The following is a 230,686-nucleotide window of genomic DNA, read 5'->3' as shown; positions in this document are numbered from 1 at the left end:
AATTATTACTTTTACATAAAAAAATCCTTTCTTTTATTTTTGTTGTATATTAAGTATTGATAACTTAACAATTTGCAAATATTAATTATAATTATAAAATTACTTATAAATATACTTATATCTATTAATTTATAAATATACAATTAAAAATAATATTTTTAATCTAATTTTTAACAAATAACAAATAAGAAAAAAACAAATTGTTAATTAACTATATTTTAACATCAAAAAAACAACAAATATGCTTATTTATTTTAAATATTTGTATTTTTCCATCAATTTACAAATAAAAACTGCTAAAATATTAAAATATTGAGTAATTTTAAAAATATTGATGCAAATAACAATATATGTTGTATAATAAGAGTACTTATTTGTAATCTATGATTTGTGCTTTTGGTTTTAAGATTTAAAGATTTAGCAATGATAATTTGGCAATTTATCAATTTTATAATTTATAATTTTATAAATAAGTTGTAGCATAAATGGGGTTTGATAAGTTATAACAAAAAAGAAAAGTAATTTTATGAAATTTGTAAAAAAAGACACAAAAGACCAAAAAGAAACAACAACTACCAAAGAACACAAAGACAAACACAAACACAAACAAAAAAAGCATAAATGGCAATTAATTCACATATTGTGCCTTATTTTAATGGTTATTATAATATTTTTAAGTAGTTTTATTTTATATAACAAAGAACGCAAAGATAAAATATTTACTCAAAAAAAAGAATCAACAAAACTACCAAATCCGATTATCCAAGAAAATAAACCAAATAAAGAAAATAATAATGAAATAGTTAACCAAAATAAATTAATTTCAAACGAAAATAATTTAATTGTTACAAACTCAAACGAAAATACCCAAATGATAAATATATACGATTCAATAACAAACAATTTAATCAAAAAAACTACTTTTTACCCCAATCAAAAAACTATTAATTTCATTGAAAAATACAACCCCCAAACTAAAAAATGCCTCCAAATAAAACACTTTACACAACAAGGAACTTTATTTTGTGTCATATATCTTGATCAAAATACTAAAAAAATAACAAAAATAATTTATTACCAAGACAATAACAAAATAGACAATGAAGCTAAATATAGCCTTCAAACTGGAAAAAAGATTTCTCATACTTACTATCTTAAAAACGGCATTGATATTGATTACATAGATAAATACAACGAAAAAGAAGAAATTTCAGAAAAAATCCATTATATTGTTACAAAATACTAAACTAGTTTTGTTCCTTGAAAAAGCCCCAAAATAAAAAAAGACCAACTTTGAAGTTGGTCTTTATATTATCATAAATATTTAATTTTGGGAAATTTAGTCTTGATTTTAGTAAAAATAATATTTATAATTTTAAAAAACTAATTGTTATTTTGTGTTTGCAAAATTTTGAAAAATAAAATACAATATCAAAACAACAAATAATAAAATAAATATTACAAAGAAAAAAAATAAAAAACTATTGGTTACATTAGAATTATTATTTTGAGAAGTATCTGAATCACCACCAGAAGTATTAGAAGAACCGGAACCACCTGAAGGAGTTAAAGGATTTTGATCTTTTAAAATATTAAATTGAGCATTTAATTGATATACATGAACTTTTTGATCTTTTAATTTTTTAATTCCACCCAATTGTTCTAAAGCTTCTTGTACTTTTGCATCTAAATTAGATGATTCATCAGAAACACTGCGGTTTGGATCTTGTTCATATATTGCATCATTTAATGTGGATATTGATTTCATATATGAAAAAATATTTGTAATTTTGTCTAAAACATTATCGTACTCTTTAGAAACTTCTCTAAATTTTAATGTTTTTGCTTTCAATATTTCAAATGATGTTAAAATACTATTAACATCTGTATTTAATTTTTGTACCCAAATATATATTTGTTCCAAATAATCAATTACTTGTTTTTGGGCTCCTACTTCTTTTTTTTTAATTAAACCTAGGATATTTATAAAAATGGAATCATTTAAATATTTTTGAATTTCTGTTTGATTATTAACTGCTAATTGATTAATTTCAGTTTTGATTTGAGTAATTATCGCGATAGAAACAAAACGCCTTAATTATTAGCTAATAATTAGGTTTTTTTGAGCCTCGCACAACACCGTACAAGCAAGTTTCCAAGCATACAGCGTTTATATAAAATATATTTCTTCTTTCGCCTTGTATTTGGTTTTCCCAAATTCCTTGGTAAGTCAGTCCACTTATGCATTCCAGCTAAGCTTTGAATTTCTTACGACTACTACGATTCTGCTTTTTCCTTGAGCCTAAACACTTAAGTTTATTTTAGATGCTTTTATACTTTTATCAAATAACTTTCTTTTAGCAAATAACTTTTAGGAAGATAGAAGTTACTCTAATTTCTTACCTTAATAGTTTTAGGAGAGATAACCACAATTAATATACAAAAATAAAAAAATTATGTGGTTGTGGTGGTTTTAGGTTTAGCAATTTTGCTTGCCACTTAAATCAATAAGTGTTAGTAAATTTTATATACGCAAAAAATATATAAACTGCCCTAAAATATAAGGTATCAACTGTTTTTCCTTATAGCTACTGCCCGTTTTTTTCTCTTAGGCTTATTGCAAAGCTTTTCCATGACTATTTTCAACTCGCAAATCCAAACGATAAACAGTTTCTCGTTTTTTTTGCTTTTATTTTCTGCTATAATCTATCTTGCTTTCACAAAATAGACCAAAAATATGTTGTACTGCATTACTAATTGCAGTTGTAAGTGGTTAATTTACTAAGAAATTAGGCATCTTTCTCGCCCTTTTGCAATAAATCTTGACATTGTATTTTTATTTGTTCTGTTTGATTCTCTTTAGTTTCAATTAGAGTTATCACGTTTTCAATATCATCATCTTGGTCAGCAAAAATTAAATAATTGTGATTTAAAAATAGCAAAATAGCCCAAAAGCCAGCAAATATTAACAGTTTTGCTTTATGTTTTTTGAGTTTTACCATAATTTATATATCACCTGCTTTCTTTATATGATTTTATTTCCAACTTAACATTGAAATAAAATTTAAAAAATTAAAAAGGCAAATACAAAAATAGAAAATAAATAAATTTTAAAAATCATCTTTGTAGAATCATCAAAAAATGTATTTATTCTCATGCTAATTATAACACAAATTAAAGTTAAAAAATGTAATATTATAATAAAATCACTGCATTTTATTCAATTTTAACAAACTAAATCTCGATTAAAAATTAATTAAATATTAAAAGAATAATTAATTCAGGTCATTTTAAAACGGTTTTTTAGATACAAAACATTTAAAGTATGATATAATAAACCTACAGGATGATAGTTACTTTAAGTTTGTATATTTTAATTAGGAGGTTTTATAATTGTTAAAAAAATCAGTTAAAAACAATTATTTAATTTTCTTGATAGTAATTACATTTGTGTTTATTTCATGTTTCTTATCAGCATTTATTCCAAGTGCTTTTGCAGATGACAAAAAAGATCCAAAAGAAAAAACAACTCCTATATCTGAATCACCACAATCACAAGGACCAAAATTAGGGGTAGTAAATTATGATTTATTTAAAAGCGTTCAAGATTCTTTAAATACAAAAACATCATTATCATGTTCTTACCTGGCTTACAAAACAAAATTATATTTAAAAACCAAAAATCCTAAATCTCAATCTGAAGTTGGAACACTTATAGAGTTTCTATATTCTAGCATTCTAGGAGTTGATTATTGGGAAGATGTAGAAGTACAAAGTTTTGATACATGCACATATGATAATAATAATACAAAAGCAAGTTTAATAAATATATTAACAACGATTTTTAAACAAGCTAAAATACTTTTAGCCAATGTAGATGAATCTTGTCTTCCTTTAGTAGAACAATTAAGTGATAAACTTTTGGCAAGTTGGATACAAGATGCAATAAAGAATTTTTGGCCAACTACAACTTAATAAAAAAATATTAAAATTATAAATTAAATTATTGAAAACAACCATTTACGGCATTCCCGTAAATGGTTTTTATTTTATCAATTTCATTTCACAAAAATATAAAAAAACAATAATTATGTAAAAAAACACCATAACCAAACAAATAATGTGTTATAATAAAGACATTAAAATTTAAATGAAATATTTTTTCTTTTGAAAAACATTAATAAATTTAATAACTATTAAATTAACTAATTCACAAAGTGAATTTTAAAAAATATTATGAAATTTATTATCTTACATCAAAACCAAAGAAAATAACAAATAATTTAAGTAAAATTGTATAAAATTATATCAAAAAAATACAATTAAATATACAAAAAAGGAAGAAACTGTGGAACGATCCTATGAAAAACTGCTATAATTTATTTATAAATAATCTACCCTCATATTGGAATGTAATTTGTACTACTATAAGCCTTGCTTTTTTAGGAACATTAGGGGCTTTTTTGTTATCTTTATGGCTCCTTTATATCAAAGGAATCAGAAAAAAGAAACGGATAAGATTTTATGAGAGATATTTTTACAAAACAATAGATATTATCTTATATTTTTATATCTTTTTTGTTAAAAGTGTCCCTATGATATTACAAGCAATGCTTGTTTTTTATGGACTTAGAAGAACTGGTTATTTTGAATGGTTAGAACCTTTTCAAGTCGCACTATTTATCCTTATTTTTAATTCTTGCGCTATGTTAGCAGAATTTATGATTAAAAATATGTCCTTTTTTGACCCTGGTCAAATTGAGGCATCCCTAGCTTTAGGAATGACTCGCAAGCAAGCTTTTAAACGCGTTATATGTCCTCAAGTAATCCATCAATCTTTACTACGAATTATCAATGAATTTATTCTAAATATAAAAGATATTTGTGTTTTTTATGTAATTACAGTTGTAGATATTTTTACTTTTAGCAAAAACAATTATAGAAAATCAAATAATTTTGGTTTTTTAATCAACGCATCTTTAATATATATAATTTTAATTTTCATCTCTTCTTATCTTTTAAAAAAATTAGAAACCAAATTAGGTAATAAAAATGCATAATATCATCGAAATTACAAATCTCCAAAAAAAATATGGAACTAAAGTTGTTTTAAAAGACATTAATTTAAAAATCAAACAAAACAAAATTATTACTTTAATAGGGCCTTCAGGAGCTGGTAAATCTTCTCTTTTAAGATGTCTTAATTTATTGGAAGAACCTGATTTTGGCACTATTTTATTTGAAGGCACAAATATCTTAAATCCAAAATATAATGTGTATAATTTAAGAAAAAAAATTGGCATGGTTTTTCAACATTTCAATTTATTTGCCCACAAAAATGTCTTGAATAATTGCACTTTGGCACTCATAGAAGTGTTTAAAAAAAGCAAAGAAGAAGCACAAACAATAGCACGCGAAAAATTACAAAAAGTAGGACTCTTAGATGTAGCATCTCAAAGCATTCAAACACTTTCAGGAGGACAAAAACAACGGGTTGCAATTGCAAGAGCCTTATGTATGAATCCAGAAATAATTTTATTTGATGAACCTACCGCTTCTTTGGATCCACAATTAACTAAAGAAGTTCTTGATATTATGACTAATTTAACTCATGAAAAAATAACTATTATTTTAGTAACTCATGAAATTGCATTTGCTCAAAAAATTTCTGATAGAATTGTTTTTATGGCAGATGGCATAATTTTAGAAGAAGGAACTCCACAACAAATCCTTAACAACCCTCAAAGTAATAAATTAAAAACTTTTCTCAAAGATGCTTCTTTTAATAAATACAAATGATTCAAAAATAATAAATTTAAAATAGGCAAGCCAAAAAGAAAAACTATAATCAAAAAAAAATATTAAATAAGGCGTTTTAATAAAAACGAGTAAATAACAAAAGTGATAATTTTATAATTGACTAAATAAATATTATAAGTATAATTTTTTTAATTACAAAAACTTTTATTAATAAAAAATATAATCCCAAAAGAGGTAATAAAATGAAACAGAATAAAAATTTAATTATTAATTTAGTTGTTGGTGCTTTTGTAATTTTAGGCATAATAGGAGGAATTGTATGGTGGCAACTAACAAAAGATAAAACAACTACTCAAACCACCCCAACCGAAGAAATTGCATTAAATGGCGATTTAGTAGTAGGAATGGAACTTGAATACGCTCCTTTAGAATGGGTTACTATGGGAAACAACGAACAATACAAAGACCAAATACATCCTATTCAAGGGAAAAAAAATGGATTTGCTTGTGGTTATAATGTAGCAATTGCTAAAAAATTAGCTAAAAAGTTAAGTAAAAAAATAATTATTAAAAAAATAGATTTTGATGGATTATTTAATGCTTTAACAAGTAATGAAGTAGATTTAGTTATTGCAGGACATACCAAAACCCCTGAAAGAGAAGAAACAGTTGCTTTTTCAGAACCTTATCATTTTGGATCAGTTAAAGTTATCTTACACAAAGATTTAGAAGTAAACAATCTTGCAGATTTAAAAGAAAAAAAAATAGCTTACCAAAAAGATTCTGCACACGAAAAAAAAGCAAAAATGATAAGCGATCATCCTCAAGAATTACAAGATTTAAATGCTTTTAATTTAGGATTGCTAGAAAAAACAATTGATGGTTATATTTTAGAATCTGATTTTGCAGAATTATTTATATCAAAAAATCCAAAATTAGCAAAATCAGTTCCAAACATCGATAACCAATTAATGGAAAAAATCGAAGAATATTATGACTCAAACTCTCAACTTACAAAAGAAGAATGCCAAACTTTCCAAAACACCAAACAATCACATATAGCAATTAAAAAAGAAAATGAAAAATTAACAAAAGAGGTCAATAAAGCATTAGAAGAACTACATTTTACACAAGATAACCAAACAACTCAAGCATTAAAATTAAAAGCTATTCAATATGCAAAAGATGAAAATGCTAATTTATAATAATGTCAAATATTTTTAATTGGTTTAATTTATTACAAAGATTATTAAAAATATATTATCCATTATATAAAGAAGGCTTTGAAACCACATTTAAAATTGCTTTCTTTGGTACCATAGGAGCTTTTATAGTATCTTTATGTGTGCTTTATATTAAAGGAATCATAACTCTTAATAAACATACAAAAATGAGTTTAAAAAAACAATATTTCTTTAAAATACTTGATAAAAGCATTAATGTTTATATTTTTATTATTAAAAGTATTCCTATGATGTTGCAAGCAATGTTTTTTCATTTCGGACTCAAAGGAACTGGTTATTTTAAATGGTTAACTCCATTGCAATCTGGTTTATTTGTAATTATTTTTAACTCAGCTGCTTATCTTGCTGAAGTTATGATTAAAAATATGGAATTTTTTGACTCTGGACAAATTGAAGCATCATTATCTTTGGGGATGACACAAACACAAACCTTTAAAAAGGTTGTTTGTCCCCAAGTTGTTCGTAAATCTTTATTAAGAATTTCTAATGAATTTATTGTTAATATCAAAGATAGTAGTGTTTTTGGAGTTATTGGCATAAATGAACTTTATAATGCAGGAAGCACAGTAAACGCATCTGTTGCAAGTGCAAATGCAAAAATATTGGCTTTAATAGTGCCTGTCTTTGTTTATTTAGTTTTGGTGTTATTAGTTTCTTTGTTATTGAAAAAAATAGAAAAAATAAGTGATAGAAAATAAAATTATGTGCAAAAACATAATTTTATTTTTCCATTTGTTTATATAATATTAATAGTGAAAGTGTAATTTAAAAAAGTATATAAATATTATTAAATATTTTGCTTTAATAAAACAAAGATAAAAAAGATAAAATATTTAATAATGTAGATATATTTATAAAAAGTTCAATCATAAAAGAGAGGTAAAAAATGTCTTCTAATAAAAAAAATATAAAAAAAATAAATTCATAAAAATTGATTCTGGAGAGAAAAAACCTCCTAAAAGTCCAAATGGTAAATACCCAATAATGGGAGAAAATAAAAAAAATATTCAAAAGGTAAAAGTGAAAGAGCAAATCAAAACGCAGGAACTATAACCATAGGAAGAGATAGCGGATATGTTCATTATCACGAAAAACCTTTTTGGGCATTGAGTAATTGTTTTATTATAAATACAAAAAATATAAAAGATTTAGAATATCAAACTTTATATAAATTATTACAAAAAAATAAAAAAGGCATTAAAAATTTAAAAAACTTAAATAAAAAAGGTAAAAATATTAAAACCAAAGATTTAGAATTTTTTTTTTGAACAATATATTAAATTTTTTTTTAAGTAACATTTCTTTGCAAAAATATTTTACAATTAAAATATTCACGGAGAACATCAAAAAACCTGAACCATCTGACAAATACTTATGGACCCATGGAGGAAAAGGACAAAAAAAGGAATATTGTAATAAATATAATACAGGCTCTTATAGCGTAACAATTACAAGAGGAGGAAAACAAAAAAATATTTGTTATCACAATGAACCTATTTTTGCCACTAATAATTTTTTTGTAATGATGTGTAAAACCGAAACTATATGTAAACATTTATATAACTTTCTAATACAAAAGCAAGAAGAAATTAATAATTTTAGTTGTGTCCTGAATGCAAATCCATATTATATGAGAAGTAAAAATGATCTGCTTTTTTATCTACAAGATTTTCCTTCATATTTGGAAAATTTAGAAAAACAAACCAAAGAACCTAAGACTAAAGAAATAATAGAAAAAACAATCAAACAAATAGATAAAATAAAAAATGAACTTTTAGGACATTTGGAACAAATCAAAAATGTAGACGAATGTTAATTTTAAGTTGTATTTATAATTTATATTAATAAAAAAACCACCCCAAAAGGTGGTTTTAATTTTATATTCTGTAGTCTCATATGGAAATAATTTTAAAATAGTTATAATATTTAATAAAAGACAATATAAAAAGATAAAAGTAGCCTTTTTGGGGCTACTCATTTGTTTATTTGGCTTAAGAAAGATATAGTTAAAAAAATAAAATCAGAAAATAATATGGTGGCTCCGGACAGAATCGAACTGTCGACACGAGGCTCTTCAGGCCACTGCTCTACCGACTGAGCTACAGAGCCTATGGCGGTCCGGACGGGACTTGAACCCGCGATCTCCTGCGTGACAGGCAAGCATGTTAACCACTACACCACCGGACCAATTTTGGTTGCGGGGATAGGATTCGAACCTATGACCTTCGGATTATGAGCCCGACGAGCTACCAAACTGCTCTACCCCGCGGTATAATATTTAATTGATGGCGGAGGAAGAGGGATTCGAACCCCCGCGTCCTTTCGGACCTCTCAGTTTTCAAGACTGACCCCTTCAACCGGACTTGGGTATTCCTCCAAAAAAATGGTGGACCCGGTAGGATTCGAACCTACGACCAACCGGTTATGAGCCGGTAGCTCTGACCAGCTGAGCTACAGGTCCATGGTAGCGGCAGAGGGATTCGAACCCTCGACCTCACGGGTATGAACCGTACACTCTCGCCAGCTGAGCTACACCGCCATCATTTTAAGATTAATATATTAATGTTAATGTTTTTATGGTGGAGCTTAGCGGGATCGAACCGCTGACCTTCTGTGTGCAAGACAGATGCTCTTCCAGCTGAGCTAAAGCCCCAAAATGGTACCTGGAGTCGGACTTGAACCGACACGGCTATAAACCATGGGATTTTAAGTCCCACGTGTCTACCGATTCCACCATCCAGGCAAATATATAAACATTTTTCTTATTTTGTATAAAAATAAAAAAAGAAAAAGAAAGATTAATAAAAAATGGTATCCCGTGAAGGAGTCGAACCTTCGACACCTTGATTAAAAGTCAAGTGCTCTACCAGCTGAGCTAACGGGACAATAAAGTGGTGCCAAAAACAGGAATCGAACCCGTAACCTACTGATTACAAATCAGTTGCTCTACCTATTGAGCTATTTTGGCAATAAAATTATTGTTTTTCTATAAAAAAAAGAATAAAAAAGATAGTAATTGTTTGGTAGAGGATGAGGGACTTGAACCCCCGACATTCTGCTTGTAAGGCAGACGCTCTCCCAACTGAGCTAATCCTCTTTTTTATTCTTTTTTATAAAACAAACCTTGGCACTCCCTATCTTCACTCAATAAAGAACTATTGTCAGTACTAAGGACTTAACTGCTGTGTTCGGGATGGGAACAGGTGTTGCCCCTTAGTTTTATGCACCAAGGATCTTTCAAAACTAGATAAACGTTGGTATTTAAAAAATCAAAGTCAATGGGTCTATTAGTACTAGTCAGCTGAAAAGATCACTCTTCTTACACCTCTAGCCTATTAACCTGATAGTCTTTCAGGGACCTCATAGGGAAATCTCATCTTAAGGGAGGCTTCACACTTAGATGCTTTCAGTGTTTATCCCTTCTATACATAGCTACTCAGCTGTGGCTCTGGCGAACCAACTGAAACACCAGCGGTATATCCATCCCGGTCTTCTCATACTAGGGACAGTTCCTTTCAAATTTCCAACGCCCACGACGGATAGAGACCGAACTGTCTCACGACGTTCTGAACCCAGCTCGCGTTCCGCTTTAATGGGCGAACAGCCCAACCCTTGGAACCTTCTCCAGCTCCAGGATGCGATGAGCCGACATCGAGGTGCCAAACCGCTTCGTCGCTGTGAACGCTTGGAAGCGATAAGCCTGTTATCCCCAGGGTAGCTTTTATCCGTTGAGTCACGGCCCTTCCATTCGGTACCGTAAGATCACTAAGTCCGACTTTCGTCCCTGCTCGACTTGTAAGTCTTGCAGTCAAGCTCCCTTGTGCCTTTATGCTCTACAAATGATTTCCAACCATTTTGAGGGAACCTTCGAACGCCTCCGTTACTCTTTAGGAGGCGACCGCCCCAGTCAAACTGCCCACCAAACACTGTCCCTCACATTACACATGTGCAGGTTAGAAACTAAAAATAACAAGGGTGGTATCCCAAGGACAACTCCAGAAAAACTAGCGTTTTTCTCTCACAGTTTCCCACCTATCCTGTACATCTTATTTCCAATTTCAATATTAAGTTGCAGTAAAGCTCCATGGGGTCTTTTCGTCCTGTCGCGGGTAACCGGCATTTTCACCGGTAATTTGATTTCACCGAGGCTCTTGTTGAGACAGCGCCCAAATCGTTATGCCTTTCGTGCGGGTCGGAACTTACCCGACAAGGAATTTCGCTACCTTAGGACCGTTATAGTTACGGCCGCCGTTTACTGGGACTTCAATTCAATGCTTCGTTGCCTGACATCTCCTTTTAATCTTCCAGCACCGGGCAGGCATCAGCCCCTATACATCACCTTGCGGTTTAGCAGAGACCTATGTTTTTGATAAACAGTCGCTTGGGCCTATTCTCTGCGGCTTTTAGTTTTAATAAAAGCTCTCCTTATCCCTAAGTTACGGAGTAATTTTGCCGAGTTCCTTAACAAGAGTTTGCTCGCGCGTCTTAGTATACTCTACCTACCCACCTGTGTCGGTTTGCGGTACGGGTAGTTAATCAATTAGCCCTAGAAGCTTTTCTTGAAAGTATGACATCAATCACTTTACTTTCAAACCTTGTCTTTAAATGAGAAAACGGATTTGCCTGTCTTCTCAGACTTAGTTTTTCTACCCCAATCCAATAAGGGGCGTGTTTAGCCTGCTTTGTCCCTCCGTCAGTTGATTAACTAGTGCAGGAATCTCAGCCTGCTTGCCATCGATTACGGATTTCTCCCTCACCTTAGGACCCGACTAACCCAGGGAGGACGAACCTGGCCCTGGAAACCTTGGGTTTTTGACGGATAGGATTCTCACCTATCTTTTCGTTACTTACACCGGCATTCTCACTTCTGACCTCTCCACCACTGCTTCCGCTATGGCTTCACTGATGTCAGAACGCTTCCCCTACCATTCAAATAACTAAGAAGTTATTTCAATCCGTAGCTTCGGTATGATGTTTTAGCCCCGGTACATTTTCGGCGCAGAGTCATTCGACTAGTGAGCTATTACGCACTCTTTAAAGGATGGCTGCTTCTAAGCCAACCTCCTAGTTGTTTAAACGTCTTCACTTCCTTTGCCACTTAACATCAATTTTGGGACCTTAGCTGACGGTCTGGGCTCTTTCCCTTTTGACCATGGACCTTATCACCCACAGTCTGACTGCTGATTTTATTTGGTAACATTCGGAGTTTGATTGAGTTCGGTACCCCGAGGTGGAGCCCTTACTCATTCAGTGCTCTACCTTCACCAAATTACTAAATCAACGCTAGCCCTAAAGCTATTTCGGGGAGAACCAGCTATCTCTGAGTTCGATTGGAATTTCACCCCTAGCCACAAGTCATCCAAACACTTTTCAACGTGTCCTGGTTCGGTCCTCCATTTAGTTTTACCTAAACTTCAACCTGCTCATGGCTAGCTCACTTCAGTTTCGGGTCTATGACATGCAACTAAACGCCCTATTAAGACTCGCTTTCGCTACGGCTCCGTTCCTTAAAACTTAACCTTGCTCCATATCATAACTCGCCGGTTCATTCTGCAAAAGGCAAGCCATCACACATTAACGTGCTTTGACTAATTGTAGGCACACAGTTTCAGGATCTATTTCACTCCCCTTTCGGGGTTCTTTTCACCTTTCCCTCACGGTACTAGTTCACTATCGGTCACTAATAAGTATTTAGCCTTAGGAGATGGTCCTCCCATCTTCCGACAAGATTTCTCGTGTCTCGCCGTACTTATTGATACCCTAGATTTTAACTTACGTTTACGGGACTGTCACCTTCTTTGGTGCTTCTTTCCAAAAGCTTCTACTTCGTTAAAATTTTGTAACTAGAAATGGTATCAGGCTGTTCCGGGTTCGCTCGTCACTACTACCAGAATCGTTATTACTTTCTTTTCCTGCGGTTACTTAGATATTTCAGTTCGCCGCGTTTCCTTTCTTCTAACAAGATAAATCGTATTAGAAGAATATTACATCTTCAATGTAATGGGTTTTCCCATTCGGAGACCCACGGATCTTCACTTATTTACAGCTTCCCGTGGCGTTTCGCCGTTAATTACGTCCTTCATCGGCTCTTAGTGCCAAGGCATCCACTGTGCGCCCTTAGTTCCTTTGATTTTTAACCTTCGTTTATCTACTTTTCAAAGAGCTTTTTTAAGATTTTGCCTATTTGTGGTTATGGTGGGCCTAAATGGACTTGAACCACCGACCTCACGCTTATCAGGCGTGTGCTCTAACCAACTGAGCTATAGGCCCTTAATCTTAAAAAGATTAAAATGTTGCAAATACAATTTGTAAGCAAGTTACAATGAAAAACTTTCTTAAGTCTCTCAAAACTGAAGATGATAATTGTTTCCTTAGAAAGGAGGTGATCCATCCCCACCTTCCGGTAGGGATACCTTGTTACGACTTAACCCCAATCATCGACCCTACCTTAGACGGTTCCCTCTTCTTGCGAAGTTAGGCCGCCGGCTTTGGGTATTGCCAACTTTCGTGGTTTGACGGGCGGTGTGTACAAACCCCGAGAACGTATTCACCGCGACATGCTGATTCGCGATTACTAGCGATTCCAACTTCATGAAGTCGAGTTGCAGACTTCAATCCGAACTGAGACTGTTTTTTTGAGATTCGCCAAAAACTTGCGCTTCAGCTACCCTTTGTAACAGCCATTGTATCACGTTTGTAGCCCAGGTCATAAGGGGCATGATGATTTGACGTCGTCCCCACCTTCCTCCAATTTATCACTGGCAGTCTTGCTAAAGTCCCCACCATTACGTGCTGGTAACTAACAATAAGGGTTGCGCTCGTTGCGGGACTTAACCCAACATCTCACGACACGAGCTGACGACAACCATGCACCACCTGTGCAACTGATAACCTCCACTGTGTTTCTACAGCTTTGCAGAAGCATGTCAAGACCTGGTGAGGTTTTTCGGGTACCTTCGAATTAAACAACATGATCCACCGCTTGTGCGGAGTCCCGTCAATTCCTTTAAGTTTCATACTTGCGTACGTACTACTCAGGCGGAGTACTTAATGTGTTAACTTCAACACTGGTTTTACCCAACGTTTAGTACTCATCGTTTACGGCGTGGACTACCAGGGTATCTAATCCTGTTTGCTCCCCACGCTTTCGTGCCTCAGCGTCAGTAAAGACCCAGCAAGCCGCCTTCGCTACTGGTGTTCCTCCATATATTTACGCATTTTACCACTACACATGGAATTCCACTTGCCTCTATCTTACTCTAGCTAAACAGTTTTTATAGCATCACAATGTTGAGCATTGCACTTAGACCATAAACTTATTTAACCGCCTACGCACCCTTTACGCCCAATAATTCCGGATAACGCTTGCCCCCTATGTATTACCGCGGCTGCTGGCACATAGTTAGCCGGGGCTTATTCATTAGGTACCGTCAGAATGATTTTTCCATCATTTATTCTTCCCTAATAAAAGAACTTTACGTACCGAAATACTTCATCGTTCACGCGGCGTTGCTCGGTCAGAGTTTCCTCCATTGCCGAAAATTCCCTACTGCTGCCTCCCGTAGGAGTTTGGGCCGTGTCTCAGTCCCAATGTGGCCGTTCAACCTCTCAGCCCGGCTACACATCATAGTCTTGGTAGGCCTTTACCCCACCAACTAACTAATGTGACGCAAGCTCCTCCCTAAGCATACCTATTGCTAGGTCTTTTAAAAACAAGAAGATGCCTTCTTGTCTCCTATCCAGTCTTAGCAGTCGTTTCCAACTGTTATCCTCGTCTTAGGGGCAGATTGCTTACGCGTTACTCACCCGTTCGCCACTAAAGTTTAATTGCTTAAACTTCCGTTCGACTTGCATGTATTAGGCACGCCGCCAGCGTTAATCCTGAGCCAGGATCAAACTCTTCGTATGTTACAAAATTGATGTATCAAAAATTGCTTTTTGGTGTCAATTTTAAGGTGTTAAAAAATAATTAAAAATATTCGTTAATTATCATCTTCAGTTTTCAAAGATTAAGGTAGTTTTTGTAAAAATTTGTGAAAAAATAAATTAAGAATAAATAATCAAAATATGCAATTTAGCAAGTTACAAATAATTAAAAAATAATTAAAAGTTGTTGTTTTTGCTTTCAAAAAATATTTTCAAAGTAAATAAAATCACAATACCTTTTTTATTATATCACATAAAAAAACAAATAGCAAATGTTTTGTTGCTTTTTTTCAAAATTAAAAAAATAATTGAAATTTGGCAAAATAATTGCTAAAATAAATAACAGATGTTTGGATGGTTTTAAGATTGAATTCCGGCAAATTTGGTCTGTCGAAATTGCGCTTCAAAAACGCACAACATAATTACTATAATATTATAACAAACATTTTAGGTTTTGGCAAGTAAAAAAATACTTTTGTTAAATTTTGTACAAAATTATATTTTTTTGTAAATGTTTTGGGATATCGATGAAAAATTTGTTATTAAAAAAAGATCAAAAAGGAGATGGTATATTTTTAAATAAAACTTTGAGAACCACTAAAAGCGTTTTTTTCGTTTTGTTGTTGTCTAACTGTTGAGTTGCGTTTCTTTAAACAAATAAAAAACCTTAAAAAAATAAAAAACAATCCATCAATGGATTGTTGCTATTTGAAAGTCTATATTCGTTTTAATTGTGTTTGGAAATAGCTTTTTACTTCTTCCATATTGAGTTGTTTAGGTTTGAGGTTTCCTTTTTCGTTGGCTTGCATAAAGGTTTGTTTGTACCACAATAATAACTTTTGATAGATACAAAAATCTAGATAATAATTAGTGGATGGAATTGGTACAAAGTTGGGGTGGGGGTTATGTTGGTATTTGGCTTCTTGTTGTTGTTCTAAACATTTTAATGCCACCAAAAACCAAGATAAAGAAGTGTTGTAAGGCATAAATTCTTTTATTTCCCATTGAATACAACACTCCAATATCAAGATAAAATCAGTGTTAATAAGGCAATATTTGTGTTTATTGGCATAAAACAAATGAAAACTATTAATATAATGCTTTCTTTGTTGCATCTCTAATACCCATAAATCAAATGATAAATAAAAATAATTTCTTTTCATATCTAAAAACGGTTGCATAGCTTTATTATTTTTGCAAGTATTTAAACAATGATCATACATACCAAATTCTTTTCTTAAAGCACATAAAGCAAGATCAGAGGCATAAGGATAAAGTTCATAAGGTATAATTCTCAATTTTAATATCTCCTTATTTTTAAATACTTTCTTAATAGTAAAAGTTAATTGTTTTGTTGGTTGGTTGGTTTGGTTGTTTGGTGGTTTTTTGATTTTAATTTATAAAAGAAGTAAAATAAATATTTATTAAAATGTTAAAAAATGCTTTTTTCTTATTATATCATTTTCTTTTTAGTTTTTTTATCTAAATAATTTGTCATTCTTACTAAAAATAAATAAATGATACTTACAATAAAATAAGGAGTAATTTGATCATAATCAAATACTTTATTTCTATCTGCTTGCCAAATAAAGCCCATAAATCCAACAACAGAAAATAATGCAGTATCTTTAATATTTAGAATAAATTGTTGCCAAATAAAAGGTTTAGTTCTTTGTAATCCTTGTTAAAATAAAATATATTTAAAGACTTGTTTTTGATTCATTCCTAATGAATAAGCAGCCTCAATTTGTCCTTTATCTAATGTTTCGATATTATGCATCATCAAAGTAGTAATGCTTGCAATAGTATTAAGAGAAATAACAATTAAAGTAGTAATAAAGGGAGTATAATTATTATTTTTAAAGATATCAAAATTAGAAAGAGCACAATAAAATAATAAAACTTGTACTGCAATAGGAATAGCATTAAGTACTGAAATTAATTCATCAATTAAACGCGAACAACTTTTATAAAAATAAAAAGTAATAGTATCATTATTTTTCTTAGTAGATTGTTTAGCAAAAATTTTAACTTTTACACAAAGAAGAGTAATTCCAAAACCTAAAATCAAACTGTCTAAATCAACTATAAAAGAACTAATAAAAGGTCTAATATAAGAAGGTAGAGTTATTATAATTTTACTCCAAAAAGTTTGTCCTTTTAATTCTTGTTGGATTTCTTTGTATTCTATTATAGCTGGTGCTAGATAATTTGTTCTATAATTATTACTTTGTTCGTCTAATTTATCACTTTTTAAAACTGCTTTAACTTTTTCTTCAAATTCTTCTTTCGATACTTTAGGATTTGGATCACCTTTTTTAATGAAAAAACCAAAAGGAGGAAAATTAGGACGTTATTGAGATTCTGCAAATTCATTATCTACAAATTCCATTGCTACTAATTGATCTGAATCATTTTCTGCAATTCCTTTAGCAATAGGAGTATCGGTAATAAAACCAGTTGAAATACCTTTTTTAACATTTAAAACACATACATCAGAGGATTCTGTATTATCTACTTTAGGTTTATCGCCATCTAATTTATATTTAAAATATTTTTTATAATCATTTATAAAATAATCATTTTCTATAGTATAGACAAAAATTCCTCCTTGTTGTATGTTTTTTTAATTGGGATTATTTTAATTTATTTATTATATTTATGGTTTTCGCCATATCTTCTAATGATAAATTTTTATCTTTAACATAATAACTAATTTTTATGGGTTTATTTGGATTTATTCTAACATTTTTGGTTTCAATGTTATAAATCGTTTGAAGGGGTTTATTTTTTTCCATTGCCATTACTTGATGATTATTGGTGATAAAAAATAATCCTAAAAAAGTAAATAGAACTATTATTAATAAATATAATTGTTTTTTTAATCTAAAAATTAACATTTTTCTCTCTTTTCTGTTTTTTTATTTATTTTATTTTATGTTGTGTTTTTTGGTTGGGTGATTTAGGCTTGTTTGGGGTTGAAGTGGAGGTAGTAGGTTTTGCTTTTCAAAACGCCTTCAGGACTTCTTTCGTTTGAGGTGCAGTTTACTTCATCCATGAAAAAGTCCTTATCTTCTTCGATTAGGTGTTTGGGGGCTTCGTATTTGAGTTTTATGTAATGATTTGATGGATCTATACGAACACCATTGCCCCCACCAAATTGTGAATCATTGTGTTTTTCTTTTGTGTAGAAACCATCAAACTCATCTACTCGCATACCCTCATCGTACCATTTGTTAAATGGGTTTTTTACAAATAGGGCGAGGTCGGTGGGTTCGTGTTAGCGGTGGTGACCGCGTCCTAGGTCGGTGGGTTCGTAGAAGGTGTAAGTTCTTTTAATCATCGGAACACCTTCTTGCGCGATATCGGTTAATAGCCAACTTTTATTATTATTTTTTTGTAAATTATTTTCATTATATGTGTATTTTGCACCGCTTTTTGTTTGAAACCGCTCCTCTTGGGTTTCTATTTTGGTTGAGGTAATTTCGTAGATTTTAGGTTTTGATTTGGTTATATCATATTTATTATCTAAAAATAAAAATACTCCAAATCCAACAACTGAAACAGACATCATGACATAATAAATAATCAAACCCGTCTTTATATTGACTTTTTTAATCCTATTTGTATTTTCTCGTTTTTGAATAAACCAAATCCATAAAGGGATTGACCCAAAAATGATACCCAAAAAAAATACAATAGTTAATATCTTAAATAATTCCATTCTATCTTAAATTTCCTTTTTTTAACTTACTTTTATTTTAACATAAATAGAAAAATAATGCAAGAATATGCATTATTGTTACCATCCAAGCCATTGTTTGTATGTGTCCCATTTTGATGCAACAGATGCGGCACCACTAATTAAAACACCTATGCCTCCGCCAATAATCGTACCGACACCAGGTAAAATGGCAGAGCCTAATGAAGCTCCCATTATGGCTCCTGATTTCGTTAAAATAACTGTGTTTACTACTGCACCTGTTCTTTCTACACCTTTGTCCCATTTGGTGATTAGGGTTGATTTGTCTTCTTCTAATCTAAGGGTTTGGTCATCTAATTGCTTTTTCATTGCTTTGTGGGCAAGTTTTTCGGTTCTCAATTGCTCTTTTAGTTTTTTTGATTTCATGTTGTAATTCTTTGTTTTCGAATCCTAATGAACCGCTTGCGCCTTCACTGTTGATATATTGTTTTTCTAAGTCGTGGGTAATATTTCCGATGGATTTAACTTTATTTAACATTTTTGGGTTGCTCCTTATTTTTTATTGTTTGGTTTTAGTTTTTGTATTGCTTTATCTTTTAAATCTTCAATTTGTGAAATTTTTAAATTTAGTTTTTGGGCTATTTCTTGATTGGTGAAAATGGGTTGGTAAGTTTCGTTTATGTTTTCTAGGGTGATGCCGAAACTTAAACAAACAACTTTTAATTTGTTTTTACTCAACTTTGTTTTTAGTTTTTTTATGAATTGTTAATAGTTTAATTGTTTAATCCATAATTGATGTGGGTTTAGATTAATTATTCTATCAGGCTCATATTGTTCTTCTTTGAAACTCATATTGTTTGATTTGGTTGTTTTTTGAGGTATTGAAGGTGGGTGTCTTTTTCTTATTATTTCGTTGATTGCTGATTTTATGGTTGGTTTCGCGTAGGCGATAAAATCGTAACCTAAATTCTTGATAATTATTGAGAGCTTTTATTAATCCTAAGATTCCTTCTTGGTATAAATCCTCTCTAGTTAATAATTTAGGATAATATTTGAATTTTGAACTAATTTTTTTTACTAATGGTAAATGAAGTTCAATTAATTGATTTCGTATTTCTAAATTCTTTTTGTTTTTTAAAAATTATTTAAATAAATTTTGTCTTAACATTTTAATCCTCTCTAAAAACATTTTTAGAAAAGATATGAAAATTATTTTAGTTTTGAAAACAAAAAAAAGACTAACTTAATAGTTAGTCTTAAAAAAGAATTTTTAAAAATAAAAAAGTGTCTAAACTTTTGGAACACCTGAGTTTTTTCAAATTTTTTGTTACTATCAAAAGTTTTTATTGCTTCTGCAACAACTTTAGCTTGTTTATCTGTATCTTGCTGAAATTGTTTTTTGGCTTCTTCTTCCAATAATTCTTTAACAGCAGCTTTAACTGCTTCTGCCACATTTCCAAATGGTTTTTTGTCAGTTACAACTGAAAGTGTTTTTGTCACCATCTTTTTAGCAACTGCTTCTTTAAATACATCTTGTGTAACATATAAAGCTGCTTTATCTTTATAGAAAAAATTCATAAAATTTTCATCCCCAAAAAGATTATTTGTTACAAAAGTGGAAAGAGTCGCGCTTTGGGTGGGATTTAATTTGTATTCGTTCAATTTGCCTTTAAATTTTGCATGAAGACCCTGCGCTCCATCTAGTTCGTAGTTTGTTGTTTCTGTAAGAGAGTCTACATAAGTTTTAAATGATCCAAAATCTTTTAATAAATAATTTACCAATTGGACTTTGTGATTAGTAGGAACAGAAGGACCTTGTCCTGAAGTCGATGTTAAAGTAAAGTTTTATTATCAGCCTCATTTTGGTCTTGTTCATTACCAAAATATTTAGCTGCTTGTTCTTTTGCTAAATCATGAGCTAATTTATCAAAGGCTTTTTCAACTGCCTCTGTTTTGGAGTATTTTTCTCCCCAAACAATATTACTATTCATCATATTAAAAGTAAAAAATAAACTTAATAAAGATAATACATATACTAAACGATTTGTTTTTTTATTGACTGTGTCTGTTGGCATTTTTGTTATTATGCACCTTTCTTTCTTTTTTCTTTCTTTGTTTTTATACAAATATACAAAAAATAACATATTATTAATGAGAGTGAATTTTGAAGAATTAATAAAATGCTATTAATTATATTATACCTCACAAAAAAAAGAAAATAAAAATGCAAAAATTTTGAAGATAGTTTTAATATGTGAAATATAATAAAAAACTACCTAAATTAGGTAGTTCTTTTAGTTTAAAAATATATTTAATTATTTAATGTTTTTATTTAATGATTGAAAAATAAATTAAAGGTTTATTTTTTGCAATCTAAAATATTTTGAATTTGTTGAGGTAATTGTTTGTAGATATTTATCCAATTTTCATTAAACATTTTTTGACATTTACGAATTTTGGATTTTAATTGTGACATTATATTTTTAACTTGATCTTGATTGGATTCATTTAAAATTAATGTGTTTTTTATATTTTCAGATTCTTCATTAGTTGTTAAAAGTCTTAAATTAGTATAAATTAAATGTTTTATTTTGTTAATATTAACTTTTTTTGGATTGGTTTTCATAGAATATAAAAAATGGAATTTATCATATCCAATAGGACAACAAACACCTTTTTCATCAATGAAAAAAATATTCTTTCAATATTGTTAATTCTTATTTGGTAAACTCGTTGTTCATCCATAATTTTTTGATAAAAATATTTACAAACATGTTTTATACGAATTTCTGAAATAGAATGGGAACTATTGGAGTTTTTTTCTATAATTTGGCGCCAAGTATTTTTTTTATATTTTTCTAAAGAATCAAAAATATTAGAAATAGTTTTTAAAGGAAAATTATTAAAATCGAATTCACCTTTTTTAATAAAATTACTCTTTAGAAAAACACTCTTTAGAAAAATATAATTAAAATTTTTATCTAAATTTTGTTCTAAATTTAGATCTATATTATCATTGATTTTATTATTATATAATTTCATTTTCAGAATAAAAATAATAAATTTCTTGATCGCTTATTTCATTTTCATGAAAAAAATTATTTTCATTGTAAGAGTTGGCGCCAAGGATCTTCCATATGAGTTTTTTCAGCTAATTTCCATGCTTTTAAATTACCATATATATCAAGGATATGATTTATTGATTCTAAGTGTTTTGGTAGGAGTGCATTCTACTGTAGTTGTTTCGGTTTTAACTCCGTTTGCAGTTTGAGTAACAACTGTTTTGGTAGGTTGGTTGGGTTGGGTTGTTGTTTCAGTTGTTGTATTTTATTCGGTAGTGGTTGTAGTTACTTCAGTTTTAGTAACTGTGCCACCATCTCCAAAAGTTTTAACTGTTACTTTGTTAATTGATGGTTCAGTAGTTGTTTCGGTTTTAACACCTTCAACAGTTTTAGTAACAACTTTTTTAGTAACTTTTCCATCAGCGTCTTTAGTATTTACAGTTGTTTTGTTTCCTTCTTTAACTGTTGTAACTGTCTGAACAACTTTATCATCTCCCCCCAAAGTTTCTATTACTTGAGTTGTTGTTGTTTCAGTTGTTAGTTCTGCTCCAACTGTTTGATAAGTATTAAATAAAGAAATAAAAAGTACACTAAATAAAAATAAACTAAAAAATAAAGATTTTTTCTTGCCTAAGCTTACTATTTGCATTATTATAACTCAAAAAAACAATTTAGAGTATTTTTTACTCAATAATTGTAAAAACCACAAAATAACTAGTTTTTATGTTATAATATGTTGTGATTAAGTTGTATAAAATATCATCTTTTTATCCAAATTATCAAAAACAATAATAAATATTTTACCAAAAATAATGAATTAAAAAATAATTGGTAAATGTTTTTCATAATTAATATTTTGCTATTTGAAAAGTTTTTTTATTTATCTTTTTACATGTTTTTCATGTTTTACAATTTTATTTTTATTCTTTATTCTTTAATCTATTTTTAATATTTTATAAATTTACAAAAAAGGAGCTATTCTTTTGAAAAATTACAATGCCGATAGTATTCAAATTTTAGAAGGTTTGGAAGCAGTTCGCAAACGACCAGGAATGTATATTGGTTCAACTGCTCAAAAAGGACTTCATCATTTAGTCTGGGAAATCGTTGATAATTCCATTGATGAAGCTTTAGCAGGACACGCTAACAATATTACTTTAGAAATCCTACCTGGAGAAATTATTAGTGTTTCTGACAACGGTAGAGGAATCCCAGTTGATATTCACACCAAAACAGGAAAACCAGCAGTAGAAACAATTCTAACTACTCTTCATGCTGGAGGAAAATTTGACAGTTCTTCTTACAAAGTTTCAGGAGGACTTCATGGTGTAGGAGCCTCTGTGGTAAATGCTCTTTCTACTTGGTTTACTGTAGAAATTCATCTCAATAAGCAAATCTATTTTCAAAAATACGAAAAAGGAATTGCAGTTTCGCCTTTGGAAGTAATTGGAAAAACTAACAAACGAGGAACTACTATCCAATTTTTAGCAGACCCTGAAATTTTCCAAGAAACTACCATTTATAACTTTGATACTCTCAAAGAAAGAATGCAACAATTATCTTTTTTAAACAAAGGTCTTAAATTAAACATTGCTGACAAAAGATACGAAAAAGAAACTGTTTTTAACTTTTGCCATGAAAAAGGTTTGCAAGACTACCTAGATTTTATTAACACTAGTCACAAACAAACTCCTTTTCACGAAATTTTTTATCTGGAAAAAGAATCCCAAAAACTAGCTTTTGAAATTGTCTTTGAATACACTACCAAAATTCGTCCCCCTAAAAAAGATGTACAAGGAAACGAAATAGAAGAAAAAGAAGGCAAAGATGATATTCCTAACTACACCCAAAGCCAAAAAATCTTTTCTTTTGTTAACAATATTCCTACTCATGAAGGAGGAACTCACGAAGAAGGCTTTAAACTAGCCCTAAACCGTGTTATTTCTAAATATGCTAAGGAATTCAATCTTTTAAAAAAAGACGAACATTTATTAAGTGAAGACATCTTAGAAGGAATTACTGCTATTATTTCTTTAAAACATCAAGACCCTCAATTTGAAGGACAAACTAAAGCCAAACTAGCAAATACTGAAGTAAGACAAATTACATCCCAATTATTTGGCGAATTTTTAGAAAAATATTTATTAGAACATCCCCAAGATTCAAGAAAAATAATTGATAAATGTCTTCTTTCTGCAAATGCCCGTCTAGCTGCTAAACGTGCTCGTGAAGTAGTAAGAAACAAACCCCTTGATTCTTTAGGTTTTGCCTCCAAATTAGCTGATTGTAGAAGTAAAGACCCTCATATTTCTGAACTCTACATTGTCGAAGGAGATTCAGCGGGCGGTTCTGCTAAACAAGGAAGAGACTCACGTTTTCAAGCTATCCTTCCTTTACGTGGTAAAGTCCTTAATGTAGAAAAAAGTCTAGATGCCAAAATTCTTACCAATAAAGAAATTAAATCCTTAATACAAGCAATTGGTGCAGGAATTAACATTGGTAAAGGCAAAGACTTTAATATGGATAAAATCCGTTATCACAAAATTATCATTATGACAGATGCCGATGTTGATGGAGCTCACATAAGAACTTTACTATTAACTTTCTTTTTCAGACATTTCCGTAAATTAATTGAAAAAGGCTACATCTATTTTGCTCGTCCTCCTTTATACAAATACCAAAAAGGAAAAGGCGCTCCAAAATATTTTTATGATGAAAAAGCCAAACAAACTTTTGCAAATAAAAACAACTTAAAAGATGGTTTCCAAAGATACAAAGGGCTTGGAGAAATGAATCCTAATCAACTTTGGGAAACAACTATGGACCCAGAAACTCGTACTCTTCTCAAAGCAAGCCTCAAAGATGCCCTTAATGCTTTAAGTGATGAAGAAGCCTTAATGGAAGCAGACCAAACTTTTAACATGTTAATGGGAGAAAAAGTCTTACCAAGAAAAAACTTCATCTTAGAAAAAGCCTTAGAAGCTGATTTAGACGTTTAATTATAAATAATTATTTTATACAACTAAAACTAACAAACTATAGCACTAAATAACAACTAAAAAAAGAGGTTAAAAATGAGCGACCAAAAAACTCAAAACAATGAAGCCAACAACCACAAAGACCACGATCATGGCAACATTCAAGAAGTAAACTTAAGCGAGGAGATGAAAAAATCCTTCTTAAGTTATGCAATGAGTGTAATTGTATCAAGAGCTTTACCAGACATTAAAGATGGCTTAAAACCAGTCCAAAGACGTATTTTATATAGTATGAAAGAATTAGGCGTCTACAGTCACGCAAGCTACAAAAAAGCAGCTCGTGTAGTTGGGGATGTTATGGGTAAATACCATCCTCATGGAGATTCAAGCATTTATGAGGCAATGGTAAGAATGGCTCAAGATTTTAGTTACCGTTATCCTTTAGTAGACGGTCATGGAAACTTTGGTTCAATTGATGGCGACAAAGCAGCAGCTATGCGTTATACTGAAGTTAAAATGGCAAAAATGGCAATGGAACTAATCAAAAACATTGACAAAGACACAATTGATTTTGTTGATAATTACGATGGTACTGAAAAAGAACCATTAGTGCTTCCAACAGCTCTTCCCAACTTATTAATTAACGGAGCTACAGGAATTGCAGTAGGAATGGCAACCAAAATACCTACTCATAATTTAGGCGAAGTCATTGATGGTTTAATTAACTACATTAATAATAAAGACATTTCCATTGATGAATTAATGCAACACATCAAAGGACCTGATTTTCCTACTGGTGGCGAACTTTTAGGCTTACAAAGTTTAAAAAGCGCTTATCACACCGGACAAGGAGCTGTTATCTTAAAGGCTAAAAGTCACGTTTCGGAAGAAAGAGGAAAAATTTCAATCATTGTTACAGAAATTCCTTATCAAGTCAAAAAAACTGATCTAATTGAAAAAATTGCTTTTCTAGTTAAAAACAAAATAGTAGAAGGAATCACAGACCTTAGAGACGAATCCAGTCGCAAAGGAATGAAAATTGTAATCGAACTTAAAAGAGACGCAAACAGTAAAATTATTCTTAACAAGCTTTACAAACATTCCCAATTAAGAATTTCTTTTGGTATCAATATGGTTGCCTTAGTTGGAAAAACTCCCCAATTAGTTTCTTTAAAACAAATCTTAGAAGCTTTTTTCAATTTCCGCATCGAAATTATTAACCGCCAAAAAAGCTTTGAACTCAAAAAAGCAAGCGCAAGAAAACATTTAGTAACAGCTCTTATCACTATTTTAGAAGACATCGAAACTGCTATTAAACTCATCAAAACTTCTACAGATGTCAAAGAAGCCCAAAGCAAATTAATGCAAAGATACAATTTTGATGAAATACAAAGCAAAGCCATTTTAGAAATGAGCCTCCAAAGACTTGCTAACCAAGAAACTCAAAAACTTATCACTGAAGAAAAAAACCTCACTCAAGAAATTTTAGAATGCCAAAGTATCATTGATTCCCAAAAGAAAAAAGAACGCATTTTAGAAAAAGAACTTCTAGAAATGAAGAAAAAATACCAAGATGACAGAAAAACTACCCTCAATTTTGATGCGCCCCTAAACTTTGAAGACGAAGACTTAATCGAAGAAAAACCTATCATTATTACAATTACTAACAAAGGCTACATCAAAAGCATGGATATTGATACTTACAAACAACAAAAAAGAGGTGGGCAAGGCGTTTCTGGTATGAAAATCTACGAAGAAGACTTTATTGAACATCTAGCAATTACTTCTACTCACGATTATCACTTATTTTTTACTAACAAAGGCAAAGTCTATCAACTCAAAGGCTACGAAATTCCTTTAGGTCAAAGACAATCCAAAGGGAGCCATCTTGTTAATTTCTTACCATTCGAAAAAGACGAATTTTTAACTTCTTTCACCAGTGTTAAAAACTTTGATCAATCCCAAGATTACTTATTCTTTGCTACCAAAAAAGGCATAGTCAAAAAAACACCTCTCAAAGAATACAGCCATATTTCCAAAAGAGGTCTTATTGCAATTAGGTTAAAAGAAAACGATGAAGTCCTTACAGTAAACAAAACCACAGGCACTAAAAATATCATTCTAGCATCTAACAATGGCAATGCTATTTGTTTTTGTGAAACCAAAATTAAAAGTATTAGTCGCAACAGCGTGGGTGTAATTGGAATGCGTCTTGGAAGTGATGAATTCTTAGTAGGAGCTGCTTTATTTGACACTGATTCCAAAGAACAAAACATTTTAGTAATGACTGAAAACGGCTTTGGAAAAATAACCAATGTCAACCAATACCGCATTCAAGCACGTAGTGGCAAAGGCTCTAAAACTATCAAAGTAAACGACCAAAAAGGAAGACTTATTACCCTACAAGTTGTCCTCCCTACAGATGATCTTATTGTTTCTTCTGACAAAGGACAAGTAGTAAGAGTAGCAATTGACCAAATTACCAAAACCAAAAACAAAGCTACCCAAGGAACGCGCATCATCAAATTAAAAACAGGTCATAAAGCAGTTTCAGTAGCGGTTGTCAAAAAAGAAGTACTTGATGTAGATGGCGTAGAAAATTAATTTTAAAACAACAACAAAAGACAAAACACCAAAGGAAAACTAACAAAGGTCTTATCATATTATTTTAATCTCATAATTAAAGGTCTAAACGCATATGAAAACCAAAATATATTTAGAAACAATTACTAATACCCCAAAAGAAACCCAAATATTAGGTTACAATTTAGGAAAAAAACTCATCAATCAAAAAAAAAACACTCCCAAAGAAAAACAAAGCAAAACAATCATTTTATTACAAGGCTCTTTGGGTTGTGGAAAAACTATCTTTACTAAGGGTTTTATTAAAAGTTTTGCCATCCTTCAAAATGTTTGTAGTCCTACTTTTGTCATTTCTAAAACCTACAAGAACAAATTGCATACTATTTATCATCTTGATTTATATCGCACAGGCCTTGAGACTGAATTTTTAGAAGAACTATTAGAAGACCTTACTTATCAAGATTTTGTTATAGTAGAATATTTTCAAAATTGCAGTTACATTTTTCCTGATTTTGCTTTTTTAGTAGAAATGACATTTTTAAATGAAACTCAAAGAAAAATTACCATCTATCAAAATAGCAACCTTGATAATAAAAATAAAAGTGGATCAAAATGATATGCAAAATACTTATTCCAAAATCAACCTTTAAATTTTTTTGCAAATCTCTAACCAAACTTTTGAAAGCGATACGACAATGAATCACAAAAACATTTTAATTCTAGATACTGCCACCAAAAGCCAAATAGTTATTTTAGTTATCCAAGGAAAAATTACTACTTTCAAATCCCGCCTTGGCAAAAACGATTATGTTCCTTGCATGATTCCTTTAATTGAAAGCGTCTTACAAGAAAATAATTTAGGTCTAAACAACTTAGATGCTTTAATAGTTGGTGTGGGTCCTGGTTCTTATACTGGCACTCGTGTAGCAGTTCTTACAGCCAAAATGTTAGCCTTCAACTTACAAATCCCTTTATACCAAATAAGCAGTCTATTACTTTTATCTAGTGGTTATTCTTATGCTTCGCTTACTCCTTTAATTGATGCTAGAAGTAATGCTTTTTTTGCTTTAAGCCTCAAAGAAACCCACATTTACTTAAACGAAGATAGATTTGAAAGCAGTTTCTTGCAATCTTTTCCTAATCATTTATTAATTGAACCAACTACTATCAAAATAGATTTTTGCACCATCAAACAATTTGCAAAAATTGTTTCTAATTGCCATTTATTAGTTCCTAACTACTTAACCAAAACCCAGGCAGAACTCAATTTAGAAAAAATCGATTGACAAAAAAAGTAAAAATATTTTTAAAAAATTAAATAATCCCAAAAAGAGACTTTTGAAGTCTCTTTTTTTTTATATATAAAATTGCAAGGAAACACTCATGATATACAGATTAGTGAGCAAAAACCTTGTTTGTTATTTTTTTTGTGATAAAATGACATTAATAGCAAGTTTTTTATTTTTTGAACTGCTGTGGCAAATTTGTAAAAAGATGGGGTTAAAAAATGTACATATAAAATAACAATTATTTTTTCATTTCAATATTTACTTTTTGGTTTTAAAAAAATATATATTATTATTTAATTTTTTTAGTTTTAATGATTACAATTATTTTTATTTTTTTTTAAAAAACATAAAATAAAAAAGGATCTATATTATAAAAATGAATAATGCAAAAAGAAAAAAATCATTTTATTTAAAAGTATCTAAATTATATTTATTAATTTCTTTATTATTTTTTATATTAAATATTACTTATGTTTTTGCAACAACTAATAAGGAAACACAAACATACACTTCATCCAGTAGAGCATATAAACCTCATAATGAAGGCGAAGAAAAACAAGTAGACTGGGAAAATCCTAATACTTGGGATAAAGTTTATGATTCTAATAATAAACAAATTTTACAAAGATATTTTAAAGAAGGCAGCGACGAAGATAACAAACAAGTTAATTGGGATCACGATAAAACTTGGGATAAAACGTATTATGATGGCAACTTTGCAGAAGAAGTTCAAGCTGAAGAATATATATTAACTGAAAGGCATCAACATATAACTACATTTTTTGTAATTTCAGTTGTTTTAATCATGTCTATTTTTTTTGTTTGGTTTTTGATTAAAAACACAAAAAATAAAAGAGGCCCACAAAAATGATTAGAAAAATTCCTCGCAAAAAATTAATTAAATTATTAGTTATCTTAACTTCTATTGCATTTTTAAGTTATTTAATTTATGATTTCAATCCCCAAGTTTTTAATAATCGTCCTTACCTTGATTACACCCAAGTAAGTAAAAAAATTGAAAATAAAGACTACAATCGCGAAATACGTTTATTTCAACACGAAACATTTTTAAGAAGCTAACCATATTTTATTTTATTGTTAACTGATAATAATAAAAAATGGCAATGTGTTATTAATGGAGGAGAACAATGGAAAAAAGTAAAAAAAGCTTTAGAACAAAAAAAAATAGAATATTCAGACCCCATCCAAGCACATCCTCATTATTTCAATATTATTACTAATTTTGGTTCTTCTTGTTTTAGTTTTATTTGGATATATTATATTGGTGGTAATTTATTCCGCCAAATGAAACTTACTAGAATGGCAAAATGAAAAATAAATACTGCAGGATACCAACCCATAAATTTTAATGATGTAGCAGGCAACAAAGAAGAAAAAGAAGAATTACAAGAAATAGTAGGTTTCTTAAAAAAATCCAAAACAATATCAAACATTGGAAGTTGTAATGCCTAAAGGAGTTATCTTTGAAGGACCTCCAGGTACAGGAAAAACCTTACTTGCAAAAGCCTTAGCTGGAGAAGCAGGTGTCCCTTTTTACGCCGTTGCTGGTTCTGAATTTGTCCAAATGTATGTTGGAGTTGGGGCAGCACGTGTAAGAAAACTCTTTGAAGAAGCTAGAGAAGCCTCCCCATGTATTATTTTTATTGATGAAATTGATGTTTTGGGAGGCAAAAGAAGTGAAGGAGATTTTGGAGGAAACAGCGAAAAAGACCAAACCCTAAATCAATTACTTACTGAAATGGACGGTTTCCACCAAACCAAAGGAATCGTAGTAATTGCAGCTACCAATAGAATAGATATTATAGATGATGCCTTACTACGTCCAGGAAGGTTTGACCGCAAAGTAACTGTTGGCTTGCCTGATTTAGAAGCAAGAGAAGCTATCTTAAAATACATACCAAAAAGAAAAAAATAGCTACTGATGTTGATTTATTACAAATAGCTAAAAGAACTCCCGGTATGTCAGGCGCAGAACTTGCAGCTATTGTAAATGAAGCTACCATCTTAGCTACTAAAAATAAACAATTAGAAGTTAATATGAAAGATTTAGAAGAATCCATTGACAAAGTGAGTATAGGTTCTGCCAAAAAATCACGCAAAACTGAAGAAAAAGAAAAAATCATGACAGCTTATCACGAAGCAGGGCATGCCGTTATTTTAATGAAACACCCTCATTCAGAATCCAAAGTAAGAACCATTATAATTACTCCAAGAGGAGGAGCTCTAGGTTATGTGTGGCACACTTCTGATAAAGAATATTTTAGTCAAACCGAAGATAAATTAAAATATACTATAGTTTGCTCTCTAGTGGAAGCAGCAGCCGAAGAACTTTTTTTGTAAATCTAGAACAAATGGAGTTTATTCAGATCTAAAATCAGTTACTCACATTGATTTTGGGATGGTTGCTTATTCTGGAATGAGTCCTTTAGGATATATTAATTTTGAACATTGTTCAGAACAAACTCGTTATCAAGTAGACCAAGAAGTTAAAAAAATAGTTGATGAATGTTATAAAACATCCAAAGAACTTTTAATAACTAATAAAACATTAGTTGAAAAAATAACCAAAGCTTTATTAGAAAAAGACACCCTCAACCAAAAAGAAGTTTATTCTTTAGATGAAAAAAATCAAACTCCAACAAAATCCAAAGCAAAAAGTAAACCAAAAATAACAAAAACCAAATAAAAAATAAAAGAGTTCTTTTGGGACTCTTTTTTTTGTTATATATTATATAAAAAAGGGGTATTATCAAAAATCAAAAAAACAAATTAGGATTTGCTGTAAGATCATATTTTTTAGAAGCTTTAGTAATTTGTTTCTGATAATACGCTGCAATACCTATCATAGCAGCTTGATCAGTACAATATTGCAAACTAGGAAAAATAACTTCCAAGTTAGCAAAAGATGCCATAAACTTTTGTCTTAAACCAGAATTAGAAGCAACTCCACCAGTAACAATTAATTGTTTAGCACGATATTTGTTTAAAGCTCTTTTAGTTTTTTCATATAAAACATCAATAACACTAGCTTGAAAAGAAGCGCACAAATCAGGAATGTGGATATCTTTTAGGTTTTGTTTCATCACTAAATTTACCAAAGTGCTTTTGAGTCCTGAAAAACTAAAATTCAGATTATCATTTTTTAAATAAGGGCGCACCAAATGATAAGTGTCTTTTCCTTGTTGGGCTAATTGATCAATCAAAGGTCCTCCAGGATAAGGCAGATTGAGGTTTTTAGCAATTTTATCATAAACTTCTCCTACTGCATCATCAAGAGTAGTGCCAAGAGGTTTGATTTGGAGGTGGTCCGTAAGATAAAAAAGATCGGTGTGTCCTCCAGAAACTAAAAGTACTAAGGCAGGAAAATTAATTTCATGTTCAATTTGAGCAGAATAGATATGCCCTAATAAATGATTTATTCCCAAAAGAGGCTTTTGATAAGTGTAGGCAAAAACATTAGCGGCGTTAATGCCAACTAGCAACGAACCTACCAAACCAGGTCCTTGGGTAACTGCTACTAAATCAATTTCTTGGGGGGTAAGGTTCGCTTCTTTAAGGGCTTGTTGTAATACCAAAGTCATAAATTGAATATGTTTTCTAGAAGCTATTTCAGGGACTACTCCACCAAAAATTTGATGATCTTTAATTTGAGAAAAAACTACATTAGAAAGTACTTTTTTACCATTTTGAGTAACTGCACAACTCGTTTCATCACAACTAGTTTCGATTGATAAAATATTCATATAATTTCCTTTTTACAATTTTATTTTTACATTAATAAATATAGTTTAAAATAATTAAGTTATCTAAAAATGAAACAGTTAGGTTTTTTAAAAAGAAGGTTGATACCATTGATTATTTTCAATTATTTTAACTGCATTTTGATCTAATTGGTTTTTCCATTCTAAAATAGTTTTGGTTTGTATTATTTGGTTAGGCAAAATATCTGCTAAGGGAGCAAGGACAAAAATTCTTTCTAACATATAGGGATGAGGAATAGTTAATTTAGGAGTTTTGCAAGTATGATTACCCAAAAACAAAATATCTAAATCAATAGTACGCAGTCCCCATAATTCCAGTCGTTTTCTTTTGAGTTTCATTTCTACAGATAATAAAAAATCTAAAAAAAGTAAGGGAGGTAGGAAAGTTTTGATAAGAGCAACAGCGTTTAAAAATAAAGGTTGGTCTGTTTTTCCCCAAGGAAGAGTTTCATACAAAGGAGAAACTTTCAAAACTTCGCATTGAGGATGCAAATTAATCATTTTTAAAGCAGTTTGTAAATTATTCTTTTTAGCTCCCAGATTACTACCAAGTCCTATGGCTGCTACATTGTTATTAAGTTTCATTGTTTTATACGTTCTTTACTTGGGTATAGTTATAAAAAATAGAAAAATGTTTGCAAAATATTTGTTTTTAGAAAAATATTTGATAAGTTTGACAAGTCATAAATTCTTTTTTTTAAAAATGTGTTTTATTTGCGTTTTTTATGTTGCAAAAATTAATGTTTTTCATTATTTTAAAAGGGATAATTTTAAAATATATTTAGGATAACAATATTTGTATTTTTTTTCATTAAAGTATCTGCTAAAAAAAGCAAACTATTTTTATTCATTTTGACATTATGTACTCGAAAAATCGAAGCTCCTTTAGTTCTTAACAAAAAATTAGCAGTGGCAGTAATGGCATCTAATGATTCTACTTGCAAAAGGCTTTCAGTTGGAATTATTGCTTTAAGAAATCTTTTACGTGAAAGACCTACCAATATGGGTAGTTCCATTTTAGTTAATTGATCAAATTCTTTTATAATATCAAAGTTTTCATCAATGTTTTTTTCAAAAACCAAACCCAGGGTCAATTACTATTGCCTCTGTTGCAATTTGGGCTTGTTTGGCAATTTCTAAGGAATGATTTAAAAAATAAAATTGGTCTTGCAAGGCATTAGAAAGTTTTTTGAGATTTCTGCGCCTGTATGCATAATACAAACACCTGCATTTAATGAGGCAATTGTTTGTGCCATTTGAGGATTTTGTTGCAAACCACAAACATCATTGATAATATGAGCTCCTGAATTAATGGCTAATTTAGCGATTTGAAAATGATAAGTATCAACAGAAATAATGGCTTTAGGATGGCGTGATAATTCTTTAATAACAGGCAAAATGCGTTTTTGTTCTTCTAAAGGAGTAATTGGGATTGCTCCTGGACGAGTAGATTCGCCTCCAACATCAATGATATCAGCACCTTCTTTGAGACAACGAAGAGCATGATTAACTGCTTTTTGAGTAGTAAAATGTTGGTTCCCATCTGAAAAAGAATCAGGAGTAACATTAATAATTGCCATAATTAAGGCTTTATGAGAACTTTCAATTTGGTGGTTGTGAGCCAGTTTCCATATTTTAGGGTGTTTGGAATAGAAATTAATTGTTTGATTGTTAAGTCCCATCATAAACTTGGTTACCTTTATATCTATGTTTTATAATTTTAAGAATTGGAATAAAGTTATTTTGCCCAAAGATGTTTATTATTAAAGAGGGTTGCCAAAAGACAAAAAAATGTTTTTTCATCAATTAATTTTAGAAAAAAATAATAAGGCTAGGGGGGGTTATTAAAATAGATATTTTTATAACAAATTAATCTTTTTCTAAAATAAATGTCAAGAAAAAAAAGAAAAGACCGTGCTGATACGGTCTTCGCTTATTTGAAAATTAAGTATTGAAATAAATAAGCAATTTATATAATTTAAAATTTTAAAGGAGCTTAAAATTAAAAATAGTTGTTACTTGCAAATCACAAATAATAAAAATAGCAAAACAATATTATGGTTTTTGTATGTTATATTTTATCTGTAATTTTTTTTCTTTAGTTTGGAATCCAGAAGGAAAAACTTTAGAAGCATAAATGGTAAATTGAACAATAATTTTTTTTAAATTACCGTTTTGATCAATAATAACTGGTTTATTTTTATTGTCATAAGAAACAAAACTTTGTTTAGGTTGTTCTTTGTATTTCCATAAAATCTGAACATTAAAAAAATCTTTTAATTGTTCGTTTAAATCAAGGTTTTCAAAAAAATAATTAATATCTAGTTTGGTATTTTTTCCGTTTATAAAAGTTAATTTGTCATTTTGAGTTTTTAGAGTAGCTTCTTGTTCAAAAATAACTCTATCTGTTTGTTCTGTTGTCATTAAAAAATTATGTTCTGCAGGAACTAAAAATTTTTTATTGGTGTCGTGAAGATCTGCGGGTTGGGAAACTGACAATTCTGCAGGAGCAGCAATTTTTAATCCAAAATTACTATCCTTTTTTAATTTATGCCAATCTTCTATAGCATAAGCGATGGTTGTAATAAAAAAAATTAATACTAAAACCAAAAGTATTTTGAAAAAAAGTTTTTTTCTTTGGTAAAATATAGACACTTATTTGGTTCTTTCTAACATCAAGGATATAAAAATATAATGTAACTAAAATATAGCTACAATTTTATTGTATCTTAAAATAGCCAAAAAGATAATCAAAAATATTGTTTAAGTGTTTTTTAAAGGTGGGTTTTAAAAGTTTTTGGGATAAAAAGTTTTGACTGTTCTAAAACTTTAAACAAAATAAGGGATTAAAAATAATGCATTCCATTATAAGTTAATCTGTAATTTCGTTAAGATAAAATCCAAATCCTTTATAGCCAATATGAGCTGCTACTACAGGAGAAATAGCACCATAAAGAGTAGCTTTAATTTGGGGGTTAGCTAAGTTTGTGATTTGTGCTAAAAGTTCTTTGGCATCTTTGTCATCATCTACATAAATAACTTGAATATCAAGTTTATTATTTGCAGTTTTGTGTTCTAATATTTTTTTAAGACAATAATTAAAACAGTTTTTTAAGTTTCTTACTTTTTTTTCAATTGATAACACTCCTTGTTGAAATTTTAAAATAGGATGTATTTTCAAAAGATTGCCAATTAAAAATCTAAATTTGGAGATACGTCCATTATAAGCTAATATTTTTAAATTATTAACAGTGCATAACAAAAAGCCTTTTAGTTTTTCTTCATTGATTTTATCAGTGATTGTTTGAGGGCAAACATCAGGGTTTTGAGTAAGCCAATCATTGATTCTTTGTAATAAAAAATAAACTCCAGGACCAATATTTTGAGTATCAATAACAGTAATATTAGGATTGTTAAGCATTTTTTTAGCTAAAAGAGCACTATTATGAGTACCACTTAGTTTACTGGATAAAGTTAAACAAATAACGTGTTTATATCCTAAGTCAAATTGTTCCTTGAAAGCTTTAATAAAAAGCTCTGGATTGGGTTGGCTGGTAGTTACTTTTTGTTTGTTTTCAATAAAATTTAGTAAAGTGGTATTGTCAATGGCACCATCCATATAGCTAGTTTCTCCAACAATTAATGTTAAAGGCACTACTGAAATATCTTCAAAAAAGTTTTTGCCATAAGTATTCCCGCAAGTAGAATCAACTACAATGCCTAATTTTCGTTTATTCATTTATTTGTTTCCTTTTCGTCTTTGATTGGTATATTTGGTTTGGGGGTTGAGGTTAGTTGAGATTGTTTTATTTTATAAAATGGGGTTGTATTTTATTTATTTTGTATTTTGAAGAATTTTTATTTTAATTAATTCATAAAAATAGCTAAATATTCTTTAAGTTTTTCTTGTTCATTAGTTTGAAACATCATCCCTTCTAAAGCAATAGAAATATTTCCTGTTTCCTCAGAGACAACAATTGTCATACTATCTGTAGTTTCGCTAATCCCTAAAGCTGCACGGTGACGCGAACCAGTTTTTTTGTCTAAGGAATCAGTTGATGAAGACAAGGTAAAATAGGCACTAGCGCACAAAATTTTATCTCCTCTAATAATAACTGCTCCATCGTGTAAAGGTGTGTTGAGAGCAAAGATGTTTAATAACAATTCTTTAGAAACATTACCATCAATTAAGATAGCTTTTTGGGCGTATTGTTCCAAAGTATTATTTTTTTCAATCGTAATTAAGGCTCCTATTTTACGAGAAGCAAGTTCTAAAGTAGCTTTAATAATTTCTTTTTGGGTATTATCTCCACCCATAAAAAAGTTTTTTCGTTTGATGTTCCAATGCTTAGACCAATTATTAAAAGCAACTCTTAAATAAGGAGCTTTGATGATGATGATACTAGTTAGAATAAAATTTAATAAACAATCATAAATGTTTTTAGAAATATCTAAACTAAGATATCTTTTAAAAATAGGTTCAACAAAAGTATCATGGTAGCTTTTCAAACAATAAACAAGGGAAAATAACAGCAAAAATAAAAATACCATATTTAAAACTTGATATTTGCGTAAGAAAAAATGAAAAACAATAAAGATACACAAAAACAAAAAAACTGTCCATAAAGGAGAAGTGCCAAACATAGAAATTCCTTTCAAAAATGATTATGATTGATAAATTGCAAAATTTAGGAGGAGAAAAAAGGGGCGATATTAGAAAGCAAAACAATCAATTTATAATTAATTTTTAGCAAGCAAAAAACCAAAGCAAACCATTTTATTTTGAAATAATAAATTTTGAAATAATAAAATAATACAATAATAAAATAACGAAATTAGTTAATACAATTTATAATAATTTTTTGTGTTTTTGAATAAAGATTTTTTTAGCCCATATCATAACTAATGAATAAATAACTACTAAAAATAACAAAAAGGAAAAAATTGTAGGTTTTTCAAAAATTGATTTATCTAAATTAAGGGCTTGACTTACAATAGGCATTAAAGGAAGGAAAGTAGTAATTACCAAACCTAAACAACAACATGCCATAATAAGGAAAGAAGGAAGGTTTTTTTGATTGTTTTTAGCAATAATTTTGTCAGTTCGCAGTAAGAAAAGGGTTAATGTTTGTGACCACATTGAAAAAATAAACCAACTAGTTTGAAATAATTGTGGACTTTGGGATAAGTTTTTTAAAATAAATTTCATTCCACTTAAAAAAGCCACATCCAATAAGAAAGAAAAAAAACCAAACCATAACATAAAACTTTTAATACTTGCAAAATCCCATTTGCGTGGTTTTTGTAAATAAATATCATCAACATTATCAAAAGGAATAGCAAAACAAATCAAATCATAGATAAGGTCTAAAAATAAAACTTGTAAAACTATCATAGGTTGAAAATTAAGACATAAACTAGCAAGCAAAATACTGAGGGAATTGGCAAAATTAGAAGATAGAGTAAATTTAATGTATTTAAGGGCGTTAGTATAGGTTTTTCTTCCTTCTACAACTCCTTGTTCTAAAACGATAAGTTGTTTTTCTAACAAAATAATATCTGCAATTTCTTTAGTAATTTCAGCACCACTATCAACACAAATACCTAAATTAGCTTGTTTCATAGCATAAGCATCGTTAATTCCGTCACCCATAAAAGCAACGATATTGCCTTTTTGTTTAAAAACAGATACAATTCTTGCTTTTTGTTCGGGGGATAATTTAGTAAAAAGATTAGTTTTTTGAGAAGCTTCGTAAAGAGCATCATCACTTAAATTATCGATGATACTTCCTTGAAGACAATAAGTTGTTTGAATATTTAATTTTTGGGCAATAGCTTTGGTAAGAATATCGTTGTCTCCTGTAAGGATTTTAACAATAATACCTTTTTGTTGCAAAGAGGCAATAGTTTGGGTTGAACTTTCTTTAATAGGGTCTAAAAAAGTAAGCAATCCGATTAGAACCATTGATTTTTCTTCAATTTGTCCAGGAGTAAAACAGGGTTGTTGTTTGGGATTTGAGATAAGTTTTTGGGCTACTCCAACTACGCGATAACCTTTTTGATTATAAGTTATGGTTTTTTGCAGAACTATTTGTTTGCTTTGGTCACTTAAAGGAACAACTTTGCCTTCAAGTTCTACATGATCACAAATAGCAAGTATTTCTTCAATTGCTCCTTTAGTAATCATTTGTTGTTTTTGGGAAACATCTTGTATTACTACACTCATTTTTCTTCTTTTAAAATCAAAAGGAATTTCATCAATTTTGGTAAATTGCTCGGTGATTCCTTGTAAAGAAGGATGTAGAGTTTGGGCATTATTTGTTTTGGTAATAATGGCTTTATCAATTAAACTTTTAAGCCCTGTTTGAAAAAAACTATTCAGATAGGCATGACGCAAAACACGGATATCTTCGTTGCCATTAAGGTCTAAGAAATTTTCCAAAAAGATTTGGTCTTCGGTAAGGGTTCCTGTTTTGTCAGTAAATAAAATATTCATTGCTCCAAAACTAGAAATAGCATTTAGGTTTTTAACAATTACTTTGCGCTTGGATAAAGCAACAATTCCTTTAGAAAAAGAAGTAGCAACAATTAGGGGAAGCATTTTAGGAGTAAGTCCAAAGGCAATAGTAAGAGCAAAAAGAAATGATTGTAATAAAGTATTTTGAGGTTTTTTAAAGTTGAATAAAAATACTAAAGGCACCATTAAACAAATACATATCATAAGTAATTTAGCAATGGTATTAATACTTTGATCTAAGTGTGAAAGGGATTTTTTTTTAGTAATTTCCTGGCTGATATTACCTAAATAAGTATCTTTTCCGGTGACTAAAACAATACCTGTAGCATAACCAGAAATAACAGTTGAACCTGCTAAAACTAATTTAGGATCGTCTAAAATAGTTTCACTTTGTAAAAAATCACACGCCATTTTTTCTACTGGTTCTGATTCACCAGTAAAAGTAGTAGTTTTTACAAAAAAATCTTTAGTTTCTAATAATTTAATATCAGCTGGAATAATATCTCCTGCCGAAAGAATAACAATATCTCCTCTTACTACTTCTTCTAAAGCGATTTCCAATTTAGAATTATTTCGTTTAACTGCAGTTGTATTTTGTACCAAAGTTTTTAATTGAGAAGTAATTTTTAAATGTTTACTTTCTTGACTAAATTGGACAATGACAGAACCCAAAAACATTAAAATAGTAGTTATAATAGTAGCATAACTTCTATTTTCTGGACTGGGAGTAAGAACATCATTAACCAAAGAAATAAGAGTTAAAATTAATAAAACAATATTAAAAGGAGTAATTGCAATTTGGAGTAATTGTTTAGTAAAAATGGTTTTGATTTCTTGGGATAAAATATTTTTACCATACAAACTTTGATGCAACATTACTTGATTTTGATCTAATCCTTGCAAAGAAGAATTAAGGGTTTGTAGAGTTTGTTCTTGGGATTTTTGACTCATAGTTTTTAAAAAATCAATTGTTTCTTGGCGTTTTAAATTTACTTTTTTCATATTAATCAATTCCTTTTTTGAGATTTTTAAAAGTTAAAAGTTAATCAAAAAACAATTAAAAACTGAAACTTTAATAATTGATAATTAGGGTAAAATGTTAATATTATAATATAAAAAGCTATGTTTATTATAGACAATAAGTTTTTTTGGTAGTTTTTTGGGTGGGGGGTTGTGTTAGTTTATATATACTATTATATTTGTTTTATAATTATTATTTTATGTAATTAGTTATCTTAATTATGGATTATTAATAAATAAATTAGTTTTGGTTGTTTTTTATTATACAATGACAACTAATTAACTACTATTTTATATATTCCAAATACACAAAAAACACCCTATTAAAGGGCGTTTAGGTTATCTATTATAATATTCAACTATTAATTGTTCGTTAATATCTGGTAAAAATTCGTTTCTTTGAGGGTATCTTACATATTTACCCACTAATTCTTTATCTAAAGAAACATAATCTGCGCGAACAAACTTACTATTTACAGCTTCTTGGACAATATTTAGATTTTTAGATTTTTCTCTTAAAGTAACTGTTTGCCCTGGTTTTAAACGATAAGAAGCAATATCTACTTTTTTTTCATCTACTAAAATATGACCGTGATTAGCTAATTGTCTTGCTTGAGCTCTTGTTTTGGCAAATCCTAAACGATAAACTATATTATCAAGACGAGATTCTAATAGTACTAAAAACATTTCACCATGAATCCCTTTTAGTTTGCTTGCATTATCAAAAGTTTTGCGAAATTGCTTTTCTGATACACCGTAAGTAAAACGTAATTTTTGTTTTTCTTGCAATTGAAGCCCATAATCACTTAATTTAACTTTTTTTTGACCGTGTTGTCCTGGACCATAAGCTCTTTTGCGTAATTCTTTTCCAGTTTCTGAAACCGAATAATTAAGGCGTCTTGAAACTTTCCAAAGTGAACCTGTATAACGTGACATTTGTAAACTCTCCTTTTTTAAGGTAAGTTTGTGTAACCAAATAATTAATAATCACCTGCTTTCTTTTCTTTCTTAAACAGCAAAGAATTACTTAGAAAAGCCTCTAAAAGGCAAAGGATTAGTTTAATTATTTTAGCTACATCTGTTTTACCATCACTAATATTTTATAAAAAAAAGATGAAATAGTCAAGTGTTTTAGTGATTTTCTTTTAATTTTAGTTAATTTGGAAGATGTTTTTTATTTATAGTTAGTTATTTGGATATAAAAACCCCAAACTAAGTAAATAGTTTGAGGTTGTAATTATAAATGATGTTTTATTATTTTGCAGTTAATGAATTATTTTTTATATTTTGTTTTGATTCTAATTGTTCTTCTAATAATATTTTTTCTTTTAACAATTTATTATTAGGTAAATAAACAAATAGCAAATAGCAACTAACTATCAATACAAAAAGAATAAAATCATAATACATCAATAAATAATTTATCTTGGGAATATTTAATGTTTATGATGAACCTTTTGCGCTGTTCTGTTTTTTTAGACAACTTTTGTCTTTTAATTTTTCTTTAAAACTAAAAAAATTAATTGATAATTTCATATCTTTTCAAACTAAAGAAATATTTTTTTAAATTTCAAAAAGTGTATAAACTTTTTTTTAATAATTCATTAGTTTCAAAAGATATTTTTTTGTCATATTTTACCTCTTCACTATATAGGTAGGTAAAAAAAGTTAAAAACTCATATACAAAATGAAAATAAAATTATTTTTTTACGTAATTATGTTGTTTTGGTGAAAAAATGCGCAAAAAGGTAACCTTTTTTTCAAGGTTAAATGTTGATGAAATAAAAAAATATTTATCTAAGATTTTGGGAATATTGGATTGGTGATAAGTAATTTAATTTAGCTAAAATCCATTTGTTATTCCAAAATTTAGGAAATTGATTGATTATTTTTTTAACATTTTCGGCTGATTTGAGGAATAAAAAAGGATGTTGGTTTTGTAATATACTTTTCATTTGACCGAAAAAGTTTTCAATAACCGCATTATCACGGGGGGTGGCTTTTCTTGACATGCTTATCAAAAAACCTTTTTTAGTTAGTGTTTGTTGGACTTTTTGCGATTGATAAACTGTACCTTGATCGGAATGAATGATGCATGGTTTTTTTAATTTAGGTAATTTTTTGATGGTGTTCAGAACCAATTCTTTATTTTGGTGTTTTGAGGTGTGGAAAGCAACAATTTGGTTGTTGAAAGAGTCTATGATGCAAGAAAAATATAAAAAACCTTGTGGAGTTTTGAAATAAGTTATGTCAGTGAATAGTTTTTGTGTTGGTGATGTTGTTATAAAGTCTTGATTAATTAAATTATCTACTACTTGTAAATTAGGTTTTAAATTGTTTTTATATTGATATTTATGTTTTTTAATTTTTAAACGGCAACAAATGCCGTTTTCTTTCATAATATTGTAAATTTTTTTCTTAGTGATTATTTCATTAAAAGTTTTTTGGTATAAATCAGTAATTTTGCGATGACCGTACAAATATTGTTCGTGTAAACATAAAGCTTTAATGCGATTTTGTTGTAATAAGTGTTTTTCTTCTTTGACTTTTATTTTATTTTTGACTTTCAACCAATAATAATAAGTACTTCTTTTAATTTGAATGGTTTTTAGTATCGTGGTTAAATGTAATTCATTTTTAAATTCTTTGACTAAATTTAAAATATTTTTTTTATCAGTCTTGCAAGCAACTTGAATAAAATTTTGTAATAATTTTTTAATTTGTTGGGTTCGTTTGTTGTTTTCCATGGTTAAAATTATTATTTCCTTTTCATATTATTTATTATAACTCTTAAAGATTACATTTAAAAAATTTAGCTTTAATAATTTAATTTATTTTTAAAAAGGAAACAAGGGGTTATTTTTATATCGATAAATAATAATGATAGATAAAAAGTTAAAAATAAGTTTATTTATTTTCAGGATGTGGTTTTTTAACCCGATAACCTACTTTTCTTTTGGATAAAAAATGATTTAATGTATTTTAAATCTTCTAATCGATAATAAATGGTGTTTAATCCCCATTTATAGTGTGTTTTGATGGGGTTGTTATAATTATCTAGTTTTTTGGAATTTAATTTGGATAATTTTAAAGCATCTAATTTGTATATATTTATTTTGCTTATTAATTCTTTAATGTAGTCTTTTTGTTCTTTGTGATAATTAATTTGGAAGATAGGAAAATGTGTTTTAAGGCTAAGTTTTTGTCCTTTGGGAGGTGTTATGGGGTTTGTGAGTGTTATTTGTGTGTTGTTATCGGTTTCGGGTGAGTGAGTTTTAATTATTTCTATTCTATATTTTTTCACCCAATAATAATAAGTACTTCTTTTTATATCGAGTAGTTTTAAAATGGTGGCTAAATTAAAATTTTCTTTTTTAATTTTGTCAACTATTTTCAAAATGTTTGATTTATCATTTTTATAAATTTCTTTAATGAAAGTGCACAATAATTTATTTTTTTGGAGTTCTTGTTGTTTTAGTTTATCTTCTTTTTCATGATTAAAATATTATTTCCTTTTCTATGTTATTTATATTAACCATTATAACTCTAAATGGTTGAATTTATTAAAAAAAGGGGGTCAGCGCAACTGGGGGATTTTTTATTTTTCTTATTCTTTTATTTGTGTGTACTTTATAATTTTTGTTAGCGCTTCAGCGCGTTAAGGAATTGTGTTTTGTTTTATAATAACAACCTCATTACTAATACTGGTGAGGCAGTTAATTTTAAAATTTAAATTATATTTAAAAATTAAAATAGTTTTAAAAATTTAATTTAAAAAAGAAGCATTTTTTTTATATCGATTAATAATAATGATAGATAAAAGATACAACGATAATATCAAATATCGAGTATCATTATCATTATCGATATAAAATATAAAATATCACTGGTTAAATTTGTTTGGGTTTATATAGAATATTTGAAGAGACAAATTGTCATAAAAGTGTCAGTGAAGTGTCATAAAACTGTCAGTAAACTGTCATAAAAGTATCAGTGAATTGTCATAAAACTGTCAGTCTTGAGAAATATATTTAGGGTGTATCTTTTTCACCCGATAACCTTGTTTGGTTTTGGTTAAGAAGAATTGAAAATATTTTAAATCTTCTGGGCGGTAATAGATGATATTTAGACCTTTATTATAGTTAGTTTTGATTGGGTTATGATATTTATCTAGTTTATTGGGGTCTAATTGGTATAATTGTAAGCTTTCTAGTTTATGAAGATTGATTTTATCAATTAATTCTTTGATGGTGTTTTGGATTCATTTTTATAATTGATTTGAAAAATATCATGAGAGGTTTTAAAGGGGTTATTTTGGTTTTTAAGAGGGGTTAAATCTGAAAGCAATAGTTTACTATTACTAGAAGAGAAATTATCCTTAATTAAGTTGTTTTTTTGTTTGTTTAATTTTTTCTAAGATTTGAGGGTCGACAAAAAGAGTTTGATTTTTAGGGCGATAGTTGGCTTCTTGGTAAATATTTTTCTTTTTAGATTGGGTTATAATGGTTAGGTTGATTAAATCTTCTTTTAAAGTTTGTAAAAAGAGTTTAATTTGGTCTAAGTCAGTGGGGGTAGTATGGTGCTTCCGAACTTTAGACACTTTTTCATCTAATGACAATGTTTTGTTATTTTTAAAAGATAGGCAATTATCTCCTTAATTTTTAATCTTAAAGAATAATTTTAGAGACAAAATTTGTCTAAAAAACAGAACATCTCATCCGTTTAAAGAATATTTAAATTTGAAATATTATTAGATATGTTAAAATATAATTACATGAAGATATTTTAATTCAAGTGTTGATAAAATTAAATAAAAAAGGAGATCTTATAATTGTTAAAAAAATTAGTTAAAAATAATTATTTAGTTTTTTTGATGTTAATAACATTAATTATGATTTTTTTCTCATCGATATTTAGTAAAAAAATTTTTGCACACAATACAACGAATATACAACAAAAACAATCTGTTGAAATTTTAGAAGTAAAAAATAAAAAATTTAATTTTATGGATTGTAAAAATTTTTCTCTCTTGGCTTTAAACAGAATTAATTTATTTAATTCAGGGATAGCAACAAATCCTAATGATGTTGAAAAATTAAATGATATTACTCAAAAATGTTGCGATATAATTAATAGCTCATTTTCAAATAAGTTTAAAAACCAAACATCTATTCGAGAATATCCGAATACAAATTTAGTAACAATTGTAAATAATTTGAAAAAAGTTATTATGAATAATTCAATTCATAATAATATAGAAATCCATGATACTTTTACAAATTGGAATCAGTATTTTGAAAATTGTTGCGATATATTATTATCATCTTTCATCGAATGTAGTGAAACATATTCAGATGATGAATCCGAGTCTATTTTAATTTTTATGGCTTCTCAAATAACAGGTGTGTTATCAGATATGTTGATACCATATATTCTAGCTGATTAAATTTTTATAATTTATTTTAATTATTTATTTAATAAAAAATAATTTTTAGTATAAAATAAATTGTTACAATAAATAAATATTCGAAAATTATTATTTTAAAAGACTCTTCTTTTGGGAGTCTTTTTTTATCTAATTTTATGTGTTTTTTGATGTTTATCTCAATTTGAAAATTTTAAATATTTTTTTATTTCTTACATTAACCATTTATTATTAACCATTTATTAAAATTCTTTTTTTGTTGTTATATTTTTCTTATTAAGATTCCAAAAAAATAAATTGTAATTTCTAAACAAACTAAAATAACAATGATTAATGATAATTTTTCTGCTAGTAATAGTTTTTAAACTATTACTTTAAAATTTGAAGCCTTTTTTTAAAAGTTGAAATAACACATTTAAACACCTATATCATCTTTTTTAAATCAATTATCAAAATGAATCCAAAAATACCATCAAAGAAATTATTGGCAAAATTAATTTTCCTCAATACAACATTACAATTATACCAACCAGACCCCCCCCCCAATAAAAAAGATAAATACCATAATCCTATCAAAACCAACTATAAAAAAGGGTTAAATATCATTTATTATCGTCAAGAAGATTTACAATATCTGCGATTCTTTTTAACTAAAACCAAACAAAAAGGTGGATGCGCACCAACTAATATTGGTGAAGCTTATTGGGGCATTAATGGGATTTTTAAGTGGTTCCATTTTTGGGGTACACATCATCCATTTTAAGGGTGCGCTTCAGGTACTCACCCGTAAAATAAAAAAGACCTTAAAAAGGGTCTTAATGAAAATGAATAATATATTTTTTTATATTAATAAAAATAATTAAAATTAATCTTCTTTAATTTTAATTAAAGGTTTTAAATTGAAAGTTACTTTTTTATTATTTTTTTGAAATATTTTTTTAATTTCTGATATTTTTTGTTTTAATTCAATATTTTTTTGTTCTAATTTTATAATTTGTCGGGATTCGTAAAAATTTAATCTTTTTTCTTCTTGATTTCTAAAATAATGTATTTGTTCTACAATTTGTTTTTGTTCTCTTAAAAGATCAAATAAATTTACACTTGTATTAATTGCTTTTTTATCAATATAATTATTATCACTATTCATCGCCATTACTTTATTATTATTATTCATAAATAATAATCCTATAAAACTTATTAAACAAATATAAATTATTCTACTAAATTGATTTTTTACTTTAGACACAAATTAAAACTCCTGTACTGCTATACCAAAAATGGCCCCGTTTAAAAGAAAATAAAGACAAATAAAGAATTAAGCCATTTATTGGACCCAATACCTTGTTTTTTAGCTAAAAAACAAAATTTGAATTTATCAAACGTATCTTTATAATAACATATTTTTTCACTAATATAAAATTTTTCGCCCTTTTTTTAATTTTTTTTTAAATTTTTTGCATTTAAAGAAACAAAGAAAAAAGAAAAGAAGCAAAAGAAAAAAGAAAAAAAGAAATTTTGGTGAGTGCACTGTTCCTTTTTTTAGACAACTTTTGTCTTTAAAATTATTCTTTAAAACTTAAAATTAAGTGATAATTTCATATCTTTTCAAACTAACAAAGTATTTTCATTAGACTAAAAAAGTGTCTAATATTTTTTTATAATTGGCTAGTTTCAAAAGATATTTTTGCTAATATTTTATATCTTCACTATATAGTTAGGTAAAAAAGTTAAAAACTCATATACAAAATGAAAAGAAAATACATTTTCTTATTAATAAGATCATTTTATTTGAAAAAAGGCGTAATAAAGATACCTTTTTTAAAAGGTTATATTATTTTATGTTAAATTAACTAAAAATTTATCTTAAACTTTGCGCATATTGGATAGGAGAAAGATAGTTTAATTTAGCTAAAAGCCATTTTTGATTCCAAAAATTAGGAAATTGTTTAATGATAGTTTTTATTTTTGTCATTGGTTTTTGGAATAAAAAAGGATGACGATTTTCTAGAATACTTTTCATTTGGCCGAAAAGATTCTCAATAACTGCGCGTTATCACGTGGAGTTGCTTTACGAGACATGCTGATTAAAAATCCTTTTTTGGTGAAGGTTTGTTGGACTTTTTGCTATTGATAAACTGTACCTTGGTCAGAGTGGATAATACAAGAATTTTTTAGTTTAGGAATTTTTTTGATAGTGTTTAAAATTAAATCCTTATTTTGTTGCTGAGAAACATGAGAAGCGACTATTTTATTATTAAAAGAGTCGATAATACAAGAAAAATATAAAAATCCTTGGGGAGTTTTAAAATAAGTAATATCGGTAAAGAGTTTTTGCATCGGTTGAGTGGTTTTAAAATCTTGATTAATTAAATTAAGAACTATATTTAATTGCGTTTTTAATTGTTGATAATGATATTTATTTTTTTTAATTCTGAGACGACAACAAATGTTATTTTCTTTCATGATGAGATAAACTTTTTTCTTAGCAATAAATTCATTAAATATGTTTTGGTATAAATGAGTGGTTTTACGATGACCAAAGAAATATTCATATGTTTGACACAAAGCTTGGATGCGTTTTTGTTGTAAAAGATATTTTGTTTGTCTTAATTTTAATTTTTCTTTGGTTTTTAACCAATAATAATAAGTACTTCGTTTAATCTTAATTGTTTGTAAAATGGTAGTTAAATTTAAATCTTTTTGAAATTTGGCCACCAAATTAAAGATAATTGTTTTATCTAGCTTTTCCATTTTATGAATTATTTGTTGTAATAAGTTGATTTTTTGTTTTAATTTTTTCATTTTAACACCAATTTATCTGCTAATTTTTAATTATATCAATCATTATAACTCTTTAAAGGTTTTTTAATGCTATTAAATAATTATTAATTTTGTTTTTAACTAATATATTATTTATTTAAACACACAACACAAACCTATAACTGGTAAGGCAGTTAATTTAAAAATTAAAGTTTATTTAATTATAAAAATAAATTAAAAAATAAAATTAATTAAAAAGAAAAGATTTTATTTATATCGAAATAATAATGATATTAAAAATGATAATTCGATAATATCAAATATCGAGTATCATTATCATTATCGATATAAAATATAAAATATCACTGGTTAAATTTGTTTGGGTTTATATAGAATATTTGAAGAGACAAATTGTCATAAAAGTGTCAGTGAAGTGTCATAAACTGTCAGTCTTGAGAAATATATTTAAGAAATATATTTATATTTAGGGTGTATCTTTTTCACCCGATAACCTTGTTTGGTTTTGGTTAAAAATAATTTGATGTGTTTTAAATCTTCTTGGCGGTAATAGATGATATTTAGACCTTTCTTATAGTTAGTTTTTATGGGATTATTATATTTATCTAGTTTATTGGGGTCTAATTGGTATAATTGTAAGGTTTCTAGTTTGTGAGGATTAATTTTGCCGATCAATTCTTTGATGGTGTTTTTAGCTTCATTTTTATAATTGATTTGAAAGATATCATGAGAGGGTTTAAGGGGGTTATTTTGGTTTTTAAGAGGGGTTAAATCTGAAAGTAATGGGTTAAGGCAAGAATTACTTTTTAAATGTTTGTTTGTGGCTTGCTATTTTGTTATAGGTTTGTTGGCTTTTAGGATATATGTAGCTGTAGAAATGTTTGAACATAAACGCTATTATCATTTAAAAAAAAGAAGAAATAAAAAAATTACAAATAATAGGTGTTTTGCCAAAAGATATTAATCAAATTTTAAAAAAGACTTTATTATTCAATTTTGATAAATTGGAAATAATTGGAGAAGCTATAATTAATTCTATATTTTATATCATTTTACTTTGGCTTTTTGTATTTATACCTAAAAATATAAAATGGTTTACAAATATATCTGATTTTTTTTATTATTTATCTTTAATAATAATATCTGTTGTTTGGGCTGTTATCATTAGATATTTATTAAACAAAACAATTATTAATAAATTTATGAAATTATATCAAAAACAATTATTTAAATAATCATTTATCATATCTTAAATTTCAATCAATAATGAAGGCTAACTTTTTGAAAGTTATCCTTTTAATAATAACAAATAAATTATAACTAAATATCTTATATTATATAGTTTAAACTTGTCTTACTTTTTCCATTTTTTTCAAAAAGAAAATAACAGTTCCTACAATAATCAAATAAATAATAGAAGAAATATAATAAGGTTTAGGGCTTGCAACACTACTATACAAAGCATTAGAAGCACAAGCAATATCAATAATTCCACCTAACATACTAAAAACAACACAATCTTTTAAATTAATAATAAACTCATTTAAAATAGGAGTTTGTGATCTTTTAATAGCTTGGGGCAAAACAATATAGCGCATTGTTTGAGTATGTGTCATTCCCAAAGACAAGGAAGCCTCAATTTGTCCTTTATCCAAAAAGTAAATATTTTTAGTAATAATTTCTGAAATATAGCCCATAGTATTTAAAATAATTACCATATAAGCAGCAAACATTGGAGTATACCAAGTAGCATTTTGGAAAAAAACAAACTCTTTTAAGAAAAAATAACTCACAAAAGCTTGCACTAACATAGGAGTACTTTTAATAATCCATATATAAAAATTAATAATTCTACATCCTATTTGATGCAAATAATAAATTAAAAAATGACTTTTCTTTTTGGTAATATTTAACAATTGGAAAAGAACTAACAATAAAGATAAGACAAATCCTCCAAAAGTTCCATAAATCCCAAATTTAAGAGTTGTTAAAATCCCTCTTTTATAAAGAGAAAAGTTATTTTTAAAAATAGACCATATATTTAATGTATCTTTTTCTGAGGTTTGTTTATACATGAATTCTTTTCTTTTATCTGAGGTAAGTTCTTTTGTTAAAAAATCTTCAATGTCTTCTTTGGTAATTTGTTTGTTGTTAATAAATTCTTTGTTAATGTCTTTTTGTTTTTGAAATCCAATAGCAAGTATTCCAGCGGCTTGTTTTATTTCTTTATATAAAGCTTTTTCTTTATCTTTTTCGATGATTTGAGCTTGTTTTATTTCTTCATCTTGTTTTATTTTATTATCTAAAATTATTTCTTTTTTTATTTCTATTTTATCTAAATTATTATGAGTTTGTAAATGTTTTTGGGCAACAGTTACATCAGCTAAATAAAAATATTTGGAATCTGTTTGAACTTTTTGAGCTTGAACATCAAAATTATCAATTCCTTCTACTTCATTTCCTTTTAATGTTTTTGCTATTTGTTCGTAAAAAGTTCCTCGTTGATATAACATTTTTCCAGGTAATTGAATTTTGTCATTAACTATAAATTCACCCTTATTAGGATTATTTTTATTTATAACAATAACATAAAATTGATCTTCATCATAATAAGAATTATCAGTAAAATCAATTTGGTCTTGTCTTTCTTTTGTTTTACTCATCCCTGAAATAATTAAATCAATATCTCCATTTTGACAAGCAGGAATTAAACTATCAAAATCTATTTTTTTAATTACTAATTTAATTTTTTTATCATACTTTGCATTTAAATAATCAACTAATTCTTTAGCTACTAAAACATCATATCCAGCAACTAAAATATCACTTTCTTTACCATTTATTGTTAAAGGATGCAAGTCTTTTTTATCTTTATTATTAGAAAGATAATTATAAGGTTTATAATTGCATTCCATTCCTACAACTAAAGTATTTTCATCTTTTTTTTTAGTATTTTGAGGATAAAAATCATCATATAATAAAAAAGATACAATAATAGTTAAAATTGTTAAAAAAAGATATTTAGCTTTAAAATAATTCTTAATTCTTGAAAAAGATAACGTTAGCAAATGATTTTCCTTCCTATAAAACAAAAAACCTTCTTAAAAGAAGGTTTGAGAGAGACTTGATTAAAGCGCCTTTACTGTTAAAACAGCAAGAATATTATAGATATTTTCTATAATCTCATAATAAATTATTGCCATAATTATTATTCGGCGATGGTTACCTTTCTTATGCTTCACAGAATGCCTTCTTCACATAATACTCTTTTACACCGCTACCTCTTTTTGATTTTATATAAAATTTTATTTAGTAATCGAAACATATAATAAAAATTTATTATATAGTAAATTATAACATAATTTTTTAAACTGTTTTATTTATTTAGACAACTTAATATTTTAAGATGATGTAGTTTCTATTTTCATTTCATCTGCAATTGTAATTTTTTCATAATCACTTTTAGCAAATTCAATTTCATATTTAATATCAAAAACAACATCTTTTAAGATTTTATCTATTTTAATAAAGGTAATATTTTCATCTTTAATATCTTCTATATTGATATTTTGATTATGTTTTGTTTATAATTCTTTTGGATGTGCTCCATTATGCTGGTATTATTATTTTTATTGTTTTTAGTTTTCATGTTTTTCATATTTTGTTGTTTTCCTTTGTTTTTTTACTATAATAAAACTTACTATACTAAAACTTTTACAAATAAAACATTTTTACGACATGCCAAGTTCAAAAGAAACAAAAGAAACACAAAGCAAAAACACAAGGAAAATTAAGGACTTGATTGCTTTGTGACTTATGGCAAAATAATTAAAATGCGATTTACAACAATTTACACTAATCCTATTTTAACACATTTTGACAAAATATCAAAATTAAGGAATAACATAAACTAAATTTGGAATTCCATTATAAATATTTTCATAATCTTAATAAACTTATATATCACTTTACAAATTTATCATATAACTATTTAAATTTATTCATTTTGTTCCATTTTTGCATAAAAAAGTTCAAAAAAAATCAATTTTTTTCACAAAAAGCACTTTTTGCTGTTGTTTTTTTAGTAAAATATTTTATCTTAAAAAAAACAAATGGAGGTTTAAAATGTATAACTAAGGAATGTTTGATGCTTCATCAGGAATGATGACAGGATTAATTGTATTTTTAGTAGCTTTAGCATTTTTCTTTATTGTCCTTTTTTTACAAATGGGGATATAGTTGCGAAATGAATAGCAAAAGCATTGTATTGCCTTTAATAGTTACTTTTTTATTAGTCGGTATTCTTTGATTTCTTATCGGTTATTTGGTTAGAACTAATAAAAAAACACCACCAAAACCACGATATAAATAATTTTTAATATTTACTTATTTTGTTAAAAACATCCTTTTAAAAATTATCTTTTTTTGCAAATCATCTCTTTTAAAACTATTTTGATTTCAAATTTTAATTCATCAATCAAAAACAAAAAGCAATTTTAATTTTGTAAAATTCAATTACCAACCCAAAGGCATTCTTTATGAGTGTCTTTTTTTTATTTTATCCAAACTAATTAACTTTTTTGCTTTTTCAAACCACCAAATAAAAAAAATTGCATTTCCCCACAAAAAAACCCCAACCCCTCCAAAAACATCACCAAAACCCAAGTTTTTTTGGTATAATAAAGGTTAAATGTTTAAAAAAATTAAATGATGCAAGGAGCATATAAATGGCAACAAAATTAAGCGAACAAGAAATTATTAGACATCAAAAAATGAATGAATTAAAAAAAATAAACATTGATCCTTTTGGAAAAAAATTTGTCCCTTCTCATTCCATCGAACAAATTCTTTTGCAATACCAAAAAGCAGATAGTCTAGCTCTCGAACAATCACAAATAAATGTTTGTGTAGCTGGCAGAATCGTTTTAAAAAGAGGACAAGGCAAAGCAGGTTTTTTGCATTTACAAGATTTTAATTTCCGAATGCAAGCATATATAAAACTGGATTTAGTGGGCAAAGATGCTTTTCAGATTTATCAAAATTGTGATTTAGGAGATATCATAGGAATCAAAGGTTTTTTATTTAAAACCAAAACGCAAGAATTAACCATTAAAGCCTTGGAATTTATTCATCTTACCAAAGCCCTAAAACCTTTACCTGACAAATTTCATGGCTTGCAAAACCGCGAAGAGATGAGAAAAAATCGCTATGTTGATCTAATCGTAAACGAAAAAACAAGACAAGTATTTTTAACTCGCAGTTTGATTATGAAATACATTAGAAATTTTTTTGATAATCAGGGCTTTTTAGAAGTAGAAACTCCTATTTTACAACCAACTTTGGGAGGCGCTTCTGCCAAACCTTTTATCACTCATCACAACGCTCTTGATTATGATTTTTACTTGAGAATTGCTACCGAATTACCCCTTAAAAAATTAATTGTTGGTGGAATGAATAAAGTCTATGAAATCGGACGTCTTTTCAGAAATGAAGGAATTGATGCCACACATAATCCCGAATTTAGCACTATTGAGGCTTACTTGGCTTATGCTGATATGCAAGATATTATGGACTTAACAAAGCAATGCTTGCAAGAATTGGCCCAAAAATTGTTTGGCAAGTTGCAATTTACTTACCAAAACCAAGAAATTGATTTTTCCCATTTTGCAAAAGTAAGTATGGTTGTATCAATCAAGGAAAAAACAGGAATTGATTTTACAGATAATTTTACCTTGGAACAATGCCTTTCTTTGGCAAAAAAACACCAAATTGAAGTTATGCCCCATTTTAGTAAAGGACATATCATTGAGGCTTTTTTCGGAAAATACGTAGAAAACACTCTCGTTCAACCTACTTTTGTCTACGGACATCCACTGGAAATAAGTCCTTTGGCAAAACAAAACGAAGCTGATCCTCGCTTTACTGACCGTTTTGAACTTTTTATTGTAGGTAAGGAATTTGCTAATGCTTTTAGCGAACTTAACGACCCTATCGAACAAGAAAAACGTTTTTTAAATCAATTACAACAAAAACAATTAGGCAACGACGAAGCCAATGACATGGACTATGATTTCTTAAACGCCCTTAATTATGGCATGCCTCCAACTGGTGGTCTTGGAATGGGACTTGATCGTTTGGTTATGCTTTTAACCGATACTGCAAATATTCGTGATGTTATTTTATTTCCACATTGTAAAAATCAAAATAAATTTAGTCAAAACAAAACAGCAAATAAAGTCCTAACGAATAACGATAACGAATAAAGCAAGCAAAAACAAGCAAGCCAAAAATAAATTATTCCCAAAAGCAAAAATCTCCAAATCACCAAAGCCCAAAAATCCGAAAATAAAAAAGGGTAAAAAATATTTTATATAAAATGGGTTAATGATAATTAAATATTTTGTGTTGCAAAAACAACCGAAGGGATAAAAAAATTAAACAAAAGACAATTATAATTATTTTAGGAGCAATTTTTACATTTTTTTCCTTAATTTTAATTTGTGGAGTTTATTTTTTAACTAACTTTACTTTTGCCAAAATACCAAACTCAAATCATAATGCAACATTCCCAAAACCCAAAGTTAACGATATTTATCTAGATTCAGCCGAACAAGTCCAAAATTATATCAAAGAAAAATTCCCCGATTCTTTTCCTGTTTGCATTAACTACCCTTCTTTTTGTTATTATTTGTGTTCTTTGCAAAATTCAAAAAAAACCTTTTTACCTCAAAAATGTCCCAAAGAAATTAATATATGTCTATCAAAAAGACATTGATTTATCCAAATACGGATATTGCAATAACACTCATAGTATCGAAGATTTAAAAAATTCTCGATTAGGTATTAAAAAATTTATACCTTTTTGGGTTAAAAGATGGTTCGCAAGCATAACCAAAACAAAGAGATGCAATAATAAATTCGTCGTCATCAAGAACTAGACAGAAAAACTGGGATGGTTCACCAAATTTGCAAAATTGGCAAAGCCAAAATTGGGAAGACGAATTAGAAGAAAATTGGGAAAAAGAGTTCCAAACAGATTGGGAAGATGAATAAAGTTTTTGCAAATCACAAAAAATAAATAAAATTAGAAAATCCAAACAAACATCCAAACAAACAAACATCCAAAACAACAATACTTTTATTTTTCAGCCAGCAAGGAAGTGCAATTATGAGAGGCGTTTTTTATTTGCAAAGTTTTTATAGCTTATTACAAAGTCTTAATTCTTTAGAAACTTTGGTACAAAAAGCCAAAGAAAATGATTATGATTTTGTTGCTTTGAGCGATGATAATTTATATGGCATGCCAACTTTTTTAAAATTATGCCATAACTATCAAATCAAACCTATTTTAGGACTAAAAATAAATTTTTTGCACAACAATCAACTAGCAACACTTTTAATTTATGCCAAAAACGACCAAGGAATCAAAAATTTAATTCAAATTTCAACTATTATTAAAAATGAAGAAACACCCCAAATTACCTTAAATCAAATTGCTCATTTAGGTAAAGATTTGTTTGCTTTGATTCCTGGAGAAAATCCCTTTTTTGATGATATGTTTTTTCGCGACCAAAAAGATAAATTTTTTCAAATAGCTACTCAATTACAAAAAATATTTGACGAACTTGTATTAGGTATTTCTTATCAAAACTCCTTTTTGGAATTACTTTCTGAAAACATCATTGATTTTGCAAACCACTTCCAAATTCCTTATGTACCAATTAACAAAACTTGCTATGATACTTTTCAAGCCCAACCAACCTATCAAATACTTGCACAAATGGAAAATAAAAAAAACGACGAACAAACTGATTTATCTTTTTTAACCAAAGATAATTTTGATAGCGCATACAACGCCCAAACACATAAAGCAATGTTTGCTTATTTAAAAAAATTAATCTTTTCTATTAAATATCAAAATTATTTACCACAAAAAATGTTGTTGCCTTCCTTTGTTGATTTTTTACAACCCCAAAAAATAACTGCCAAAGAGTACTTAAAACAAATTTCTTATAAAGGTTTGCACCAATACATCGATTTTAAAAACTCTAAATATACCAAATACCAACAAAGGCTAGATCAAGAATTACAAATTATAGCTGATATGGAATATGACAATTATTTTTTAATTGTAGGTGATGTTGTAAGATACGCCAAAAAACAAGGTATTTTAGTAGGTCCTGGTAGAGGCTCTTCTTCGGGTTCTTTGGTGTGTTTTTGTTTACAAATTACAGAGATTGACCCTTTACAATATGACCTTATTTTTGAGCGTTTTTTAAATCCTCAAAGAAAAACTATGCCAGATATTGACCTTGATTTTCCAGACAATACAAGAGATTTAATTATTCAATATGTTTGTCAAAAGTACGGTACCAAACACGTAGCAAGTATTATTACTTTTGGTAGATTTGTAAGCCAAAAAGTCATTATCAATGAATTAGTTAAATTTATGCCCACAGTAAGGGAATTCCAAACTAAACGCGTTTTGGCATATTTGGATAAAAAAAGCACTTATCAAAAAGAAACTTTGGATTTGCAAATGAAAAACTTACTTACAATGGCATCTTATATCGAAGGAATACCACGGTTTACAGGAACCCATCCAGCAGGAATTATTTTAAGCCAAATGCCCCTTGATCAAATTATTCCCTTACAAAAAGGCACTCATAATAACTTACAACAAACCCAATGGGAAGCTTCTTTCCTTGAATCAATCGGACTTCTCAAAATAGATTTTTTAGGATTAAGAAGTCTTACTTTGATGAATAAAATGGTCTTAGCCATTCAAAAAACTAATCCCCATTTTAGTCTTTTTAAAATCCCTTTAAACGACACAAAAACTTTCGAGCTGTTGCAACAAGGAAAAACAATAGGGATTTTTCAATTAGAATCTTATAACGCCAAAATCTTTTTACAAAAAATGATGCCCCAAAAGTTCGAAGACCTAATTGCCTTACTTGCCTTAAATAGACCAGGGCCCTTCGATTCTTTTAATATGTTTTTAAAAAACCGCCATCAAAAAACTACCACTTTTTTTAGCCCCTTAATTGATTTTATCCTCCAACCCACTTATGGCATTATTCTTTATCAAGAACAAATTATGCAAATTGTAGCTGTCTTTGCCAAATACAGTCTTGCCCAAGCAGACCTTTTTAGAAGAGCTATTAGCAAAAAGGAAAAAGATTTATTATTGCAAGAAAAAAACAACTTCATTGCCCAAAGCAAAGAACAAGGACGCGACCTTACAATAGCTAACAAACTTTATGATTATATTTTAAAATTTGCCAATTACGGTTTTAACAAAAGTCACAGTGTCGCTTATTCTTTAATTAGTTATCGTATGGCTTATTTGAAAGCTAATCATTTTATTGCTTTTGTAATTACTTTATTAAATGATGCTATTGGAGATGCAACCCAGACAGAAATTTTGCTCAAAGAAGTTATCCAAAAAGGTATCATTATAGAACCACCCCATATATTTAGTAGCCAAGATAAATATTATTTCAAAGACAATAAATTATTTTTGCCTCTAACTATTATTAAAGGAATAAATGTTGCTTTTTGCCAAGAATTAATGAAAGAACAAAAAAAATTAATTAAAGAACACCAAAAATTAACTAAAACTACCCAAATGCCCCTTTATTATTCTTTTAAAACCTTTAAACAACAATTGTTTCCTTTCCTCACCGAACCTTTATTAACTAATTTAATTTTTGCAGGCACCCTTGATAAAATGGGGCTAAACCGAAATACTTTAGAAAAAAACAAAGATTTAAAAGAAGTTAAATATTATCCATATTCGGATTACGAACCTAAAATACACCCCGAATTACCTTTAAAAGAACTTGTCATTAAACAAAAAAAAACATTAGGCTTTGGACTTCATAATTTATTAATTAATCAAAAAAATAAATCTTAAATATTATTTTATTATTCAAAATTATTGTAAATATAAACACATTATTAAATTATTTAAAATTATTATATTTCTATATTTTGCTCCTTTTGCCTTTTTCATATTTTTTGCTTTGCTTTTCATTTTTTTGTTTTTAATTTGATTAAATCTGTTTTTTAAAAAATCACACAATCAATAAAAATAAATAAAAGAGGATAAAAATTGAATAAATTATTAATTGTAACAATATTAGTAATCATTTTTTGCGCAATACATTTTAAACAAAAAGTCAACATCAAAAAAAATATTGTCTTTTTATCAGAAAAAATCAGTTTATGGATGCAAACATTTTATTTTTATCATGCCATTTATTGTGAATTAAAAAAAATAAATAATTTCTTTTTGATGAAATTTCTTTGGAACTCCAATCGTAAATGCAACAATATATTAAAACATTTACAAGACATTCACACCATTTTTGATAAATTACAACAAGACCAAAAAAATAACTGATATTTAAATTATGATGCTTTTAACATACGATCAATCAGTAACTTTTTTAAAACAAAAATACGGTTTAGTAAGTGGCTCTTATTTTATGGATGCAAGTTTTACTCAAACTAACTCAAATATCAAAAAAACAGCTGAAGGCTTAGAAATACACCACATAAAAGAATATCAAGCAAGAGGATTATCAAATCCCAAATACGCCAAACACCACCCTTTTGAATACCAAAAAGGCATTAATTTGGTGTATTGTAATTTATTAGAACATTTTCTTTTGCATTTAAAAATTTGTGATTATTCCAAAACCTTTTACATCCTGAAGTTGGCAAAAAGGGAGCAGAAATTATTTTTCATCGTTTAGCTAAAATCTTTTTTGACAATCCTTTTGAATATCAAAAAAAACAAATGCATATCAGCCCAAAAAAATTTATTATCAAAAAAGTGATTTTTGGAAATGCTTTTATTTATACCAAAGTTTAAAAGTTTATTTATGACAAAATAAAAATATTTGATTTGTATAATATTTTATGTCATTTATTTTTTTCATCATTTTTGCATTAATTAGTTATCTTTTGATTATAATATATCAAGGAATAAAGCAACAAATATGAAAAAAACTATTCTTTTTTGATATTGACCAAACTTTATACAACGGCAAAACCAAAGAAATTCCTTCACAAATCACAAAACTTTTACAAACCCTAGCGCAAAACCCCAATAATATTTTAGGAATTGCTACAGGAAGAAACTACAAAGGTTTAAGCGTTTTAAAGGAACTTACTTCTTTATTTAAGTATTTTGTTGTTCTAAATGGAGCTATTACTTGTAAAGCCACAAATATCGTCCAACAAACTTGCATCCCCCAAGAACTTGTAATTAAACTAAATTGCTAAGCCCAAAAAAAAGGAATCATAGTTCTAAATGTCAGTTTAGAAGAAAAGGGCATAACCCAAACAACAGATCCTGATTCTAAAAGTTTGTTTGATAATGCAATGTTGCAAAAAAAATCCCATCAAAAGCAATCTTCATTTAGAAAAACCTATTTACAAAATTAATTTATTCCATCCAAATACCTCCATTGTTGTTGATTTTTTAAAAGATTTTGAACAACTCCACGCTTATTATTGTAAAAATAGTGTTGTAAGTTTAAGTGCCAAACAAGTTAATAAAGCTTATGGTATCCAAGCAATTATGAAAGACCACAAAGACTGCCAATTAATTTGCATGGGAGATGGTTGCAACGATTTTGAAATGCTTCAATTTGCAGATATAGGAATCGTCATGGCAAATACTCATTATGAAACTCTTCACAAAGTTGCCAATTTAACTGCTCCTCACATCGAAAAAAACGCTTTATATGATTTTTTTAAAGATTATAATTTGTTATGAAGTTTTTTATCGAAGAAAAAATAAAATGTGTTTTCAATGCGTTTAAAAGGAGAATAAAATGTGTTCAATTTTTGGAATACTAAATATTAAAACCGATCCACAAATGTTGCGTGACCAAGCTCTTAAACTTTCCAGTTTGATGCGTCATCGAGGACCTTATTGGTCAGGAATTTTTGCCTATCAAAAAGCCATTTTAGCACACGAAAGACTATCAATTGTAGATGTTAATGCTGGAGCTCAACCACTTTATAATAAAACCAAAACCTTAGTACTTGCAGTAAATGGAGAAATTTATAACTACCTAGATTTACACCAACAATACAAAGATAAATACGAATTCCAAACAGAATCAGATTGTGAAGTTATTCTAGCACTATATCAAGAAAAAGGTGTTAATTTTTTAGATGAATTACAAGGAATGTTTGCATTTATTTTATATGATCTTACAAAAAACACCTATCTTATAGGACGCGATCATATGGGAATAATTCCACTTTATATGAGATATGACCTTAACCAAAATTTTTATATAGCTTCTGAAATGAAAGCCTTAATTCCCATTTGCCAAAACCTTTCTATTTTTCCTCCAGGAAATTATTTATCTAGTGAATCTGGCAAAATGGTGAAATATTATAAACGCAATTGGATGGATTATCAAAATGTTTACAACAACCAAACCAACACAACCCAATTACGTAATTTTCTTGAAGAATCAGTAAAAAAACATTTAATGTCTGATGTTCCTTATGGCGTACTTTTATCTGGTGGTCTTGACTCTTCTATTATTTCTGGAATCACTAAAAAATTTGCCAAACACCGCATAGAAGAATCAAGTAAAAAAGAGGCTTGGTTCCTTTCACTTCATTATTTTGCTGTAGGTCTTAAAGGCGCTCATGATCTTAAAGCTGCCAAAGAAGTAGCCAATCATTTAGGAACAGTCCATCATGAAATTAATTTTACTATTCAAGAAGGCATAGATGCTTTAAAAGATGTTATTTATCACATTGAAACGTATGATATTACAACTATTCGCGCATCAATTCCTATGTATTTAATGGCTCGCAAAATTAAAGCTATGGGCATCAAAATGGTTCTTTCTGGTGAAGGTGCTGATGAGATTTTTGGAGGTTATCTATATTTTCATAAAGCCCCTAATGCTCAAGAATTCCACAAAGAAACAGTCCGTAAATTAGCTTCATTACATTTATATGATTGTGCACGAGCCAACAAAGCAATGAGTGCTTGGGGAGTAGAGGAGCGAGTTCCTTTCTTAGAAAAAAACTTTTTAGATGTTGCTATGAGACTTAATCCCAAAGATAAAATGTGTGGCACAAATGGCAAAATAGAAAAACATATTCTACGACAAACATTTGAATCTTATTTACCCAAAAAGATTGTATGGCGCAAAAAAGAACAATTTTCTGATAGAGTAGGCTACAGTTGTATTGATGCTTTAAAACAACTTGCCCAAACCAAAATCACAGATACATAATTAAAAAATGCTTATGTTCGTTTCCCTTACAATACTCCTACAAACAAAGAAGGCTACATGTATCGCGAAATTTTTTAAACCTTATTTCCTTTGCCAAGTGCAATAAGTCTTGTTCCTGGTGGTCCTTCAATTGCTTGCTGTACTGCAAAAGTTATCGAATGGGACAAAGCTTTTAAACAAATAAACGACACTTCAGGAGGCGCTGCATTAGGAGTGCATAATGAAACTTATAAGGACAAATTAAATTTTATTCAACAATCCCCAACTTAAATTAACTTTATTTTTTGCTTTTAATTGTTTTGTGCGAACCAAATAATAAAAAAACAAATAATAAAATAAAAAAACTAATCCAAAATCACAAATCACAAATTATATTTTTTGCAAACATTTCTAACACCCATTTTGCAACTCCAAATTTTTACAACTTTATCCCAGAAAGGATATTTATATGAACCAAAAACCAAAAAAAGCCTTAATTAAAAAAAACAATTTGACCCAAACTAACACACCCAAAAAACCTTTTTTAAGTAGCAAACTATTAAGAAATTGCATTATTTTTAACTCTATTGTCATTGTTGTATTAGCAATTTATTTAAGTAAACCTACTCAAACAGATATTTACCAAAAAACCACCCAACTACATTTAACAGCAATGGTAGCAGGAATGTTTTTAGGAGGTACTATTTTAGGATTAAAAAAAGGATCTTTTGGCGTTTCTTTAGGATTTTTATTAGGAGCTACCTTAGGAATGTGGCTATCGTTACTTACTAAAGGAAACATTATTTCGATAATTCAAATTTAGTTTTTAATTTTAACCCCAACCCCAATATTTTTCATTTCCAAAATAAAGAAAGTGTTATCATTTTTATGCAAACCAAAATCAAAAATCTAACCGCACAATTTCACACCATTTTACAAAAAAACAAACATGATTTAGACCAATTAATGACCTTAGACAAAGAATTTTTAGGCAAAAAGGGCATCTTGTTTGAACTTACCCAAGAGCTAAAAAGCCTTCCTCATGCCCAAAAAGCAGTTGCAGGCAAATTAATTAACGTTTTAAAACAAGAAATTATTTTAACTTTACAAAAAGAAAAAGAAATTTTACAAAGAAACCAACTAAACGCCAAATTGCTCCAAGAAGAAATTGATCCTACTTTACCAGGATTGAAATTTTTCCAAGGAAGCACCCACCCCCTTAATCAAATCATTGAACAAATTGAAGATTTATTTTTATCTTTAGGTTATGAAATTAAAGAAGGCAACGAAATTGAAACTGATTTTTATAATTTTGAAATGCTCAACATGGGCAAAGGCCACCCCGCAAGAGCAATGCAAGACTCTTTTTATATTGACCCCCAAAAACTTTTGCGCACCCACACTTCCAACGTCCAAGTCAAAGAAATGAAAGCTCGCCAAGGAGGACCCCTCAAAATTATTTCTCCTGGAAAAGTTTACCGCAAAGATGATGATGACGCCACTCATAGCCATCAATTTATGCAACTCGAAGGACTTGTCATTGACAAAAACATTAATTTTTCCCATCTCAAAGAAACTCTTTTACTCATTACCAAAGAATTATTTGGCACTTCCCAAGAAATTCATTTAAGACCGTCTTATTTTCCCTTTACCGAACCTAGCATTGAAGTTGATTTAGTAATTACCAAAAAAGATGGCACCAAAGAATATTTAGAAATTTTAGGAGCTGGTTTAGTGCATCCCCAAGTTCTTAAAAACGCTAATTATGAACCTGAAAAATATCAAGGTTTTGCCTTTGGAATAGGTATTGAAAGAATTGCTATGATTAAATATCAAATTGACAATATTAGACATTTTTATACTAATGATATTCGCTTTTTAAAACAATTTACAAGGAACACCCCCAACAATGAAAATTATTGAAAATATTTTAAAAAACCATTTTTCGCAACCCCTTTCCCAAAATATTTCTGCCTTAACTAACAATTATATTACCGAAGTGCAAAATTTTTTCCCCCTATCCAAAAACACTAATTTAGTGGTGGGGCAAATTCTTAACTTTCAAAAAATTAAAGGTTCCCAAAAATTAAATTTAGTAGAAGTTAACACCGGCACAAAAGTAGTCAAAATTGTTTGTGGAGCTTCTAATTTACAAAATGGCAAAAAAGTTATTGTAGCTTCAGAAGGTTCTTTTTTGGAAGGCATCAACGCCACCCTTAAAAACAAAAAAATTTATGGAGTTTTTTCAGAAGGAATGCTTTGTGCTTTGGAAGAATTGGGAATTAGTACCAAATTTTTAACTCCCCAAGAACAAGAAGGGATTTATCTTTTTGATGACCCCAACGACCAAATTGCTTTGGGAAGTAATGCTTTAATTCCTTTAGGACTTGATTGTTTTATCTTAGAATTAGGGCTTACACCCAATCGTGGTGACCTTTTATCTCACCTAGGTTTTGCCAAAGATCTCAAAGCAGTTTTGTCTTCTCAAAGTTCCAATAACAATCAAGAAACAAAAGCAACCAACTACAAAACAAAAAACAGCGAAGACCAAACAACCCCAAAAACGCTCCCCCAATTAAACTCCGATTTTTTTGCAAACTTGCCTCAATCTCCTTTAAAAGTCCAAATTGAAAACGACAGTTGTTATGAATACAACGCTTGTATCCTGGAAAACATCAAAATCAAACCTTCTCCTTTATGGTTGCGAAACGCCCTCTTACAATCAGGCATCAACCCAATCAACAATGTTGTTGACATCACTAATTTAATTTTAATCGAATACGGTATTCCCCTACACGCTTTTGATTCTGAAAACATCAAACAAATCAAAGTTAGAAAAGCCTTACCACAAGAAAATATTACAACTCTTAACCAAAATGATTTTGTTTTAGATGAAAATGATTTAGTTATTACAGATGGCAAAAAAGCCATTGCTCTAGCTGGTATTGTAGGACTTTTAGAAAGTAGCATTAAACCTACAACTACTAAAATTATTCTTGAAGCTGCTTATTTTTCGCCCCAAACTATTGCCCAAACTTGTCAAAAACTAAAAACCAAAACTGAAAGTTCCCTACGTTTTGAAAGAGGCATTGACCAAAGTCTTATTCCTTTAGCTTTTCAAAAAGCATGCCAACTTTTAGTCACTTTAGCAGATGCCAAAATTACTTACCAACCTGTAATTACAAAACAAAAAAACCGTACCAATCCTACTATTTCTTTGAATCTTGATTTTGTTACAAGAAAAATTGGCGTTTCTTTGTGCCCTACTCAAATCAAAAATTGGTTATTAAACCTAGATTATCAGATACATACATCCAAACATTTAGGACCACAGAACAAAAACGAACAATTAAACCTCCAAGCTCCTTTACGTCGTTATGATGTCAAAATTAAAGAAGATATCATTTCTGATTTAACTAGACTTTATGGTTGCCATAAATTACCTCCCCAAACAATTCAAATCCCTACTCAAGGAAAATTAACCTTAAAACAAAAAAATATTAGAGAATTGCGCAAACTCTTAGTTAATTTAGGATTTTATGAAACTATTACTTACAGTTTAATTAGCTCTGAGATGTTTGAAGCTTTTACTCCTCAAAAACCCTTTATCAAAATAATGAATCCTTTGTCACAAGACAAAATGATTTTAAGACAAAGTTTGCTAAGTAGTTTAGTAGAAGTTTTAAGCTATCAGCACAAACGACAAACTTTTGATACTGCTTTTTTTGAAATTGGAAAAACTTATTTTCCCAACCAAGAAACATTAAGTCTTGCTTTTGCTTTGAGTGGTCATTTCTTAAATTCCTTGTGGCACAAACAAGATGTTTCAAGTTCTTTTTTTGTTACCAAAGGCATCCTTGAAAAAATTAGTGCTTTTCTAGGCATTACCCTTACTTATCAAAAAACACAACAACATAGTAATTTTCATCCAGGAATGCAAGCCGATTTGTTATTTAACAATCAAATAATAGGAGTTATCGGAAAAACACATCCCCAACTTAATACCAAATACCACTTAAAAGAAAGTTTTCTTTGTGAACTTTTTTTAACGGATGAAATTCTTAAAAATACAAAAACGTTTACCTTCCAACCAATTCCTAAATTTCCTACTGTTATTCGTGATTTAGCCTTTTTAGTAGATACCAAATATTCCTTTTATCAAATCGAAAAAACCATTAAACAAACTACCCCTTTTGATTTAATCAAATGTGAATTATTTGATGTTTATCAAATACCTACAACCAAAGAAAAACATTCTCTTGCCCTTAGACTTTTTTTCAATAACTTAGATAAAAACTTAGAAAAACAAGATGTAGAACATTGTATGGAAAAAATTACTTCTAATTTGATTAAACACTTTCATATTGAAATTAGATAAAAATAGATAAAAAAAATGCTTTTTAAGTGTATATGCAAGTATAATAATTGTGGTAAAGGTAAAATAATAGGGTAGTTAAATTAGTTTTTTTACCCTTTTTATCTTTTTGCCTTTTTACATTTGTATAATTATAAATTTTTTTAATCAATAAAACAACAAAACAACTAAAGGAGTCTTTAAAAATGTTTAATGTCAACCATTTAAGCAAAAATTACGTTACTAAACGCGGTAATATGACGATGGCCTTACAAGACGTTTCTTTAAAATTACCTGATAAAGGTATGGTTTTTATCTTAGGTAAATCAGGTTCTGGTAAATCTACTTTATTAAATGTTTTAACAGGCATTGATGTTGCAAACGGCGGCGTAGTTGAAGTATGCAAAGTTCCTATTACAACTTCTAATCAAAAATATTTAGATAATTATCGTAATGGAATGATTGGTTTTATTTTCCAAGAATTCAACTTAATAGAAGATATGAATGTATTTGAAAATATTGTTTTAGCATTACAATTACAAAATAAAAAACCAGATGTTGCCTTAATTAATGATTTAATGAATCAAGTAGGATTGGATGTTTCATTCCTAAATAGAAGAGTTAATGAACTTTCAGGAGGACAAAAACAACGTGTTGCTATTGTTCGTGCTTTGGTGAAAAATCCTAAAATGGTCTTTGCTGATGAGCCTACAGGAAATCTAGATTCAGAAACAGGAACCCAAGTTTTTGATTTACTTCAAAATTTAAGTAAAGAAAAATTAGTAGTTATTGTATCTCATGATATCGAAAGTGCTTATAAATATGCTGATCGTATTTTAGAATGTAAAGATGGTAAAGTCGTATCAGATATGACAAGAAAAAAAGACACTACTAAAAAAAGCAAAGATAAAAAACAAGTATTTAAAGAAGGCCAAGTTCTTACAGCTGAAATGATTGCAAACTTAACTAAAAATCCTGCTTTAGAAAATTTTGATAAAACTGATGAGACTAAAGTATTACAACAAGATACTGATTTTGTATCTTTTCCTAGTTGTTTGCCTTTTTCGTTTGTTGCTAAGGCTGCTTTAAAGAGTTTTAAAAATAAAAAGTTTTTCTTGGCATTGGCTGTTTTAGTAACTGCTATTGCAACTTTTATTTTTATGTTTTTTGCTTTTACATTTTTGAGTTATAAATGGTTCGGAATCTGTGATAAAATATATCAAATGTATGAATTATTTGAAAGATATAAAGGATATGAAGAATTATATTTGTTTGTTGGTGTTGTGCAAATAGCTTTTACAACTATTCAAATTATAAGTAGCCCTATTTTCTGGGTTTCGATTTTATCTGTTCCAGGTGCTATGATTATGCTTTATTTTTCTATGAGTGCCAAACTTCAAAATAAAAAAATGGGTATTCTAAGAGCTTTAGGTTCTAATGGTTTTAATGTTGGTAAAATCTTTTTAGTTGAAGCATTCTTTTTTGCTTTATTCCAAATGGTTTTAACTTTTGTATTATTATTAAGTATTTTACTTTGGTTTAAAGCATCTATATTATTTTCATCTTTCGATATGAAACCGTTGCCCAATTTTGAAAGTCAAAATGACATTATGGTTTTCGTTAATTCTTTATTAAATTCGAAAAATAAAGGCATTTTATTATGGTTTACATCACCATATTTAGCTTTCAATCCTTTTGTAAGAGTCCTTTTATTTAATTTATTATCATTTAGTTATGTCTTTTTCATGACTCTACTATTTATATCTTTCATTATTTATAAATGGTCTAACAAAAAACCAGTTGATATCATCAACAATAAATAAATATTAATTGAAATACCATATATTATAATATATGGTATTTTTTTTATCTCTTAAACTTGCAATTTTCATTATTTTGTTTCATCATTTGTCTTAATTTCAAGTACAATTTAAGTGTAGATGTATATTATCAAATAACACTAAATTAATTATATTTAGTAACACAATAAAGATATAATACATTTAATCAAAAACAAACTAATATAAATAAAATAAGGAGTATTACAATGTTAACGAATGTGTACGACCCCCTAAAAGGTAAACAATTCCAAATACTTGACGAAAATGGCAATCTTGTTCAACCTGAATTAGAACCAAAATTATCTAAAGATGTTTTATTAAAAATGTATAAAACAATGGTTTTAGGTAGACAAGCTGATTTAGCAGCCTTAAAATATCAACGCCAAGGACGTATGGGAAACTATTTACTTAACTCAGGGCAAGAAGCATCTCAAGTAGGTGTCGCTGCTGCCTTAGAACCCCAAGATTGGGTATCACCTTATTATCGTGATGCAGGAATTTTTCTTTACCGTGGAGTTTCTTTAGAACAATTTTATCTTTACTGGTATGGCAATGAAAAAGGCTCTCAACTAGACCCTAAGTTGCGTATTTTACCAGCTAACATTATTATTGGATCTAGTGTTAATTTAGGAGCAGGACTTGCCTTAGCAAGCAAAATGCAAAATAAAAAAGAAGTAACTATTGCAACTATTGGAGACGGAGGAACTGCACACGAAGAATTTAATGCAGGTCTTAACTATGCTGCTGTTTTTGGAGTACCATTAGTAGTATTTATTCAAAATAACCAGTATTCTATTTCTAATCCTCGTAACAAAGTATCCAAAGCTAAAACTTTAGCTCAAAAATGTTATGCTTATGGAATTCCTGGCATGCAAGTAGACGGCAACGACATTTTAGCTGTTTATGTAGCAGCCCAAGAAGCCTTTAACGAAGCGCGCAAAGGAAACGGACCTACTTTAATTGAAAATGTTTCTTATCGTCTAGAAGCACACTCCACTAATGATAATGCTTCTGTTTACCGTAGCAAAGAAGAAGAATTAGAGTGGCGCAAAAAAGACCCAATTTTACGTTTTCAAAAATACTTGATGAATAAAGGTTATCTAACTCAAAAACAAGTAGAACAATTTGAAAAAGAAGCCCAAGAAGAAGTTGTTTTAGCACACCAAAAAGTAGAACAAACAGGCAACAACATTGATATTAAAGATATTTTTGTATACACTTATGAAAAAATGACTCCTCAATTAGAAGAACAATACGAAGAATGCAAAGCTTTTTTCAACACAAAGGAAGGTAAATAATAATGGCTTCAATGACATTACTAGATGCAATTAATCAAACTTTAGATAGCAAGTTAGCAAAAGATCCTCGAGTAGTTCTTTTTGGACAAGATGTAGGAAAATTAGGCGGTGTTTTTCGCGTAACTAAAGGCCTGCAAGATAAACACGGAGAAACTCGCGTTTTTAATGCTCCTATTGCTGAATCTTCTATTATCGGAAGTGCTATCGGACTTGCCATTAACGGCATGCGACCAGTTGCAGAAATCCAATTTGATGGTTTTATTTTTGTAGGATTAGAAGACCTATTTGCCCACGCAGCCCGTTTGCGTAACCGTAGTCGTGGTAATTACACAGTACCTATGGTAGTAAGAGTCCCAGTTGGGGGGGGGGTAAAATCCTTAGAACATCACTCCGAATCATTAGAAGTAATTTTAGGCTCTGTTCCTGGTCTTAAAGTAGTTATTCCATCTAATCCTTACGACGCTAAAGGTTTATTAATGGCTGCTATTAACGACCCTGATCCAGTAGTCTACATGGAACCTAAAAGAATTTATCGTGGTTTCCGTCAAGAAGTTCCCGAAACAGATTACGAAGTCCAAATCGGTAAAGCCAAAGTCGTTCAAGAAGGCATAGACATTACAGTTGTAGCTTGGGGAGCAATGGTACCAGAAACACTATTAGCCCTTAAACAACTTGATCCTAATGTTTCCGTAGAGCTAATTGATTTAAGAACTATTAATCCTATTGACAGAGAAACTGTAATTACATCTGTTAAAAAAACTGGACGCTTTTTAGTAGTTCATGAAGCATGTAAAACTTACGGACCTGCAGGAGAATTAATGGCTTTAGTTAACGAACAAGCTTTCTTATACCTAGATGCAGCTCCTGCCAGAGTTACTGGAAATGATATCACAATGCCTTTAGCCAAAGCAGAACATTATCAGTTTTTAAGCCCTGAAAAAATAGCTGATGCTATTAAAAAAGTGGTTTGCGAATAAGATAACAAAAAGATATAAGGAGATAAAAATATAAAGGCAAACTAACCCTTTTCTTTTGTCCTGAAAAACAACACATTAAAACTACTTCCAAATCAAATTAAAAACTCAAAATATCTAAATAAAACTAAAAACCACAATCACAACCATAACCACCAACCAAAACACATACCAAAATAAAAATTAAAAACTAAAAAAACCAAACAACAAAACCCCAACCAAACTAAACTGCATTATAATCAAGGAGATAAAAATATGTTTGAATTTAAATTTGCTGATGTCGGAGAAGGCATTCATGAAGGTACAATTACAAGATGGTTTTTTAAAGTGGGCGACCAAGTAAAAGAAGGTGATGTTTTAGTTAAAGTTGAAACTGACAAATTAGACGTTGAACTAACTTCTCCTGTAGCAGGAAAAATCTTAAAAAGAGACCTTAATGAAGGTGAAGTTATTTGCGTAGGAGATACTATCGTTTTAATCCAAGAACCAGGTGAAACTGATGCAGATGTTAAAAAGTTTTCTTCTCAAAACCCTAATGAAACTGCTGCTACAGAAAAAAACGACACCCAACAAGCACAAACATCCGAACAAACCTCTTTACCACCTCAAAAAGTACTTGCTACTCCATTAGTAAAAAGTCTAGCCAAAGAACTAGGACTTAACCTTTCAACCATTAAAGGAACAGGTGTAAATGGAAAAATCTTAAAAGTAGATGTACAAAACGCAACTAACCCTTTACAAACTCAACCACAACCACAACCACAAACACCACAACCAACAACCCCTTTTGTCCAAGAACAACCAACCCCCACCCCAACTTTTGCCACATCTAGCCAAGAAACAGAAGTAGTAAAAATTTCTCGCCTCAGAAAAGCCATCGCCCAAAAAATGGTTATTTCCAAAGGAAAAATCCCAGAAACTACTCTAATGGACGAAGTAAACATTACTGCTTTAGTAACACTACGCAAACAAGCCAAAGATCAAGCACAATCCCAAGGAATCAAATTAACTTTTATGGCTTTTATCATGAAAGCAGTAGCGATTGCCTTACAAGAATTCCCAGTATTTAACGCTAGTTATGATGACGTTAAAGAAGAAGTTACTTACAAAAAATTCATTAATTTAGGAGTAGCAATTGATACCAAAGACGGTCTAATCGTTCCTAACATCAAAGATGCTAACAAATTAACTCTTTTAGAAATGGCACAACAATTACAACAAGTAGCCAAAGCCACTACCGAAAGAAAAGTAGAATTAAATCAGATTCAAAACGGAACTTTTACTATCACTAATTTTGGTTCTATCGATATTACTTACGGCACTCCAGTTATCAATTACCCTGAATTAGCTATTTTAGGAGTAGGAAAAATCACCAAAAAACCTGTAGTTGAAAACAGTCAAATTGTAATTGCAGACATGCTTCCTCTTTCCTTAGCAATTGACCACCGTATTATTGATGGTGCTGATGGCGGTAGATTTTTAAAACGCGTTAAAGAATTGCTAAATACTCCTACTTTATTGCTTTTATCCTAACAGAAAGACCAAGGGCAAATGATGAAAAATTATGATGTTTTAGTGATTGGTGGAGGTCCTGGTGGATACGTTGCTGCCATTAAAGCTGCTCAAATGGGTGCTAAAGTTGCTTTAGTAGAAAAACATAAATTAGGTGGTATTTGTCTTAATTATGGCTGTATTCCTACCAAAGCTTATTTAAAAAGTGCCAAAATGTATAAAGATATCAAACGTTGTGCTGATTTTGGAATTAAAGTACAAAACGGCGTTTCTTTTGATTGGACCTCCATTTTATCACGCAAAAATAAAATTGTTGCTCAACTTACTACAGGTATATCTTTTCTCCTGAAAAAAAATAAAATTGATTTTTACCATGGTTTTGCAAGTGTTCTTTCTCCTTGTGAAGTACAAGTAGACACTAACTTATTGCACACCCAAAAATTAATTATTGCAACAGGCAGTACCGCTTTTGTTCCTCCTATTCCAGGTGCCCAAGAAGCTTATCAAAAAGGCATTCTTAAAACTAGTAAAGAATTACTACAACTAGAAAGCTATCCTTCCAAAGTTACTATTGTAGGAGGTGGTGTTATTGGAGTAGAATTTGCAACTATTTTTAATTCTTTTGGTAGCGAAGTGACTATTTTAGAAAGACAAGACACTATTCTAAATGGTATGGATAGGGACGTTGTTGTTGCATACACTAAAAAACTTCAAGCAGACGGCATCCAAATTTTGACTCAAGTAGAAGTAACTAAAATTAATGACAATCAAACTACCTACACTCAAAAAGGCAATGCCAAAACAATTACTTCGGATGTTATTTTAATGGCTGTAGGCACCAAAGCCAATCTTGCAGGCTTAGAAAAATTAAATTTAGCCCTCAACCGCAATAGCGTCCAAACTGATAATTTTTGTCAAACTTCAATTCCTGGAGTATATGCTATTGGTGATGTAAACGGCAAACACATGTTAGCTCACGTGGCAAGTCATGAAGGTATTGTAGCTGTGACTCACGCTTTAGCTTTAGAACAAAAAGCACATCCCATTAATTATGACCGTGTTCCTGCTTGTATTTATGGTTTTCCTGAAATTGCTTCTATTGGCATGACCGAACAACAAGCCAAAGAAAAACAAATGGATTATAAAGTTTCTAAAATATCTCTGGAAGCTGTTGGCAAATCTTTAGCTGATGGCGAAAAAGAAGGTTTTGCTAAATTAATTGTTTGCAAAAAACATTTAGAAATTTTAGGAATGCATATTTATGCTTACAATGCTACTGAATTAATTAGTGAAATGGCTGTAGGAATGGAACTTGAAGGAACTGCTTACGAACTATCTCAAGCAATTCATCCTCATCCTACCTTATCAGAACTTACTTTTGAAGCTCTTTTAGGAGCCGTTGACAAACCAATTCATGCATAATTATTATTTGATCTTTTAACAAAAAAAGAACCTTTAATAGGTTCTTTTTCCTTAAATGGGTGATGCAATTATGAAAACCCAAAAAAGAAAAAGAAAACGAAGCGAAATAAAACAACAAAACTAAAATAAAGATAAAGCACAACATTAAATATTAAATCCTCAAATATTTTTGAATAAAAAAAGATGATAAATGATTACTAAATATAACATTAGAAAAGTTTTATTTTTTATCTTATTATTTGAAGATTTTACCATAGCTTTTCTCGAAAAAGCCAAAATATTTACAATCCCAGATAAATATTGGGCATTAAGTTTACCTTTTATTTATTTGTTGCCATTTTTGACTCTTTCTGGCATTCCTTTTTATATTGGATTTAAATGATCACAAGGTAAAGAATTTGTTTAATAAAGACCCTAACAAGGGGGGCACTTCAAAATATTGATTTTGGTGAATCTATTAGGCCAGATTTTAAAGCATGCATGTATGATGGCAATATAGGTTTTAATTCTAAAGAGAAAAAAACTAAAATAGTTTGTTGCTCTTTTGTTTTAGTTTTTATACTAATGATTTTAGCACTATTTTTTAGTGTGGAATTAAAAAAAGAAAAATTGGCAAAATTTTTATTTTATATTTCTTTAACTTATTTTATTTGTTTTTATATCTATTTTACTTTATATTCATATAGTGTTTTATGGTTTTTATATGTTAAATTTTTTAAATGGTTAGGTTTTGCTTATTTTGAAAAAGATTTTATCAAAACTATCAAAAAACATAATTTATTTGCTATTAGTATTTTTTATTATGAAAACCAAAAAAAGAATAAGAAAAATAAAGATTAAAAGCCCAACATTTATTAAATAAATTTTTGTTTTGCTTTCTTATGTATCTAATTATAAATTATTATTACTTTTAACCTTGCAAAATAATTTACCCTATGAAATTAACAAATCTAAAATCACTTCTTTAATCTTTTATATTTACCATTTTTTAAAACTTATAAATAAAAACAAAATAACCATTTTCCAACCCCTTAAAATCAAAAAAAAGGAATACATTAAAATGTTAATAGACACTCACGCTCATCTCAATCTTAAAACATATAAAAATAAATTAGATGATGTTTTTCAAAAAGCTTGGAATAATGACGTCAAAAAAATGATTGTTATAGGCATGGATGAAAAAACTAACCAAAAAGCATATGAAATCGCTAATAAATATAAAGAAGTAATGGTAGCTTTTGGGATTCATCCTTGTTCTGATTTTTCCCAAGAAACTCCCGAAAGCATCATCAAATATCTCAATCATCCGCAAACAGTTGCTATAGGAGAAATTGGCCTTGATCTTCATCAAAGACAAGATAATTTAGCTGTCCAAAAAAAGTTTTTTCAAGCCCAAGTTAAAATTGCTATCCAATATAACTTACCTATTATTATTCATGCACGCAAATCTTTTGAAGAAATTTATCAACTTTTACTATCTTATCGCAATCAAGTTAGAGGAGTTTTTCATTGTTTAGTTTTTAGTTTAGAAGAAGCCAAAAAAGCTTTGGAACTAGGTTTTTACATTGGAATTGGAGGAGTTGTTACTTATCCTCATGCCAAAGTTGCCCACGAAATTGCAAAAACTATTCCCCTAGATAAAATTTTATTAGAAACTGATTGTCCTTATTTAACTCCTTATCCGTTTCAAAATGAAACCAATGAGCCTTATCATATCAAATTAATTGCCCAAAAAATTGCTCAATTAAGAAATATTTCTTTGCAATGTGTTGCTACTCAAACAAGCAATAATGTAGCTAAGTTGTTTTTAAATAAAAATTATTTTTAATCTTTTTTGGCATATCACAAAAATATTTGAAATATAGAATAATTCAAAATTACACCAAAAAAACATCCCTTATATAATAAAAAAATCAACTCCGCTTATGCGAAGTTGATTTTGCTTTTTTCTTCTTCATCAGTTTGGCGAAAACTATCTACATCTAACCAAACTTCAGAAACAGTAACACATTTACTTTGCTTAACTTTTCCTTCTAACACTTTAATAACTTGTCCTGGTTGCAAAAAAAACTCAGGATTATCAGCGTCAATATGAGTAAAATTAATAAGAACTTCATCATGTTTTTGTTTACAATTATCAGTTCCTACACAAACATTAGTAGCAAACCATTGTCTTTTTGAACTACCATTTTGTTTTAAATATCTAACTTTTACTTCTAAATAAAAATTTTTAACGATTGCTTGTTGCATGCATTCCATTTTCTAACACTTCCTTTTACAATTTTTTGTTGATAAAATCGTTACTTTTCAAATTTAATTCATTACTTAAAAACTTAAAATAATGAAATTATCTCCTAATATGATAAAATAATATTGAACTGTTTAATGTAGTTTTTTTATTTAACATTTCATTTACTATTATAGCAAATTATTATAAATTTTATTTTGATAAAAAAATATTTGTAATAAATTTATCATTAATTTGTTCTAAATTATCTTTTTGTTTCTATAATTATTTGTCAACCAATCTTTTGATATCATTATTTGCCTCTTTATTTTTTTTATTTTTGCCACATTTTTGCCAAAACTTATTAATTGCAACTTGAAAATTATTTTGATAATGCTTTTTCTGAAATTTCTTTTAATTGCAAATGCTTTGAAATTTTAACTCAAAAAGGCTAGAAGATAATTATTATCAAAGTAATTTATTATGATGGATTATAATTTTTCAACACTTCACAAAAGAAACAATCAAATTATGATTTATCCCTATTTTTATTTTTTGCCTCTATATTTCGATGTGGTAAAAATAAAATACTTTTTAATGAACCCCAAACTTAAAAAACCTCAAACGTTTTATTTACCAACAAAACAATTTAATCTAAAAAAACAAAATCAAATTTCAAAAACAATAAACAAAAGAAAGGAGCTTTTTTATGATTAAAATAGCAATAGATGCCATGGGAGGCGATTTTGCCCCATTAGAAATTGTCAAAGGAACCTTGCTTTCCTTAAATAAAAATAAAGAACTTCACGTCGTTTTATATGGCAATCAAAAATTAATAACTCCACTTATTGAAAAAACTCCTTTTTTTGGCAACAACCAAATTACTATTAAACACACCCCTTATTTTTTAAGATCAGACGATAAAAATATAAGAGACCAATTAAAAGCCACTCCCAACGCTTCTTTATTTTTAGCGCTTGAAGCAGCCAAACAAGATGAGGTTCAAGGAGTAGTTTCGGCAGGCGCTACCCAAATTTTGGTCTTAGCAAGTCATCTTATTCTTAAAAAAATGCCTTTAATGCAAAGAATTGCCATTGCCCCTATGTTTAATTCCTTTGATAATCGCACAAGAATTTTGTTAGATGCAGGCGCTAACACCGAACTAAAACCCCAGCATTTGCACACTTTTGCAAATTATGCCACCATTATTGCCAAAGAAATTTTAGAAATTCCAAATCCCCAAATAAAACTACTTAACATCGGAACAGAGCCTACCAAAGGAAGAGCTTTGGAACTTGAAACTTACCAACTTTTAGCCCAAGACTCAAATCTTAATTTTGGCGGTAACGAAGAACCTCAAAACCTTCTTACTACTTCAGCAGACATTTTATTAAGTGATGGATTTACTGCCAACATCGCCTTAAAAACTTATGAAGGCACAATGCTTAATTTCATGAACCACTTAAAAACTATCCTTACTAAAAATCTTATCAAAAAAATGGCCACTAAAACTTTATTTCAAAAACCACTACAACAATTAAAAAACCAACTAGACCCACGCCAAATTGGAGGAGCTATGCTTTTAGGACTTAACAAAATTGTCATTAAAGCTCACGGCTCTTCCCAAGCTTACGCTTTTTGCCAAGCTATTTTACAAGCTCAAAAACTAATTAAAGCCCAAGTAAATCAAAAAATTGCTCATTCCTTAGAAAGTGCAAAAAACAAAGAAACCCAAAGTAAACAAGCATCAACAACAAACACATCTCCCAAAACTTCTGAAACCACCAAAGAAAGCCAATCCCTATGAAAAACATCCAAACTCTTTTTCAAACCCTCAATATCACTCCCCAAAACCTTGCCCTTTACAAACAAGCTCTTACCCACAGCTCTTATTCTAACGAACAAAACCCACCCCAAGAAGACAACGAAAGACTTGAATTTTTAGGAGATGCTATCGTAGGCTTACTTATGGCTGACTATCTTTATTCCCAATCCAAAGAAGACGAAGGCATTATGACTAAAAAAAGAGCTCAAGCGGTGTGTGAAAGGTCACTTACCATCTACGCTCAAAACATTGAATTGCAAAATTATCTTCTTTTAGGCAAAGGCGAAAAAAACAAAGATTTTAATGCTAAAAGTATTATGGCAGATACTTTTGAAGCCTTATTTGGTGCTATTTATCTTGATTTAGGATATTTGACAGCCAAAAAAGTTTTTCATAATATTGTCTTACCTCGCTTAGCCAAAACTATCTATATTATTGATTTTAAAACTCAATTACAAGAAATAGTTCAGTCAGAAAAAAAAACTATCCAATATAAAATAGTCCAAGAGCAAGGACCTGCTCATTCTAAAAATTTTGTAGCAGAAGTTTATTTAGAAAAAAATCTTTTAGGAACAGGTGAAGGCAGCACTAAAAAAGCCGCTGAGCAAAAAGCAGCCCAACAAGCATTATCCAAAGTTGCCAAACCCAAAGACCTACTCAACAACAAAGGCGGCAAAGAAAAGGAGCTTCAATAATAATATGGTTATGTTTCAAAAACTTTACGAAGATGGTTTTTTACAAGTAGAAAAAATGTTAATTCAAGAATACCAAAAATTAGGATTAACCTACCCTGAACTAACTATTTTGCTATTCTTACTAGATTTTTCCAAAAAACGCGTCTTTTCGTCCAACGCCTTAGCCAAAAAAGCAGGAATTACTAAAAAAGAAGTAGAACATATTTTAGAACAATTAATGTCAAAGGTTTTTTTTGACCTTTCCCAAGAAACTAAAAACCATAAAATTATTGAAGTTTTTTCACTACACCCCACTTTTGCCAAGCTAGAAAAAATCTATCAAGACCAAATTCGCGAATCCAAACGCCAAAACCAACTTACCTTAATCCAACAAACTATTGAATATTTAGAACACAACAAAGGACAAACTCTTACATCTAACGAATTAGACTTAGTTAGAAATTGGTATCAAGACCAAGAATTTAGCCATGAAGAAATTAAAAACACAATTGAAGAAGCTCTTTGTGTTAAAAAAACCTCTGTTTTTTACATCAACACTTTGCTTGGCAAAAAGAAATTTTTGACAGTTATACCCGATGAAAAAGCAGACAAAGCCTTAGCAAAACTTTTTAAAAAAATAAAATAACACTCAGTTTGGCAAACAAAAAGTCAAGCTTACTCTTTTTATGTGTTATAATTACTTATGTAATTATTTTTTTAGTATTTCAATTATTTTATTTATGAAAAATAACTATTAAGGGAATTAAAAAGATGAAATTTTTAGCAACTAAACGAGGAAAAATCATTACTGGCATTATTTTTATTACTGTTACTCTTTATTTAGGTTTAGGTTTTTATATTTCTTTTAATCCTGTTAACTGGCTTTCTCCTAAAAAAGTTTGGGCAAAACAAGCAGCTCAAAATTTGTATAATTCAGTTGAAAAGTTAACAAAAGAAGAAAATAAAGGCAATGTTAATTCCAAACTTGCCAGCATTAAAACTAATTTAGAAGCAGTAAATAAACACGTAATTGAATATTATAAAGAATCAACTAGCAATGAATACGAAGTAGTAAAAGACCTATACGAAAAAATTGTTAAAGCAAAAGACGATGCTTATGATTATTTAAAAAAAAACGATAATAAAGCAGATGATACAATTTTTTCAAATATAAAAAAATTATTTAAAAATGATAATGCCAAAAACCTCCAAGAAAAAGTTAATAATTTAACCAATTAAAAACACCCTTATTAAGGGTGTTTTTATTATACATATAACAAAAAAACTACCTTTTTAAGGTAGTTTTTTTCATTTATAAATTATTTATTTTTTTGATTTAATAAAGACGCTTCAACAAAACCTTTAAATAAAGGATGTGGTTTTAATGGTCTTGACAAAAACTCAGGATGAAATTGTACTGCAATAAACCAAGGATGGCTTTTTAACTCAACAATTTCACAAAGCTTTTGTTCTTGATTTATTCCAGAAACAACAAAATCATTATTTTTTTCAAATAAAGCAACATAATGAGGATTCATCTCAAAACGATGACGATGTCTTTCATAAATTATTTCTTGATTATAAATAGCTTTACTTTTGGTGTTGGCTTTAAGATGGCACGGATAAGAACCTAATCGCAGGGTTCCTCCTAAATTGCTGTCAACTATTTTTTTAGTAATTACAGGATGCGGCGTCTTTTCGTCAACTTCCAAAGAATTGGCACCTTGTAAATGTAGCACATTGCGGGCATATTCAATAACTGCTAACTGCATACCTAGACAAATCCCAAAGAAAGGAATATTGTTAGTTCTTGCATAATTAATGGCTAAAATTTTGCCTTCAATAGCGCGATTGCCAAAACCATAAGGAACTAAAATACCATCATAGTCTTCAAGCAAAGAAGAAATGTTGTCTGGAGTTACTTTTTCAGCATCTATCCATTTAATTTCCAATTTACAATTATATTGATAAGAAGCATGTTTAAGAGCTTCTATGATTGATAAATAAGCATCATGTAAAACAATGTATTTACCCACTAGAGCAATGACTACTTTTTTTTCTAAATTTTGGATGCGTGTAATTAGTTGTTGCCAGGCTTGCAAATCGGCGTTTGAAAAATTAGTAAGTTTTAAATGTTTTAAAATAAAATCATCGATTCCTTGATGATGCAAGTTAAGAATCATTTGATATAAAATATCAACATCTAAGGCTTCAAAAATAGCTTGTGGATTGATGTCACATAAAGCAGCAATTTTATTTTTGGTTTCTTGGTTGATAGGAACTTCACTACGTAAGACCAAAATTTGAGGTTGTATTCCTAAAGCACGTAATTCTTTAACGCTGTGTTGGGTAGGTTTTGTTTTGATTTCTTGAGCTTTTTTTAAATAAGGAACTAAAGTGGTATGAAGATACAAAACATTGTGATAACCAAAATCAAAGCGAACTTGTCTGATGGCTTCTAAAAAAGGCGATGATTCAATGTCTCCTACGGTGCCTCCAATTTCTACAATAACAACATCTGATTTGTGAAAAAGAGCAGCATCAATTATTTTTTGTTTGATTTCTTCAGTGATGTGTGGAATAACTTGAACGGTTTTACCTAAGTATTTGCCTTCGCGTTCTTTATTGATCACACTTTGATAAATTTGCCCTGCAGTGACGTTTGACTTTTTGCTCATGTTTTCATCTAAAAATCTTTCATAATGACCCAAATCAAGATCAGTTTCAGCGCCATCATCAGTGACAAAAACCTCACCGTGTTGATAAGGGCTCATTGTTCCAGGATCAATATTAATATAAGGATCTAGTTTTTGAATACTTACTTTAAGACCTCTATTTTTTAAAATTTGTCCAATAGAAGCAGCAGTGATGCCTTTTCCTAGGCTTGAAACGACTCCTCCAGTAATAAAAATAAATTTGGTTTTTAAATCTTTATTATTCAAGTTTTTGTACTTCGCTTTCTTTATGATTGGCTTGTGTGGTGCAATTGGAGTTTTGATTTGATTTTGGTTGGGGTGTAATGGGTTCAGAGAAGGATTTATAAGTGATTGGATGGGACTTTGTAGGAGTTATTTTTTTACCAATAACAGTTAAAATAGGGATTTGGGTTTCATATCTTTTTTGGGTGTGTTCTAAAATACGAGGATCAAATGAAACTATATTTTTTTTAACTAAGATAATAATAGTTGAACCTCCTGTATCAAAATAGCCTTTTTCTTGACCTTTTGAAAACGTTTGCAAAGGATGATTTTGGATTTTTCCTACCAATGTGGCTCCTACTTCTATTTGAACTATTTTACCAAAATTTTTGGTTTGTAAGATACTATATTCGCGAGTGTTTGTTTTAAAAACATCAAAACTTTCAAAGGCAATGGGATTTACTGTATGTAATTTTCCTTTGATTTTGCAAGGAAGCATTTGAAAAAAACCTTCGTCTACAAAAAGATAACGGTGATAATCATGGGGTTCTAAGCGGAAAATAAGCAAATAGCCTTCCTCGTATTCTTGAGCTAATGTGGGATTTTGCAACAAATCAACTAAACTGTAATTGGTTTCTTTGATGCAATAGAGTGCTTTTTTGGTGATAGGATAAATGCTTAATTTGGATTCACAAGGACTGATAAAAGCAAAGTTGTCTTGAGGAATAGCAAGTTCTTTGTATTTTCTTGTAAAAAAATCATTATAAGAACTAAATTTTTGTTTTTCAAATAAGTTTAAATCAATTTGGTGTTGTTCGATGATTTTCAAAGCGTATTGGCGTGACCAAGGAGAATAAAAATACAAATTAACTAACCAAGAAATAGGTTTAGTGATCAAAATTTTGAGAAGGCATCTTTTCCAAAAGTTTTTTTCTAAGTTTGTGTATAAAAATTTTTGCAGGCGACTTGCTGAGTCTTGACAAATAATTTTTCCTTCTAAATTAACTATTTTCATATTGTAAATCGCTCACTTTGTAATTGCCATTGGTAATAAATATTTTAATAAGATTTTAAGCAACATAAATAGGATAAAATTTAGTGCTAATAATAAAATAATTGTTATTGTAGTTTTGGCTTTTGGCTTGGGGAAATGGATTTTTTTACAAAGAAATAAAAAAGTTAAAAGTAACATGCAGGCAAAATGAAACCAAAAAAAAGTAGGTCTTTGTTCGATAAATCCTAAACTTTTGAAATCCCAAGTTTTGCAAATAAACTTAGCTAAAAATAAAAAAGGAAATAAAATAGCAGCTGCAGTTACGGGCAAACCTGTAAAATAAGAAGGGCTTTGAGAGTCGTATTTTTGGGTTTCAGCTAAAACATTATAATAAGCAAGTCTAATTAAGGCTGCCAAAAGATAAAAGCCCCAAACTAGCCAAACAAGTGCAAATAGCCAAAATTCTTCTTTTAGGTTTGAAGTTTCACCTTTGAAACTCAAAGAATAGTTAATAAAAATAGGAAGGACGCCAAAACTTATTATATCAGCTAAAGAATCAATTTGAATGCCATAGCTTTTTTCTGTATGACTGCGATTTTTTTTGGTTCGGCTTACCACACCATCAAACATATCACAAAAGCCTGATATTAATAGGCAGATTAAAGCAGAAGTGTATTTGCCGCAAGCACCAAAGCCAATGCCACAAAAACCACTCATTAAATTTAGGTAAGTTAAATAAGTTGTATAATTGTAAAAACCTAAAAACATATTATTTAACCTCGTTTTACTAATGTTTTTTCTTAAACCATTTTTGGTTGTTTAGAGTTGGGGGAAATAAAAAAAAGGAAAAATCCCTTATCCATCAAGAATAAAGGATATTAATGAACTTAAAAAACTTGATAATTATTGATTGGTTTTTGTAAATGCAAATTGTAAAGTGGTAATTATTTTTCATAAAGATGTTCGCATTCTTCTTCTAATGGATCTTCATAATCATCTTTGTCTTCTAAAACAATATCATCTTCAATTTTGTCATCGTCTTTGTTTTGTTCTTCTGAAGGTTCGTCTTCTAAATCAAGCAAATCATCTTGTAGAGGGTCAGTTTGGACAGTGTCTTTGTCAGAAAGGAAATCCTCAAAATCTAATTCTTGTAAATTGGTATCTTCGTCTAGAGGTTCGTCGTTTGAAATTTGAGTTTTTTCAAAAAAATCTTTATCCCAAAAAAGTTTATTATTCTCTTTAATAATTAATTGATTGTCTTCACAAAAAACAAATTTTCCGCTCAAAGCGATGTCTAAATAAAGCTGATTAGCTACATTGGGGTTGTTATTTGGGATTTGATGTTTTTGCAATGTTTGTTTTAATAAATCATAGACTGGGACAGGATTGTTATGTTTTTTCATAATGTCATAAGCAGTTTCCAAAAGTGATTTTGGAGTTTTGGTTTTTTTCATAAAATACCTTCTTTTAATGTAATAATGTTTGGGATTTGGGAAATAATGATAAGTGATAAAATAAAAAGAAAAGAAAGGAAAAAAAGGGCTAAATAAAATAAAGAAATGCAAAATATGGGGGGTAAAAATTTTAGAATTCTATCAAATATCCAGATGCTTTTTGCATGAGTTCTTTGGATTTTCTTTCTAACTTTTTTAAAGCAGCATTAAAAGCCAACAAAACGCTTTCTTGGAGAATTGCTTTGCTGTGAATTTGAGAAATAATAACATCTACGACTTGTTTGGTGCCTTGTAAAACAATTTCTACATCCCCTGCTTTGCCAATAAATTCTTGTAATTCTAATTGTTGTTGGGCGTTTTCAATTGCTTCTTGCATTTTTTTTAATTTTTCAAACATATTAGATTGTGTTTTCATAATTTTTTGCTCCTAGTTAATTATTTCTACTATATCTTTACCAAAAAAATCATAAGCTAGTTGGATAATAGCAGGCTTGGTTGGTTGGGTCGCTTTGATTTGATATAAGTCAAGATCAAAATTGCAAGTAGCTGTGAATTTTGCAATTGATGCCTCGTTTGGATGAGGATGATTTTTGTTGTAAAAAGTTTCTAAGGCTTGCCAATCTTGTTTTAAAAAAGCAATGTAGTCTGTAATTGCAAAAGTGTCGTTATTCAAAATTTCTAAAGCTTTTTGTTTGATGTTTTTTTGTAAAACAAGTTCAAAGGCATCTTCATCTTCAAAAACTAAAATCATTTGTTGGGATTGACTCAAAGCAACTATTTTTCCTCTATCCAAAATTTCGGCTACACTTTTATAATAACTGTGAGTAGAATAGCGATTTTTTAAATTTTTCCAAAAATTTGTTATTGTGTTTTTGGTTGGCTCGTCTTGATTAGATAAAATATTAATTGCAAATGATATCAAACCACAAAGAGAAGAATTGGAAAAATAAGGGTTTTTTTTTGTTGGGGATTTGGTTTCTTGTGAGTTTTGGGAAGGCAAGTTATTTTGTTGAGTCAATTCGGAGGTAGTAGAATTGTTAGGTTTTTTTTGTGAAAAATTATTTTGAGACTGTAAATCTTGGACTGGATGCAGATATTCTGTTTTTGGTGGTTTTTCGTTTGCTATTGACGCAAGTTTAGTTGGTTTGATTTTTTCTGTTTTGTCAAAGGTTTTTTTTTCTGTATTGTTTTGGGTAAGCTTTGTTGGTTCATAATTTTCTTTGGCATTTGTTTCATCTAATGCAAGTGATGGTTGCTCATTATTGTAAATATTTGTTTTATTTGTTACAAATTGTTGGGTTTCTTGTAAATTGGCTTGAAATTGAAAAGAATGTAGAGAGCATATTTGCAAAAAGGCAATTTCTACCAAAGATTTTTTTTGATCGCTTTTTTTGAGGTCTTGTTGTAATTTAATTAAGATTCTTAAAAAATGATCAATGTGGTTTGTTTCTTCAAGCAATAATATTTTTTGGTCTTGGGAAAGTGGCGATGTTTTGGAATCTTTTTTATTTTTGGCATTCCAAATTAAATAATCTTTGATAGCATCAATTAAATCTAAAATTAAAAGGTCGATGTTTTTGCCTGAATCAATTGCTTTGTGCAAAAGTTGCAATGCTTCGATCGCTTCTTTTTTTAGTAGATTTTGGAACAATTTTTTGATAATGCTGGCAGACACCGTACCTTTAATATTTGCAACATCTTCTGAAGTAATCAAATTATTTTGATAAGCGCTTACCTGATCTAACAAACTAAGGGCGTTTCGCATTCCACCTTCCGAATGGCAAGCAATGCTTTTGATGGCATCTTCAGTGATAAACATATTTTCCAAAGCAGCAATTTTGGTTAATTGTGCAGTGATGTTTTTGAGGTTCAAATTTTCAAAGGCAAAACTTTGAGCGCGCGAAAAAATGGTGTCAGGGATTTTATAAATTTCGGTAGTAATCAAGATGAAAATTACATGTTCGGGCGGTTCTTCTAAAATTTTTAACAAAGCGTTAAAAGCGTTTGGCGTAAGGACGTGAACTTCGTCAATAATATAGACTTTGTATTTGCCTGTGTGAGCTTTGTATTGGGCTTTATCCTGTAATTCTCTGATTTCGTCAACCCCATTATAAGAAGCGCCATCAATTTCTGTGATGTCTGTGTTTGCTTTGGTAAAGTTTTGGCAATAATGACAAGAACAACACACATCTCCTTGATTGGGCAACAAGCAATTAATGGCTTTGGCAAAAATTTTGGCTAAAGTAGTTTTTCCAGTACCTTTGTTGCCGCTAAAAAGATAACAATGATTAATTTTTTGGTATCTGATGGCATTTTTTAAAGTTTGGATAATAATTTCTTGACCGACAACATCTGCAAAAGTTTGTGGTCTGTATTTTCTGTATAAAACTAAATAAGACACTAAAAACTCCTTTGATTAAATTATTACCAAACCACAACAATACATCTAGATAAATTAGAACATAAATAATTTTTTATATACAAAAAAATCTCCTAAATATTATAACATATTATTAGATGAAAATAGAAGTTTATTTTGCAAATTTGCAAATGAATTATTTGTTTATTGTAATTAAAATATTGATCTATTCTATGGTTAGAATACGATTAGATTGAATTAACTTTACATTTATTATTTTTGTATTTTTTTCCCTTTGCGTCATAATAAATAAAAGTTCCATCTTTCAATTCTTTTTTATCCATTTTGCAATTCTTTTTATAAAATTATATTTGCCCATTTTTGCGGTTTATTTTTTCTATTGTCTCGCATTTTCTGAAAAATACTTTGTCGCCATTTTTATTTTCTATATCGCAATTGTTTTGAACAAAATATTTTTCACCATTTTGAGTATATATTTTTTCTATTTCTTTGGTTTTGGTAAAAACAATATACTCGATAACTGATTAAAATTATAAAAGCTATTTCTCTATAAATAAAATAATTAACATAATAAATAATAATCTAAAATAAACTAAATTGCTTATGACTTTATTATAACCCAAAAAATATCAAAATAATAATTTATAATCGTTTTAAAATAAAATTAATTCCCACCCATAAATAAAAAATAAAAGCCAAAAAGACATAAAAAGTGGTTAAAATAACGAATTATATTGTTGATTTTTTTTTGATAAAATATAGTTAATAAAGTTTATCAAGCGACGTTTAAATATTAAATATAAATCAACGACCTAATATACAAAAGACAAATTATCTAATTATTTTTTTTCATTTTAAATATTTTCTAAAATAGTTAATGAGAGTGGAGAATTAACAAATATGTGTTTAAATAATAAAAAACAAAAAAATAAAAAGGAAGAGGCGATATTAAGAAAAAGCATTATTAACAAATTAAAAAAATGGGTTATGCAGAAGTTAGCATCAAAACACAAGAAAAATTAGAGGATAATTTTAAAAGACAATTTATAGAATATAACAGTAGGTATGTTCCTGACACTTCTTTTCAAGAGAAGGGGAAGGAGGAGCTGAATGAATACTGGTTTTCTACAATTAATAGTGAATTGCTTACCAATGAAAAAATGGATGTTATCGACATTTATAAATATTTAAGAAAAGAAATAAAAATTCCAAAAAAAGACAAAAAAGACTATTTTTATTTTAATTTTTTTAATAAAGAAAATTGGTGTAAAAATATTTTTCAAGTAGCACAAAAAGTTCCTGCTCAAAATTCATATAAAAACGAGTCAAAATCAGCTTAGTATGATATAGTAATATTAATTAATGGCATACCGCTGATATTAATAGAATTAAAAAAAGAAGTTTGGATAAAGGGCTTGACAAAGCTTTTAAACAAGTAGAAGACTATTTCCCTAAATTAAAACAACAAGGTTTATTTAAATGTATATAACTTTTTATAATTTCAAATGGAACCGATACTCAATATTTTTCAAATCAAGACGCAGGAAAAAGCAAGGAATTAAATAAATTCCGTTTTGAATGGAGTGATGAAAACAATAATAAAAGAAATGAAGTCATGGAATTTATTCCAGAATTTTTACAACGTTGCCATTTAGCATTGTTTTTATTTTTCTTTTTGGTGCATCATGAAAAAAATCAAAAATTAATGGTTGCTAAACCTCATCAATTTCACGCTATAAAAAAATTGTTGAATTCACAAAAAAAGAAATAACTCAAGAAAGCCCTTTAAATGTTACAAATAACATTAAAAAAAAAATAGTCATATTTGGCATACCACAGGTTCAGGTAAAACTTTAACTGCTTTTTTACTTTGTCGTTATTTGAAAAAATTTATATCCATTAATGAAACTCAAAAAAATATTATTGTTTTTTTATAGTTGACCGCATAGAACTAGATTCGCAAACTCTTCAAGAATTTAATAGTTTTGAAAAAGATTCAACTCAAGAAATATTAAAGGTAGAAAATCTTAAATAAATAATGCAAAATAAAAACAATGCTAGTGGAAAAATAATTGCAACGACTTTAAAAAAAATACATTCATTAATAAACAAATATAAAAATGAAGATTTTTTAAAAAATATAAAAATGAAAAAAATGTTTTTTATCATAGATGAATGCCATAAATCGCAACAAGGAGAAATGCATGAAAATATGATTAAATATTTTTATGGATCTTATTTTTTGGGTTTACAGGGACGCCTATTTTCGAAAAAAATAAACTTAGTAAAAATGCTAAAACAACAAAAGAACTTTTTAATAAATGTATACATTAATATCGTTTTTCCAATGCTCTAAAAGATAAATTTGTTATTGATTATAATGTGGAATATTATAGAAAAACAAAAAATAATTCAACTTGTAAAGAAGAAGTAGTAAAAAAGATTCTAAATTCTTATCATGATTTAACACAAAATAAAAAATATAATGCCTTATTTGCTGTTTCTAATATTGATGATTTAATAGAATATTATAACATATTTAAAAACAAGGAAAATGAACATGATTTAAAAATAGCAGCTATTTGTTCTGAACATTTTAACTCTGAAAATGAAAAAAATGACGATAAAAGGGAGGCTTTTAAATCAATAAAAGTGATTTTTATAAAAATTTTAGCAAAAAAACAAAAAATCAATTTGTAGATGATAAAACGCCTTTTGTTAATGAAAAAAGATATCATGAACAAATATTAGAAAAAATGAAAACTGATAATAAAAATCAAAAAATAGATTTACTTTTGGTAGTCAACATGTTTTTAACTGGTTTTGATTCTCCTCTATTAAATACCTTATACTTAGACAAAGAGTTGAAATACAATAATTTAATCCAAGCATTTTCTAGAACAATTAAAAAACATGATAAAAGCAAAAAATACGGTAATATTTATTGTTTTCAAACGAAGAAAAAGGACAACGACCAAGCTTTATTATTTAATGAATCAATGGGTTTATTTGATCCAGAACACACAATCAAAAAGAAAAAAGTTATGAAGAATTAAAACTAGAATATAAAGATTACTTAAAACAAATAAGAAAATTAGCTCCTAATGTAAAATATATTGAAAAAAATATTATGGGTTATACAGAAAAAGAAAAAAAATTCATAGATATTTTTGATAAATATTCTAAAATAAGAAATATTATTAGGATAAAAACAGAGTTTGAAGAAAAATATTTTAAAAATGAAATAGACAAGGAAAAGTTCTTAGATTATAAAAACAAAAGAGATAAAATTAAATCAGGAATGCCACAAAACACGTTGAATCCAAAAGATGAAATAAAACACGTTGGTAGCGCATTTATTAATTTAGATTATATAAACAAATTAATATCATCATTTGAAAAAACTGAACAAAAAATACATAAAAGCATTTTATCACAACAAAACAAAAATTTTAATAAAGAAATAAAAAATATTTTGGACGAAAATAATAATGATGTGACTAAAGAACAGCAAGAATTTTTTTTAAATAAAATTGAAGATGATAAAATTTTTTCTACAATAACACAAAATGCTCAACAAGGGGGGCTATAAGAAATATTTTATCTAATTTGTGGAAGAATTTTGTTAAAGATTTAATTAAAGAACAAGAAAGCAAAAGAGAAATAGAGGTAAAAAGCAAAGAATTTTGTTTTGAAAATAGTAAAGATTTGGAAAAATTAATTAATGCTTATTTTGATTATAAAAAAATGATCTGGGTTTTAAAGATTTTATTCTAAGAGGACATATCAGCAAAAATGAAAACCAAATAAAAGAATATATGGATAAAAATAAAGGGCAAAAGAGCGAAGTTTTGCCTTATCTTTATACATTTAAATTAAGAGATGAAATTTATAATTTCATTAAAGATTGGTGTAATAATTATTAAAGATATCCAAAAATGACAAAATTAAGGAAAATTATAATATGAAAAATGACAAAAATCAAAATGTTCAAATTTGTAAACAAAAATTATGGAATTTGATTAATAACACTTTAAGAAATTCTGAGGATACAACTATTTTTAAAGATTATATTTTACCTCTTTTAAGTTTCCGTTATTTATCTATAAAATTTGAAAAAGATATTTGTAAAAATACAATATTGGGATCCTTGGAGAAATATAAACAAGCATGGGATAAATGGGAGTCGAATGAACAATCAAGATTTAAAAACAATATAAAAGGTTTTTGTGGATTTCACATTGAACCTCAGTATTTATGGGCTAATTTAAATAATTCTATTAATCAAGATAATTTTAGTTTTGTTGAAATAGATAAAGCTTTAAAATCTATTGAGTCACATTGTTTTAAAGGATTATTTGAAAATTTTGATTTAACCGAAAAATCCAAATTAGGCAACGAGGAAGAAAAAAATACAAAATTAAAAAACCTTATTACAGGCATCGACAATATTTTTTCAGGTAATGAATTTTGTGAAGATGCAATGGGTAAAATTTATATGTATTTAATTGAAACATTTGTTAGCGATAACATTACTAAAAAAACAAAAATCTGGAGAATTTTTTACACCACCCTCTGTTTCTGAACTTTTATCACAAATCATTTGTCATAAAACAAAAAATAAAAATATTACAAAAATATATGATCCTTGTTGTGGTAGCGGATCTTTACTTTTGAAAATTATAAATCATATAAATAATAATAAATATTTTAGCGGTCAAAAATACAAAAATGATATACCTTATTATAATTTAAAGATTGAAAATGGGGATACTTTATTATTCCCACATCAAAGCCATTTAGAACAAAAATACAACATTATCATCGCTAATCCTCCTTTTGGCGCTCCATGGTATACCAATAATAAAGAAAAAAATAAAGAAAATTGCGACAGATTTTATTTAAAAGGCAAATCAATTCCTAAAAAAAGAGGAGGACTAGCTTTTCTAATGCATATGTTACATCTCTTAGAAGAAGATGGTACTTTAGGTGTTATTTTACCATCTGGAGTTTTATGCGCTTCTACACCTGGAGTAATAGAATTTAGAAAATTTTTAATAGAAAATCAATATATTGATACAATTATACAATTACCCCTAAATATTTTCCCTTATGTATCTGAAACAACCATTACTTATATTTTAATTATACAAAAATGTGTAGAAAATCAAAAACATCAAATTCGTTTTATTGATGCATCAGAAATGCATGAAAGAATTAAAAGTGGTATTTCTCTAAGACAATTAGGCAAAAAAAAATATTAAAGATATAATGGAAATGGTGTCACAAAATAAAAAAAAATGACAAAATGTCAATAGCAAATATAGAGCAAATATAGAGCAAATATAGAGCAAATATAGAGCAAATTAGAAAAAATAATTATGTTTTAACCACAAACTTATATTGTTCAAATCATTTACAAGAAAACAAAGAGGTAAATATAAAAAATATTGCGATTTTCAAAAGAGAAATAGAATTATTAGAAACTAAAAAAAATAATTTATCTCAAAAAAATACAACAAATAGAAAAAGAGATTGAATTATTTTTCGAAAATTCTAAAGAAAGAAAAGAAATAGCAATTAAAGATATAATACAAGAAATAACAAAAACAAATAAAGATAGCTTCCTTTATGATATTTGTAGTCTAGATTGTAAAAAAGGTTTGATTTTAAGAGATAATAACAAACAATTTAAAAAAAACATTAAAAAAATTATAGAATAGCATATCCCAACAATATTGTTATGAACAACAGAGATTTCTTAAAATATAAATCAATTGCTTATAATATTTATAATAAACCAGTATTGATTTCTAATATTTATTCAGTTTTTGAAGTTAAAGAGGGGTTTGATGCTAATTTTATATTGAATTTTTTAAAAAATTCTCAAGTTCATAAAAAATTAAAGGTTATTGGAAAACAAGGGGTAATATCCGAAATTGATAAAAATGTTTTTTATCAACTAACTTTTAAATTACCCGCTTTAAAAGAACAAAAACAAATAAATGTTTTTTTCAATAACTTATCTAAATTATTAAATGATATTGAAAATATTTCCATAGAAATACGCCAACTTCAAAAAGAAAAACAAGAATATTATTATTTATTATAATTATATAATTTATTCCTTACTTTTTCTTACTTTTATTCTCCATTTTTTTAAAATACAAAAGACATTCATTAAATGAATGTCTTTTTTTGTAAATTGATATATGCTTAATGCAAATCTAAATTTAATATAAACCCTAACCCACTTTCACCAACTTCCAACTGTTAAAATGAAAAATATTTTCAAAATGCTAGTATAATATAATATAGTGTTTTGATTAAAATATATGAAGGATATGATATTGACAGCAATATTTAGAAGTCTATTTTTTCAAAATCATAAATTATATTTCTAATCATAAATAAAATACATAAATTAACTAATAAAAAATTGGAGACTAAAACTAATATTCCCAAACAAATTTTTTCACAAAAAAAACCACCCAAAAAGCCCAAACCCCAAATAAACCAAATAAAAAGAAAAAGGACTTATAAAATGCAAAAACAATCAAATTTCATCAAAACCATCATTCAAAAAGACCTCCAAAGCGGAAAATGCAGCCAAATCATTACACGTTTCCCGCCCGAACCCAATGGTTTTTTACATTTAGGACACGCCAGAGCCATCATTATTAATTTTGAATTATCACATTTTTTTGAAGGCAAAACCCTTTTACGTTATGATGACACCAACCCTTCCAAAGAAAAACAAATTTATGTTAATGCCATCCTCAATGACATCAAATGGCTGGGATACACTCCTTACAAAATCACTTTTGCCTCAGATTATTTCCCTCAAATGTATCAAATGGCACTTTTTTTAATCAAACAAGGAAAAGCCTATGTTGATGACCAAACCGCTGAACAAATTGCCCAAAGTCGCGGTAATTTAACCCAAAAAGGTACCAATTCTCCTTATCGCAATCGTAGTATTGAAGAAAATATCTTGCTATTTGAACAAATGAAAAAAGGAAAATTTGTAGAAGGTAGCAAAGTTTTGCGTGCCAAAATTGATATGCAAAACCCTAACCTTAATTTGAGAGACCCTATTTTGTACCGTATTCTTTCTGCTTTTACTTTAAAACAAAAACATTGGCATATTTTCCCTACCTATGATTACGCTCATCCATTGGAAGATTCCTTTGAAAACATCACACATTCTTTGTGTTCTTTGGAATTCGAAGACCACAGACCTTTATATGATTGGATAATCAAAGAAACAAAAGCCAAACATACTCCACGCCAAATTGAATTTGGAAGACTTAATCTTACCCAAACTTTGATGAGCAAAAGATATCTTAATAATTTGGTAGAAAAAAACTTAGTAACAGGTTGGGATGACCCTAGAATGCCAACTTTATCAGGCATCCGCAAAAAAGGCTACACTCCTGAAGCTATCAAAAATTTTGTCCTTGAAACAGGCTTATCCAAAGTAAATTCACAAGTTAAACAAGAAATGTTAGAATCTTTTGTAAGAGATGACCTTAAAGGAAAATCCTTGCCTCGCATGGCAGTTATAAACCCCCTCAAACTTACTATTACTAACTTTCCTGAAAACCAAATAGAAACTCTCAAAGCTCCTTGGACTAATAATTTTCATACTTGTAAATGTTGCAACACATCTCAAACCCAAGGAAAAACACAAGGAAAAACCCCAGAACAAAATCAAGAACAAACAAAAGGAAAAGAACAAACCCAAGAAAGAGAAATTTATTTTTCCCGCCATCTCTACATTGAAAAAGACGATTTTGCACTCCAAAAACCAGATAAAAATTATAAAAGATTAACTTTGGGCGAAGAAGTAAGATTATTTCATGCTTATTTTGTTAAAGCTTACGATGTTGTCAAAAACAACAAAGGAGAAATAACAGAAATTCTTGCAACATACGACCCCCAAACCAAAAGCGGCAGCGGCTTTAAAGATAGAAAACCAAACGGAACTATTCATTTTGTAGAAGCAAAGACTGCTTGCAAAGCCACTTTTAATTTTTTTGCTCCACTACTTTGCACAAATGGCAATTTCAACGATAAATCCTGGCATATCAAAAAAGGTTTTGTAGAATCAAGTTTACAAAAAAGCTGTTGTTGCAAAAACCATTTTCAATTTCTAAGACAAGGTTATTTTGCAGCAGACAAAATCACAAAAGACACAAATGGAAAAACGCAAGAACTTAATTTCAATGAAGTAGTAAGCTTAAAATCAAATCCTCAAAAATAAATTTGTTCTACTAAAAAAATAAAAACTAATAAATCCCATCAAATCACCCAACCAAAAAACACTCCCAGAAAAAAAACCACAAAACAAAAAGGATAAACAACGAAATAAAAGGTATAAAAATGTTTTCCAATAAAACCAATTTTTTAGAAAAATTAAATAAACCCCAACTTGCAGCAGTCACAAGCAATGCTAAATCTTTTTATCTAGCAGCAGGAGCAGGAACTGGTAAAACCACCACTTTAACTGCTAAAATTGCTTATTTAATCGAACAAAAAAACTTACCAAGCAACCAAATTTTAGCCCTTACTTTCACCAACAAAGCTGCCAAACAAATGCAAGAAAAACTTGCCAAAATGATTGGTCAAGAAAAAACCAAAGGCATTACTATTTGCACTTTTCACTCTTTGGGAAACCAAATTTTGAGAAAATTTATCCCCTTTTTACCATTTTCATATCGCACCAATTTTAAAATTTTAGATGACAACGACTGCAAAAAAATCATCAAAGAAATTTTAAAAGAAATGAATATCGACCCCAAAAGAATAAAAATTAGCGAATTAAGAAAAAACATTTCTGCTATCAAAAGAAAACACGAACCACAAAACAAAGACACTTTGCAACACGCAACCCAAAAAGAACACAATTTTCAACGTGAAAACAGATACGAATTCGAAATGCCAATCAAAGCTAAATATCAAATTTTTTTGCAAAACAATAATTTAGTTGATTTTGATGACCTTATTTTATATACGCACCAACTGCTCCAAGAAAATGCCGATGTAAGGGATTTTTATCAACAAAAATTCCAATATTTATTAGTTGATGAATTCCAAGATACTGATTTTTTACAATACCAAATTTTGACTCTTTTAGCTCAAAACCACCAAAATATTTTTGTAGTAGGAGACCCTGACCAAAACATTTATTCTTTTCGAGGAGCCAGATTTGAAAACAGCCAATTGTTCTTAAATAAATTTAGTCCTCAAGTAGCTTTTTTGGAACAAAATTACCGTTCTTCTAAAAACATCCTAGACAAAGCCAACCTTTTGATTAAACACAACGAAGACCATCCTTTTAAAAAAAATCTCAAAAGCACTAAAAGCGGAGGCGAACCTGTTATTTACAAGTTTTTTTCAGATTATAAAGAAGAGACAGACTACATCACAAAAACCATCCAAAACCTTGTTTTACAAGGTATTTGCAGCTATCAAGATTTTACTATTTTATATCGTACTAACATTTTGGGACGCCCTTTGGAAGAAAAATTCTTAGCAAACAGCATTCCTTATCAAGTTTTTGGAGGTATTTCCTTTTACCAAAGCAAAGTAGTCAAAGATTTTTTAGCTTATCTCAATGTTATTGCAAATCCCTCACAAGATTTTGATTTCAAACGCATCATTAACACCCCTAAAAGAGGAATTGGAACAACTTCACTTGCACATCTAGAACAACTTGCCCAAGAAAAAAACTTAGCTCTTTTTGACGCCCTTAACTACCTAGACCAAACTCCAATTCAACCAAATACCAAAACTAAACTAAACGAATTCCAAAAATTAATTACAGCTTTACGCCAAGAACTAATTAATGATTCTTTTGACTGTCTTAGTGATATAATTACTCATATTGATGAAAAAATTAAGTATTGTCACAAAAAAGATGAAACTTACAAAATGCAATCAATAAAAGATTCTGAGCCTTCTTTACATTACATCGAAGAATTAAAATCAGTTTTTATGCAAGCAGAAAAAAAATTGGAAGGAAACATTTTTGAAAAACTAATCCAACTTTTAGATCAAATATCTTTGTATAGCGAAATTAACGAACAAACCGAACAAGACCCCAAAACCCCAAGCAAAAACGATCGCGTTAAACTTTCTACTATTCACAAAGTCAAAGGTTTAGAATTTAGAGTGGTTTTTATAGCTGCTTTTGAAGATATTTTTTTTGATTGCAACCAAAAAGAAAAAAGCGATTTAGAAGAATCAAGACGTCTAGCTTATGTAGCAATTACAAGAGCCGAAGAAAAGTTATTTTTAACTGGGGCTTATCAAAGAGTTTCATATGGCAAACAAATAGACAGTCAACCTTCACGCTTTTTACAAGAAATGGGCTTTTTTTCAAAAGAAACCCCAAGACCAAATTATTTTTCCCAACATTTATTTCAACCAAACCAATCAAACCAAGTATCTTGCACTAATGAAAATGGCTTTTTTCAAAAAGGAGACAAAGTCAAACACAAAACTCTCGGCTTGGGCGTAGTGGAAGCCATCATGCAAGATTTAATCCAAGTACGCTTTATAAATTCCAAAAATATAAAAATATTTGAAAATACAACTGCTTTTCTTGCTAAAATAAAAGAGTAAGTAAATTTTAAACATTTATCAAAAAAATGAATCATCAATCATTATTTTATTAAATCGATTAGAAATTTAAAAACAACAAAACAACAAAATCAAATTACCAAAATCAAAGGAGATTTTTATGAATTATACCGTTTTTTTTGTAACTATTTGTACTTTTATCGTTTTAAGTACTTTATTTTTAGCAGATAGCAACGACAGTTTTTCTTTGGGAAATTCTTTTTCCGAACAAAAACAAGGACGCAAAATCAAAGGCGAACAATTCTTCTTAAACTGCTTTCTTACTGTTTTAACCATGGCTTTTTTTGGACTTTCCTTTTGGTGCCAACAATAGTTGATGCCATATGCAATTAGAACAAAATACCTTAGCTTGGCATAATCATCGCAAAAAATACATTAATGCTTCCGAAGTAGCAGCTATCATGGGCTTAAATCCATTTGAAACCAAAGAGCAATTATTAAAAAGAAAAGTTTTTGGAATTCCAATCGAAGACAACGAAGCAATGAAACGCGGACGAATTTTGGAACCCCAAGCAAGAAATTTTTTCAACCAAACACAAAAAATGCAATTCGAATCAAAAGTCTTTGTCAAAGATTTCATGTCTGCTTCTTTGGATGGATGGGACGCCCAATCCCAAAGCCTCTTAGAAATCAAATGCCCCATTTCTTTTGCCTCTTATACTTGGCAATCCTTTTTAAATGAAGGAAAAATCCCTAATATCTATTATGCCCAACTCCAAGCCCAAATTTATTGTTCTCAATCAATTAAAGCTTACTTTTTAGTCTATCAAAACGACCAAACCAACAAAAATATCGAAGTCAAAGAAGACTCGAATTTTATCACAAACATGCTTGAACAGTGCAGTCATTTTTTTCAATTATACTTAAAAACTAAACAATTACAAAAACAACTTCAAATTTAAAATTACTCATTTATATAAATATAAAAATAATTATTACTATTGCATTTCATTTAACCGTATTTATGACAAATTTAACCATAAAAAACGACCATAAACAAAAGACAAAACCACTTACAAAAATATTTAATTATTTTTTTGCTTTTTCTTATTGACAAACAACAAAAAAAGAGATATAATATAAGTAGTATTGCTAATTTTTAATTTGAGATTACGGAAAGGAGATATTAATGCCAAAAACTGTTTTTCGTAAAGGAGAAACTATCGAAGAAACGCTACGTCGTTTTAAAAGAGAAGTTTCTAAATCTGGTGTCTTAGCAGAAGCGCGTCGCAAAGAACATTATATTAAACCAAGCGTACAAAAGAAAAATCGCCAAAAAAATATGCGTAGTAAAAAGCGTTAATGTTTTAATCAATTAAAAGCTACTTGAAATAAGTTGCTTTTTTTATTTTATATTTTCTTATATTTTCTTAAGTTTTTTTGCAAATGTCTTTTTATTTTATTCGTTCAAATGTTCGCTCAAATCATCAAAAAATAATCTCATTATTAAAAATTACCAAAAAAACAACTCAATTGCAACCAAAACTACAACCACCACCCAAACCCCAAATAGGAAATGCTAAATGATCATTAAAATCCACAATCAAACTTCTTTTTGCATCACACCTTTTAAATCTTTATTAATTAAAATGTTTTTACCCATCAAAGAAAAAAAATTAATGCATCTCATTTTTGTTACCAACGAAAAAATTCAAGAACTTAATTCCTTTTATCGCCAAAAAAATTATCCCACAGATGTTTTGTCTTTTCCTAATGATTTAACTTTTTTTGCAGGCTTAGAAGACAATTCTTTAGGCGATGTTTTTATTTCTTTTTCCAAAGCCCAAGTCCAAGCACAAAAAGCCAAGCACAGTTTAGAACGCGAAATTGCTTTTTTAGCAGTGCATGGTTTTTTGCATCTTAAGGGTTATCAACACCGCACCGAAGAAGAGTTTCAAATAATGCTTGCTTTACAAGAAAAAATTTTACAAAACGTAGGTCTAAATTTAGACAAAACCACATAAGCAGCAGCCCCAAATCCCATAAAAACCAAACAAAAAGAAACAAACCAAAATAAAAACACCCGCACAAACACCAACAAGGAAAAAGAAAAACAAAAAAATAACTAAGAAATTGAGGACTTACATGGATTTTAAATCTGGTTTTATTGCTATTTTGGGACGCCCAAACGTCGGCAAATCAACTCTTCTAAACGCATTAACCCAACAAAAAGTTGCCATCACAAGCGCCAAACCCCAAACAACACGCCACAAAATTATTGGCATTTGCCACGAACCTAACGCCCAATATATTTTTGTAGACACCCCAGGAATTAACCAATATAAACATTTATTGAACCAAAAAATGAACAACATCGCTTTTCAAAGCATCAAAGATGTTGATTTAATTCTCTTTTTAACAGATTCCTTTTATCATCCCAAAGAAGAAATTTTGTTAAAAATGATTTTCCAAACCAAAAAACCAGTTTTTTTAGTCATCAACAAAATTGACCGTTTAAAGAGCAAAAGCCAAATTGATGCTATTATTTTAAGCTATTTAAACCATTTTTCTTTTCAAACAGTAATCCCACTTTCTGCTATCAAAGCCAAAAACACCACTTTTTTAAAAGAAAATATCTATCAAAATATCAAACCAGGGGTCGCTTACTATCCGCAAGACATGATTACTGATCAAAAAAAAGAACTTTGGATATCAGAAATAATTCGCGAAAAAATCCTTTATTATGTCCACGAAGAAATCCCTCACGCCTCAGCTGTAATAATTGAAAAAATGGAACAAAAAGACCATTTATTAGAAATTTGGGGCTTGATTTTGGTAGAAAGAAGCTCTCAAAAACAAATCTTAATTGGCAAGGCAGGTTCCAAACTCAAACAAATAGGAACACATGTTCGCCAAGACCTCAATTGCCATTTGCAAATCAAAACTCACATTAATTTATGGGTCAAGGTGTATACTAATTGGCGCAACCAAAAAGATTTATTAAGTCGCTTTGGATATTAAATAATTATAATTAAAAAAACTCAAAAAAACAAAATCAAAAAAAACAACGCAAAAATCAAAACATCAACACCAACAACAAAAAGGAGCTTTGGGATGCAACATTTAGACAAAGTTATTTCATTAGCCAAACAAACAGGATTTGTATTTGCAGGCAGTGAAATTTATGGAGGACTTGCCAATAGTTGGGATTATGGTCCTTTAGGCAGTTTATTAAAAAAAAACATTAAAAAAGCTTGGTTTCAAAAATTTGTCCAAGAACAACCCAATAATGTTTTGTTAGATGGATCCATTTTACTTAATTCTACCGTATGGAAAGCCTCAGGTCATCTGGATTCTTTTTCGGATCCCCTTACCGAAAATCAAGACACCAACAAGAGATTTCGTGCTGATAAACTCATCGAAAGCCACAATCCACAGTTAGATATTAGCGGTTGGTCCTACGAACAAATGCATGACTATTTAGTCAAAAACCAAGTCTTAGGAACTTCCAACTGGACACCCATCAGACCTTTTAACATGCTTTTTAAAACCCATCAAGGAGTCATTTTGGAAAACTCCAAACCTCTATATTTAAGACCTGAAACAGCACAAGGAATTTTTATCCAATTTAAAAACATTTTAAAAACTACCAGAAAAAAACTTCCCTTTGGAGTCTGCCAAATTGGAAAAGTATTCCGCAACGAAGTGACACCTGGCAACTTTATTTTCCGTACTTGTGAATTTGAACAAATGGAACTAGAATTTTTTTGCCAACCAGGCACCGAAGCCTATTGGTTTAACCACTGGAAAAACTTAATGTATGATTTTTTAATTGCTTTGGGTATGAACCCGCAAAATTTAACATTTAAAGATCACAAAAAAGAAAACCTCAGCCATTATTCACAACAAACTTGCGATATTTTATTCAAATTTCCTTGGGGTTTTGATGAACTTTGGGGGATTGCTTCCAGAACAAACTTCGACTTGAAAACCCACCAACAACACTCCAAAAAAGATCTTACTTATTTTGACGAAACTACCAAACAAAAAATTTTACCCTACGTTATCGAACCTTCTTTAGGAATAGAAAGACTATTTTTTGCTTTTCTAATTAACAATTACCACGAAGAAAGAACCTCCAACGAAACAAGGAAAATCCTTACTTTTCACCCTTTTTTAGCACCTTACAAAGTAGCTGTTTTACCATTAATCAAAAAAACACACAGCGCCAAAGCCCAAGAAATCCACCAGTATTTAGCCAAACATTTTGATGTTTGTTACGATGAGACCCAAAGTATTGGAAAAAGATACCGCAGACAAGATATGATTGGTACTCCTTTTTGTCTCACTGTAGACGACCAAACCCTTACCCACAACACAGTGACTTTAAGAAACCGTGACACCGTCCAACAACAAACCTTTTTACTAGCAGAAGCCAAACAATACATCCAAGAAAAAATTATTTTAAAATAAAGGATCAAAATGCAAGATAACAAACAATTAATTGATCAAATCAATGAAAAAATGCCTATCCTTGATTTAGTTCAAGAATTTGTACAATTAAAAAAATCAGGCAAAAATTACATGGGGTTGTGCCCTTTTCACGATGAAAAAACGCCTTCTTTTTCTGTGTCTCCTGAAAGAAATATAGGAGTTTGTATGTCTTGTAAAAAAGGCGGTAATCCTGTTTTTTTTTACAAAAGCATCAAAAACATCCCTTTAAATCAAGCCATTTTTGAACTGGCAACCCGCTTGGGCATTGTTACTTCCCTGCCCCAACAAAGCACCCATCAATACCAAAAATTCTACAACATCATGCAAGAAGCAGCAGATTTTTATTCCCATCAATTAAAACACAACAAACAAGTCCTCAATTATTTAGAAAAAAGAGGCTTTGACAATGACATAATAAAACATTTTAAATTAGGTTATGCTCCCAAAGCTTCCCATTTATCACGTTATTTAATTGAAGGTACCAAATTTGAACCTGATGACCTCAAAAAATTAAGTCTCATCAATCAAGACGACAAAACCGGCAACTTTTATGATTTTTTCAAAAACCGACTCATTTTTCCCATTACTAACAAATCAGGCGAAATTGTTGCTTTTTCCAGCCGCAGTCTAGATGATCAAATGCCTAAATATCTCAACAGTCCCGAAACAATAATTTTCAAAAAAGGCGAAACTTTGTATCAATACTACGAAGCCCAAGCTGAAATCAGAAAAAAACAAACAGTCATTTTGCATGAAGGTTTTTTTGATGTTATGGCATCTTTCAAAGCCCAATTCAAAAACGTAGTTGCTACCATGGGAACCAACCTTACTTTGGATCATGCCAAACTATTAAAAAAACTCACCGACAAAATAATTATTGCCTATGACGGCGACAAAGCAGGAAAAACCGCTACTTTAGAAATTGGAACCTTTCTCCAAAAAAACCACTTCAAAGTCCAAATAGTAGATTTTCCCAATAATCTAGACCCCGATGAATACATCAAAACTGAAGGACCCGAAAAATACCAACACCTTATAACTGATAATTTAAAGGATTTTTTAGCTTTGAAAGTGGATTTGATTTGCCAACAAATGGATTCTTACAACCAAACCAAAACCAAAAAAGAATTACAAGAACTATTCCAATCCTCAAGTTTTGAAATCAAAATGCTTTATCAAGAATACTTACAAAAAACATATCAACTAACAGTTAACCTTAATTCTCAAGTCTCCATTAACAAAGCCCCAAAACCTCCTTACATTGCTCACACCAAACAACAATTAAATGTAACCAAATTTGACATTAAAATAGAAATCATCATAGAATTGCTTTTAAATGCTGCTTTTTTCAAAACCCAAAACCCCAAAACATTTGCCACCATCAAAAAAACCCCCGGTTTTGATGACTTGCAATGCAGTTGTCTGCTAAACTATATTAAAAATTATTACAAGAAAAATCCTAAACAAACTTGTATCCCTTGGGAAGAAATCAAAAACACCACATTTAAAGAAAATATTGATGATTTATTGACATCTATCGAAAAACATCATTTTTTTAAAATGGAAAAGCGCCCTCTTTTACAAGATAAAGAAGGCAAAATATTTAACAATTATATAAAAGAATTAGAAATCCGCGACAAAATAGAACAAAAACAACAAAAAATAAATGAGTTAAATGATAAATTACTTCCAATAGATAACACTGAAAAAAACAAATTACAAAAAAAGAAAGACAAACTCAAAAAAGAAAGAAGACAATTACAACAACAATTAAGCGAATTAGTAAATGATATATTTTGTTAAAACAAATCATCCAAAAAACCAAAATCAAAACAAGTTCATAGCCAAATTTTAATTAAAAAAAGAAAAAAGGGAGTTAATAAATGGAATTCGATAACATAATCAAAACTTTAAATGAGCAAGCTGGAAGCGAACAAAAACTAACATCTCAATTAATTATGTCTTTTTTGCAAAATCAAAACATAAAAATACCATATCAACAAATAGCACAAAAACTAAAAGAACAAGGGATTCAAATTATTTCTTGCGAAACACAAGCAGCTCCATCTCTAAATGAAAACCCCAATCAAAATGATACGCACCCCCAAACAAACACCACCAATGATGATTTTACTGACCTTGATTCCGAATTAACAAATGCAAACTTAGAAAACACAGATGACAACAAAGATGAAGGCAACACACAAGACTCAGAAGAAGACATCCAAGATTTTGACATTTCTGAAGAGGACTTAATATCAGATGAAAAACTCATAGAATTAGAAGAAGACGAAGATGAAAAAATTTCTAAAGAAGAAATTTCTAAAATCCATTCTGATATTAAAATGGATGACTCAGTTCGCATGTATTTAAAAGAAATTGGTCAAATCCCTTTGCTTTCGCTAGCAGAAGAACAAAAAAAATCTATTTTAGTTTTTTTAGGAAAACAAGCCAAACAAAAGCTTGCCAAGCACAAAACCAAAGAAATTGAATTATCCGAAGAACAACTCCAAGAAGCACATGACCAAATCGAACAAGCAAGGCGCGCCAAAGATATTTTGGTAGAATCCAATTATAGATTAGTAGTTTCCATTGCCAAACGATATATTGGAAGAGGCATTTTGTTTCTTGATTTAATCCAAGAAGGCAACATGGGCTTAATGCGTGCAGTAGATAAATTCGATTATCAAAAAGGATTTAAATTTTCTACCTATGCCACTTGGTGGATTAGACAAGCCATCACAAGAGCGATTGCCGATCAAGCAAGAACTATCCGAATTCCTGTCCACATCGTAGAAACTATTAATAAAATGGCACTTTGCACTCGCAAATTAACTCAAAAACTTAAGAAAAAACCTACAGTTGAAGAGTTAGCCGACAAAATGAATATTTCTGCTGAAAAAATTCGCAGCATCCAATATATTGAAAAAAAACCCATCTCTTTGGAAGCTCCCGCAAGAGAAAACGAAGAAGACGAAACTTCTTTGGGGGATTTTATCTCAGATCCCAACATTTTATCCCCCCACGAATACATGATGAAAGAAGTAACTCAAAGGCTTTTAGATGAAGTCCTAGAAAATACCTTAACTGACCGCGAGGAAAAAGTATTAAAAATGCGCTATGGTCTTTTAGATGGCAAAACCCACACTTTAGAAGAAGTAGGCAATTTATTTGGAGTTACTAGAGAAAGAATCCGCCAAATTGAATCCAAAGCTCTAAGACGACTCAGAACTCCAGCTAAACAAAGCAAATTAAAAAGTTTGTACCACAACCACAAATAAAATGAAACGAATCCTTTTTATTGCATCTCTTACTAAAAATTATGACACCGTTGTAGACATCGGAACAGATCATGGTTTAGTAATCAAAAAGGCTTTTCAACAAGGCTATATCAAACAAGCAATTGCAGCAGATATAAGATTAAAACCTTTATTTCAAGCCCAAAAAAACCTTGCTTGCTATCCAGTTACTTTTTGTTTAAGTGACGGATTCCAAAACATTTGCCAAGATTTTGATCTTGCCCTAATTTGTGGTATGGGAACTTATGCTATTACTAAAATACTTGAAAAAAGTCCTGATAAAAGTAAACATTTTATATTAGGATCACAAAGCAATCAAGATTATCTTCAAGAATGGCTATTAAAAAACGATTTTCAAATTTTAGAAGAATATCATTTATTTGACAAATTTTTTTATCATTTCTTAAAAGTAACTCGCAAAAGCTAATTTTGCTTCCAATTACATATCTATGATTAAACCAAACTATTTTAATAGTTTGGTTTTTTTATTATAAGTTAATAATTGTGCCATTTTATAAACAAAAAAGACCAACGATTAAGTTGGTCTTAAATGTTATATTAAAATATTAAGTTGTCTAAATAAATGAAACAGTTAGAAAAGACTGATAAAAACCCATATAAATATTTTTTAAAGGTTTTATCATCAAAAAAAGCAAGACAGCAATATATTTATTTTATGTTTCCTTAACAATATATTTTTTATTTATTCAAATGCGCTAAAATAGCTTTTTGAACTTTTTCATAATCTTGAGGAAACATCAAAGAAGCATTATTTTTAAAAACCAAATTAATTTCTTTTTCATCAAAACGAGGAATCAAATGCACATGATAATGAAAAACAGTCTGCCCTGCTACTTTGCCATTATTATTTAATAAATTGATTCCCTGAGCTTGAAAAACATCCATTAATACTTTGCTTATTTGATGTACTACTTTAAACAAATGGGCAAAAACATCTTCGGGCATCATCAAAATATCACGATATTCTTGTTTAGGAACCACCAAAGTGTGTCCTTTGGTCGCTTGGGTAATATCTAAAAAAGCAACTACTAAATTATCCTCATAAAGTAGATAACCAGGAACTTGTTTTTTGATAATTTTAGTAAAAATAGTTGACATAAAAACTCCTTTAAATGTGTTTTTGGATAAATAAATTTGCAATTAAGCACCAATATTATAAATTTATTCCATTTTGCGCACAATATTTTTAAAATTACACTTAGCAATTTGAGGCAAAATCTCTAATCCGTGTTGTTTTACTATCAAATCAATTTGCAAATCTACCAATTTGCCTGCTCCTAATTGCAATTTGGAATTAATTTGCTTAGAAAGTTTTGCTATTTGTGTTAAAAAAAGATATCTAGCAATAACAGAAGCCACAGCAACACTAAAATAAGAACTATCAGCCTTAGTTTCAAAAATAATCTTTGTATAAATCTCATTTTGGGCTTTTTGGTCTTGCAAATAATTAAAATAATTTTTAGGAAAACAAAACTGATCCAAAATGACAGGAACATTTGGAGAAACTTTTAAAACGGTTTGCTTAATTGCTTCGTTATGCATTAAAGCCTTAATTTTGTTGAGATTACATTGTTTGATTGTTTGATTGTATTCTAAAGGCATCATTATTTTAACAGAATAAATAACTTCTTTCATAATTAAAGGAGCTAGCTGCATTATTTTTTCATCTGAGATTTTTTTGGATTCGGCAATAGTTCCTAATTTTTGCAAAAAAACAATATTTTTAGCAGTCAAGTAAACACAACAAACAATAACAGGACCAAAAACATCTCCTGTACCTACTTCATCAGAACCAATGGATGGAAGATAATAAGTTTTTTTGTTATAAAGTGGCAAAAATGAATTTGTCCCTGCATTGCTTTTAGTTTTTAACGTTGGGACTTGTTTGACTAATGAATGGCTAACTTCTTTTGTTTCGCTATTATCGCTAACTGTTTTCATTTGCAATATTTTTTTAATAAAAGCAACGATAGATAAGGTATTTTTCCCTTGCACTAACAAAGTTCCGTTATTATAAACTGTTATTTTAGCCAAAGATTCATCTATAACAAAAGCAACCGTTTTATTAGGTGATAATTTTAATTGTTTGTAGTAGAATTTTTTAATTGTTGCTACTTGATTGTTGTTCAATTTGAAACTATAATTTGACATCACTTAATACCTCCTTAATATTTCTTGCATTTTGGCAGTTTTTGTTGTCTTTGGTTTTGCAAAAAAGACCAAAATTTGTCATCACTTCTTTTATTATATATCACAATAAACTGAAAAAAGATAAAATAACAAGCTAATATTTTCAATTTATATAAAAAAAATAGAATATTTGAAAAACATTCTAAATTTGATAAAATTGCTTTTTGAAAGTCTTGCAACTTGCAACTTAGTTTATTTTTTTAATTACATCTTTTATAAATAGCCAATTTATAAATGGAAAGGGGCAAATATTGTTTTTAAACTTGAGTTTGTTTATGATAAAAGAAACTTTTCAAATGATAAGAGACTTTTTGCAACAAAAATATTGCTCTTCATTATTTATGTTTTTTAAAAAAGTTTTGCAATACTGTTTCATATTGATTATTTTCTTTACCTTTATAAAAATTAACATTATTTTCCATCAAGTAAAAAAGCAGTTTTTTGGGAATAAAAATACGAATTTCTTCTTCATTATACCCAATTTAAATTTTTTGATCTTTAATAATGATAGGTCTTTTTAAAATTTCAGGATTTTCAATAATAATTTTTTTGATGTTATCGGTGTTGATAGTTTCCAAATCTATTTGTTTTTCTTTAAAAATTTTGGAACGTTGCGAAATAATATCATCAAACCCATAATCACAATTTTTTAAAATTAAATCCAGATCTTGTGGTTGCATTTTATAATTTAACAAATTACGCTCTTCGTATCTTACCCCATGAGCTTTTAACCATTTTTTAACTTTTTTTACAAGAAACACAACTAAAACTCGTATAAACAATTACCATAATTATTTATGTAATTCTCCTTTGATAAAATAAATTAATGAATGAATTTTTGGCGTGCAAAAATGCGATATTCATATATTAAAATATTATATTTTATTTTTAAAATGTAATAGTGCTATTTAATTTGAGTTATAAAATGTAGAAGGTTTTTTTGAAAAATATTTATAATCCTAAGGCAAATCCAAAGGCAAAATGTTTTTTAATGCAACATCTGCATATCCTAAAAGGAAAAACAAAAGGAAAATCAATGCAAGAAAAGAAAAAAGAATAAAAAGGGTAAAAAGTTATTAAAATGTTCCCACAATATTTAAAAAAAAGACCGTTTTATTTTTTAAAAAAGTTATTTATTGTAGTTCAATAAAAAATTTTAATATTAAAAACGGTGTTAATATAAAAATCGAAATAAATTTGGAATAAAAAAATAATTCGATAAATAATAAAATAAATTTGGTGCACTATTTGCAAAAAAAAGATATCATTGTAAAAAATCAAATAGTTTTGAAAATGGTTTTTTAAAATAATGGAAATAAGAAAATAATGAAAAAATGCTATAAACTACTTTTAAAATGTCAAAATAATAGGAATAATAATTGGATTTCTTAAAGTAATTCCGTATATTTTAGAGGCAAGATAATCAACGATAATTTTGTTTAAAGTCTCTTTTTGCACTTCATCTTGTTTAATAGCAGTTTCAATACTATTTTTAATATCATAAGAAATTTGTTTAATCATTTCTTGATTATCTTTCATATAAATAAAGCCACGAGAAACAATTGTGGGCAAATTAAGGACTTTTTTTCTTTTTAAATCAATACTCATAACAACAGAAAATAAGCCTTTTTCACTCAGACTACGACGTTCTTTTAGGATTGCATTGCCCACATCGTCTATTCCAGAAGCATCGATAAAGACGTTGCCTACATTCATTTTTTCGGTAATGGCAGCTTTTCCAGGAGATAAGCTTACCATTTGTCCGTTTTCCAAAATAAAAATATTACTTTCTGGAATGCCACATTCTAGAGCTAAATTTTTGTGTGCAATTAACATGCGATGTTCGCCGTGAACTGGAATAAAATATTTAGGCTTGGTAAGCGAAAGCATCAATTTCAGGTCATTTTGGTTACCGTGTCCTGATACGTGAGTATTAATTAAAGGTCCGTGAGTGATAACGTTGACATTTTTTTTGAAAAGTAAATCAAAGATTTTATTAATGTTTTCTTGGTTGCCAGGAATGGGAGAAGAAGAAAAAATGATAGTATCTTTGGGACTTAACTTAATTTGTCTGTGAGTGTTGTTAGCAATTCTGCTTAAAGCTGCTAAGGGCTCTCCTTGTGAGCCGGTGCAAAGCAAGATAATATCGCGATATTTGTGAATGTTATTACTTGTGACAAGGGTTCCTTCAGGAATGTTAAGATAGCCATGTTTTTTGCCAATTTCCAAAGCTTTTTCCATGCTGCGCCCAAACACTGCAACTTTTCTTTTAGTCTGAATAGCAGCTTCTACAATTTGTTTGATGCGGTAAAAATTAGAAGCAAAAGTAACAATAATGATGCGGTCTGCAATATTTACAAAAAGTTCATTAATGGAAGCCCCAATAGTACTTTCGGATTGGACCAACCCAGATTGCTCGGCATTAGTAGAATCAGAAAGTAGGCACAAAACGCCTTCTTGTTTAATCTTGATTAATTTATCATATTGCGCTTCTGGACCTACTGGAGTATAATCAATTTTAAAATCCCCAGTATAAAAAATATTGCCGTATTTGGTGTTAAAAACGATCCCAAAAGTGTCAGGAATAGAGTGGTTAAGTCTGATGAAAGACACATTTACTTGATGACTAAATTCGTATTTGGTATCATGGCTGTATTTTTCTATTTTGGGCAGGGCGCCAATTTCTTTATGCTCTGATAATTTATGTTCTAACAAATAATATGCAATCCCTGAGACAAAAATTTTAGGAATACGCACTTTTTTAAGCAAATAAGGAATGCCTCCAATATGATCTTCATGTCCGTGAGTAACAAAAAGCCCTACAATACGCGATTCGTTTTTCAATAAATAATCATAATCGGGGATGACGTAATTGACTCCTAACAAAAAATCATCTGAAAACAAAATCCCTGAATCTACAATAAAAATTTGCTTGTGAATTTCAAAAACATACATGTTTTTCCCAACTTCGCCAAGCCCTCCCAAAGCAAAGAAAGAAACATCGGAATTATAGTTATTAATCTTTGGGTCTAAATTATTCATAAAAATTATTCTCCTTTAAATCTCATTAAAATCAATAAAAAACTGTTAAAGTTTCCTATTTTAACGATTATTACTACCTATATTATAGTATAATATAAGCAATAATTGTAATTAATTATTGTATAAAATTGATATTTTTAGCAAAAAAGACATTATAAATTATATTCATAAAGAAAATAGGTAATAAAGTTTATGAAAAAACTAATTTTTTTTGATATTGACGGCACTTTAAGAAGTAATAAAAATAAAGCTATTTTGCCTCAGACAAAAGCGTTAATCAAAGAGCTTTCACAAGATACTAATGTAGTTTTAGGAATTGCTACAGGCAGAAGTTATGCTAGATTAGGAGTTTTAAAAGAATTAAGACCTTTATTTAAATATTTGGTTTTGTGCAACGGCGCTCTTACAATGCAAGCAAAAAAGACGCAAGAAGAAAAAGTCCTTAATGAGGTTTGTTTTGAACAAAAAGATGTTATGCAAGTAAAAAAAGCAGCTGCTACAAATGGAGTTGCTTTAACTCTTTTTACCTTGGACCAAATTTTTGCCATAAATTTACAAAACGACCAAAAACTCAACAATATTAGCAGTTTTAAAGGGGAACAAAAACTAGTTCTAAATGATGCTTTTTTTGAGCAACAAAAAGTTTATCAAATGGTATTATTACATGAAAAAGAAAACGATAAAGAAAAGATACAACAATTTTTAAAAAATATGCCCCAATTAAAAGCTTACTTTTGGGATAGTGGTTTTGTTGATATAATGTATCAAAAAATAGACAAATCATACGGAATTAAGCAAATTAAGGATCTTTATCCCGATCATCAATTAATTTGTATGGGAGACGGTCCCAACGACTTTGAAATGCTTAAATTAGCTGATGTGGCAATTACTATGGGAAATACCAAAATAGAAGATTTAAAAAATATTGCTAATTTTGTAAGCCCTCATATTGATGAAGACCGCATGTATGATTTTTTTAAGACTAAAAAAATAATTTAATAGTTTGAAAGAAAAGTTGTAACAATTTGTTGCAGCTTTTTTTGTTGTGTTAATATATAATAAAAGTTAAACCGCTTATCTTATCAATAAGCGGTTTAACTTTTTTAGTTTATAGTTTTATTTTATATTTATTATGGGGAATAATAAATGGAGCGGGCGATGGGAATCGAACCCACGTCTTTAGCTTGGAAGGCTAAGGTAATGGCCATTATACGACGCCCACATAGATAGTTAATTAAGGAATGGTCGGGAAGGCAGGATTTGAACCCGCGACCTCCTGGTCCCAAACCAGGCGCTATACCAAGCTAAGCTACTTCCCGTTAATTTCATTTATGATGTTTTAATGGCACACCCAAGAGGATTTGAACCCCTAGCCTTCTGATCCGTAGTCAGATGCTCTATCCAATTGAGCTATGGGTGCTTTTTTATCAAATTGGTGACCCGTACGGGATTTGAACCCGTGAATGCATGCGTGAAAGGCATGTGAGTTAACCGTTTCTCCAACGGGCCTAATATTTTTTATTTATACCTTGGAATAAATCATAAAGCACAAATAAAAATAATCTCTTAAAGTGGCATCAAAATAAAATAAGTTATTCAAAAGTTTTTTTAATTTTAACCAATAATTATTATACCAACATTTAGCCAAAAAGTCAAATAATAAAATTGTTTTATGACAAATATTTGCAAAATATGTATTATTGCGATATTTTGGTGTAGAAATACAGTCGTGCAGGAACCCAAAAAATACATTTTGCAAGAATTAAGGAGCAAGAATTAATATTTATACTATTTTTCAATTTTGCAAAAACTATAATAATGGAAAATGGTACTATTTTTGAAATTTAGGTTTTCTAATAATTCCTACTCCAATAGCGCTGTCTCCTACATGACACCCAACAACAGGAGTTAAAGGGATTTGTACTAAATTTTTTAAGCCTAATTGGGTTTCTAAAACTTGTTGAAACTCGTTTTTTAATTCAGGGTGCCCTGTAAAAATTAAATGGATTTGATAATCATGATTTTGGGTATATTCTTTGATTTTAGAAGTTATGGCTAAAAGTGCTTTGTGGGAACTTAAAGTCTTTTTAATTAAGGCAATTTTGCCATCTTGTTGAACTTGCAAAATGGGATTTATTCTCAAAAGGCGCCCCAAAAAACTTTTTACTCCTACTAAACGTCCATTTTTAATTAATTGTGTAAGCTTTTTGGTCATAAAAAAAATGGTATTATTTTCTTTAATGAAATCTAAATGCTTAACAACTTGTTCTAGGGATTTGCCTTCTGCAAATAAACGATAAGCTTCTAGGGCAAAAAAACCTTCACAAAAACAGACAGTTTTAGTGTCATAACAGTGTACCTCAATTTTATCTGATACCATTTTTCCTGCTTGAATAATAGCATTATAAGTGCCGCTTAAAGCAGAAGATAGCGTAGTTACAAAAACTTTTTGATAACCTTGTAAAGCTAACTTTTCAAAATAAACTACCATTTCGCCGACTGATACTTGCGAAGTTTTAGGCATAAAATCAGGGTTGTTTTTAAACATTTGATAAAATTGATTGTATTTCATGGTTTTACCATCAATATATTCTTGATCGTCGATTAAAATTTTGATTCTAAAAATGTCAATATCACAAGAATGCGAGTAATAATCGAGACAACTAGTAGAAGTGGTTGCAACTTTTATTTTCACATCATTCTCCTTTAATTTGCTTTAGGGATGCCAATTATTTGCCATATAAAGGTTTTTGGTAATGAAAAATATTTGGAATATAATTAAAATATCAAAAGAAATTGGTATTAAAAATAGATGTTAGTTGGTTGTAATTAGGGTTTATTTGGAGTGAAGTAATGCAAAAATGAAAAATACAAAAATAAATTGTCAGATTGGTTAAATTGGGAAAACAAAAGAGCAAAAAATCAAAAGGAAGGCACAACAACAATAAATTAACTTTTTTATATTGAATTATTGTTTTTTAACAACTTTCTTATTATTTTGTATCTTATTTATTTGTATTTATTATTCGTTTTATTCACTTTTAACACTAATGAAAATAGGAATAACAATAGGTCTTTTTTTAGTTTCTTTGAATAAAAATTTAACTAATGATTCTCTAATATTTTTTTTGAAATCATTCCATTTAAGATACTTTTTTTTCAAAAAAATTTCACTTTTTTCATCAAAAATAGCTTTTAACTTAGGAAAAATATGACTAGTTTCAGAATCTGCCAAAAAGCCTTTACTTACTAATTGTGGAGCACCTACTATTTTTTTGTGTTTAGCATTAACATTGGCAACAACAATTACAACTCCATCCGCTGCTAAAAGTTCACGGTCTTTCATAATAAAATCTTGCCCACCAATAACAGGAGTACCATCAATTAAAATTTCTGTAAGAACGCCAGTATTAGATTCGGCAAAGGCATCTTTTTGTGGGTCACAATGCCAAATACTGCCATTTTCTAACAAGAAAGTTTGGTTGAGTTTGAATCCTAAACTTTGGGCAATTTTTTGCACTTGATATTGATGACGATATTCACCCATAACAGGAATAATGTATTGAGGTTTTAAAAAATTAAGCATCAATTTGAGGGTTTTTTCATAATCATTGGAACAAGCGTCTAAGTCTTTTACCAAAACATGGGCTTGAATATTGTGGCGTGACAAAAGATCTAGGGTTTGAGATTGCATTTTGGCAATTCCTGCCATTTCTTTGGACATTAACAACACTAAATCTTGGGGCGTTAAATGAATTAAAGTGTCTGTTTTTTGACACATTTTTTGCAAATGAAACAAAGATTCAAAATGTTTACCTAGCACAAAGACAACTAATTTTGGATGTTTTTTGGAGTCTTCTAGTGTTTTTAATTCCACTAAATTGAAGGAAGGCACTTTTAAAAAACCTTTTTTCAAGGCAATATCAATAATTTTTTCACTTTTTCTACCTAAAAAAGTTATTTTAAAATTAAGTCTACATGCCAAATCCACTATGGATTGAATTTTTAACAAATCAGGCATCAAAGAAGGAATAACAATAATACCTTCGGATTTAAGCAAGTGATTGCTAAAATATTTATTCAATTTGTGCTCAAAACTCGATGCATCATTATTATGCGCAGATGTGCTAAAAGCCCCACGACAAGAAGGCAAAAAGGCAAGTACTTTGGGTTGTGCTAATTGAGCTAATCTTGTAAAATTAGTTTGAAAAAATTTATTTTTAGAATGCAATAATTTAAGGTCGCCAGAGTAAATGATGCTACCTCGTTTAGTTTGAAAAACCATTCCCAATGTTTCAGGAATCAATTGCGATGTAGCAAAAAAAGCCACTGACACATCATCAAAAATAAGTCTTTCATCGCTTTTAACGATTTGTAGATTAAAATTGCGGTAATTAATTTTATGACTTTGAAAATGCGCTTTTAGAACTTGCATCGTAAAATAAGAAGCATAAACAGGGATGTCAAAATCTTTCATCAAGTAAGGCAAGGCACCCAAATTGGTTTCAAAAGCTGATGATAAAAAAACGCCTTTAATCTTGTCTTTGATATCTTGTAATTTGTAATAATCAGCAATCATAGAATCGATGCCATAAAGAGCGGTATTGGGATATTTTAGTCCAGCATCAAGTAAAAAATAAGATTCGTTAATTTGCAAGACGTAAAAATTTTTTCCACTTTCGCCCAGTCCTCCTAAAGCAAAAAATTTAATGTCATTCACTTGGAACCTCCAGTTTGTAATTTGGAAATTATTCATAATTAAAGATGAAAATAATTTCTTGAAATGTTTTGAAAATTAAAAATTAAAAAAATAAAAATTGGGATTGAATTGGGATTGCAAATCCGGAATTGAGCATTGAAAAATATATTTAGGTTTGGTTTTTGGTTGTTGTTGGCATTGTTGAATTATTTAGTAAATATTTTTTCGTTTTGTCAATTTAGATGTTTTTGCAAAAGCGGGATTGGGATAAGATAATGCTGCATTTATTTAATTTATCAATAAAAGACTTGCAAAATGCCCAAAATAAAAATCAAATAGCAATTGCAATTCAATAAATTAAATGCAATAAAAGACTTGCAACAAATGCACGAAAATTTTTAGGAAACTTGCTTGTATTTTATTGTAGCAAAAATGTTATTTATTAGGTTAAAAGTATTTTATAAGAGTCAAAATCAAATTTTGAATAATTAAAAATATTATCCAGAAGGGAAAAAGAAAAGAAATATAATAAAAAATATTAGGTGGATTATTGATAGTTTTGGGCAATTTGATAATAATTTTAAATTATTAACAAAAAATATTTTTTCAGTTTTCTTTGGTTTTTTCAAATATTGCATTTTTTATTGGATATGAAAATCTCCAAAAGCAATTTTTTATTGATAAATATTTTTAATAATTTTCAAAATCATAAATAATTGAAAAAATAATTGACTTTGGGGTAAACAGTTTTTTGAATTATTTATAATTTTTAAACTTGGCTTATATTTTTTTTTGCCAAAGAAATTGATTTTGAGGCGGGTTGTAAAAAATAAATTTTTTGCAAATATTTAGTTTTAGATTTAGATTTGATATTAAAATCTAGATTATAACTTTTTTACAAGTTAATTTTAATATTATTGTTAGTATTAATTTGGTTTTTAAAATAAGCTGAATTATTGCTTTTGATTTGAATCATTATTTTTGATTTAAAAATTTAAACACCCAATCAAAATACTAAATATTATCTAATATACCTATATTATACTAAAAAAATAATTTTTAAAAACGCATTTTTGCCTTAAAGTTGACAAAAGAAATTATTTATGTAGTAAAACCCTCAATAAAGTGCGTAATTACTATTTGTTTATTTGTTACAATTTTGACTCAAATAATTAAATAGACAGTAAGATTAGGTTTAATAAATTGTTTATTAAGGCAATTAAAGAACTGATAATTTTTATCAATGTTATGAGGACAAATATGAGGGTAAACTTGATAAGCAAAATTAGAACCTAACCAACGATCAATTAAAATAAACTTGTTAGTATTTAAATATGGTTTAATCATTTCTTCTTGAATTTGAAACATATTAGCAAAACTAAGAAGATGTCTAGTTAATGGTTTTAATTGGGGATTATTTAAAAAGATGTCTCGAAGAGGTTGGCCTATGGAGGAACTTCCTAACTCTTGTAGAGAAATTACTTCGTGGCCTTGTTTTTCTAATTGTTTTCTAACTTTTTGAATTAAAGTTGTTTTGCCGCTGCCATCTAGTCCTTCAAAAATAATTAATTTCATATTTTTCTCCTTTGGTTTTAAATTTGGATATAAAAAAAGACCTTCAAAATTGAAGGTCTTTGGTTTAATTAATATTTTAGTTAATTTTTTTAAATAAGTTGTTTGTTTTAATTCTTGTTTGGCTTTGGTTAAAAGGTCTAAATATTGTTTGCTATCTTGAATCATTTTGGTAATAAAATTATTATCTAAGTAAATTCTGACTACATGATAATCATGATCATTAAAATAAACTAAGAAATAAGCAAATTTAGCTTGAGAACAATAAAGTTGACATTGAACTTGAGCCCAGTAGTTGAAAGGTACTTCTTTGTTTTTAAAAAAGCCATTCCATGACGTTGATATGTTGTTGTTTTCATCGCGATAAGGACATTTGATTTCTAAGAGAGTGTTGGTTTTGGCATTATAACCATCCAAAGAAGCGGAAAATATTTTTTCTTTATCATCGGTAAAGATGGCATCAGGATAAGTGAGTTTGGCGGTTTTTTCGAAAAAAGCACGAGCAATAGGTTCCATTTTATTACCGTGTTCGGTGTATTTATTGCTTGTGAAAGTAGTGCCAAAGATTTTGTCATGGACTAGTTGATTTAAGGAACGGAATTTATCATTGCGTGTGATACTGCCGATTTCAGAAGCGTTGATGAATTTTTTGCGGTGTTGATACCATTCTTTGGTACGTTGGGATAATGTGATTTGCATGGTTATTTACCTTTCTTAAATAATGAGATGATATATTGACCTAAATAATAAATAAATTTAATTATATAATGTAAAGATTTAAAAATAAAATCAATTAAACATAAGAGATGAGGTAAAAATAATAAAATAATAGTTAATAAAGTTAAATTAAGCCACTTTTTTTTGGTAAGTAAAAGAAATGATGACTGATAGTATTAAGGCTATTATTTAATTTAGTTAACCAAGTATCAATTAGGTTCCACATGATTATTAGTTTTCGTAGTAGTTAGATATTGATAAAATTTGACTACTATTCCTTGTTTTAGCCTTTGGATACTTAATTGATAAGTAAAAAGATAGAATTTGATTAAATAATTAATAAAAATTAAAGGAATTAAAAAAATAAAGATAATGATGTTAATGGATAAAGATGATAAGTTTTTTTTAATGAACATATTGAATAGTTCCTTTCTTTTTTAAGTTTTAGTTAATAAAAAAGACCCTTATGAAGGGTCTTTGGATGATATTTTAATTAAGAATCAAGGATAGCTGGTTTTTTAGGGGGCAGAGTAGTGTCTAAGAATTGATAATAAGTTCTAGTTTGCCAACGATCACCGCCAGAACAACAATCGTTTCCGTCAATATACCAATCGTCATATCTCCAACCTTCTTCATATTTATAATAATGTGTATTACCATTTTCATCATAAAGGGTTCTAGATGAACGACCTAATTTGTTTCTAATTGTTTCTCCTTGGTAGGTGAAACCATATTTGATATAACATTGGTTTAACCATGCTACAAGATCTTTTTGATAGGTGTTTAAAATATCTCTTTTTGATTGTGTATCTTGACAAGTAATCCAATATATTTTATCTTCAGTTTCAAAAATGTTTGTTATTATATTCACGTTAACAAAAATATCAATTGTTTTAGAGGCAGGTGAGGTAATATTTATAGGATTATTAACTTTCTCACTGTATTTTTTATATTCTCCTTCATAAGTATATAAATTATTGGTTCTTTTCCAATCTCGGATGGTTTCGTAGGAATTAAGAGAGTCTGGGAGGTTAATGTGGATTCCTCTTTTGCCAATGTTGAATGTAAAAAGATAGATATTTTTGGCACCGTTGGAAAGTTTTAAGAGATCTTGGATATTTCCTTGTTGAGGTTCCATGATACGAATGCCATCATCAAAATAAACGGCGTCAATATCAATTTCATGGAAAGTTTTTGATGGCAAAGGTGCCACTAAACCAGTATTAGGTGTGACATTATAACAACCTAATTGAATAAGTTTGGGTTGTTTGATGATATTGTTGTTGATTAACCATCGATTAATTATTTCTTCTTTGTTTTGACCAACGAAGATATTGGATACTATTACTGTGATATTTACGTTTTCGTCTTTAGGTTTTTGTTTGACATCCCAAAAGATAAAAGCCTCTTCGATGGCGATTTCATATTTGAGAAGGTCTTCTAAGGTGTATTCATAATCGCCCATGGGATATTTTCACATTGAAAGGATTAAAACGTGCTTTAAAATAAACCCCTAAAAGACCTGAAGGAGGGTTTTTTTAGGTACCAATAGAGTTGAATTCCTTGATAACTGTTATAACTAGGTATATTCGGATTTATAAAACAATTGCATGTAAGATTAAAATATTTTAAGACATTAGGGATATCTTCACGCTCTAGAACGTTGATGTCGTATCTTTTCATTTTTGGTTGGGCGTTTAACCATTCTCTTTGAAGGGTTTGGTAGTCAGCGAGTTTTATTTTGGATTTATTTTGTTTGTGGAAATAGTTATGGGCGAAAATAGGTTTAATGAATAAAATAACGATTAATAAAGAAATGGTTATAAAAACTTTTTTAAGGATTTGGTTTTAATCATGGTTTGTTTGCCTCCTTTTAGTTGGGTTATGGCCGTTCCGTGATGTGTGTTGGGTAAAAGAAAAAGACCCTAGGGAAGGTCTTGTTTTATAAATAGATTTTATATAAAGTTATTTTTTTGAATTATCAGGTTTTTTGCTAGAAGAACTTTCTTCCTTCGAAGATTTTCTTTTTTTTTCATTGTATTCATCTAATAACTTAGATACTTCTGGGTCGGTAATTTTTTCAATAATTTTAATTTTGTCTTCATCAGAATATGTTTCAAATGTTTTATGGTATTCAAAAAAACGTTTCACTTCTTCTTTAGTTAGTGTTTCTTTTTCTTTTGAAGTTGCAACATTTTTTCCGCGATCTTCTTTTTTAGGTGAAGCCATTACTTGATTCATATTAATAAATAATAAACCTATAAACATAAATAAATAAATACTAATTATTTTAAATTGATTTTTTATTTTTAACATTAATGAAATCTCCTTTTATTTTTATCCCTCAGATGGGATGATTTCGTAGAGGGAGTTGAGAGAGGATATAGTGGATTGATTCTCTTCTAATAACCCTCTATTATAATCTCGTTGTAATGAGTCTTTTAGTATTTTGGCGTTGTGTAACATACCATTTAATGCTTTTATTTCGATTTCATCTTTTTTTGGGATCCAGCTCACTTATTTGTTTATTGTAATCATCGCATTTTTTTTGGTATTCGTCGATAACTTTTTTATCTTCTTTTCTATATTCTAATGTTTGTTTGTGCGATTCTCTAACTTTTTCAATTACGGTTTTTTCTTCTTTAGAAAGATCATTTAGCGATAAAACTTTGTTTTCATTTTCTGATAAGATGTAAGATTTAATTTTATCATATTTTTATTGTGTTATTTGAATTTTAGGTTTTGGTATTTCTAATTCGTGTTTAGTTCTTGGTTGATGATTTGGTTTTTTATTGTTATCTAATTCTTTATGATAATTTGATGATGTTTTTTGTTCTTGTTTGTATTCTTGAATGCCTTCAAAAATTCCAATAATAAAAGAAATAACTAAAATGGTGATAATTAAAATAGCGATCCAATATTTTTTAAAAAAGTTCATTATTTTATAGCCTTTCAGATAATAGTAGTAATTGATATTATCTTTTAAAGAAATTAATTACTACTATTATATATTATTTATTATGTTAATTTTAAAAAAAGTTTTTTTACGCTGGGATAGATATTAATTCAGGGATTTTGTTTTCATTAGTTTGTTTAATTCTTTTTTGGGCTCTTGTGTAGTTAGGATTTAGTTGTTTTAGTTCTTCTTTGATTATTTTCATTTCTTCGTCAATCGGTTCTAGTTTTATTTCTAGTTGTTCTTGTTGTAATATTTTTGATTGTTCGTTTTTGATTTCGTTAGTTATTTGGTCTCTTTTTAGTGCTAATTCTTTGATAATTTCAGTGTATTCGTCGATCCAAGATTGAAATTTTGTTTCAATTTTTTTATTTAATTCGTCGTTTTTGTGTAATTCTTGTTTTATATTTTCTTCATTCATTCGATTATTATATTCTTCTAGTTTTTTTGTTAGTCTTTTTGGTCGGCGTCGAGTTTGGCTAGGTCGCGGTCGATATCTTTGGTATACATTTCTAAGGTTTCTTTGGTTATCATTGGGAGTGATTCTTTGTTTTCATTCACTACTTCGTTGTACATATGCCATAAACGGTATCCTTCGTGAAGGATCATAGTTGTTTTTGTCATTACTTGAGAGAATTTACGTGTGAAAGTAAGTGATTTGCCTATGATTTTCATACCATATTTGGCAGGAATTAAATCAGTTACTTTATCGAAGGTTTTGAATCCCCATTTGGCGATGTTGCCAGCCGATAGTTCGTTTTCTTTTTCGTAGGTTTGCATACGAACATGCATGGCTCTATATTTTTCTTTTAGAGTTTTATATAAGTCTTGTTCTAATTTGATTTCTTCTATTTTTTGTTTATTTGGTCGATGTTGTTTTGAAATTCGTTACGGCGTTGTTCGACGGTTTGGATTAAATTAAAATAAGATTTTTCATCAGCAGATAATTCATTATATCTTTTTGTTAACTTTTTTTCAATCTTTAAGCACCTTGGAGTCGTTCGGTTAAAGATTTTCTTTTTATTTCTAATGACCCTATTTGAGTTTTTATTTTCGTGATTTGTTTAACTAATGCAATCTTTTCATCATAAAGGATATCTAATTTAGTGCGTAACTTTTCTTTTTCTGTTAAATCAGTAGCTTCTTCAATTTGTTTTTCAGTTAGTTTTATTTCTTTTTCTTTGTTGGCTAATACTTCTTCTTTTTGTTTTAGTTGCTCTTTTAAGGTATTGATATTCTTTTCGTTTTCTTGTTTTTTAGTTTTGATTTCGTTAATCTTCGTTTCTGTTTGAATTATTAGTTCTTCGATTTTAGCTTTTTGTTCTTGGGTTAATGTTTGGGCTTCATAAAGTTCTTTTAATTATGCTTCTACTTTGGTTAATTCTTGTTCCCAATTATCTTTTAGTCCTTTATAATTGTTAATTGCTTCATCATATTTGTGTCGATGGCTTTGTCAATTTCTTGGACTAATTGGCCTGTGTATTTGCTTGATGATTCTTTTGGTTTATGAAAGAAACATAAGTAAATGAAACCTAAGATAACAAGAATAATTAAAAAGTAAGTTAAATAGCCTTCCCGTGTGAGTGAGTGTTGTTGTTGATTGGTTGAAAGCTTCCTTTTAAAGAAAAAGAAAATACCTAAGATAGCGGTAGCCATTAAAAACCAAGTGAAATAAGATTTAAAAGTTAGATAAGTTTTAATTAGGTCTAACGGTGTTTTCATAATTATTTACCTCCTTTCTCTTTGATTTCTTGTTCGATAGTGTTTAAAAGGTTGTCATCTTGAGAAATTATCATTTTATAAGCTTGTTTTAAATCTTCTTGATTGATTTCATTTCTTCTTGTTTCGCCTTGACCTCGGTTTTTGGCGAAGATAGTGATTGTTGTTTTTAAGAGGTTTTCTAAAGTACGATTAGCTTTTTTAAATTGATGGTTAACTGGTAATCTTTCTAAGGATTCATTGATGAAATCAAATAAATATTGTTTAGCTTCTACGCTATAAGGATTTTTACGTTTGTTGATTAAGAATTCTAAGAAAGTTTTTCTTTCTTCTTTGTTGCCTGGTTTAACTTCGATGTTGTAAGTGAATCTTGATTTGATGGCTTCATCAATTTGGTTGATGTTATTAGTAGCCCCAATAATAAAGATAGGATGTTCAGGGTCATTGTCAAATGATGTCATTTCGGTTTTGAATTGGTTTACCACATTAGCGATTTCTGAACCAGCTTCTAACCCGCTTAAATCAGTAAAGATGGTTTCACATTCATCTAAGAAAATGATTGCTCCGTTGTGCTCTTTGGCTTCTTCACGTGCTGTTATAAATAAATCTTTGACTAGTTGCGGAGCAATTCCTTTATATTTTTGAGAAAAGATGGAACTGTTTACTTCAAAGAAAGGGAGATTAGTTTCTTTAGCTAAGGCTCTGGCTAAGGTTGTTTTCCCAGTCCCTGGAATTCCATACATTAAAATGCCTAAAGGCGAATCAACCTCACCAATATTGTTATAATTTTCTTTGTTGTTGAGGTAATCAATAAAACAGTCTACTGCTTTTAATTCTTCTTTGAAGCCAATTAATTGCTCGAAAGAAGGAAATTTTTGGCTGTTAGAGGGTTTAAATAATGATTCTTCTTGATTGTTTAATTGTTGTGATTTAATTTCTTTTGATTCTTTATTTGTATTGGCGATTTGGTTTTGGATTGCATCTTTATTTTGTTGGAGTTGGTTTTTTATTTCTTGGAGATTTTTATTTTGGTTTTCAAATCTTTTATGATTAGTTATGAGTTTTTTTTCAATTGCCATTAAAGTTTGATGATGAATCCAACCATAAGTACTTAAAAAGAAGATTATAGACATTATAATGATTAATATTAAATTAGTTAAATTTTTATTTGATTTATTTTTGATAGTCATCTTAACTCCTTTCTAACAAAAAAGACCAAGAAATAATTGGTCTTTTAAATAGTTATTATATTAGAGATTTTATTTTGGATTGTTTGACTGCCACGGTCTAAGACTTTTCCTTGATAATCAACTAATTCGTAATTACAAATGAAGTTTAATTTAGGGTTGGGAGTGTTAATGATTTCTTTTTGTTCGATGCTAATTTGGATATTAATTAAACCGATGCCCCTATCATTTAATTTTATTTGTGGGCGTTTAATATCATCGTAATCATTGTTATCCGTTTTTAAACCAACATTGAAATATTTTTCAGGATTAGCCAAAGTTTGTTGTGTATCATATTTAGTTGATACTTTTAAATATAAAGGGGTCTGAATATCCATTCCGTTGTGGTTTAGCGTCACTTTGTGTTCGATAGTAATTAAGTGATTATATTTTGCTGGATTTAAGTTTGGAACGGGAATTGGCAAAAGAATTTTATCTTCGTTATTTCCGCCTGTTCGTTCGACATCAAAAATAGGAATGCTATTCATTAATTGAATTCTTTCTTTTCTTTCTTTAGAGAAGTAATTAGTTAAGGCGAAAATAGATAAAGTAGTGAAAAGGATAGTGATAATAGTTATAATGATGGTTAATATTTTATTTTTATTTTGGTTTTTTGTGTTTTTAGTCATTATTTTATTCCTCCAAGGATGATAGATTTGATTAAATTAATAAAGTTATCGATTCCCGTTGTTAACTAGGGGATTTTATTATCGTAGTAAATAATAATGACTTGTAAAATAAAATGGAAATTGATTGTTATGTAAGCAATTTGTTTTAATAAATTGCGTTTTTTTATTGGGATATAAATAGTTTCTTCTTCAATTGGTTTTGTTTGTTTTAGTTCTTCTTTGTTTTTAGTTGTTTGTTGGTTTTTTTGATTAGTTTTTTTCTTAATGATTTTTTTCATATTTTTTTCTCCTTTTTTAATTATTTAATTTTATTATTCAAACGGCTTTTAATTGTTTAGTTGTAAATCCAATATTTTTTAATTCTTTAACCGTGTATCCAGCAGTTATTAATTCAGATGTAAATTGATTAGTTGATTTCTGTTTTCTAAATTATTTTTGTTTTTTAAAAATGCTTTAAACAATTCTTGTCTTAACATTTCATTCCTTTCTAAAAACGTTTTTAGAAAAGATATGAAAATTACTTTAGTCTTGAAACAAAAAAAAGACTAACTTAATAGTTAGTCTTAAAGAATTTTTAAAAAACAAAAAGTGTCTAAACTTTTGGAACACTTCAATAAGACCATATAATCGATAATTAATCATTGATAAAAAGATTTTGAATTTAATGTTTTTAAACAATTTATTGCTCCCTAAAGCTTTTTAATATCATATAAGTGATTGTTGGGGGGGTGGTTGTCATAATTATGATAAATGTATCAAAAAAGATAAATATTTTTGAAATTGTTTTTAAAATAAATGATTATTGTTATTTATAAAAATCATCAAAGTATTTATTACTAGATATTATACAATAATTTTTGTCTTTTTGCAAATATTAATTAATTATGCAGTTTTAAGGGATATAAAAAAATAAAAAATATAAAGTAAACAAAATAAAAAACCCATCAATTAAGACAGGTTTATTAGGGTATTAAATTGTAAAAAAGTATATAAAAGATTTGTTTTTTGTAATGTAATTATTTATTATTATCACTAGGGGAAGTTGATTGTGGAGTTGGAGTTTCTTCAGGTCTTTGAGTAAATTTTTTATCTTCTAATTTTATTTTGTATTCTTTTTTCTTATTTGATTGTGTTTCTTGAACTTCATCAATTGAAATTGTTGTTGTATAAAAATATTTACTTTCTTCAGCAACAAAAGCATCTTTTCCTAAATTTTGTGTAGCAAGTTTTTCACTTAAATTTTTCCATTGTAAATTAGAAGTTTTGTTATCTTTATCATTTGGATCTTCTTTATATTTTTCAATAATTTCTTTAGCTGCATTATAACTAGCTTGAATAATTGCATTAATTTCTTTAGCTTGAGTATCATTATCCAAACTAAAATCCATACTTTCCGAACCTAATGACATTCCAAACTCTTTTACCATTTTAGTAGCAATAGTACGCACCTTTTTCAAATCATCACAACAACCAAAACTAACACTTGTTTCAAATGCTTCTTCAGCTGCTCGTCCTGCTAAAGCAGTAATCATTTGTTTTAATAAATCTTGTTTAGTTAAAAGTTGATCGGCTTGTTCGCCTTCATTACTAGCAGAAAAAAAGATAGTATATCCTGCTGCTTGTCCTCTTGGTTTAGAAGTTACACGATGCACATCAAACCCTAGAGCATGAGCTACTATGGCATGTCCTAATTCATGATTAATAACTCTTTTTTTATCTGCTTTAGAGATACTTTGTTTTAATTCAGGACCCATTAAAATTAAATCCATAGCATCATAGATATGCAAAGGTGTAATTTTGTTTGGGGAATTAGTATCTTTGGAGGCTATCTTTTTAGCTTCTTTCACTAAAGAATTAATATCTGAAGGAGTAAATTTAGATCCGTGCAAAATTTTTGCCACTTGTTTTAATTCATCATCTGAAGGATAATTTGTTTTTTCAATGTTTTCGCGTTTCATAAAAGCTATAAGTAAGGCTTGGGTTGTTTTTAAATCTGGAGTGCCTAAATAAATGTGCTTCCCTAAACGCCCTTCTCTAATTAAGGCATCATCTAAAAAATCTTTACGATTAGTTGCTCCAATAACAATAGCTTGCGGAGTTTTTTCATCTGAATCTACTCCATCAAGTTGAGTTAACAAAGCATTAAGAGTACCTGAATGTTCTTGAGCGCTTTTTTCTTTGCTTCTTTCAGCTCCAATAGCATCAATTTCATCAATAAAGATAAAATAATAACTCTGTCCACGTTGTTTGGCAGTTTCTTGAGCTACTTTAAACAATTCTCTTACACGAGCTGCTCCAACTCCTATATATTTTTCGACAAAATCAGAGCCAGTAGTAATAAAAAAAGGAGCTTTACCTTTAACAGAACCAACTAAACATTTAGCTAAATAAGTTTTTCCTGTTCCTGGAGGACCGTACAATAAAACTCCTCTTGGTAAATCTTTACGAGGCAAAGGGTTTATTTCATTTGCATCATCATTTACTGCTGAAATATATTCTCTTAACTCGTCTTTGACTTCATCATATCCAGAAAAGCTATCAATATTAAGATTGCCTTTGGGTCTGTATTCTTTTTCTTGTGCCCACATAGTATCTTCTTGGGTGTCTTTTCCCATAGTCTTAGAAAGATTTTCAGATCCTTTAATTAAAACAAACATAAAGAAAATCACCATAATATTTACAATAATAGCACTTACATTAGTAGCAATTGCAAAATAATTTTTAGGTTTTTTGGGCAGAATTGGATAATTTGGCGGATTTTTCGGTTGATTATCTGGTTCAGGATATTCAAATCTTTGCGGTTCCCATTTCATAATATACCTTCCTTTATATTTTTATATATTAATTAGTTAATTTAATTGGGTTTATTTTTTTAGTGCATTTTTTTAGTAAATTAATTTGAAATGATAAAAAAAATCCAACATAAAATTTTAATGAAAATAAACAAATTGACAAATACCAAAAAATAAACATAATAAGAATCTTTATAAGCATTTATCCAACAATTTTTAATTATTTGAATCAATATTTACAAAAAATCATTTTACTATAATTTTCTTAACACATTTATTTTAACAAAAATTTATAGATATTATAACAATATCAGCAAAAAAGCACTCTTTATGATTGCAATTTATTAATTTTATGATAAGCTAAAATTAGCAATAAATAAATTTGAAATATTAAGAGATTTTGGTCCTTTTTAATTGTTTATTGTTGTAATTTTAATTACTCCTTTTTTATTTTGTTATAAATTGATTATTTTGCTTTATAATTATTTTATTGACTAACTTATTACATTTAGTTTATCGACTATTTTTTTATATTTGATAATTGCTAATTAAACAACAATTTACAACTTAAACTTATAAATTATAAACTTAATTACAAATTACAATTGCAATTACGATTATAATTATAATTATTAACTTTATTTCTCCAAAAAAGATAGGTATCAAACCATGAAAACATTAATTATTTTAAAAGATTTAACCAAAGTATTTGACAATCAATTAATTTTAAGAGGCATAAATTTAGAAATTAAACAAAATGAATTTGTCACTTTATTAGGTCCTTCAGGTTGTGGAAAAACTACTATTTTACGTATTTTAGGCGGTTTTGAAAACCCTAGTAGCGGAGAGGTTTTATTTCAAGAAAAAAGCATTTTAAATGTAGCTGCTCACAAAAGACCAATTAATACTGTTTTTCAAAAATACGCTTTATTCCCTCATTTAAATGTCTTTGAAAATGTAGCTTTTGGCTTACGTTTAAAAGATTTTAACTCCAAGATTAAAGCTAATTTAGCTCTTAATAAAAATCATTATCAAACTAACAAAGCCAATTTATCAAAAACTTTTCATCAAGAATTAACCAAAGATTTAACGCAAGAAAAAACTACCCAAATTACAAATAACTTTAACAATAAAATTGAAACTTTAACCAAAGATTTTGAAGCAAAACAAACTGCTCTTAAATGCAAAAAAATAAACAAGAAAGAGCAAGAAGAACAAATCCAAAAAGAAGTATTAAAATACCTTAAAATTATGGGTTTACAAGGACTTGAAAAAAGAACCATTGAACAATTATCAGGCGGACAACAACAACGAGTAGCAATTGCAAGAGCTTTAATTAACAAACCCCAAGTTTTATTACTTGATGAGCCTTTATCTAATCTAGATTTAAAATTAAAACAAGAAATGCAATACGAACTTAAAGAAATCCAAAAAAACTCAGGAATTACTTTTTTATTTGTCACTCATGACCAAGAAGAAGCATTTACTATGAGTGATAAAGTAGTTGTCATGAATCATGGCGAAATTCAACAAATAGGAAGTCCTGAAGATATTTACAACGAACCTGCTAATCGTTTTGTAGCTCAATTTGTAGGAGAATCCAACTTAATTAAAGGAGTGATGAAAGATGATTTTTTAGTTCATTTTGACAATCAAACTTTTAATTGTGTAGATAAGGGTTTTCGCAAAGAAGAAAATGTAGATATTGTTATTCGTCCCGAAGACATTGATATTGTCTCCCAAGGAAAAGGCTTAATTACAGGTATAGTACAATCAATTATTTTTAAAGGCGTTCACTGGGAAATTGATGTTAAAACTTCCCAAAGAACCTACACTATTCATACTACTGACCATGTTGAATTAAACAAACAAGTAGATATTACTTTTAATCCTGAAGATATTCATGTAATGGAGATTTGGTAATGAAAAAAAACTACACTTGCAAGGACAATCAAAAACTATACAGACTATTAATTTCGCCTTATTATATTATTTTATTGGGATTAATTATTTTACCTATGGGTTTTATTTTATTTGATTCTTTTCAAGATACTAACCAACAAAACGCATTTTTTGCAACCCGTTTTACTTTACAACACCATCAAGAATTTTTATCCAATCAATCATTTTTATACGTCCTTGCTAGATCAATTGCAATTTCTATTATTGTTACTTTTTGTGTCTTTATCATTGTCTATCCTCTAGCCTATATGATTTCTCGCCTCAAAATGAAATGGCAAAGTTTTCTTGTCATTCTCATCAATGGCACTATGTGGATTAATATGATTATCAAAACCCAAGCATTAGTCCAAATATTTCATTTATTACAAAAAACTTTTAATATCAATCTTTTAGAAACTAATTTTGCTATGATTGTAGGACTTATTTATTTATTTTTACCATTTATGTTTTTGCCTATCTACACTGCAATTATCAAAATAAATCCCCAACTTATTCAAGCCTCCAAAGATCTAGGAGCAAACGAATGGCAAATATTGCAAAAAATTATTTGGCCCTTATCACTTTCAGGAGTGCTTGCAGGCATTTGTCTTGTCTTTTTACAAACAGCAACTAATATTGTAGCTCCACGTTATCTCGGAGCAACTACCCAAATTACTATTGCTGAATTAATCGAAAACAAAGCTTTATTAAGTGGCGAAATCAAACAAGCTTGTGCAATTGCTATTCATCTTTCTTTAACAATGTTTTTGATTTTTCAAATGTTTAAAAAATTAAGTTTAGGAGAAAGCAAAGATGTCAATTAAATTATCTGGGGCAAAATCCCCCCAAACTGCTTCTACCAAAATCCCAAAAAAACCCAAAAAAACCATTACTAACATCTTATATATCATTTTAGTGTTAAGCTTTATTTATATTCCTATTTTATCTTTAATTATTTTTTCTTTTAACAAAAGCGAAGGCAGAATTGCATCTTTAGTTAATTGGCAAGGTTTTAGTTTTCAATGGTATTCTAAACTTTGGACTGACCAAACAGTTAAAACTGCTATCAAAATAACTTTATACATTGCTTGTCTAACTACTTTAATTTCTACTTTTTTAGGTACTTTTGCAGCTATTAGTCTTGCTCAAAGTCTTAACAAAAAATGGCGCAACATTGTTCTTAATGTAAGTAATTTTTCTATTGTTATTCCTGAAATTATTACTGCTTTAGCATTATTTGTTGTCTTTGGTTTTATGGGTTTGGAATCTGGTTTTTGGAAAATGCTTTTAGCCCACATATCTTTTTGCACTCCTTTTGTAGTTATTACTGTCTATCCTAAAGTAATAAATCTTGACCCTCATTCTTTAGAAGCAGCCTATGATTTAGGAGCAACCCCACTCAAAGCTTTAACCAAAGTAATACTACCTCAACTTAAAGGAGCTATGCTTTTAGGAGCCACTCTTGCTTTTAGTCTTTCTTTTGATGACTTTATGATTTCTTATTTTGTAGGTGGTTCTGAATGCCAAAATATTTCTGCTTATATCTACAGTCTCAAAGGAACTATTAACCCAACTGTAAATGCTTTATCTACTATTTTAATTATTATTGCTAGTTCTAAAATTATCCTTAATTTCATCAAATACAACAACCAAAAACAAAGCCAAAGGAAAAATACCAAAATAGAAGCAGAGGCAAATAACAATGAAAATGAAAGTAAAAATGGAGTTACAACAATAACTACAAACAAAACCACAACCACTAAAACAAAAACAAGCACAAAGACAAACAACAATGAAAAAGAATTTAATACCAAATGAAAAAGACAATTAAAACTGTAGCAACAACATTGCTTTTCATTTTAACAACAACTTTTGTTATTCTTATTATTCTTAATCTTAAAAACAAAAATATACTTCCCCAACACCAAGAAGAACAAACATTAACATTATTTAATTGGGGCGAATACTTAGAACCTAGCATTATTGAAAAGTTTGAAAAAGAAACTCACATAAAAATTAAACAAGTTCTTTTTTCTTCTAACGAACTTGCAGTTACCAAAATTAAAAGTAAAAACCAATATGATCTAGCTATTTTAAGTGAATATGCAATTGATCAATTAAGACAAAGCAAAATGTTAGAAACAATAGATGATGGTGAATTAATAAAAGATGATAAACATTATTATGAATTAAACAAAGACCTCCAAAACAAACTCCCTTCTGAATTTAACAATTACGCCGTTCCTTATTTTTGGGGCAAAGTAGTTATTCTTTATAATAAAAACAAAATAACTCAAGATCAAATTAAAGAAATTAAGGATCAAAATAAAGGTTTTAAATATTTAAAAGACACCAATTTAAAAGTAGCTTTATGCAATAACGCTCGCGACGGTTTAATGGTAGGTCTAAAAGCTACTGAAGGAAAAATTGCAAACCCTTCCCCAGATGAATTAAATGAAGCCAAAAAATGGCTCTTAGAACTAAAAGAACAAAAACCTAACTTAGCTTTTATAAACGACCAATTAATGGACCGCATGAAAAATAAAAATAACGAATACTATGATATAGTTATTGCTTATTCAGGAGATGCTAATTTTTTAAAAGAACAAAATAATAATCTAGATTGTTTTTCACCTACAGAAGGAACCAATGTTTGGGTTGATGCTTTGGTAATGCCTAAAGGAAGCAAAAAAACCCTAGCTTATAAGTTCATCAATTTTTTAAGACAAAAAGAAAATTACAAAAACAATTTAGCTTTTACTAAATATAATTCTCCTTATGTTGGATTAGAAACTTTTCCAGGAATTCCCCAAATAGAAATCAAAGGTAACGATGAAGTTTACAAATACGACCAAACCACCCAAAAAACCATCAATACTTATTGGAACGACATTATTGCTTTTCCCAGCCAAAAAGATTATTGGCTATTTATCTTAAGTTTTTTCATTTTTTTAGCTATTTTTATCATATATTTCCATCATAAATTCAAAAATAAATTACGTTTAGACCAATTACCCCAAAAAAATAAAAACTTTAATATAATTTGTTCTAACCCCAAATATTAATCAATTAATATTAAAAAAAACCAACTTTTAAGTTGGTTTTTCCTTTATAAATGAAACAATTAAAACTAATTTGGTATTCAATCAATTATTTTTTTCAATTTTTTTTATATAAAGATAAATTGAAATAATAAAAACAACAAACAACAAAATAAATAATATATAGGCAAATATTTTTATATTGTAAATGTGTGTGTCATAAGTTTGAGATTGTAAATCACCCACATCAGCTACTTTATTATTGGTGTGGTGCAAATAAACTTTATTTTTTTGAGTATTTTTATTCACTAAAACATTTGTAAGAGGCAATATTGGTTCTACATTACTACTTTTACCCCAAGTATAACGATGTTGCCAATCAACTACTTTATTATTTTCGGTACTTGTTTCTAAATAATGTCTTTGGGATGTTTGTCTACCATTTTTATCATAAGTAGCATCCCAAGTATCATAATGTTGCCAATCAACTACTTTATTATTTTCGGTGCTTGTTTCTAAATAATGTCTTTTAGAAGTTTGTTTTTGGTTTGCATCATAAGTAGCATCCCAAGTATCATTATTTTTCCAATCCACTAATTTATCTTTTTCAGTACTTCCTTGCAAATAATGCCTTTCTAATAATTGATTACCATTTTTATCATAGGTTTTATCCCAAGTATCATGATGTTTGTAATTAACTAATTTATTATTTTCGGTGCTTTGAGCTAAAAAATATCTTTTAGATGTTTGTCTACCATTTTTATCATAAGTAGCATCCCAAGTATCAGGATTTTGCCAATCAACTAATTTATTATTTTCGGTGCTTTGAGCTAAAAAATATCTTTTAGATGTTTGTCTACCATTTTTATCATAAGTAGCATCCCAAGTATCATAATGTTGCCAATCAACTACTTTATTATTTTCGGTGCTTTGAGCTAAAAAATATCTTTTAGATGTTTGTCTACCATTTTTATCATAAGTAGCATCCCAAGTATCATAATGTTGCCAATCAACTACTTTATTATCTTGCGTACTTTCTAATTTGTAATGTCTTTGTGCTATTTGATTTCCGTTAGTATCATAAATTGCATCATAAGTATCAGGATTTTGCCAATCAACTAATTTATTATCTTGCGTGCTTTCTTCTAAATATTTTCTTTTTTCTATAACTCCAATAGCTAAATTTTCTTTTAATGGATTATTTGCCCAAACTGTAATTATATTTCCTAATAATACAATAAAAATCCATAATGCCAATAACAACAAGCACACCTTAGCCAATAAAAAATGCTTGGGTTGTTCTAAATTATTCACTTTGTAAAAAAACTCTTTTCTAATATGGCAATTATAAATAATTCCAACTTGAAAAAATTGCTATTATTTATTTTAATTATACAATTATCTCTTATTTTGTTTTTTATAATTGTAATAGTATTAAATACTATGTAAAATTATTATATCGCAAAATAGATAAAAATATACTTAATTTTTATTAATATTTCTTTGTTGTAATGCTTTATAAATTATTATATATATTATTTTATTGTGGGATAAAACCTAAAACTGATAAACAAACTTCTTTTAAGTCTTGAACTTCAATTTGTGTTTGTTTGTTTCTACACATATTAATACAAGCATCATTAACAAGTGTTTCGATGGCACGATTAGAACGCTTCATAATGTCATTTTCAATTGCATCATTAACATTTTGGGTGAGATAATTTAGTGCATCATCAGAAATTGGGTTTTTACAGATATTTTTAACTAAGAATTTCATAAAGTCTTTGCTTGTTTCTTTTTCGAGGGTTTTAACTTCAATTTTGTAAGTAAATCTTGATTTAATGGCATCATCCATTTTATTTAAATAATTTGTAGCTGCAATTAAAAATATGGGCTTAGTTAGGTTATTTTTTTCGATAGTTAATTCTTCTTTGAAAGCCGTAAAAGCTTCACTTTGTCCTTTATGATGCTCACGTATTTGTGTAAGATCAACAAAAACCTCTTCACATTCATCAACAAAAATGATAGCACCACCGTGTTCATCAGCAATTTTTCTTGCACTATCAAATAAAGAATGTACTGCCTTTACACTTTCTCCTACATATTTTTGAGCAAAATCAGCAACAGTACATTTAGCAACATATTTAAAATGAGTATCTTTCATAAAACAATTAGCAAAATAAGTTTTTCCAGTGCCAGGAACTCCATATAATAACATTCCTTTGGGAGGATCTATTTTACCTTTACCTTCAAACATTTTGGCATTTGTAACAAAATCTAGTACTTTTTGAGCTGCCAATTTTTCTTCTTTCATTCCAAATAAATCATCCATATATTTTTTGTTAGGATTAAAATTGTTTAATTCAAATTGAACTGGCGCATGGAGTGCATCTATAACGCTCCATTTGGGAGTTGAAGGTGATTTTTTAGATAAAGATGGAGTTTGTGTTATGGTAGGTGGAGTTGTTCGTTGGTTGTGGTTGAAATTGAGGTCTAAAAGCTAAAATTAAAGCTATTGCAACTAAAGAAAAAGCAATTAAAGTAATAGCAGTTCCGATTTTAAATGATTTATTCAAAAAATTTAAATTGAGATCTTTTTCTTGATTATCCATAAGATAATTTCTCACTTTCGTTTTATTTTGTTATTTTTAAAAGTTAGTTGGTTGTCAATAAATCAAACAATTATATTGTTATATCAAATTTATAAATCACTATTTTTATAACTTGCCTAAAACTTTATAAATGAATTAGTTTTTATTTTAATGAATTGATTATCACAAACAAAACTTTTTTAACAATTAATAATTATTTGATTATCTCTATTATATCTCTTTCAAAAAAAATAAAACAAATTTAAATAAAACAAATAACAAACTAAATAATTCTATCAATAATCTCATAATTTTACTTATAAGTCATAAAAAACTAAATTTTTGCTCCCTTAACTTATTTGTTTTATAAGAGAAAAATTAAAATATGTTATAATTAAAATAGGTTTTTATTTACCTTAAATAAAAAATCTTTCCTAATCATACCAAATTAAGAAAAAAATATTCCATTCCTTATTATTATCTAATTATATTAAAGAAATTTTTTCGAAGAAAGGCAACCAAGATGAATAAAGATAAAGTTATTCAATTTATTGACGGACAATTATTTAAAAACATGATTACTAACGGAGCTATCAATTTACAAAACAACTACCAAACCATTGATAATTTAAATGTTTTTCCCGTACCAGATAGAGATACAGGAACTAATATGAAAATTACTATGATGTCAGGCGTTAAAGAAATTAGCAATTTAGAAACTCGTTCCATAGTAGAAGTATCCCAAGTTTTATCAAAAGCATTATTAATGGGTGCCAAAGGTAATTCAGGAGTTATTTTATCCCAATTTTTTGCAGGAATGGCACAAACTTACCAAAAACTCAATAAAGAAACTATCAATATTAATGATTTTATCCATTCACTTGAAGGAGGCTACCAAAAAGCTTACCAAGCTATTATAGAACCTCAAGAAGGCACTATTTTAACTGTTTTTCGTAAAGCTGTTAAACAAACTCTCAAAGCTAAATCCCAATTTAGTACTATTGAAGATGTTTTATCCAATTTCTTACAAAACGCCCAAAAAACTCTTTCCCAAACAACTGAATTATTAGAAGTCTTAAAAAAATCAGGAGTAGTTGATAGTGGAGGGGCTGGCTTTGTTGAAATCCTTAAAGGAATGTTATTATTTTTACAAGACCAAAAACTACTTCAAGTAAACCAAAATATCCAAACACACACAAATCCTGATAAAATACAAAAGTTGGGACAAGTTAATATTAAATATACTTATTGCACTGAATACATTTTTCAAATCAAAGAATCCCAAGAAAAAAACCTTGATATGAAACAACTTAAACAAGCTTTATTACAAATAGGAGATTCTTTAGTTTTGGTTAAAGACCAAGAAATTCTAAAAATACATATCCATACCAACAAACCAGGACAAGTTTTAGAAAAACTCTTAAATTATGGCACATTAAAGGTAAGCAAAATTGACAACATGAAAGAACAACATCAATCAATTTTAGATCAAAAACACGACACATTTACCCTACAACAAGAACCTACCCCAGACCCAAAGTCACCTTCAAACTTACATAACTCAAATAAAGATCAAAAATATTTTTTTATTACATTTGCAAATGATACCAAAAGCCAAAAAGTCTTTGCTGACCTTAAAGTAAATCACATTATAAAACAATCTAATTTTAACCCTACTACTTTTGAAAAACTTCTTCAAACAAATACTTCCCAAAACATCATTATCCTACCTAATGACACATCTCTTTTAGAAAAGCTTACAACCCAACTAAAACAATTACAAGGAACCAATCAAGAAATTGTCCTTTTACAAACTAAAAACATCGCTCAAGGATACAGTGCTCTTTTAGCTTTTGATAAATCATTGGATTTAGTACAAAACAAAACTATCATGGAAGAAACTATCAAAAACATCCAAACAGGAAAAATTATCTATGCTGATAAAAAAGATGCTAAAAACATATCCAATCAAACTCTTTTAGAAAAAGAATATTTATCTGTTTGGGAAGAAAAAATAATAGCTACTAATAAAGATAAATATCAAGCATTAAAAACATTACTCCAAAAAATGATTAAACCTAATCAAACCTTTTTAACTGTTTTTTATAATCCTTCATGTACTGATGAAAAAGAATTAGAAAAACTAGAAACTTTCTTAGAAACTAATTACGACCACATTGAATTAGAAACCTTAGAAAGCCAAAATAACAACATTCCTTACATTGTTTCATTAGAATAACAAAAGTGATCTATAAGATCATTTTTAAGCGGATATGACGGAACGGTAGACGTGCATGCTTGAGGGGCATGTAAGAAATATCTTGTGTGAGTTCAAATCTCACTATCCGCACCATTAATTTATTTATTTTAATTAAAATCATTATATTATATTAAAAACCCCCTTTTTATTAAGGGGGTTTTCTTATTAGATTTCATGTTATTAAGAAATATAAAAACAATAATAAAAGATACAATAATTACAGTAATATAGATAAAATGTTTGTTTATTTGTTTCATTTTAAAATCAATTTTCTTATGTATTTAAAATATTTAATATCATTTTATTATTGTTATCTAAAATTACATAACTTGCCTATATTATACATAATTTTAATAAAAAACAATTGCAAAGATATTTTATTATATTTATATTTTATACTGAAATTATTCCCACAATAAAACAAAAAGCAAGCTTTAATTAAAGCTTGCTTTTATGATATCTATAATATATTATATTAATTTAACAATTAAACTCTGTTATTGGGCAAAAAAGCTAAATAATAAAGTTTTTTAATAAACAAATATAATACATCTAAATTATATAATGTATGGAGCGGGCGAGGGGAATCGAACCCCCGTCTCATGCTTGGCAAGCACGTATAATAACCACTATACGACGCCCACATCATCTTAATTTTGGTTTTGGTGCCCTTAACAAGAATTGAACTTGTATTTCAGCATTACCATTGCTACGTTCTGCCGTTAAACTATAAGGACTTAACATATTTTATTATATCAAAAAAAATATCAAAATGCAAATTTTTGACGAAAAAAATGAAAATTTTACCAAAAAACGTCAAAAAAGTAAAAAAAATAAAAAAAAGTGTGTAAAAATGTTTGACTCTAAAAATAAATGAGTTATAATAGATAATAGGTTATGAAACCGAAATAATTTAAAAGAAGGAGTATTATTAATAATGCAAGACAAAAAACAACAGGGAACATGTAGATGGTTTTCTAAAGACAAAGGCTACGGATTTATCGTTTCAGCTGATGGGAAAGATATTTTCGTACATTACAGTTCTATTCAAACTGAAGTCTTTGGAAGAAAAACACTTAATGAAAACGACAAGGTTGAATTCACTGTTAAAGAAGGCGACCTCGGAGCTCAAGCTGTAGATGTTGTTGTAGTTAACGAATAATTTCATTAATAATCGAACAAAGGAAGGGATGCAAATCCCTTTTTTGTTATATATATTGATATTGAGCTTTTTGTTTGCTTGTGTAATTTTGATTTGAGTTTAGTTTAATTTAGATAATTTTATCTTTGGCGCTTTTACAAAATTTTAAATTTATTGGTTATAATTTTTGAGTGGGCAAAAAGAATAAATTAATCAAAAATATGATCCATTCCAAAAACACAAATAACAAATCTAAAAATAACTTGATTTAAAAAAGGTTTTTTGAGTTAAAATAAAAATATGGGGATGTTTTGGATTTGCCAAGGTCAACGAAATTTATATAGCATATCTTGGTTACGCAAGTAAAAACGTCGAGGTTATAATAACCGGAAATAATAAACAAACTGTAACAAATACACAAGATTTTGCTGGACAAACTCCAGTTTATCAAATGAATTTTGCAAACAGTTTTTCTTCACAATTAGCTTTTGCTTAAATAAATAAGCAAAACCCGCACTTAAATTAACTTACGATTTAAGGAAGGCAATAAGGTAAGTTTTGCTAATTGGGTTTGTCTTTACTCTTTTAGCAAATATCAAAAAGACTAGTAATTTATGGATTTTGTTTGTTTTTTCATAAATTGCGAACTTACAAAATAAACTAAATATGTAGAATATATAAATTAAAGTGATTTTGTACATGGGTTCGACTCCCATCATCTCCACCAAAATAAATTATAAATTATTTGCTTGTGTTATTACGTTTTTCCAAAAAAGAATATTTTTAATCCTTGACCAAGTTAAAACTGTCTTATTAGGAATCTTGTTTTTCGGAAAAATCATAAAAGTGAGTAAGGGTACGAATTTTTTCAATAATTTTGTATACCTTAACTTCACTATTAGCATTTTCAGCTCCATGCAAATGCAATAAATAATTGTGCAGTTCATTAAAGGGCAAATTACTACTAATAAAAAGGGGCAACTTTTTTTCAGCTCTATCATACAACAAAGGAAGCAAAATTTCATCACGAAACCAAGGTGTCATATTTTCTGAACCTAGGTCATCCAAAATCAAACACTTAACATTTTTTAATTGTTGCAACCTTGTTTCTAAAGTATTATTATACAAAAAATTTCTAAATTTTCTAGTTATATCAGGCATAAAAAGAAAAATAACAGAAATTTTTTTTTGAATTAATTCATAAGCTATTTTTTTCAAAAAAATAGTTTTTCCAGTATTAAAAGAACCCGACAAATAAAAACCTTTGGTAGATTTTTCAAAATGTTTAATAATTTGTTTCATCTCTTTTAACGCTTTTTGCTTAGAATCATTATCCACTACAAATTGCCTCACTAAATGAGCATCAAAATTAATGCTACTATCAAACAATTCATTTTGCGATTGCCAATGTTCCTTAAAATAAAGAGCTTGAGATTTAACAGTAGGAACCCAAACAACTCTTAAAGGATTGGTTTTTATTTCTTGGCGATTCCCATATTCATTTTCTTGATCTTTGGTGAGCAAATAATGATAAATAACTGGTAGTTCATCATCAGAGATATCTAAATTTTTGGTTTCTTCGCACTGTGCAATCATTTTCCTAATTTTTATTTTTATATCTGAAAATTCCATAAATTAATTTTTCACCTCTTTTGCTTTTGTAAAATGTTATCAAATTGAATTGATTCCTTGTAATAATAAATCATCCAAAAAATTATGACTGTTTTTTCTTTTTAAAATCTTCTAACCATTTAGGAGAAATTTGTGGTTTTTTTAAATTAGATCTAAACTTAGTTTGAGATTGGGTTTTTTCTTGTTCCATATAAAAATCATATGCTGTTTCAGTATCAAAAATCCCTTTTTGCTCCCAAGATTTTAAGATTTTTTCCAAATAAACCACCGAGGGCACAAAGCCTTTTCGTTCCAAAATATAAGTTAAAAGCACATTGACTAGCCCCGGTTCTAAATTGTTTCTTTCCATAAATTGAAAAACAGTATCAGCCGCAGTGGCTTGCATATTTTTAGGACAATGATTTATAATAATTCTTTGAGTAGAATCTTTACGTTTGAGCAAAGCAATCGTATCTTGTTCATTATATTGCGTTTTTTTCGCAAAAACCAAATTTTGATTTTGAGTATTCATCTGATAATATCTTTTTACACCTAGGCTTAATTTGGATAATTCGATTTCGCTGGGCTTTGGAAAAGTTTTTTGATATATTTCCGAAAGTGTAGCTTCATCTAAATTATAAACTAAGCTTAATTTTTGAATAAAATCACTTGTTTGATTGCAAGTTAAAGATGGTTTTTTGAAACGTTGGGGCAATTTTTGCAAAAATAATTTATAATCAAAAGCGTTATTTAAAAACTGTCTTGGAGAAGAATTTGTTTGGTTATTGGGACAAGTAAAATCAGTTGGTAAATCCATTTTTTGCACTTGAAACAAATCATCAAATTTTTTACTAATGTCTTGAAAAGCGTCCCAATTATTTTTTTTAGTGGAAGCTTCTTTACTAAAATGATTTTGCAAACTCAAAAAAGTAGCCTCTCCCACTTCACTTAATAAAAAATTACTAAAAAGAGGGTCTTTAAAAAACTCTTGAGATCTGCATGGCAAATTAAGCCAATAAATTCTTTCTTGGGTTTCGGAATTGCAAAAAGTTTGGAGCAAATTAAGAGCTTCTAATTTTTCTTGTGCTTCTAAAAAATCATTTTTTGAAACCGCACTCAAATCAAATAAAAATTGATGTTGATAAAAAATATTAGGTTTTAGAGTTGCTAAAATATGATAAATACCAAGCGCATGAGTGCCTATTAGTGGTTGATAAAGCAAACTTAGGCTTTGATGGTCTTCAAGCGACAAAAAAACTGAATTTTTGATTTGAAATAAATTTAGATGACTAAGCATAAAAAACCTCTTTTTTAAAAATATTGATCTATTTTATAGTTGAAAATAAATCAATTATAATTCTTTATTAGGATTATGATTTTGACAAACAGGACAAAGATAAGTACCTCTGCCGCCAACTTTGATTTTGATAATTTTAGTTTGACAGTTAATACAAGGCTTATTAACTTTGCCATGCACTTGTAATTTGTTTTGAAAATAACCTATAATGCCTGGCTGAGATTCAAAAGTACTTACAGTAGTTCCGCCCAGTTTAATGGCTTTGGTAAGTACTTTTTGGGAAAATGTTAAAATTTCTTGCACTTGTTCCAAAGACAGTTCGCAAGCTTTAGTTTCAGGATGCAATTTTACTAAAAACAAAACTTCATTAACATAAATATTGCCTAATCCAGAAATTATTTTTTGATTTAATAAAACTTTTTTCAAAGCGCTTTTGGTCTTTAATATTTTTTGATACAAAACAACTGGATTGATTTCAAAAGGATCTAAGGCTAGTTGATGCAAGGTAGTTTGGGTTAAAAAAATGTTCTGATTCTTAACTTCAAATCTACCAAATTTCCTAAAATCATAATATCTTAAAGAACTTTTATCCTCCAAAATAATTGCAAAATGTTCGTATTTGTGTTTAGGCTCATCGCAAGGTTTGATAAATAATTTTCCTTCCATTCTTAAATGCCCTATTAAAACTAATTCTTGAGTTAAAAAAAATAATAAAAATTTACCTTTTCTTTGAATATCCAAAATGGTAGTTTGTTCAATTTTTTGAAATTCTTTGGTATTTTTAACAGCAGGCTCATAAAATACCTTAGTTGCAACAATTTTTTTTCCTATTAACTGTGTTTTTAAAAAATCTACAATAATTTGGACTTCAGGTAATTCTGGCATGCATTTGCTCCTTTTTTATCTTTGTTTTTGGATTGCAATTGTTCTTATGTTTTTTCTTTTGCTTTTTTATTGGTTTGGATATTTAACATTTCTATTTTATAAATAAATTATAAATAATAAGATTTGTCCAATTAAATATTACCATTATCTAAAATAAAAAAATAATTCAAATGTTTAGAAATTAAATCTATGTTTTGTTGCAAATAATCATTTAAAGCAAAATAAGTAATTTTGGCAGTTTCATTGTTTCGTTCTAAATGGCGCAATAATTGCAATATGGCAATTTTTTTCATATCTAAAATATTTTCTTGTAAAAAAACATATAATGTTTCTAAATCAAAATTCGGAGTTAATTTTTGATTACCAAAAAAAACTTTTCTTTTCAATAAAGTTAATGCATATTTTTTTTCTTTGATTTGTTGTAATAAACTTTGATAATAATTTATAATTTCATCATCCAAACTTAAATATTGATGGATAAAATCTTGGGCACAATTCGAAGAAATATTTAATTCAGGGATAATTGCTTTTATCCACGCATCCACATCAAAATTCATTGTTTCAGAAAGTTTTTGAGAGTCCTTTTTGATTTCTGATTTGGGCGCATTTACAAAAAATTGTAAGGTTTGTTCATCATTTAAAAGATGATTGTTTTCAATTTTAAAGTAATTTTTAATTTTTTGAATATTTCCTAAAGTAGCTAAAATTTTTAACGAAAAGCAAAAAAAATTATCATTAATTAAATAATTATAAGATTTTTTATTGTTTATTATATTTAAAAAACAACTATTTTGATACCCAAAAACATCTTTGAATGATTTTAATTGGTTGATGTGAGTTTCTTGTTCTTGTTCTTGATTATTTTTGAGCTTTATGTTTGTGTCTTGGTTTTGATCTGCATCTTTTTCTTGTTCTTGTTCTTGCCCTTGATTTGTTTTTGGTATTTTTTCTTGTTGTGTCTCTATTTTTTCATCCGTATTTTTTTCTATTGGATGTGCTTCTATTATTTGTTTTTGTTGTACTAAATTAGTTTCATATTCTAATTGGGCTAAAATATTTGATAAGGGAAGTTCTATTTCTTGAAACAAAAATAATTGGTTTTGAGCTTTTAAATGATGCAAAACGCTATTTTTGATGGCGTGTAATAAAAAAGATTTAAAAGCTACTTTTTGCTCTAAAATAAAAATGTTTTGAGATAATTGGCTTACATAATTTGTGTTATTCAAAATATCTATTTTGGCTATAATATGAATAAATTCAAGATTTTTCAAAGGAAATAAAAGATAAGAAGCACAAACTAAATCAAAGATAACTCCGTTGAGTTCTTGATGTTTTGTTTTTAAAAAAAGTTGTGTTGCTTGATTGTGAAAAACAATTTTATAAAAATTAGCATCTTTTAGATAATTGCAAAAGTTATTATTATCAAAAGCCAAATTAGCATCTATAAAAAAATGTGTATTTTCATTGGAAAAACCAATTCCTTGCAAAAAAGTATTTGAGTCATTTTCTTTTTCTAACTCAAAAAAACAAGCCCAAATTTGGTGTGGTTGGATTTGAGCCAAAAAAGCATTTAGAGAGTTTTGGTCTTTGATAATTTGAAAATGGAAATTGTTTTGAGGTGGGTTGGCGCCTTGTTCTTGAACTTTTGGAGCGTTATTGTCATTATTTTTAGTGGTGTTGTTGTTGATAGGTCTGTTTTGATTTGTTTGGTTTAAATTATTATCATTTTCTAAATTGCTATCTTTTTCTACTTCTTGCACTTCTTTGGATTTGGGGGATGCTTCCTTATTATTATAATTTGCATTTGTATTTGTGGTATTTGGTTCTTTTTCAATTCTTGCATATTTGGTAATAGCTAAGCGTCTAAAATCCATTTCTTCATAAAAATTTTTAAGGTTTTGCGCCAAACGTATTTGTATTTCTGTTTGCATACAATCAAAGGGCAAGGGAACTTTAAGGTCAATTGCGGTAAGTATTTTGCTAAGTTCTAAATCAGCTTGGGAATTTTGGATTTTGGTTTTTAAAATAGGTTTAATGTTGTCTAAATTTTGCATCAAATTATCTAGGGAATCGTATTCTTGTAATAACTTTTGAGCAGTTTTAGGTCCTATTCCCAATACTCCTTTAATGTTATCAGAAGGATCGCCAATTAAACTTTTATAATCAATCATTTGATATTCTTTAAGACCGTATTCTTCAAACAAAGTAGGAGGTGTATAGCATTTAATTTCACGCAATCCTTTTTTAAGCAAACAAACAGTAATTTTTTCATCTACTAATTGCAATAAATCCTTATCACTTGAATAAATAGATACTGTCTTATTTTGATTGCTTGCTTCTTTGGCTAAAGTACCTATAATATCATCGGCTTCGTATTCGTCTTGGACATGATATTTAACGCCGATTAGGTCTAAATATTGTTTAATCAAAGAAATTTGACTAATCAATGCAGAAGGTGTTTTTGGTCTTCCTTGTTTGTAAGCATCGTATAATTGGTGTCTTTTGGTAGGTTTATGAGTATCAAAAGCTACTAAAATATAATCTTTCGTTTCTTCTAAAATTTTTTCAAACATTCTAATAAAAGACAAAAGAGCATTAGTGTAGATCCCTTTTTTATTTTGCAAAAGGGGTTTATATTTGCTTGCAGTTGCGTGATATGCTCGAAATAAAAGCGAATTGCCATCAACTAAAACTAAATGTTTCATTGTTTCTCCTATTTATTTTATCGTTTAGCTAATAGCCAAAATTGGATTATAAGTTAATAATGATTGTTTTATTTATAAGGTACAAAAGGAAAATAATTAATATAATATTAAAAAAAGAAAGTTTGTAAAAACTTTCTTAGAATACAAGGTTTTGTTTGGGTTTTTATTTTATTGCGTTTATAAAAAGATTTTATAATTTTAATTATAATGAGTTTTTTAATGAAGTCTTTAAGGCAAATCAAATCCATAAATAACTTTAAAAGATTTTTTTAAGTCTTCAATTCTAATGTCACTTTGCCCTTGGGTTTCGTAGCGAGCATTGATAATTGCATCATCTAAAAGATATTCCATAGTTCGTTGTCCTGTTTTGGATTTATCAGTTAATTTTTCCAATGCATCATTAATTGTTGTTAATAAATATTCTTTTGCAGTTGAGGTGATTAGTGTTTTTCTTTTTTCAATTAAGAATTCTAAGAATTTTTTTCTACCATTTGTATCTAAGGGTTTAACTTCTATGTGGTAGTTGAGGCGTGATTTGATGGCATAGTCTATTTGATCTAAGTGATTAGTAGCTCCAATTACGAAAATAAAAGCATCAGGGTTGTGGGGGCAGTGGTTTCTTAATGAAGTAATTTCGGCTTTGAAGGCGTTTAAGATGTCTTTCATTTTTTGGTCTTCTTGGTTGATAAGTTCCATTTTTTCGTACTTGGTCGCATTCATCGATGAAAATTACTCCCATACCATTATTTTTGTTTAGATGCCATTCAGCTCTAATGAAATCAAACATCGCTCTTATAATTTCGATTCCTTATTCGCGGTTTTTGGTGATAAAGTCGGAGGGGGTAAATTCAAAACAGCCTGCATCGGTGGAAGGGGAGGTTTGTCTTGCTTGTGACATAAATGCTATTGCTAATAATGTTTTACCTGTTCCTGGGACTCCGTGTAGTAGGAGTCTTTTGGGTTTATTGATTTTTCCTGCTTTTTGGAACCATTCAGGATGAGATACCATTGCTAAAATGCGATTACAAGTTTCTTTTTCAGTTTCCATGCCAATTATGTTTGCAAAACTTATATTGTTTACTATATCATCATTTGTTTCTTTACAACGTTAGGATACTAAAGGATGTGCGCTAAATTTAGTAAGAGGTTTATTGGAATCATATTGTTCCATTTGTTTTTGATATTCTTTAAATTTTTGTTGTTTGTATTGATGATATAAGTTATATGAAAAATAAATTGTTAAAGTGGTTGTTAAAATAAATAATAAAGTACCAATAAAAATTTTAAAAAAGTTTTCTTTACTTTTAGTTAATAGGTTTATATTTGTATTCCTTTTGGATTTTATAAAAATGTAGCAATTTTTAATAAAAAATGTAATTTATTTATTATTTAATATAACACAAATAATTATTCATTTTGTTTTAATTAATGATAAATTAAAGTTGATTTTATAAAAATATTAAAGGATACAAAAATACTTAATAAAAAGATTTTATAATTTTAATTATTTATTATTCATACATATCACGAAAAAAAGCCATCGGATCATTTTGTAATTTATCAAGATCTTGATCATCAAAATGTTGCATTTGCTTAGCTAATTTTTTTTGTTTTTCTAAAAGGGTAATTAGCTTGTTAACATCACTTAATTGATTACCAGAACCTTTGGCAATTCTTTGTCTACGTCTACTGCTCAAAGCAATTAATTGAGGATTTTTCTTTTCTTGTTTAGTCATACTTTGAATTAAAACTTCAAATTTATTAAATCCATCATCACCTAAACTGGCAGAAAATTGTTTCATCTTACCACCTAATCCAGGAATAAAACTTAACAATTTGCTGAAAGAACCCATTTTTTTTAATGTTTTTAATTGTTTTTGAAAATCATAATAATTATAACTATCATCAAATAATTTTTCCATCATTTGTTTACTTTGATGAGGATCAATTTTATCGGTAACTGTCTCAATTAAAGTTAAAATATCTCCCATTCCTAAAAGACGAGATGCCATTCTATCAGGATTAAAGGGCTCTAAACTGTCAATTGTCTCTGAAGAAGAAACAAATTTTAAAGGAAGATCTGTCATTGCTCTTACTGATAAAGCAGCTCCTCCTTTAGTATCTGCATCCATTTTGGTCAAAATAACTCCAGTTATTCCTACTTGATTATGAAACGACTGAGCAGTATTAGCAGATTGTTGTCCTGAAAGACAATCCACAACTAACAAAATTTCTGAAGGATTGGCTTTGGCTTTAATTTGTTGCAATTCTTGCATCATTGTCTCATCAATATCAAGGCGCCCCGCAGTATCAATAATTACTGCATCATATCCTTCTTGCAAAGCATGTTTTAATCCTGCATCTACAATATCTAAAACAGCAGTGTCAGGTTTAGAAAAAACATCAATATTGATTTGTTTACCAATAACTTTTAATTGTTCTACTGCTCCTGGACGATAAATATCACAAGCTACAAGTAAAACTTTTTTACTATTTTTTTTACGCAACCAAAGAGCTAATTTTCCTACAGTAGTTGTTTTACCGCTTCCTTGCAACCCAATTAACATTAAAGTATCCAAATTACAATTAGGCTTAAAAGTAAGATCTGCACGAGTAGAACCCAAAATTTGAATTAGGGTTTCGTTTACGATTTTAATAATATGTTCTTTGAGGTTCAGTCCTTTTAAAACTTCTTGTTTCAAAGTCTTTTTTTCAATAATTTCATTAAACTTATCAATAACTTGTAAATGAACATCAGCTTCTACCAAAGAAACTTTAATATCTTGCATAATGTTTTGAATGTCTTGTTGTTCTAGGATTTTTTTTCCTCTAATTTTGTTAATAACTTTTTGTAAGCCTTCACCTAATATACTCATATTTTTATCTCCTTTTTGATGTTGTGAAATTTGTTTTTGTGGGGTTTAATTTTTTGTTGGGGCAATGTTTTTTAAATATTTTTGAATTCTTTATTTTTGATATAATAATTTTTATGTTTTTTTGTGTTTGTTTTTCGTTATTTGTTATTTGTTATTTTTTCTTTATAATTAGCAATTATAAAATATCTTCAGAAGTAAAAAAACCTTCAAATAAATTAAAAAGATAATTTTTAACATCAAAAGTAATTAAATCTTGGGATTTTTCGCCTACACCAATATATTTAGTGGGCAAATTGTATAAATATTTAATTGCAAAAACAATCCCTCCTTTGGAAGTGCCGTCAAGCTTGGTTAAAATGGCTCCTGAAAGTGGAGTTGCTTGATTGAACAAATCAACTTGATTAATAGCATTTTGCCCTGTAGTAGCATCCAAAACTAAAAAAGTTTGTAAATTGGAGGCGGGCAAATGTTTGCAAATAACACGATTAATTTTTGCTAATTCTTGCATTAAATTAGTTTTGTTTTGTAATCTTCCAGCAGTATCACACAAAATAATATCATAATTTTGACTTTTAGCAAGTTCGATGCCTTCAAAAATAACACTTGCAGGATGAGCTGGCAAAGGCTTGCAAAAAACTTCAACACCTACTCTTTTTGCCCAAATTTGGAGTTGTTCTACTGCACCTGCACGAAAAGTATCAGCAGCAATCAATAATACTTTTTTACCTTCTTGTTTCAATGCTTCAGCAATTTTTCCAATAGTAGTTGTTTTTCCTACTCCGTTAACTCCTGTAAACAAATAAATTTGAGGCAAGTTATTTTGAGATTGAAAAGTGTCTTTGGGATTTGTTGGATTGGAATCTTGATTTTGTTTTTCTTGTTCTTGCGGACTTTCTAATATGCCTTTCATACCTTTCATATTTTGATACAAATCAAACATTTTAGAAACAACAACAGAAGGAAGCTTTTGAGGATTTTTAATTTGAAATTGATTAATTTCATCTTTGATAGCTTGCATCAAAAAAAGAGTGGTTTTAGTACCAAAATCAGCTTGAATTAACAAACTTTCTAATGCTTGTAATAGGGTTTTTTCGATATTGTTAGATTGTTTCAAAAGAGTTTGAAAATCTAGAAAACTAGCTTTGGTTTTTTTAAGACCTAGTTGATATTTATCATTATTTTTATTTTTAAAAAATTTACTTTTCAACCATTTAAACATTTATAAACTCTCCTTTTTGAAAGTAATTAAGGTATCAAAAAAAAACTTATACCCAATTATTATAACTAAAATACTTGCTTTTTGATTGAGTTTTTTAGTGTTTGGGGATTTTGTTATCATAAAATATTTAAGGATAAATTAAAAAAACCAAAACAAACAATAAAAAGAATTTTATTATAACCCCAATTAACAAATTTTATTTAAAATTCCAAAATTGACTAATTACAATATTATAAATAATAAATACTTCATAAAAACAAAAAAACAGAAATTAAAAATTAATTTCTGTTCTAAATTTATAAATAATATTAATTATTAATCCTCCTTTTTAAAAAGTTCCATAAAGCTTTAATAAGAGGCCAAAAAACTAACAGACATAAAGCAAAAGCCATAGATGTTTCATATTTTTTATCTATTTGTTTTTCAATAATATAATTAAAGACAACTAAAGCTCCTGCAATATAAACAGACGCCCATGAAATAAATAGACTTATAAATAGGAGCCCTAACATAAAATAAGGATCAAATAAGGATGAAATTTGACTTAATTGCGAAACTTGATGCCAACCAAAGGAAATCAACCCCATAAAATAAAACAACATAAAACATAGTAATTACAAAGAAATTAAAAACTACAAAAGCAAATTTATGAATTAATTTTTAGTCGTTTTGTTTTTTTAAACTTTTTATAATAAATTAAAATAGTAATTGCAAAATTACTCATCAAAATAAAAATAAACGAAAGCAGCATAGTTAGGCATAAATGTTTATGTATTAGTAATTTATCAGTCAAATCGAATGTATGTGATATATTCAAACGAACATATAAATAACCCATAAACATCCCTAAAAATATCCCCAAAGCAATAAGACAAACAGGAGTTGTTAATCGTGCTATACTTAAAGAAAAACAAGTAAATACAAAAGCAATAATACTTATAATAGCAGGCAGATACAAATATTTAAAAATAATTGTTTTTTTTATTTCACCTAAATTTGGGCAAAAAACTAATTCATGCCATACAACTGCATAAGAAAGTTCCAAAAATAAAAGCATTAAACTAATCCATAATAAAGTTTTTTGAATAACTCTTTTATGGTTTACTCTACGATAAACCGCAACCGAACTTAATTTTTTATTATCTTTAATTTTTTCTTTAAGATTATCTAATAAAAACATGTTATTTCACCTCTTTATTAAATTGAATTATCAAATTAAATTTGTTAAAGTTCTAAAGCCTCTAACTTAAATATAATAAAAGACTTTATGCCTTTATTATAACTCAAATATTTAATGAGTAGTTAATTTAATATGATAAATATTAATAAAATAGCAAATAACAAAACTATTTATCTACTATTAGTTATAATATAACATAAAAACTATATTACAATTCAACATTTATATTAAAAAATATTAATTTATTATTCATCATAATACAATTAAAATTAACTATGTAAAATTCTAAAAACTTAAACATTAAATTGCTACATAACAAAAAAACCAACTTTTAAGTTGGTTTTTTTGTTATTTTATTATTTACTATTAATATTGTATTATTTGTATTAATATTTATTTACTTATATTATTACTTATATTATTACTTATATTAAATACGATATTGCAAATCTAATAATTTTTGATATAATCTTTTTTCTTCTAAAATTAATTGGTTAGGAGTTTTAATATGAACAACAACATACTGATCACCTTTACGATAAGAAGAATTAAGATGTGCAACTCCTTTATTTTTCATTCTTAATTTATTGCCTGATTGAATCCCTGCAGGAATTTTTAAAGCTACTTCACCATAAATAGTAGGAATCAAAATATTAGTTCCTAAAGCAGCTTCTGGAAAAGTAATAAAGATTTCTAAAATAATATCATATTCACGTCTTACAAAAGATTCATGAGGACGCACTTTAAAAGTAATATATAGATCTCCTGCTTTTTGATTATTACTTAAAGGAATAAAATTTCCTTTCCCAGGAACTTGCAAAGACATTCCTTCTTGAATCCCTGCAGGAATATTAAAGGTAGCTGATTGCTTAACTTTTTGACGTTTTTGTCCGTGACAAGCATAACATTTATTTTTAATTTCTTGTCCTTTACCACTACAATTAGGACAAACTTGACGAGAACGAATATTACCTAAAAAAGTTCTTTGCTCAGTAATAATTTGTCCAGTTCCGCCACAACGTTTACAAGTAATAACATCTTGATTGGAAACTGCTCCTTTACCATGACAAACTCTACAATCAGCTTCTACAGTAATTTCAATAGTTTTGTTAGCTCCTAAAACAGCATCCATAAAACTTATAGTCATTTCTACTTTTTTATCATAAGAAGGTTTTTTAGTTTGTTGATTACCAAAAATATCTCCAAAGGAACTAAAAAAAGAATCTCCAAAAGAATCAAAACCATCAAAACCACCGCCACCAAAACCAGAAAAACCGTTATCAGAAGCATCACCAAAACGATCATAATTACTTTTTTTAGAAGCATCTCCTAAAACACTATAAGCTTCTTGAACTTCTTTAAATTTGCTCTCGGCGTTAGCTTCTTTGGAAATATCAGGATGATATTTTTTAGCAAGACTACGATAAGCTTTTTTGATGTCCTCAGGACTTGCGTCTTTATCTAGACCCAAAATATGATAATAATCTTTTTTTGTCATTTTAGCTAACTTCTCCTAATAATAAAACTAAGGGGGGGTTTCTTTGATTTCATTATTCTTTATAGTTTGTTTTTTGTGGTTGTTTTTGTATTTGTATATTTTTTTGTATATTTTTTGTTTGTTTTTATTTTTGGTTTGTTTTTATTTTTGGTTTGCTATGTTTGATTTCATTATTGATTATTTTTGTTCTTCAAAATCAGCGTCTACTACTTCGTCTTGAGGTTTTTCATTTTTAGCAGTAGTGTTTTCTTGCGTACCTTTTTCTTGTGCTTGTTTTTCTTGAGCTTTTTGGTAAGCTTTCATTGCAATTTCTTGAGATTCTTTAGTAAGGTTTGCAGTTTTTTCTTTAATTAAAGCAGTATCGTCTCCTTTTAGAGCTTCTTCTAATTCTTTAATTTGAGTCTCAACTTTGTCTTTTTCTTCTGGTTTAACGTCAGCTTTTAGATCTTCTAAAGATTTTTTAGTGTGGAAAATCATATTTTCTGCTTCATTACGCGCATCAATGCTTTCTTTTTTAACGCGATCTACCTCAGCATTTTCTTCAGCTTCTCTAATCATTCTTTGAATTTCTTCTTCTTTAAGGGCACCACTTCCTGAAATAGTAATTTTTTGTTCTTTGTTAGTACCTAAATCTTTGGCTTTAACTGATACAATTCCGTTTGCATCAAGGTCAAAAGTAACTTCAATTTGAGGAATTCCGCGCGGTGCTGGTGGAATATCTGTTAATTGGAATCTTCCCAAAGTTTTATTATCAGCTGCTAAAGGGCGTTCTCCTTGTAAAACATGAATATCTACTGCTGGTTGATTGTCTGCGGCAGTTGAAAAGACTTGTTTTTTGGAAGTTGGAATGGTAGTGTTTCTTTCAATTAATTTAGTAAAGACATTACCCAAAGTCTCAATTCCTAAAGAAAGCGGAGTTACGTCTAACAGTAAAATATCTTTAACGTCTCCTGATAGAATTCCTCCTTGAATAGCAGCTCCAATAGCAACTACTTCATCAGGATTAATACTCTTATTAGGAGTTTTTTTCAATTCATTTTTAACTAAATCTTGTACTGCAGGAATACGAGTAGAACCACCAACTAAAAGCACTTGATCAATTTTTTTAATATCTAATTTGGCATCACTTAAAGCGCGTTTTACAGGAGCCAAACAACGATCAATTAAATCTTTAGTAAGTTCATTGAATTTAGCACGAGTCATATTGTATTCTAAATGAAGTGGACCTGCTTCAATCATTGTTAAGAAAGGCAAAGAAATTTGTGAAGAAGTAACACCACTTAATTCTTTTTTAGCTTTTTCAGCAGCATCTTTTAATCTTTGCATTGCCATTTTATCTTTGGAAAGATCAACACTATTTTCTTTTTTGAATTCTTGCACTAAGAAATCTACTATACGTAAGTCAAAATCATCGCCTCCCAAAGCGTTGTCTCCAGAAGTAGAAAGCACTTCAAAAGTACCATCAACCAAAGTTAGAATAGAAACATCAAAAGTTCCTCCTCCTAAGTCAAACACTAAAATGATCTGTTCTTTATCACCTTTGTCAACGCCATAAGAAAGAGCAGCTGCAGTTGGTTCATTAATAATACGTTTAACATTTAAGCCTGCAATTTTACCTGCATCTTTGGTAGCTTGTCTTTGAGCGTCATTAAAATAAGCAGGAACAGTAATTACCGCCTCACTTACTTGAGCTCCTAAATAATCTTCAGCAGTTTTTTTCAAATTTGCCAAAATCATTGCACTAATTTCTTGCGGAGTGTATTTTTTACCACCCACATTAACAGTATAATTAGCTTCTCCCATGTGTCTTTTGATAGAACTAATAGTATTAGGATTAGTAATTACTTGACGTTTGGCAATTTCTCCTACCATAATTTCATCACCTTTAAAAGAAACTACAGACGGAGTTGTTCTTCCACCTTCAGCATTAGGAATAACTTTTGCCTCGCCACCTTCCATTACAGCAACACAAGAGTTAGTTGTTCCTAAATCAATACCTATAATTTTATTCGTTTTTGTCATTTTTATCACTCCATTCATTTACTTTAACCAATGTTGGTCTTAAAATTCTTTTTTTATATAAATAACCTTTTTGTAAAACTGCTAAATTAGTTTTATCAGGTTTTTTAGGGTCGCACACTGTTTCTAAAGCGTGGTGCAAAGCAGGATCAAAAGGCTTATTAAGAGACTCAATTTCTTCTACTCCTTCATCTTGCAACACTTTTTTTATTTGTTGTTGTAACAACTTAAATCCTAATAAATATTTTTGCAACAATTCATTTTGTGTAGGCATATCAATGACTTTTTCTAATTGTTCCAAGGGCATTAATAAATTGGTAATAAAATTACTTGATGCATATTTTAATTCATTTGCTTTTTGAGTTTGGGCTCTTTTCTTAAAGTTAATCAATTCTGCTTGATTTTTTAACAACTCTTCATCAAAGGCTTTTTTTTGTTGGGTAAGTTGTTGTTGTAATTCTTTAATTTGAGTTTTTAATTTAGTAATTTGCAGATGACTGTTTTCTTTTGATTGATGTTTTTGTTGTTTGATATTTGTTTGTTTAGTTTGATTTGATTTATTTGATTGATTTTTAACAGTTTCATCTTCCTTTTGGTTTTCTTTATTTGTTGTTTTAGTTTCTGCTTTTTGACAATTTTTGCATTCTTTACAATCTTTATGCAATTCTTTTGCTTGTGTTTCTAAATTATCTAAGTTATCTTGGTCTTTTTCTAAAAACATCTTAAAACCTCTTTTCTTGATATAATTATGTTTTTATTACGTTACTTACAAGTATTTTGGCAGCCTGTTTAGTTATTTTTTTAATAAATTATAAATTATTTCATTATTACTTATTAATTATTATTTGTTATTTGTTATTTGTTATTTGTTATTTGTTATTTGTTGTAATTGTAATTATTGCTTATATTTTATCTTACAATTATTTATTGTATTATTTATTCTTTTATTTGTTATTCTTGATCGTTTAATTTAGATAAATGAACTGCCAAATATTCCAAAATAGGAATAACTTTAGGATATTTCATCCACGAAGGTCCTACAACTGCAATTCTTCCTTTCTCATTAGGATTTACATCAAAAGGAATAGAAAGAATCATACAATCTTTTAAAGGGGTAAGTTGCAAGCCATCAGAAAATTTAAAAGACAAACTATCTTGATTTAACATAATTTTTAATAATTCTTTACGCTCTAAAAGACCCATAAATTTTTTAATAATTTCAGGATTACTTAATTCAGGTTTTTCAAGCATTTTAGAAACCCCCGAAAAATAAAGATTCTCTGAGGCAAAACTACTAAAAGCTTCCATAAACAAAGCAATTAATTGTTCTTGAAAACAAATATATTTAGCAATAGTTTGTTTAAAAAAATCACTTTGAATAATATTGGCTGCTTCTGATAAAAACTTATCTGTCAACAAATCATTTACTACTTGCACTACATCTTTAAGGTCATAAATGCTAATTTCTTTTGTTTGATCCAAAGAAATATTTTGATGTTGTACATTTCCTTTATCAGTAATAATCAAAATAACAGCTTGAGTACTATTTAAAGGAATAAAATCAATTTTAGTAATTTTACTATTATTAAAAATATCAGAACCAATTGCCATAGCAGTATAATTAGTTAAATTATTTAACAAATTAAGAGCTTCTTTAATTACTTGTCCTTTACAAAAACGCTTTTTTTGAATAACTTTGTCAATGCTTTCAAACATACAAGCAACATCATGATCACGTGTTAATAAATGGTTTAGATAGTAAGTATAGCCCTTAAAAGAAGGCACTCTACCACTAGAAGTATGATTTTTTTGTAAAAACCCTTCTTTTTCTAATTGCACCATATCATAACGAATAGTAGCACTTGCAAATTTAAGATAAGGCAAATGGGTAAGCAGTTTAGAACCTACGGGTTGTCCTTTTTGTGAATAGTTTTCCACTACAGCCTTTAAGATTAATTTTTTTCTATCTGAAAGCATATTCATCACCTCTTGGCACTCACATTAACGATTGCCAATAATATTGTATTACTTTTTTTGTTGAATGTCAACCCTATATTTTCATTTTTTTATATTTTTATTAATTTTATATTAATAATTATGTATTTTGTATTAATTTTAACGTGATTATAAATAATTAATAATAATATAAAAAAGAAAAAAACATCCTTAAATGGGGGTAAGTTTTAGTTTTATTTAATCAAAAAACTAAACCCGATGACACACCAACATCCCCCAAACCCACACAATCTTACAAACCTGATTACAGTAATAACGAAGGAATTTATACAGGAAGTCAAATCAACCAAAATCCTTACTTACCTTCTCAAACATTTACAACCACATCACAACCACAAACAACAAACGAAAAGAAATACGAATACGAAGGGGAACTTTATGATTTAGAAATGGTCCTTAACTTTAAAACCACTATTGAAGCAAGTATTAAAACCACCCAAGATTCAATTAAAAATTATCAAACTGAAAAAGAAAAAAACACCCAAATAAAACCACAACAACAAAGAGATGAAAAAACAAAACATTTAAAAGAACATAAAACCAAACTAACAAACACAAAAAAGAAAACCAAACCTAACCCCCGCACAAAAATGGCAATTGAATTACAACTTGCCGAATCCAAAATTGAAATTGAAAGTTTAGAGTGCGAAATTGGTATATTAGATGGGCAAATTAAATCAGTTGAAATGTTTGAAACGCAATTTAATAGAACAATAGATCGTCTCCAAAATCCCTTTCCGACTACCAAAACAAACTATCCAAAATAAACGAAATACTCAAAAACTAAAATATACCCAAAATATTTTACCCTCCCAACATATTTTAGGCATAAAACCCAACCCCCCAACCAACCAATATACCTAAAATATAAAAGAAAGGAGGTATAACAATGAATTTAAACACAATCCCCCATACCAAACTAACAAAAAATTACTTAAAAAATATTAAGATTATCTTAAAATGATAGTCTTTTTTGTTTATATAATGACTTTTTACATAATAATAGTTATAATATAAATGTGGGGAAACACTTGTCCCTTCAATATATAAAAGAAAATAAATAATTTGAAAATAAATATTAAAGTTTTATTATTCTTAGTAATTATAAGTATATTGTTATTAGGTTTAATTCTATATCCACATATACAACAAGAAATAACATTAGAAATAAACCAAGAAGAACCAAAAAACTCAATTTACAACTATTCAAAGAAAAAGAACTAAAATATCATCCTCAAATAAATTCTAATAATTTTAATAAAGACAACAAGAAACAATTATGACTTAATAAAAAATGAAATACTCCATGATTTATTAACTAAAACTTGGAAAGATTGTAAAAGCAAATATAGTAATCATCCTACAACTCCACTTTTTGAAAAACAAGGATTAGGCTCTATTTATAATAGTTATTTAATATCCAAAAAAACAAAAACACACAATAGATAAAATCCATTATACTCAACAATTTCAAGAAAAAATGTTAGAAATACAAACCAAAGAACTAAATTTTATACTCAATTTACAATTATCAGACATTTATTTAATTACTGACAAACCCATATTTTAAAACATTAACTCATCTTTTTACAACCCGAAAAACTTTATAATATAAAAAAACTTTTAAAATAATAAATTATTAAAATAATAAAAAAAATGATAAAATAAAATTAAGAACCAAAATTAAAACAATAACACTTTTTAAAATAGAAAGCAAACTAAATGACCCGCAACAAAAAATATATACTTATTACAACTATCTTTTTAATTTTAATTGGAATTACAACTTTTTATTTCTTTGTAACACCTCAATTATTCACTTCTGATGCGATGTTATTAAAAACCTCATCACAAAATAACAATAAAACTGAAATAAATAATAAAATAGAAGTCTCACAAGAAAATTTTAACAAAAGACTAAAATATATTACCAATAATGAACTTAAAGAACTACCAAAAATTCTACCTATAAAAAAAAAAGAAAAAGAACTACGCAAACAATACCAACAACAACAAATGTCTTTCATGTCTAAAGACGAAAAAGAATCATACGAAAATATTTTAAAAATAAATAGCAAAATTGATGACATATCATTGAGCAAAATAAAAATAAATAAAGATGTAAAAGTTTTAGAAAGACAATACGAAGCAGCAAACGAACAAGAAAAACGAAAAATAGAAGATAAAATTAATCGTATTGGTGATACATTACAACAATTAAGTCAACAAAACAAACAATTAGAAAAAGATCAAACTTTAGCAATTACAAGGCATAACGATTTATTTCAAAATTTACAAACTAAAAATAAATTTAGTCAAATAGACATCCAACCTTACCAAAATGCTTTAAAAGAAATATACAATATTAAAAATTAATCCAAATCAATAAGACTCTCAATAAATGAGAGTCTTTTTTTTATTATATAATTGAAATCACCTCCTTTAATATGGCAAAAAGTATCTTTTTTTTCACTTTTTTAACTGTTTTTGAGCGATTTTTACGCAAAAAAAAAGAGTAAAATAAAGGTAAGGAGGTAAATTTATAATGAAAGGTAACTAAAAAATGAAAAACCTAAATAAAAAAATATTACTATTACAATATCCATAATTACTGTTTTATCTATTTTAATAATTATTTGGACATATTTGGACGCAAAACACAAAATAAAAATCAAAGAAGAAAATCAAAAATTAGAAAATAAAAATGAACTTGCATTTAATTCTTTTTTTGAAAAACCTCCAAATATAAAAGAACAAATTATAAATTTCGAAATGCCGAAACAAAATCCATCCCAATTAAAAAAATATAATATTAATAAAATAAATGTTGCCCTTTATTTAATTTATCCAGATTTATAAAACAATATCATAAGAGAGTATTGTTTTTTTTAAAGGAATGAATCCCACTCAAAAAGATATTAATGGAAAAATAAATTTCTTTGAAAAAAAGATTTTGAAACATTAAGTAAAATTTTGCCATCATATTATATCATTTGGACTGAAGGTAAAAATAATTTATATAATTTAGAATAAAAAAATGCAAAACCTAAAGAAAAATATGGTTGTCAAATTTCTAAAGCTGACTATTCATTAATACAAACTAGCAAACCAGATGCCACTGATGAATTATTAAATACAAATTGTAACAATAATGATAATTACTATAATGAAAAATATTCTTTTATAAACACAATCAATAATATTGATATAAAAAATATTGAAAAATAGCAATATATCTTCTAAAACACCTTATATACGCTTTATAACTAAAAATTTAGAAATTAATTTTGATTGGTTAAGATTAATTTGTGAAACATTTAAAGATGAACTTCAATTTACTTCCCAAGCTCAAGAAAAAACATTACAATCCCAAGAAAATGCAATCAAAGCTCAAGAAAAAATAAAACAAAAGCAAGAAGGGCACCAATGGTACACCGAAAGAACAAAAGAATTTATAACAGGAGCCAAAGATAGACTTACTAGGGCACAAAATAATAATATGCCCATTTTTGATATAGATTTAAAATGCTACGAAGAAAAAGTTCCTTATTTAAATTTTAAATACAACCAAAATGATTTTATTAATTTTATGAAAAAATTAAATATCCCTAAAGAGGATAAAAAATATGATATCCGAACTTTTATTATCTATAATTTAACAAATAATATTGTAGACCCTGAAAATAAATATGTCATATAAGAATAAATTTCAATATATTTTAAAAAAATAAATTTATGAATCAAAAAAAATATGAAAGGTTATTTTATACTATGTGAATTTTTCTAAACAACAAATTAAAATTATATTATTTATTTTAATATTATCTTTATTAACTGGTTTTGCTTTTTATTTTACATACAAACATTTAAATAAAGACTTAAATAAAAATGAAACCCAAAACCAAAAAAACACCCCAAACAACAAAATATAAAGAACTTAGCAAACCACATCAAAAAATAAAAAATATTATTTCTAAAATTAATATTTTTATTTCTGAAAACGATCCCCAAATAAAAGAAGCAAAAACACAAAACACAAATCCAAGAATACAATCTGAAGAATCAAATTACCCAAATCAAGTAGAAATTAATTTAATTAATAAACTTAAAGATTTATTTGAAAGTTTATCACTTTCTTTAACAGATGCATAAAATCCTTTTGAAATAACAGAAACCCTAAAATCAAATACTCAATTTTTTAATCCTGGATTTTATAAAAAATAAACAAATTACAGAAGACTTAAAAGCTGAAATACCTTCCACTTGGGAAACAATTTATACCAATAACATTGATTGTGCAAAATTATTCCACAAAGAAGAACAAATAAAATTAATTAATGATTTAATTAATTTGAAACATTTAGAATTAACAATACACCACCCCAAAAAATAATAGAAAAAGAACAAGATAATAATGATGAAGTTAAAAAGGATAACAAAACATTAAAGAATTATTTGACTCATTGTTAACAAATCAAAGTTTACATTATAATGTTTTCTTGTCAAACCTTTATAAAAGTATTAACGCAATTAAAGATTGTAATGAATTCAAAGATGTTTGCTCAAATTTGCCTATCAAATTAGAACCTCAATTCGCATTCAATAAAAACACAATAAAATTAAAATTCCAACTTTTATTAGATAAAATAAATAGTTTTTTGCAAAATAATAAAAAAGAAATTATATTAATTCCTGAGCCAATCAACCCAAATCAAACACAAAATGCAATGAGCAAAGAGCAATTTATAAATTTAATCAAAGGAAAATTAAATAATTTAGAGTCAATTTTTAATCCTTATTATATAGTTCCTGAAGCTTTACCTTCAAATAATATTTTAGATATATTTGCAACTTTTAAAGAAACATATAATGGTTTTAATAGTGGATTCAATATAGACAATTGTAATGAACAAGAATCTATAAACACTTTAGAAAATATGTTAATGAATTTTAAAAAAATAAAAAATTATCAAAACCCTTCTAATAAATTAGAAACTAATTTTTTTCAATCTTATTTCAAACTTTTAAATGATATAGACCAAATCAAAAAAACATAATCAAGGATAAATAATAATATGAACATTTTGAAAAAATTTAATACTAAAAAAACATTACTTATAGTAATTATGTTTTGTAGCATTTGGTTTATATTTCTTTTATTATAAATTGCTCCTGTTTTTTTAAGTGATGTTGTTTTTAAAAGTTCAGGAACTAAGATAAGTCATAATACTATAGATGAATACATTGATGAAGAAATACAAAATTTAAAAAGCTATAAAATAGTGCAAGAAGCATTAACCAAACTTAAAGCCAAAAAACAAATTAATTTTTCTGAAAAAGAAAATTTATTGCAAATCATTGAAAATAGCGATATATCGCAAGAAGATAAAAAAATCTTCAAACTGCTTTAGATTCAAATATAAGCTTTTCTGTAAATCCACAATCCAATGAATTATCAAAAGCAAATTTAATTATTTTAGAAAAAATAACAGATAAAAATACAAAAAAAATAAAAAAAATGAAATTAGTAAAATTAATTTTATCAAAAAAGAAAATGATTTTATTCATTCATAACCTATTTATAAAATAGAAATTATAAAACAAAATGACACTTATTATTTAATTACAGATGACCGTTTTTTTAACAAAAAGAAAGATTTTTTAGAAGAAAACAAAATTAAAATCCCTTTTGAATACTACAAAAAACTAATTTATTAAGGGTTTTATTTGGTTCTATAGTATATCTACATTCTATGATTTTTATATTTTATATTATTCATGGACTACGTAGAAATTCTGGAAAATTAAAATCTAAGTCTAAAATTTCTTCTTCACAAAAATCTTTATTTAGTTTTAAAGATGTTGCAGGAAATGAAGAAGAAAAAGAAGAAATGAAAGAATTGATTGATTTTTTAAAACAACCCCAAAAATATGCTGTTATGGGAGTTTGCATTCCTAAAGGAGTATTATTATCGGGTCCTCTTGGTACTGGCAAAGCCTTACTTGCAAAAGCTCTTGCAGTAGAAGCAGGAGTACCATTTTATGCAGTATCTGGTTCTGAATTTGTAGAAAGATAATGTAGGAATTGGGGCTTCTCGTGTAAGAGAATTATTTAAAGAAGCTAAATATAATGCTCTTTGTGTTTTATTTATTGATGAAATAGATGTTTTAGGAGGCAAAAGGGGTCATGATTCTAGAGGAGAGCAAGAAAAAGATCAAACTCTCAACCAATTATTAACTGAGATGGATGGGTTTACTAAATCACAAGGTATTATTGTGGTGGCTGCAACTAATAGAGCTGATATGCTAGATTCTACCTTACTTCGTCCAGGAAGATTTGAAAGACAATTTATTGTAGGTCTTCATGATGTAAAAGCAAGAAAAGCAATTTTACAAGTTCATGACAGAAATAAAAAATTGATGTTAACATTGATTTTACTTCTATTGCTAAACAAACTCCAGGCATGTCAGGAGCACAACTTGGAGCTGTTCTAAATGAGGCTTCAATTTTGGCTGTAAGAAATAAAAAAAATGTAATTACTTTAGAAGAATTAGAAGAAGCAATTGACCGTGTTTTGATGGGTCCTGCCAAAAAATCAATCAAATACAACGAAGAAGAACGAAAAATGGTAGCTTATCATGAAGCAGGACATGCCGTTATTGAATTAAAACTTAAATACGCACAAAAGGTACAAAAAATAACTATTATTCCTCGAGGCTCTTCTGGTGACTATAATTTAATAATGCCAGAAAAAGAAACTTTTTTTACTTCTGATAAAAAAATGCTAGCTCAAATTAAATCTTATTTGGTCGGACGTGTAGCTGAAGAAATAATTTTTAATGAAGTTTCTAATGGGGCTTATGATGATTTTAGAAAAGTAACAAAAATAGCTCGTTTAATGGTTACTAAATGTGGTATTAGTAGTTTAGGAGTGAGCCAGGATTCTCAGTTTTCCGATAAAACAGCAATAGATTTAGAAATCAAAAAAAATTATTGCAAAATGTTATACTAAAGCAAAAGAAATTATTTCACAAAATAAAGACTTATTAGATCAAATTACTAATTTATTATTAGAACAAGAAACAATCACTAAAGAAGAAATAGATAAACTTTTATAATCAAATATACTAAATAAGACTCTCAATAAATGAGAGTCTTATTTTTATTTATTACCTCCAATATTTCAACAAATACATAATAAAAGCAACAAAAAGACACTTTTAATTCCAACATAGTTGTTTTTTTATTAATTTACAAGTATAATAAAGTATAATATTAAAGATGCAGTAAAAAATTATTAAATGTTACAAATCAAAAAACTATTATAAATTAGTGTAACTTTTTACTTTTGAACAATTACAATTATTTAACTTTATTTCACAAATAAAATTACTACTCCAACCATAATTGTTATAAAAGCAAAATACCAAAATACTTTTTATTAGGGTCTTAACTAAAAATATTAAGTCTTACAACTTTTTTTACTTAAAGTAAAAATGACAGCAAATAAACAGTTGATAGTTTTTAAAATGATTCCTTTTTTTCAAGATTATTAATTATTTAGCAACTCCAAACAATAACTTGAAATCATAAAGGGTTTAAAAATATCTTATAAAAAGGGTTTAGTGTTTTTGTGCACTTAGCAAACATTTTATATTTATATCTGTATAATTTAATTTTTAAATTAAAAAGAAAGATGAGGAATTTATGAATACTTTATTCGAACAATTACCTATTTTAGAGCAAACTAAAAAAGCTTTAAAAGAACTCAATTTTATTGATGCTACTCCAATTCAGGCCTTAGTAATTCCAGAAATTATAAAAGGACATGACGTAATTGGACAAGCTCAAACAGGAACAGGAAAAACTTTTGCTTTTGGTATTCCCATTATCGAAAAAATTGAACCAAAAATCCAAAAAACTCAAAGTTTAATTTTATGCCCTACTAGAGAATTAACTCTCCAAGTATACGAAGAATTAAAAAAATTACTAAGATTTTATCAAGAAATAAGAATCGCTGTTGTTTATGGTGGTGAATCTTACACCAAACAATTTAGAGCCCTAGAAGCTAAACCTCATTTAATTATTGCTACTCCTGGACGTGCAATTGACCATCTAGAAAGAGGTAAAATCGACCTCTCAGCACTAAAAATTCTAACTCTTGACGAAGCAGATGAAATGTTAAAAATGGGATTCCAAGAAGCCTTAGAAACAATCTTAAAAAAGATTCCAGAAGAAAGACAAACTGTTTTATTCTCAGCAACTCTACCTCCATTTATTAAAAAAATAGCAAGCAAATACCAAAAAGACACTAAAATCCTACAAGTTCCTGTTAAAAACATTGCAGTTAATGCAATCGAACAAAATTACTTTTTAGTAAAAGAAGTTGACAAAGCTAAATTATTAGTACGTTTACTAGACTTAAAAAAAGATTATTCAGCTATCTTATTTGCAAACACTAAAAAAGATGTTGACGAAATTACAACCTACCTTCAAGACAAAGGCTTTTTAGCTGATGCAGTTCACGGCGATTTAAAACAAAATCAAAGACAATATGTAATGAATAATTTCCGTAAAGGCAAAATCAAAATCTTAATTGCAACTGATGTAGCTGCAAGAGGACTTGACATTTCTGACATCAAAATGGTAATTAACTATGACTTACCACACGAAGACGAAGTTTATGTTCACCGTATCGGAAGAACTGGAAGAGCTGGCAAAAAAGGTTTAGCTTACAGTTTAATTAGCCCAAGAAAAGTAAGCCAACTTAAAAAATTAGAATACTACTTAAAAGAAAAAATTACTTTACTAGATATTCCTTCTGTTCAAAGCATAAAATTACAAAATGCCAAAGATTTAGAAAAAAAGCTATTAAACATCATTGAAAAAAACAACAAAGACGCTACTCCAAATCCATTAGCACAAAAGTTATTAGAAACTTTTTCTTCTGAACAAATTATCCAAGGATTATTGAAAAACTTTTTACCAAAAGAAAGAAATTACACTGACATCCTTCCTCCAAAAATGACTACTAACAATTCTTTTACCAGATCACGTTTTGGTGGCGAATCTAGATTTGGTTCTTATAGTTCTAACAACTCTTACGGCAATAACTCTTACCAAAGAGCAAATAGCAACTTTATAGAAGTAGTTATTAATTTAGGCAAAAAAGACAATATTAATCCTCCAATATTATTAAAATTATTAAAAGACCATTTCCAAATTTATGGCAAAAATATTGGCAATATCAAACACTTAACTCACGAAACTATTTTTGAAGTAGCAAGTCGTTTTTGGAATCAAATGAAAAGCAAAACTAATATTCGTTTCCAAAACAAAACTTTAATTCTTAACAAAAAAGATTAAAAACTAATAAATTAACAAAATAATAATTTAATAATAACAAAAAAGCTAGCTTCAACAAGCTAGCTTTTTCTTATATTTGCATAATTTAAAATAAAAATAAAAAATCAATTAATTTAAATTAATAATTTAGATTAATTGCTAATATTATATCTTTTTTTAATTTCAGCAACCAAATGATTATAAATTTTAGGATTGTTAGTTAAATATTTTTTAACATTTTCTGTTCCTTGACCAATTTTTTCATCTTTAAAACTATACCAAGAACCACTTTTTTGAATCAAATTAAGGTTAGTTGTTAAATCAATTACTTCTATCATTTTAGCAATACCTTTACCATAAATAATATCAATAGTAGCAGTTTTAAGAGGAGATGAAAGTTTGGATTTAACTACTTTTACTTTGGAACGAATCCCTACAACTTGGTCCCCTTGTTTAAGGGTTTCTGCTCTTTTAATGTCTAAACACAAAGAAGCAAAAAATTTTAAGGATTTACCACCTGGAGTTACTTCAGGATTACCAAAAACCATCCCTGTTTTTTCTCTAAGTTGATTAATATAGATAAAAACTGTATCAGTTTTATTAATGATTCCTGACTGTTTACGCATGGCTTGCCCCATCATTCGTGCTTGCAAACCCATAGCCATATTACCCATATCGACTACTAATTCTGCCTCAGGAACTAATGCTACTACAGAATCAACTACCAAAAGACTAATTTTGCCACTTGCAATTAATCTACAAGCAATATCTAAAGCTTTTTCACCTGAATCAGGTTGTGAGATTAAAAGTTTATCAAGATTTACTCCAATATCCTTTGCATAACCTGGGTCTAAGACATGTTCTGCATCAATAAAAGCAACATTACCTCCCTTTTTTTGAGCCTCTGAAATGGCATGCAAAGTTAAAGTAGTTTTGCCTGAACTTTCAGGACCATAAATTTCAATAATTCTTCCTTTACCATAACCACCAATTTCTAAGGAAATATCCAACGACAAAGAACCAGTAGAAATAGATTCAATTCCTTTATGAGTTTTGGAGTTGAATTGCATAATGCTACCTTTACCAAACTTTTTTTCAATATCCTTAATAGTGTCTTATAAATCGTTTTTGTTTTGTGTATTTTGCATAAATAATTTTCCTTTGGTTTTTTATTTTAGTTTTGATGAAATATAATTTTTAAATATTGTAAGTAAAATAATAAAGATAAAAGAGTAAGATGAAAATAATTATTAAAGATGAATGTAAAAATTTAGAAACATATATAAAAGACAGATTTTAAAATATAATAAAAACAGCAGTAACAAAATAAAGATCTCACTGAACCCCAAAAACTAGACAATAAATGTTTTAAAAAAATAGGGTACAGTGAGGATCAAAAAAATGAATTACTCAGGAGCAAAATTTTTACGAATAATTTTATAATTTTTAAAAAAATAATCAAAACCAGAAAAAATAGTTAAAACAACTGAAACAAGCAGGCAAATATCACCTATATTACTTAGATATCCAAACCATTTTTTTAAATTTGCATCACAAGCAAAAGTAGAAGAAGTATACAACCCAAAAAAAAGGCAAATGATGGCAACGAATGTAAAAACGGTTTTGGCTTTGCCCCAAAAAGATGCACTAATAACAACTCCTTCTTTATTAGAAGCTACCAATCTTATTCCTGTTACTAAAAATTCTCTAATCACTATAATCATAATAACAGCAGTAAAAAAATTTTTAGGCATTTGAGTATCTGCAAATAAAAAAGTTCCTTGCGTAGCAGACAAACGACATTGACAAATATAAAAAAGTGTGATAATAACTAATAATTTATCGGCAATAGGATCAAAAAACTTACCAAAAACAGTTTGTTGTTGATATTTTTTAGCTATATAACCATCCAAATAATCAGTAATAGCAGCCACTATAAAGATAATTTGAAAAGTCAAAACATTAGCAAATTCAGGCTCACTTTCACTTACACACATCAAAGGCAAAAGCACAAACACTAAAACAATCCTAAAAACAGTAATTAAATTAGCCAACAAAGGAAACATACATTACTCCTGTAGTAATTTTGTAAAAAAAACTCATATTTTTGTTTAATTAAATATGGTTGAAAAAGACAAATCATTTATTTGAATATCAAAAAATAAAAATAGTAAATGTTTAAGGAAAAAAATAAGATTTTCAAAAACTCTTATATACTATTATTATAACATTATTGATAAATGTTTTTAGTAAGTGTTTTTATATATATTAACATAATTGTTATTATTTTGAGTAATTATTACAATTAAAAGATACATTACAAAAACTCTACATTTATCTACATTTAAAAAGTAAATTAAATTTGTTCTACATTTATAAATAATTTTTGTATAAAGCAAACATATTTAACTTAATTTTTAAATGTTTATAATACAAATAAATTAGCAAAATGTTTTATATAGTTTTTTGTGTTTAAAAATCTCACGGCACCCAACTATTAGCATAAACAAATCGAAGGGCACCGCAATAGTTAAAAATGTTTTATAATTTTGATATAAATATGTTAGCTATTTTGCATTGCAATAATTTCAATCAAATCAACTAATAATAAAATACTAAAATAATATTAAATAATCATAAATACTTATGATAAATATTTTTCATATTTATATATATAAAATATAATTAATATAACAAAGGATAAGCAATACTAGCTACTACTACTACTAAAGCTCCACCAATACGAGTAGCTATTTGAGCAAAAGGCATTAATCCCATCAAATCAGAAGCTGATAAAATAGCAACATTACCAGCACCTCCAATACTATTGGTACAAAGCCCTGCAGTAATTGATGATTCTACTGGATAATAACCTAACTTTTTGCCTAAATACCCTGCTACTAAAGCAACTGATAATACACACATTATACATGTAAAAACAAATTTAACATTTAATTGTTTTAACATAACTTCCATTGGAATACTAGAACCTAAAATTACTAAAAAAGCAGATGTAAAATTAGTAGTAACAAATTTAGAAGCTTGATTAATACAACTATTATAATAATCAGATACTACATTAAATAATTTCATCAAAACAACTACAAACACTAAAAAAACAATATATTCTGGTAGGTATTTTTTAATATTTGGTAATAATAAAATTAAGGATTCCTTTATTAAAACACTCAATAAATATAAAGTAAAAATAGTAATTAAACCTGTAGTTATTTGAGGATAACTTAATTTTTCAGGAACTGATTTAGAAGTATTTTTATCTGAATTTTTTGGAGTTTCTTTAACTTCCAATTTACCATAACCACTATATTTAGTAGTTTTCAAAAATTTCTTAATAATCCCAGAAGCAAAAATACTAAAGATTCCTCCTACTAATAAAGCAGGAATCATATGAGACATAAAAGGTTCTTGCCAATCTAGATTCTGCCCAGCATAAGCATTTTTTAAAGGAGTAACTCCAGATGACATACCACCACTTGCTAAAGGAGCAAAAATATAAAAGACAGCATCTAAAAAGCCCCCTTTAGAAGTTTGAGAGGCATTTTCTAAACCTCCAATAGGATTTAATAAAGCCCCCAAAATTCCTACAACTAAAGCACCAGTAAGCAAAGATACTAATATTAAAGGAATAAATTTTTTAAAAGAACTTTTTAATAACTTTTTATCCATACTTAAAAAACTACCAATAATTAAAGCAGAAACGAAAAAATTAGCAAAACCAATAGCTTTATAAGTATATTGAGTTTCTTTTATTATTATAGACTCAGCATTTAAATGTTTCATAATACTTTGCATAAACTTTTGCATTTGCAAAAAGATAGAATCATCTTTAAAAAAAGGATAAGTAAACAAAATAGAAGGTACTAAAATACATAAAATAGAACCACCTCCAATATCTTTTAAGAGGGGAGTTTTAGCACCTATTTTTTGTAAAACAGCAGCTAAAAGCATAGCTATTAATAAAGGGGTAATTAATGCATGAAATGCAGGATTAAATTTCTTAGTAGTTTGAAAACTTACAAATCCCAAAACAAAAACTTGCACAAAAACTACTAAACTCATCAAACAAAAAAGAGGTACACTAAACCCTAAAATAGTTTTTTGAGGAACAAAAATACTATTAACTTTTTTAGAGTCTTTATTATCTTTATTATTATTTTCTTTATTATCTGGGGAACTTTGTTCCTGTTCTATACTCATTTTCTTACTACTCCAGTTTCTTTAGCTACTTTACAAACTGCCAAAGCAATTTGTTTAACTACTTCTTTATTAAAGGCAGTTGGTAAAATATTATTTTCATTTAAATCTTGTTCTTTAATGATGTTTTTTAGAGCATAAATAGCAGCTTTTTTCATCTCTTCGGTAATTTTAGTTGCTTTAGCATCTAATGCCCCACGGAAAACACCTGGAAAAGCAAGACAATTATTTACTTGATTAGGAAAATCAGATCTCCCAGTAGCAACAATTCTAGCCCCACCTTTTTTAGCTTCATCTGGCATAATTTCTGGTACTGGATTAGCTAGAGCAAAAATAATTGCATCTTTTGCCATAGTAGATACCATTTCAGCTGTAACAATACCAGGAGCAGATACACCAACAAAAATATCTTTTCCTTTAAGTACTTCTTTCAAAGTTCCTTTTTCTTGGTATTTATTAGTTACTTCAACTAATTTTTTTTGCGGCTCATTAAGATTGGCTACTCCTTTATATAAAGCTCCTGTTTTATCAACTAAAACAATATTGTTAACTTTTAATAATAACAACATTTTAGCAATTGCCATCCCTGCAGAACCTGCTCCATTAATAACTACTTGAACATCTTCAATAGATTTTTTAACTACTTTTAAAGCATTTAGAATTCCTGCAGCAACTACAATAGCAGTACCATGTTGATCATCATGAAAAACAGGAATATCAAGTTTAGCTTCAAGAGCATCTTCAACTTCAATACATTGAGGCGACTTAATATCTTCTAAATTAATTGCTCCAAAAACAGTTGAAATTTTAGAAACAATATTTACTATTTCTTGAGAATCAGTAGAATCAATACAAATAGGAAAAGAATCAATCCCTGCTAATTCCTTAAACAAAATAGCTTTTCCTTCCATTACTGGCAAAGAAGCTTTCGGACCAATATTACCCAATCCTAAAACTGCAGTCCCATTTGTAACAACACCTACCATATTACCTTTCATAGTATAACGATAAACATCACTAGGATTTTCCTTAATTTTTAAACAAGGCTCTGCTACTCCTGGAGTATAAGCTAATGCTAAATCATCTAAGTTTTGTACTTTTACTTTACTTACAATACCTACTTTACCTTTATTTTTTTCATGTATTTCTAATGCTTTTTCTTTGATATTCATTTAACTGAAAATCTCCTTTTATATTTCTTTATGTATTTTATATATATTTGAAGGGTGATTTGATCTTGAAATTATTACCAAAAATAATCATCCGTCTATATTTTATACCTTATTTAATAAAATAATTAATATTTTTTTTACTTTTTTAACATTTATTTAAATATTTAAATTTAATACATTAAAAAAAAATAACAAAAAAAATAATTACATTATTTTTTAACGTTTTTTATAACCTGTTTTTTGATTTCTTTTATTATATTCACGAATAAAAAGCAAAGTAATTATGGTAATAAAAATAATTATAACAAAAGTATATATAATATATGAAGATTTAATTTGTTTCATTTTTTTTACTCCTTTTTAAATTCGGTTATGATCTCAAAATATTCACTCTATAATAATTTATAGTTTTGAAAATAAATCAATCAAATAATTATCCAGTTTACAACACAAATATAATCTCCCATAATTTTTTTATACATTATCGCAATTGATGATTATTATTATAACATATCACCTAAAACCAACAACACCAATAAACAATCTTTAAATAATAAAATAATAACTTACAAATAAGGAAAAGACCAACTATTTTTATAGTTGGTCTTTATATTTAATATTAATATTATATCTTATTTTTGAAATTGACTTTGATATAGTTTATAATAAAATCCTTTATAATTTAATAATTCTTGATGTGTTCCTTGTTCAATAATAGCCCCTCTATGAAGCACTAATATCTTATCAGCATTAACAATAGTAGACAATCTATGAGCAATAACAAAAGCAGTTTTATTTTGAATTAACTTTTGAATGGCTTGTTGTAACAAAATTTCAATTCTAGTATCTACATTAGAAGTAGCCTCATCCAAAATTAATATTTTAGGATTACTTAAAATAGTCCTTGCAATAGTAATTAATTGTTTTTCTCCTTGTGATAAGTTATCTGCTTCTTCATTAATTTGCATCTGATAACCATTAGGCTTACTATTAATAAAATAATTAACTTGAGCTTGTTTGGCTGCTTGTATTACTTCTTCATCAGTTGCATCTTGTTTACCATATTTAATATTTTGCCAAATAGTATCTTTAAAAAACCAAGTATCTTGTAATACCATTCCAAAAATAGTTCTTAAATTATCTTTCTTTAACTCACGAATATCAACTCCATCAACTTTAATAGACCCTGCATTAATATCATAAAAACGCATTAAAAGATTAATTAAAGTAGATTTACCTGAACCTGTAGGACCTACAATAGCTATGGTTTGTCCTGGCTTGGCAACAAAATTAATATTCCTTAATAACATATCTCTTTTATTATAACCAAAAGAGACATTTTCAAAAACAACTTCTCCTTGAGGATTGTCAATAACTTGAGGTTTTAGCACTTCAGGAGCTTCTTCAATTTCATTTAAAAAAGCAAATACTCTTCTAGAAGCAGCATTAGCAGATTGTAATAAAACTGACATATGACCTATTTCAATAATGGGATTTCCTAAACGCCACACAAATTGTAAAAAACATCTAAAAAGTCCTATTCCAATAACTCCTACTCCTAATTTAGTTAAAAAAAGAGGTATATTATGTCCTTCAATCAAAAAAAATCCCATCATACTAACTGCAATTAAAGTAAAATGAGTAAACAAACATACAATTGGCGAAGTTAATCCAGACAAAAAATTAGATTTCAAAACTAACTTTTCTAAATACTTACTTTGATAACTAAACTCTTCAATAACTGTATTTTGTTGATTATATAAAATAATTTCTTTATATCCAGTATATTTTTCTTGTAAAAAACCATGATGATTCCCTGATGCATCAAACCTTTGAATAAAGATTTTCTGTGATTTAGTAAACACTTTATAAATAGCATAAAAGGAAAAAGGAATCATCATAAAGACAATAATACCTAAAAAAAGATGTAAAACAAACATAAAAAAAACAATCATTACAATCATTAAAAAAGCAGCTAACATAATAGAAAAAGATTGTTGCAAGGCATTAGAAATAACTTCAATATCATTTGTCATCCGACTCATAATATTTCCTAAAGTATTAGAATCAAAGTATTTAATAGGTAAAAGATGAATTTTTTTTTGCACATCTTGACGCAAATCTCTCATCCCTTGATGAATAGATGAAATTAACATTTTATTAAAAAATATACAACACATAACAACAACAAAATATAAAAATAAATTAATAAATAAAATAAAGATAATATAAGACATAATATCATTGCCAAAAAAAGGAACAGAAAAGGAATTTTTATCTTTATAATAATTTTGAATTTTATCAGTAATAAATCTACCTTCAAAATAAAACAAAAAAACATTAAAAAGGGAAGCTACAAAAATTAAGAAAAACCCTAAATTAATTTGTTTTTTAAAAGGTTTTAAATATCTCAAAATTCTTTTCATACAACAACCTCTAAATTTTGGGATTTGGCAATTTCTTGATAAAGAAGACAATTTTTCATTAATTCTTGATGAGTTCCTATAGCTTTCATTTTTCCTTCTTCTAAAACAATAATTTTATCAGCATTAATAACAGAAGTGAGTCTTTGAGCAACAATTAACACTAAGGCTTGATCTTTCATTTCAAAAAAAGCTTTTCTAATTTCATATTCAGTTTTATAATCAAGAGCTGAAAAAGAATCATCAAAAATATAGATATCAGGTTTTTTAAGAAATCCTCTTGCCATAGAAAGCCTTTGTTTTTGACCCCCTGAAAAATTAGTACCTAATTCACTTACTCTTTCATTAAATTTATGATTTTTATTTTGTACAATTTGATAAGCTTGAGCAAGTTGCAATGCTTCTGTCATTTGATTTTCTTGAGGATTTTGTTTGCCAAAAGCTAAATTACTTCTAATAGTTCCTTTAAATAAAACATTTTTTTGAGAAATAAAACTAATTTTATTACGCAAATAATTAAGATCATATTCTTTAATATCAATATCATTAATTTTAATAGCACCTTCGCACACATCATAAAGGCGAGGAATAAGCCCTATTAGGGTTGATTTTCCTGAACCAGTAGCACCTACAAAAGCTACAATTTGTCCTTGTTTCATACTAAAATTAATCTTTTCTAACATAGGTTGTTTAGCATCAGGATAAGTAAAAGTGACATTTTCAAAAGACAAAGTTTTAAAAGGCATTTGCGGTTTTAAAGGTTTACAAACATTTTTAATTTTAGGGGTAATATTTAAAACATTTTCAATTCTTCTAACAGATACCAAAGTTTTAGGAAACATCATAAATAGTAATAAAAAATCTAAAATAGCAAATAAAACATGAAATTGATAATCAATACATGAAAGAAGTTTTCCCGTAGTAAAATCAGGATGACTTTGAGTTAAATAATATACTCCTACTCCAACATTAATCAAAATAGAACAATTTAAAAACAAATAAAAGATAGGATCAATAGAAACCATAAAATTAAATAATTTAATAGAAAAAAAACTATATTTATGATTTACTTTAGAAAAACGAGAAGTTTCATATTGACTTTGGCGAAAAGCACGAATAGATTTAATCCCAATTAAATTTTCGCGAGTAATAACATTTAATTCATCTAATTTTTTTTGTTGTTGCTGTGATAAAATATAAGATTTTTTAAGAATAATAAATAAGGTTAAAACTAAAAAAGGAGCAACAAAAAGGATTCCTAAAAGCAAAAAAGAAGCTACATAAAAAATAGCAACAACACTAACTACAAGCATAATAGGAGACACAACAGCAGTACGGTAAAAAACAGAAATGAAATTCATTATTTGAAAAACATCCAAAGTAGTATAGTTAAGGATAGAAGAAATCCCTAATTGTTTCATCTCAGTGGGCGAAAAAGTTTGTACTTTTTTAAAAATATCGACGCTTAAATCTTGAAAAAGCAAGGATGATACTTTGGAAGCACAATAATTAAGAATTAGATTTCCTATAAAACCACAACAAGCACATAAAGCTAAAAGCCCTAAAAGTGCGAAAGGATCAATTTGATTTTTATTATAATCAATAATAAATTTACCAATTATAAAAGGAATTCCCAATTCACTACAACAAACAAACAAAACAGCAATTAAATTTAATAACAGCAACATTTTGTATTTGAATAAATATTTCCAAATAATTTTCATTAGTCTAAACTCACAATTCCTTTGTTTATATGGTTAATTTTTTTGTTGCAATTTCTTTCAAGTAATAATGGTCAAAAATAAGGATAAAAAGGGTGAAAATATAAATTAAAAAAAAATAATAAAACGTAATAAAAAAAGACTATTAAAAATAGTCCCTTATAATTATTTTAATAACAACTAAATAATATTTATTGTTAATACTAACTTGCAATTACTTATTTGATTTCAAAATATCTTTAATTTCTTCTAATAAAGCAATTTCTTTATCAAGACTTTGTTGTAAAAGTAACATATTATTATCGACTTTATCCTTTTGCAAAGGATTTTTCCATGACATTAAAGTTAAAATAGTATAAATAATAAAAGAAAGCAACAAAAACTCTAAAATAGTTTGCAAAAAATTACCATAACCAAGATAAGTATTAGCTTTAATTTCCAATTGCAACTCTTTTAAAGCCCCAGTATAATTAAACAACAAAGAAAAAAGAGGCATAATAATATCTGCTACCAAAGAACTTACAATTTTGGCAAAAAGTTGTCCTATTACAACTGCAACAGCTAAATTAATGACATTACCACGAGCAATAAAAGCTTTAAAACCTTTAGCAAATTTAAAAGATTTAGAGGTAAAATTATAATTTTCTATCATTTCAAAACTCCTTTTTAATAAAAAATTAAAAATAGGTTTTGTAATTATTTTAGTTATTGTATCAAAATAAAGGAATAAAAAAAGTCAAAAAAAGGATTCAAAACTCTTTAAAATTTTAGATTTTAATATTTTTATAAAACAATTTTAATAAATAACAAATATGAAAAAATAATTTGAAAAATCAAAAATGGGATGTTTTTTTAAATGGGTTGAAATTAAATTATTGCAAAACTCAAAAAGAAAAACGCAAAACAATACTTTAAAATCAAAAGACCAACCAATAAAAAACCAACTTTTAACACTTTAAATAAAATGGTTTTTTACATTTGTATTATAACATTTTTTAATTATAAAAATAGCAAAATATCTAAAAAAATATTTAATTATAAGTGTTTGGGGTTCAGTGAGGTTTTTTCTTTTGTTCTTTATATTATAAACAAAATTAACTAACATATTAAAAAAATATTAAAAGTTCTATAATCTATTAATAAACTAGATATTAAAAAAGGAAAGAAACACACAATATTAAATATTTTATATAATTAACCTAATTCTTTATTTATACCATAATAAAATAAAAAAAGAGCAAACAAATAAGAAATGCTGCCAACTAATCTAGACCATTCAAAAATTTGAATTTCAATTAATCTTTTTCCCTTTTGTTCTTGTTTTTGGGTTTCTTTCAAACATTTCTTTAAACTATTAATTGATTGTAAAACATAAGTTTGTTTTTTAATAATTATTGTAAGATATAAAAACCTCAAACTAAGTAAATAGTTTGAGGTTATAATTATGAATTATGTTTTATTTGTAGTTAATGAATTTATTTTTTACCCTTAAATAAACGAAAAAATAAATATAATAATATTAAATACCTCTTTCCAATTTAATATAAATACTTAAATTTTTATCTTTTATCATTTTTTATATTACCTAAATAAGTAATAACATATATAAAAAGTTCAAATATACTACAAAATACTTCTATACTAGAAAGCCATAAAAAATTAACTAAAATTCCATTCACATTCTTTGGCAAGCACTTTATTTTTAGCAAAGTTATCTAATTGATGTAAAACATAAACCCATCTTAAAATACCTATGATAAAAGTTATTAAGGATAAAAAATATAAGGATAATAAGAAAAAAGAAGTTAGAAAAATAATTATGATAGCAGTATAAAGAAAAACAAATAATTTCACCAATAAAACTAATAAGAAAAAATATTTTTAAAACTTTAATGAATCCAGGATAAACTTTAATTTTATTTATTTTATATAAAACAGTAATAAAAACTAAAATCAAAATAGTAATTAACAAAGATATTAAAGGAACTAAAGGAATTAAATGTTGAATAAAAGGGGGAAAGTCCAAATATTATTTCCCATAAAAGCGGTAAAAGCAAAATAAAGCAGCATACAAAAAACCTACTAATATAACAACCATCAAATAAAGAGCTATCGGCAAAAAACAATTCCAATAATAAAGACTTAATTTATAAAAACAACATATCAAAATAATGATTAATTTAAAGCCAATTAAAAATAAAATCAATTCCTTTATATTTGTTATTTTGGTTTGTAAAAAAGAATATAATGTACTGTGATAGTGGCTTAATAACTGATAAATAATTAATCCTGATAGTAAACAAAATAAATTAAGGATAAAAAATTTTATAAAAACCATCTTATAAGAAACTATTTTATCAGTTTTATTAGAAACATGTTTTTGCATTAATTTATTTATTTTTTGATTTTTATGATTATGAGATTTTTTTAACAATTTATTAAAATACTCAGGATTATCAAAAATGAAATCTAAGAACTTCATATTTATCAATCCTCCTTATAATTTTAGTTTGTTCTTTTACCACAATAAATATTTAAATATTGAGGACCGAACCCGTGTTTAGGTTTTAAAATATTAATTAAAACATGCGAAGAATTAGAAATTTCACTTTTTTGGACATACAGTTGTTGCTTTGAGTGTAGGCAGAATTATTAATTCAGTTTCTGCCCAAACTTTGATTAATTATAATGCTGATGGTGGAATTTCTTATTATCGACTAGATGATAGCATTATGAAAGAAAAAGATTATTTAGATGAAGTTATTATTAATCTTAGCGGGCGTGCTGCTGAAGTACTTTTATTTCAAACGGATGGCGGTTCAAAGAATTATGTAGATGATGCGTTTCAAGCTAAAAGAGAAATTGAAAAAATGTTTCACAAATTCCCAAATAATCACTATTTACAACAAAGAGATGGCAATACAACAAAAGCAACAAAAGATGTTTTAGATTATTGTTATAATGAAATTAAAAAAATTAATCAATCATAAATTAATATGGAAAATAATAATTCAAATGTTATTGTATAAGCAAACTTTGGATTAAAATAGCAATTTGCTCACTGATTCTATGAAAAATCTAGATAGACGACTTAATTCTTTATCTTGAATTTGGTAATAATTAATCTTTAATCATGCCAAATTAAAGCTGTATGAAGTTAAAATAAATATTTATCATTAAGAATAACTTTTTAAAAATTTATAAAATTTATAACATTTTTTATCAATTAAAAAATACTATTTAAATTTCAAAAAAATATTTATAAAATAAAAGAAAAAGGGAAGGCCTTAAAGAATATGAACGATAATTTAAAACAACTTTGGATGAAAAAGAAAAAATTATTTTTAGTTACACTACTATTATTTTGTGTTGTTTCTTTGTGTTTAGGAGTTTATTTATATAAAAAATATGCCAAAACACCAACAAATAACCAAACTCAAACAGCAAATAATTTACAAGAAGTTAATCAAGATTTGATGAGAGTTGCTTTTCCTAAAGAATTAAGTCAGTTATGTCCTTTATATCCATTAGGTGCACACAATGCTGATCCTAGCGAACAAGGATTTCATAAAAATATTTACAAATTATTGACGCAACCCTTTTTTAAAGAAAAAATGGAAAATGAAAATAGCGTTTTTCTGCCTAATTTAGTTGTTAGTGTTAAAAGTTGCAATGAAGAACAACAACAAGAACATATCATGGGAAATTCCGAACAAGTACAAGCTGCTAAAACAGTTTTAAGTGAAAATTATCTTTTTGAATTAAAACAAGGATTAAAATTTGAAAATGATGAAGAAATTAATTGTGATGTGGTATAAAATACCATTGAAAAATATATTAAATATTATGATAACTATTATTCTAATTCCAATACACAAGATCAAACAGTGCAATTCAAAAACAAAGTTAAAGGATTAAAAAACCTTGGTCTAGATATGAAAGAAGATCAAAATTTAACACAAGTACAACAATTAAATCAATGTTTTGAAAAAGTAGATAATTATAAATTTAAAATAAAATATCAAAGTCCTCAAGCTTTGTTAGAAGTATTAAAAAAAGTTAATAATTTAGTTCTTTTATCTCCTCAAAATTTTCAAGATTCATGTGTAGGAAGCGATTTTAAGTGCGGTACGCGTTTGTATCTTATGGTCCTTATAAAGTCCAAGAAGGTTATAATCCTAAAAAATGGTTTTTTGTTAAAAATAAAAATGATTTTACTTATTATAATCCTCAAACTAATTTACCAAAAACAGTAGAGGTTTTATTGCTCCTTTAGAAGAACACAAAACATTATTAAAACAACATAAATTGAGTTTTGTAGTTCCTTTTATGCCAAGAGAATTTAATTATTTAGATATTTATACAAATCATCCAGGTTTAAAACCAATTTTTTCTTCTGATTTTATATCTTTATTTCGAGTTAATATAGAAAATGATGAAAACGATTATTTAAAAAAGGTTCTGGGTTATTAAAAGATCTTAATTTTAGAAAAGCTTTATTTTATGGTATGGCACGTCAAAAATTAGACAACAATCCTACTATTAATTTATCTTCTGATAAAGCTAAAGTGTCTAAAACTGCTTCTTATTATAATTTAACCCAACAACATAAAGATAATGTTAATCAATTATTACAAGAAGATGGTGTTCTAAATAAGAAAAACAAGCCCTCCAAGATGAAATTAACCAATTAACCACTGAATTCCAACAAAAAGAAACAGAATATCAAACCATCATCACCCAAAAAAACCAAGAAATTACCCAATTAAACCAAATAATCAACCAACAAGCTGAAGGAATCAACCGTTTAAGTGATGAATTAGAACAACAAATCGATAAATGGGTTCAACAAGGTCTACAAATCCAAGCTCTCGAAGGAACCATAAAAACCTTAGAATCAGTATCAGGAAAATATCTCCAAGAAAACGCCGAACTCCGTCACGAAATAGAAACTCTCAAAGAAAAACTAAAAAATGAAAAAGAACAACATGAAGAAACTAAAAACATTTTGAAAACACGTGATAATGAATTAACCACCAAAACCATTGAATACGAAAAACTTAATGATATGATCACAGACCAAAAAACCTGGAAAGGCTCTTTCCAACCTATACGTACAAATATTAATGATAAAATTATAAAACCAGTAACTTCTTGGTTCCGCAAATGGTTTTAATTGATATTTCACTAGGTAAATATGTTAAAATGAGTTTATATAAAAAGATTATCAAAGGAAAAAATAATCATGATCAAAATTAAAAAAAAATCAAATGGTTTTTCTTAATCATTATTTTTATCGTGGTAGCTCTTATTGGTTTTATCATCTTAACTGAAACAGGAGTAATCAAACTCCCAAAAAAAACCAATTCCTACCCTTCAAGAAACCAAATCTACTATCTTCAAAGAATGGGAAGAAATAGATAGTCGCGGTAGAACAATTCCTATGATTCAAATTAAATATACTTTTGATGGCCTTAATGGCATTGGTTATTACCAAAAACAATTAAATGACAAAACTAATAAAAAATTTTTTGAGCTCGAAACAATCAAAGACCGCCTCGAATCCCAACTCGAACCTGATAACCTCGTCTGTTACATCAAAGACCGTCATCCCTTCGACCGTTGGAACAAAAGAGGGGCAACTTCAGAAGATTTTGGTTTTATAAATGGGTTCGACAGCGCATCTTTTGATATGAAAGACGGTAGTTTTTTGCGTAATAATATTACCTTCGAAAAACAACAAAACGAAGGCCCAGGAAATAACAAATTAATCCTCAAATACAAAGGTCCCAAACACTTATTACAAGAAGACAAAGACTACTACCTTGGAGAAATTTATACCCACAATGATAACTTCAAACTAACTCATTTCCACCTCCACTTCAACCCTGTCCGCCCCAAGAAGCTGAAAATAATAAAAGAACAGACACTGACTGGTGATAAATAATAAGTGTTGATTTATTTACTTTTTTAATGATTAACAAATATAAGAATTTATAAATCAAAAAAAAATAAAAATTAAAAAAAATAGCAAATCTATATTAGAAAGTTTTTCAAAAAAAATGAATTTAAATTTAAAAAATGTTAACTATACTTCAGTTTTTTTATTTATAATATTTTTACTTTTCATATTTACAAATTATTTTATAAAATCTAATTTTATTTATGCTGGTCAAGTTTATTCAGGAATTAAAAAAACAGATTCTTCAGAACAATTATTTGATTCTTCAGAAACAAAAATTGAGTTTTTAAGATCTAAAATAGATGATTTATCTAGACGAAGAAATTCAATATTAAAAGAAATTACTAGAATAGAAGAAACATTATCATTTCATTTAAAAATTAGAAGTAAACAAAATCCTAACACTTCAGAAAGAAATTCAAGTTTTTTAAAATTTCAAATATCTTTTTTAAAAGAAAAAAAATCTTCTCTTAAAAAAAATTTATATGAAATAAATTTAGAACAAATAGATTTAGAAATCCAATTAAGAAAAAAAATAAATTTTCTTAAAAAATAACTTGTTTGTAACAAAATATATTAATTTACAATATAAATTAAATAAATAAATTTATTTAACTATAAACAAAAAGACCCTTTCATAAGGGTCTTTTTTATTTTAAACGAAAGGAAAACTAAAAATTATGTTCATTAAAAAAAACTTACCAGCTTTACCGAATAATCTTCTTTTATTCATTATTATCTTTACCTTATTAATCCCTTTAATTTTTATTAATTATTTAATTAAATTCTATCTTTTTACTTATCAATTAAGCATCAAAAGATTAAAGAAAGGTATCGTAGTTAGATTTTATCAATATTTAACCACTACTAAAACTAATAATCATGCGGAACCTAATTAATACTTGGTTAACTAAACTAAATAATTGGTTTGCTGATATAAGTAATTGTTTTTTTAATAATCAAAACAAGTGGCTAAATTTAACCTTATTAACCATTCTTTTATTATCCCTGCCTCATCTCTTATGTTTAATTGATTTCATCTTTAAATGTCTTTATCATATAATTAAATTTATTTATTATTTCTTTAAATATATTATTTCATTCTTTAGAAAAGGAAAATAACCATGCAAATAACCTTATCCCAACGTACCAAAGAATGGTATCAACATCGTAAACAATACATTAACGCCTCAGAAATGGGCAGTATCACAGGCCATGACAAATTCCGTTCCTTAAATCAACTAGTTCATGACAAAATCTTTGGCACTACTTTGACAAGTAACAAATACACCGAACATGGTAATAAAACCGAACCTTTAGCGAGAACTTTCTTTGAAAAACAACCAAACTCACTTATCCTGATACCATCTTTACAGATGACAAAGAAAAAATGTTTTCCGCTTCTTTAGATGTTTATAATGCTAAAACCAACACTCTCTTAGAAATCAAATGTCCTTATCGTGATGAAAACAACAAAATATCAAACACTTGGGATGGCTTTTTTTTCAAATAAAGAAGTCCCTTTAAACTACTGGGCTCAAGTCCAATGTCAACTTTATTGTTCTCAAGCTAAATTTGCTTATTTCTTAGTTTATTTTAACGATAATGATTATTATGTAGTTCGTATTTACCAAGACAATAACTTCATTAATAAAATGATTCAAAAGGAACGATTTTAAAGAATATATTTTTACCAGGAAAAAAATAAGATATGATCAAGTGTTTCAAAAACTGGAAAATAAAAAAGTAAAAGAAATTCAATTATTTTATAAACAAAATAGTTTTTATAATGCCAATAATCAAGAATACTATTTTATAGTAATTAAAGATCAAAATGGCAATTGGTTTAATAGTATTTTGACTTACGAATTAAAAAAATATTTTTTTAACAGTTCTATATTAAAAAATAGTAATCTATTAGATAATATGACAGAAAAAAAATTTAGTTTTAATCCTTTAGAAATTATTTTAAGTTTATTTAAGAATTTATATATTTTTTTGTTTGGCATCTATATTATGTATTCTATTAAAACTCTTACAAATAATTCATCTAAAAAAAATCAAATTTCTAATAAACAAAAATTTCTTTTTAACTTTGAAGATGTAGCAGGAAATAGAGAAGAACAAGAAGAGCTCAAAGAGTTAGTTGATTTTTTAAAGCATCCTAAAAAATATGAAAAGATGGGAGCATCAATTCCTAAAGGTGTTATTCTTTCAGGTCCTCCAGGAACAGGAAAAACCTTACTTGCAAAAGCTTTAGCAGGAGAAGCAGGAGTGCCTTTTTATGCTGTTTCTGTTTCTGAAATGGTAGATCCTTATTTTGGTGTAGGAGCTAAAAAGATTAGAAATTTATTTAAAGAAGTAAGAAATAATGCTCCTTGTGTTTTGTTTATTGATGAAATAGATACTATTGGTAAAAAAAGAGGTGCTATTCAAAATGATGATGGCTCTATTATTAATCAATTACTTACCGAAATGGACGGTTTTACTAAATCATTGGGAGTAATTATTATTGCTGCTACTAATAGAATAGACGTTCTAGATCCTGCCTTACTACGTCCAGGACGCTTTTATAGACAAGTAATAGTAGGATTCCCCGATCTTAAAGCAAGAGAGTCTATTTTGAAAGTACATGCTAGAAATAAAAAAATAGATCCTTTAGTTGATTTGTTTTGTATTGCTAAAATGACACCTAAAATGAGTGGAGCTCAACTGGAAGCTGTTCTTAATGAAGCTTCTATTTTGACTGTTAGAAATAATAAAGATTTAATTACTAAACAATAATTAGAAGAAGCAATTGACCGTGTTTTAATGGGTCCTGCAAAAAAATCAGTGAAATACAATGAAGAAGAAAGGAAAATGGTAGCTTATCACGAAGCAGGACATGCTATTATAGGGTTGAAATTGCCTTTTTCTCAAAAGGTGCAAAAAATAACTATTATTCCGAGGGGAACTGCGGGTGGTTATAATCTATATTAACTTTAAAGTTCCCTTCTATGTTTGCTATACATAAAATTTGTATTCAAAAAACCACTTCTGATGGATCAACAACTTTGGGTTATAATTCATTGACAAATATTCAAGCACAAGGTATTTGTAAACCTATGACTTTGTTATATTGGGGTGGGGCTGCAGCTCAACAAATGTTGTCTAATCAAGCAAAATTTCAAAAGAACAAATATTTTCTGGCATTGATGATGATTATACAAATGGTATTGAAAAAAATTGATGGAAAATAATAGTTTTGACCAAGTAGATATTCAAGCATTATACAAACAAGCTTGCACCATTATAGAAAATAATAAAGAACTTTGGGGAAAAATAGCTCAAGAATTATATAATAAAAAAATTTTATATCCAAATGATATAAATAGGATTTTGCTCAATAATAAAGAGTTAGTGGATAAGTTACGTTCATATTTTTTAACTGTTTCAAAACTTTCTAACTGTTTCATTTATTTAGACAACTTAATATTTTTTAATAATATAAAGACCAACTTTTGAGTTGGTCTTTTTTTAAAGAGTTTTCTTGCATTTCTAAAAGCCCATTTGCATGTTTTATCCCCTCCTACATTCATCTTTTTCTTACTTTTTTTTCATTTTGCATCTGCTCAATTACCTAAATAGTTTGGTAGCTTAAATATTTATTCTATACTGGGACGAATTATTTTGACGAATAAGCCTTTTCTAAAATATGTTTTTTAAGCCATTTAATGCCGCTATATTTTTTTCTTTTGATATAATATTAATATAAAATACATATTATTAGAATAATAATATAATGCATGCAAATTTAATTTATTATTTAAAATACGTAATATATTTGACAGTAAGCTAACTTATTTCAAACAATTTTAACTTTTTCATGTATTAAATTAACTGAAATACATTATTGAAATGCAAATATGAATTAAATCAAACTGCAAAAAAAAAATCACAAAAAAAGCCAAAGAAGCAAAAGGAGTTTTTAATGCCAGCCTTATTTCCCAAAAAAATTAAAGTTATTTATGATGGTCTCTTGCAAGGTCAAGTTTATGAAATGGCTCAAAGTCTAGACTTTTCCTTTCAACATATCCAAGATGCCCTTTCCAAATTAACCGATGAAAACGTTTTTTTACTTACTCGCAGTGTGAAATTTGGACAAGTATCTGATGATGCCAAAACTTTTTTAGACAAAAACGCTACCAAAGTAATAGGTGTTGCTGTGTCTGGCAATAAAAATTGGGGCAAAAACTATGGCAAAGCAGGCGACACCATCGCTTCTACTTACAATGTGCCTTTGGTTCTCAAATTCGAAGGTTCGGGCATGCCAGAAGAAAGAGCTTTTTTAAAAAAATGGCTTGCTTGCTATTGTAACGACCAAAAATTGCCTTCTTATCAATCCCAAACGCAAGCACAACTTCAAACACTCACCCCAAAAAAAAACGTCTTGCCACCTTGGATTACACTCAACAATCAAATTATTGACGAACAAGGAAACATCAAAGACCTCAATAAAGATAAAGAAGCTTTACAAAGTTTTTTGCAAGAAGGAGTTTTGCCCAAACTAAAACGTTTTGCCACTTTGCAAGAAAAATTAACTTTTTTACAAGAAAAAGAATATTATGAAAGTACTTTTTTGCAAAAATACACCCACTCGCAAATTAAAGAAATCTACCAAATTGCCTACCAAAAGAATTTCACTTTCCCAACTTTTATGGGAGCTTTCAAATTTTACCACGATTACGCCCTTAAAACTCGTGACAAACAACACTATTTAGAAACCTACGAAGACCGCTTGTCAGTAAACGCCCTTTATCATGCCAAAGGTGACTTTGAAATTGCCAAACGCCTCATTGTATCCTTAATCAACCAAGACTTTACTCCTGCAACTCCCACTTTGCTCAACACAGGCAAAAAACATCGTGGCGAATTTGTCTCTTGCTTTTTGTTAGAAGCTGGTGACTCTTTAAACGACATTGCCCGCATTAATGAATTTTCGATGCAACTTTCCAAAATTGGCGGTGGCGTTTCGATTAACATCACTAATTTGCGTGCCAAAGGTGAATCTATCAAAGGCATCAAAGGCGTGTGTAAAGGTGTTGTAGGTGTGTGCAAATTATTAGACCACAGTTTCCGTTATGCTGATCAAATGGGACAACGTACAGGTGCTGGCGCTGTTTATTTGAACGTTTTTCACTCCGATATCATTGATTTTTTAAGTACGAAAAAATTAAGCGCTGACGAGGATGTTCGTGTCAAAACTTTATCTTTGGGCGTTGTATTTCCTAATAAAATGATTGAACTTGCCCGCAACAAAGAAGTTATGTATACCTTTTTCCCGCACACTGTTTTCTTAGAATACGGCAAAAATTTTGCTGACATCGCAGTTGATATGGACTATTGGTACGATATTCTAGTTGCCAATCCCAAAGTGCAAAAAAAAGCCATCAATCCACGCCAACTCTTAGAACTTATTGCCCACATGCAAGGCGAATCAGGCTATCCTTACTTAATGTTTTGCGACAACACCAATCAAGCAAACACTTCCGATCTGAAAGTCAAGTTTTCTAATTTATGTACTGAAATCCTCCAACCCACTATCACTTCACATTACAAAGATTACCATCAAACCCAAAAAGACGAAATTGGTATGGACGTTTCATGCAATCTAGCATCAGGACACATGGGAAACATGATTACTAACAATACCATTCAAGAAACTGTTTTTATGGCGATGGAAGTAATGAACTGTGTTTCTGAAAACACTAACATTAGTTATGTGCCAGCTGTTGCCAAAGCTAATTTTCTTAACCGCAGTGTAGGTTTTGGAATTATGGGTCATCACGGTTTTTTAGCTCAAAATTACATTGCTTTTGGAAGTGAAGAAAACAAAGATTTAATTGATGTTTTTTTCAATGCCGTTAATTTTTACAGCCTTCTTCATTCTTGCAATAAAGCTAAAACCACAGGTAAAAAGTTTTATCGTTTTGAACAATCCAAATACGCTGATGGTAGTTATTTTGACAATCGCGGTGAAATTTTACCCAAAACTGCCAAAATCAAAAAAATGTTCCAAAACATCACCTTGCCCACGCAAAACGATTGGCACCAACTTAAACAAGATGTTATGCAATTTGGGCTCTACAATTCTCATCGCCTCGCAGTGGCTCCAAACGGCTCAATTGGATACATTATGGGAGCAACTCCTTCTTTGACTCCTGTAAAACAATTAGTAGAGGAACGCACCTATGGCAACTCCAAAACTTACTGTCCAATGCCTGCCTTAAAACAAGCTTCCTTTATGTACACCACTGCTTATAAAATGAACAAATACGACCTCATTGATGTTATTGCCATTGCCCAAAAGCACGTTGATCAAGGTATTTCGTTTGAACTTGGTATTACATCTGATATTACTACGCGTGAATTACAAAAATACTATCTTTATGCTCATCATAAAAAGATAAAAACCCTTTATTACACACGAACCCAAAAGCTAAAAATTGATGAATGTGAGGCTTGTGGTGTTTAAAAACACCCTATAAAATCGAATAAAAAATAATTAATGGAATAAAACTTTCATTAATACACTATATTTATAAATCTCAGGCAAGTTTGATTGCTTCTCGTACTTGGTTTTTTGTGATTTTGTTTTTGCTAAAATAAGGCTATCAAATGGATAGTCTTTTTTTATTCTTAACAAAGATTATTTCTTGCCTCAACCTCTTTTATATCAAAATAAATACCTTCATTATTTTCCAAATTACAATCCCAAATCACAACCCTTTCAATTTTATCCCAATTAATTTATACTGAAAAATTCAAAAACCCTAAAAGAAAAAGGAGTAAATCAATGAAAACCAAAAATTCACAACCCCACCCAACTTCTAAAAGACCTTTTCAAGGAGCTAACTGGAATGTGTTAGAAGACAAATATACCCATTTTTTTTATGAACAAAATTTAAGCCAATTTTGGCGTCCTGAAGATATCAGTTTGCAAGGTGATCTTGCTGCTTGGAGTGAACTTACCTTAGAAGAAAAAACTGCTTATTCCCGCAATCTTTTAGTTCTTACTTTTTTAGATACTTATCAAGGTGATTTGGGTATGCCTGTTATTGCTCGTTCGTTAGAAGAACATGAACACCAAAAAAAAGCTACCCTTAATTTTATGGGAGCTATGGAAAATGCAGTACATGCTAAAAGTTATTCTAATATTTTTATGAGTTATTTAAATAACAAAGAAATTAATCAACTTTTTTTGTGGGGCAACCAGCAAACAAGCCTTCAAACTATGATGCAAGTAATTGTAAAAGTTTATGAGGCTTTGGAAGACCAAATTTATTTGAAAAAACAATCCTCCTTACAATTTAGTGAATTGGAATTTAAAAAAACTCAGTGGCAAGCTATGGCAGTATCGGTTTTTTTAGAAACTTGGTTGTTTTACAGTGGTTTTTACTATTCTTTATATTTTTATGGTCAAGGTAAATTAATGCAATCAGGAGAAATTATTAATTTAATTATTCGTGATGAAAGTATTCATGGTGTTTATGTGGGGCGTCTTGCAACTGAAATTTATCAACTGTTTGATAAGCCTACCCAACAAACTTTAAAAACATGGTTAGATGATTTGATGCAACAACTCTATCAAACCCAAACTTCCTTAGTTCATACCATTTATCATAAACTAAATTTAGAAGATGATGTTAATAAATTTGTGCGTTATAATGCCAATAAAGCTTTAATGAATTTGGGATTTGATGCTTTTTTTCCATCCGAAAATGTAAATCCTGTTATCATTAATGGACTTAATACTGAGACTAAAACTATGGATAACTTTTCTATGAAAGGAAATGGTTATCAAAAAATGCGCTCTGAGGCGTTGCAAGATGAAGATTTTTATTTTTAAGACACAATCAAAAATAAACAAAAAGACTAGTTTTTAAACTAGCTTTTTTTTGTTTTTAAAAACATTTATTTTTATCATAATTCCTTTCTTTTTATACTAAAATAAGTATTTTTGTGTTGAAACTTTATTTTTAGTGGTAAAATAAAATTAATTCATTGGCGTTTTTTTTGGGAAGAAAAAAACATATCAATGAGGGAAAGATTAAAAAGGAGGTTATAAAACATGTTACAAGAAAATAAAAAATGCGAATGTACTTAATAATTTGCTGTTTTTTTTGTTTCTTGCGTGTTTTATAATTTTGCAATTTATCATTTCTAACAAAAAATTAATTCATAATTTATTATATTTATTGTTATAAATATTTATCATTATTCTTTATCCTTTATTTTGTTGCACTAACCTATCCCAAAGAAAATAACTTATTTTATTCCAAATATATAACTTTCAAATCAAACCCAAAACTAAATCATTTTCGCCATAAATTATTTTAGAAAACAAACAACTTATAAATTCTAAAAAAGAGGTATTTAATATGGGTTTTTTGAACACTTAATTAATCCTTCTAAAAGAGTAAAAAAAATATTAAAACCACGTAATCCTGATGACGATATTACTTTTTTAGTACAAGAAAAAATTGAAGAAATTAAAAATCAAAAAAAATACCAATTAAGTAAAAAAATCAAATTAGTAACTCATAATACTGTTTTTATTAATTTTTTTATTTTATTATGTGTTTTTGTATTTGGTGGCTTATCTACTTATCTTTTTTCAAAACCGAATCTAATATTTATAAATATTTAGAATTTATTAAATCTTTAAAATTAAAAATTTATATTATTGATATCTCTGCATTTTGTCAATTTGCTATTGATGATTTATTAAAAGTAAATAATATAGATGCTAAAATAAAACTTTATTTTGGTATCTTAATGGTGCCTTGGGGTTTGATTTTTAGCAATTTCATCATTTCTTGTAGGCATTGGGTTTTATCTTTTCAATCCTTTATTAAAATTTGGGATTTCATTATTTGCTTTAGTTTCAGGTTTTATTTTTATAGGTTTTGTCCCTACTCTCTTGGAATTAAATAATGATCCTTTTTTAAAATTTTTGTCTTTGGTTTTGATAATAATCCCTATTATAGCAACTTCCTTAATTGTTGCTTTTGCCACTTATTTATATAATATTAAAAAAACTCAATTTCGTTTGCAAACCAAAATCCTTTTTATGGTTTCTTTTTTTTGGTACAATATTATTAGCTTTATTTGGTTTGGGTATCAATTTACAAAATCCATGGACTATTTTTGCTTCTTTATTGTGGTCTTTTTTTAATTTAATTATAGGTATTTTAATGTGGACTATTACTTTAGAAAATCTCGATCTTTTTGTAAAAGAACAAATTACTAAAAAATATGAATGGTTTATTATATGTCTTTTGTTTGGTAGTTTTTTTCAAATTTTTCTTTCTGTTTTTAAAATTTTAACATGCTTTGCATTTTATTTAAAGAAAAATAACTTTTGCCACTAAAATTAAATATTTTATATTATTAAATATTTATATAAATACACTATAAACATGATATAATAAAAATAATTCATCACGATAATGTATAAAGAAATTATGGACGATTATATTATGTTTTGTGAACTAGATAATTATTTGATTGATTTATATATTTTTATTAAATTCAATAAAATGGTGGTGTTTTATATGAAAGTAATCAATCTTTTTTAATTAATATTTTAATTATACTAAATATAAAATACATAATAAAATAAAATTTAAAAAGAGGTTATATTGTTTTTATTAAAAAAACTTTATTTTAAGAAATTACAATTATTTAGTTTTTTATTTTTAATATTATTTTATTCATTTAAAAGTTCTAAAGTTATGGCTTTTAATTCTGATGATTATGAACCAGATTATTCTCAAAAACATAATGTACTTGATTGGCGTCATTCCGATGGGCATATTTTTTCAGATAATGCTAGAGTTTTTATGGTATTTCAGGAATCAAACCCATTCCTTTTCATTCATATAAAGAATTTGTAAATGCAAATCATTTAATAAAAAATACTGCTTTAATAGCAAGTAATTTTGTCCCAATTCCTGGTTTTAAAAAAGTAGTTATCTTTGGGTTTGATGCTAAAGATGAATTTTTGCCAAGTTCTAAAATTGCTATGTTTAACGATATGCTAGATTATCATTTGAATTAAAATATAGAATAAGGTTTTTTCTTTTTTGATCTTTCTCAATTAGACGAAATTAAACAAGTAGAACTTACTTTTTGTGATTGTCCTACATATTCTACCCTTTTAAAAATAGCTAAAGATTTTTTTGAAGGAATAATAGATAACAATTTCGAAGTAACCCCTCAACAAATTGAGAAATTTGGCAAAGATATTGTTAAAACATTGCCACATTCTATAAAAACAGAAATAGTTAAAAAAGAATTAAAGAATATATTAATAAAAAGATTAATCAAAAAGTAGGACATGCTATTGCTAAAACAACTTTGAAAAAAAGTACTAAAAAAGCAGTAGATAGTTTTTGGGGCAAAGTATTTTTTCCTGAGGTTTTTGAATCAGCTGAGGCAGCAGAAAGAAAATACAAATCTTATGCGTATATAAATAAAAAAATTATTTTTGATATAACAAATAATTATTATAAAAAAACAATTCGATTTTCAGTTCATTTTCCTTCTGAAGATGTTATAGAAGTTTATGAATTATTTTTTAGATAATAACAAAAGATCTTATAGGTATGTCCTACTTCGTGTACTGCTGTTTTGAGCATTTTTTCATCAATTTGGTTATAATCAAGATTATTAAAATCTAAAGTTTTAGAAAAGTTAGGTTGTGTGTGTTCTTCAGATTTTTTAACATTATATTGAAGTTTGTCTGTTAATATTAAAAACCCAAAAACGCTACTTTCTATTAGAATTAAAACCACCAAAATTCCTAACCATACATATACATTTCTTTCCTTTTTCAATATTTTAATTTTCATAGTTAATTTGTCTTATTTTCTTTGAAATTAGGTTTATTTGTCAAGATTATTTTTTATAAATTTCAATATTTTTTTCTTTCTATTTATTTCTTTTTTAAAAAATGTTAAAATAAAATGAGCTAATTGCAATTGCAAAACTAAAAACTAAAAAAAGATAATGTTAAAATAAAATAATTGTTGTTTTCTTCATGGTAAATTTTTTACATCCTTTTTGCTCCTCTTTTAAAAATTAGCAGCAGTGATTAAAAAACTGCTATTAATGTAATTTTATCAAAAAAAACGATAAAATTTGCTCACTAATCCTTATATTCTGATAGTTTTCCTTGCAATTTTATAAATAAAAAAAGAGACTTTAAAAAAAGCCTCTTTTTGGGATTTAGATTTATTTTGGCAAAATATTTTAATTATTCAATAATTTTAATTCTAAGTTGATAAAAAAAACAAAAACAAATCGATAAAATTAACAAAAAAAATAAATTAAAATTATTTATCCAATTCTTAATTTAGCAACCAACATATGATTATCTTTAATAATTCTTTCTATATCTATTTGTTGTAAAAGTTTCTTTTGGTCTATTTCTTGGGCAATAATATCTAATAAATCTTTATTATTTGCAACAATATTATAAGCTTGTTGAAATAATTTATTCAAATCTACTTTATTTAATTGATTATTTTCCATTAAAAGTTTTTCTATAAATTGAAAATCATCATCAATTCCTGAAAATATTTTTTCTTTTGGAATTTTGCCTTGATTAGCTAAATACTGTTGCGCAGCTGCACCTCCAAAAGCTTGTAAAACTAATCTTTGCCAACCTTGATTTAATTTTGGATGCCTAACAACTGTTTGTCCAAAAAAAAACATCGAATCAGCGGTCAAATCAGTAGTTGTTTCTTGAATATAAATTTTGTCAACCGAACATAATGCAAAAGGAAATTGCAAAACTATTAAGGCATGTCCTGCTTCGTGATAAGCTGTTAGTTGGCTAGGAGTAAGGGGTATTGGTGTTTGCATCATAGAAAAATGCAAAATATGAGAAAAATCAGGTTTTAGGATTTGTCCATTAGCACACCAAATTTCTTTAATAGTTTGTATATTGTCTTGTGTTGGCATATAATATTTAAAAATAGATCCACTTGGTAAAATCACTTGTGTAAGCAAACAAGAGTCTAAAAAACCTTCAATAATTATGCCATTTGGTTGGATTTCTCTTAAAAATTTTTTTTCTTCTTGGAAAATAGAACAATTAAACTTTTTATTTTGGTGCTCTTTGGCTTGTATGGCAATTTGCATCACTTTATTATCGCGGTGTTCTTTGCCTTCTTTCATTAACTGAGTTTCCAAAAGTTCAGGCATTAAAGGAATATATTTTTCATCCGTATAAATATTATAATGAGGTTTTGCAGAAGATAAATGGTGTTTTTTTAATGACATATTGATAGAAGGTTTTGTAAAACAAGCCCCTACAGGAACAACATCACAAATAATATGGGTTGGGTTAGTATTTAAATCAATTGACAATTTTTTTGGCAAATATATAAATTCTTTTATCCCAATTATTACAAAAATAATAATAGCAATGTTTGTCCAAAATAATTTTGGGATTTTAGAAATCATATTTAGTTTTTTATCTCCTTAAAATTAAAAAAGTTAAATTAAAATTTAACATAAAAAAATAACATAATAAAGTGATTAATATTATTTGAAATAATAAATTTTTTTGGATGATATAAAATAAAATCATATAGCAAATAATAAATAATGTGCTTTATTAATGGATGATAAATTTTATACTTGATAATTAATTATCAAAATAATATACTACAAATAAACAAATATTAAAATTCTACATCATATATTATTATATTTTATAATATGGATTTAAGAATTATAAATTTGAATGCATTTGGGTGATTTATATATTTAATAAAACCACTTTCAAAAAATTTTATAACTAATTCCATCCTTAAAAATTTATTATTTTGTTTCATCCAATCCCAAATCACAACAACTGCCAAAAATTAACTAAAACGGATACAAAAAAATAACAATTTTTTTTAAAATTCACCCAATTCCACCCAAATAATTCCCAAAATAACGATTTTTGGTTCCAAATTCCCAAAATAATGCATTTTTTTTAACATTTATTATTAGCTTTTATTTTTTGTTTTGTTATAATTTAATCAGGCTTATAAAAAATAATTGATCATCAAAAGAAAGATGACTAGAATAAACGAACTAAAAAATAATTTAATTTTGCAAAATTGACCCAAGATAATACTTTATAACTTTGGTTGTGGCACTTTTCTGATTTATTTTTAGTAGTTATAAAAACAATATAACTAATTTATTAAACTTGCAAATGCAAAACAAAAAGTCAAGAGCAAGAAGACAAAAAAACATACAAATGACTTTGCACACAAACAAGACTAACAAACCACATAAGCCACATAACTCAAAACCCCAACCAAACTCCCCCAACAAAAAATTATCTTACTCAATTAGCATCCTTATTATTTTGAATTCCTTTATTCCATTTAATTTTATCCACCATTATAGCCTTGCAAATATTTTTTATATATCAGTTAACAAAATACTAAAATATAAAATTTAGTCAAAGGAAACAACTTTATATGAATAAAAAAGAAGAAATTTTGCAAATCAGTCGTCTTGATAAAGATGCTGTTGTCAAACATCTAAACACCGATGCTTGCGGACTTACTGACAAACAAGCCCAAGAAAGACAAACTCTCTACGGTAAAAATATTATCAAACAAGGAGAATCTTTTCCGTTTTGGCAACAATTCATCAAACAATTTACCTCGATAATGGCTATTTTATTATGGATAGCAGCATTAATGATTTTTGTAATTAATCCCAAAGAAGCAGCCATCGGTATTTCTATTATTTTAGTTATCATTGTAAATGGCTTATTTTCTTTTTCCCAAGAATACAAAGCTGATAAAATGTTGTCTTCCTTAGGTAAAATGATTCCTAAAAAAGTTCAAGTTTACCGCAACAAAAAAATAGAATTAATGGATGTTATTGAACTTACCATTGGAGATGTCATCTTTTTAGAAACAGGAACCCAAGTTCCAGTAGATGCACGTATTATTCAATCTAATAGCTTTTTTGTTGACAACTCAATGTTATCAGGCGAAACCATTCCTTTAAACCGTACTGAAATGCCAAACCTCGAAGATAATCATTCCATTGCTGAAATGCCTAATTTAGTTTATGCAGGTACTACAGTTACTCAAGGTAGTTGTTTTGCAGTTGTTTATGCTATTGGAAATAACACCCAAATTGGAGAAGTTTCAAGCATTGCTCAAAGCATTGAAAAAGGCAAAAGCCTTCTAGACCAAGAAATGCACCACATTGTTAAAAAAGTAAGTATTATTGCTTCTTGTGCAGCTTTATTTGTCTTTATGATTTGTTTTTTCAAAGCAGAAAAATATAATATAGATTCTTTTAGAGCAGCAATTGTTTGTGCAGTTGGTATGTTAGTTGCAAACATTCCTGAAGGCTTACTTCCTACCGTTAATCTAAGTTTAGCAGTTGGTTCTCAAAGAATGGCTAAACAAAACGCTTTAGTTAAAAAAATATCTTCCCTAGAAACCCTCAGTTCTACTACTGTTATTTGTACTGATAAAACAGGAACTCTAACTCAAAACCAACTTACAGTAAGAAAAATTGTAACTCCTGATGGCACTATCAAATTAAAAGGTTCTGGCTATAACGACGAACAAACATTTAGTGTTTGCCCAAACAATACTGCCTCCAAAAAAGGAATTGAAAAATTCTTAATTGCATCAGTTCTATGCTCTGAGGCTAAATTAGTTCCTACGCCAACTAAACCCCACCAATTTGAATTAATCGGTAATCCTACTGAAGGAGCTTTATTAATTGCTGCTAAAAAATACGGTTACAACATTGAAGAAGTAAAAAACAACTTAGAAATCATCCAATTAAACCCATTTACTTCAGAACGTAAAAAAATGAGTGTCTTAGTTAAAAACAAACAAGAACCTGCATATGACACCAATTCACAATATCTCTTTATTAAAGGAGCTCCTAATATTGTCCTTGAACAATGTCAAATGCAATACAAAGGTTCTCAAGTAAGTCCTTTTAGCCCTAATGAAAAAGAATCTTTCCTTAAACAAAACGACCAATTTGCAAGCCAAGGATACCGCGTTCTTGCTCTTGCTTACAAAAAAATTGAACAAAATCCTCCCCTAGAAGAAGATATGGTTTTCTTAGGTTTTGCAGTTAATTACGACCCACCAAGAGAAGAAGTTAAAGAAGCAGTTAAAAACTTAACTCAAGCAGGACTAAAAATTACTATTATTACAGGAGATTACAGTCTTACTGCTGCTGCCATTGGTAAACAAGTAGGAATCATCCAAGACAAGTTCGTTGGTTTAGACGGTTGTGACCTTGACAAAATGTCTTTAGAACAATTACAAGAAGTCCTCAAAAGCCCTCATCCAGTTGTCTTTTCGCGCACTACTCCCAAACATAAATTAAAAATTGTTCAAGCATACCGCAAAAATGGAGAAGTAGTAGGAGTTACTGGCGACGGAGTTAATGACATTTTAGCCCTTAAAGCAGCTCACATAGGAATTGCTATGGGAAAAGCAGGCACTGATGTTGCTCGTAATGCTGCTGATATGATTTTATTAGATGATAATTTTGCAACTATTTCCAAAGCTGTTTTAGAAGGACGTTGTATTTATGAAAACATCAAAAAATTCATGACTTATGTCTTTGCTTCTAATATCCCTCAAATCTTTCCTTTCATCGCTATTGCTTTTTTAGGAGTTACAGAACCTTACTTATATGTTTTACAAATTTTAGCAATTGATCTTTTAACTGATTTAATTCCTGCTATTGCTCTAGGAGCTGAAGAAACTGACCCAAGTTTATTAGTCCAAAAACCACGTACTAAAAACGACCATCTAATGGACGCTAAAGTATTAAAACGTAGTTATGGCTTTTTAGGAATAGTTGAAGGTTTAATGTCTTTAGCATTTTTTTGTGCAGTTTACAATTTTAATACAAAAGACAACTTCTTCCTAGCTTCTACTATGTCATTTGGAGTTGTTATCTTTGCTCAAGTAGGAAACGCATTTGCTTGTCGTTCTAACAAACTTTACTTTTGGCAAACTATAAAAAAACCTAATAAAATATTGTACTATGGTATTATAATTGAAGTATTATTCTTTGTATTAATTACTAAATTTAGTTCTTTAAGTTATATATTCCATACTAAGGATATTAATATATATCATTATTTATGTTTATTATTATGTCCTTTAGTTATGTTATTATTTGATACTATCTGGAAAAAAGTATTTGCATTTAAGAACCAAAAACAATCAAAAATAAACTAATACTTACAATTAAATAATTTATAAAAGACCTCTTTTTTAGAGGTCTTTTTTTTGTTTATTAATATAATTATTAAGTCTCCTAAACTCATAAAACTACTTTTTGAACTATTATTGAGCGTTCTTTACGCAAAAAAAAGAGTAAAATAAAAATAAGGGAAATGTTTTTTGTTCCCTATAAAACTAAAAGGAAATGATAAAGGAGACAAAAAAATATGCAACAACCACAAAAAGACAATAAAAATTTTATTGTACTTACAATATCATTTACAGTATTAATGTTAGGATTAATTTTAGGTGTTTGTTGGGTTTTAAAATCTAAACAAGAACAAACAAAAGAAGAAACATTTAAACCGCCCACACAAACTTACAAACCTGATTATAGTAATAACGAAGGAACTTATACAGGAAGTCAAGTCAATCAAAATCCTTACTTGCCTTCTCAAACATTTACAACCACATCACAACCACAAACAACAAACTCTCAACCAAATAAAACCCAAACTCCACAAGGAAAACTAATCAAAAAAACAAGAATATAAATCCAATGGAATAAAATCTGATTATTGTACCTACGAAAACAACTACCAATGATTATTTTCATAATTGAAGCATTTCATAATAACCTCTTATAAATAAGAGGTTATTTCTTTTAATAATATTAATCATATATATAATAAAAACAAGTTAAGTAATTAACTTGTTTTTATTATATCTTAATTTAATTTTATATAACGTTTTTCTTTGGGTTTAACTTCTTTTTTAGGAACACTTAATTTTAATAAACCTTGTTCCAAAGAACCTTTAATATCTTCTAAAAGAAAATCATCACCTAAATAAAAACTACGTCTCAAAAATCCTTGAAATCTTTCTTTACGTATAAAATTAGCTTCTTTAATTTCATTTTTTTTAGAATTTTTAGCCTCAACTACTAAATAACCTTCTTCCAAAGCAACTTTAACATCTTCTTTTTGAAAACCTGGTAATTCAATAGTAATAAGGTATTGATTATCTTGTTCTTGAATATCAGTTTTCATAATATTGTTGTTGTTAGTTAAAGAATTTGTTTTAAAATCTTCAAATAAATTTTCTAATAAATCTTGATTTTGATTAATTAAACTAAATAGCATTTTTATCACTCCTTTTTTCTTCTTTCTAACTTAAAAAATGAAAAAACGATTTTCTATAATTTGTTCATTTGAACTTAAAGCGATTTTAGATGAAAATATAAATCTTTACTATCTTTTTTGATAATCTCTTATATTTATTTTATTTTTTATAATATGTATAAAACATTTAATCCTTTAAGCTCAATTTTATTTTAACAAAAATTTTTGGCACTGTCAATACATTATTGCTATTTTTTTTACAAACTAATAAATAAATTTTAGGGTAAAATAATAATGAAGGGTGTTTTAAATTTGAAATAAATCCCAAAAGAAAAAAAATACTTTTATTTATATTTTATTTAACATCGCTCATAATTAGAAAAGAGTTTTATGAAAAGAATTAATTTTTATCGTAAATTTATCTTATTTTTTAACATATCTATTCTTTTTTGGCTAAGTTTTATTCAATTACAAAATTACTCTTATACTATTCAATTTATGAATAATTCCTTATATTTTGATAAACTACATGAAAATAAACAAACTAAAACTATTAAACAAACTATTAAAGCTTTGGAACAAGAAAAAGATATTTTAAAAGAAAACATTAAAAAAGATATTAAGGAAGAACAAATTAAAAATACTAATCAAATACAAACCAACAAAGACCAAATTTGGCAAATACATACAAATGATAAAACTGCTTTGGGAATTATTTTTTATAGTTTCAAAATCAAAAACAATAATGACAATGAAAATGAAAAAACACCATCAATTAACAATTCAGAAAAAAAAATATATTTTGCTCTTACTCCTAAAAATATCATACAACCAAACAACATTATAAAATTATCAAATCCCCAAGGAGAAGAATGGGGCACTATTCAAAATCAAGTATTAACTCAATATAATATTTTTACTCCCTTATTAAAAGATTTTGATATTATCACTTTTAAATCTCACAAACAATATATAATTACTCCTTTACAAAGACAAAACAAATATCACCAAGGACAACCAATTCATTCTTTTTCTACAACTATACCACAAGCAATTGCCTTTCAACAAAGTCATATAAGTGAAGATATTGAAGTTAACAATGAATTAGATGAAATATTTATTGCTATTTCTAGTCGTTGTAATTCCAACAATAAACAAACTGTGTTTTGGACTGAAAAAGGTAATTTAATTGGTTTTTTAATAACTCCTGAAATAAAAAAAGAAAAAGGAATTAAATATATTAAAGTGATTCCTTCCATAAATTTTAATAAACCTATAATAAATGACGAACCTCCAATAATAAAACTTATCAATGCAATTATCAACCCCAATAATATAAATAATATAGTAGATAAAGATACAGAAACAAAGACAAAGACAAAGGAAAAAGAACCGCCCAACAACCAAATACTAAAAGACATCAATTTAATTACTTTATTTATCAATACTGGTTATAGCCTAGGAACAGGAATAATTGTTTACAAAGAACAAATAAATAACCACACCATATATTATGCACTAACTAATCGTCATGTAATTGAAAGTTTTTATCATACATCAAATCACCAAAAACAAATAACAATCAAAAACAATCAAGGATTAAACAAGCAAGCAAAACTATATGCTTTTATTAATAACAATCGTGAATACGACGATATAGCTATCATAACTTTTACTATTCCTAACTCCGATACTACTAAAAAATTAGATGAAGTTCTTGCCAAATACATTAATTTTGATAAAGATATACAAATACCTATCCATCAAGGAGAACAAGTTTGGGTATTAGGTTGCCAAAAAGGCTTACAAACTAACCAATTCCAAAAACCAACAAAAATAAAATGGGAACAATGGTATTTTGACCTAATGCCTCACCAAAGACCTCAATTTAGACAAAATTTATTTAAAACAGGAGTTATTGCTTTTCTCAATGAAAAAGAAATTAACTCTGATATGACCCTAGATTCAGGCAATAGCGGAGGACCTCTTTTTAATGCTGAAGGAAAATTAATAGGCATAAATAGGAGTTATCATAAAATTTTGCGTATTTCTCAATCAATTAACATTAACTACATCAAACAACAATTCTATACTTTACTCAAATTCAAAAAAGAAAACATAGCAAATAACAACCCAAATAATATTGCATTCCAAACGACTAACACTAATACAAATCATATTGCAAACGAACTTAATATCTTACAAAATGAAAAACTAAACGAAAAAAAAAACCACATCCAAACCAACATCTTTTTAGAAGACCTACATACTTATATAAAAGAACAGCCCGAACAAAAAATAATTTTTCAAAATAAAGACAACCAAGAAACTCTACTTACAATAAATTGTCATGGTTTGGAAACAATACAATTAGTTAATTTTGATACTCACAAATACAAGCAATTAGAAATTAGTTTAGCAAACACTAATCAATTTAGTATCTCTTTACAAATTCAAATTTTTGATTATAACAATAAAAAAAGTTATGAAGAAATAATTCAAATACCTAAAATTGACATAGATAAAATGTTTTTATCATTTACTAAACAAACTTTTTCTTATAACAACATTTTAGAAAACCAAAAAAAGATTTTAGAAACTAATATCAAATTGGCAAAAACCACCTTCCAAAGCCCCAAAAAACCAAATACTTTTTATAATCTTTTTGATAACAAAGAACAAATAATTAAAGAAGATATGTTAAAAACTATAGTTTTATGCCAAGATTATTACAATTCCCAAAATATCAACTTAGGAGTTATCATTGACAAAAAAACTGTAAATAATTCCGATAATACTTTTATATATACTGTCATTTTAGAAAAAAATAGAACAAACCTAGACACTTCTTATCTCTTAGATGCTTTCCAAAATATTTGTAATGAAAACGTTAAAATAACTATCCAAACACCTTTTGGCTTACAAGATGAAAAAGGAAAATACAAAACCATAGCCACCCACAATAATCCTTTTAGCTACATAACTTTTGAATCTAGAACAAATTATCCTGTTTGTACCTTTGTTCCTGATAAAAAACTTTTATTAGGAGAAAAAATATATTTAATTAGTAATCATAATAACATCTCTGATAAAGCCTTAGCGCCTCATATTTTTCAAAGCCATTTAGCATTACTAGATAACCCAAACAGCCAAGAAATTACAATAGATAGTACTTTTTTAGAAAATTATTTTAACTTAGAAGAAAGCCTTTATTATAATAATTGGTTTGCCTTTGATTCTCAAGGAAATCTAATTAATATTTGCTCTCAACAAGATATTTATCATCTACACAAAAGTCAATTTCCTTTTATTACATTTCCCAAAAATAATATTTTCCCAAATAAAATACTAAACATTACTAATGCAAAAATAGCAATATTTTTAATATGGACTTTTATTTGCATTATAGTTTTTGTAATAATATATATCAAAAGTTTTAAAGATAAATACAGTATTGCATATAAATTACAATATTTTTTGTCTTTTTAGAACTAAATAAAAAAAAGAGACTTAAAAAGTCTCTTTTTATCTTAATATCTTGTTTTTAGTATATTGATTTATTTTCCCACACTTCAACTTAACTTAAATTAGCACCTTTCAATAAAGTTTTAGTATATTGATGTTGAGGAAAGACAAAAATATCTTTAACATTTGCCATTTCTACTACATTACCATGATACATTACAGCACATCTATCACAAAAATACTTAACTATGGATAAATCATGAGAAATAAAGACAATAGTAAGTTTTAATTTTTCTTTCAATTCATTTAAAAGATTAAGAATTTGTGCCTGAATGGAAACATCCAAATCAGAAACAGGTCCATCACCAATAATTAAAGTAGGTTTTACAATTAAGACTCTAGCAATTACAATTCTTTGTTTTTGTCCTCCTGAAAATTCATGAGGATAACGCGCCAAATCACTTTCTTGCAATCCTACTAATTTAATCATTTCCAAAACTTGTACTTTTCTTTGATTTTTATCTTTAATTCCTTGACAAATCAAACCTTCTTCTACTAAATCTCTTACAATCATTCTTGGATTAAGAGCTTGATCAGGATCTTGAAATATCATTTGAATCTCTTTTAATTTTTGTTTATCTTTAAGATTTTGGGGATTTTTTTAAAACCTTGTTGAACTAAATATGTTTTTTTATCCACGCTACCACTAAATAAAACTGTTCCTGCAGTAGCATGAATAATACCTGCCATAATGCGTCCTAAAGTAGTTTTGCCTGAACCTGATTGTCCTACTAATCCAAAACATTCACCTTTATAAATAGTTAGAGAAACATCTTTTAATCCTTGAAATTTATTAGGAAAAATTTTAGAAACATTACTAACGTCCAAAATAACTTTATTGTTTTTAATTACAATATCCTCCTTTCTTTTGCAAATCCAAAATTAAATCAGGGACTTCAATTCGGGGAGCAAACTTGTGTAATAACCAACTAATTGCATAATGAGTAGCAGAGATTTTAAACATGGGAGGTTCTTTTTCAAAATCAATTTTTAAAGCATAAGGATTACGAGGAGCAAAAGCATCCCCCAAAATAGGAGCAGTAAGCAGATGAGGATTTCTTTGAATACTTTTTAACTTGTTGCCTTTCTTGGCAAAAACAGGCATAGATTTCAAAAAAGCCCAAGTATAGGGATGTTTACTATTATAAAAACTTCATGAGTAGTTCCATATTCAAAAATCCTACCAGCATAAATAACAGCTATTCTATCAGCTACATATTTAACTACTTCTAAATCATGAGTAATAAAAATAATGGAAAACTTTTTTTCTTGTTGTAATTTTTTAATCAAATACAAAATCTTTTTTTGCACACTTACATCCAAAGCTGTAGTAGGTTCATCACAAATTAAAATTTTGGCTTCATTAGCTAGAGCAATAGCAATGGTTAAAAAATTATTCCATTCAGCAACCACATTAACTTTTATTTCTACTTTTTTTCCTTCTTGATTAAAACAATTTTTTAATTGGTTTTTTACAAAACGAGCTAAGTTAACTCTTTCTTCTTGTGTTTTAGCAAATAAAAATTCTATTTCAACTGTTTTTTGTTTATCTGCATCAAATAAATGATTATAAACTTTTTTAAATAATTCATAAGCTTTAGTTGGATTATAACCTTTATTTTCAGGTTCAAAATCTTGAATATTTGCTTTGTGTTCTTCGCTTTCATTATACATTAAAGGTTCTTCTAAAAAAGAAGTTATTTTAGGAACAACAGCCAAATCTCCATCACTAAATACATACACAGTTTCTCCTACATCACTTCTATTAAGAGCAAATAAAACTGCTTTTTTAAAATCTAGATCTTCTAATAATTTAGGAGTTGCTTTTTTATCTCCTCTTTTTCAATTATTAAAACATAATGTTTGTCTTTTATCAACAGGACTCATTTTTAATAAAGGATGTTGTTTATATTTGTGATACATCGGATCATTCATTAAAGGTAATGCGTTAATTTTTTTCTCTTCAAACATAAATTCAAATACATTATTTTCCATAACAACTCTTTTAACAATTGATTTATAAGCAACTTTATTTTTATCAAAATAATTATAATTTTTATTAAAAAAAAAATTTTGATTATTACTCCATTCTTTCACTACATAAGGTCCGTAAGATTGGAAAGGGAAGTTAACAGTTCCATAAGAACTTTGGGTTTGAGCATCATTTTGAAAAGCAGCATCATAACTTTTGGGAGGAACTAAAATAACCATATTTAAACTATTTACTACTTTGAATAAACTTTTGGGTTGATCGAAATGCAATTCAAATGTTAAAGGATCCCCTTGAACTGCTTTAACACCTACTTCTTCAAAATCAACTTTAGTTTCTGATTTTTGTTCATAATACTTTTTAGCATTTTTCAATTCTAAATATTTTCATCATATATATATATTCTGCTTGTTTATTTTTACAATTTGGATCTATTCTTCTTTTAAGAGTATATTTTAGAGTTTCTGCATTAATAGGTTCTCCATTTTCAAATTTTAAATCTTCTTTAAACTTAAATGTAAACTTAGTAGCAGTTACTTCTTTTGATTTTTCATAATACTCATTACCTGAAAGATCTTTTAATTCTTCATGAAATGGTAAATCTTGTAATAAACCAGGCATAAATTTCTTTTTTAAACCTTTGTTGATAAAGTCCCAGTTATGCCTTCTTGAATTTTTCCTGGACCATTAGGTTCTTGTGAAAATTTAGAAAAATCATGTGCATAAGAAGTGTGTCCATCTCGAACAGCTTTGTCCCAATCTATTTCTTCTGTATCTACAAAAGAAGAAGATAAAAGTTTTAAAAAATCAATTTGCGTACCTTTTTCCCAAGTAAAAGGATTGATGTGTTCTACATTTGTTTTCATATTACTTTTAAAAGTTTCATAATCACTATAAGTTAAATCTTTAGAATCTTTAGGTTCTAAATAAGCATGTAAAACTAAATCATCATTTACTTGATTAGAGGCTTTTTGATCTTTTGTTCTTTGTTCTTTGTTCTTTTTTTGTTCCAAATTGATACGGTTCTAAAAAGGATTCACCACCATATCCAAAACGAAACCAAACACAAAAATTAAAGTTATCATTTGCAGGTTTTTCTAATTGATCTACTTTGGTCTTTACATCAGCACTATCAGCACCTTTATCAACTACCAAAGCATTAACTTTATTAACTTTTTTAAAATTAAAAGTAACTAGTTTTTTATCATCTGGTAAAACTAACGGATATAAATTTAAACTTTGAGTTACTTTTTCATATAAAGGTTGAAAATCTTTAACTCGGTTTGAATCTACTTGTTTATTTTTATCAGATTCCAAACACCATCTAAATTTATTACCAAGTGATTCAAAATCTTGTTTATTAGTATCTTTATCTAAAAGTTTAGTATTTTTATCAACTTTAAACTCTTTGACAACTTTTCCTTCTTGATTATAAAATTTCACTTTTAAAACTTGTGATTTAGGCCATAAAAGATAACCAAGTACACCACCTACTACTAATAATGCAAGTACTGTCCATGTAACAACCTTTTTTTGGTAAAATCTGTAAAAAAATATTTTTTTAACGCACTAAAAAAATTCTTTACTTTTGATTTCCGATTTGCTTGATTGGCTTTTGAAACTCCTTTATTTTTCTTTGACATTTATTTTCCCTTTATTTCATTTTCTTTTTAGTTAAGTTTTTTTAAAATTAAAAATAAATATTTAGTATTATTTTGATATAAACTGAGATTTATAACAAAAATATTTAACAATTAAAAAATAAAACTACAAAATAAAAATATATTTTAAAAACAAAAAAACTCAATATTTAAAAAATTAAAAATACACTAAAAATACAAAAATACAATTTTTTGCTAAATTACATCAAAAATACTTTAAAAGTATATTGACATTTTTTTATTAAAAACCTAACACTTTTTCACCCCTTTATCTTTTTTTACAACAGCAATTTAAAAATAAAAAATATTGCTATTAACATCATTTTATCACAAAAAAAAGGAATTTTTTGCTCACTCATCTTTATATAATAAGTTTTTTTTTGCAATTTTATATAAAAAAAAACCAACTTTTTAGAGTTGATCTTATAATTTTTCAAAATATTTAATTGTTTGATGTTAATAATTTGGCAATATTTTATCAAAAAGGGTTTTAGGCAAAAGGATAATAAAACCTATCATAAAGGCACAAAAGCCACACACCAAGCAAAAGAAGTGCCAATCCCAATAAAAAAGTAAACAAATCAAGAATACTAAAAGATTTTTCATAATACCAAGTTCTTGTTTTGTATTTACCAAAACGCCTCAATTGCATAGCATTAGTAATTACATCAATTTTATCTAAATTAAAGAAAATCAAAGGAGGAATAATAAGGGCAATTCTTTTAATATCTGCAATAATACGATCCAAAAAATGAGTTTTTTTAACAACTTTAATACCTCGTACTTGTTGATTGAGAGAAATATTTTTAAAATCTTTTTGAATTTCAGGAATATAACGAATAGTAAGGGCAAAAGCATAACTAATTTTATAACTAACCCCTAATTTATTTAAACTAGCAGCTAATTGACTGGGATTAGTAGTTATAATAAAGATTAAAAATAAAGGAATAATACAACAATATTTTAACAACACATTAAATTGATAAAATAATTGTTCTTGGGTTAAAAGATTAAAAAATAAAGGAATGGGGGTTTTGGAGTTATATATTTGAGTACCATAATTTCTAAAACAAAAAAAAATAATAATATTGTTTACAAACAAAAAAAAGAAAGTTCCTTTAACTACAAACGCTACTTGCTGCCATTTAATTTGAGCACACCAAAACAAAAACAAAGAAAAAAAGACAAGTCCTAACAAAAACCATACATGATAGACCATCATACAAGAAACTGAAACTAAAATTAAAAACAATAACTTAGTTGCTCCTTGGATTTTATAAATGAAAGTATTACCTGGTAAATATTGTAACATACTATTTGCCATAACAACAATCCTCCTTTAAAAAAGCCAACATTTGAGTTAACAAAACATTTTTTTGTTCTGATGTAAATGGCAATTTATTGATAAGAACAATCAAGCTGATAGGATTGAGAGAAGTTTTTTGCATTAAAGACATATCTGTAAAAATTTTTAAAGGAGTAGTATTTGCAATAATTTTTCCTTGTTCCAAAACCAAAGTTCTTTGAGTATAATTAAGCATTAAAGACATATCATGAGTAATAATTATAATGGTAATTCCTTTATTATTTAACTTTTGTAAAAAAGTCATAATTTGTGTGTGATGTTTTAAATCTTGTCCTATGGTAGGTTCATCCAAAATAAGAATTTGGGGTTGCATCACTAAAATAGAAGCAATGGTAAGTCTTTTTTTTTGTCCAAAACTAAGAGCAGAAATAGGACAGTTAACAAAACAATCCAAATTACAAGTTTTCAAAATGGCATGCACTTTGGTTTTTATTTCAGTTAATGAAAGTTGTTTGCCTAAAAGCCCCAATGATACTTCTTCAAAAACAGTTTTTTGAGAAATCATATGGTGGGGATTTTGCATGACAAAACCAATTTTTTCTGATCTTTGTTGTAAAGACAAATGTGTTAAATCTTGATTATTTAATAAAATAGTTCCTGTTTGAGGATTACAAAAACCACAAATAACTTTGGCTAAAGTAGATTTACCACTACCATTTTTACCAACAATACTAATCATTTTTCCTGGAAATAAATCCAAAGAAATGTCATTTAAAATATTGGGTTGTTTGGATTCATAGTGATAAGAAATATTTTGTAATTGCAAAATGGGGCAAAATGGGTCAAAATGTTTGGGGAAAAAAGGCAATAATTGAGTTGGGTCGTTTTGAGAAATAGCACATTTTTTTAAATTTGTTAATTGATTGGAAAAATATTGAACAAAATCTAAGGATTGTAAGGCAGGCAAATTTAATAAATAAGGAAGGCTTCCCAAATTGATACCAACCTTTTTCAAAGCACTAATATAAGTTGGTTCTTGGATACCTTGTTTAGTTAAAATATTTTCTAAAATTAATTTTTGGGGAGAATTGTCATAAATAATTTTTTCATCTTCAAATACTATTACCCTATCAAAAGAATCATCTAAAATATCTTCTAAATAATGTTCAATAACTAAAATAGTCGAATGGTATTTTTGATGAATAGTTTTTATTAAAGCAGTCATTTTGGATCTTGAAACAGGATCAAGATTGGATAGAGATTCATCAAATAACAAAATAGAAGGATTATAAATTAAAACTCCTGCCATCAATGCTAATTGCTTGTGACCTTCAGAAAGTTCTTGTGGTTTGTAATCTAAAAAGGATTGCAATCCTAAATCTTGTGCCCACATATTTACTTTTTGATATATTTCACTTTGAGGCAAATCATCATTTTCCAAGGCAAAAGCTATATCTTCTGCTACTGTTAAACCTACAAATTGATTATCTGTATCTTGCATAATGGTACCCACATCCAAAGATAGATCAAAGATATTGGTTTGTGTCAAGACTTTATCCTTAATAATAGCAGTACCTGTAATTTTTCCTTGATAACTATGAGGAATCAAACCATTAATACATTTTAAAAAAGTAGATTTACCGCTACCATTTTTGCCCACAATCAAAACTTTTTGTCCTTCATAAATAGTTAAATTAATTTGATTTAGAGTTGGCGTTTGTTGGCTATAATATTGAAAACTAAAATCTTTAAAAATGATTAATGGTTTTGGCATAAAGTTCCTCTTTGAAGTTATAAAATAAAAAAATTGATTAAGGATGTTTAAAAAATATTTAAGAATTATTAATTTTAATTAAAGTAGCTTGTTTAGTGTAATGACAAGAATACATAGACATTAATTTAATTCCTACTACACTATAAGCTAAAATATTAGAAATTACTATTAAAAAACTTTGTAAATAAACTAGTTTAGGTGGTTGTCCGTAAATCAATAAATCACTTTGAGGAGCAAAAAAACCCCAAATTATAAAATTACAAGCAACCTGATAAAGCCAAAAGTAAACAATTTTTTTCTTGGTAAACACTTGATATTTAAGATCAATTATTTTATGCGGCAATCCGTAAATAAATCCAATAAGAGCAGAGCATAAAACCCAATTCCAAGAAACATTTCCAAACAAAATAAAATCTTTAATGGTGTGTCCTATAAGTCCTAAATAAAAACCAACCGCAGGACCAAAAGCAACAGCAATGAAAGCTAAAAAAGCGACTGAAGTTTCAATACTTACATTAAATCCCACAGGAATAGAGGCAAAACAACTTAAAACAAAAAATATCGCAGCACTCAGTCCTATAGTAACAGTTTTTTTAATAGAATCATCTTTTGACATTGGTTAGTTCCTTTAATAAATGGTTTGGGTTTGGAAAATATTAGTGGGTTGGGGTTTTGCTTGTAATGTTTTTTAATTTCAAAGCTTAAATTATTCATTTATAATTTTATTTAAATTTTTTATTTTTTGTTGGGATTTAGCGGATTAGAATTGTTTTTACTTTCTAACAATTTTTGATATTGCTTACAATAACTTTCATATTTCTTTTTTTCAATTTCAATTTTGGCACTTGCGGCTTTTTGCAAGAAAGATGGATTATTTAAAATGGTTTCACTTCTTTTAATTTCTTTAAGAAGGGTATTTTTTTGTTGTAAAAAATTACTTTCAATTTTGGTTTCATTAAGTTCGTTTAGGGTTTTGAGGTCAATATAAAGACTTAAATTTTTTTCAATTAACCAAATAGTTTTTTTTGAATTGGTAACTTTGTTAGTAATTTTAATTTGTAAAGTTTTGAAAAATTTTTCTAAAGCTTGTTGCAAATTTACGAAATCTTGGAGGATAGTTGAAAATTGAGATGCAACTTCTAATTCTAAATTTAATTTACAATTGATATTGGATTCTTGTCTTAAATGACGTGTTTTAATAATTAAGTTTTTAAGATTTTCAAAATCAGCTAAGGCATCTAAATTACAATAAGAAGTTTTTTGCAAAGTGGTTTGAGTAATGTTCGTTTTATTGTCAAAATTTTCATAAAGAGCATCAGTTACAAAAGGAATAAAAGGATGTAAGAGTTGCAAAATATGTTTCATCATATAAACTAAAAATTTTTGACTGTTGTGCAATTTTGTTAAATTGGAGTTATTCTGATCTAAATCATGTTTGGCAAATTCTAAATGCCAATTAGCAAAATCTTCCCAAACAAAGTGATATAAAATTTTTCCAATTTCTTTTAATTCATATTTTTGATATAAAGTTGTTACTTTTTGAGTTGTTAAATGCAATTGTGTTAAAAGGGCTTTTTGGGTCAAAGTCAAAAGATTGATATCAAAATCAGTGTCTAAGGTGTTGGTATTTAATTTTACAAAACGACTAATATTCCACAATTTATTAATAAAATTCCAAGATGAAGCAACTTTAGTCTCATCATAGAATAAATCAAACCCAGGAGCAGCGTTAGTAATTAAAAACCATCTAAGAGCATCGGTACCATATTTGGCAACAACTTCCAAAGGATCAACACCATTACCTTTTGATTTAGACATTTTTTGTCCTTTGTTATCTCTTACTAAACCATGTAATAAAACATCTTTAAAAGGGTCCTTGTGGGTTAATAAAATACTTTGAAAAACCATTTTTGATACCCAAAAAGTTAAAATGTCATAGCCTGTTACTAAAACATCAGTAGGAAAACGATTTTGAAATAAAGGGGCATTGCAATTAGGCCATCCCAAAGTGCTAAAAGGCCACAAAGCAGAAGAAAACCAAGTATCCAAAACATCACAATCAAGGCTCCATTCTGGACCAGGACTTTCTATTTGAACTTTAATTTCTTGTCCTTTATGCCAAGCAGGAATTTGATGACCCCACCATAATTGACGCGAAATACACCAGTCTTCGATATTTTGGAGCCAATTATTAAAAATATTTTCAAAACGAAGCGGAAAAAAATTGATTTTGTTCGTTTTTAAAGCAATTTGGGCGATGGCTTTGGTTTTTAAAAACCATTGTAAAGAAAGACGCGGTTCGATGATGGCATCCGAAATACTTGAATATCCTACTTTATGAAGGTGATTTTCAGTTTTTGTAAAAAATCCTTTTTGTTTAAGAGTTTGCAATAACTTTTGACGACAAAAAAAGCGGTCTAATCCTTGATATTGCAAGGCTAAGTTGTTCATAGTGCCATCTTCGTTCATGCATAATAAAGCTTTTAATTGATGTCTTTTAGCTACTTCAAAATCATTAATATCATGTCCAGGTGTCACTTTTACAACTCCTGTACCAAAATTAATATCTACGTAATTATCACTAATAACAGGAATTTGGATATTAGTATCAGGAATAAAAACTTTTTTGCCAATAAAAGATTGATATCTAGGGTCGTTAGGATTTACCATTAAAGCTTGATCGGCAAACATGGTTTCGGGGCGAGTGGTTGCAATTTCTAAAAAAGAAGGAACCAAAGAAGCGTCAGACAAATTGGAATTAGTTGGAAAATCAACCAAAAAATATTTAATATAATATAATTTTCCTTCAGTTTCATGGTAATTTACTTCTACATTAGAAAGGGCTGTTTTAGTTTCGGGGTCCCAATTAATAATTTTATAATCTCTGTAAATTAATTTTTGTTGGTATAATTTGACAAAAACTTCTTGAACTGTTTGGCTCAAATCAGGATCAAGGGTAAATTTTTCAAAATTATAATCTAGATGCAGCCCTAAAACTTGCCATTGTTGCCTAATATTTTGGGCATGTTTTTCTTTCCACTGCCACGCATATTTTAAAAAAGTTTCTTTACTTAAAGTTTTGGTCAAAAGCCCTTCTTGTTTTAATTGTTCTTTAACTTTATTTTGAGTGGCAATTCCTGCATGATCCATCCCAGGCAAAAAGAGCACATCAAAGCCTTGCATTTTTTTAAATCTTATAATAATATCTTGAATGGTGTTATTCCAAGCGTGTCCCAAATGCAGTTTTCCTGTTACATTGGGAGGCGGAATTACAACAGTAAAAGTTTTTTTGTTGGCATTTGGATTGGCACAAAAATATTTTTTTTCTAACCATTGTTGGTATCTTTGATGTTCTACTTTTTTAAAATCATATTTAGTTTGCATAAAAGCTAGCTTCTTTCTATTTTCTTTTTTTAGGGTTGAAGTTTTTGGGTTTTAAAAGTTTTTTGGGGGTTATGTTTGGGGTTTTGAAAATGTTTAAATGGATTGGAGGAAATAAAAAAAATTACAAATTTTTTTGCAAAGTGAAAAAGTTGGAAAAACTAAAAATAAAAGAGCCAAAAATAAGGGAATCATTTTTTAATCATTGGCATTTGGATCCATTAATTGACTTAAAAACAGTTTTAATTCTTCCAGCCCTTCTTGTTGTTTTGAAGAAATCAAAAAAAAATATTTAATCTGGGGAAAGTGATTAACAAGCATTTTTAATTGTTTGGGCACAAGATTTTTTTTAACTTTATCCTTTTTAACAAATAACAAGACGACCTCAAAACCCACTTGCAAAAGAGCTTGATGGATTCTATCGTCTTCTTGGGTAGCACCCACTTTAAAATCAATTAGCTGAAAGACTGCTTTGAGATGAGAAGTTTGTTCCAAAAAAGAAATAATCATCGGCAATAACTGCTTTTGAATTTCTTTACTTTTTTTAGCATAACCATATCCAGGAGTATCGATCAAATAAAAAGATTCGTTAATGTCATAGTAGTTTAGGGTGATGGTTTTGCCAGGTGTTTGAGAAATTTTAGCTAATTTTTTTCTTTGAGTTAAAGCATTGATGAAAGTGCTTTTGCCAACGTTGCTTCTGCCCATTAAAACAATTTCGGGTTGTTTTTTCAAAGGAATATCTTTAAAATGGACAATACTACGCACAAAAGTGGCTTTTTTAATCATTTTGGTTTTTCCTTTTCTTTGCTTTTGTCTATAATTGTTTGCGATTGGTGATTTTGGGAAATTTTTGAAGGTAGTTTACAAATATTATTATAGCAAATTATTATTTTTGTTGCTTTATATTTTGTGATATCGTTTTATAATAATATTTTTTTGATAAAATAACAATAGTGATAATGATAATAATGTTGAATTGATCTTTTGCAAAACATTTAAAAAAACAAACAATTAATTAATAATAAAAGAGCAAAATGAGGTTTTTAATTTGGAACAAACAAATAACATACATTTAATTTGGGGAAAACAAAGGTTTTTTCTAGAAAAAAAAATAAAAAAAATAATTAATATTTGCAAACAAAAACAATTAGATGTAGTTTATTATTGTATGCAAAAAGATCTTGTAACAGAGCTGCAAAAAGAACTACAAACCACTTCTTTGATTGAAAGCGCATGGAAAAAAGTAGTTTTGGTGGATCACAGTGAAATTTTATTTCAAAAAAAACCTCAAGAAATGGCTTTTTTAATTTCTTATTTACAAAATCCTTACAACAATTTAGATTTATATTTTTTTGCAGAAAAAACAACTAAAGCATCTGAAGTTCAAAAAATTTGGGAAAAATATTGTCTTTGCAAAACGACAAACAGTTTGGAGAAAAAAGATTTTTTTAAATATATCATGGAAGTTTTTCAAAAAGATGGTTTTCAAATTGATACCAAAGCTATACAAGAATTAGTGAGTAAAACTAACTATAATCTTTATTTATTGCATCAAGAAATAACAAAAATCAAATTATTTCAATCAAATGATAAAAATATAACTTGGCAATTGGTGCAAAAAATCAATGCTTTTAAAGAAAATGACAATATTTTTGGATTAATTAATCTTTTTTTAAAACAAAATTATATTGATGCTTATCAAATGTATCAAACCTTAAAAACGCAAAAAATCAATGCTTTTCATGTTATAAATCAATTAACTCATAAAATTAAAGAATTGTTATTGGTAAAAGAAATGTTGCAACAAAAAAAAAGCCCAGAAGAAGTGCAAAAAGTTTTGCCAGTTTCACAAGGCAAAGTATTTTTTTTAATGAAAGAAGCAAAATTGATTGAAAAGCAAAAATTAAATACACTGTTTTTAGATTTAATAGAATTAGAATATCAAATTAAAATGGGTGCTGTAAATAAAGATATCGGTTTGGAAATGTTTTTATTGGGTAAGCAAAAGTTTTTTTTGTAATTTGAAAACTAAGCATATAACTTACAATTTTTTGACGATCACAAAGGTTTTAAGATTTGTAAAATTTCTTCTTGAGTAATTGTTCCTTGCCTTAAAATAACTGGTTGAAAGGTGGTTAGATCAACAATAGTTGAAGATGTTTTTAAAATCGGGTGATAGTTTTGATAAATTAAGGCGACTTTATTGTGATAAATATTAAAAATAGTTTGGTAATCATTTAGTGGAGGATGATTGCTTTGATTAACAGAAGTGGTCTTTAAAGGACCATTTTTTTTTAAAATTTCCAAAGCTAAAGGATGATTGGGGATTCTTACTCCTAAAGTTTTTGCCTTTGTTTTAGAAAAATATTTCAAAGTGGTAGGCAGAATTAAAGTTAAAGGGCCTGGCCAAAAATGCAGAGCTAATTTAAGGCTTTGAGGACTAAATTGGACCAATTTTTTTGCTTGTTGTAAAGATGCACATAAAACAACAATACTTTTATTTAAAGGTCTTTTTTTAATTTGATAAATGCAATTGAGTCCTTTTTTATCATATAATTTAGCGCCCATACCATAAACTGTATCGGTTGGAAAAATAATAATATCTTTTGGTTTCAAAATAATTCCTTTATTTATCTTTATTTATCTTAAACTGGTTTTTTTAATTGAATTGTTTTGATTTTGGTTTTTTAAAAGAAATTGCATCAAAACTAACTTTGGGCAAGTTGTTCTTTTTGGGCTTCATGAATCAAAGGTTCAATAACTAAATCGAGTTTACCTTCCATAATAATATCTAATTTTTGTAAAGTAAGTCCAATTCTGTGATCTGTTATACGATTTTGGGGGTAATTGTATGTTCTTATTTTTTCGCTTCTTTCACCAGTTCCTACTAAATTTTTTCTGTGTTTGTTTTCTTCTTCTTGTTTAGCGGTTAACATTTGATTATAAATGCGTGTTTTTAAAAGGGTAAATGCTTTATCTTTGTTTTCGTGCTGGCTTTTTCCTTCTTGACAAGCAACACTAATTCCCGAAGGTATATGAGTAAGTCTAACAGCTGATTTAGTAGTGTTTACTGATTGTCCACCAGGTCCGCTAGAATTAAAAGTGTCGGTGCGAATGTCATGCCAATCAATTTTTAATTCTAATTCTTCTGCTTCGGGAACTACCAAAACAACAGCAGTAGAAGTGTGAATTCGCCCTTGAGCTTCGGTAGCGGGAACACGTTGGACGCGATGCACACCTGATTCATATTTTAAAAAAGAATAAATATTTTGTCCAGAAATTAAAAGTTCTACGGAAGAAAGACCGCCTTTAATGCTGGGATTTAGATTGAGGATTTCGACTTTCCATTTTTTGCTTTCGGCGTATTTAACATAGGTTCGTAATAAATCAGCTGCAAAAAGATTCGCTTCGTTGCCACCAGCTGCACCTTTAATTTCTAAGACAACATTTTTTTTATCAAAAGGATCTTGGGGTAAGAGAAAAATTTTTAATTTATCTAAGGTAGTTTTTTTTTCTGACAAAATATTATCTTTTTCTTGGTGTGCTAAAAGCAATAATTCTTGATCTTGTTGTGTTTCTAAAATGGTCTGTATTTGAGTAAATTCGGTTTCTAAATTTAAGTATCGGTTAAAAAGTTCTACTGTGGGTTCTAATTTTGATAAATTTTTTAAAATGTCAATTTTTTGATTTATGTTTTGTTCGTTTAACAAAAGTTTTTGTAAATCTTGATATTTTTGTTTTATTATTTTTAATCTGTCAAGCATATTTACCTCTTTGTTTTTTAAAAAAGAATGGGGGGTTAAAAAAATATTTTAATCAATCAAAATGATTTTTTATTCATTTATATTAGGTTCGATTTCTGAAAAAAACATATGATCAAAATCAAGTATAAATTCTCTAATACCAATTGATCCTTGACGATTTTTGGCAATAATAACTTGGGTGTGTCCAGAAGAATTGGGTTTTTTGTCCTTTTCATAATAACCTTCTCGGTACAAAAACATTACAATATCGGCGTCTTGTTCAATTGAACCTGAATCTCTGAGGTCAGCCAAAATGGGACGTTTGTCTTCTCTTTTTTCTACATCCCTTGATAATTGTGAAAGGGCAATAACAGGAATTTTTAATTCACGTGCCATTTGTTTTAAACTTTGAGAAATTTCTGCTACTTCTTCTTGACGGTTTTGTTTATTAGTTTTGCGGATAAGTTGCAAATAATCTATCATTACAATATCAAGTTTGTTTTGACTTTTAAGTTTGCGACATTTAGCTTTAATATCTAAAATATTTACTGTAGCTGAATCATCAAAATAAATATTTAGATCATCCATTTTTTCCATTGATATTTCTAACAAAAATTTTTCTTCTCTGTTTGTGTTACCCAATTGAATTTTTTTGTGCTGTATTTTTGATTGAGTACTTAACATGCGCATAGCTAATTGTTCGTTTGACATTTCTAAACTAAAAATAGCAATATGAGGGGATTGATAATTGTGTTTGGGATTTGCAATTCTGAGAGCTAAATTAAGCATAAAAGTACTTTTTCCCATGGAAGGACGAGCAGCTAAAATAATAAATTCTTCGGGCTTAAATCCTAAAGTAATATTGTTGAGATTATCATATCCAGTGGAAAGACCTACTAAATCTTTATGGCGTTTGGCAAGAATATTTTTTTCTTTAGTGTCTTTTAACAAAATTTTTAATTTTAATAATTCATTGGTTTTTTTGTTTTTAGTTAAATTAAAGATTTTTTCTTCTGAAAAATCCAAATATTCTTGGACATCAATGTTTTCGTATCCTTTTTGTGCTAATGAAGTGACAGTTTCGATAATTTCTCTTTTTAAAGCAGTTTCCTTAATTAAATCAATATAGGTTTCTATATGTTGAGTAGAAGGCATCAAATCAGATAATTCATTTAAATAATCGATATTTCCTATTTGTTGTAATAATTTTTCATTGTCTAAAATAGCACTTACTGAATAATAATCAATTTGTTTGTTAGTTTCATGCAAAGTTTTCATTGCTCTAAAAATATGTTGGTGATGAGAGCTGTAAAAGTCAGTTTCTGCAATCATATCTAAGGTAAAAGCTATTTTTTCAGGGTTTAAAAGTAAAGCTCCTAACAAAGCACGTTCTGCTTCAGGACTTGAAGGAGTATTTTTAGAATAATTGGTCATTTGTTTTTTCTTTCAGTCACATTAAGGAAAAAAGTAGCCTTAATTTGATCAGTTAGAAAAACATCAACAGGATAAATACCAATAGCAATGATTTCGCCTTCTAAAGATATTTTTTTGCGGTCAAGAGTAATATTATGAACTTTTAAAAATTCTTCAGCAATTTGTTTGAGAGTAATTTTTCCATAAATTTTTCCTTTAGGTCCTAATTGAATATCTAGAGTAATTTTTTTGTCATCAATTTCTTGTTTTAATTTATGCATTAAAAGTTCGTGATTACGTTTTTGTTCTTGTTCTAACATTTGGGATTGTTTAATTGCAGCTAAATTGGTTTTGTCTGCTAAAAGAGCTTTTTTATTTTGAATTAAAAAATTGCCATAACCATTATTAACTTTAATAATTTCGTGTTTTTTTCCTTTATTAGGAATGTCAGTTAACAAAATAATTTCCATATTCTTTTCACCTTTTTCATATTCTAATTTTAAAAAATGTTTTAAAGTGTCTGTAACTGTTTTGATATTAGTTCCTTCTAATTGAGTAGCAGCGCTATTGAGATGTCCTCCACCTTCCATTTGTTCCATGATAGTTTGAACGTTAATTTCATTGTAAGAACGAGCACTAATTGCTATTTTATTATCTGCTATTTGAGCTATCATAAAGGCAGCATCAACGTTGCGAATGTTTAGAACACTTTCTGCCACTTGAGCTAAAAAAGAACGATTTTCATAAATTTCAGAACTTTGAATAATAGCAAATCTATCCATAAAAATTTCCATTTCAGAAATCAGTTTATTAATTTCTAAAACTTTATCAAAGTCTTTACGTAACCAACTTTTAACCTCAATTGCATCAGCGCCTAAATCTTTTAATTTGGAAGCTACTTCAAAAGTTCTAGAACTTGTACGATAAATAAAAGCGTTAGTATCAATTAAAATACCTGCATACATAATGCTTGCTTCAAAAGCAGTAATGTGGACTTCTTTTTCCAAAAATCCCATAACTTCAACAAGCAATTCAACAGTTGAAGAAGCAGATGATTCGACGTAAGAAAAAATAGAAGGAATAATTTCTTCGGTAGCGCGGTGGTGATCAACAACTACAATATTGGACGTTAGTGACAAAAGTTCGGGACTATTTACCATATCTTTAGTTTGAGTATCCAAAACTGCAATTAAGGAATTGTCTTTAATCATTTTGGAGGATTGTTGGGTTGTAATAATATTTAGAGATGTTTTTGCCTCAGTTTTAATTAATTGATGATAAACAGGAATGAGGCTTTTGTCTAATTTTTCTTCATCAAGGATAATATAATTGTTGCTTTCAGGATGGATAGTGGTTGCAATTTTGTAAAAAGCAATGACAGAACCCAAAGCATCAAGGTCGGTGTGAGTGTGTCCCATGATAAAACAATGGGGGTGTTTTTTTAAAATATCGACCAAATTTTGGGCATTAATACGGGCATGAACTTTGGATTGTTTACTTAAAGAAGCAATTTTGGCACCAAAATATTTAATTTTTTCATTTTCAATATTAACAACTACTTGATCGCCACCCCTTTTTTGGGCTAATTCAATTGCATTTTGACTGTAGGTAGCCAGTTTTTCATATGACAAATTCCAACAAGCAATTCCCATAGAAAGAGTAACTTTTAATTGATATTTGTAAGAAATGTTGCGGATGGTATCCAAAATACTAAATTTATTTTCTAACATTTTATCTAAGTTTTGGCGGTTAATAAGAAGTAAAAAACGGTCGTCTATCAATTGTTTTAAATAACCTTCATAAGGTTCAATGTAATCAGATAAAGCACTTAAATATTCACCTTGTATTTGTGATTGTTCTGAAAGATCATAACGAATTAAGGATTCTGCTAAATTATCAAAAGCAATCATGGCAAGAGCTAAGGTTTTTTGTAAAAATAAATGTTTGATTTGTTCTTTTTCGGTAGCATCAAACAAGTAAAAAACATTTAAATCTTTTTTATAAAAACATTCAAATTTTTGGTTTTCCAAAGTGATAATAGTTTTGGGGATTGCATCAGAAGTACTTATTAATTGTGCCATATTTTCATTAATTTGAGCTAAGGGCGAATTGATTTCAGGATTTTTCAAAATAAAACTGGCGTAAGGATTGAGCCACTGAATTTCTTGACTAGAAATATCAATTAAAACAATACCAATAGAAAGTTCATTAAGTACTTCTTCTCCAATTTGACTTACGTGAAAAGATAATTTAGACCATAAAGAAAGTTTGTTTTTTAATCTTTTAATTTGGGCGTTTTTTTTAATGTGAAGCAAAAAACTGATAACAAAGGATGCTAAAATGATTTTTCCAAAAAAGTTAAAAATGAAAAAAATGATTTTACGACGCATACCACTCATTTCGCTGGCAGTATTTTGGCTTGGGTTTTGATTTTTGGTTAATTGATTAATTGTTTCGATAATTTCTTGGATATTTTGGAAATCCAAACAAAAAAGAATTAAAATTAAAACAACAATTACACAAGCAATTACAATAAATTTTGTGTTATGTTTATTTTTAGAAAACATAATTTTTTTGCCCTCATTTGCATTTAAATAATTAGATAAATTTGGTTTTTAATATTTGCAATTAATAAAAAAAACAGGATGCAACACCTGTTTTTATTGTTGGATAAAAGGAATTAAAGCCATATGGCGAGCTCTTTTAATAGCAATTGCCAATTGACGTTGCCATTTAGCAGAAGTATTTGTTACTCTTCTAGAAAGAATTCTTCCACGGTCAGTAATAAATCTTTGTAAAAGCTCTATGTCTTTAAAATCAATTTTAGTTACTTTGTTTTCAGTAAAAAAACAAACTTTGCGACGTTTTTTAAAAGTATTTTTTTTATTATTGAATTTCATTTGTAGCTCCTTTTGAAATTGAAAATATTTATTGTTGTTTGGTTTGGTTCGCTTGTATTTAATGTTTTTGTTTTAAGATTTGATTGTGATATTTGTTTATTATTTTATATCAGTTAATTTAAGAATTGTTTTTAATTTTAGAAATTGTCATAAGCATTATCAGGATTTTTTTTAGATTCTAAGAATTGGACATTGTTACAAACAACACTAGTTTGCCAATTAGTTACACCGTCTTTTTCCCAAGTTTCTACTCTAATGTTTCCTTCAACACCTATTAAAGCACCTTTAGAAATATATTTTTCTAAATTTTCAGCTTGTTTACCAAAAACAGTACAATTGATAAAATCAGTTTTTTTTTCGCTAGAAGCACTTACAATTCTATTAACTGCCAAAGTAAATTTAACAACATAAGTGCCACTATTAGTATTTTTTAGTTCTGGGTCTTTGGTAATGCGACCTACTAAAATAACTTTATTAATCATATGAATTAAACTCCTTATTCTTTATCTTTGATAAAGATAAATCTAATAATTTCTTCAGTAATTTTAACAATACGATTAAATTCTAAAACAGCATCATTATCTGCTTTTACCATTAACCAATTGTAATATCCTTTTTTATGATTATCAATAAGATAAGCTAGGTCTTTTAATCCTATTTCGTTTTGTTCCAAAATTTGATTTGGAGCTTGTAAAAAAACATTTTGCAAAGTGTCATTAATTTTTTTAACGTCTTTGCTGTCTAAATTGGGGCGTAAAATATACATTATTTCGTATTTTTTCATTTTTTTCTCCTTATGGCCTACGCGGTCTTTATCTCTAAATTGTAAAGACAAGGAATAAGCATTTTATTTTATAATTTATAAGACATTAATATTATAACAAAAAAATATTTTTTTGAGTTAATTAGATGACAAAACTTTAATATTTATAGATTTTTTAGTTGGATAAGGTAATAAAAAAAATAAAAAAAGTAATTTTAAAGTTGGGAATTTTTGTAAAAATGAAATAAGATGTGAATAAAATTGATGAAAAATAAATAATTTGTTGTTTTATTAAGTGTTGTTTTTTAGTTAAAATAAAAGTTTATTCAAAAATAAAAACAAAAGGAACTTATAAAGAAAATTGGTATGATAAAATACCTTTATCAAATAAAAAATGGTTTTGGATAAGTGTTTTTATTGTATCTCAATTAGTAGAAATATATTTAGATTCTCAAAATAGTAAAATAATTTTTTGAAAACTTTCAAAATAACATAATAATAAATAAAATATTAAAAGATCAAATTACTTATTAAAAATAAATAATTTGATCTTTTTTTTGTTCTTTATAATTAAATCTTATCTGAAGTTTCTTTTTGATGTTGAATTAATTTTTGTTTTTTTAATTTATGATTATCAATAGCTTGATTATAAACTTCTAAAACATTAGTTACAAAAGTCTTTTGAGTATATAAATTAACTGATTTTTGAGCTTGATATGATAATTGTTTAAAATTATCTGGATTTTGATATAAGGAAGTAAGAATTGTAATTAATTGTTCTTGGTTATGATAAAAAAATCCATTTTGTTCATGTTTAATTACTCCTTCTAATGCTTGATCAAAACGCACTACACAAGGCAAAGAAGCAGCTAGTGCTTCAATATATGTAAGTCCTTGAGTTTCAAATAAAGATGCATTAATAAAGACATTTCCTAATTGATAATAAATTCCTAACTTATCATAAGCAACAAATCCTAAAAAAATGATTTTATCATCTAAATTAAGTTTTTTGGCTTTTTTTTCTAAATTTTTTCTTTCAGGTCCATCACCAATAATTAAAAATTTACTTTTGGGATTTTGAAGGTGAAAAGAAGTAAAAGCATCCATCAAATAATCAATTTCTTTTTCAGCAGATATTCTTCCTACATAAAGACATACAAACGAATCTTTAAGTCCTAATTGTTGTTTTAATGAAAAAATTTTTTCTGATGAATGATTGTGACAATAAAATTTTTCTAAATTAAAACCTGTTGGAACAATTTGATAATTGATTTTATAAGTATCATTAACTTTATTATAATATCGATTTTCTAAAAAATACAACACTTTTTTAGTAGGTAAAATATTGACATCACTATTAAAAATAAATTTAGTAAAAAGATAATCTACATATTTTAAAATGGGTTTTTTAAAACATTTAACAATAAAAGATTTTTGAGTATCAAAAAAGGCAACATACATTGTGTGTGCTGTATAAACTAAAGGCAAATTAAATTTTTGTTTAGCTAAAAGCCCTAAAGAACCTAACCCAAATTCAGTATGAACATGAATTACATCTAAATTAAGGGCTTTGATTTTAAAAAGATGTTTTTTATAACTTAAAACCCAACGATGATCTTTAAAAATTTTAAAAGGCAATGGAATTCCTTTAATTCTTATTACGCGAGAGTCTTTTTCTTGTTTGACTTTTGGACAGTTAGTTGTAATAATATAGACTTCATGTCCCAAAGCTTCTAAACCTTCTCTTAGAGAATCACAAGAAACAACAACACCACTAATTAAAGGTTTATATGAATCGGTAAAAATTCCTATTTTCAAGCAAAAAACCTCCTTATTATTGTCATTGTCATACTTTTTTATCTTAATGAAAACATAGCAAATTGCAATAGTAATAACAACAAAAATAAAAAAATAAATTTATATTTTTTAATAACTAAAAAGTTGAAATAATTAGGGAATAGGGAAAAATAATAAAAAGGGTAAAAAATAATTAATTATGGTTATTGTTTTCTTTATTAGTTTTTATCGCTTCTTTATAAATTTGGATCATTTTAGAAGCAAAACTTGTTTGATCATAATTAAGTATTGAGTTTTTGGCATTCATAGACATTGTTTTAGTTTTTTTATTATCATTGTATAAAAGACTTAAATAATTGATTAATTCTTCTTTTTGATGATAAAAAAAACCATTATTTCCATTATCAATTAAACCATCTAATGCTTGATCGTGTCTAGCTAACAAAACCAAAGAAGATGCCATCGCTTCTACAAAAGTTAAACCTTGAGTCTCAAATAAAGAAGCACTCAAAAAACAATTTCCCAATTGATAATAAATTCCTAAATTATCATAAGGAACAAATCCCAAAAACAAAACATTATTTTCGATTTGTAATTGTTTTACTTGTTTTTGAAGATCTTTTTTTTCAGGACCATCGCCAACAATCACAAATTTGCTTTGAGGATGATTTTGACAAAAAGAAGCAAAAGCACTAATCAAATAAGAAATGTCTTTTTCAGGCGACAACCTACCTACATAAAGACAAACAAAATCATTTACTAAATTAAATTTAACTTTTAAAGCTTGAATTTCTTCTAAAGAGTGGTTTTGGGAATAAAATTGTTCTAAATTGATTCCTGTAGGAACAACATTATATTTTCCTTTGATATTGTAATCTTTTTCTAATAAAGTTAAAATTTTATGAGTAGGAACAATTGTAGAATGTGTTTTGGAAATAAATTTTTTTAAAGCTTTTCTATTAGCTAATATAAAAAATAATTTAAATATTTTTATTCCAATATTTTTGCTTTTATTAAAAAAATATTCGTGCATAGTGTTCATAGTATAAACGGATGGTATATTTAATTTTTGAGAAGCATAAATACCTAATTTACCCATAGGAAATTCAGTGTGAATATGGATAATATCTAAATTAAGATCTTTTACAAGAGATAAATATTTTTTGAACCTCAATACTACACGATGACCTTCAATGCCTTTAAAAGGTATTGGTATTCCTTTAATTCTTATTATTGAAGCATCTTTTTCTTCATAATTCTTAGGTCCTTGAGGAGTAATTATATAAACTTTATGTCCTAATTTTTCTAAACTATCTTTATGAGATTTAACAGAGATAGGAATACCTCCAATAATTGGTAAGTATGTATCAGTAAAAAAACCTATTTTCATTTTTGACCCCTCTTTAAGTTTTTTAAAGTTGTGTAAATTAAATTTAATGTTTTTAAAATATTAAAAATATTTAAATATCAAAAAAATGAATTACTTCTGATGCAAAATATAGAGACCCTATAATTAACAATAAATCTTTACAATTTTGAGTTTGGTTTTGTTGTAAAAAATCCTTCAATTTGTCTTGCCAATCAAAAACTTTTGTAATTCTTTGTGGAGCAATAAACAAATATTTTTGTACTAATTCAATACTATTTGGATGATTAAAAGTTGTTAAATAAATGTGGGATTTGGGAATTTTTAATAATTGGTACAACATAGAAACTACATTTTTGTTTTCCAAAGCAGAAAATAAAATAGAAATGCGGTAGTTACTAAATTGTTTGATTGTTGTTTGGACTAATTTTCTTATGGCATGCACATTGTGAGCACCATCTAAAATAATTAAAGGAGTTGAATTTAGTTTTTGCATTCTGGCTGGAATTTGAGTTTTGCTAATGCCTGTAAAAACATTTTGTTCTAAGAAAGGAAATTTTTTTAGCTGACAAAATAAATAATAAAGTTTGATTGCCATTGCAGCATTTTCAGGTTGATATTTTCCTATTAAAGGAGTTTTGATGGCTTTTATTGTGATTTGTTTTGTTTTAAAATTAAAACATTCTTGCCAAGTTTGCATTCCTAAATAAGTTATGTTGTAATCTTTTTTGAATTTATAAATGGGAGTTTTGTTTTTTATGGCTTGTTGTTCAATAACTAACAAAGCTTTTTGAGAAATATTTCCTGTAACTAAGGGAATTTTGGGTTTAATAATTCCTGCTTTTTGAAAAGCAATTTCTTTAAGAGTTTTTCCTAAAATATGTTCGTGATCTTTGCCAATGGTAGTAATTCCAGTTAGGATGGGATAAATAACATTGGTACTGTCTAAAAGACCTCCCAAACCTACTTCAATTACACAAACATCAACTTTTTTATGATAAAAATAATCAAAAGCAATAGCGGTGATAATTTCAAACGGGGTAATGCTAAATAAAGCAGAATTGGGACTTGTTTGGTCTACTAAATTTTTAATTTTACGAACCCAAATTATTAAATCATTACAAGTAATAGTCTCGCCATTAATTTTAATTCTTTCATTGTAATTTTGAATATGAGGAGAAATAAAAGTTCCTACTTTGGAACAACTTTGTTGCAATAAAGAACTTAAATAATTAACAGTTGAACCTTTGCCGTTAGTACCTGCAATATGAATCATAGCTAATTTTTTTTCAGGATGATGTAATAATTTTAACAAAGCCAAAACACGCAAAAGTCCTAAACGCATGCCTAAAATTTCTCTTTTTTCAATCCACAAAATAGCTTCTTTTATGTTATTTATTTCAGTAATCATTTTTATTTCCCGTTTGTCTGCATTTATTTATATTTAGGATTTCTTTGATATTATTAAATTTTTTAAATTACTAAATGTTTGATAGAATGTATTTGTTTAAGGTGTTTTTTAAATTTTTTTATTTTTTTGAATTTTTAATATCTATTGTAAATTTGTTTTTATTAGTTTTTTATTAACTTATTTTGAACTACATAATAAATTAAAATTGTAAATACAAGTTTATTATACCACAAAAAATATTGCAAAAATAAGGTTCAAAGGCAAAATAAGGATAAATTATTACTTAGTAAAATAAAGTAAGCAAAAAAAATAAATATTAATTTGACTAAATAAATAAAATAGTTAGAGTCAATAAAAATCATATTTTAAAAAAAGAAACTTTCAAAAATATAAAAATGTTATAATATTAATGACTGTTATAATTTTAAATAATTTTTTAAAAACAACATTATACTAACAAGAAATAAAAAATTATTAAAATAAAAAAGGATTAAAAAAATAAGTAAAAGTTTTTCTAAATTAATCAAATATTATTTATCTAAAAATTAAAAAAACAATATTATAAAGGATTTTTTTATGTTTATGTATAAAAATAATTTAGATACAAATACAAACGGAAAAGCAAAAAATGTTTTTTCAAAAAAGTTTTTAGTTTATGTGCCTTTAATTATTTCTTGTATCACTTCTCTTTTGGCTATTTATACAATTTCATATGATAAAAATAAAAGAAATTTTTTTACTTTAGGTTTATTCACAAGACAAAACACATTATCAGTGAATATCTTTTTACTCTTATCTTTAAATAATAAATTTAAAAAATCAAAATATTACCTTTATTTAAGTTTTGTTTGTTTTATTAATTGTTTAATAGTGATGTTTTTTTGTTTAATTGAAACAAAAACAGGTACTTTGCAAATTAATTATTTTTTTGAACACAAAATTTTATCTTTGATGTTTATATTTTATTATTTTTTCCGAAACAAAAAAATAATAAAATTAAAAAAAAATTATGTAGGAATAATATATCCTTTGATTTATTTTTTAATAATGTTTATACTTATAAAAATTGATAATGAAAAGTTAAATCCTTATTCGAGAGAAATAACAAAATATGAAATTAACGAGTTTATGTTATTGTTTTATGCTTTTCTAACTTCTATAATGATATTAATAATTAGTTTCTATACAATTATTTTAAAAAATAAAATCATCAAAAATAATGATATTGTAGTTATCAAAAAATATAAAAGGTGGTTTTATTTTTTAAGTATTTTGGTTCTTTCTTTTTTTATTTTCTTTAATTTTATAAAATAATTTATTTTTATTATTTTTTTATATCATTTTTTTAATTCTTAATAAATTATCATTATAAAATCCAATATTATAAATAACAAAAACAACAGGAGTTTAAATTATTAAAAATGGAAAAACAAACTTTACAAAGAAACAATTTAGAAAAAAAAGAAACAAATAGTAAAAATAAATATCTTAAAAAATATATATTATGGTTTTTATTTATTGTTTTAATTCAACACATAACTTGGTTTGGTTCTTTATATATAATTGAAAAGAATAAAAATGGTTTTTTTAAAACAATTATTCGAATTAAAGAAGATGGTAATGAAGAAACTAATAATTATTGGGTAAAAATATTAAATTTAAATATTAATGGAAGCAGTGGATTCCCTAGTTGGGAATTTTCTAAATATTTTATTTATATTTATATCATAAGCTGCTGGTGGTGGTTTTTAATTGCTCCTTATTTGATATATAAACATTTAGATAAAAAAATAATATTTCAATTATTCATTTCTTATTTTATAATTTTAGCTATTAGTTTTATTTTATTTTTTGTTTTCCCAGTTCAAATGTTGGATAAGTTTTTATTTAAGGAAAACAAAAGTTTTGTAGATTTTTTAATTCAAAATTTATATAAATATGATTATCTTCATCTTAATAATTTACCAAGTTTTCATGTTAGTTTAAGTTGGTTATGTTATATTGGTTTTCGCCAAAAAAATAAAAAGAAAATCCCTAAAATATTAAATTATGGACAATTATTTTGTGCTATTTTAGTTTTTATTTCTACTTTTGTTTTAAAACAACATTATATAATGGATGGAATAATTGCAATTATTTTAGTAGAAACTACTTTCTTTTTAGTTGGTAAAAAAATGAATAACATTAAAAAAGACTATCAATTAAGATAATTTTTTTGTCAATAAATTACCTATAATAACCAAAATAGAAATAAATTTAGAATTGCTGAGCACTTTTTTACAAAAAAAGTTATAATGCTTAGTTTCTAATAAAATACACAGGTAAAAGAATTAAAGTTTTGGTTTTGGAAAAACCAAAATTATTTATTACCACCATTATAACATGATAAAAACAAGATAGTACGGATTATATAATTAAAATCTAATTATGAACATTTTCAGTATAATAATTTTGTTCTATATTTTGTATATTATAATAAGAATTTGGATGGTTTGTCAAACACTCTTTAATTTCTTATAATATATATCCAGCTATTTTCAAATCAAATGATCTATATTCAGCATTCATTAATTCTTTCAAAGAAAAACCATTATTTTTCAAATATTGTGCTGGATATTTAGCATTTTTAAAATCTTTTGTATCATAATCTGCATCTTTTAATTCTTGAAAAGGAATAAATGTTTTATTTTGCAATGGATTTGGTGTTTCATATTTGTATCCTAAATCATCAAGTGTATATCCCGCTTCTTTAATTTGTTGAAAAGTAAAACCTGTTTCTTTTAATTTAGGAGGATTTATATATATTGGTGTTTCTTTTATTTCTTGTATGTTAATGCCACCTTTGGCAAAATCTTTCAGATTATAATTATATAATTGTATTTCTTGCAAAGTAAAACCAACTTTATCTTTTAAATCTCTTGAACTAAATTGTTTTAAATAAAAAAACTTTCTGTTTGAGGATCTAAATTTTTTATTTCTTCCAAACTATAACCTGATTTGTTAAATTTTTTTAAACTAAATTTTCTATTAATTGAGGAAGTTGGTAACCAATTTCTTTAAAATCTTCTACATTAAAAACTTCTTTTACCAATTCTTTGTCTTCATAATCCCCTTTTTGTCTTAAATAACTTATAGTATATATTTGTTTTCCTTCATTATTTTTAATATATTTAAGATCAAAAGCACCAAACAATGGTTTTAATTGTTATAAAATTTGTTTATAAGAAAGACCTTTTTTCAATTAAATGTTTTAAAGTATATCATACTTTTTTTATTTTACTTTTATTTCTACTTCTTTATCTTTAAATTGTTTAATTTTATATGTTTTTACAATTAACAAAAATCCACCTAAAAATAAAATAATATTTAAAACGATAAAAGAATATATTATATATTTAGTTTCTTTTAATTTTATTATTAATGTAGACATTTTATTATTTCCTTTCTTCATCATAATCTTTTAATTGTTCTTTGCTAAAAAGACCACTTTTTAATAATTCATCTCTACTAAAATCTAAATTTTTTAATTGTTCTTTTTCTAAATATTTTTCTAAATCGCTAATTTTTTTTCATCTAATAAATAAATTTACTTTTTGATCTGATTCTTGTTCTGTATCTCTTTTATTTTGTTGTGTAAATTTAAAATATGAAACTCCTAAAAAAATAATCACTACAAATAAACACAATATTAAAATATTAAAAGGAGTTATTTTGGATTTAATATCTTTTACTTTAAAATTTAATTTAAACTTCATATTTGCTCCTATTTTGTTTTTTATAAATATAATTATAATAAAAATAAAAAGATAATTTATAACCTTTATGATAATTATACCATTTTTTATTACTATTAATATTTATATAAATAAATTTACTTAATAAAATTATAATTACTTAGTATTTTTCTTGCAAAAAAAACAAGTAAAATAAAAGTAAGGAATAAAATATTTTTTAAAAAAGAAAACAATTTTCAAAAGGAAGCAAGGAATAAAATAATATGAATCAAAATGTAAAAAAATATTAACTATTTTTATTTATTGCTGCTTTTTGAGTGTTTGCAGTTTTCTTTTATATCAATATTTTAAAAAACCAAACAAAGTGCCATCCAAAATAAAAACAACACCAACCAAACCATCTGAACAAAAACCATCAAAAAATAAATCATCATCTTCTAGTTTAGAGATAACAACTTTTTGGAAAGATCCAAAATCAGAAACAAAATAAAATACAAATACATTAAATACATTTGAAAGTAATCGCAAAGAGATTACCCAAATTCAATTTGATAGAATTGTTGAAGAAATATTAAATGATTTAAAAAGCATGTCATGGGATAATTGTGTAGCTAAATATGAAACAAGAAATGAAAAAAACATATTTCCAAACATTGAAAGAGAGTATAGTTCATTTTTAACTTGGAGCAAAGAAAAAGTAACAGAAGATAACGAAAATTATAACCAACAAAATAAACAAAATATATTACAACAATGCATTAAAAACCTTAAAAAAAAAAAAGAAATTGAAAAAGAACTAAAATAAATATATTGGTTTAAATATTAAATCATTTGTAGTAATTAATAAATAACTGTTTTATTTATTTAGACAATTAAGATTAACACTGTTCTTTTTATTATCTTGCCATTATATAACAATATCAATCATTTTCCAAAGGAATAGGCAGAATTAAATGAATAGAACTATCTTTTTCCAAAGTAGTAATAATAAATGGTTTTAAGGGATTATCAAAATAAAAAACTACTTCTTTAACTGATAAAACTTTTAAAACATCTTCTAAATATTTAGCATTAAAAGCAATTTGGAAACTATTTGCACTAACTTTTAAAGGAATAATTTTTTCCAAAGCAGTTCCAAAACTTTCACTAGAAGAAGAAATTTCAATTGAATTTTGTTTAGTTAAAATAAATTTAATAACATTGGTATTTATTTGTTCTTTGGAAAACAACAATGAAACTCTTTCTAAGGCTTTCATTAAATCATCTTTATTTAAATGAATAGAAAAAGGAAAATTTGTAAGTTTAATTTCTTGAATTTGGGGATAATTTCCTTCTAAAAGTGAAGTTTGAAACCATAAATTATCAATTTCTAAAAAGATTTTTTGAGTATCAGAATAAATTTTTAAATATTTACTTTGACAATGTTCTAATATTTTACTTAATTCTTCTAAACTTTTATTAGGAATAACAATATTAAAATTGTGATATTCAATATCTAGATTGATTTTTTTTTGACTCATTCGAAAAGAATCAGTAGCACAAGCTTTTAAAAGGTTGTTTTGATAAATCAAGTTAAGTCCCATTAAAATAGGTCTTTTTTCATTTTTAGAAGTAGAAATATTTATTTCTTTAATCATATTTTTTAAAAAATGAGTTTCAATTTGAAAAGAATCTAATTTTTGGAAAGAAAAATCAAGTTCTAAAAAATCACAAACATCCATTAATTTTAATTTATATTCACAAAAACTAGTTTTAATTACTAAAAAATTATTTTCCATTACAGTAATTTTAATTAAAGAATCACTAATTTTTTTAATTATTTCAATAAAATATCTCCCTAAACAAGCAATTTTACCTTGTTTTTTAATTTTTAAACTTTCATCTTTAATTTCTATTTTAATTGCAATATTGCCATTATTAGCTTCTAAAATTAAGTTATTTTCTTGTGTTTGGATTTTGAGAGCATTAAAAATAGGGAAAAAAAATTTTTGGGGTAAAATTTTTTGTATTTTTAAAAGTTGTTCCAAAAAAATATCTTTATTAATTTCTAAATACATTTATTAAACCTCATTTATCTTTTTGTTGTAGTAATTATTTTATATCTTTATTATTTATTTTATATCTTTATTATTTATTTTATATCTTTATTATTTATTTTATATCTTTATTATTTATTTTATATCTTTATTATTTATTTTATATCTTTATTATTTATTTTATATCTTTATTATTTATTTTATATCTTTATTATTTATTTTATATCTTTATTATTTATTTTATATCTTTATTATTTATTTTATATCTTTATTATTTATTTTATATCTTTATTATTTATTTTATATCTTTATTATTTATTTTATATCTTTATTATTTATTTTATATCTTTATTATTTATTTTATATCTTTATTATTTATTTTATATCTTTATTATTTATTTTATATAATGGCATTTAAACACGTTTAAAGTTATTTTAATTGATGTTTAACTTACTTTTAATAATTTATATTACAATTTCAAAAACAGACTAAAATAAGTTAAAAATCATCGAATAATTAAAAGATACTTTTTTTAAAATATAGATAATTTATTAATTCATTTTTAATTTAATTATTATTCAATTTTATTCAATTCATTTATTATTTAATTCATTTATTATTTAATTCATTTATTATTTAATTCATTTATTATTTAATTCATTTATTATTTAATTCATTTATTATTTAATTCATTTATTAAGAATTAATTTTTTTCAAAATAAGTTCTAAGGATTTTTTTAATTCATAATCACTTTGAGAATTTTTTTTAATTTTTTGATAAGCTTTAAAAACTGCAGAATGGTTTCTTTTGAAAAAACTACCAACAATATTATAAGGAATATCTTTTAATTCTTTGATTAAATACATAGCAATATGACGCGGTAAAGTATATTTTTGTTTTCTTTTTTTACTCATTAAATCACGAACTGAAATATTGAAAAAATTGCTAACAACTGATTTGATTTTTTCCAAAACATCCTCATCATAAGAAACACTTTTTTTGCTTTTAATCAAAAGTTCTAAAGCTTCATTGGCAATATTAATATCAATATCATAGCCAAAAGTTTGGGCATAATTCAACAATCTTAATAAAGCTCCTTCCATTTCGCGAACATTATTAACAAAAGAAGAAGCAATCAAATCAAGAACATCTTTTTTTATTTTCAAAGGATTTTGTGGTTCAAATTCTAATATTTTCTTTTTCAAAATATTGAGACGATGATTAAAATCAGGACTTTGAATATCAACCATAAGACCAGCTTCAAAACGTGAAGTTAATCTACTCATAATATTTTTTAGTTCTGAGGCTTGTTTATCACTTGTAATTACAATTTGTTTTTGGTTTAAATAAAGATAATCAAATAATTTAAAAAACTCCATTTGAGTTCTTGTAGCACCTGCCATAATTTGGATATCATCAACTAATAAAAGATCAATATCACGGTATTTTTCGTTGAAATCCTCCATTTTGGATTTTCTTAATTGGTTGGTAAATTCTTCAATAAATCCGTCAGCTTTTACATATAGAACTTTTTTGGCTGAATGTGTTTTTTTTAAAATATGATTTCCGATTGCCTGAATTAGATGGGTTTTTCCGATTCCTGCTTTTCCAAAAATATATAGCGGATTGGTAGTTACTTTTTTTTCTTCAGCAATTTTTTTGGCAATTTTAAAGGCAAAATTATTACTTTTTCCCACAACAAAATTATCAAAACTATACTTGGGATTAGTATTTCCATAATTGTATTTATTAAAACTTATTTTTCTATTTTCAATTTCAATATTTGTGTCATTATCAGTTTTAGTTTCGATTTGTTCTTTTTCAATTGTTTTAAAATATTTATTATTTTGGAATTCATCATTATTTTCATTATTTTCAATTTTGGAAAAATAATTTTTATTCTCATTTTCTAATTTTTCTTTAAGATTTTCAAAATGCTTTTTTTCATCATCAAAATTACTATTTTTTTGATTTTTTTCTGAAACAAATTCAATTATAATTTTTTCTTCAAATTTTAATTTAGTTATTTTTTTTATTTTTTCAAAGTACATTTTATATATTTTATTCTTAATAAATTCAGTTTCTACTGAAATTATAATTTTTTCTTCAATTTGTTTTATTTTTTTAATATTGGAAAATGTTTCTTTAAAAACTTCATCACTGTAAATTTTTGATAGTTCATTTAAAATTATTTCCCAAATTTTATTATAATTATTCAT

The 230,686-nt window shown here is 27.7% G+C and carries 218 protein-coding genes, 19 tRNA genes, 3 rRNA genes, 1 other RNA gene, 11 pseudogenes and 1 riboswitch; of the genes and pseudogenes, 109 read left to right on the top strand and 143 right to left on the bottom strand.

What is annotated here, in order from left to right:
- The first annotated feature begins 526 nt into the window (after positions 1–526).
- Entirely contained in the window at positions 527–1,246 is a 720-nt protein-coding gene (locus tag MBSPM3_RS01205) for a DUF2963 domain-containing protein (protein WP_232308857.1), read from the top strand.
- A gap of 144 nt (positions 1,247–1,390) precedes the next feature.
- Here the strand turns inward: MBSPM3_RS01205 and MBSPM3_RS01200 are convergent, their stop codons facing one another.
- Both MBSPM3_RS01200 and MBSPM3_RS01195 read right to left on the bottom strand, forming a co-directional pair.
- Positions 1,391–1,924, bottom strand: coding sequence for a hypothetical protein (locus MBSPM3_RS01200; protein ID WP_069028168.1), 534 nt, complete (start codon positions 1,922–1,924; stop codon positions 1,391–1,393).
- Positions 1,925–2,789: 865 nt separating this feature from the next.
- Complete coding sequence (locus MBSPM3_RS01195; protein ID WP_011160837.1) at positions 2,790–3,002, bottom strand: hypothetical protein; 213 nt, start codon at positions 3,000–3,002, stop codon at positions 2,790–2,792.
- A 391-nt stretch (positions 3,003–3,393) separates the two neighbouring features.
- On the opposite strand from MBSPM3_RS01195, the gene MBSPM3_RS01190 reads away from it, so the two are divergent.
- The 7 genes from MBSPM3_RS01190 to MBSPM3_RS01165 all read left to right on the top strand — a co-directional run bounded on the left by MBSPM3_RS01190 (position 3,394) and on the right by MBSPM3_RS01165 (position 8,820).
- Positions 3,394–3,975, top strand: a complete 582-nt coding sequence (locus MBSPM3_RS01190; protein ID WP_069028167.1) for a hypothetical protein — start codon at positions 3,394–3,396, stop codon at positions 3,973–3,975.
- A 386-nt stretch (positions 3,976–4,361) separates the two neighbouring features.
- Positions 4,362–5,060 (top strand): ABC transporter permease subunit, encoded by a 699-nt coding sequence (locus MBSPM3_RS01185; RefSeq protein ID WP_069028166.1) that lies wholly within the window; start codon positions 4,362–4,364, stop codon positions 5,058–5,060.
- Entirely contained in the window at positions 5,053–5,799 is a 747-nt protein-coding gene (locus MBSPM3_RS01180; RefSeq protein ID WP_069028165.1) for an amino acid ABC transporter ATP-binding protein, read from the top strand. Before MBSPM3_RS01185 ends, MBSPM3_RS01180 begins: the two co-directional genes overlap by 8 nt.
- Before the next feature lie 203 nt (positions 5,800–6,002).
- Positions 6,003–6,965, top strand: coding sequence for a transporter substrate-binding domain-containing protein (locus tag MBSPM3_RS01175; RefSeq protein WP_069028164.1), 963 nt, complete (start codon positions 6,003–6,005; stop codon positions 6,963–6,965).
- A gap of 2 nt (positions 6,966–6,967) precedes the next feature.
- Complete coding sequence (locus tag MBSPM3_RS01170) at positions 6,968–7,702, top strand: ABC transporter permease subunit (RefSeq protein ID WP_069028163.1); 735 nt, start codon at positions 6,968–6,970, stop codon at positions 7,700–7,702.
- 351 nt (positions 7,703–8,053) lie between these two features.
- Entirely contained in the window at positions 8,054–8,272 is a 219-nt protein-coding gene (locus MBSPM3_RS03355) for a restriction endonuclease subunit S domain-containing protein (protein WP_157084496.1), read from the top strand.
- Entirely contained in the window at positions 8,269–8,820 is a 552-nt protein-coding gene (locus tag MBSPM3_RS01165; protein ID WP_069028162.1) for a restriction endonuclease subunit S domain-containing protein, read from the top strand. Before MBSPM3_RS03355 ends, MBSPM3_RS01165 begins: the two co-directional genes overlap by 4 nt.
- Positions 8,821–9,037: 217 nt before the next feature.
- On the opposite strand, the gene MBSPM3_RS01160 is transcribed toward MBSPM3_RS01165, so the two are convergent.
- The 31 genes and pseudogenes from MBSPM3_RS01160 to MBSPM3_RS01030 form a co-directional block, all read right to left on the bottom strand.
- Positions 9,038–9,113 (bottom strand) — tRNA-Phe (locus MBSPM3_RS01160).
- A gap of 2 nt (positions 9,114–9,115) precedes the next feature.
- Positions 9,116–9,191, bottom strand: a tRNA-Asp gene (locus tag MBSPM3_RS01155).
- Positions 9,192–9,196: 5 nt separating this feature from the next.
- Positions 9,197–9,273: transfer RNA gene (locus MBSPM3_RS01150), tRNA-Met, on the bottom strand.
- A 17-nt stretch (positions 9,274–9,290) separates the two neighbouring features.
- A tRNA-Ser gene (locus MBSPM3_RS01145) sits at positions 9,291–9,381 on the bottom strand.
- Between the two features lie 7 nt (positions 9,382–9,388).
- Positions 9,389–9,465 (bottom strand) — tRNA-Ile (locus MBSPM3_RS01140).
- 1 nt (position 9,466) lies between these two features.
- Positions 9,467–9,543, bottom strand: a tRNA-Met gene (locus MBSPM3_RS01135).
- Between the two features lie 38 nt (positions 9,544–9,581).
- Positions 9,582–9,657 (bottom strand) — tRNA-Ala (locus tag MBSPM3_RS01130).
- 4 nt (positions 9,658–9,661) lie between these two features.
- Positions 9,662–9,747, bottom strand: a tRNA-Leu gene (locus MBSPM3_RS01125).
- A 66-nt stretch (positions 9,748–9,813) separates the two neighbouring features.
- A tRNA-Lys gene (locus tag MBSPM3_RS01120) sits at positions 9,814–9,889 on the bottom strand.
- Positions 9,890–9,896: 7 nt separating this feature from the next.
- Positions 9,897–9,972 (bottom strand) — tRNA-Thr (locus MBSPM3_RS01115).
- Positions 9,973–10,025: 53 nt separating this feature from the next.
- A tRNA-Val gene (locus MBSPM3_RS01110) sits at positions 10,026–10,101 on the bottom strand.
- Between the two features lie 25 nt (positions 10,102–10,126).
- A 5S ribosomal RNA gene (rrf, locus tag MBSPM3_RS01105) occupies positions 10,127–10,235 on the bottom strand.
- 35 nt (positions 10,236–10,270) lie between these two features.
- A 23S ribosomal RNA gene (locus MBSPM3_RS01100) occupies positions 10,271–13,135 on the bottom strand.
- A gap of 62 nt (positions 13,136–13,197) precedes the next feature.
- Positions 13,198–13,274: transfer RNA gene (locus tag MBSPM3_RS01095), tRNA-Ile, on the bottom strand.
- 105 nt (positions 13,275–13,379) lie between these two features.
- A 16S ribosomal RNA gene (locus tag MBSPM3_RS01090) occupies positions 13,380–14,912 on the bottom strand.
- Together the 16S, 23S and 5S rRNA genes with 12 tRNA genes alongside form the textbook arrangement of a ribosomal RNA operon.
- 734 nt (positions 14,913–15,646) lie before the next feature.
- The gene (locus tag MBSPM3_RS01085; RefSeq protein WP_069028161.1) at positions 15,647–16,228 is read right to left on the bottom strand and encodes a class I SAM-dependent DNA methyltransferase; all 582 of its coding nucleotides are present in this window, start codon (positions 16,226–16,228) and stop codon (positions 15,647–15,649) included.
- A gap of 155 nt (positions 16,229–16,383) precedes the next feature.
- The gene (locus MBSPM3_RS03000) at positions 16,384–16,527 is read right to left on the bottom strand and encodes a hypothetical protein (RefSeq protein ID WP_157084484.1); all 144 of its coding nucleotides are present in this window, start codon (positions 16,525–16,527) and stop codon (positions 16,384–16,386) included.
- Between the two features lie 87 nt (positions 16,528–16,614).
- On the bottom strand, positions 16,615–17,001 hold the full coding sequence (locus MBSPM3_RS03060) for an ABC transporter permease subunit (RefSeq protein WP_069028160.1): 387 nt from the start codon (positions 16,999–17,001) through the stop codon (positions 16,615–16,617).
- Positions 17,002–17,566: 565 nt separating this feature from the next.
- Positions 17,567–17,728 carry a hypothetical protein gene (locus tag MBSPM3_RS03180; RefSeq protein ID WP_232308863.1) on the bottom strand — a complete coding sequence of 54 codons (162 nt, stop codon included), beginning with the start codon at positions 17,726–17,728 and terminating at the stop codon, positions 17,567–17,569.
- Positions 17,729–17,770: 42 nt separating this feature from the next.
- Positions 17,771–17,830, bottom strand: a pseudogene (locus MBSPM3_RS03350) (SVM family protein); the annotation flags it as partial.
- 62 nt (positions 17,831–17,892) lie between these two features.
- Positions 17,893–18,147: a hypothetical protein gene (locus MBSPM3_RS03325; RefSeq protein ID WP_320409451.1), complete on the bottom strand. Its 255-nt coding sequence runs from the start codon at positions 18,145–18,147 to the stop codon at positions 17,893–17,895.
- Between the two features lie 63 nt (positions 18,148–18,210).
- The gene (locus MBSPM3_RS03320; RefSeq protein WP_320409450.1) at positions 18,211–18,654 is read right to left on the bottom strand and encodes a hypothetical protein; all 444 of its coding nucleotides are present in this window, start codon (positions 18,652–18,654) and stop codon (positions 18,211–18,213) included.
- Positions 18,655–18,732: 78 nt separating this feature from the next.
- Entirely contained in the window at positions 18,733–19,002 is a 270-nt protein-coding gene (locus MBSPM3_RS01065; RefSeq protein ID WP_069028158.1) for a hypothetical protein, read from the bottom strand.
- Positions 18,983–19,171 carry a hypothetical protein gene (locus MBSPM3_RS03170; RefSeq protein WP_069028157.1) on the bottom strand — a complete coding sequence of 63 codons (189 nt, stop codon included), beginning with the start codon at positions 19,169–19,171 and terminating at the stop codon, positions 18,983–18,985. The genes MBSPM3_RS01065 and MBSPM3_RS03170 overlap by 20 nt, the downstream gene beginning before the upstream one ends.
- Before the next feature lie 14 nt (positions 19,172–19,185).
- Positions 19,186–19,747 (bottom strand): annotated as a pseudogene (locus MBSPM3_RS03165) (sigma-70 family RNA polymerase sigma factor).
- A 95-nt stretch (positions 19,748–19,842) separates the two neighbouring features.
- On the bottom strand, positions 19,843–20,415 hold the full coding sequence (locus tag MBSPM3_RS01050; RefSeq protein ID WP_069028156.1) for a hypothetical protein: 573 nt from the start codon (positions 20,413–20,415) through the stop codon (positions 19,843–19,845).
- A 50-nt stretch (positions 20,416–20,465) separates the two neighbouring features.
- Positions 20,466–20,708, bottom strand: coding sequence for a hypothetical protein (locus MBSPM3_RS01045; RefSeq protein WP_069028155.1), 243 nt, complete (start codon positions 20,706–20,708; stop codon positions 20,466–20,468).
- Positions 20,709–20,992: 284 nt separating this feature from the next.
- Positions 20,993–21,259, bottom strand: a complete 267-nt coding sequence (locus tag MBSPM3_RS01040) for a hypothetical protein (RefSeq protein ID WP_069028154.1) — start codon at positions 21,257–21,259, stop codon at positions 20,993–20,995.
- Positions 21,256–21,675: a hypothetical protein gene (locus MBSPM3_RS01035; protein ID WP_069028153.1), complete on the bottom strand. Its 420-nt coding sequence runs from the start codon at positions 21,673–21,675 to the stop codon at positions 21,256–21,258. The genes MBSPM3_RS01040 and MBSPM3_RS01035 overlap by 4 nt, the downstream gene beginning before the upstream one ends.
- A gap of 62 nt (positions 21,676–21,737) precedes the next feature.
- On the bottom strand, positions 21,738–21,815 hold the full coding sequence (locus tag MBSPM3_RS03365) for a hypothetical protein (RefSeq protein ID WP_489666441.1): 78 nt from the start codon (positions 21,813–21,815) through the stop codon (positions 21,738–21,740).
- Positions 21,816–21,960: 145 nt separating this feature from the next.
- Complete coding sequence (locus MBSPM3_RS01030; protein WP_069028152.1) at positions 21,961–22,344, bottom strand: hypothetical protein; 384 nt, start codon at positions 22,342–22,344, stop codon at positions 21,961–21,963.
- A gap of 334 nt (positions 22,345–22,678) precedes the next feature.
- Between MBSPM3_RS01030 and MBSPM3_RS01025 the strand changes: the two genes are divergently transcribed.
- The 10 genes from MBSPM3_RS01025 to MBSPM3_RS03285 all read left to right on the top strand — a co-directional run bounded on the left by MBSPM3_RS01025 (position 22,679) and on the right by MBSPM3_RS03285 (position 31,252).
- Positions 22,679–24,694, top strand: coding sequence for a DNA topoisomerase subunit B (locus tag MBSPM3_RS01025; RefSeq protein ID WP_069028151.1), 2,016 nt, complete (start codon positions 22,679–22,681; stop codon positions 24,692–24,694).
- A 75-nt stretch (positions 24,695–24,769) separates the two neighbouring features.
- Positions 24,770–27,277, top strand: a complete 2,508-nt coding sequence (gene gyrA / locus MBSPM3_RS01020; protein WP_069028150.1) for a DNA gyrase subunit A — start codon at positions 24,770–24,772, stop codon at positions 27,275–27,277.
- 94 nt (positions 27,278–27,371) lie between these two features.
- A complete protein-coding gene (tsaE, locus tag MBSPM3_RS01015) occupies positions 27,372–27,872 on the top strand; it encodes a tRNA (adenosine(37)-N6)-threonylcarbamoyltransferase complex ATPase subunit type 1 TsaE (RefSeq protein ID WP_069028149.1) in 501 nt (166 codons plus the stop codon).
- A 79-nt stretch (positions 27,873–27,951) separates the two neighbouring features.
- Positions 27,952–28,542 (top strand): tRNA (adenosine(37)-N6)-threonylcarbamoyltransferase complex dimerization subunit type 1 TsaB, encoded by a 591-nt coding sequence (tsaB, locus tag MBSPM3_RS01010; protein ID WP_069028148.1) that lies wholly within the window; start codon positions 27,952–27,954, stop codon positions 28,540–28,542.
- Positions 28,543–28,921: 379 nt separating this feature from the next.
- Positions 28,922–29,416, top strand: a complete 495-nt coding sequence (locus MBSPM3_RS01005) for a hypothetical protein (protein ID WP_069028147.1) — start codon at positions 28,922–28,924, stop codon at positions 29,414–29,416.
- Positions 29,413–29,625: a hypothetical protein gene (locus tag MBSPM3_RS01000; RefSeq protein ID WP_069028146.1), complete on the top strand. Its 213-nt coding sequence runs from the start codon at positions 29,413–29,415 to the stop codon at positions 29,623–29,625. The genes MBSPM3_RS01005 and MBSPM3_RS01000 overlap by 4 nt, the downstream gene beginning before the upstream one ends.
- A gap of 15 nt (positions 29,626–29,640) precedes the next feature.
- Positions 29,641–29,877 (top strand): hypothetical protein, encoded by a 237-nt coding sequence (locus MBSPM3_RS00995; RefSeq protein ID WP_069028145.1) that lies wholly within the window; start codon positions 29,641–29,643, stop codon positions 29,875–29,877.
- Between the two features lie 133 nt (positions 29,878–30,010).
- Positions 30,011–30,481, top strand: a complete 471-nt coding sequence (locus MBSPM3_RS00990; RefSeq protein ID WP_069028144.1) for an AAA family ATPase — start codon at positions 30,011–30,013, stop codon at positions 30,479–30,481.
- Positions 30,482–30,525: 44 nt separating this feature from the next.
- The gene (locus tag MBSPM3_RS03290) at positions 30,526–30,906 is read left to right on the top strand and encodes an ATP-dependent metallopeptidase FtsH/Yme1/Tma family protein (RefSeq protein ID WP_069028143.1); all 381 of its coding nucleotides are present in this window, start codon (positions 30,526–30,528) and stop codon (positions 30,904–30,906) included.
- Between the two features lie 58 nt (positions 30,907–30,964).
- Positions 30,965–31,252 (top strand): hypothetical protein, encoded by a 288-nt coding sequence (locus MBSPM3_RS03285; RefSeq protein ID WP_069028142.1) that lies wholly within the window; start codon positions 30,965–30,967, stop codon positions 31,250–31,252.
- Positions 31,253–31,322: 70 nt separating this feature from the next.
- Here MBSPM3_RS03285 and tsaD read toward each other — a convergent pair whose 3' ends face one another.
- The 11 genes and pseudogenes from tsaD to MBSPM3_RS03315 all read right to left on the bottom strand — a co-directional run bounded on the left by tsaD (position 31,323) and on the right by MBSPM3_RS03315 (position 44,482).
- Entirely contained in the window at positions 31,323–32,309 is a 987-nt protein-coding gene (gene tsaD / locus MBSPM3_RS00975) for a tRNA (adenosine(37)-N6)-threonylcarbamoyltransferase complex transferase subunit TsaD (RefSeq protein WP_069028141.1), read from the bottom strand.
- 87 nt (positions 32,310–32,396) lie between these two features.
- Positions 32,397–32,912 carry a 2-amino-4-hydroxy-6-hydroxymethyldihydropteridine diphosphokinase gene (gene folK, locus MBSPM3_RS00970; RefSeq protein ID WP_069028140.1) on the bottom strand — a complete coding sequence of 172 codons (516 nt, stop codon included), beginning with the start codon at positions 32,910–32,912 and terminating at the stop codon, positions 32,397–32,399.
- A gap of 185 nt (positions 32,913–33,097) precedes the next feature.
- A pseudogene (gene folP, locus MBSPM3_RS03155) lies at positions 33,098–33,907 on the bottom strand (dihydropteroate synthase).
- Positions 33,908–34,382: 475 nt separating this feature from the next.
- A complete protein-coding gene (locus MBSPM3_RS00955; RefSeq protein WP_069028138.1) occupies positions 34,383–34,982 on the bottom strand; it encodes a hypothetical protein in 600 nt (199 codons plus the stop codon).
- 217 nt (positions 34,983–35,199) lie between these two features.
- The gene (locus MBSPM3_RS00950; protein WP_069028137.1) at positions 35,200–36,066 is read right to left on the bottom strand and encodes a DegV family protein; all 867 of its coding nucleotides are present in this window, start codon (positions 36,064–36,066) and stop codon (positions 35,200–35,202) included.
- 128 nt (positions 36,067–36,194) lie between these two features.
- A complete protein-coding gene (locus tag MBSPM3_RS00945) occupies positions 36,195–36,986 on the bottom strand; it encodes a diadenylate cyclase (protein WP_069028136.1) in 792 nt (263 codons plus the stop codon).
- A gap of 190 nt (positions 36,987–37,176) precedes the next feature.
- Positions 37,177–39,846, bottom strand: coding sequence for a magnesium-translocating P-type ATPase (mgtA, locus tag MBSPM3_RS00940; protein ID WP_069028135.1), 2,670 nt, complete (start codon positions 39,844–39,846; stop codon positions 37,177–37,179).
- A 357-nt stretch (positions 39,847–40,203) separates the two neighbouring features.
- A complete protein-coding gene (gene rpsD, locus MBSPM3_RS00935; protein ID WP_069028134.1) occupies positions 40,204–40,800 on the bottom strand; it encodes a 30S ribosomal protein S4 in 597 nt (198 codons plus the stop codon).
- Between the two features lie 857 nt (positions 40,801–41,657).
- Entirely contained in the window at positions 41,658–42,611 is a 954-nt protein-coding gene (locus tag MBSPM3_RS00930) for an IS3 family transposase (RefSeq protein WP_069028133.1), read from the bottom strand.
- Between the two features lie 185 nt (positions 42,612–42,796).
- On the bottom strand, positions 42,797–43,261 hold the full coding sequence (locus MBSPM3_RS00925) for a hypothetical protein (RefSeq protein ID WP_320409449.1): 465 nt from the start codon (positions 43,259–43,261) through the stop codon (positions 42,797–42,799).
- Between the two features lie 615 nt (positions 43,262–43,876).
- A pseudogene (locus MBSPM3_RS03315) lies at positions 43,877–44,482 on the bottom strand (phase variable surface lipoprotein).
- 213 nt (positions 44,483–44,695) lie between these two features.
- On the opposite strand from MBSPM3_RS03315, the gene MBSPM3_RS00915 reads away from it, so the two are divergent.
- Both MBSPM3_RS00915 and MBSPM3_RS03145 read left to right on the top strand, forming a co-directional pair.
- Positions 44,696–45,310 (top strand): hypothetical protein, encoded by a 615-nt coding sequence (locus MBSPM3_RS00915; RefSeq protein WP_069028132.1) that lies wholly within the window; start codon positions 44,696–44,698, stop codon positions 45,308–45,310.
- Positions 45,311–45,597: 287 nt separating this feature from the next.
- Positions 45,598–46,052, top strand: a pseudogene (locus tag MBSPM3_RS03145) (hypothetical protein); the annotation flags it as partial.
- Positions 46,053–46,154: 102 nt separating this feature from the next.
- On the opposite strand, the gene MBSPM3_RS00905 reads toward MBSPM3_RS03145, so the two are convergent.
- The 4 genes and pseudogenes from MBSPM3_RS00905 to MBSPM3_RS02900 all read right to left on the bottom strand — a co-directional run.
- A complete protein-coding gene (locus tag MBSPM3_RS00905) occupies positions 46,155–46,463 on the bottom strand; it encodes a hypothetical protein (protein WP_069028131.1) in 309 nt (102 codons plus the stop codon).
- A gap of 12 nt (positions 46,464–46,475) precedes the next feature.
- Positions 46,476–46,535: pseudogene (locus MBSPM3_RS03345) on the bottom strand (hypothetical protein); the annotation flags it as partial.
- Positions 46,536–47,147: 612 nt separating this feature from the next.
- Positions 47,148–48,091, bottom strand: a pseudogene (locus tag MBSPM3_RS00895) (IS3 family transposase).
- A 423-nt stretch (positions 48,092–48,514) separates the two neighbouring features.
- A pseudogene (locus MBSPM3_RS02900) lies at positions 48,515–48,850 on the bottom strand (phase variable surface lipoprotein); the annotation flags it as partial.
- 164 nt (positions 48,851–49,014) lie between these two features.
- Between MBSPM3_RS02900 and MBSPM3_RS00885 the strand changes: the two are divergent.
- On the top strand, positions 49,015–49,302 hold the full coding sequence (locus MBSPM3_RS00885) for a hypothetical protein (protein ID WP_069028127.1): 288 nt from the start codon (positions 49,015–49,017) through the stop codon (positions 49,300–49,302).
- 108 nt (positions 49,303–49,410) lie between these two features.
- Here the strand turns inward: MBSPM3_RS00885 and MBSPM3_RS00880 are convergent, their stop codons facing one another.
- Positions 49,411–51,135 carry an ABC transporter permease subunit gene (locus tag MBSPM3_RS00880; RefSeq protein ID WP_232308854.1) on the bottom strand — a complete coding sequence of 575 codons (1,725 nt, stop codon included), beginning with the start codon at positions 51,133–51,135 and terminating at the stop codon, positions 49,411–49,413.
- Positions 51,136–51,190: 55 nt separating this feature from the next.
- A riboswitch (Lysine riboswitch) is annotated at positions 51,191–51,361 on the bottom strand.
- Between the two features lie 1,433 nt (positions 51,362–52,794).
- Here MBSPM3_RS00880 and lysS point away from each other — a divergent pair.
- The 18 genes and pseudogenes from lysS to MBSPM3_RS00780 all read left to right on the top strand — a co-directional run bounded on the left by lysS (position 52,795) and on the right by MBSPM3_RS00780 (position 74,558).
- On the top strand, positions 52,795–54,330 hold the full coding sequence (gene lysS, locus MBSPM3_RS00870; RefSeq protein ID WP_069028124.1) for a lysine--tRNA ligase: 1,536 nt from the start codon (positions 52,795–52,797) through the stop codon (positions 54,328–54,330).
- A gap of 137 nt (positions 54,331–54,467) precedes the next feature.
- Positions 54,468–54,842, top strand: a complete 375-nt coding sequence (locus MBSPM3_RS00865; protein ID WP_069028123.1) for a hypothetical protein — start codon at positions 54,468–54,470, stop codon at positions 54,840–54,842.
- 393 nt (positions 54,843–55,235) lie between these two features.
- Positions 55,236–57,986 (top strand): DNA polymerase III subunit alpha, encoded by a 2,751-nt coding sequence (dnaE, locus tag MBSPM3_RS00855; protein WP_069028121.1) that lies wholly within the window; start codon positions 55,236–55,238, stop codon positions 57,984–57,986.
- Positions 57,987–58,184: 198 nt separating this feature from the next.
- Positions 58,185–58,475, top strand: a complete 291-nt coding sequence (locus MBSPM3_RS03140) for a hypothetical protein (RefSeq protein WP_034172368.1) — start codon at positions 58,185–58,187, stop codon at positions 58,473–58,475.
- Between the two features lie 10 nt (positions 58,476–58,485).
- On the top strand, positions 58,486–58,830 hold the full coding sequence (locus tag MBSPM3_RS00845; RefSeq protein ID WP_069028120.1) for an SAV1803-related protein: 345 nt from the start codon (positions 58,486–58,488) through the stop codon (positions 58,828–58,830).
- Between the two features lie 271 nt (positions 58,831–59,101).
- Complete coding sequence (locus tag MBSPM3_RS03340) at positions 59,102–59,362, top strand: HAD hydrolase family protein (protein WP_083985326.1); 261 nt, start codon at positions 59,102–59,104, stop codon at positions 59,360–59,362.
- Between the two features lie 94 nt (positions 59,363–59,456).
- Positions 59,457–59,858: an HAD family hydrolase gene (locus tag MBSPM3_RS03280; protein ID WP_083985307.1), complete on the top strand. Its 402-nt coding sequence runs from the start codon at positions 59,457–59,459 to the stop codon at positions 59,856–59,858.
- Between the two features lie 58 nt (positions 59,859–59,916).
- Positions 59,917–61,620: pseudogene (asnB, locus tag MBSPM3_RS00835) on the top strand (asparagine synthase B).
- 178 nt (positions 61,621–61,798) lie between these two features.
- Complete coding sequence (locus MBSPM3_RS00830) at positions 61,799–62,152, top strand: hypothetical protein (RefSeq protein ID WP_069028119.1); 354 nt, start codon at positions 61,799–61,801, stop codon at positions 62,150–62,152.
- 65 nt (positions 62,153–62,217) lie between these two features.
- Complete coding sequence (gene pheS, locus MBSPM3_RS00825; protein WP_069028118.1) at positions 62,218–63,252, top strand: phenylalanine--tRNA ligase subunit alpha; 1,035 nt, start codon at positions 62,218–62,220, stop codon at positions 63,250–63,252.
- A complete protein-coding gene (gene pheT, locus MBSPM3_RS00820; protein WP_069028117.1) occupies positions 63,239–65,707 on the top strand; it encodes a phenylalanine--tRNA ligase subunit beta in 2,469 nt (822 codons plus the stop codon). The genes pheS and pheT overlap by 14 nt, the downstream gene beginning before the upstream one ends.
- A gap of 182 nt (positions 65,708–65,889) precedes the next feature.
- The gene (locus MBSPM3_RS00815; protein WP_069028116.1) at positions 65,890–67,506 is read left to right on the top strand and encodes an ABC transporter ATP-binding protein/permease; all 1,617 of its coding nucleotides are present in this window, start codon (positions 65,890–65,892) and stop codon (positions 67,504–67,506) included.
- 224 nt (positions 67,507–67,730) lie between these two features.
- Entirely contained in the window at positions 67,731–68,822 is a 1,092-nt protein-coding gene (gene pdhA / locus MBSPM3_RS00810) for a pyruvate dehydrogenase (acetyl-transferring) E1 component subunit alpha (RefSeq protein ID WP_069028115.1), read from the top strand.
- A 2-nt stretch (positions 68,823–68,824) separates the two neighbouring features.
- The gene (locus MBSPM3_RS00805; protein ID WP_069028114.1) at positions 68,825–69,799 is read left to right on the top strand and encodes an alpha-ketoacid dehydrogenase subunit beta; all 975 of its coding nucleotides are present in this window, start codon (positions 68,825–68,827) and stop codon (positions 69,797–69,799) included.
- A gap of 252 nt (positions 69,800–70,051) precedes the next feature.
- On the top strand, positions 70,052–71,329 hold the full coding sequence (locus MBSPM3_RS00800; RefSeq protein ID WP_069028113.1) for a dihydrolipoamide acetyltransferase family protein: 1,278 nt from the start codon (positions 70,052–70,054) through the stop codon (positions 71,327–71,329).
- 21 nt (positions 71,330–71,350) lie between these two features.
- Complete coding sequence (gene lpdA / locus MBSPM3_RS00795) at positions 71,351–72,730, top strand: dihydrolipoyl dehydrogenase (RefSeq protein ID WP_069028112.1); 1,380 nt, start codon at positions 71,351–71,353, stop codon at positions 72,728–72,730.
- Between the two features lie 480 nt (positions 72,731–73,210).
- Positions 73,211–73,570 carry a hypothetical protein gene (locus tag MBSPM3_RS00785; RefSeq protein WP_069028110.1) on the top strand — a complete coding sequence of 120 codons (360 nt, stop codon included), beginning with the start codon at positions 73,211–73,213 and terminating at the stop codon, positions 73,568–73,570.
- A 220-nt stretch (positions 73,571–73,790) separates the two neighbouring features.
- On the top strand, positions 73,791–74,558 hold the full coding sequence (locus tag MBSPM3_RS00780) for a TatD family hydrolase (protein WP_069028434.1): 768 nt from the start codon (positions 73,791–73,793) through the stop codon (positions 74,556–74,558).
- Between the two features lie 95 nt (positions 74,559–74,653).
- On the opposite strand, the gene MBSPM3_RS00775 is transcribed toward MBSPM3_RS00780, so the two are convergent.
- Positions 74,654–74,989 (bottom strand): hypothetical protein, encoded by a 336-nt coding sequence (locus tag MBSPM3_RS00775; RefSeq protein WP_069028109.1) that lies wholly within the window; start codon positions 74,987–74,989, stop codon positions 74,654–74,656.
- A 677-nt stretch (positions 74,990–75,666) separates the two neighbouring features.
- Here MBSPM3_RS00775 and plsX point away from each other — a divergent pair.
- From plsX to MBSPM3_RS00750, 4 genes are all read left to right on the top strand, one after another.
- Positions 75,667–76,764, top strand: a complete 1,098-nt coding sequence (plsX, locus tag MBSPM3_RS00765; protein WP_069028107.1) for a phosphate acyltransferase PlsX — start codon at positions 75,667–75,669, stop codon at positions 76,762–76,764.
- On the top strand, positions 76,761–77,477 hold the full coding sequence (rnc, locus tag MBSPM3_RS00760) for a ribonuclease III (protein WP_069028106.1): 717 nt from the start codon (positions 76,761–76,763) through the stop codon (positions 77,475–77,477). The genes plsX and rnc overlap by 4 nt, the downstream gene beginning before the upstream one ends.
- Before the next feature lie 4 nt (positions 77,478–77,481).
- A complete protein-coding gene (locus tag MBSPM3_RS00755) occupies positions 77,482–78,102 on the top strand; it encodes a DnaD domain protein (RefSeq protein ID WP_180365501.1) in 621 nt (206 codons plus the stop codon).
- A 125-nt stretch (positions 78,103–78,227) separates the two neighbouring features.
- Entirely contained in the window at positions 78,228–78,695 is a 468-nt protein-coding gene (locus MBSPM3_RS00750; RefSeq protein WP_069028105.1) for a hypothetical protein, read from the top strand.
- Positions 78,696–78,775: 80 nt separating this feature from the next.
- On the opposite strand, the gene pyrG is transcribed toward MBSPM3_RS00750, so the two are convergent.
- The 6 genes from pyrG to dnaX all read right to left on the bottom strand — a co-directional run bounded on the left by pyrG (position 78,776) and on the right by dnaX (position 85,223).
- Positions 78,776–80,398, bottom strand: coding sequence for a CTP synthase (gene pyrG, locus MBSPM3_RS00745; RefSeq protein ID WP_069028104.1), 1,623 nt, complete (start codon positions 80,396–80,398; stop codon positions 78,776–78,778).
- Positions 80,391–81,389 carry a phosphatidylserine decarboxylase gene (locus MBSPM3_RS00740; RefSeq protein ID WP_069028103.1) on the bottom strand — a complete coding sequence of 333 codons (999 nt, stop codon included), beginning with the start codon at positions 81,387–81,389 and terminating at the stop codon, positions 80,391–80,393. The genes pyrG and MBSPM3_RS00740 overlap by 8 nt, the downstream gene beginning before the upstream one ends.
- Before the next feature lie 12 nt (positions 81,390–81,401).
- A complete protein-coding gene (locus tag MBSPM3_RS00735) occupies positions 81,402–82,136 on the bottom strand; it encodes a CDP-alcohol phosphatidyltransferase family protein (RefSeq protein WP_069028102.1) in 735 nt (244 codons plus the stop codon).
- A 176-nt stretch (positions 82,137–82,312) separates the two neighbouring features.
- On the bottom strand, positions 82,313–82,822 hold the full coding sequence (rpoE, locus tag MBSPM3_RS00730; protein ID WP_069028101.1) for a DNA-directed RNA polymerase subunit delta: 510 nt from the start codon (positions 82,820–82,822) through the stop codon (positions 82,313–82,315).
- Positions 82,823–82,952: 130 nt separating this feature from the next.
- Positions 82,953–83,237: a YbaB/EbfC family nucleoid-associated protein gene (locus MBSPM3_RS00725; protein ID WP_034172222.1), complete on the bottom strand. Its 285-nt coding sequence runs from the start codon at positions 83,235–83,237 to the stop codon at positions 82,953–82,955.
- Between the two features lie 12 nt (positions 83,238–83,249).
- A complete protein-coding gene (dnaX, locus tag MBSPM3_RS00720) occupies positions 83,250–85,223 on the bottom strand; it encodes a DNA polymerase III subunit gamma/tau (protein ID WP_069028100.1) in 1,974 nt (657 codons plus the stop codon).
- A 959-nt stretch (positions 85,224–86,182) separates the two neighbouring features.
- On the opposite strand from dnaX, the gene MBSPM3_RS00715 reads away from it, so the two are divergent.
- The 21 genes from MBSPM3_RS00715 to MBSPM3_RS00625 all read left to right on the top strand — a co-directional run bounded on the left by MBSPM3_RS00715 (position 86,183) and on the right by MBSPM3_RS00625 (position 104,009).
- Positions 86,183–86,542 (top strand): type I restriction endonuclease, encoded by a 360-nt coding sequence (locus MBSPM3_RS00715; protein WP_069028099.1) that lies wholly within the window; start codon positions 86,183–86,185, stop codon positions 86,540–86,542.
- A 483-nt stretch (positions 86,543–87,025) separates the two neighbouring features.
- Entirely contained in the window at positions 87,026–87,139 is a 114-nt protein-coding gene (locus MBSPM3_RS03335) for a DEAD/DEAH box helicase family protein (RefSeq protein WP_152550838.1), read from the top strand.
- A gap of 101 nt (positions 87,140–87,240) precedes the next feature.
- Positions 87,241–87,558, top strand: coding sequence for a DEAD/DEAH box helicase family protein (locus tag MBSPM3_RS03275; RefSeq protein WP_069028098.1), 318 nt, complete (start codon positions 87,241–87,243; stop codon positions 87,556–87,558).
- A 26-nt stretch (positions 87,559–87,584) separates the two neighbouring features.
- Positions 87,585–87,902 (top strand): type I restriction enzyme subunit R domain-containing protein, encoded by a 318-nt coding sequence (locus MBSPM3_RS00705; protein ID WP_069028097.1) that lies wholly within the window; start codon positions 87,585–87,587, stop codon positions 87,900–87,902.
- The gene (locus MBSPM3_RS00700) at positions 87,845–88,258 is read left to right on the top strand and encodes a type I restriction enzyme subunit R domain-containing protein (protein WP_425311661.1); all 414 of its coding nucleotides are present in this window, start codon (positions 87,845–87,847) and stop codon (positions 88,256–88,258) included. Before MBSPM3_RS00705 ends, MBSPM3_RS00700 begins: the two co-directional genes overlap by 58 nt.
- 29 nt (positions 88,259–88,287) lie before the next feature.
- Positions 88,288–88,794 (top strand): type I restriction endonuclease subunit R, EcoR124 family, encoded by a 507-nt coding sequence (locus MBSPM3_RS00695; RefSeq protein ID WP_232308860.1) that lies wholly within the window; start codon positions 88,288–88,290, stop codon positions 88,792–88,794.
- 372 nt (positions 88,795–89,166) lie between these two features.
- Positions 89,167–89,787: a type I restriction-modification system subunit M N-terminal domain-containing protein gene (locus MBSPM3_RS00690; RefSeq protein WP_069028094.1), complete on the top strand. Its 621-nt coding sequence runs from the start codon at positions 89,167–89,169 to the stop codon at positions 89,785–89,787.
- Complete coding sequence (locus tag MBSPM3_RS00685) at positions 89,711–90,466, top strand: N-6 DNA methylase (protein ID WP_083985306.1); 756 nt, start codon at positions 89,711–89,713, stop codon at positions 90,464–90,466. Before MBSPM3_RS00690 ends, MBSPM3_RS00685 begins: the two co-directional genes overlap by 77 nt.
- A gap of 479 nt (positions 90,467–90,945) precedes the next feature.
- Positions 90,946–91,314 (top strand): restriction endonuclease subunit S, encoded by a 369-nt coding sequence (locus MBSPM3_RS00680; RefSeq protein WP_069028092.1) that lies wholly within the window; start codon positions 90,946–90,948, stop codon positions 91,312–91,314.
- Between the two features lie 432 nt (positions 91,315–91,746).
- Entirely contained in the window at positions 91,747–93,468 is a 1,722-nt protein-coding gene (gene glnS / locus MBSPM3_RS00675) for a glutamine--tRNA ligase (protein WP_069028432.1), read from the top strand.
- A gap of 119 nt (positions 93,469–93,587) precedes the next feature.
- On the top strand, positions 93,588–95,831 hold the full coding sequence (locus MBSPM3_RS00670; protein WP_069028091.1) for an ATP-dependent helicase: 2,244 nt from the start codon (positions 93,588–93,590) through the stop codon (positions 95,829–95,831).
- A 118-nt stretch (positions 95,832–95,949) separates the two neighbouring features.
- Positions 95,950–96,162 carry a hypothetical protein gene (locus tag MBSPM3_RS00665; protein WP_042068387.1) on the top strand — a complete coding sequence of 71 codons (213 nt, stop codon included), beginning with the start codon at positions 95,950–95,952 and terminating at the stop codon, positions 96,160–96,162.
- A 10-nt stretch (positions 96,163–96,172) separates the two neighbouring features.
- A complete protein-coding gene (locus MBSPM3_RS00660) occupies positions 96,173–96,751 on the top strand; it encodes a YqaJ viral recombinase family protein (protein WP_069028090.1) in 579 nt (192 codons plus the stop codon).
- Positions 96,752–96,978: 227 nt separating this feature from the next.
- Positions 96,979–97,152, top strand: a complete 174-nt coding sequence (gene rpsU, locus MBSPM3_RS00655; RefSeq protein ID WP_011160972.1) for a 30S ribosomal protein S21 — start codon at positions 96,979–96,981, stop codon at positions 97,150–97,152.
- 83 nt (positions 97,153–97,235) lie between these two features.
- A complete protein-coding gene (locus tag MBSPM3_RS02980; RefSeq protein WP_157084481.1) occupies positions 97,236–97,376 on the top strand; it encodes a hypothetical protein in 141 nt (46 codons plus the stop codon).
- Positions 97,373–97,813: an rRNA maturation RNase YbeY gene (gene ybeY / locus MBSPM3_RS00650; RefSeq protein ID WP_083985305.1), complete on the top strand. Its 441-nt coding sequence runs from the start codon at positions 97,373–97,375 to the stop codon at positions 97,811–97,813. Before MBSPM3_RS02980 ends, ybeY begins: the two co-directional genes overlap by 4 nt.
- Before the next feature lie 121 nt (positions 97,814–97,934).
- Positions 97,935–98,810, top strand: a complete 876-nt coding sequence (gene era, locus MBSPM3_RS00645) for a GTPase Era (protein ID WP_232308853.1) — start codon at positions 97,935–97,937, stop codon at positions 98,808–98,810.
- Between the two features lie 93 nt (positions 98,811–98,903).
- Positions 98,904–100,262 (top strand): glycine--tRNA ligase, encoded by a 1,359-nt coding sequence (locus tag MBSPM3_RS00640; RefSeq protein WP_069028088.1) that lies wholly within the window; start codon positions 98,904–98,906, stop codon positions 100,260–100,262.
- 9 nt (positions 100,263–100,271) lie between these two features.
- Positions 100,272–102,086 carry a DNA primase gene (gene dnaG, locus MBSPM3_RS00635; RefSeq protein WP_069028087.1) on the top strand — a complete coding sequence of 605 codons (1,815 nt, stop codon included), beginning with the start codon at positions 100,272–100,274 and terminating at the stop codon, positions 102,084–102,086.
- An 80-nt stretch (positions 102,087–102,166) separates the two neighbouring features.
- Positions 102,167–103,564 (top strand): RNA polymerase sigma factor RpoD, encoded by a 1,398-nt coding sequence (gene rpoD, locus MBSPM3_RS00630; RefSeq protein ID WP_069028086.1) that lies wholly within the window; start codon positions 102,167–102,169, stop codon positions 103,562–103,564.
- Between the two features lies 1 nt (position 103,565).
- Complete coding sequence (locus MBSPM3_RS00625) at positions 103,566–104,009, top strand: class I SAM-dependent methyltransferase (protein ID WP_069028085.1); 444 nt, start codon at positions 103,566–103,568, stop codon at positions 104,007–104,009.
- Positions 104,010–104,281: 272 nt separating this feature from the next.
- On the opposite strand, the gene MBSPM3_RS00620 is transcribed toward MBSPM3_RS00625, so the two are convergent.
- The 4 genes from MBSPM3_RS00620 to MBSPM3_RS00605 all read right to left on the bottom strand — a co-directional run bounded on the left by MBSPM3_RS00620 (position 104,282) and on the right by MBSPM3_RS00605 (position 108,835).
- Entirely contained in the window at positions 104,282–104,701 is a 420-nt protein-coding gene (locus MBSPM3_RS00620) for an HIT family protein (RefSeq protein ID WP_034171969.1), read from the bottom strand.
- 63 nt (positions 104,702–104,764) lie between these two features.
- Positions 104,765–105,754 (bottom strand): ribonuclease HIII, encoded by a 990-nt coding sequence (rnhC, locus tag MBSPM3_RS00615; RefSeq protein WP_232308852.1) that lies wholly within the window; start codon positions 105,752–105,754, stop codon positions 104,765–104,767.
- A gap of 521 nt (positions 105,755–106,275) precedes the next feature.
- Positions 106,276–106,488: an ArsC/Spx/MgsR family protein gene (locus MBSPM3_RS03125; RefSeq protein ID WP_232308851.1), complete on the bottom strand. Its 213-nt coding sequence runs from the start codon at positions 106,486–106,488 to the stop codon at positions 106,276–106,278.
- A gap of 655 nt (positions 106,489–107,143) precedes the next feature.
- The gene (locus tag MBSPM3_RS00605) at positions 107,144–108,835 is read right to left on the bottom strand and encodes a ribonuclease J (protein WP_069028083.1); all 1,692 of its coding nucleotides are present in this window, start codon (positions 108,833–108,835) and stop codon (positions 107,144–107,146) included.
- A gap of 192 nt (positions 108,836–109,027) precedes the next feature.
- On the opposite strand from MBSPM3_RS00605, the gene MBSPM3_RS00600 reads away from it, so the two are divergent.
- Positions 109,028–109,834: an HAD-IIB family hydrolase gene (locus MBSPM3_RS00600; protein WP_069028082.1), complete on the top strand. Its 807-nt coding sequence runs from the start codon at positions 109,028–109,030 to the stop codon at positions 109,832–109,834.
- A 148-nt stretch (positions 109,835–109,982) separates the two neighbouring features.
- On the opposite strand, the gene MBSPM3_RS00595 is transcribed toward MBSPM3_RS00600, so the two are convergent.
- The 19 genes and pseudogenes from MBSPM3_RS00595 to MBSPM3_RS00520 all read right to left on the bottom strand — a co-directional run bounded on the left by MBSPM3_RS00595 (position 109,983) and on the right by MBSPM3_RS00520 (position 125,166).
- A tRNA-Gly gene (locus MBSPM3_RS00595) sits at positions 109,983–110,057 on the bottom strand.
- 20 nt (positions 110,058–110,077) lie between these two features.
- Positions 110,078–110,154, bottom strand: a tRNA-Pro gene (locus MBSPM3_RS00590).
- Between the two features lie 24 nt (positions 110,155–110,178).
- Positions 110,179–110,255, bottom strand: a tRNA-Arg gene (locus MBSPM3_RS00585).
- A 13-nt stretch (positions 110,256–110,268) separates the two neighbouring features.
- Positions 110,269–110,344 (bottom strand) — tRNA-Glu (locus MBSPM3_RS00580).
- A 322-nt stretch (positions 110,345–110,666) separates the two neighbouring features.
- On the bottom strand, positions 110,667–111,530 hold the full coding sequence (locus tag MBSPM3_RS00575) for a DegV family protein (protein ID WP_069028081.1): 864 nt from the start codon (positions 111,528–111,530) through the stop codon (positions 110,667–110,669).
- 336 nt (positions 111,531–111,866) lie between these two features.
- Positions 111,867–113,555, bottom strand: coding sequence for a ribonuclease J (locus MBSPM3_RS00570; protein WP_232308850.1), 1,689 nt, complete (start codon positions 113,553–113,555; stop codon positions 111,867–111,869).
- Between the two features lie 1,143 nt (positions 113,556–114,698).
- The gene (gene tmk / locus MBSPM3_RS02885) at positions 114,699–115,109 is read right to left on the bottom strand and encodes a dTMP kinase (RefSeq protein WP_083985325.1); all 411 of its coding nucleotides are present in this window, start codon (positions 115,107–115,109) and stop codon (positions 114,699–114,701) included.
- A 72-nt stretch (positions 115,110–115,181) separates the two neighbouring features.
- Positions 115,182–115,805: pseudogene (locus MBSPM3_RS00565) on the bottom strand (YqaJ viral recombinase family nuclease); the annotation flags it as partial.
- Positions 115,806–116,032: 227 nt separating this feature from the next.
- Positions 116,033–116,239 (bottom strand): hypothetical protein, encoded by a 207-nt coding sequence (locus MBSPM3_RS00560; RefSeq protein ID WP_069028079.1) that lies wholly within the window; start codon positions 116,237–116,239, stop codon positions 116,033–116,035.
- Between the two features lie 77 nt (positions 116,240–116,316).
- A complete protein-coding gene (locus tag MBSPM3_RS00555; RefSeq protein WP_320409446.1) occupies positions 116,317–117,288 on the bottom strand; it encodes a hypothetical protein in 972 nt (323 codons plus the stop codon).
- Positions 117,289–117,788: 500 nt separating this feature from the next.
- Complete coding sequence (locus MBSPM3_RS00550) at positions 117,789–118,139, bottom strand: SVM family protein (RefSeq protein WP_069028078.1); 351 nt, start codon at positions 118,137–118,139, stop codon at positions 117,789–117,791.
- 400 nt (positions 118,140–118,539) lie between these two features.
- Complete coding sequence (locus tag MBSPM3_RS03120; RefSeq protein ID WP_069028077.1) at positions 118,540–118,761, bottom strand: hypothetical protein; 222 nt, start codon at positions 118,759–118,761, stop codon at positions 118,540–118,542.
- Between the two features lie 106 nt (positions 118,762–118,867).
- The gene (locus tag MBSPM3_RS03310) at positions 118,868–119,200 is read right to left on the bottom strand and encodes a hypothetical protein (RefSeq protein ID WP_320409444.1); all 333 of its coding nucleotides are present in this window, start codon (positions 119,198–119,200) and stop codon (positions 118,868–118,870) included.
- 29 nt (positions 119,201–119,229) lie between these two features.
- Positions 119,230–119,571 (bottom strand): hypothetical protein, encoded by a 342-nt coding sequence (locus tag MBSPM3_RS03305; RefSeq protein ID WP_320409443.1) that lies wholly within the window; start codon positions 119,569–119,571, stop codon positions 119,230–119,232.
- Positions 119,572–120,180: 609 nt separating this feature from the next.
- A complete protein-coding gene (locus MBSPM3_RS03300) occupies positions 120,181–120,501 on the bottom strand; it encodes a hypothetical protein (RefSeq protein ID WP_320409442.1) in 321 nt (106 codons plus the stop codon).
- A gap of 2 nt (positions 120,502–120,503) precedes the next feature.
- A complete protein-coding gene (locus MBSPM3_RS00535) occupies positions 120,504–121,688 on the bottom strand; it encodes an AAA family ATPase (protein WP_069028076.1) in 1,185 nt (394 codons plus the stop codon).
- Between the two features lie 44 nt (positions 121,689–121,732).
- Positions 121,733–122,353 carry a hypothetical protein gene (locus MBSPM3_RS00530; RefSeq protein WP_069028075.1) on the bottom strand — a complete coding sequence of 207 codons (621 nt, stop codon included), beginning with the start codon at positions 122,351–122,353 and terminating at the stop codon, positions 121,733–121,735.
- A 65-nt stretch (positions 122,354–122,418) separates the two neighbouring features.
- Positions 122,419–122,631, bottom strand: a complete 213-nt coding sequence (locus MBSPM3_RS00525) for a hypothetical protein (protein WP_232308849.1) — start codon at positions 122,629–122,631, stop codon at positions 122,419–122,421.
- Positions 122,632–123,369: 738 nt separating this feature from the next.
- On the bottom strand, positions 123,370–125,166 hold the full coding sequence (locus MBSPM3_RS00520) for an AAA family ATPase (RefSeq protein WP_069028074.1): 1,797 nt from the start codon (positions 125,164–125,166) through the stop codon (positions 123,370–123,372).
- A gap of 648 nt (positions 125,167–125,814) precedes the next feature.
- Between MBSPM3_RS00520 and MBSPM3_RS00515 the strand changes: the two genes are divergently transcribed.
- Genes MBSPM3_RS00515 through MBSPM3_RS00500 form a run of 4 tightly spaced genes read left to right on the top strand, consistent with a single transcriptional unit; the run spans position 125,815 to position 130,151 of the window.
- Entirely contained in the window at positions 125,815–127,068 is a 1,254-nt protein-coding gene (locus MBSPM3_RS00515) for an ABC transporter ATP-binding protein (protein ID WP_069028073.1), read from the top strand.
- A complete protein-coding gene (locus MBSPM3_RS00510) occupies positions 127,062–127,910 on the top strand; it encodes an ABC transporter permease (RefSeq protein WP_083985304.1) in 849 nt (282 codons plus the stop codon). The genes MBSPM3_RS00515 and MBSPM3_RS00510 overlap by 7 nt, the downstream gene beginning before the upstream one ends.
- Positions 127,900–128,904, top strand: coding sequence for an ABC transporter permease (locus MBSPM3_RS00505; RefSeq protein ID WP_069028071.1), 1,005 nt, complete (start codon positions 127,900–127,902; stop codon positions 128,902–128,904). The genes MBSPM3_RS00510 and MBSPM3_RS00505 overlap by 11 nt, the downstream gene beginning before the upstream one ends.
- Positions 128,901–130,151 carry an ABC transporter substrate-binding protein gene (locus tag MBSPM3_RS00500; RefSeq protein ID WP_069028070.1) on the top strand — a complete coding sequence of 417 codons (1,251 nt, stop codon included), beginning with the start codon at positions 128,901–128,903 and terminating at the stop codon, positions 130,149–130,151. The genes MBSPM3_RS00505 and MBSPM3_RS00500 overlap by 4 nt, the downstream gene beginning before the upstream one ends.
- An 81-nt stretch (positions 130,152–130,232) precedes the next feature.
- Here MBSPM3_RS00500 and MBSPM3_RS00495 read toward each other — a convergent pair whose 3' ends face one another.
- From MBSPM3_RS00495 to MBSPM3_RS00485, 3 genes are all read right to left on the bottom strand, one after another.
- Complete coding sequence (locus MBSPM3_RS00495) at positions 130,233–131,441, bottom strand: hypothetical protein (RefSeq protein WP_157084480.1); 1,209 nt, start codon at positions 131,439–131,441, stop codon at positions 130,233–130,235.
- Positions 131,442–131,667: 226 nt separating this feature from the next.
- Positions 131,668–132,459: an ATP-binding protein gene (locus MBSPM3_RS00490; RefSeq protein ID WP_083985303.1), complete on the bottom strand. Its 792-nt coding sequence runs from the start codon at positions 132,457–132,459 to the stop codon at positions 131,668–131,670.
- Positions 132,460–132,553: 94 nt separating this feature from the next.
- Positions 132,554–132,739 carry a hypothetical protein gene (locus MBSPM3_RS00485; protein WP_069028067.1) on the bottom strand — a complete coding sequence of 62 codons (186 nt, stop codon included), beginning with the start codon at positions 132,737–132,739 and terminating at the stop codon, positions 132,554–132,556.
- Between the two features lie 502 nt (positions 132,740–133,241).
- On the opposite strand from MBSPM3_RS00485, the gene MBSPM3_RS00480 reads away from it, so the two are divergent.
- Both MBSPM3_RS00480 and MBSPM3_RS00475 read left to right on the top strand, forming a co-directional pair.
- The gene (locus MBSPM3_RS00480) at positions 133,242–134,957 is read left to right on the top strand and encodes a DAK2 domain-containing protein (RefSeq protein WP_069028066.1); all 1,716 of its coding nucleotides are present in this window, start codon (positions 133,242–133,244) and stop codon (positions 134,955–134,957) included.
- Between the two features lie 28 nt (positions 134,958–134,985).
- Positions 134,986–135,071: transfer RNA gene (locus tag MBSPM3_RS00475), tRNA-Leu, on the top strand.
- Between the two features lie 476 nt (positions 135,072–135,547).
- On the opposite strand, the gene MBSPM3_RS00470 is transcribed toward MBSPM3_RS00475, so the two are convergent.
- Positions 135,548–135,622, bottom strand: a tRNA-Gly gene (locus tag MBSPM3_RS00470).
- A gap of 19 nt (positions 135,623–135,641) precedes the next feature.
- A tRNA-Thr gene (locus MBSPM3_RS00465) sits at positions 135,642–135,715 on the bottom strand.
- A 200-nt stretch (positions 135,716–135,915) separates the two neighbouring features.
- On the opposite strand from MBSPM3_RS00465, the gene MBSPM3_RS00460 reads away from it, so the two are divergent.
- Entirely contained in the window at positions 135,916–136,140 is a 225-nt protein-coding gene (locus tag MBSPM3_RS00460) for a cold-shock protein (RefSeq protein ID WP_069028065.1), read from the top strand.
- Positions 136,141–136,421: 281 nt separating this feature from the next.
- Positions 136,422–136,846, top strand: a transfer-messenger RNA (tmRNA) gene (gene ssrA / locus MBSPM3_RS00455).
- A gap of 86 nt (positions 136,847–136,932) precedes the next feature.
- On the opposite strand, the gene MBSPM3_RS00450 is transcribed toward ssrA, so the two are convergent.
- The 14 genes from MBSPM3_RS00450 to hrcA all read right to left on the bottom strand — a co-directional run bounded on the left by MBSPM3_RS00450 (position 136,933) and on the right by hrcA (position 153,395).
- Positions 136,933–137,751, bottom strand: coding sequence for an ATP-binding protein (locus MBSPM3_RS00450; protein WP_069028064.1), 819 nt, complete (start codon positions 137,749–137,751; stop codon positions 136,933–136,935).
- An 82-nt stretch (positions 137,752–137,833) separates the two neighbouring features.
- The gene (locus MBSPM3_RS00445; protein ID WP_069028063.1) at positions 137,834–139,027 is read right to left on the bottom strand and encodes a DnaD domain protein; all 1,194 of its coding nucleotides are present in this window, start codon (positions 139,025–139,027) and stop codon (positions 137,834–137,836) included.
- Between the two features lie 54 nt (positions 139,028–139,081).
- Entirely contained in the window at positions 139,082–139,912 is an 831-nt protein-coding gene (gene mutM / locus MBSPM3_RS00440) for a DNA-formamidopyrimidine glycosylase (protein ID WP_069028062.1), read from the bottom strand.
- A 131-nt stretch (positions 139,913–140,043) separates the two neighbouring features.
- Positions 140,044–142,617, bottom strand: coding sequence for a 5'-3' exonuclease H3TH domain-containing protein (locus MBSPM3_RS03110; protein WP_232308848.1), 2,574 nt, complete (start codon positions 142,615–142,617; stop codon positions 140,044–140,046).
- Between the two features lie 228 nt (positions 142,618–142,845).
- On the bottom strand, positions 142,846–143,337 hold the full coding sequence (locus MBSPM3_RS00430; protein ID WP_069028061.1) for an ATP-binding protein: 492 nt from the start codon (positions 143,335–143,337) through the stop codon (positions 142,846–142,848).
- Positions 143,338–143,425: 88 nt separating this feature from the next.
- Positions 143,426–143,665 carry an AAA family ATPase gene (locus tag MBSPM3_RS00425; protein WP_069028060.1) on the bottom strand — a complete coding sequence of 80 codons (240 nt, stop codon included), beginning with the start codon at positions 143,663–143,665 and terminating at the stop codon, positions 143,426–143,428.
- Between the two features lie 463 nt (positions 143,666–144,128).
- Positions 144,129–145,493 carry a signal recognition particle protein gene (gene ffh, locus MBSPM3_RS00420; protein WP_069028059.1) on the bottom strand — a complete coding sequence of 455 codons (1,365 nt, stop codon included), beginning with the start codon at positions 145,491–145,493 and terminating at the stop codon, positions 144,129–144,131.
- Positions 145,494–145,668: 175 nt separating this feature from the next.
- Positions 145,669–146,712 (bottom strand): signal recognition particle-docking protein FtsY, encoded by a 1,044-nt coding sequence (gene ftsY, locus MBSPM3_RS00415; RefSeq protein ID WP_069028058.1) that lies wholly within the window; start codon positions 146,710–146,712, stop codon positions 145,669–145,671.
- Positions 146,713–147,020: 308 nt separating this feature from the next.
- Entirely contained in the window at positions 147,021–147,299 is a 279-nt protein-coding gene (locus tag MBSPM3_RS00410; RefSeq protein WP_069028057.1) for a hypothetical protein, read from the bottom strand.
- 59 nt (positions 147,300–147,358) lie between these two features.
- Positions 147,359–147,892 carry a hypothetical protein gene (locus tag MBSPM3_RS00405; RefSeq protein WP_069028056.1) on the bottom strand — a complete coding sequence of 178 codons (534 nt, stop codon included), beginning with the start codon at positions 147,890–147,892 and terminating at the stop codon, positions 147,359–147,361.
- 430 nt (positions 147,893–148,322) lie between these two features.
- On the bottom strand, positions 148,323–149,390 hold the full coding sequence (gene dnaJ / locus MBSPM3_RS00400) for a molecular chaperone DnaJ (protein ID WP_069028055.1): 1,068 nt from the start codon (positions 149,388–149,390) through the stop codon (positions 148,323–148,325).
- Positions 149,391–149,567: 177 nt separating this feature from the next.
- The gene (gene dnaK / locus MBSPM3_RS00395; protein WP_069028054.1) at positions 149,568–151,412 is read right to left on the bottom strand and encodes a molecular chaperone DnaK; all 1,845 of its coding nucleotides are present in this window, start codon (positions 151,410–151,412) and stop codon (positions 149,568–149,570) included.
- The gene (locus MBSPM3_RS00390; RefSeq protein WP_069028053.1) at positions 151,396–152,130 is read right to left on the bottom strand and encodes a nucleotide exchange factor GrpE; all 735 of its coding nucleotides are present in this window, start codon (positions 152,128–152,130) and stop codon (positions 151,396–151,398) included. The genes dnaK and MBSPM3_RS00390 overlap by 17 nt, the downstream gene beginning before the upstream one ends.
- A gap of 230 nt (positions 152,131–152,360) precedes the next feature.
- Positions 152,361–153,395 (bottom strand): heat-inducible transcriptional repressor HrcA, encoded by a 1,035-nt coding sequence (gene hrcA / locus MBSPM3_RS00385; RefSeq protein ID WP_083985302.1) that lies wholly within the window; start codon positions 153,393–153,395, stop codon positions 152,361–152,363.
- A gap of 419 nt (positions 153,396–153,814) precedes the next feature.
- On the opposite strand from hrcA, the gene MBSPM3_RS00380 reads away from it, so the two are divergent.
- The 12 genes from MBSPM3_RS00380 to MBSPM3_RS00340 all read left to right on the top strand — a co-directional run bounded on the left by MBSPM3_RS00380 (position 153,815) and on the right by MBSPM3_RS00340 (position 162,792).
- On the top strand, positions 153,815–154,192 hold the full coding sequence (locus MBSPM3_RS00380) for a hypothetical protein (RefSeq protein ID WP_069028051.1): 378 nt from the start codon (positions 153,815–153,817) through the stop codon (positions 154,190–154,192).
- A gap of 955 nt (positions 154,193–155,147) precedes the next feature.
- Positions 155,148–155,801 (top strand): hypothetical protein, encoded by a 654-nt coding sequence (locus MBSPM3_RS00375; protein ID WP_069028050.1) that lies wholly within the window; start codon positions 155,148–155,150, stop codon positions 155,799–155,801.
- 270 nt (positions 155,802–156,071) lie between these two features.
- The gene (locus MBSPM3_RS00370) at positions 156,072–156,284 is read left to right on the top strand and encodes a hypothetical protein (RefSeq protein WP_069028049.1); all 213 of its coding nucleotides are present in this window, start codon (positions 156,072–156,074) and stop codon (positions 156,282–156,284) included.
- A gap of 358 nt (positions 156,285–156,642) precedes the next feature.
- Entirely contained in the window at positions 156,643–157,125 is a 483-nt protein-coding gene (locus MBSPM3_RS00365; protein WP_069028048.1) for a hypothetical protein, read from the top strand.
- Positions 157,126–157,313: 188 nt separating this feature from the next.
- Positions 157,314–157,577 (top strand): hypothetical protein, encoded by a 264-nt coding sequence (locus MBSPM3_RS00360; RefSeq protein WP_069028047.1) that lies wholly within the window; start codon positions 157,314–157,316, stop codon positions 157,575–157,577.
- 347 nt (positions 157,578–157,924) lie between these two features.
- Entirely contained in the window at positions 157,925–158,482 is a 558-nt protein-coding gene (locus MBSPM3_RS00355; RefSeq protein WP_232308847.1) for a hypothetical protein, read from the top strand.
- 225 nt (positions 158,483–158,707) lie between these two features.
- The gene (locus MBSPM3_RS03270; RefSeq protein WP_269745672.1) at positions 158,708–158,836 is read left to right on the top strand and encodes a hypothetical protein; all 129 of its coding nucleotides are present in this window, start codon (positions 158,708–158,710) and stop codon (positions 158,834–158,836) included.
- 342 nt (positions 158,837–159,178) lie between these two features.
- The gene (locus MBSPM3_RS03265; protein WP_069028045.1) at positions 159,179–159,502 is read left to right on the top strand and encodes an AAA family ATPase; all 324 of its coding nucleotides are present in this window, start codon (positions 159,179–159,181) and stop codon (positions 159,500–159,502) included.
- 7 nt (positions 159,503–159,509) lie between these two features.
- Positions 159,510–159,920: an AAA family ATPase gene (locus tag MBSPM3_RS03105; RefSeq protein WP_269745678.1), complete on the top strand. Its 411-nt coding sequence runs from the start codon at positions 159,510–159,512 to the stop codon at positions 159,918–159,920.
- Positions 159,890–160,438, top strand: a complete 549-nt coding sequence (locus tag MBSPM3_RS03100) for an ATP-dependent metallopeptidase FtsH/Yme1/Tma family protein (protein ID WP_269745671.1) — start codon at positions 159,890–159,892, stop codon at positions 160,436–160,438. The genes MBSPM3_RS03105 and MBSPM3_RS03100 overlap by 31 nt, the downstream gene beginning before the upstream one ends.
- The gene (locus tag MBSPM3_RS03260) at positions 160,416–160,544 is read left to right on the top strand and encodes a hypothetical protein (RefSeq protein ID WP_320409452.1); all 129 of its coding nucleotides are present in this window, start codon (positions 160,416–160,418) and stop codon (positions 160,542–160,544) included. Before MBSPM3_RS03100 ends, MBSPM3_RS03260 begins: the two co-directional genes overlap by 23 nt.
- A 589-nt stretch (positions 160,545–161,133) precedes the next feature.
- On the top strand, positions 161,134–162,792 hold the full coding sequence (locus tag MBSPM3_RS00340) for a DEAD/DEAH box helicase (protein ID WP_069028044.1): 1,659 nt from the start codon (positions 161,134–161,136) through the stop codon (positions 162,790–162,792).
- A gap of 131 nt (positions 162,793–162,923) precedes the next feature.
- Here the strand turns inward: MBSPM3_RS00340 and recA are convergent, their stop codons facing one another.
- The 11 genes from recA to MBSPM3_RS00295 form a co-directional block, all read right to left on the bottom strand.
- The gene (gene recA, locus MBSPM3_RS00335; RefSeq protein WP_232308846.1) at positions 162,924–163,841 is read right to left on the bottom strand and encodes a recombinase RecA; all 918 of its coding nucleotides are present in this window, start codon (positions 163,839–163,841) and stop codon (positions 162,924–162,926) included.
- A 336-nt stretch (positions 163,842–164,177) separates the two neighbouring features.
- A complete protein-coding gene (pgsA, locus tag MBSPM3_RS00330) occupies positions 164,178–164,837 on the bottom strand; it encodes a CDP-diacylglycerol--glycerol-3-phosphate 3-phosphatidyltransferase (RefSeq protein WP_069028042.1) in 660 nt (219 codons plus the stop codon).
- Between the two features lie 619 nt (positions 164,838–165,456).
- Positions 165,457–166,989 (bottom strand): 2-hydroxycarboxylate transporter family protein, encoded by a 1,533-nt coding sequence (locus MBSPM3_RS00325; protein WP_198143625.1) that lies wholly within the window; start codon positions 166,987–166,989, stop codon positions 165,457–165,459.
- Positions 166,986–168,158, bottom strand: a complete 1,173-nt coding sequence (locus MBSPM3_RS00320; RefSeq protein WP_069028041.1) for an NAD(P)-dependent malic enzyme — start codon at positions 168,156–168,158, stop codon at positions 166,986–166,988. The genes MBSPM3_RS00325 and MBSPM3_RS00320 overlap by 4 nt, the downstream gene beginning before the upstream one ends.
- Before the next feature lie 216 nt (positions 168,159–168,374).
- On the bottom strand, positions 168,375–168,503 hold the full coding sequence (locus tag MBSPM3_RS03255) for a hypothetical protein (RefSeq protein WP_269745670.1): 129 nt from the start codon (positions 168,501–168,503) through the stop codon (positions 168,375–168,377).
- Between the two features lie 287 nt (positions 168,504–168,790).
- A complete protein-coding gene (locus MBSPM3_RS00315; protein WP_069028040.1) occupies positions 168,791–170,584 on the bottom strand; it encodes an ABC transporter ATP-binding protein in 1,794 nt (597 codons plus the stop codon).
- Complete coding sequence (locus MBSPM3_RS00310) at positions 170,581–172,269, bottom strand: ABC transporter ATP-binding protein (protein ID WP_232308845.1); 1,689 nt, start codon at positions 172,267–172,269, stop codon at positions 170,581–170,583. The genes MBSPM3_RS00315 and MBSPM3_RS00310 overlap by 4 nt, the downstream gene beginning before the upstream one ends.
- A gap of 247 nt (positions 172,270–172,516) precedes the next feature.
- A complete protein-coding gene (gene mscL / locus MBSPM3_RS00305) occupies positions 172,517–172,954 on the bottom strand; it encodes a large conductance mechanosensitive channel protein MscL (protein WP_069028038.1) in 438 nt (145 codons plus the stop codon).
- 542 nt (positions 172,955–173,496) lie between these two features.
- Positions 173,497–173,640 carry a hypothetical protein gene (locus tag MBSPM3_RS03095; RefSeq protein ID WP_165383228.1) on the bottom strand — a complete coding sequence of 48 codons (144 nt, stop codon included), beginning with the start codon at positions 173,638–173,640 and terminating at the stop codon, positions 173,497–173,499.
- A 321-nt stretch (positions 173,641–173,961) separates the two neighbouring features.
- Entirely contained in the window at positions 173,962–174,156 is a 195-nt protein-coding gene (locus MBSPM3_RS02965) for a hypothetical protein (RefSeq protein ID WP_157084477.1), read from the bottom strand.
- A gap of 175 nt (positions 174,157–174,331) precedes the next feature.
- Positions 174,332–174,784, bottom strand: coding sequence for a hypothetical protein (locus tag MBSPM3_RS00295; RefSeq protein WP_069028036.1), 453 nt, complete (start codon positions 174,782–174,784; stop codon positions 174,332–174,334).
- Positions 174,785–174,935: 151 nt separating this feature from the next.
- Here MBSPM3_RS00295 and MBSPM3_RS00290 point away from each other — a divergent pair, with 151 nt between their 5' ends.
- The 16 genes and pseudogenes from MBSPM3_RS00290 to nrdF all read left to right on the top strand — a co-directional run bounded on the left by MBSPM3_RS00290 (position 174,936) and on the right by nrdF (position 186,152).
- Positions 174,936–175,292 carry a hypothetical protein gene (locus MBSPM3_RS00290; protein ID WP_069028035.1) on the top strand — a complete coding sequence of 119 codons (357 nt, stop codon included), beginning with the start codon at positions 174,936–174,938 and terminating at the stop codon, positions 175,290–175,292.
- Between the two features lie 306 nt (positions 175,293–175,598).
- Positions 175,599–176,120, top strand: coding sequence for a hypothetical protein (locus MBSPM3_RS00285; RefSeq protein ID WP_069028034.1), 522 nt, complete (start codon positions 175,599–175,601; stop codon positions 176,118–176,120).
- A 69-nt stretch (positions 176,121–176,189) separates the two neighbouring features.
- Entirely contained in the window at positions 176,190–176,558 is a 369-nt protein-coding gene (locus MBSPM3_RS00280) for a hypothetical protein (protein ID WP_069028033.1), read from the top strand.
- Between the two features lie 73 nt (positions 176,559–176,631).
- The gene (locus MBSPM3_RS02960; protein WP_157084476.1) at positions 176,632–176,775 is read left to right on the top strand and encodes a hypothetical protein; all 144 of its coding nucleotides are present in this window, start codon (positions 176,632–176,634) and stop codon (positions 176,773–176,775) included.
- 35 nt (positions 176,776–176,810) lie between these two features.
- Positions 176,811–176,996 carry a hypothetical protein gene (locus tag MBSPM3_RS00275; protein ID WP_069028032.1) on the top strand — a complete coding sequence of 62 codons (186 nt, stop codon included), beginning with the start codon at positions 176,811–176,813 and terminating at the stop codon, positions 176,994–176,996.
- Between the two features lie 314 nt (positions 176,997–177,310).
- A complete protein-coding gene (locus MBSPM3_RS03090) occupies positions 177,311–177,478 on the top strand; it encodes a hypothetical protein (protein WP_232308844.1) in 168 nt (55 codons plus the stop codon).
- Positions 177,479–177,745: 267 nt separating this feature from the next.
- Positions 177,746–178,249: a hypothetical protein gene (locus MBSPM3_RS00265; RefSeq protein ID WP_232308843.1), complete on the top strand. Its 504-nt coding sequence runs from the start codon at positions 177,746–177,748 to the stop codon at positions 178,247–178,249.
- Positions 178,250–178,364: 115 nt separating this feature from the next.
- Positions 178,365–178,820 carry an effector protein gene (locus MBSPM3_RS00260; RefSeq protein WP_069028031.1) on the top strand — a complete coding sequence of 152 codons (456 nt, stop codon included), beginning with the start codon at positions 178,365–178,367 and terminating at the stop codon, positions 178,818–178,820.
- 124 nt (positions 178,821–178,944) lie between these two features.
- Positions 178,945–179,163, top strand: coding sequence for a hypothetical protein (locus tag MBSPM3_RS00255; RefSeq protein ID WP_069028030.1), 219 nt, complete (start codon positions 178,945–178,947; stop codon positions 179,161–179,163).
- Positions 179,164–179,388: 225 nt separating this feature from the next.
- A pseudogene (locus MBSPM3_RS00250) lies at positions 179,389–179,928 on the top strand (YqaJ viral recombinase family nuclease); the annotation flags it as partial.
- A 55-nt stretch (positions 179,929–179,983) separates the two neighbouring features.
- Positions 179,984–181,048, top strand: a complete 1,065-nt coding sequence (locus MBSPM3_RS00245; RefSeq protein ID WP_232308842.1) for an AAA family ATPase — start codon at positions 179,984–179,986, stop codon at positions 181,046–181,048.
- Positions 181,049–181,075: 27 nt separating this feature from the next.
- Positions 181,076–181,243 (top strand): hypothetical protein, encoded by a 168-nt coding sequence (locus MBSPM3_RS03085; protein WP_232308841.1) that lies wholly within the window; start codon positions 181,076–181,078, stop codon positions 181,241–181,243.
- A 17-nt stretch (positions 181,244–181,260) separates the two neighbouring features.
- Positions 181,261–181,503, top strand: coding sequence for a hypothetical protein (locus MBSPM3_RS00240; RefSeq protein WP_069028029.1), 243 nt, complete (start codon positions 181,261–181,263; stop codon positions 181,501–181,503).
- Positions 181,490–181,768 (top strand): hypothetical protein, encoded by a 279-nt coding sequence (locus MBSPM3_RS00235; RefSeq protein WP_232308840.1) that lies wholly within the window; start codon positions 181,490–181,492, stop codon positions 181,766–181,768. The genes MBSPM3_RS00240 and MBSPM3_RS00235 overlap by 14 nt, the downstream gene beginning before the upstream one ends.
- Before the next feature lie 466 nt (positions 181,769–182,234).
- Complete coding sequence (gene nrdE, locus MBSPM3_RS00230) at positions 182,235–184,778, top strand: class 1b ribonucleoside-diphosphate reductase subunit alpha (RefSeq protein WP_069028027.1); 2,544 nt, start codon at positions 182,235–182,237, stop codon at positions 184,776–184,778.
- Between the two features lie 321 nt (positions 184,779–185,099).
- Complete coding sequence (nrdF, locus tag MBSPM3_RS00225) at positions 185,100–186,152, top strand: class 1b ribonucleoside-diphosphate reductase subunit beta (protein ID WP_069028026.1); 1,053 nt, start codon at positions 185,100–185,102, stop codon at positions 186,150–186,152.
- A 986-nt stretch (positions 186,153–187,138) separates the two neighbouring features.
- Here nrdF and MBSPM3_RS02955 read toward each other — a convergent pair.
- Positions 187,139–187,321 carry a hypothetical protein gene (locus MBSPM3_RS02955; protein ID WP_157084475.1) on the bottom strand — a complete coding sequence of 61 codons (183 nt, stop codon included), beginning with the start codon at positions 187,319–187,321 and terminating at the stop codon, positions 187,139–187,141.
- A 98-nt stretch (positions 187,322–187,419) separates the two neighbouring features.
- Between MBSPM3_RS02955 and MBSPM3_RS00210 the strand changes: the two genes are divergently transcribed.
- Both MBSPM3_RS00210 and MBSPM3_RS00200 read left to right on the top strand, forming a co-directional pair.
- Positions 187,420–187,677 carry a hypothetical protein gene (locus tag MBSPM3_RS00210; protein ID WP_157084474.1) on the top strand — a complete coding sequence of 86 codons (258 nt, stop codon included), beginning with the start codon at positions 187,420–187,422 and terminating at the stop codon, positions 187,675–187,677.
- Positions 187,678–188,665: 988 nt separating this feature from the next.
- Positions 188,666–188,893, top strand: a complete 228-nt coding sequence (locus MBSPM3_RS00200; protein ID WP_069028021.1) for a hypothetical protein — start codon at positions 188,666–188,668, stop codon at positions 188,891–188,893.
- Here the strand turns inward: MBSPM3_RS00200 and MBSPM3_RS00195 are convergent.
- Together MBSPM3_RS00195 and MBSPM3_RS00190 are read right to left on the bottom strand one after the other, a co-directional pair.
- Positions 188,872–189,159, bottom strand: a complete 288-nt coding sequence (locus MBSPM3_RS00195; protein WP_069028020.1) for a hypothetical protein — start codon at positions 189,157–189,159, stop codon at positions 188,872–188,874. The two genes, MBSPM3_RS00200 and MBSPM3_RS00195, sit on opposite strands and share 22 nt — an antisense overlap.
- A gap of 487 nt (positions 189,160–189,646) precedes the next feature.
- Positions 189,647–190,693 carry a hypothetical protein gene (locus MBSPM3_RS00190; protein ID WP_232308839.1) on the bottom strand — a complete coding sequence of 349 codons (1,047 nt, stop codon included), beginning with the start codon at positions 190,691–190,693 and terminating at the stop codon, positions 189,647–189,649.
- Between the two features lie 1,100 nt (positions 190,694–191,793).
- On the opposite strand from MBSPM3_RS00190, the gene MBSPM3_RS00185 reads away from it, so the two are divergent.
- Both MBSPM3_RS00185 and MBSPM3_RS00180 read left to right on the top strand, forming a co-directional pair.
- Positions 191,794–194,556 carry a cation-translocating P-type ATPase gene (locus tag MBSPM3_RS00185; protein WP_069028018.1) on the top strand — a complete coding sequence of 921 codons (2,763 nt, stop codon included), beginning with the start codon at positions 191,794–191,796 and terminating at the stop codon, positions 194,554–194,556.
- 212 nt (positions 194,557–194,768) lie between these two features.
- A complete protein-coding gene (locus MBSPM3_RS00180; RefSeq protein ID WP_069028017.1) occupies positions 194,769–195,095 on the top strand; it encodes a hypothetical protein in 327 nt (108 codons plus the stop codon).
- Positions 195,096–195,269: 174 nt separating this feature from the next.
- Here the strand turns inward: MBSPM3_RS00180 and MBSPM3_RS00175 are convergent, their stop codons facing one another.
- On the bottom strand, positions 195,270–195,683 hold the full coding sequence (locus tag MBSPM3_RS00175) for an Hsp20/alpha crystallin family protein (RefSeq protein WP_069028016.1): 414 nt from the start codon (positions 195,681–195,683) through the stop codon (positions 195,270–195,272).
- 477 nt (positions 195,684–196,160) lie between these two features.
- Here MBSPM3_RS00175 and MBSPM3_RS00170 point away from each other — a divergent pair, with 477 nt between their 5' ends.
- A complete protein-coding gene (locus tag MBSPM3_RS00170) occupies positions 196,161–199,151 on the top strand; it encodes a S1 family peptidase (protein WP_232308838.1) in 2,991 nt (996 codons plus the stop codon).
- Positions 199,152–199,239: 88 nt separating this feature from the next.
- On the opposite strand, the gene MBSPM3_RS03250 is transcribed toward MBSPM3_RS00170, so the two are convergent.
- From MBSPM3_RS03250 to yihA, 13 genes are all read right to left on the bottom strand, one after another.
- Positions 199,240–199,740 (bottom strand): ATP-binding cassette domain-containing protein, encoded by a 501-nt coding sequence (locus MBSPM3_RS03250; protein WP_069028014.1) that lies wholly within the window; start codon positions 199,738–199,740, stop codon positions 199,240–199,242.
- Between the two features lie 11 nt (positions 199,741–199,751).
- Positions 199,752–200,015, bottom strand: coding sequence for an ATP-binding cassette domain-containing protein (locus tag MBSPM3_RS03245; RefSeq protein WP_069028013.1), 264 nt, complete (start codon positions 200,013–200,015; stop codon positions 199,752–199,754).
- A gap of 16 nt (positions 200,016–200,031) precedes the next feature.
- The gene (locus MBSPM3_RS03075) at positions 200,032–200,292 is read right to left on the bottom strand and encodes a hypothetical protein (protein WP_232308837.1); all 261 of its coding nucleotides are present in this window, start codon (positions 200,290–200,292) and stop codon (positions 200,032–200,034) included.
- Between the two features lie 5 nt (positions 200,293–200,297).
- Positions 200,298–200,930: an ABC transporter ATP-binding protein gene (locus MBSPM3_RS03070; RefSeq protein ID WP_069028011.1), complete on the bottom strand. Its 633-nt coding sequence runs from the start codon at positions 200,928–200,930 to the stop codon at positions 200,298–200,300.
- 99 nt (positions 200,931–201,029) lie between these two features.
- Entirely contained in the window at positions 201,030–201,551 is a 522-nt protein-coding gene (locus MBSPM3_RS00145; RefSeq protein WP_069028010.1) for an ABC transporter substrate-binding protein, read from the bottom strand.
- A complete protein-coding gene (locus MBSPM3_RS00140) occupies positions 201,538–201,798 on the bottom strand; it encodes an ABC transporter substrate-binding protein (protein WP_069028009.1) in 261 nt (86 codons plus the stop codon). The genes MBSPM3_RS00145 and MBSPM3_RS00140 overlap by 14 nt, the downstream gene beginning before the upstream one ends.
- An 11-nt stretch (positions 201,799–201,809) precedes the next feature.
- Positions 201,810–202,190, bottom strand: a complete 381-nt coding sequence (locus tag MBSPM3_RS00135; RefSeq protein ID WP_069028008.1) for a hypothetical protein — start codon at positions 202,188–202,190, stop codon at positions 201,810–201,812.
- The gene (locus tag MBSPM3_RS00130; protein ID WP_069028007.1) at positions 202,138–202,620 is read right to left on the bottom strand and encodes a hypothetical protein; all 483 of its coding nucleotides are present in this window, start codon (positions 202,618–202,620) and stop codon (positions 202,138–202,140) included. The genes MBSPM3_RS00135 and MBSPM3_RS00130 overlap by 53 nt, the downstream gene beginning before the upstream one ends.
- A gap of 708 nt (positions 202,621–203,328) precedes the next feature.
- The gene (locus MBSPM3_RS00125; RefSeq protein ID WP_069028006.1) at positions 203,329–204,162 is read right to left on the bottom strand and encodes an energy-coupling factor transporter transmembrane component T family protein; all 834 of its coding nucleotides are present in this window, start codon (positions 204,160–204,162) and stop codon (positions 203,329–203,331) included.
- Positions 204,152–205,918, bottom strand: coding sequence for an ABC transporter ATP-binding protein (locus MBSPM3_RS00120; RefSeq protein ID WP_069028005.1), 1,767 nt, complete (start codon positions 205,916–205,918; stop codon positions 204,152–204,154). Before MBSPM3_RS00120 ends, MBSPM3_RS00125 begins: the two co-directional genes overlap by 11 nt.
- A gap of 58 nt (positions 205,919–205,976) precedes the next feature.
- Positions 205,977–206,534: an ECF-type riboflavin transporter substrate-binding protein gene (locus tag MBSPM3_RS00115; protein WP_069028004.1), complete on the bottom strand. Its 558-nt coding sequence runs from the start codon at positions 206,532–206,534 to the stop codon at positions 205,977–205,979.
- Between the two features lie 119 nt (positions 206,535–206,653).
- Entirely contained in the window at positions 206,654–209,302 is a 2,649-nt protein-coding gene (locus MBSPM3_RS00110) for a valine--tRNA ligase (RefSeq protein WP_069028003.1), read from the bottom strand.
- Between the two features lie 195 nt (positions 209,303–209,497).
- The gene (gene yihA / locus MBSPM3_RS00105; RefSeq protein WP_069028002.1) at positions 209,498–210,088 is read right to left on the bottom strand and encodes a ribosome biogenesis GTP-binding protein YihA/YsxC; all 591 of its coding nucleotides are present in this window, start codon (positions 210,086–210,088) and stop codon (positions 209,498–209,500) included.
- Between the two features lie 262 nt (positions 210,089–210,350).
- Here yihA and holA point away from each other — a divergent pair, with 262 nt between their 5' ends.
- Positions 210,351–211,322 (top strand): DNA polymerase III subunit delta, encoded by a 972-nt coding sequence (holA, locus tag MBSPM3_RS00100; protein ID WP_069028001.1) that lies wholly within the window; start codon positions 210,351–210,353, stop codon positions 211,320–211,322.
- 38 nt (positions 211,323–211,360) lie between these two features.
- On the opposite strand, the gene MBSPM3_RS00095 is transcribed toward holA, so the two are convergent.
- From MBSPM3_RS00095 to MBSPM3_RS00050, 10 genes are all read right to left on the bottom strand, one after another.
- Positions 211,361–211,918 (bottom strand): L-threonylcarbamoyladenylate synthase, encoded by a 558-nt coding sequence (locus tag MBSPM3_RS00095; protein WP_083985298.1) that lies wholly within the window; start codon positions 211,916–211,918, stop codon positions 211,361–211,363.
- A gap of 92 nt (positions 211,919–212,010) precedes the next feature.
- Positions 212,011–213,066, bottom strand: a complete 1,056-nt coding sequence (gene prfA / locus MBSPM3_RS00090) for a peptide chain release factor 1 (RefSeq protein ID WP_069028000.1) — start codon at positions 213,064–213,066, stop codon at positions 212,011–212,013.
- Between the two features lie 69 nt (positions 213,067–213,135).
- On the bottom strand, positions 213,136–214,479 hold the full coding sequence (dnaB, locus tag MBSPM3_RS00085; RefSeq protein ID WP_069027999.1) for a replicative DNA helicase: 1,344 nt from the start codon (positions 214,477–214,479) through the stop codon (positions 213,136–213,138).
- Positions 214,476–217,025, bottom strand: a complete 2,550-nt coding sequence (gene rplI, locus MBSPM3_RS00080; RefSeq protein ID WP_069027998.1) for a 50S ribosomal protein L9 — start codon at positions 217,023–217,025, stop codon at positions 214,476–214,478. Before rplI ends, dnaB begins: the two co-directional genes overlap by 4 nt.
- Positions 217,026–217,118: 93 nt before the next feature.
- Complete coding sequence (gene rpsR, locus MBSPM3_RS00075) at positions 217,119–217,358, bottom strand: 30S ribosomal protein S18 (RefSeq protein WP_011160386.1); 240 nt, start codon at positions 217,356–217,358, stop codon at positions 217,119–217,121.
- A gap of 137 nt (positions 217,359–217,495) precedes the next feature.
- Complete coding sequence (locus MBSPM3_RS00070) at positions 217,496–217,840, bottom strand: single-stranded DNA-binding protein (RefSeq protein WP_011160385.1); 345 nt, start codon at positions 217,838–217,840, stop codon at positions 217,496–217,498.
- A gap of 14 nt (positions 217,841–217,854) precedes the next feature.
- Complete coding sequence (gene rpsF / locus MBSPM3_RS00065; protein ID WP_034172155.1) at positions 217,855–218,142, bottom strand: 30S ribosomal protein S6; 288 nt, start codon at positions 218,140–218,142, stop codon at positions 217,855–217,857.
- Between the two features lie 549 nt (positions 218,143–218,691).
- Positions 218,692–219,939 carry a glycosyltransferase gene (locus MBSPM3_RS00060; RefSeq protein ID WP_069027997.1) on the bottom strand — a complete coding sequence of 416 codons (1,248 nt, stop codon included), beginning with the start codon at positions 219,937–219,939 and terminating at the stop codon, positions 218,692–218,694.
- Between the two features lie 172 nt (positions 219,940–220,111).
- Positions 220,112–221,308 carry a glycosyltransferase gene (locus tag MBSPM3_RS00055; protein ID WP_069027996.1) on the bottom strand — a complete coding sequence of 399 codons (1,197 nt, stop codon included), beginning with the start codon at positions 221,306–221,308 and terminating at the stop codon, positions 220,112–220,114.
- 70 nt (positions 221,309–221,378) lie between these two features.
- The gene (locus MBSPM3_RS00050) at positions 221,379–222,695 is read right to left on the bottom strand and encodes a bifunctional folylpolyglutamate synthase/dihydrofolate synthase (protein ID WP_069027995.1); all 1,317 of its coding nucleotides are present in this window, start codon (positions 222,693–222,695) and stop codon (positions 221,379–221,381) included.
- Positions 222,696–224,116: 1,421 nt separating this feature from the next.
- Between MBSPM3_RS00050 and MBSPM3_RS00040 the strand changes: the two genes are divergently transcribed.
- Positions 224,117–224,905, top strand: coding sequence for a phosphatase PAP2 family protein (locus MBSPM3_RS00040; RefSeq protein ID WP_069027993.1), 789 nt, complete (start codon positions 224,117–224,119; stop codon positions 224,903–224,905).
- Between the two features lie 304 nt (positions 224,906–225,209).
- On the opposite strand, the gene MBSPM3_RS00035 is transcribed toward MBSPM3_RS00040, so the two are convergent.
- The 5 genes from MBSPM3_RS00035 to MBSPM3_RS00020 all read right to left on the bottom strand — a co-directional run bounded on the left by MBSPM3_RS00035 (position 225,210) and on the right by MBSPM3_RS00020 (position 226,957).
- Positions 225,210–225,584, bottom strand: coding sequence for a hypothetical protein (locus tag MBSPM3_RS00035; RefSeq protein ID WP_069027992.1), 375 nt, complete (start codon positions 225,582–225,584; stop codon positions 225,210–225,212).
- A gap of 121 nt (positions 225,585–225,705) precedes the next feature.
- On the bottom strand, positions 225,706–225,888 hold the full coding sequence (locus tag MBSPM3_RS00030) for a hypothetical protein (protein WP_069027991.1): 183 nt from the start codon (positions 225,886–225,888) through the stop codon (positions 225,706–225,708).
- A 78-nt stretch (positions 225,889–225,966) separates the two neighbouring features.
- Positions 225,967–226,125: a hypothetical protein gene (locus tag MBSPM3_RS02945; RefSeq protein WP_157084473.1), complete on the bottom strand. Its 159-nt coding sequence runs from the start codon at positions 226,123–226,125 to the stop codon at positions 225,967–225,969.
- A gap of 139 nt (positions 226,126–226,264) precedes the next feature.
- Positions 226,265–226,450, bottom strand: coding sequence for a hypothetical protein (locus tag MBSPM3_RS00025; RefSeq protein WP_069027990.1), 186 nt, complete (start codon positions 226,448–226,450; stop codon positions 226,265–226,267).
- A gap of 318 nt (positions 226,451–226,768) precedes the next feature.
- Positions 226,769–226,957: a hypothetical protein gene (locus MBSPM3_RS00020; protein WP_069027989.1), complete on the bottom strand. Its 189-nt coding sequence runs from the start codon at positions 226,955–226,957 to the stop codon at positions 226,769–226,771.
- A 61-nt stretch (positions 226,958–227,018) separates the two neighbouring features.
- On the opposite strand from MBSPM3_RS00020, the gene MBSPM3_RS00015 reads away from it, so the two are divergent.
- Positions 227,019–227,234: a hypothetical protein gene (locus tag MBSPM3_RS00015; RefSeq protein ID WP_069027988.1), complete on the top strand. Its 216-nt coding sequence runs from the start codon at positions 227,019–227,021 to the stop codon at positions 227,232–227,234.
- Between the two features lie 115 nt (positions 227,235–227,349).
- Here the strand turns inward: MBSPM3_RS00015 and dnaN are convergent, their stop codons facing one another.
- Positions 227,350–228,486, bottom strand: a complete 1,137-nt coding sequence (gene dnaN, locus MBSPM3_RS00010) for a DNA polymerase III subunit beta (protein WP_069027987.1) — start codon at positions 228,484–228,486, stop codon at positions 227,350–227,352.
- 676 nt (positions 228,487–229,162) lie between these two features.
- The gene (gene dnaA / locus MBSPM3_RS00005; RefSeq protein WP_069027986.1) at positions 229,163–230,686 is read right to left on the bottom strand and encodes a chromosomal replication initiator protein DnaA; all 1,524 of its coding nucleotides are present in this window, start codon (positions 230,684–230,686) and stop codon (positions 229,163–229,165) included.

The organism is Candidatus Phytoplasma zeae (genome assembly GCF_001712875.1).
Taxonomy (GTDB): Bacteria; Bacillota_I; Bacilli_A; order Acholeplasmatales; family Acholeplasmataceae; genus Phytoplasma; species Phytoplasma asteris.
This window is presented reverse-complemented; position numbering and strand designations above follow the sequence as displayed.

Excerpts from the sequence above, each read along its gene's own strand:
- MBSPM3_RS01205 (WP_232308857.1), top strand. The coding sequence starts at position 527 with ATGAAATTTGTAAAAAAAGACACAAAAGACCAAAAAGAAACAACAACT.
- MBSPM3_RS01195 (WP_011160837.1), bottom strand. The coding sequence starts at position 3,002 with ATGGTAAAACTCAAAAAACATAAAGCAAAACTGTTAATATTTGCTGGC.
- MBSPM3_RS01185 (WP_069028166.1), top strand. The coding sequence starts at position 4,362 with ATGAAAAACTGCTATAATTTATTTATAAATAATCTACCCTCATATTGG.
- MBSPM3_RS01180 (WP_069028165.1), top strand. The coding sequence starts at position 5,053 with ATGCATAATATCATCGAAATTACAAATCTCCAAAAAAAATATGGAACT.
- MBSPM3_RS01175 (WP_069028164.1), top strand. The coding sequence starts at position 6,003 with ATGAAACAGAATAAAAATTTAATTATTAATTTAGTTGTTGGTGCTTTT.
- MBSPM3_RS01170 (WP_069028163.1), top strand. The coding sequence starts at position 6,968 with ATGTCAAATATTTTTAATTGGTTTAATTTATTACAAAGATTATTAAAA.
- MBSPM3_RS03000 (WP_157084484.1), bottom strand. The coding sequence starts at position 16,527 with ATGGGCTTTATTTGGCAAGCAGATAGAAATAAAGTATTTGATTATGAT.
- MBSPM3_RS03180 (WP_232308863.1), bottom strand. The coding sequence starts at position 17,728 with ATGGAAAAAAATAAACCCCTTCAAACGATTTATAACATTGAAACCAAA.
- MBSPM3_RS03325 (WP_320409451.1), bottom strand. The coding sequence starts at position 18,147 with ATGCGAGTAGATGAGTTTGATGGTTTCTACACAAAAGAAAAACACAAT.
- MBSPM3_RS03320 (WP_320409450.1), bottom strand. The coding sequence starts at position 18,654 with ATGGAATTATTTAAGATATTAACTATTGTATTTTTTTTGGGTATCATT.
- MBSPM3_RS01065 (WP_069028158.1), bottom strand. The coding sequence starts at position 19,002 with ATGAAAAAGCAATTAGATGACCAAACCCTTAGATTAGAAGAAGACAAA.
- MBSPM3_RS03170 (WP_069028157.1), bottom strand. The coding sequence starts at position 19,171 with ATGTTAAATAAAGTTAAATCCATCGGAAATATTACCCACGACTTAGAA.
- MBSPM3_RS01045 (WP_069028155.1), bottom strand. The coding sequence starts at position 20,708 with ATGCCAACAGACACAGTCAATAAAAAAACAAATCGTTTAGTATATGTA.
- MBSPM3_RS01040 (WP_069028154.1), bottom strand. The coding sequence starts at position 21,259 with ATGAAAACCAATCCAAAAAAAGTTAATATTAACAAAATAAAACATTTA.
- MBSPM3_RS01035 (WP_069028153.1), bottom strand. The coding sequence starts at position 21,675 with ATGAAATTATATAATAATAAAATCAATGATAATATAGATCTAAATTTA.
- MBSPM3_RS01030 (WP_069028152.1), bottom strand. The coding sequence starts at position 22,344 with ATGCAAATAGTAAGCTTAGGCAAGAAAAAATCTTTATTTTTTAGTTTA.
- gyrA (WP_069028150.1), top strand. The coding sequence starts at position 24,770 with ATGAGCGACCAAAAAACTCAAAACAATGAAGCCAACAACCACAAAGAC.
- tsaE (WP_069028149.1), top strand. The coding sequence starts at position 27,372 with ATGAAAACCAAAATATATTTAGAAACAATTACTAATACCCCAAAAGAA.
- tsaB (WP_069028148.1), top strand. The coding sequence starts at position 27,952 with ATGAATCACAAAAACATTTTAATTCTAGATACTGCCACCAAAAGCCAA.
- MBSPM3_RS01005 (WP_069028147.1), top strand. The coding sequence starts at position 28,922 with ATGAATAATGCAAAAAGAAAAAAATCATTTTATTTAAAAGTATCTAAA.
- MBSPM3_RS01000 (WP_069028146.1), top strand. The coding sequence starts at position 29,413 with ATGATTAGAAAAATTCCTCGCAAAAAATTAATTAAATTATTAGTTATC.
- MBSPM3_RS00990 (WP_069028144.1), top strand. The coding sequence starts at position 30,011 with ATGCCTAAAGGAGTTATCTTTGAAGGACCTCCAGGTACAGGAAAAACC.
- MBSPM3_RS03290 (WP_069028143.1), top strand. The coding sequence starts at position 30,526 with ATGTCAGGCGCAGAACTTGCAGCTATTGTAAATGAAGCTACCATCTTA.
- MBSPM3_RS03285 (WP_069028142.1), top strand. The coding sequence starts at position 30,965 with ATGGTTGCTTATTCTGGAATGAGTCCTTTAGGATATATTAATTTTGAA.
- tsaD (WP_069028141.1), bottom strand. The coding sequence starts at position 32,309 with ATGAATATTTTATCAATCGAAACTAGTTGTGATGAAACGAGTTGTGCA.
- folK (WP_069028140.1), bottom strand. The coding sequence starts at position 32,912 with ATGAAACTTAATAACAATGTAGCAGCCATAGGACTTGGTAGTAATCTG.
- MBSPM3_RS00950 (WP_069028137.1), bottom strand. The coding sequence starts at position 36,066 with ATGAATAAACGAAAATTAGGCATTGTAGTTGATTCTACTTGCGGGAAT.
- mgtA (WP_069028135.1), bottom strand. The coding sequence starts at position 39,846 with ATGAAAAAAGTAAATTTAAAACGCCAAGAAACAATTGATTTTTTAAAA.
- rpsD (WP_069028134.1), bottom strand. The coding sequence starts at position 40,800 with ATGTCACGTTATACAGGTTCACTTTGGAAAGTTTCAAGACGCCTTAAT.
- MBSPM3_RS00930 (WP_069028133.1), bottom strand. The coding sequence starts at position 42,611 with ATGGAAAACAACAAACGAACCCAACAAATTAAAAAATTATTACAAAAT.
- MBSPM3_RS00905 (WP_069028131.1), bottom strand. The coding sequence starts at position 46,463 with ATGAATAATAATAATAAAGTAATGGCGATGAATAGTGATAATAATTAT.
- lysS (WP_069028124.1), top strand. The coding sequence starts at position 52,795 with ATGGCAACAAAATTAAGCGAACAAGAAATTATTAGACATCAAAAAATG.
- dnaE (WP_069028121.1), top strand. The coding sequence starts at position 55,236 with ATGAGAGGCGTTTTTTATTTGCAAAGTTTTTATAGCTTATTACAAAGT.
- MBSPM3_RS00845 (WP_069028120.1), top strand. The coding sequence starts at position 58,486 with ATGATGCTTTTAACATACGATCAATCAGTAACTTTTTTAAAACAAAAA.
- MBSPM3_RS03280 (WP_083985307.1), top strand. The coding sequence starts at position 59,457 with ATGCAATGTTGCAAAAAAAATCCCATCAAAAGCAATCTTCATTTAGAA.
- MBSPM3_RS00830 (WP_069028119.1), top strand. The coding sequence starts at position 61,799 with ATGAACCAAAAACCAAAAAAAGCCTTAATTAAAAAAAACAATTTGACC.
- pheS (WP_069028118.1), top strand. The coding sequence starts at position 62,218 with ATGCAAACCAAAATCAAAAATCTAACCGCACAATTTCACACCATTTTA.
- pheT (WP_069028117.1), top strand. The coding sequence starts at position 63,239 with ATGAAAATTATTGAAAATATTTTAAAAAACCATTTTTCGCAACCCCTT.
- MBSPM3_RS00815 (WP_069028116.1), top strand. The coding sequence starts at position 65,890 with ATGTTTAATGTCAACCATTTAAGCAAAAATTACGTTACTAAACGCGGT.
- pdhA (WP_069028115.1), top strand. The coding sequence starts at position 67,731 with ATGTTAACGAATGTGTACGACCCCCTAAAAGGTAAACAATTCCAAATA.
- MBSPM3_RS00805 (WP_069028114.1), top strand. The coding sequence starts at position 68,825 with ATGGCTTCAATGACATTACTAGATGCAATTAATCAAACTTTAGATAGC.
- MBSPM3_RS00800 (WP_069028113.1), top strand. The coding sequence starts at position 70,052 with ATGTTTGAATTTAAATTTGCTGATGTCGGAGAAGGCATTCATGAAGGT.
- lpdA (WP_069028112.1), top strand. The coding sequence starts at position 71,351 with ATGAAAAATTATGATGTTTTAGTGATTGGTGGAGGTCCTGGTGGATAC.
- MBSPM3_RS00785 (WP_069028110.1), top strand. The coding sequence starts at position 73,211 with ATGTATGATGGCAATATAGGTTTTAATTCTAAAGAGAAAAAAACTAAA.
- MBSPM3_RS00780 (WP_069028434.1), top strand. The coding sequence starts at position 73,791 with ATGTTAATAGACACTCACGCTCATCTCAATCTTAAAACATATAAAAAT.
- MBSPM3_RS00775 (WP_069028109.1), bottom strand. The coding sequence starts at position 74,989 with ATGGAATGCATGCAACAAGCAATCGTTAAAAATTTTTATTTAGAAGTA.
- plsX (WP_069028107.1), top strand. The coding sequence starts at position 75,667 with ATGATTAAAATAGCAATAGATGCCATGGGAGGCGATTTTGCCCCATTA.
- rnc (WP_069028106.1), top strand. The coding sequence starts at position 76,761 with ATGAAAAACATCCAAACTCTTTTTCAAACCCTCAATATCACTCCCCAA.
- MBSPM3_RS00755 (WP_180365501.1), top strand. The coding sequence starts at position 77,482 with ATGGTTATGTTTCAAAAACTTTACGAAGATGGTTTTTTACAAGTAGAA.
- MBSPM3_RS00750 (WP_069028105.1), top strand. The coding sequence starts at position 78,228 with ATGAAATTTTTAGCAACTAAACGAGGAAAAATCATTACTGGCATTATT.
- MBSPM3_RS00740 (WP_069028103.1), bottom strand. The coding sequence starts at position 81,389 with ATGAAAATAGTTAATTTAGAAGGAAAAATTATTTGTCAAGACTCAGCA.
- MBSPM3_RS00735 (WP_069028102.1), bottom strand. The coding sequence starts at position 82,136 with ATGTTTTTAGGTTTTTACAATTATACAACTTATTTAACTTACCTAAAT.
- rpoE (WP_069028101.1), bottom strand. The coding sequence starts at position 82,822 with ATGAAAAAAACCAAAACTCCAAAATCACTTTTGGAAACTGCTTATGAC.
- MBSPM3_RS00725 (WP_034172222.1), bottom strand. The coding sequence starts at position 83,237 with ATGAAAACACAATCTAATATGTTTGAAAAATTAAAAAAAATGCAAGAA.
- MBSPM3_RS00715 (WP_069028099.1), top strand. The coding sequence starts at position 86,183 with ATGGGTTATGCAGAAGTTAGCATCAAAACACAAGAAAAATTAGAGGAT.
- MBSPM3_RS03275 (WP_069028098.1), top strand. The coding sequence starts at position 87,241 with ATGCAAAATAAAAACAATGCTAGTGGAAAAATAATTGCAACGACTTTA.
- MBSPM3_RS00690 (WP_069028094.1), top strand. The coding sequence starts at position 89,167 with ATGAAAAATGACAAAAATCAAAATGTTCAAATTTGTAAACAAAAATTA.
- MBSPM3_RS00680 (WP_069028092.1), top strand. The coding sequence starts at position 90,946 with ATGAACAACAGAGATTTCTTAAAATATAAATCAATTGCTTATAATATT.
- glnS (WP_069028432.1), top strand. The coding sequence starts at position 91,747 with ATGCAAAAACAATCAAATTTCATCAAAACCATCATTCAAAAAGACCTC.
- MBSPM3_RS00670 (WP_069028091.1), top strand. The coding sequence starts at position 93,588 with ATGTTTTCCAATAAAACCAATTTTTTAGAAAAATTAAATAAACCCCAA.
- MBSPM3_RS00665 (WP_042068387.1), top strand. The coding sequence starts at position 95,950 with ATGAATTATACCGTTTTTTTTGTAACTATTTGTACTTTTATCGTTTTA.
- MBSPM3_RS00660 (WP_069028090.1), top strand. The coding sequence starts at position 96,173 with ATGCAATTAGAACAAAATACCTTAGCTTGGCATAATCATCGCAAAAAA.
- rpsU (WP_011160972.1), top strand. The coding sequence starts at position 96,979 with ATGCCAAAAACTGTTTTTCGTAAAGGAGAAACTATCGAAGAAACGCTA.
- MBSPM3_RS02980 (WP_157084481.1), top strand. The coding sequence starts at position 97,236 with ATGTCTTTTTATTTTATTCGTTCAAATGTTCGCTCAAATCATCAAAAA.
- ybeY (WP_083985305.1), top strand. The coding sequence starts at position 97,373 with ATGATCATTAAAATCCACAATCAAACTTCTTTTTGCATCACACCTTTT.
- era (WP_232308853.1), top strand. The coding sequence starts at position 97,935 with ATGGATTTTAAATCTGGTTTTATTGCTATTTTGGGACGCCCAAACGTC.
- MBSPM3_RS00640 (WP_069028088.1), top strand. The coding sequence starts at position 98,904 with ATGCAACATTTAGACAAAGTTATTTCATTAGCCAAACAAACAGGATTT.
- dnaG (WP_069028087.1), top strand. The coding sequence starts at position 100,272 with ATGCAAGATAACAAACAATTAATTGATCAAATCAATGAAAAAATGCCT.
- rpoD (WP_069028086.1), top strand. The coding sequence starts at position 102,167 with ATGGAATTCGATAACATAATCAAAACTTTAAATGAGCAAGCTGGAAGC.
- MBSPM3_RS00625 (WP_069028085.1), top strand. The coding sequence starts at position 103,566 with ATGAAACGAATCCTTTTTATTGCATCTCTTACTAAAAATTATGACACC.
- MBSPM3_RS00620 (WP_034171969.1), bottom strand. The coding sequence starts at position 104,701 with ATGTCAACTATTTTTACTAAAATTATCAAAAAACAAGTTCCTGGTTAT.
- rnhC (WP_232308852.1), bottom strand. The coding sequence starts at position 105,754 with ATGTCAAATTATAGTTTCAAATTGAACAACAATCAAGTAGCAACAATT.
- MBSPM3_RS00605 (WP_069028083.1), bottom strand. The coding sequence starts at position 108,835 with ATGAATAATTTAGACCCAAAGATTAATAACTATAATTCCGATGTTTCT.
- MBSPM3_RS00600 (WP_069028082.1), top strand. The coding sequence starts at position 109,028 with ATGAAAAAACTAATTTTTTTTGATATTGACGGCACTTTAAGAAGTAAT.
- tmk (WP_083985325.1), bottom strand. The coding sequence starts at position 115,109 with ATGAAATTAATTATTTTTGAAGGACTAGATGGCAGCGGCAAAACAACT.
- MBSPM3_RS00560 (WP_069028079.1), bottom strand. The coding sequence starts at position 116,239 with ATGTTCATTAAAAAAAACTTATCATCTTTATCCATTAACATCATTATC.
- MBSPM3_RS00555 (WP_320409446.1), bottom strand. The coding sequence starts at position 117,288 with ATGGGCGATTATGAATACACCTTAGAAGACCTTCTCAAATATGAAATC.
- MBSPM3_RS00550 (WP_069028078.1), bottom strand. The coding sequence starts at position 118,139 with ATGTTAAAAATAAAAAATCAATTTAAAATAATTAGTATTTATTTATTT.
- MBSPM3_RS03120 (WP_069028077.1), bottom strand. The coding sequence starts at position 118,761 with ATGAACTTTTTTAAAAAATATTGGATCGCTATTTTAATTATCACCATT.
- MBSPM3_RS03310 (WP_320409444.1), bottom strand. The coding sequence starts at position 119,200 with ATGAATGAAGAAAATATAAAACAAGAATTACACAAAAACGACGAATTA.
- MBSPM3_RS03305 (WP_320409443.1), bottom strand. The coding sequence starts at position 119,571 with ATGCATGTTCGTATGCAAACCTACGAAAAAGAAAACGAACTATCGGCT.
- MBSPM3_RS03300 (WP_320409442.1), bottom strand. The coding sequence starts at position 120,501 with ATGAAAACACCGTTAGACCTAATTAAAACTTATCTAACTTTTAAATCT.
- MBSPM3_RS00535 (WP_069028076.1), bottom strand. The coding sequence starts at position 121,688 with ATGACTATCAAAAATAAATCAAATAAAAATTTAACTAATTTAATATTA.
- MBSPM3_RS00530 (WP_069028075.1), bottom strand. The coding sequence starts at position 122,353 with ATGACTAAAAACACAAAAAACCAAAATAAAAATAAAATATTAACCATC.
- MBSPM3_RS00525 (WP_232308849.1), bottom strand. The coding sequence starts at position 122,631 with ATGAAAAAAATCATTAAGAAAAAAACTAATCAAAAAAACCAACAAACA.
- MBSPM3_RS00520 (WP_069028074.1), bottom strand. The coding sequence starts at position 125,166 with ATGAAATGGGAACCGCAAAGATTTGAATATCCTGAACCAGATAATCAA.
- MBSPM3_RS00515 (WP_069028073.1), top strand. The coding sequence starts at position 125,815 with ATGAAAACATTAATTATTTTAAAAGATTTAACCAAAGTATTTGACAAT.
- MBSPM3_RS00505 (WP_069028071.1), top strand. The coding sequence starts at position 127,900 with ATGTCAATTAAATTATCTGGGGCAAAATCCCCCCAAACTGCTTCTACC.
- MBSPM3_RS00500 (WP_069028070.1), top strand. The coding sequence starts at position 128,901 with ATGAAAAAGACAATTAAAACTGTAGCAACAACATTGCTTTTCATTTTA.
- MBSPM3_RS00490 (WP_083985303.1), bottom strand. The coding sequence starts at position 132,459 with ATGGATGATTTATTTGGAATGAAAGAAGAAAAATTGGCAGCTCAAAAA.
- MBSPM3_RS00485 (WP_069028067.1), bottom strand. The coding sequence starts at position 132,739 with ATGGATAATCAAGAAAAAGATCTCAATTTAAATTTTTTGAATAAATCA.
- MBSPM3_RS00480 (WP_069028066.1), top strand. The coding sequence starts at position 133,242 with ATGAATAAAGATAAAGTTATTCAATTTATTGACGGACAATTATTTAAA.
- MBSPM3_RS00460 (WP_069028065.1), top strand. The coding sequence starts at position 135,916 with ATGCAAGACAAAAAACAACAGGGAACATGTAGATGGTTTTCTAAAGAC.
- MBSPM3_RS00450 (WP_069028064.1), bottom strand. The coding sequence starts at position 137,751 with ATGGAATTTTCAGATATAAAAATAAAAATTAGGAAAATGATTGCACAG.
- MBSPM3_RS00445 (WP_069028063.1), bottom strand. The coding sequence starts at position 139,027 with ATGCTTAGTCATCTAAATTTATTTCAAATCAAAAATTCAGTTTTTTTG.
- mutM (WP_069028062.1), bottom strand. The coding sequence starts at position 139,912 with ATGCCAGAATTACCTGAAGTCCAAATTATTGTAGATTTTTTAAAAACA.
- MBSPM3_RS03110 (WP_232308848.1), bottom strand. The coding sequence starts at position 142,617 with ATGAAACATTTAGTTTTAGTTGATGGCAATTCGCTTTTATTTCGAGCA.
- MBSPM3_RS00430 (WP_069028061.1), bottom strand. The coding sequence starts at position 143,337 with ATGAATGCGACCAAGTACGAAAAAATGGAACTTATCAACCAAGAAGAC.
- MBSPM3_RS00425 (WP_069028060.1), bottom strand. The coding sequence starts at position 143,665 with ATGGAAACTGAAAAAGAAACTTGTAATCGCATTTTAGCAATGGTATCT.
- ffh (WP_069028059.1), bottom strand. The coding sequence starts at position 145,493 with ATGAGTATATTAGGTGAAGGCTTACAAAAAGTTATTAACAAAATTAGA.
- ftsY (WP_069028058.1), bottom strand. The coding sequence starts at position 146,712 with ATGTTTAAATGGTTGAAAAGTAAATTTTTTAAAAATAAAAATAATGAT.
- MBSPM3_RS00410 (WP_069028057.1), bottom strand. The coding sequence starts at position 147,299 with ATGGGGTTGATTTCCTTTGGTTGGCATCAAGTTTCGCAATTAAGTCAA.
- MBSPM3_RS00405 (WP_069028056.1), bottom strand. The coding sequence starts at position 147,892 with ATGTTTTTATTAGATAATCTTAAAGAAAAAATTAAAGATAATAAAAAA.
- dnaJ (WP_069028055.1), bottom strand. The coding sequence starts at position 149,390 with ATGACAAAAAAAGATTATTATCATATTTTGGGTCTAGATAAAGACGCA.
- dnaK (WP_069028054.1), bottom strand. The coding sequence starts at position 151,412 with ATGACAAAAACGAATAAAATTATAGGTATTGATTTAGGAACAACTAAC.
- MBSPM3_RS00390 (WP_069028053.1), bottom strand. The coding sequence starts at position 152,130 with ATGTTTTTAGAAAAAGACCAAGATAACTTAGATAATTTAGAAACACAA.
- MBSPM3_RS00380 (WP_069028051.1), top strand. The coding sequence starts at position 153,815 with ATGGTCCTTAACTTTAAAACCACTATTGAAGCAAGTATTAAAACCACC.
- MBSPM3_RS00375 (WP_069028050.1), top strand. The coding sequence starts at position 155,148 with ATGACCCGCAACAAAAAATATATACTTATTACAACTATCTTTTTAATT.
- MBSPM3_RS00360 (WP_069028047.1), top strand. The coding sequence starts at position 157,314 with ATGAAACCCAAAACCAAAAAAACACCCCAAACAACAAAATATAAAGAA.
- MBSPM3_RS03265 (WP_069028045.1), top strand. The coding sequence starts at position 159,179 with ATGATTTTTATATTTTATATTATTCATGGACTACGTAGAAATTCTGGA.
- MBSPM3_RS03100 (WP_269745671.1), top strand. The coding sequence starts at position 159,890 with ATGTCAGGAGCACAACTTGGAGCTGTTCTAAATGAGGCTTCAATTTTG.
- MBSPM3_RS00340 (WP_069028044.1), top strand. The coding sequence starts at position 161,134 with ATGAATACTTTATTCGAACAATTACCTATTTTAGAGCAAACTAAAAAA.
- recA (WP_232308846.1), bottom strand. The coding sequence starts at position 163,841 with ATGCAATTCAACTCCAAAACTCATAAAGGAATTGAATCTATTTCTACT.
- pgsA (WP_069028042.1), bottom strand. The coding sequence starts at position 164,837 with ATGTTTCCTTTGTTGGCTAATTTAATTACTGTTTTTAGGATTGTTTTA.
- MBSPM3_RS00325 (WP_198143625.1), bottom strand. The coding sequence starts at position 166,989 with ATGAGTATAGAACAGGAACAAAGTTCCCCAGATAATAAAGAAAATAAT.
- MBSPM3_RS00320 (WP_069028041.1), bottom strand. The coding sequence starts at position 168,158 with ATGAATATCAAAGAAAAAGCATTAGAAATACATGAAAAAAATAAAGGT.
- MBSPM3_RS03255 (WP_269745670.1), bottom strand. The coding sequence starts at position 168,503 with ATGAAACAAATTAAATCTTCATATATTATATATACTTTTGTTATAATT.
- MBSPM3_RS00315 (WP_069028040.1), bottom strand. The coding sequence starts at position 170,584 with ATGAAAAGAATTTTGAGATATTTAAAACCTTTTAAAAAACAAATTAAT.
- MBSPM3_RS00310 (WP_232308845.1), bottom strand. The coding sequence starts at position 172,269 with ATGTTGCTGTTATTAAATTTAATTGCTGTTTTGTTTGTTTGTTGTAGT.
- mscL (WP_069028038.1), bottom strand. The coding sequence starts at position 172,954 with ATGATAGAAAATTATAATTTTACCTCTAAATCTTTTAAATTTGCTAAA.
- MBSPM3_RS00295 (WP_069028036.1), bottom strand. The coding sequence starts at position 174,784 with ATGAAGTTCTTAGATTTCATTTTTGATAATCCTGAGTATTTTAATAAA.
- MBSPM3_RS00285 (WP_069028034.1), top strand. The coding sequence starts at position 175,599 with ATGAACGATAATTTAAAACAACTTTGGATGAAAAAGAAAAAATTATTT.
- MBSPM3_RS02960 (WP_157084476.1), top strand. The coding sequence starts at position 176,632 with ATGCCAAGAGAATTTAATTATTTAGATATTTATACAAATCATCCAGGT.
- MBSPM3_RS00275 (WP_069028032.1), top strand. The coding sequence starts at position 176,811 with ATGGCACGTCAAAAATTAGACAACAATCCTACTATTAATTTATCTTCT.
- MBSPM3_RS00265 (WP_232308843.1), top strand. The coding sequence starts at position 177,746 with ATGATTCAAATTAAATATACTTTTGATGGCCTTAATGGCATTGGTTAT.
- MBSPM3_RS00260 (WP_069028031.1), top strand. The coding sequence starts at position 178,365 with ATGAATTTAAATTTAAAAAATGTTAACTATACTTCAGTTTTTTTATTT.
- MBSPM3_RS00255 (WP_069028030.1), top strand. The coding sequence starts at position 178,945 with ATGTTCATTAAAAAAAACTTACCAGCTTTACCGAATAATCTTCTTTTA.
- MBSPM3_RS03085 (WP_232308841.1), top strand. The coding sequence starts at position 181,076 with ATGGGTCCTGCAAAAAAATCAGTGAAATACAATGAAGAAGAAAGGAAA.
- MBSPM3_RS00240 (WP_069028029.1), top strand. The coding sequence starts at position 181,261 with ATGTTTGCTATACATAAAATTTGTATTCAAAAAACCACTTCTGATGGA.
- nrdE (WP_069028027.1), top strand. The coding sequence starts at position 182,235 with ATGCCAGCCTTATTTCCCAAAAAAATTAAAGTTATTTATGATGGTCTC.
- nrdF (WP_069028026.1), top strand. The coding sequence starts at position 185,100 with ATGAAAACCAAAAATTCACAACCCCACCCAACTTCTAAAAGACCTTTT.
- MBSPM3_RS00195 (WP_069028020.1), bottom strand. The coding sequence starts at position 189,159 with ATGAAAATTAAAATATTGAAAAAGGAAAGAAATGTATATGTATGGTTA.
- MBSPM3_RS00185 (WP_069028018.1), top strand. The coding sequence starts at position 191,794 with ATGAATAAAAAAGAAGAAATTTTGCAAATCAGTCGTCTTGATAAAGAT.
- MBSPM3_RS00180 (WP_069028017.1), top strand. The coding sequence starts at position 194,769 with ATGCAACAACCACAAAAAGACAATAAAAATTTTATTGTACTTACAATA.
- MBSPM3_RS00175 (WP_069028016.1), bottom strand. The coding sequence starts at position 195,683 with ATGCTATTTAGTTTAATTAATCAAAATCAAGATTTATTAGAAAATTTA.
- MBSPM3_RS00170 (WP_232308838.1), top strand. The coding sequence starts at position 196,161 with ATGAATAATTCCTTATATTTTGATAAACTACATGAAAATAAACAAACT.
- MBSPM3_RS03250 (WP_069028014.1), bottom strand. The coding sequence starts at position 199,740 with ATGATATTTCAAGATCCTGATCAAGCTCTTAATCCAAGAATGATTGTA.
- MBSPM3_RS03075 (WP_232308837.1), bottom strand. The coding sequence starts at position 200,292 with ATGCCTGTTTTTGCCAAGAAAGGCAACAAGTTAAAAAGTATTCAAAGA.
- MBSPM3_RS00140 (WP_069028009.1), bottom strand. The coding sequence starts at position 201,798 with ATGCCTGGTTTATTACAAGATTTACCATTTCATGAAGAATTAAAAGAT.
- MBSPM3_RS00125 (WP_069028006.1), bottom strand. The coding sequence starts at position 204,162 with ATGGCAAATAGTATGTTACAATATTTACCAGGTAATACTTTCATTTAT.
- MBSPM3_RS00120 (WP_069028005.1), bottom strand. The coding sequence starts at position 205,918 with ATGCCAAAACCATTAATCATTTTTAAAGATTTTAGTTTTCAATATTAT.
- MBSPM3_RS00115 (WP_069028004.1), bottom strand. The coding sequence starts at position 206,534 with ATGTCAAAAGATGATTCTATTAAAAAAACTGTTACTATAGGACTGAGT.
- MBSPM3_RS00110 (WP_069028003.1), bottom strand. The coding sequence starts at position 209,302 with ATGCAAACTAAATATGATTTTAAAAAAGTAGAACATCAAAGATACCAA.
- yihA (WP_069028002.1), bottom strand. The coding sequence starts at position 210,088 with ATGATTAAAAAAGCCACTTTTGTGCGTAGTATTGTCCATTTTAAAGAT.
- prfA (WP_069028000.1), bottom strand. The coding sequence starts at position 213,066 with ATGCTTGACAGATTAAAAATAATAAAACAAAAATATCAAGATTTACAA.
- dnaB (WP_069027999.1), bottom strand. The coding sequence starts at position 214,479 with ATGACCAATTATTCTAAAAATACTCCTTCAAGTCCTGAAGCAGAACGT.
- rplI (WP_069027998.1), bottom strand. The coding sequence starts at position 217,025 with ATGTTTTCTAAAAATAAACATAACACAAAATTTATTGTAATTGCTTGT.
- rpsR (WP_011160386.1), bottom strand. The coding sequence starts at position 217,358 with ATGAAATTCAATAATAAAAAAAATACTTTTAAAAAACGTCGCAAAGTT.
- MBSPM3_RS00070 (WP_011160385.1), bottom strand. The coding sequence starts at position 217,840 with ATGATTAATAAAGTTATTTTAGTAGGTCGCATTACCAAAGACCCAGAA.
- rpsF (WP_034172155.1), bottom strand. The coding sequence starts at position 218,142 with ATGAAAAAATACGAAATAATGTATATTTTACGCCCCAATTTAGACAGC.
- MBSPM3_RS00055 (WP_069027996.1), bottom strand. The coding sequence starts at position 221,308 with ATGAAAATAGGTTTTTTTACTGATACATACTTACCAATTATTGGAGGT.
- MBSPM3_RS00050 (WP_069027995.1), bottom strand. The coding sequence starts at position 222,695 with ATGATTACTGAAATAAATAACATAAAAGAAGCTATTTTGTGGATTGAA.
- MBSPM3_RS00040 (WP_069027993.1), top strand. The coding sequence starts at position 224,117 with ATGGAAAAACAAACTTTACAAAGAAACAATTTAGAAAAAAAAGAAACA.
- MBSPM3_RS02945 (WP_157084473.1), bottom strand. The coding sequence starts at position 226,125 with ATGTCTACATTAATAATAAAATTAAAAGAAACTAAATATATAATATAT.
- MBSPM3_RS00025 (WP_069027990.1), bottom strand. The coding sequence starts at position 226,450 with ATGAAGTTTAAATTAAATTTTAAAGTAAAAGATATTAAATCCAAAATA.
- MBSPM3_RS00015 (WP_069027988.1), top strand. The coding sequence starts at position 227,019 with ATGTCATGGGATAATTGTGTAGCTAAATATGAAACAAGAAATGAAAAA.
- dnaN (WP_069027987.1), bottom strand. The coding sequence starts at position 228,486 with ATGTATTTAGAAATTAATAAAGATATTTTTTTGGAACAACTTTTAAAA.
- dnaA (WP_069027986.1), bottom strand. The coding sequence starts at position 230,686 with ATGAATAATTATAATAAAATTTGGGAAATAATTTTAAATGAACTATCA.